Consider the following 227194-nt stretch of genomic DNA (forward strand, 5'->3'; position numbering starts at 1 on the left):
GTCGTCGCCTCGACTCTCGGGTACGACGCGGTGGCGCTGGGGGGCGCGGCCCGGGTGCTCGACTCCGTCGATTCGGGGAGATTGCCCGGCGGAACCTCTTGACCTAGGTTCACAGCGGCGTGCACCCTTCATGAAACCCATCGAAACACCTCCGTAACGCCCCGGCCCGGTCATCGAAGCGCTTCGACACCTCTGAGGGATGGCCATGCACGAATCCTTCCGCGACCCCGAGACCCCCCTCCTCGACCGGATCGCCGACCTGTCGAGCAGGCTCACGCTGGAGGAGAAGGTCGGCCTCCTCCACCAGTACCAGGCGCCCGTCGAACGACTCGGCCTCGGCCCCTTCCGCACCGGCACCGAGGCCCTGCACGGACTGGCCTGGCTGGGCCCCGCCACCGTGTTCCCGCAGGCCATCGGCCTGGCCTCGACCTGGGACCCGGACCTAGTGCGCCGGGTGGGGGAGGCCACCGGCGACGAGGTGCTGGCCTTCCACCACAAGGACCCGACCGGCGTCGGCCGCAACGTGTGGGCCCCGGTCGTCAACCCGTTACGCGACCCGCGCTGGGGCCGCAACGAGGAGGGCTACTCCGAGGACCCCTGGCTGACGGGGCTGCTGGCGACGGCGTACGCCTCCGGGCTGCGCGGCGGCGAGCCCCACGTCCTGCGGACCGCCCCCACCCTCAAGCACTTCCTCGCCTACAACAACGAGACCGACCGCTGCGCCACCTCCAGCAACGTGCCGCCCCGGGTGCTGTACGAGTACGAGCTGCCCGCCTTCAGGCCCGCCATCGAGCAGGGCGCCGCCGTCGCGGTCATGCCCTCCTACAACCTCGTCAACGGCCGCCCGGCACACCTCAGCCCGCTGATCAACGAGGTGCTGCGCGGCTGGGCGCCCGACGACCTCCTGGTGGTCAGCGACGCCTACGCCCCGGCCAACCTCGTCGAGGCGCAGGCCTACCACGACACCCCCGCCGAGGCGTACGCGCACGCCGTCAAGGCGGGGCTGGACAGCTTCACCCAGGACGACGACCGCGCCGAAGCCACGCTCGGCCACCTGCGCGAGGCGCTGCGCCGCGGGCTGCTCACCGAGGACGACGTGGACACGGCCGTGCGTCATGCACTGTCCATCAGGTTCCGGCTCGGCGAGTTCGACCCCGCCACGCCGTACGACGACGTCACCGAAGAGGTCGTCAACTGCCCCGAACACCAGGACCTGGCCAGGCGGGCGGCCCGGCAGTCGTTCGTGCTGCTGGCCAACGACGGCCTGCTGCCCCTGGGTCAGGTCACCCGGCTCGCGGTGATCGGCCAGCTCGGCGACACGCTCATGGAGGACTGGTACAGCGGCACGCTCCCGTACGCCGTCACCGCCCGCACCGGGCTGGCCGAGCGGTGCGAGACCGTGTTCTGCGAGGGTGTCGACCGGGTCACGCTGACCGCCGACGCCGGGCCCGTCACCGCCGACCCGGCTGGCGGGCCGCTCAGCCTCGGCTCCGGGCCGGCCGACACGTTCGACGTCTTCGACTGGGGCGGCGGCGCCTACGCGCTGCGCGCCGTGGCCACCGGCCGCTTCGTCTCCGTCGACGACGTGACCGTGGTCAACGACCAGCCGGGCCCCACCGGCTGGGAGGTGCGCCAGACGTTCCGCCTGGAGGAGCGCCCGCGCGGCTCGCTCGCCCTGCGCCACCTGCACACCGGCTGCTACGTCGGCGCCGGCGACGACGGCACGCTCCGCCTGGTCGACGACGCCGACCAGGCGCTCTGGCTGGTCATGGACGTCGTCAGGAACGGCGCCGAGCAGGCCGCCGAGCTCGCCGCCACCGCCGACGCGGCGGTCGTGGTGGTGGGTGACCACCCGCTGGTCAACGGCCGCGAGACGGAGGACCGCAGCACCCTCGCGCTCGCCCCCGCCCAGGACGCCGTGGTCCAGGCCGTGCACGCCGCGAACCCCCGTACGGTCATGGTGGTCAGCAGCGGTTGCCCGCTCACCTGGACGAGCGCCGGCCCGCCGGCCGTGCTGTGGTCCGCGCACGGCGGGCAGGAGTACGGGCACGCGCTGGCGGACGTGCTGTTCGGCGACGCCGACCCGCAGGGGCGGCTCACCCAGACGTGGTACCGCTCCGCGCAGGAGCTGCCCGACCTGCTGGACTACGACATCATCACCGCCGACGCCACCTACCTCTACTTCCGCGGTACCCCGCGCCACCCCTTCGGCCACGGGCTCAGCTACACCACCTTCGGCTACGCGGACCTGCGCGTACGGCTCTCGGGCGGCGAGCTCACCGCCGAGGTCACGGTCACCAACACCGGGACCCGCGAGGGCGTGGAGGTCGTGCAGTTCTACACCCACCAGCAGCGCTCGCGCGTCAAGCAACCGCTGCGCCGGCTGCGCGGCTTCGACCGGCTGCGGCTCGCGCCCGGCCAGAGCGGCACCGCGCGCCTCTCCCTGCCGGTGAGCGAGCTGGCCTTCTGGGACGTGACCAGGAGCAGGTTCGTCGTGGAGAGCGCCCCGCACCGGCTCATGGTCGGCCGCAGCGCCACCGACCTGCGGCTCAGCGCCCGGTTCGAGGTCGAGGGGGAGACCATCCCGCCGCGCGAGGGCCTGCTGCGGGCCGTGGACCACGACGAGTACGACGCGATCACGTTCGTCGACGCCGCCCGCGAGAGCGGCGAGGCCGTGCGCGCCGAGGCCGAGGGGGCCTGGATCCTGTTCCGGCAGGTCGATCTCACCGGCGCCGTCGCCTGCCGGGCGGTGGCGGGCGGCGCCGAGGGCGGCATGATCACGCTCCGGCTCGGGGACCCGCTCTACGGCCGGTCGCTGGCCACCTTCCCGGTGCCCCGCACCGGCCGCTACGACCTGCGGACCCTGGCCGCCCGCCTCGCGGGGGAGCCGGGTGTGCACGATCTCTATGTCGTGTTCGAGAATGAGGGCGTGACGCTGACCCAGCTCGACCTCGGAGCCGGCGCTTGAGCGGGCGCTCGGTCACCATCGCGGAGGTCGCCAAGCACGCGGGCGTGGCGGTCAGCACCGTCTCCTACGTGCTCAGCGGCAAGCGGACCATCTCCGCCGACACCCGGCGGCGGGTGCTCGACAGCATCAGCACGCTCGGCTACCACCCCCACGCGGGCGCGCGGGCGCTGGCCAGCAAGCGCTCCAACGTGATCGCGCTGGTGCTGCCGCTGCGCGCGGGCATGCACGTGCCGGTGCTGATGCGCTTCGCCAGCGCGGTGGTCACCGCCGCCCGCACCTTCGACCACGACGTGCTCCTGCTGACCGCCGACGAGGGCACCGACGGGATCCGGCGGGTGGCCGCCAGCGCGCTCGTCGACGCCTTCGTCCTCATGGACGTCGAGCTCGACGACCGCAGGGTGCCGCTGCTGCGCGACCTGGCCGAGCCCAGCGTGCTCATCGGCTTCCCCGCCGAGCCCGCCGGGCTCACCTGCGTCGACCTCGACTTCGCCGCCTCCGGCGCGCAGTGCGTCGCGCACCTGGCCGAGCGCGGCCACGACACGATCGCGCTGCTGGGTGCCCCCGCGGTGGTCTACGAGCGCGGCACCGGCTTCGCCCGCCGCACCAGGGAGGGGTTCGTCGCCGCGCTGGCCGGCCACGGGGTCAGCGGGGTGGCGCTGCCGTGCGAGGAGACGTTCGACGAGGTGTACGAGACCGTCGGCGATCTCCTGCGTGACCGGCCGGGGCTCTCCGGACTGGTCGTGCACAACGAGGCCGCCGTCGGCCATGTCCTCAGCGCGCTCCGCCAGCTCGGCAGGCGGGTGCCGCAGGACGTGGCCGTCGTGGCGATCTGCCCGGACGACGTCGCCGAGCGGGCCAGCCCGCCGCTCACCTCCGTGCTCATCCCGGCGGAGGAGGTCGGCCGGGAGGCCGTCCGGCTGGTCATGGACAAGCTCGCGGGCAAGGTCGTGCCCATGTCCACCCTGCTCACCCCGCATCTCGTCCTGCGCGCCAGCACCTGAAGGGTTGGTCAAAGGGCGGTGGCGAGGCCGAAGGCGACCAGGAGGACGGCAGGGAGTGCCGGACCCGGCCAGGACCGCCATGTCAGCGGCCCGCCGCTCACCGGCATGGCGCGCCAGCGGGTCAGCGCCGCGGCGGCGCCCGCCGCCAGGACGCCCGCGCCGAGCGCCCAGACGAACGGCGGGACGAACGACCAGCCACCGGTCCCGTACGCCAGCCAGAGGAACAGGACCGCCCACAGGAACCGGCCCGTCACCGACAGGCGATCCAGCGTGGGATTGCGGAACGCGGAGACCAGCAGGCCGAGGCCCGCGAAGGAGAACAGGAGCGCGAACGCCAGCGACTGGACCGGCGGCCCTTCGTCGCCCCCGTGCGTGCCGACGCCGAGCAGGCGCAGGCCGATGCCCTGGACCGGCTTGCTGGTGTTGCCCATGACCACCACGCCACGCCCGCTCGCCCTGTCGAAGGCCGCGTATGTGCTGAAACCGCCGGTCGCGCCGTTGTGCCAGGTGATGTCGCGCTCGCCGTGCCGGGTGGTGAACCAGCCGTAGCCGATCCGGCGGTCCGGCCTCTCGGTGAAGCGCGGGGTCGCGGCGCCCGCGCCGGGAGCCGTGCCGTCCATGACGGCCTTGACCAGCTTGGCGATGTCGCCGCTGGTGGACCAGACGGCGCCGCCCGCGCCCGCCGAGCCGTGGTCCCGCCACGGATCCATGGGCCGCCCGTTCTCGTCCTGGCCGGCGGCGTGCCCGGCGGGCAGCGGGTCCTGCGGGGCCAGGACCACGGTCGAGTCCATGCCGAGCGGGGTGAGGATCCGGGCGCGCAGCAGGCTCTCGTAGTCGGTGCCCGCGTGCTCGGCCAGCGCCAGGCCGAGCACGGCCGCGCCGAGGTTGGAGTAGCGCACCGTGCCGCGATCCTGCGCACTGATGGTGACGGCCGCCAGATCGTCCAGCACCGCCTGCGGGCCCTGCGCGCCGTACGGATCGCCGCCGGTGAGGGTCGCGACGTACGACCTGGCGAACGTCATCGGCGTCATCCGCAGCCGGGGCAGGCCCGACCGGTGCGAGGAGAGCTCGGCCAGGGTGATCGCGCCGACGGCCGGGTCGGAGAACTTCACTCGCGGCAGCAACTCGCGGAGCGGGGTGTCGGGAGACAGGCCGTCGGCGGCCAGGTCGGCCAGCAACATCCCGGTCATCGCTTTGGAGATGGAGCCCAGCTCGTAGGCCGTCTCGGGGCCCACGGGCCGGGGATCGGGCCCGCCGCCGTCGCCGACGCCCGCGTGCGTGATGCGGCCGTCGTCGATCATGGCCACTGACAGGCCGCGGTATCCCTTCGCCCCGGCCGCCTGCCGTACCCGCTCGGCCAGCGCTGGGTCGCCGGTCGTCCGGGGACCCAGCGTGGGCGGGGTGGGGGCGATGAACAGGGCGAGGAGGGCGGTGATCAGGCCGGACAGCAGGGCGAGGACCTTCATATTTCCGATAATACGTAATTTCGGAGTTTGGTGAGCGTCTCTGGCCATGGTCGGAGACCTGCCCCGGCACCTGCCCTGAAACGGCGAAGGGCGCGTCCCCGAAGGAACGCGCCCCTTACCGTGAGAAACGGTCAGACAGGACTACCAGTCGCCGCCGCCGAAGTCTCCACCACCGAAGTCGCCGCCGCCCCAGTCGCCGCCGCCACCACCGAAGTCGCCGCCGCCGCCGAAGTCACCGGCGCCCATGTCACCGCCGTAGCCGCCGCCGAAGCCGCCCATCATGCCGCCCATCATCATGCTGCCCATCATGGTGCCGATGAACATGCCGGTCATGACGTCGCCGAAGCCGCCGTAGTAGCCGTAGGCGTACGGCTGGTAGGCGGGGCCCGCGTCGTAGTAGGGACGGCGCTCGCCGTTGACCATGACCTCGCGCATCTGCGGGTCGAAGCCACGCTCCACGGCCTCGGCGTCGGCCGAGCAGGCGGGCACGTCACGCGCCACGCCACCCTGCGGCGCCCAGCGCACGTTGCGCACCGACGGGCCGTGCTGCGGGTTGAAGAAGCAGGGCGCGAGCCGCTCGGGCACCGGCTGCTTGTTGACCCTGGCCTTCACCACGGCCAGGGAGTAGCGGCCGTCCTCCAGCGTCCCGGTCACCTCGCGCACCTGGTCGGCCCGCTCGACCGCGTTGAGCTGCGTCTTGGCCTTCTCATAGGCGTCGAGGGCCTTCTGCCACTCGTCGATGTGCCGGCCACCCTCGCCTTCGAGCATGACGTCGGTGTCGAGCGCGGTGATCTCCTCACCGAACTTGGTGACGTCCTCCTCGACGGTCTGCTTGACCGCGGCCAGGTCCTTGGCGTCCTGGATGGCCTGCTTCTTCTTCCTGTTACGGGAGTAGAGGAAGTAGCCGCCACCGCCGGCCAGCGCGAGCACGCCCAGCGTCACCAGGATGCCGGTGCCGCCGCCGCTGCCGCCCACCGGGCCGGAGTCGAGCGCGGAGCGGGTGCGGCCCTCGGCCATGTAGTTGACCCGCTTGATGAAGTCGTCCATGCCAGCCACGACGTTGTCGTTGTTGCGCACGGAGAGCTTGGAGAGCTGGTCGGTCATGCCGGGGCGGCCGAAGTTGGACGTCGCGAACATGGACGGACCGTCGAGCACCACCAGGGTCCACTGGCCACCGGACGAGGCGGCCTTCGCCTCCTGAAGCTCGGTGCCGACACCGCGGACATAGGTCGCCGGGTCGGTCACCGTGCCGTCAGGCAGCGCGGCCACATAGATGTCGCTCTTGGACGCCTTGAGCGCATCCCGGATCTGCGACTGATCGTCCGAGCTCAGGGTGGAGCCCGGTGCCACAAAGAGAGGGTCCTTCTTGTCCTTGAAATGGGACACCACGGACTCAGCGTCCGGGGGTGCCGCCGCGTTGGCGGCAGGGGAAAGCGCAAGGATGACGAGTAGACCGGCTATCAGAGCCGCTACTGCGGCCCCTGCTCGGCGCAGCGGATGTCTCATTGGCAGCAAGCCTCCTTCGCCCATGAGGACGAACGGGCGGTCGGCAAAGTTCCTCACTGCGCACGTTACCCGTCCCGGGCCGTCCAGGCGCGCGGCGTCTCGGGGATCCTGACGCCGCCGTCGCCGGGACCCCGGAACCTTTGCCGTCGATCTGGCCCGGCATGGGCGTGTCAGGCGTCCGTGATCTCACGACGCGCCGGGCCTCTCGGGCTGTGTCAGGCGTCCTTGATCTCACAGATCGTGGCGCCGGAGGTGACGGTCTGCCCGACGGCCGCGTCGAGCCCGGTGATGGTGCCCGACTTGTGGGCGGCCAGCGGCTGCTCCATCTTCATGGCCTCCAGCACGACGACCGTGTCACCCTCGGCCACCGTGTCGCCGTCGCCGGCGACGACCTTGACGATGGTGCCCTGCATGGGGGTGACCAGCGAGTCACCGCTCGCGGCGGTCTTCTTCGCACCACCCTTGGCACGCCGGGGTTTGTTCGCCGAGGGCGTAGCCGTGGCGGTGCCGAGACCGGCCGGCAGCACCACCTCCAGGCGCCTGCCGCCCACCTCGACCGTGATCCTCTCCCGCGCCTCGGGCCCGTGGCCGGACACTGCCGCCTGCACGTCACCGGAGTAGGGCTCGATGGTGTTGTCGAACTCGGTCTCGATCCACCGGGTGTGGACGGCGAACGGCTCAGCGGTGAAGGCCGCGTCCGACACGACCGCGCGGTGGAACGGCAGCACGGTCGGCATGCCGTCGATCTCGAACTCGGCCAGCGCCCGGCGCGCGCGCTCCAGCGCCTCGCGCCGGGTCCGGCCCGTCACGATCAGCTTGGCCACCAGCGAGTCGAACGTCTGCGGCACCGTCATCCCGGCTTCGTACCCGGCGTCGAGCCGCACCCCGGGGCCCGACGGCGGGCGCATCACGGTGAGCGTGCCGGGCGCGGGCAGGAAGCCCCGGCCGGCGTCCTCGGCGTTGATCCGGAACTCGATCGAGTGGCCGCGCGTCTCCGGGTCGCCGTAGCCGAGCGCCTCGCCGTCCGCGATCCTGAACATCTCGCGCACCAGGTCGATCCCGGTGACCTCCTCCGACACCGGGTGCTCGACCTGCAGGCGGGTGTTGACCTCCAGGAAGGAGATCGTGCCGTCCTGGCCGACGAGGAACTCGCAGGTGCCCGCGCCGACGTAGCCGGCCTCGCGCAGGATCGCCTTGGAGCTGTCGTAGAGGATGTCGAGCTGGTCCTGGGACAGGAAGGGGGCGGGCGCCTCCTCCACCAGCTTCTGGTGGCGGCGCTGCAGCGAGCAGTCGCGGGTGCTGACCACGACCACGTCGCCGTGCCGGTCGGCCAGGCACTGGGTCTCGACGTGGCGCGGCCGGTCGAGATAGCGCTCCACGAAGCACTCGCCCCGGCCGAAGGCGGCCACGGCCTCGCGCACGGCGGAGTCGTACAGCTCGGCGACCTCGTGGAGCTCGCGCGCCACCTTGATGCCGCGCCCGCCACCGCCGTAGGCCGCCTTGATGGCGATCGGCAGCCCGTGCTCCTCGGCGAAGGCGACGACCTCGGCGGCACCGGAGACCGGGTCCTTGGTGCCCGCGACCAGCGGCGCTCCCACCTTCTGGGCGATGTGCCTGGCCTGCACCTTGTCACCGAGCGCGGCGATGGCGGCGGGCGGCGGCCCGATCCAGGTCAGGCCCGCGTCGATGACGGCCTGCGCGAAACTCGCGTTCTCCGCCAGGAAGCCGTAGCCGGGGTGCACGGCGTCCGCTCCGGAGCGCTCGGCGATCCTCAGCAGCTTGGCGATGTCGAGATAGGTCTCAGCGGGGGACTGCCCGTCCAGGGAGTAGGCCTCGTCGGCCACTCTGACGTGCAGGGAGTCCAGGTCCTGGTCGGCGTAGACGGCCACGCTGGTGATTCCGGTGTCCTGGCACGCGCGGGCCACCCGCACGGCGATCTCTCCACGGTTGGCGATCAATACCTTCTGCACCGGCGTCCGTCCTTCCTCGGCGAGCACTCAACGGAGTGTAAGTGCTGGCTTTCGTCTGCGATTCAGCGGCCCAGGCAGGCGTGTGCACCGGAAGACCATAGCCGCTCGGCATTAACGGAGGCGATGGACAAGTGGCGCGTTTAGTGTGAGGGCGCTTTCACGTCGATCCAGGAGGTACGCATGAGTCAGAGCATGCTCGGTGGCGATCCCGGAGAAATGCAGGCCATGGCCGCCCAGTTCACCCAGCAGTCGGAGGCCGTGCGCGCCACGGTGGCGGCGCTGGACCGCGAGGCGTCCAAGGTCGGCACTGCCTGGACCGGCCCGGGGGCGCAGAAGTTCCAGGGCGCCTGGCAGAACTACCGCACCGCCTTCCAGCGCATGTCCGAAGAGCTCAACGAGGCCTCGCGCGTCATCAACACCTACAAAGGCAACATCGAGTCCGCGACCCGCTGACTCTCCCGCGAAGCCCCGGTCCGGGCCGGGGCTTCCGTGTGACCGGTACTACGCTGTTCCGGCATGATCAGTCATGCCTTCCTGGCAGGCCTGCTGGGGCTGCAACTCCCGCTCGCACCCGCGATCGCTCCTGAGAAGTGTCAGCCGCCCCGGGGCAGCATGCAGGTCGGTGAGTCGTGGGCGCAGCAGCGGCTCGACCCCAAGCGCGTCTGGTCGCTGTCGACCGGCGCGGGCGTGTCGGTGGCGATCATCGACAGCGGCGTCGACCTGACCCATCCGCAGCTCCGCGTGGCGGGCAAGGCCGATCTCACCCGCACCGGCATCCGTGACTGCATCGGCCACGGGACCGCCGTGGCGGGCATCATCGGCGGCAGATACCTCAAGGGCGTGCCGTTCTACGGCATGGCGCCGGAGGCCAGGCTGCTGGTCTACAAGCAGACCAACTCCGAGCGCGACGGCGACCCGGACCTGCTGGTGCGGGCCATCAAGTCCGCCGCCGACGAGGGCGCCAAGGTCATCAACGTGTCGGTGTCGACCTCCGACCAGCCGGCGCTGCGGGAGGCCGTGGCGTACGCGATGGCCAAGGACGCGCTGATCGTGGCCGCGGCGGGCAACATCAAGAAGGAGGACGGCACCCCCATCCCCGACTACCCCGCCTCCTACGAAGGGGTGCTGGCGGTGGGCGCGGCCGGGCCGAACGGCCGCCTGTCCACCTTCTCCAACGACAAGACGCCCGTCGCCGTGCTCGGCCCCGGGCAGGGGATCACCTCCACCTGGCCGGGCCGCTCCTACTTCAAGGAGCTCAGGGGCACCAGTTACGCCGCCCCCTACGTGGCCGGGGTGGCCGCGCTCGTGCGGGCCCGCTTCCCGTCCCTGGACCAGGCCCAGGTCCTGCGGCGCATCGTCGACACCGCCGACGCCGCCGCGAGCGGAGGGAAGGAGGGGATGGTCAACCCGATGCTCGCGGTCAGCGCGATCCTGCCGTTCGAGCCGGCCAACGCCCCCGTGGTCGCGCCGCCTCCGGTCAGCCCGCTCCCGGCGAGCGCGGTGACCCTGGCGCCGCCCGTGGATCATGACGGGATCCGGCTGGCGCTGATCATCGCGGGGTGCGGGCTCGGGCTGGCGCTGCTCGTGGCGGTCGCCCGCGCGGTGATCCCCATGGGACGGCGCCGGGGATGGCGGGCCGGCCGTAACGACTGAAATCAGACCCACTCACGCCTCACTGCGTCCGCATGGAAACAGAACAGTGAAGTGTCGGATTCAACCGGGAAACTCCCGTGGCTTATGTGACAGATCTGGTTGAATGTGACTGATTATTGCTTTCTGTGGAGAGGTTTGGCATGCACCCCTTGCGGCCTGGGGATCCGGAGCGGATCGGCGACTTCGGGATTGTCGGCCTACTCGCGGAGGGGCCGCGTGGAGACGTCTTCCTGGGGCGCGAATCGGACGACGCGCCCGTCCGGGCCATCAAGCTGCTCCCGCCCGAGCCCGGCCGCGCCGCCGACGCGCCGGTCCCGCAGCTGGACGCCCAGCGGATCTCCAGCTCCTACGTGGCCAGGGTGGTCGACGCCGGATATCTGGGCGATCGGCCGTACGTCGTCCGCGAGCACGTCGAGGGCAAGAGCCTGGCCGAGGTGGTGGCGGACGACGGCCCGCTGAGCGGGGACGCGCTCGAACGGGTGGCGGTCGGAGTGCTCACCGCCCTCTCGGCGATCCACCTCACGGGCCTGTCGCACCGGGCGCTCACCCCGCACAACGTCATCCTCGGCGCCGACGGCCCCCGCGTGACCGACGCCGCGATCGGCGACCCCGTCGGCGGGGTCGCCTTCCAGGCTCCCGAGCAGCTTCACGGCCTTCAGTACGGCCCGTACGCGGACGTCTTCGCCTGGGCTGCCACGATCACCTTCGCGGGCACCGGCAAGGCGCCGTTCGCCGACCGGGACGCGGTGCTGAACGGCGAGCCCGAGGTGGACGTCGAGGCCGAGCCGATGCGCGGCGTGCTGCTGTCGGCGCTGGCCAAGGAGACCTCACAGCGACCCACCGTCTACAGCGCCCTCATGCAGGTGCTCGGCGACACGGGCCCGGCCGCGCCGCCGCCGGCCGCCGCCCAGACGGTCATCGAGGGCGTGCCCATCCAGGGCGGGCCTCCGCAGGGCTTCCTCGGCGACCGTCCCGCCCTGGCGGCCCCGGTCCCCGACGCGATCGGCCCGGCGCCGATGGTGCCACCCCAGAGCTCCTGGACCCAGGGCCCGCCCATGTCGCAGGGCCCGCCCATGCATGGCCCCCCACCCCAGGGCCCGCCCATGCAGGGCCCACCGGCTCAAGGCCCGCCTGCGCAGGTTGGCCCGCCCATGTTGCAGGGCCCACCTATGCAGGGCCCACCTATGCAGGGCCCACCTATGCAGGGCCCACCTATGCAGGGCCCACCTATGCAGGGCCCACCTGTGCAGGGCCCACCTATGCAGGGCCCGCCCATGTTGCAGGGGCCTCCCCTGCAAGGGCCGCTCGTCGAGGGAGCGCCTCTGCAGGGACCGGCCATACCGCCCATGCAGGGGCCGGCCGTACAGGGGCCGCCGATGCAGGGGATGGCGGTGCCGCAGCAGCCGGAGGAGCCGATGTGGGGGCCGCCGGATCCCGGTCGGCAGCAGCAACACCAGGAACAGCAGCAGGAGCCCTACCAGATCCGCCTTGAGGCGATGCCGGACAAGCAGTCCGCGCAGAAGCCGCGCCGGGGCTTCCCCGTGGCGCTGATCGCCGGGGTGGGCGTGGTCGCGCTGCTGTCCGGCGTGGGCCTGTGGGGCGCCAGTGAGTACGTCCAGTTCCAGCAGGTCAACACCGCCTCGGTGGCGAAGGCGGGAGTGGGGGCGGACAAGGAGTCGGCCTCGGCCGAGGTGACCCTCGACCCGCAGGACTCCGTCCCGATGGGCGAGACCCCGCAGGCCGAGGTCACCCCGCCCTGGGCCGCCACGACGTCCCCCGACGAATCCGGTGTGGGTCCCCTGGTGCTGCCCACCGAGTGGCCGTCGGACTCGCCCACGGGACAGATACCGGATCTGACCAGCGCGCCCACCACCCCGGCGGCGATCCCCACGCAGCCGGTCGTGGTGCCCCAGCCGACGGTCACCAAGACGGCCACCAGGCAGCCGGCCGCTACCGAGCGGCCGCGTAAGCCCGCCGCTACCGTCACCAAGACAGTGCAGCCCACCAAGACACCGGCGCAGCCGACCCCGACGAAGACGGAGGTCAAGCCGCAGCCGGTGCCCACGGCGACCACGCCTCCTTCGTCGACGCAGATGAAGAACCCCTACAAGCCCGTGCAGGTGTGCGGCTCCGGTTTCCGCATCCAGCGTGCCCAGCCGTTCGTCGGCGGTGTGACGTACCAGCTGTGGAACGACCGCGCCGGCCAGAACTGCGTGGTCACCATGAAGAACACGCACGTGGGTGAGAAGACGCCGGTGAGCGCCACGCTGGAGGTGCAGGGCGGCAGCAGCAAGACCGACAGGGGCAGCTACGAGTTCTACGCGGGACCGGTCAAGCTGCCCGCCAGGGGCAAGTGCGTGCGCTTCTCGGGCAGTGTCGGCTCCGTCAGCACCAGCGCCGGATGGGCCAGCTGCGGCAGCTGATCAGCGAGCCCGGTCGGGGGCTCGCTGATCAGTATCCGACGTAGCCGTCATTGCCGTTGTTGAGGCCCGGCACGTTGGAGACCGAGCCGTAGCGGCTGATGGCGTAGCGCACCCCGGCGATGATGTTGTCCACCGGGTCGTAGATTTCGCCGTGTCCGGGCAGCTTGTGGGCGTTGAAGGTCGGGTCGATGGTCTGCATCAGCCCCTTGGAGGGCGTGCCGGCGGCGGCGTTGGAGTCCCAGGTGTTGATCGCGTTCGGGTTGTTCGCGGACTCGTGGAGGATGATCGCCGCGATGTCGGCCGGGTTCATCTTCGAGTCCGGTACGCCGTGCTGTCTCAGGATCTCGATGGCCTCGTCGATCCACTGCTTGACCTGCCCGGTGGGCGCGGGCCTGCCGCCGGCCGGGGGCGGGCCGCTGGAGCCGAGGCCGGCGGTGGAGCCGCCGGATGCGGCGTCGTTGCCGCCGTGGCTCTGCGAGGAGGTGCGGCCCCCCTGCTGATAGTCGGGATCGCGCTCCCAGTCGAGCTTCCTGCCCTTCGCGGGCGTGAACTGCTGGGTGGACACCTCAGGGATGGCGCGGAAGGTCAGCTCGCGATCGTCGAGGAACCGCTTGATGTCCTTGTCGGCCTTGGTCACGGCCTTGCCGGCGGCGTCCACATGCGGCTGGGCCTCCTTGATCGCCTGGTCGACCAGGTTGCGCAGCCCCGGTCGAAGGTCATCCTCCGTGGCGTCGGGGTCGCCTGCGAGGAACCGGGTCCGGTAGCTGGCCGCGTTGCCGGTCAGGTCCCGGCAGATGGTGGCGATGTCGGTCCTGGCCGAACGCAGCGCGGTGGCGGCGGCGTCGAGCGAGGTGGCCGAGTTGATCAGGGCCACTTTCAGGTATTCGGCGGCGGTGTCGTACTTGCGCATGTAGGTGTCGAACTGGTCGGCCGAGCGGCCCTGCCAGGCCTCGTCCACCCCGGCGACGGCGGCGCTCAGCGCCTCGGCGAACTCGTGGATCTCGCCGGCGAGGTTCCGCCAGGTCGTCGCGATGCCGTTGATCTTGCTCGGGTCGCCGGTGACCTTCTTCAGCATCGCGTCGAGCTTCTCGCCGCCGGGCAGGTGGGAGACGCTCACGAGGTCGCCTTGTGGGCGGCGCGGATGTTCTCCTCCACGCTGCTCAGGCCGCGCTCGGTCCCGCCGAGCTTCCTGCGGGCCTCGTCCATCTCCCTGAACACGGTGGTCCAGACGGTGTCGGCCGTCCCCGCCAGGGCGCCCGAGTCGGTCAGGTCGCCGAAGGCGTCGGCGCTGACCGGGGTGCGGTTGTTGCGCAGCTCGTCGTCCGCGTCGTAGGTGAGCTCGCCGGGGTTGCCCTCGCGCAGCGTGTCGTCGTACTGGCCGGCGGCCGTGTGGATGGCCGTGCGGCACTTGTCCAGCGCCGAGAGGTGAATGTCAAGGTCCGCCATGGCAGCCGTCTCCTTTCATGATCACTGATCTTCCGTGGCGTCCAGGAACGCCGTCTGCATGAGGCGCGCGCCGTAGCGCCGGTCGACGAGATGGCCGCGGCCGGGCGGAAGGGGCTGGGGACGGACGTTGCCGAACAGGTAGCCCTCGTCCTTGTTGCCCGACATGAGCAATGCCGGGCTGGCCATGTCCTTGAGGCGCTGGATGACCGGGTCGTACATGGCTCGGCCCGCGCCGCCCATCTGCCGCGTCAGCACCACGTGCAGGCCGATGTCGCGGGCCTGCGGGAGCAGGTCGACGAGCGGCAGCAGCGGGTTGGACGAGGTCGCGACCAGGTCGTAGTCGTCGACGAAGATGTACAGGTCCGACCCCTGCCACCAGCTGCGGTCGCGGAGCTGCTGCGGGGTCAGGTCCGCCGGGGGCAGGCGGCCCAGCATCGCCCCCTTGACGTCGTTGATCAGCTCGGTGGCGGCGGAGCTGGAGGCGGCGTAACCGATGCGGTGCTCGGTCGCCGCCGAGTCGAGCAGCGACCTGCGGTAGTCGATCACGATCATCATGGCCTCGCTCGGCTGCTTCCTGCGCACCAGCCCTTCGGCGATGAGCCGCAGCACGTTCGACTTGCCGCTCTCGTTCTCGCCGAACACCACGAAGTGCGGGTCGGCGTCGAAGTCGAGCGACACGGGCGACAGCGTGGCCTCGTCGATGCCGATCGGGATCCGCTCCTCGTCGGCGGGCAGCGCGGAGACCCGCAGCACGGCGGGCAGCAGCCGCACCGGCGGGGCCACAGGCCCCTTCCAGGACTCCCGTACGGCCTGCACCAGCCCCCGGACTCCGGGACCCAGGTTCGAGGAGTCCTGCACCCCGTCGATGCGCGGCAGCGCCGACAGGAAGTGGAACCCGTCCTTCGTCAGCCCGCGCCCCGGGCTCCCCTCGGGCACCGCCTGCGCCTTCTTCCTGCTGACCTCCGACTCGTAGGCGTCGCCGAGCTTGAGCTCGACCTTGGTGCCGAACAGGTCCCGGATGCCCGGCCTGAACTCCGACCACTTGTTGGTGGAGGCGATCACGTGGATGCCGTAGCCGAGCCCGCGCGCGGCGATGTCGGTGACGATCGGTTCGAGCGAGTCGAACTCCTGGCGCAGCGTCAGCCAGCCGTCCACGATGAGGAAGACGTCGCCCCAGCCGTCGCCCTCGATCTCGCCGTCCTGGATCAGCCGCCGGTAGGACACGATCGACTCGATGCCGTGTTCGCTGAAGTCGCGCTCGCGCTGCTCCAGGATCCCGCTGATCTCGGCGACCGTACGGCGCACCCGGTCGCCGTCGAGGCGGGCCGCCACGCCGCCCACGTGCGGCAGTCCCTCCAGGGAGGCGAGCGCGCCGCCGCCGAAGTCGAGACAGTAGAACTGGACCTCGCGCGGGGTGTGCGTGAGGGCCATGCTCGTCACCAGCGTCCGCACCACGGTGCTCTTGCCGCTCTGCGTGCCGCCCGCCAGGCCCACATGACCCGCGGCGCCCGACATGTCCAGCCAGAAGGGGTCACGGCGCTGCTCGAAGGGCTTGTCGATGATGCCGACGACCGCGTGCAGCTTGCCCCGGCCGGGCCAGCCCGTCGTGGACAGGCCGTGCTCGGGGGTGACCGACAGCGGCGGCAGCAGGTGGGCCAGCGTGGGCGGCTGGGCCAGCGGCGGCAGCCAGATGCGGTGGGCGGCGGGGCCGTGCCCGGCGAGCCGGCCGACCACCACGTCGAGCAGGCTGCGCTGGTTGCCGCCGGCGGGCTCGTCGTCGGACTCCGCGTTCAGCTGGACGGGCGTGGTGACCTCGGGCAGCGGCATGTAGCCGGGGCCGTACTCGACGACCTCCCGGATCGGCGCCTTGCCGTCCACCACGGCCACCTGGGAGGCGTCGCCGTGGTGCGCCGCCGAGACGTAGGCGGCCTTGAACCGCGTCATGCCGGTGGTGTCGAACTTGAGATAGCCGTTGCCCGGCGCGGAGGGCAGCTCGTAGGCGTCGGCGACGCCGAGGACGACCCGGCTCTCCATGGCGGAGAACGTCCGCAGGCCGATCCGGTAGGACAGGTGGGTGTCCAGCCCGCGCAGCCGGCCCTCCTCCAGCCGCTGGGAGGCCAGCAGCAGGTGCACGCCGAGCGAACGGCCCAGCCGGCCGATCATCACGAACAGGTCGACGAACTCCGGCTTGGCCGTCAGCAACTCGCTGAACTCGTCGAGCACGATGAACAGCGTCGGCATCGGCCGCAGGTCGGCGCCCTGCTCACGGGCCCGCTCGTAGTCGCGCAGCGACGCGAAGTTGCCCGAGGCGCGCAACAGCTCCTGCCTGCGCACCATCTCCCCGTGCAGCGCGTCGTGCATGCGGTCGACCAGGGGAAGCTCGTCCTCCAGGTTGGTGATCACGGCGGAGACGTGCGAAAGGGTCTCCAGGCCGAGGAAGGTCGCGCCGCCCTTGAAGTCGACGAGGACGAAGTTGAGGATCTCCGAGGAGTGGGTGATGGCGAGGCCGAGCACCATGGTGCGCAGCAGCTCGGACTTGCCGGAGCCGGTCGCGCCGATGACCAGCCCGTGCGGGCCCATGCCGCCCTGCGCGGACTCCTTGATGTCGAGCTCGACCACCCGCCCGTCGCTGCCGAGGCCGATCGGCACCCGCAGCCTGTTGCGGCCCGCCCTGGGCTGCCAGGTCGTCGCGGGGTGCAGCAGCGCGGGGTCGCCGACGCCGAGCAGGTCGGTCAGCGTGGTGTTGGCGCCCAGCAGGTCCTGCGTCTCGCCGCCGGAGCCGGTCGAGGACCGCAGCGGCGCGAGCTGCCTGGCCAGGCCCTCCGCCCGCGCGTAGTCGAGCGAGTCGGGATCGCCGAGCCGGTTCGTCGACCGCTTGCCCGCATGGTCGATCTTCACCATGTGGAACCCGTTGGGCTCGATGTCGAGCCTGAGGGTGCTGCCCTCCTCGACGGGCCCGGTCGCCTCCGACAGGTCGATGACCGTGACGCCCTGGATGGCGTCCGTGCCCAGCTGGGAGTCGTGCGGCACGTGCCCGCCGTCCACGATCACGACGTGGTACGGCAGCGCGTCCGAGGCCGTTCCCGGCCGGAACCGGGCCCGTTCCTTCAGCTCGTCGCCCATGAGCTGGTCGAGCTGGGCCATGTTCTCCGCCATCAGCCGCACCTGACCGGCCGCGTCGGCCTCCTCGGGGTGCAGCGCGTGCGGCAGCCACTTCACCCAGTCCCAGTGCGGCATCCACTCCTTGCTCGCGCACACCAGGATCCGCATGTCGTCGGGGGAGTGGAAGGTGACGAGCTGCGCGATCATGGCCCTGGTCAGGTCGCGCACCGCTCGCGGGTCGCCGCCGAGGTGGATCCGGGCGAAGGAGTCCAGCGCGACCGCCACCGGCAGCCCGGCCACGGTGGAGTGGGTCCTGACGAACCTGCGCAGCGCACCCGCCGTCAGCGCGTCGAGGTCCTCGACGGGCTTGGAGTCCGGAGGGATGAGCTGGACGGCCAGCTTCTGCACGCCCGTGCCCAGCCGTACCGTGCCGAAGTCGTCGTCGCGCGGGCGGCGTTCCCACAGACGCGGGCCCATCGCGACCCACCAGAGCGTGTCCGGGGCGGGCCCGCTCCACTCCAGGGCCTCGCGCTGCTGGACGGCGGCCTTGCGGATCTTCCTGCGGATCTGGGAGAGATAGCGGAAGTAGTCGCGGCGCAGGCCGTTGAGCCGGTTCTTGCGCTCGCCCGCGTTACGGCCCACCTGGCCGAGCGTCATGCCGAGCATGGACACGGCGAACAGGCCGCTGGCCACGTACATGATCGGGTTGGAGTTGCCGTTGGCGGTGAACATCAGCCCCATGGCGGCCCCGCCCGCCAGCATGGGCAGGTACATGAGGATGCCACTGAGCCCCGCGGGCTGAACCTCGGGGATCTCCGGCGGAGACTCCAGCAGGATCTCCCCACGCGGTGGCTGGGGACTGGGGCGGCGTTCGGGGCGCCTGACGACGACAATGCTCACTGGTGAGACAACCCTCCTGTCACCTGAAACACTTTCTTACCAGAAGCGCCGTCCCTATATGTTCGGCATGTCGGATTTAGCCAGTAAGCCCCTGGAGTATGTCCGTGACCTCGCTCGCCCATCAGCACCTCCAGCCGCCCCAGCAGCGGCCGCCACAGCGGCAACCGCAGCAGGCCCCGCCGCCGCCGTTGCCGCCGCTGTGCCATGTGACGATCGTCGCCCCGCGTCGCCGGGCGGATCTGGCGCTGCCCGCCGACATCCCGCTGCCGCACGTCCTGCCTGGCTTGCTGCGCGCGGTCGGCGAGGCGGGCGGCGACTCGGCGAGCGCGCCCGGCTGGGTGCTCCAGCGGCTGGGCGGCGCGCCCTTCGACCTCGGCCAGACGCTCGCCGCCCTCGGCGTGCTCGACGGCGAGGTGCTGTATCTGCGGCCGCGCGAGTTCACCCTGCCGCCCGCGCTCTACGACGACGTGGCCGACGTGGTGGCCACCGGGGTGAAGGAGAGCTCCAGCAAGTGGGAGCCGCGCCACACCAGGCTCCTGGGCGCCGGCGCGGCGGCCGTCATCCTCGCCCTCGGCGTCCCCGCCCTCGTCCTCGCGGGCGGCCCGCCGCTGGGCCTGACCGTGGTCGCGGGCATGCTGGCGGTCCTGCTGATCGGCGTCAGCGCCGCCCTGTCCAGGGCGGTCGGCGACTCCGTCGCGGGCGCGCTGATCGGCTACGCCGCGCTCCCGTACGCCTTCGTCGCCGGTCTGTACGGTCTGGCCAGCGGATCCAGCGTGGCCGGGCTCGGCGCCCCCCACCTGCTGGCCGCGCTGGTCTGCACCGCGCTGGTGGCCACGATCGGCGGCAGTGTGGTCGCCGACGGGGTGGCGGGCTTCCTCGGCACGGCCCTCGCGACGGTGGTGGGCGCGCTAGCCGCGGCCGTGGTCATGGTCTCCGGCGTGCCCGCGGCGGGTGCGGCGGCCATGGCCGCCACGATCCTGATGTCGCTCAGCCCGCTGATCCCCTCGCTGTCCTTCAGGATCGCCCGGGTGCCGCTGCCCACCCTGCCGACCAACGCCGAGGAGCTGCGCGCCGACAACCAGCGGCTGGACAGCGACGGCGTCCTCGGCCGCACCGCGCAGGCCAGGCGCTACGCCACCGGCATGGTCGTCGGCATCGCGCTGACCGTCATCGGGGCGCTGGTCTACCTGGTCGGCACGCCGGGCTGGATGGCCACCTCCATGGCCGTCGTGCTCTGCCTGACGCTGCTGCTGCGCGCCCGCGTCTTCCACGGCCTGGGCCAGCGGCTCTGGCTGCTGTGCGGCGGTCTCGGCGGGCTGGTGGCGGTGGGCGTCTCGATGAGCGCGGGCGCGGGCACGGTGGCCGCCGCCGCGGTGGTGATGGGCCTGCTCTGGCTGGCCCTGCTGGTCGTCGGGCTCGGCCTGTGGCTGCCGTCCGGGCGCCTGTCGCCGTTCTGGGGACGGGCCGGCGACCTGGTGGACATCGTGCTGCTGATCGCGCTGTTCCCGCTGGCTCTCGGCGTGCTGGAGGTCTACACGTGGATCCGGGGCCTGTCAGGTTAGAAATCGATATTCTCGTCGGAAATATGGCTTAGGGGAGTGTGCGGATGATCGAGCGGGAGTTCGGGGCGATGGACCTCGACAGGGTCCTCAAGAACGCGGACGCGCAGATGGCCCGCATCGGCGACCTCCGGCAGGTGCTCACCGAGCTCGTCGGCCGGGCGGCCGATCAGGACGGCCTGGTCCAGGTCGAGATGGGCAACGCGGGCCTGCGCAGCCTCCAGCTGCACCCCAAGGCCATGCGCCGCACCTCCGGCGAGCTGGCCGAGCTCATCCAGGCCGTCATCGCCGAGGCCGCGGACGACCTGCGGCGCAAGGTGACCGAGTCGATGCAGGAGCTGTTCGGCGACGAGAACCCGATGCGCTTCGCCGACGACCCCGACGGGCCCATGGCCCAGGTCCGGGAGGCGGAAGCCGCCTACAACCGGACCTTCGACGACCTCATGGGCGAGCTCGACCAGATCCGCAACCGCATGGAGCGCTGACGGGCCGGTCAGCCGATCGTGTGCGGGCCGATCTCCTGTGCCGGGGACCAGAGGTCCCCTTCGGGGTCGTAGTACTCCCGGGTGCGCTCCTCGCCCTCGTTGGAGCCCGCGCCCATGCCGCCGGGCGGGTATCCCATGAATCCGTTGCCGGCGGTGGCCGGCCCGCCTCGCAGCACCGCGGGGCTCGCCGCCGAGGCCGGGGTGCCGGCGCCGTACCAGGTGCCGCCGGTCGGCCCGCCGGGAGTCGAGAACGGGTTGGTGGTGGTGAACGGCGTCTGAGCGGTGGGCGTGTAGGCGGTCGTGGGCATGCTGGTGTGCGGGTTCGCGGGCGTGGTGGTGGTGGTCGTCGGGGGCGTGGTCGTGGTGGTGGCGTCGGCGAGCTGGGTTCCCCGGTCCTCGCCGCCGATCACCGCGGGGACCTCCCGCTCGCCGCCGTCCTGATTCTCGCCGGGCTGCTGCTGTTCCGGCTGCTGAGGGAGGCCGTTGCCGGGCCGGTCGGTCGAGGACGGGTCGTCGTCGGACCCGTCGACCGGGTCGCGCCCGCCCTGGTCCTGCTCGTGGCCCGGCGTATCGTCGTCCTGACCGCCCGGCCGGTCACCGGGACCCGGCGTGTCGTCGCCCGGCCGGCCCGAGCCGGAGGAGTCCTCGGAGCCGGAGGAGCCGGTGTAATCGGAGTAGTCGCCGCCCGGGCCGCCGCCCGTGCCGTCGCTCCAGTACCTGGTCGTGCCGTAGGGAACCTTCGTGCCGGAGCCGGGGTCGAGCTGCGGCGCCTGCTCGGTGTTCACCTCCATCGGGGTGATGTTCGGCATCTGGAAGGCCAGCCCGTCGGCGATCTGGCTGTTCAGGTCGTAGATCACCACGTTGAGCTCTTCGAGCCGCTTCCTGGCCTGCGCGTCCGAGTCGATGACCGGGCCGGTCAGCCCGTTCGGGCCGTACGCGCTGATCACCGGCGGCGCGGTCACGCCGTTCCCGCCGGGGAGGTCGATACCGCCGTTCGCGAAGGTGGGCATGGGCTTGATCAGGGGCGCGGGGGGCAGGTCGGCCACCATCGTGCGGTAGCGTCTGACCTCGCCGGCGTACTTGGTCAGCGGCTCGCCGGTCTGCTTCATGGCCTGGCCGAGCGCGCCCGCGCTGGCGTGCAGCAGCCGCAGTGCCTTCAGCGCGTTGGCGGCGTCGCCGCCGCGCCACACGGCGGCGAGGTCCTCGGCGGCCTTCATGACCGCGCCCTGGACCCCGCCCTTGCCCCCGGCGTCACCCTGTACCAGCTTGGCGGCTTCGACATAGCTCCGCCCGGCGCGCTCGATCGCGTCCGGGTCGGCGCTGTTCAGGTACTCGAGGACGGTCTCCCGGCTCGTGCCCTGGGGCGGTGTGACGCTGCCGAGGTAGACGTACAGCTTGATCGGCTTCCAGTTTTCAGCCATTTTCCGTCACCCTCGCCGATTCTCACGCACTGCTGTCCGCGTGACCCTTCTCATAATTACTGACGGCCTTCTCCACCGCGTCCGCCCACTTCTCGACGTGGTCCAGCAGCTCGTAGTAGCTGCCTCCGAACACTTCGTAGGCTTGCGCGGTGTTTCCGCCGAAGAAGCGGGCCACTTCCCACTTGCCCGTCTCCTGGGACCCGATGTTGCCCGTTCCGGCCACTTCGGCGACCGTGCCGGGCCCGCTCCAGGTGGCGCTCATCGAGGCGGGCGCGCTGCCGCGCAGCGTGCCCAGCTCTTTGCGCAGGCGGGAGATGACCTCTCTGACGCCCGCGTGGTCGATGTCCGGTCCCAGGCCGTCGTCCCCGCCGAGGCCGGGGAAGTTCTTGGGGAGGTCCAACTCCGGAACGGGCGTGCCCATGCCGCTGTCATCTGGACGGCTCATGCCCTGCCTTTCGATTCACCGCTGATGTAGGGGCCCGTCGTGGGCTCCTCGCTCCTGAAGTAGTCCTCGTCCTCCAGGAGGAACGTGCTCCGCTCCTGCTCGCTCTGCTGCTGAGCGCCACCGGCGCCGCCGGGAGGGATCATGAACGGGGAGCCGCCGCCGCCCGAGCCGCGCGGGAGGGCGGCGCTCGCCCCTCCGGCCCCTCCGCCGGAGGCCGCGCCGAAGCCCGACCCGCCGTACGGGCTGCCGATGCCCGTCGTGGGCGAGCCTGGGCCGGTCGTGACGCCGGTGGGGTTGCCGGACGGGTAGCCGGTGGGCTGGCCGCCGGTGAAGGACGAGTCGGGGAGCCCGGCCAGCGCGGTCGGGCTGCCGACGCCGGTGTCCGGGATCGTGCCGTTGGGCGCGTCGGGCACCTTCACGCCGGGGACCGTTGTTCCGTTGGGATTCGTGGAGCTCGGCCCGCCTCCGGGGAGGCCTGAGCCGTTCGTCCCGGACCCGTCGCCGCCGGATCCGTCGCCGCCGGTCCCGTCGGTGCCACCGGGGCCGTCCGTGCCGCCGGGGAAGGCGATGGACAGACCGGTGTCGTCGAAGCCGGGGATCTGGTGGCGGTCGGGGTCCAGCAGGCCGTCCTGGCTCGGGACGTACAGACCGTCGGGCAGGCCGCTCCCTGGGGCGTACGGCTGGGTCAGGCCTCCGGGCAGGCCACCGGCGGGGAGCGGCCCCTGGTTGAAGGGGGTGACAGGAAGCCTCGGGCTCAGGACGTCGAACTGGGGGATGTCGGTCCTGAGCGCCGCGGGGAACGCCTGGTTGTTGGCCTTGGTGGCCTCGCTCAGCAGCCTGATGTGCTCTGCGGCGAGGTTCCTGTCCTGCTCCTCCTTGGAGTCGCCGAACATGTTCATGAACGGGCCGTCGGTGAAGGCGGAGGTGATGCCTCCGGCCACGGTGCCCACGACCGCGCCGATCACCGCGCCCGGCCCGGCGCCCACGCCGCCGACGAAGAATCCGACCCCGGCGCCCACGCCGAGGCCGGCCATGCCGCCCTGGTAGGCGCCCTCCAGGATCGAGATGTCCCGGTCCGGGGACTCGGGGAGGTTCTCGCCCCTGAATGTCGCCAGGGTGTGGGCCTGGAGGAGCAGCGCGGGGGCGACTCCCGTCGGGTTGGCCACGCACTGGGTGGCGTCCGCCGGCTGGTCGTTGATCGTGGTGGACATCGTGGCGGCGGAGTCGCGCAGCCTGCGCAGCTGGGTCTTGACGACCTTGGCGTCCTCGCCCTCAGTCCAGTGCTCGTTGAGCGCCCGCAGATGCAGGTCGAGCACGCCGACCAGGTGGTCGAGGCGCTGCTTGGCGGTGAGCATCTCGGTGGCGGCCGCGCGCACCAGCTCCGGCTTGTTCTTGGCCAGCGTCTCCCGCAGTTGGTCGAGCGTCAGCACCCCGTCGAAGTCGGTGCCGGCGATCTCCGCCCTGATCGGCGCCTGGTTCTCGGCCATCAGACCTGCCTGCTGCCTTCCCCGGCTCCCTCGGCGTCGTCGTAATTGCGCAACGCCTGCTTGAGCAGCTCGATGACGTTCTCCACCTGTACGCCGATGTTGCCGTAGGAGCCGGTGACCGCGGTGACGGCCGCGCGCGTGCTCTGCTGGTAGCCCATGGCGGCGGGCCAGAGCCCGCCCAGCGCCTCGTAGTCGGCGCTCAGCTGCCCGGCCGGTCCCGACTGGGTGAGGACCGGCTGCACCTCGCCGCCCGAGCTGTCGGGGCGCAGCAGCGCCAGCGCCTCTTCCAGATCGGTCTTGGCCGCCTTGATCGCTCTCCTGCTGAGATCCACGCCACGATCGCTGCCCATGTTTCCCCTCTGGTGTCAGACCCCGGCGGTGCCGCCCCTGGGCCCGTTCTAGCGGCCGTCGAAGATCTGGGAGTTGACCCTCTCGACCTGCTGCATGTTCATGCTGGTGATGTTGATGTTCGTCTTGAGCAGCTGGACGAACTGCGACATGTCCCTGGCCTCACGGTTCCAGAGCTCCCGGACCTCGGTGAAGACCGTCTTGGACTGGCCTTCCCAGATCGCGCTCTTGGCCATGAGGTCCCGCTCGAGGGTCTCCAGCGTCTCCACCAGGCCGTTGTGGGCCTGGGCGAAGGCGTCCTCGCCCTGGCCGAGACCCGAGAAGTTGACCTTTGTACGATCGAAGATGTCATCCGCGGCCATCTGCGGCCTCCAGTCTGGCTAGAAGGGTCTTAGAGCGGCTTGGCGCTGATGAGCTGGGCGATGTGGTTCATCGCCTCGGTCCGCTCCTGGTTGAAGGCGGCGTAGTTCTTGCCGCTCGTCCCGATGCTCTCCGCCAGGCGGTGCAGGCTGGCGAGGATCACGTCCATCCGCTCGTGCCACTTGACGTGGACGGCGTGGAAGGCGGCCTCGGACTGACCCACCCAGCTCGTCTTGAGGGTGGCTCCAGCGGTGTCGAGATTCCGCTGGATGGTACGCAACTTGGTGGCGGCGTCCTCGATCAGGGCGATTGCGGCCTTGAGATCGGATTCGCTTACTTGAGTCTGCGGCTCGGCGCCCACAGATCTCCCTCCCTTGCTGCTCGGCTGACACGGGGCATTCATCCGGTGTCGGGGCCCCGACGTCACATTAGTGAACTATCGCCCCAAGGGTTGCACATTTACCCCTTATTCTCCCAGTCCTATTGGGTGACATCTGGGAGGCTGGCGTAGCGTATGTGAGCGATGCGACAAGGGGGGCCAGTGTCCAACTCATCCTCGTCTACCGATGATCCCTTCGCCGGGCTCGGCGCCACCGTGCCGGGACTCCACCCACGTGACAACGACCCCGAGTTCGACATGAAGTACTCGAGCGTCAGGAACCTGGGGTCCAACGTGGGCGGCTACGGCCAGGACCTGTCGCTGATGAGCGACAAGACCAAGGCCATCGACATGCACGCGCTGACCTTCGGCGTGGTCGGTGGCGGGCTCAACGTCGCGCACCGCTCGGTGCGTGACGGCGCGGCGGACGCGCTGACCCAGGGCAAGAAGGTGCTCGAGTCCTGGAAGAAGGCCTTGTCCGACGCGGCCGACAACACCGAACAGGCCGAGCAGTCCAGCAAGGCGCCCGACAAGGGCGGCCCGAAGCCTCCGAAGATCCCCGGGGGAGGCATCGGCGGCATGAAGCCGCCGGGCGGGCTTCCCGGAGCCGGTGACCTGGGCGGGATCGGCAAGGGCGGCCCTGGTCTGGGAGGCCCGGGGGACCTCGACATCCCGAAGCCCGATGACATCGACATCCCGAAGCCCGGCGACACCGACATACCGAAGCCCGATGACATCGACATACCGAAACCCGGCGACACCGACATACCGAAGCCCGGTGACGTCGACATCCCGAAGCCCGGTGACGTCGACATGCCGAAGCCCGGCGACATCGACACGCCGAACCCGGACCAGATCAATCAGCCGGACCTCGACAAGATCGCCCAGCCGGACCTGAAGACTCCCGACCTGGGGGCGGTGAAGCCGCCCGACGGCACCGATCTGGCCGGCGTCGATCCACGACTGAACACCCCGACCATGCCGCAGGTGCAGGTCCCCGACAGCACGACGACCGATCCGCGAAGCTCCATACCCCGTACGGGCGTCACCCTGCCGGACGGAGGCGTCGGCGGCGCCGGCGGCGGGTCCCAGGCCGTCGGCGGGCAGGGCAACCTCTCCAAGGCGCTGAACACCGGCATGCCGCTCTACCCCATGGGCGGCGGCGCGGGAGCCGGTGCGGGCGGCGAGGAGCGGGACCGCGACCGTGGCGCCCACCTGGCCGAGGACGAGGGAGTCTGGGGCGGGGACGAGGACATATCGCCGTCGGTGCTCGGCAGAGAGGTTTAGGAAAGCAATGGCACACGAAGGCGATTTCGAGCTCTTCCTCGGCGCGGTGGCGACCGCGACGGCGGCCGCGGTCATCCTGCCGTACGCCTCTCCGATCGTCGGGCTGATGGGCCTGCTGGTCGCGGACCCGGCCGAGCAGGACCGGGCGGCCGATCAGTGGCTCAACACCACCCCGATCGACGCGGGCGCGAAGCCCGGCCCGGTGGGGCAGACGGCCGGGCAGGAGTGGCGACCGCCGATGGTCGCCCCGGCCTCGTCCAAAGGCGTGCACGCCACCGGGACCAGCGACCTGACCTACCTGCGCGGCGAGCTGAAGCGGCTGAGCAGGGAGATCGGCAGCAACAAGGACTGGGCCGGCCGGGGCTACAACTCCTTCCTGGAGAAGGTGGACGTGCTCGACGGGCACCTGGCCACGCTGGACAGCAACAGGATGAACACCGGCAGCACGCTCAAAGCCTCGGCCCAGGGCACCCACGCGCTGGTGCTGTGCTGCGTGGCCATCGCGGCCGTCCTGACGACGCTGGCCGCCTACGTCACGATGCTGCGCGCCACGGCGACACTGGCGCTCGCCGGCGAGGCGCAGGCCATCGGCGTCGTGGAGAGCCTGCACATCACGGCGAAGGCGATCTTCACCAATCACTGGAAGCTGGTCCTGAAGGCCAGCGTGATCCTGGGTGTGGCGGCCGTCGCCTACAACCAGTTCACCCAGGACCTGCCCGGCCTGGAGGCGGTGTCGGGAACCGCGCCGAACCTCATGGAGGCCAGCGCCGTCTGGAATCCCACCACGTCGGACGTCGTCGACGATCCGGCGTCCCAGTTCGACGCCGGCAAGCTGGACGACTCCTTCATGCCGGAGTTCGGCTTCTAGCGCCCTTCTGTTCGCCCTGTTCGTCCTGTCCGGCTATCCGGACAGGACGTTCATCGGCGTCCGGGCCGCCGCCGGGTCCAGCGTCGGCCCCTGCGGGATCAGGCGCAGGATGCTCGCGGGCACCGGCGTGACGTCCGAGGCGTCGTAGCCGAGCTTGGAGAGCACCTCCGCCGACGGCACCGGGTAGCGCACCCCTTGGTCACTGATCAACGACAGGGAGGCGGCCACCGCGCCGAGCTGGCCCTCGCCGGGCAGCAGCCCGGCGATCACCGCGCCTCCCGGCGGCAGCAGGATCTGGTCGAATCGTTCCTGGTTGCCCGCGCTCGGCGGCGTCGGCATCGCGACGTCGCTGCCGACGGTCACCTTCGCCACGAGCGAGCCCGTCTGCGTGTTCGGGTACGTCAGGCAGAGCGGCGCCGAACCGGGCGGGCTGACCACCTCGGGCATGGTCGTCGGCAGGCTGTCGTCCAGCACCTTCTGCTTCGACGGCGAGGCGTTGGCCGACGCGGCGTCGATGGTGATCGGCAGCGCCGGGCGGGACCCGTACGCCTTCTTGCTGTCAGGGTCCTCCAGCAGCAGCCTGGCCTGCACGGAGGTGATGGGCGCCAGCCCGTCGGAGAGCAGCACGTACCACCGGGCGGGCGTGCCGGGGACCGCCGGGACCGTGAAGACCTGCCCGACCACCGCCGTGACCTTCCCGCCGGTGCGCACCTTCCTGCCGAGGCCGATCACCCTGGGGCCGCTGAAGTCGTGCCCGGCCGGCAGGGCGTTCAGCCAGGCCGGCGGCACCTTCCTGGGGCGCGCGCTGAGCGCCCGCACGCCGTTCTCGTCCACCCGCATGCGCCGATCGGCCCAGATCATCCAGTTCTGCCGTCCGTCGGTGACCACCATCGCGCCCGTGCCGGCCGGCTTCCCGCCGACGTCCGTCCCCGCGACCAAGGTGGTGTACGACTTGCTCTCGCCGAGTTTGTCGGGCCCGTCATGCACGCACACGGACCAGGGCTTCTTGACCAGCTTCTCCCGCTCGGGCAGCGAGTCGGGGGCCCCTTCGATCCCGATGAGCGGCCCGCGGGCGAACTCGGCCAGCGAGGCCGCGCTCACGTTGCGCGTGCGGACCTCCCCGGCGTCCAGCACGAGCCGTGCGGACACGTAGTTGGCCACCGGCAGCAGCCGCCGTTGCTGCGCGCTGTAGACGTAGGTGGCCCCGCTCTCCTCCTCGACCAGCAACTGTCCCGGCTCGGTCAGCTTGGTGGCGTTCCCGGGTGAGACCAGCCCCCAGATGCCGAACACGGCCAGGACCAGCACGCCGACCAGGATGCCGCCGAACGTGCCCACGTTCTGGCGGCGCATGGGGGACTCCGGGACGTCCGGCTCGGCCTGCAGCAGCGCCATGCCCAGTCGCTGCTGCATCAGCCGATGAGCCTGATAGAGGTCCTTGTTTGTCTGCATATCCCCTCATTGCGTCAGGCATCCTGCGGGCCCTCGTCCCAAATATCCCAGTTCTCCCTCCCGTTTCGCAGCCCATCCGCCGGTGCCCGTGAATTAACGTGAGGCCGTGCGACCATGGGGCGACTTCGAGGAGCGGCTGTGGGCGGCTCATGAGGCGGGTCAGAGCGCTCTGTGCCTGAGCCTGCTCCGCGACGCGGACTTCGCGTTGCCGATCACCGCGGCTGCCGCCGCGGGCGCCGAGCCGGTCGCGTGGGCGACCGCCGAGGGGCCGGACGGGACTTGGGTGCTGGCGTACACCTCGGTCGAGGCGATGCGCGTGGCGAGCGGCGGCGTGGCGGCGCACTGCCGGGTGACCTCCCTGGTGGAGCTGGCGGCGGGCTGGCCGGACCCGAGGTGGGGGTTGGCGATCAATCCCGGCCTGCCGGTCGGCTTCATGCTGGAGCCCGGCACGGTGGCCCGGCTGGCCGTGCCCACCCTCGTCCAGGATCTCCTCCTCGACCCGGAGTCGGGGGTGCCGGTCGTGCAGAAGCTGCTGAGCCCCGCCGACGTCCACGACCTGCTGGCCGGCGGCGAGCCGAGGGTCTCCGGCTACTGCCATCACGCGCTCGACGTCTCGCACATCGCCACGCCCGTCGTGCTGGCCGAGGCGCTGGGCCGGCCCGAGATGATCAACGGCGACGGCTCACTGAACCTGCTGCGCTGGCGCCCGGTGGGGCTGGACCTCTACCGCACCCCGTACGGCGGGATCTCCGAGGAGGGCCGGGACGCGGTGGCGGGCTGGGTGGTCGAGGAGCCGCCGTTCGTCGGGATGGGCCTGGTGCCCAACGTCGACCAGGTCATCCGCGAATACCGGATCCACGGCGTCGGGCTGCCGCACGGCGCCGAGATCTGGGAGCTCACCCTGGCGGGGACCGAGCACCGGCGCGCGATCTACCACGGTGACCTGCGGCGCTGGCTGCTGATCCAAGGCCGGGCGCGATGACCTGGCACTTCTACCGGGCCCGCTGGCAGGGGACCGACTATGTGGCCAGCCCCGAGCCGCACGCGCTGGAGCTGTGGATCCGGCTGCGCAGCGCCGAGCCGCGCGAGGGGTTCGAGGAGGTGGAACCCGGCTGCCACGTACGCCCGGTGCCCGCGCGGGAGTGCGAGGCGATTCACTTCGTGGTCACGGTCTGCCGGTGGCGTGGTGAGCCGTTCCAGGTGCATGCCGAGCGCGACGGTGAGCTGCTGCTGGAGTACACCGGCGGGTCCGTGCTGACCGCGGCGGAGTTGGGCCTCGACCGGATCGAGCGCGGCGTCCACCGCCGCTGGGTGCCGCGCGCCGAGGCGGGCGAAATACGGGAACACGCAGTGCTCGTGGAGGGCTTTTTCTAGACCGCCTCTTGTTACATGACGTTCATGTGGCAGAAACTTACCCAAATGGCGCATAGCGTCCCGTGTGGCGGGTGCGCAGGGGTTGGTCGGGGGGTGTCATGGACTCAGCTAGTCAGTCGGTCGCGGGGATGCAGGCTTACGCGGAGGAGCTGCGCGCGACGTTCACGCGGCTACGGGACGAAGGCGCGGAGCTTCACGCGCGGGCCAAGGCACTGCAGGTGACCGAGAAGTCGCACGACGGCCTGGTCTCGGTGACCGTCGGCTCACGGGGCGAGCTCGTCCGGCTCGACCTCGACCCGCGCATCTTCCGCCGCCCCGACTCCCGGCACCTGGCCGACTCCATCGTGGAGACCGCCGGCCGGGCGGGGGAGCGCGTCCGTGAGCGGATCATCGAGCTCTTCGCACCGCTGGTCCCCCAGGATCAGCTCAGGGCGCACCTGGACGGCGACATCGACGAGGTCTTCGACCTGCTCGCCGGTGAGAAGGGAGACGAGGGATGAACCCCTGGAACGAGTCGGTGCTCATCAAGTCGGTTGCCGACCAGGGCATCTCGCAATGGGCCACCATGGCCGGCGACCTGGAACAGGACTGTCCCCAGCTGACCGCCGAAGTCCTGCGCTGTCTGGAGGCCGCGCCCTGGGGCGATCAGGCCGAAGGGCAGGCGTTCCGGGCCGCCCACCTGGGCGACGGCGGGCCGACGAACATGGTCAGCCAGTGCAAGCGGCTCGCCAAGGACATCGCCGAGCTCGGTGACGGGATGCGGGCCTCCGTGGACAACGTCGTCGGCGCGCACACCGCCAATGCTCAGGACTGGGCAGCGACTGGACGGACGTTCCAGGCTTGAGGCGATCGACGGGCTCTGAACGGAAGCCCCAGTGACGACCGGCGGCGGCACGATCGACACCCAAGGCTCGGGCGGCCAGCCGACCGAGCAGGCCGTCGTGCGCATCGACCGGGACACGCTCCCCGTCTGGGAGACCGAGGCGCTGCCCGAGTGGGTGGTCAACTGGCTGATCCCGATGCTGTCGGCCGGTCAGAAGTGGCCCGCCGCCAGCGAGAGCGGGCTGTCCGCGCTCGCGCAGGCGTACGAGAACCTGGCGAAGGGAGTCGCCGGCTACGACGCGCCCGCGGGCACCGCCGCCCGCACCATCGCGGCCGGCATGTCGGCGCCCGCCACGGCGAACTTCATCACCAGAGCAAGACTCCTGTACGGCCACGAATCGGGCCTGGCGGGTGTCCGCGGGAACGCCGGCAGTTACTCCAGCCAGGCGAGCAACTTCGCGGTCGAGACCCAGTACTCCAAGATCTCCATCAACGTGGCCTTCTGGATCACGGTCATCGCCATCGCGATCGCCCTCTACGTCGCCTTCTTCACCGCCGGCTCGGCCACCCCGCTGATCGGCCCGTACGCGGCGGCGGGTCGCGCGGCCATCAGCCGCCTGCTCGCCAGGCTGGCGGCGGCGGGCGGGCGGCCCGCCGCCGCGAGCCGCCTGACCAGGGTGGCCGCCATGACCGGCCCCACCGGCCCCGCCGCCCTCACCAGGCTGATCGCCAGCCCGATCGGCAGGGAACTCGTCGAGGAGATCGGCGAGGAAGGCGCCATCGACGGCATCTCCCAGTACCTGCAGATGAACAAGGGCACCCGCACGGAGTGGGACTGGAACAAGACCAGCGCGGCGGCGGTGGGCGCGGGCACCGGCGCCGTCGTCGGCATGAGGCTGGCCGGACCCGTCTCCAGCGTCACCCGGCACGTCCCCGGCTTCACGGGGCGCGCGCTCAGCACCGGACTCAACAACGCCATCGCCTCGCCCGTCGGCAGCTTCGTCGCCAACGGTGTCGTTTACGACCAGTGGCAGAACCCGTTCACCGCCGACTCCATGACCGGCGGGTTCCTCGGCGGTGTCGGCCGGACCGGCAGCATCAGCCCGTTCAACCCCGACGTCATGTCGGCGCTGACCCACCCGACCAGCGCCCTGGCCTCCGCGTACGACGCCGCCGCGCAGGCGGACGCGGCGCGGGCGGCGGCCAACCCGCCCCCCGGCGGCGGCCCCACGCCGGACGGCTCCCCACCGAGCGGCCCGCCCTCGACCACCGGCCCCACCCCCGGCGCCCCCAGCCCAGGCACGTCCACCCCGGGTACGTCCACCCCGCAGGGCGCCGCGAGCACCGCCGCCGCCCGTACGTCCGGGCCCGGCGCCCCTGACACGGCCGACCAGGGCACGCGCGGATCGGCCGCGCCCGATCAGCAGTCGCGTCAGCAGGGCGACGCCTCCGGCGGCAGAACGGCGACCCGCCAGGCGACCACCGCCGACGACGGCTCCACCACGCCGCCCGACGCCCGGGACGAGGACCAGACCTCGCCCACCGCCCCGACCCCGGACTCGGCCGCGGACCCCCAGCGTTCCCCCCGCACCACCGCCGCGGACGGCCCCACCCCCGACCAGACCCAGGCAGCCGACCAGGCACAGCCGTCCGCCGACGAACGACCCGGCGACCCACAGACCGCAGACCAGCGGTCCGCAGACGCGCAGTTCGCTGACCAGCGGTCCGCTGACCAGACGGCCGGTGATCAGGGGTCGTCTGCGGAGGGCCAGGCGGCTGCTGGGCCGGGACACCCCCAGGGTGATCCGGCCGCGCCTGCCGCCGACCCCGGCGCGGACACCGCCGAACGGCGGCCCGCGGCGACCGCGACGAGCCTCGCCGACAACGCGCCGCCCCATGCCGTCAGGGCGCACACCGCGCTCGTCGAAGCCATGGGGGTCAACTTCCCCACCATGGCCGCCAACCGGGACGGCGACCTCATCCTGCCGCGCACCGGCGGCGACCTCGTGGTGCCCGCCGTGGCCGTGCGCGGCATCCAGGCGGCCCTGGACGCGCGGGCCGAGCACGTCACCGACATGTCGCGGCTGCGTACGGAAGCGACCCTGCTGCTGATCCAGTCCGCGGGCAGGGCGACGACCGGCGACGCCGACCCCGGTGGGAACCAGGAGCCGGGCACGAGCAGGCCGGGGACGGTCACGTCGCGGCCGGTGAACGGCACCCGGTTCGTGCCCAACGGCCGGCCACCGGGTACGACCCTCACCCTCGACGAGGTCCAGGCCGGCATCGCCGCCCTGGACAGCGCCCACTTCCTTGGGGAGAACGTACAGAGCTGGTCCTGGTCGGCCGACGGCACGACGCTGCAGGTGCGGATCGGCGCGGACGACGTCCAGTACTTCCGGCCGGTGATCGGCGGCCTGGACCCCACCCTGATGGGGGAGACCGAGGTCAAGGCCGGCACCACCGCAGAAACCGCGCACATAGTCCATTTCGCGCCCGGCGCGGACGCCGACCAGGTGGCCAGGATCTGGCTGCACGAGATCACCGACACCCTGCAGCGGCAGGCGTCGTCCGGGGACCGGCGGATGCTGCGCCGGCTGCTGACCGGCGGGCGGAGCCAGGAGACCCGGGACGACTGCCTTCCGGCCCGGCTCAACGAGCACGCGTTCCTGACCGAGCAGTGGAAGCAGGCGACGACTCTCGCCGACAAGCGCGTGCTCGCGGTGGACATCGACGGGGTGGCGCGCGACATCGCCCAGCGGGGCCACCCGGAGCCGTCGCCACCCTGGGCGCCCTCCCAGGCCGCCCGGCCGCCCCACGCGCCGCCCCTGCCGGACCCTTCGCCCTCCCGGCAGCAGATGGAGGAGGCCCTCGACGCCTTCGCCGAAATCCAGGAGCAGCTGCGGACGCAGATCGCCACGAGCGAGCAGCGCGCCGAAGCGGCGGCCGCGGAAGCGCGGCAGGCCTCGAAGGACGCGAAGAAGGCGGCCAAGCAGCACGACATGCACAAGGCCGAACGCGTACGCCAGGCTCGCAAGGCGCTCCGAGGGCACCGAGCCGCGCAGGCCCGGCATAACCGGATCGCCGAGTCGTACCGGACCGCGCTCGATCAGGCCCGGCGGGCGCGGAGGCTCTATGACGTGGCGCTGCGGCCCCAGGCGACGCGATCGGCGGCGTCGCGCGCCCGGCGGGAGCACCAGCTGTTCCTGCAGCTGCTGTCGAAGGCGCTGCCGGACGAGGCGAGCCTGTCCGCCTCGATGCCCGCCGGCAGGCTCGCCCACCTGACCCGGCTCACCGACACCGTCAACGACCTCCTGCGGGAGAACGGGATCGAGCACCGGTACACCACCGCCGAGCTCCAGGAGGCCGTGCGCCAGGATTTCCAGCGGATCGTCTCGCCGGAAGGCGGGGTGCTGCGCGTCGGCAGCAGCCGGTCGGCGGCGGAGCTGCGCATCCGGCTCACCCTCGGCGACCTCGTCGAGGTGCTCGACCTCAGCACGGTGTCCTCGGAGATGATGGTGGGCCTGTTCGCCCTGGGCGGCAGGACCGTCGGTGCCACCGAGTCGACCAGCGTCGGCGTGTCGCCTCCCTTCAACACCGCGGTCCTGGCGACCATGATGACCGAGGGCAGTTCGGCGCGGATGGTGACCCAGATGCTGAATGCCCGGTTCACCCCGAGCGTGGGCAGCAGCGGCTCCGTGACGGGTGCGGCGGCGAGCTTCGCCCAGTACGGGTCGGTCGAGGACGACCGGTCGGAGTCACTGCTGTACGACGCCTCGGCCTCCTGGAAGGTCCAAATCCGTACCTCGCATGCGGAGGGCTGGAAGCCCACGGTCACGGTCGACTCCGGCGAGCCCGGTGACAGCGCGAGCCAGCGGATCTGGGTCTCGCATCCCTACACCGACGCGCCTCCCCGCGACGTGGTCACGATCGAGGAGCACCATCGTGACCCGGCGTTCCCCAACGTGGTGCCCAGCGGCATGACCGGCCTGGAGGAAGCGCTCAACGCCGCGGCGGAGGAGCTGGGCGGTGAGTACGCCAGGATCGGCAGCAACGCCCACCACCAGCTGCGCACGATCATCACCGAAGAACTGCAGGTCAAGCTCCGCCAGGCGGTCAACGGCGGCTATCAGGGCACCCTCTTCGCCGACGGCCGGCAGGACGCCACGGTGGAGATCAAGAGCGAGCTCGTCGAGGTGGCCACCAGCAAGATGGTGGGGGGCGAGAGCGACGCGGTGTGGGAGGAGGAGGTCCTCGTCGACTTCGCCGCCACGAACGGCAACGGGTCGTACAGTAAGTCGCGGGGGATCACCGCCTCGGTCGGGGTGAATGTCGCCACTCTGGAGGATGTCGGCTCCGGAGCGTATCAACCGTCGTTCGGACCAAGTGGCAAGTTCGGCCGGTCCGTAGGGCGCGCGGATTCGGCGACGGCCAACTCGCAGGAGATCTTCCCGAACGTGCACCGCAAGATGAGACACAGGCGGGGGTACGAACTCCGCCTCGTCCACACGATCACCGTGACGAAGACCGGCAAGCCGCCCGTCAAGCTGGCGCCGGTCCGTGGCACCGCCCTGGTCAGCATGCTCGAAGCGGCGGCCTTCCGCCTGGGCCTGCCGGTCAGTCGCGAGGCCCTCGTGCACAAGGACGGCAAGGTGGTCACGGACCGGAACGGGGTCCCCGAGCTGCGCGGCGCCCCCATGCCGACCGTGCCCGAGGGGCGCAGGCTCGCGCTGCCGGACTTCTACGGCGACGGCCCCGGGCAACTGCGCGGCGCGGGCCCGGCATTGGTCGACGACCTCACCGAAACGGACGAGGTGTCCTGGCAGGTCATCAAGGAACTGGGGGATCGCGGCATCCTGCCGAAGATCGACGGCGACGTTCTCGTCTACTCGGACAATGAGCTCGAGCGCGTCAGCCAGACCCTCAACCTCATCGAGGTCACCGAGCAGCTGAGGACAGAACGCATCCGGTCCGGCTACGACACGGCGGCACAGGACGGCATCCGGGTCGACCTGACGCACCACCGGTTCAACAGCGCGCCGGAGCTCTACACGCTGCACATTCAGCTGAAGCAGGATTTCGACACCAGGGGCAGGGGCAGGGTGACCGACACGGCGGCACAGGTCGGGCTGCCCATCGGCTCCGACACTGAAGGTCAGGCGACCAGCTCGTCCAGGACGTACAGCGGCGGAGTCTCTCTCAGCGAGAAGGATGGTCCTGGCGAGGGAGAGAACGGCCTGTCCCACGAGGTCGGTGTCAACGGCGGCGGTGGCACTACCGAAACGATCGGCTCCAGCGTCGGCGCCACGGGGAACGTGGTCGGGCTCGGCGAGACCTCAGGACTCCTCGCGCAGGTCGACGTCGATCACGAGCTGTCCGTCCACCTGGTGCACAAGGGCGAGCGGACGCCGCTGGCCGTCTCCCACGGGCAGGCCACGCTGTCGTTCGCCGCCGAGCTGCTGCCCTGGGAGGATCCGCAGGACGCGTCCGTGGGGACCCTGTCCGCGAAGGTGGTGGACAGGACCACACTGATGAACGTCGGCGTGCCGGACATGCTCGCCGCCGCGGCACAGGTGCTCCCGAACGGGATGCGGGAGGACTCGGTGGCCTACCACCACTTCGCGAACAAACTGAGCGGGCGGAGCCTCGCCGCCCATCCCGAGTGGCTGGTGGACGCGTATGTGACCGAGGCCGGCATCCGGCCGCAGGGCGGGCCCACCCGGTCCGCAGTGGCGGTGAAGGGCGATCTCGGCGAGGCGGACGTGGTCGGCGTGGTCAACTACGTGTCCGGCCGGATCAGGTTCGGGCTGAACAGCGCCGGGGTCTTCTGGGGCGGCTCCACGAACGTGAGCGTGGGCGCGTCCGTCAGCGCGGCCGGCCTGGACGACGGTGGCACGTCGAACGAGGGGGGCAGGATCGGGCTGCCCTCGCGCACGGGCACCAGCGGCGAATCCAGGTCGCAGCTCGACATCACGGGCAACGAGGACCTCGGGATCGGGGTGGGCATCCACTACTTCCTGCGCAGCAGGGTGAACTTCACCCTCACCGGCAGTGAGAGCGTCGCGGCCGGGAAGTCGATCGCCGGCCGGGTCCCCGTCGGGGAGGTCCGGCAGACCACCGTCCAGGGCACGGAGCTACGGACGATCCCCGAGTACGACGCCTTACAGCTGTACGCCGACGGCGACTTCGCCCTCCCCTTGCACCTGGTGGCCGATGCGATCGAGCGCTTCGTCAACGGCAGCCTGTCCCCGGACCCGATGCTGGCCACCCCGCTGATCCAGCGCTACCTCAAGGACGTGGCGCAGGCCCGTGCCGCCGGCCAGGACGTACAGTTCGCCGACCGGCACACTCCACGGGCCCTGCTGGGCGCGATCCAGCGGGCGGCTCAGCTCGACCAGGATGAGAGCAAGCGCCGCACATCCGTGCGCAAGCAGCTCAACCGGGCGCTGAGCCGAGCGGCCGAGCTCAACGAGCGGGCCAGTGACGTCAGGCTGGCTCCGCAGTACGTGAACGCGATGGGCATGAGCACGGTCGAGACGTTCGACCTGACCGACGATCAGGGCGACCCCGTGCACATGCTGGACGGGGTGCTGGCCGCGGTGACGCAGAGCGCTCCCGACGCGCTGGCCCTCGATCCGAACTTCCGCAAGCAGCTGGGTGTCGACTTCGCGGGCGATCGCAGCCACATCCATGTCGGCGACATGTGGAGCCGCCGCGGTCACGAGGTGAGCTACAAAGTGGTGACCTCGGAGGCCGGACGGGTCGAGAAGATCACCGTCAGGGCGAAACTGGTCCCCAAGGACGGTGTCGCAGCCGACAGGGCGAAACTGATCGGCCACACCGACGAGGCCGGCATCATCAAGCAGCGTTACAAGTACACCGACCTGACCGAGACGGAGTCGTACAGCGGCTCCTACGCCGTCGGGGCGGGCATCAGCGCCGGGGACGACGGCACGGGCCAGGGCGCCAGCGTGGGGACGGACCGTACCCGTTCCTTCTCCAGCAACCGCAACGAGCAGGGCACCAGGTTGTCGCGGCTGGGGCTGTTCCGGGGCGTCGACCGGGTTCAGCAGGAGATGACCCTGGTCATCGAGGTGGAGCGCGCCGGTGTGCGCAAGAGCAGGGTGGCGTCCTGGGCCGGCGGTCTGGTCGACACCGTCCGTGGCAGGCGCACCCAGCCCATCAGTCACGCACACCACGCGACGCTGGTGCGCCGGATCCCCACCGGCATGATCCGGCCCGCTCATCTCGGACCCGTGCGACCCGCCACGGTCAGGGATCCCCGGCGCGCCGAGGTGCACCAGGGCCACTTCGTCGAGTCGCTGTTCTCCGACCCGAACAAGCCCACGCTGCTCGAAGTGGTGTCCTGGAAACTGACCAAGATGCTCGGCAGCAAGACGATGGCGGCGTATGAAGCCGAGGTCGTCGGGCGCTTGCAGCACTCGGCCCTGCTCGCGAACTTCGAGCGGATGGCCACCCAGGGCGGCGCCGTGGTCGTCCCGCTGGCGCTGCCGGGCACCCGCGACCAGGGCCTGAACGTCACCGTCGAGGCCCACCTGACCGACCTCGAGATCGACTCAGGTCCGTTCCAGGCGGAGAAGGGCGAGATCGACAGAAGGGCGGACACCAGGAGCCACACCGTGGGCCGGGGCCGGCTGGGCCCCATCGGCATCGGTGCGAGCGGCTCCCACGACTCCTCGGGACTGGGCGTCGACGTGTCAGCCGGAGAGCAGACGTCGGAGAGCATGTCCGACAGCGGCGGAAGCCGCAAGGAGCGCACCAAGAACGAGAAGAGCGACAAGGCGTACAGCGTCCGCTTCCGCGTGGACTACGACGTGACCTTCCAGCGGATGGCCCGCCCGCGCGGCCACGAGGAGCATGCCGTCGGCGATCCGGTCCACCTGGGGAACGCCACCTCCGGCGAGGTTTTCCTGGTCCTCTTCGAGGACGAGCTCGCGGAACTGCGCGAACGGATGGAAAGCGGTGTACGGCTCGGAGCCGGGCGCCCGGTGACCTCCACGTTCATCCCCACCTCCACGCGCACCGGCCTGATCGACCAGCTCACGGACGCGCGTCTGGAGGCACGCGAACGCGGAGAGGTGGCCATGGTGGTGGTCTGGGAGCCGGATGGTGTACACCGCTACCGTGCCGCCCCCGACGGCACCGTACACAGCGAAACCCCCGACGGCGGGTTCGCCGAAGCGTTCAGCACGCTCGCCCCCGAGGTGCTGGCCACCGCCGCGCAGGAGGACCTCGACCTGCGCCTGGTCTTCATGACCTCGGAGGTGCCGGGCACCTTCACCCAGCAGGTCCTGGAGGAGCTGCGGACGCGGAACGTCGCCGCCGCCGAGCCTCCCAGACCGGTGTGGCCGTTCGTCAACGAGGAAACGCATCCGTCCGCGGGCACGAGCGCCACCCAGGGCGTCTCCGTCCCGTCGATGTCCTTCGGCTCAGCCGCCCTGCCCGGCACGCCGTACGACGCCTCGGGCAGGTCCGAGCAGAGCGCGGACCTGTCCATGGCCGAGGTCCGCCGCCAGGACCTGACGGCGGCCGACTTCGGCGGCGCCGGCGTCACGCTCACCTGGGCCGCCGACGGCCGCACGCTGCTCATGCGCTCGCCCGCCATGCCCGTCCAGCACGTCCAGGTGCGGATCGACGATCCCGGCGACGGCCTGACGGGCCGCTCCGACCCGCACGCGGGCACCTCGGACGACCCGCACGTCATGATCCTGTCCCCGCGCCTGGACCCGCACGTGGTGTCGTCGGTGATGGTGCACGAGATCACCCACCTCACCCAGGAACAGGCGGCGGTGGCGGCCGGTCGGCCCCAGGGCGTGATCAGGGGCTCGCTGCCGTCGTCGGCGGTCGAGGGCACCGACTACTGCCTGGTCCCGCGCTTCAACGAGCACGCCCACATGTCCCGTAAGTGGCACGCGGCCACCGACCCGGCCGTCCGCCGCCACCTCGCCGCCGCCATCGCCGCCATCGCGGCCGACATCACCGCCCGCGGCCACACCCCACCCGCCTCCCCTCAGGACCTGGGCCGCCGGGTATCTCCCCCGAAGCCGCGGAACAAGATCGAAGCGTTGATCAACTGGGGGAGCGCCTCGGCTGGGTCCGGTACGGCCACGCCGGACTCATCTGTGCACGGGGGCTCGTCGGCGGTGCCGATGACGGCGGCCGAGCTGCCGGTGACGACCGCGACGCAGGCGATCGAGCGCGGCGCACTGCTCGCCGGCGCCCAGATCCGCCGCCCCGGCCCCGGCCTCCTCGACCTGGTGGTGCCCGGCCATCCGCCCATCCCGGTCGAGGTACGGTCCCCGCAGGGCCACGCCGGGCCGCCCGCGCTCATGGACGGCGTCCTGGTCTTCCAGATCGCCCCCCACGCCACCATCGGCGCGAACGAGCGGGCCGCGGCGGCAGCCGCCGCCGACGCGGTGTCCCGCGCCCTCGGCACCTCTCAGCCGGACCTCCCGGCGGTCGCCGCACTCGCCGAAGCCGTACGCCAGGTCCGTACGGCCACTCCCACCCAGCGGCCGGGACGGGTCACCTCCCTGCTCGACCTCGCCGTACGACCGGACATCGTCCACCTGATCTCTCCCGAGCTGGCCGCCGAGCTGATCGCCGAACTGGAGCACACGAAGTCCCGTCTCACGTACGAACACCGGCAGTTCCTGCGCCTGCTCACCAACGGGACAGGGTGGCACCTGCCCGAGGAGTGCCCGGAGGACGGCCCATGCGTCTGCGGCCGCCATACCGAACGCTCCGCAGCCCGGACATGATCGATCTCCGAACGGCCGCGTGGGAGTGCGATCTTGCGCGGGCCGGACCGCCGGGCTGCGAGACTTGGGAGTACGTCGCACTTCGGCACTGGCGGCACTTCGGGACTGGCGGCACTTCGGGACTTCGGGACTTCGGGACTTCGGGACGAGAGGATGAGCGATGGCCTTCGCGGTGGCGCGCACCAGGGATGAAGCGCACCTCTACCTGGACCTGCACCCCTGCAAGAAGTGCGGGTCGGTGGAGACGGACTGGGGCACCGGTCTCACCACGGTCGAGGGCGAGCTGGTCAACCGGTACGTCGGTGTCTGCGGTCAGTGCGGAGAGCGCCGCGAATACCTCTTCGGCCTGCCGGACCGCCCGGTGGCCCCCCAGGGCTATCCCACATTCGGTGGCGACGAGCCCTCCCAGCTGCTGGACGCCGGCGAGTGGCTCTGGGTGGCCGACCTGACCGCCGGCAACGTGCCGGCGCACGACCCGGACGAGGCGCACCGCGCACTGGCCATCGCCGCCGCCGCCATCGAGGAGATCGTCAAGTTCATCCCACCGGGCCAGGACGAGACACCCGCCGACGCGTTCTGGTCAGATCGCGGCCACGAGATGCGCACGGCCGAACCCGGCAGGTTCCAGCTCGACCGGCTGATGATCGTAAGAGACACCTACCGGGACCTGGCGGCCCAACATGCCTGACCGCCCCGGCCCAGAGCTCCCACCCGCCCGCACCTTGGTCGAGGCCTTCCTCTACCTGGACCTGAACCACACCCCCGACGGGCAGAGCCGTGCGCCGCATGCCCCGGACCTCACCCCTGACGATGACGACCCGGTCAGCGTGAGCCGGCAGGCGGTGCTCTCCGAGGAGGAGGACGCCTGGCGCGTACGTCTCGGGGACGTCGACGTCCTCGTGCCCTATGCCTCGGAAGACGCGGCCAGGAGCGAGGACCTGACCTTCGGTCCGGGCGTCTCCGAGCTGATCGACCCAGGACAGTGGTCGCTCGTCGCTGTCACCTACGCGAACCGCGCGCTGGAAGCGGCCTTCCTCTTCGCCGCCGACTCCTCGGACGATGCCCAGTACGAGAGCATCGCGGCCGGCTGGCGCTTCGCCGCGGACGCCGTGGCCGAAGCCCTGAAGTTCCTCCCCGACGACGCGGACGAACTCCCGGCCGAGGAGTTCTGGACGGAAATGGGCCGATCGGCACGCGAGGACGAACCTCAACGCTTCACCCGCGCCGCTCTGGAGCGGGACCTCGCCTACTACCGCCAGAGCCTGACGGACTTCTACCGCCTCCACGCCGAATAACCCACCCCCCTCCAGCGAGAGACCCAGGATCTACGGTCCCAGCAGCGGGCTCCAGGTCGCGGGTGACTTCGTCGATGGCAGACGGACCCATGTGACACCGGCACGACCGGCGAGCGGGACGGGTCAGGGTGGCGCGCCCATGCCCACCCATGTCACACTCACTGTTATAGAACTTTCCGAAGAGTTATAGAACGAGGTGAGTGTGGGATGCCAAACATGTCGCCATGGCGTGAGCCCGTCCACTCGATGGGGACGATGGGCGAGCCCCGGGAGCGGGGCCGGTTCGGCGAATACGGCGGGCGGTACGCGCCGGAGTCGCTGGTGGAGGCGTGTCGCGAGGTGGAGGACGCGTTCCGGGAGGCGTGGGTGGATCCGGGGTTCCGCGGCGCCCTGGCGGAGCTGCTCGCCCTGCACGCCGGACGTCCGACCCCGCTCACGCCGGCTCGGCGGATGTCGGAGGAGCTGGGCCTGCGGCTGTACCTCAAGCGCGAGGACCTCACGCACACCGGATCACACAAGATCAACAATGTCCTCGGCCAGGCACTGCTCGCCGCGCGGATGGGACGGCGCAAGCTGATCGCCGAGACCGGGGCGGGCCAGCACGGAGTGGCCACCGCGACCGCCGCCGCGCTGCTCGGGCTGGAGGCCACGGTGTTCATGGGCGAGCGCGACATCGAGCGGCAGGCGTTGAACGTCTTCCGGATGCGCATGCTGGGCGCCGAGGTGATCCCGGTGACCACGGGCAGCCGTACGCTCAAGGACGCGACCAGCGAGGCCATGCGGCACTGGGTGGGGGTCACAGGCGACTCCCACTACTGCGTCGGCTCGGTCGTCGGGCCGGATCCGTACCCATGGATGGTCAGGGAGTTCCAGCGGGTCATCGGCGACGAGGCCCGCGAGCAGTGCGCCGCCGCGCTCCGTACCGGCGTGCCGGACCACGTGATCGCGTGCGTGGGCGGCGGCTCCAACGCGGCTGGCACGTTCGCCGGATTCGCCGACACTCCGGCGCGTCTGGTCGGTGTGGAGGCGCAGGGCGGCGCCGGGGCGGCCCGAGGCCGGCTGGGCGTCCTGCACGGCTGCCGCTCGCTGTTCCTGCAGGACGACGACGGGCAGATCACCCAGGCGCACTCCATCGCCGCCGGGCTCGACTACCCGGGGGTCGGCCCGGAGCACGCCCACCTGCGCGACCTGGGCCGGGCCCGGTACGTCACGGTGACCGACGACGAGGCGGTCGGCGCGGCGATACGGCTGGCGCGCACCGAGGGCATCGTCCCGGCACTCGAATCGGCGCACGCCCTGGCCTGGGTGATCCGGGCCGCGGACAGCGGCGAGCTGCCCGCCGGATCAACGGTCCTGATGACGTTGTCCGGCCGGGGCGACAAGGACATCTCCACCCTGAAGGAGCTGCTGTGACGACTTCCACCCTGACCCCGGGCACGGTCGAAAGCCACCTGCGTGCCCGCCGGGCCACCGGCCGCCGCCTGCTCATGCCGTACATCACCGGAGGGATCACGTCCGGCTGGACGGACTACCTGCGGGCGTTCGCCGCCGGCGGCGCGGACGCCATCGAGGTCGGCCTGCCCTTCTCCGACCCCACCCTGGACGGCGTCACCATCCAGCAGGCCGGCGACATGGCGCTGGCCAGGGGGGCGAGCACGCGCCGGATCCTCGCCGAGCTGGCCGGGATCCCGGACCTCGGCGTGCCGCTGGTCGCCAGCACCTACTACAACCTGGTGCTGCACGACGGGGGCGAGGAGTTCTGCGCCGCGCTGCGCCGGGCCGGCGTCAGCGGCCTGATCGTGCCCGACCTGCCCATGCACGAGGCGGACGAGCTGACGGAGGTGTCCGCTGCCGCCGGGATCGAGCTGGTCCTGCTGGCGTCGCCGGCGACACCGGAGCCGAGGCTGGAGGAGATCTCGCGCCGCAGCCGCGGCTTCGTCTACGCGGTGTCGCTGATGGGCACCACCGGAGAGCGGACCGCCCTCGCCGCCTCGGCCGCCGAGCTCACCGCGCGGATCAGACGGGGCACCGACCGGCCGGTCTTGCTAGGATTTGGCATTTCCACGCCCGACCAGGCGCGGGAGGCCGGCCGGCACGCCGACGGCGTCGTGGTCGGCGCCGCGGTCATGCGGCGGGTGCTCGACGGGGCCGGGCCGGACGACCTGCGGACCTTCCTCGCGACCCTGCGGCGGGCCCTCGACCAGGAGTGTGACCCACCACGATGACCACCGACGCCGGGTACGAGGCGAGGTACCGCGCCATCGCCGCCGACCTCGCCGCGAAGATCCGGTCGGGACACTACGCCCCCGGCGAGGCCCTGCCCCCGCAGCGAGAGCTGAGCGCCTCCTACGGGGTGACCCTCATGACGCTGCGCCAGGCGCTGCGGGAGCTCAGCGACGAGAGCCTGATCGTGCAACGGCCCGGTAAGGGCACGTACGTGGCCCCGCCCCACCTCGCGTACCAGCTCGGCTCGCTCCGCAGCCTGGCCGACGACCTGCGCGAACAGGGCCACGACGTGCGCACCGTGGTGGCCGGCCGGGCGATGCGCCGGGCCCCGGCCGCGATCGCCGCGGAGCTGCGGCTGCGCCCCGGCGACACCGCCCTGCGGCTGGAGCGGGTCCGCGAGTTCGCCGGCCGTCCCGCCGTACACCAGGTGTCCTGGGTCCGCAGGCCGGTGGCCGACCAGATCCGCGACCGCGACTTCACCGCCGTCTCCCTCTACACGGCCCTCGCCGACGCAGGAGTGGCGCTCGCCCGGGCGTCCGAGGTGGTCCGCCCCGCCCTGCTCGACCCCGCCGCCGCCCGCCGCCTTCACGAGCCCGAGGGCAGCCCCGTGCTCGTCAGCACCCGGATCACCTACACGTCCGACGCCATTCCCATGGTGTCCGACCATGCCACCATCCTGGGCAGCATGATGGAGATCCGCACCGAACGCGCCGCCACCGGCCTGTCCCTCTCCTGGCGCGCCACCAGCTAGAACCAGCCCCGCAACCAAAGACCAGCCCGCCCACCGACCACCCAACTGGTCTTCCCAGCAACCCAGCTGATGGCCCGCCGACCGGCTAGCTCGTTTTCCCGGCGGCTCGGCTGGTGGTCTGCTGACCGGTCAGCTGGGTTTCCGCCGGCAGTCCAGCTGGTGGCCCGCCAGCCGGCCAGTTGTCGTCCGACAGACCCCCGTCGTGTCGTCCCGGCTCGGTGCTGGCGAGCACCGCCACCCGCAGCCCGCCGACCTCTGTTTCATGGATGCGGACGCTCACTCAGGGCCGGTCCTCAGGGCCGGTATCAGTGGCGCTCGCTCAGTGGCGCTCGCTCACAGTGCTCGTCAGGGCTGGTCCCGTGGGGGTTGTCCTCAGAGGCGCTTGCTCATGGCCGGTCGTCAGGGGCGGTCGTCAGGGCCGGTCCTCAAGGGTGGTCCTCATGGCCGGTCGGCGGGGGCGGCTTCATGGGTGGTCGTCTGGGCGGCTCTTGGGAGGTCGTCGCGGGTGGTCCTCAGGTGTTGTCCGGGAGGGCTGCCTGGATGGGGGAGACGTTGCCGGTGGTGACCAGGAGGCCGCGGCCTGGGGGGCCACCGACGGTGCCGCGCGGTAGGCGGATGGTGAAGAGGTCGCCGTCGGCCTGGCTCTGGACTGACAGCAGCACGCCGGTGCGGGACTTGCGGGTCTCGGCCGCGAAGCCTCGGTAGACGACCGTCAGGTCGGTGGTCGCGCCGGCGAGCAGCAGGGCGTGGTCCCCGTCACGGCCGGAGCGGAGGATCTCCTCCAGGGCCGAGCCCAGCGGGCTGTCCGGGTCGATCAGCTCGGCGTCGTCCACCAGGACCACGTAGTGGTGCAGCTCCGCGACCAGCTCCCGGAGGTTCGTGGCGTCGGCGTCGAGGATCGCCAGGGCGGTGGACAGGTCTTTGAGCGGACTGCGTCTGGGCGTGACGGCGATGACCGGTGTGCCCTGGGAGATCAGCGACTCGGCGGCGGTCATCAGGACGGACGAGCGGCCGGAACGCGAGGGGCCCGCGATCACCGCGCCTGGACCCTGCGCCATCAGGTCGAGCCCGAGCGGGGCGAGGGAGTCGCCCCCGGCGCCCACGAGCGCCCACAAGGGCGACGGCGGGCGGAACGTGGGGTCCAGGGCGAGGGTCTGACCGGCGGTGATGCGCATCGGCAACGGGTCCACGCGCAGCGGTGGCTCTCCGTCCCAGAGCCAGGCGCCTCGCCCGGCAGGCACCGATCGCTCGTGACCCGGGCCGGGACGGTGTGGCGAGGCCGGGCCCTCCGCCGCGTCGCCGGGCGACCCCGGCGCCGGCGGGAAGAGCGGGGTGACCGGGCTGGAGGCGGCACGGGCCAGGGACTGGAGTGCGGCCACCTGGGCGGGACCGGCCGGATCGGGGCTGAGGAGGGCGATCTGGTGCTCGACGATGCCGTTCTGGCCCAGGGACAGGGCGCGGCCCGGCGGGATCGACGTCGGCAGGCCCTTGAGGGGGAATCCGGCCAGGCCGTAGTCGGTGGGGTCGGTGAGACGGAGAAGCAGGCGGTTGTCGAAGAGGGTGGAGATCTGCCCGAGCAGGCAGGATCGGTCGCCTGTGACCACGGCCCGCAGGCCCACGGCGGGGCCTTCGCGCAGAAGCTGCATGAGGGACTCCAGCAGGCGGCCGTAGTCGTAGCCCTCGAACGCGGCGACGTAGCCCTCCCAGCGGTCGAGCATGAGCACCAGCCAGGGGAGTCGATGGCCTGCCTGGCGGTATTCGGCCAGTGAGGCGTGCCCGGCCTCGGCCAGCAGTTGCTGGCGGCGGCTCACCTCCGCCCGGAGGCGGGTGAGCAGGCGCTCCACCCGGTCCAGCTGGTCGCGGGTGACGACCGCGCCGCAGTGGGGCATCGCCACCAGCGGCAGCAGGGCGCCGGACCCGCAGTCGATCGCGTGGACGTGCACGTCGGAGGGAGGAGCGTAGGCCGCGATGGCGCCCGCGATCGTGCGCAGGACGGTGGATCTGCCGCTGCGGGCGGCCCCCGCGATCACCAGGTGGCCGCCGTGGGCCAGGTCGAGCGAGAGGGGGAGCCGGTCCTGGGCCCAGGGGCGGTCCGTCACGCCGAAGGCAAGCGGCTCCAACTCGCCTGACCGGTCGCGGCTCGCGGCTCCTGGTCCGTACGGCTCGACGACGGTGATCGGCGACGCCGAGCCGCCAGAGGGGGAGTCGCCGGTCGCGGGAGGCTGAGGTGCGGCTGCGGCGGGAAGGCTTAGGACCACCTGGGCGGGAATGGGCTCCAGCCAGGGGCGGGGCTGCTCCGGGACGCCTGCCAGGCGTGCGGCCTCGATCAGGCCGTCGGCGAGGATCGACAGGTCGGTGACGGCCGACATCTCGGCGGTGTCCGGCCGGCTCGGCAGCGTCCTGCCGAGCGAACGCCAGTCGACGCTCACGACTCGTACGTCCGCATGGGCCGTGTCGTGGCCCGGGGCCCAGGTGGGACCGCCCAGCCCGGGGTGGCCGCCGGTGCCGTTGGTGGCGCCGGTGGCCAGGCTCGGGCTGCGGCCGCCCACCCTGGCCGTCTGAACCGCCGTGGCCGCGCCCGCGCCCGACTTCACGTAGCAGCGGCCGGGGGTGGACTTCGAGATGTGCGCGGCATCGGGCATGTCGATCACGTCGGCGGACTCGGCCGGCTCGGTGACGCGCAGGGCGATGCGGAGTGAGGTGTTGGCCTGGATGTCGGCCGTCACCACACCGGCGGGGCGCTGGGTGGCCAGGATGAGGTGGATGCCGAGCGAGCGACCCCGGCGGGCGATGTCGACCAGGCCGGTGACGAAGTCGGGCAGCTCCGCGACCAGTGCCGCGAACTCGTCGATGATCAGGACCAGCCGGGGCAGCGGATGGCCGGTGTAGTCCTCGATGTCCTTGGCGCCGGCGGCCAGCAGGAGGCGTTCGCGGCGCCGGATCTCGGCGCCGAGGGAGTCCAGGGCGCGCTGGGTCAGGTGGCCGTCGAGGTCGCTGACCATGCCGACGGTGTGCGGGAGACGGGTGCACTCCTTGAACGCGGCGCCGCCCTTGTAGTCGATCAGCACGAAGGTGAGCTGGTCGGGACGGTTGGCGACCGCGAGCGAGCTGATGAGGGTCTGCAGCAGCTCCGACTTGCCCGCGCCCGTGGTGCCCGCGATCAGGGCGTGCGGGCCGTCGAGACGCAGGTCTATCGAGAAGGGGCCGTCGGGGCCGGTGCCGATCAGCGCGCGGGTCGACCCCTGGTCGTGCCAGCGGGCGGCCAGCTCCTGACCTGACAGGGAGCGCAGCGCGAGCAGGTCCAGCAGCCGCACCGCGTCCGGGAGCTGGCCGGCGGTGTCCTGCCTGCTCACGTCGCGGATGGGGGACAGGGCTCTGGCCAGGCGGTCGCACCACGAGGGTGACACGAGATCCGCCAGGACCGGGCCGATCACGTCGAGGCCGCCGCCGCGCAGATGGACCTGGCCGTCGGGGTCGCAGGCGGCCACCGTGGCGCACTCCTCCGGCAGCAGCCGCTGGTCGTCGTCGATGGCCAGCGTGTAAACGCCCGCTCGCGGGCCCTGACGCAGGACCTGGGGCATGTTGGGCAGGCCTCTCAGGGCCTGCGCGCCGTCGAGGACGACCAGCACGTCGTAGGGGCGGGTGTCGTAGGTCGAGAAGGCGGGCGGCTCGGGGCCGCCGAGGTCGTCCCAGCCGGTGGGGATCTTGCCGAGCTCGGGGATCGCGGTGTTCTGCCGCTCGTCGATGAGGGCGGCCAGCTCGCTGACGCGGTGGGCCGCGGACTCCGGGTCGGCGCCGACCAGCGCCACGCATTCCTCACCGCCGCGCGGCGCGCAGTGCGGCAGCCAGCGCGTCCAGCCCCAGCGGCGCTCGCTGTCGGCGTGCGCGGAGATGATCACGATGGCCAGGTCGCGCGGACTGTGCAGGGTCGCGGCCTGCCCGGTGAGCCAGCAGGCCAGGCCGGTGGCCTGGTCGCGCGGCCCGGTGACGCCTGCGACGCCGAGCCTGCGCATGGCCAGGGACACCGGCACCGCCCGGCAGGTCGGCGGATCGATGGAGCCGCCCTGCTCCTCGCTGAGATCGAGGTTGGCGGGCAGATCGGCGAGCCCTACCCTCAGCCGGAGCGCGTCGTCATCGTGGATCCTGCGCTCCCACAGCCGTCTGCGCGGGCCGATCGCGGTCAGCAGCACCTGGGCCGGGTCGGGCGAGTCGGACCTGCGCAGCAGCTCGTCCTCGGCCCTGGCGTGCTCGACCGCCTCCTCGTAGGCGTCGAGCAGCTCCCGGTATTCCTTGAGCGCCTTCCTGTGCTGCTTCTTGCCGTGGCGACGGTCGCTCCACCACTGGCCGACCATGATGACGGGGGTCATCAGGGCCATGAGCAGGAAATACCACTGGTTGAGCACGAAGGCCAGGGTGAGGCCGAGCACCGCGGGCAGGAAGGCGGCCAGCAACTGCAGCCGCATCCCTTCGTTACGGGTCGGCTCCTTGGGACGTACGAAAGAGCGGCGGCCCTCTGGACGGCGCAGCCGGGGCGGCCGGTTGTAGGCCACGCCGCCTTCGGGCCTGGGCGTCAGGTGGGCGTCGGGAGGCTCGATGGCCATCAGCGTGAACAGCGACGAGCCGCAGGCCAGCAGGGTGTCCTCCGGCCAGTCGACCGCGTCGGTGAGCGGCTGGGAGCCCAACTCGGGAGGGGGTCGCGTCGCCTCGGAGGCGAACTCTGCCGCCTGCCGCTCCGCCACCCGCTCCGTGAGCTCCGCGACCTCGTCGGCCCATCTGCCCTTGAGCTTGAGGCGCGGCGCCTGGCCGGGCCCGGCCCGCAGCGCGCGCTCCACGGTGATCGCGTCCGGAGCCACGCGTACGGTCACCGCCTCCGGGGCGAGGGCCGCGTCGGCGACGGTGATGGCGCACATCGGATCGGAGCCGATGACGTGGACCCCGAGCCCCAGCCGGTGCACCGCGCCGGCGGCCGGACCGCCGACCACGCGGATCTCCGCCACGCCGCCCGGCTCCTCGATGATCGTCATCCTGGCGAGGCGGGGGTCGAGGGTGACCTTGTCGCCGTCGTGCAGCACGGCCCTGGCGGGGGCGCGCGGGTCGAGAGGACGCCCGTTGCGCCACAGGGCGGACTCTCGCGTGAGCCCGCCGGTGGCGCCCGGAGCGTGCCAGGCCGAGCGGCCCCCGTCGGGCAGGCGCTGCCCCGGGACACGGGTGGCCGCAGCAGGAGACATAGAGGGAGATGCCGAGGGGGACGCCGTGGCGGACATGCCGTAGGGCGCGCGCGCCCGGGGCAGCCGGACGACCTCGGCGACCGGCTCGCGGCCGCTGAGCGCCTCGCTCACCGCGGCGACCGTCGCGTCATCGTCACCGTCGATCACGACGTCACGACTGCCCGCCTCGCCGAGCACGGTGAGCATGATCCGCATGTGCCGTCTCCTCGGTCGGATCTCGGCGCCAAGGTAGCGCCCGCAGCGACGTTAGGCCCTTCGGTTGACATCAATGGCATGAAAGCCGTGGCCTGTGGATAACCCAGGACCGAACGCACCCCTGTGGACAAGCCGCAAAGCGAAGGCGAAAAGTCCATGAAGTCCCGGATCGCCACCCAGCACGCCCGGCCTATGCCCTATATCCCGTTAAGGTCGCGCCGAATATAAGCACACGTAACGCGATAAATCCGAAAACCCAGTTAACAAAGTGACAAATGTTAAACCAGTGACTCTTAGCCGGAAAAGTCAACACCCGTCAACTCGCTAGAAACAATAGGCATTGATTATTTTGAGTTGACACCAAGCCGCCTGCGAAACAAGCATGGTTCTTCGCATTCGACCCCCACTCCGCCACCCGGATGCACATAATGGCGTGAATTCCGCAATTCACTAATGGGAGCCCCCGACCCATGAGGACCAGTGAAAAACCCGCCGTCAACACGGCCGGGTTGTCAGGCCCAGCCTCGCGCAAGCTCCCCGTGCCCCCGCGCGAGCGCAAGCCTGCCCTGGCCGCCCTCGCCGTGCTGCTCATCCTGGGCGGAGCGCTCGCGACGACGCTGCTCGTGCTGCGCAGCGGTGACCGCATCTCCGCGATCAGGATCACCCAGCAGGTGGGCGCCGGCCAGCAGTTCACCGCGGACGCCATGGAGGAGGTCCAGATCGCCGACACCGGCATCGACTTCGTGAGCTGGTCGCAGCGGGAGCGGGTGCTCGACACCTTCGCGGCCGTCACCATCCTGCCCGGCACCCTGCTCACCGACGACATGGGCGTCACCGCCAGCGAGGAGCTCGGCCCCGGCAAGGCCAAGGTGGGGCTGGCGCTCAAACCGGGCCAGATGCCCGCGGGGCTGAATCCCGGCGACCGCGTGCAGGTCGTGCACGTGCCGGGGCGCGGCGGCGACGAGGCGGAGAGCCGGGTGCTGGCGCAGAGCGCGCTGGTCTTCAGCGTCGGCGGCGAGAAGGGCAGGAGCGGCGGCAGCGGTCAGATCACCGTGATCGTGGAAACGCAGGTCTCGCCGGTGATCCTCCAGTTCGCCTCCGTCGGCGAGGTCGCCGTGGCCGAGCTTCCCGGGGCGCGCTGACGTGGGGCTGATCGCGCTGGCCGCCGACAAGGGCGCGCCAGGGGTGACCACCGCCGCGACGGCCCTGGCCGCCGTCTGGCCCAGGCCCGTGCTTCTCGCCGAGTGCGACCCCTCCGGCGGGGACCTCGCCTACCGTCTGCCCGCCGCCGACGGCGGGGTGCTCAATCCGGGCAAAGGCCTGCTCACGCTGGGCGCCACGGCCCGGCGCGGCCTGGAGCCCGCGCAGATCCACCAGCACACCCAGAAGATCGTGGGCGGCCTGGACGTGCTGGTCGGCATCACCCACGGGGAGCAGGCCGCCGGTCTGACCTGGATGTGGGGCCCGCTGGGCCGGTCGCTGGCCGCGATGCCGAACGCCGACGTGATCGCCGACTGCGGCCGTCTCGGCTCCCACCCGCAGCTCGGCGACCTGCTGGCGGAGGCCGACCAGGTGGTCCTGCTCACCAGGGCGACCCTGGACCATGTGGCCCACCTGCGGGAGCGCCTGAGCATCACCAAGGCGCACGGCGTGGTGGTGATCGCCGACCCGCGCAGCTACCGCTCCTCGATCGACGACGTGCGCAGGATCGTCGGCCCTTATGTCTCCTTCGTCCACGGGCTGGCTCATGACGTGAAGGGCGCGGAGTTGCTGCGCGGTCAGTGGGGCGGCCGGCTGGACCGCTCGTTGCTGGTCCGTACCGCACGAGATCTCGCAGGACGGCTGGTGGGGACCCGATGATCGACCACTCCCTCGTCAAGAGATTCCGGCAGGAGGTCGGCGACCGCCTCGCCCACCAGCGCCGGCTCGACCAGGCCAACGGCCTGCCCACGATGACGGGCGAGGACGAGCGCCAGTTCGCCAGGGCGCTGATCTCGCAGGTGCTGGAGGAGCACGCGCGCAACGAGATCGGCCTGGGCCGCACTCCGCCCACGGTCGAGGAGGAAGAGGCGCTCGCCGCGGGCATTCACGCGGCCCTGTTCGGCGTGGGCCGCCTGCAGCCGCTGCTCGACGACCCCGAGGTCGAGAACATCGACATCAACGGCTGCGACAAGGTATTCGTCAGCTATGCCGACGGCCAGGAGCTCATGCGTGAGCCGGTGGCCGAGTCCGACGAGGAGCTGGTCGAGCTCATCCAGATCCTGGCCGCCTATTCCGGGCTGTCGAGCAGGCCGTTCGACACCGCCAATCCACAGCTCGACCTGCGCCTGCCGGACGGTTCGCGGCTGAGCGCGGTGATGGACGTGACGGTCAAGCCCGCCGTCTCCATTCGCCGTGCTCGCCTCGGCAAAGTCTTCCTTTCCGACTTGGTCGGAAATAACACGATAAGCCCGGAAATTGGCCGTTTTCTCTCGGCGGCGATCGGCGCTCGGAAAAATATCATGATCGCCGGATCGACCAATGCGGGAAAGACGACACTGCTGCGCGCCCTGGCCAACGAGATCATGCCCAGCGAGCGCCTCGTCACCGTCGAACGAGCCCTGGAGCTCGGCCTCGACCAGTTCCCCGAGCTTCATCCGAACGTGGTCGCCTTCGAGCAACGCCTGCCCAACTCCGAGGGCCAGGGCGAGATCAGCATGGCCGAGCTGGTGCGCAGGTCCCTGCGCATGAACCCCAGCCGCGTGATCGTCGGCGAGGTGCTCGGCGACGAGATCGTCACCATGCTCAACGCGATGACCCAGGGCAACGACGGCTCCCTGTCCACCATCCACGCCAACTCCAGCATGGAAGTCTTCAACCGCATCGCCACCTACGCCCTGCAGGCCCGCGAACGGCTCCCGATCGAGGCCACGCACATGCTCATCGCGGGCGCGATCGACTTCGTCGTCTTCATCGAGAAGCGCAACGACTATCACCGCGGCGGCACCCTGCGTCGCTACGTCTCCAGCATCCGTGAGGTCAACGGCTGCGACGGCCGCGTGCTGTCGAGCGAGGTGTTCGCGCCCGGCCAGGACGGTTCGGGCCTGCCACACGCCCCGATCTCCTGCATGGAGGAGCTCGCCGCCTACGGCTACAACCCGGGGGGCTGGTGACATGATCACTTTCGACCCGCTGGCGTTGCTGTCCGGCGCCCTCGCAGGCGCCGGCCTCTTCCTGCTGTTCCTCTCCCTGTACGGCCTGCGCCCCCGCCCTTCGCAGCCCAGGCGCCGCATGGTCCAGATGCTGTCCACCCGCGCGGCCATCGCCGGGGTCGCGGCCACCGTGGTGCTGGTCGTCACCGGCTGGCCGGTCGTGGCCGTCGGGACCGTCCTGCTGGTCTTCGCCTGGCGTGGCCTGTCCGGCGGCGCGGCCGAGGAACGGGGGGCGATGCACCGCCTGGAGGGCCTGGCCGCCTGGACCGAGTCGCTGCGTGACACGATCGCCGGCGCGGCCGGGCTGGAGCAGGCCATCCCGTCCTCGATCAGGGCCGCGGCCCCGACGCTCCGCCCCCATCTGCGCGCGCTGATCGACCGGCTGCACACCAGGATGGCGCTGCCGGACGCGCTCGCCATGTTCGCCGACGAGCTCGACGACCCCTCGGCCGACCTGGTGGTGGCCGCGCTGGTGCTCAACTCCCGGCTGCGCGGCCCCGGCCTGCGCGACGTGCTCGGCGCGCTGGCCGTGTCGGCGCGCGAGGAGCTCGACATGCGCCGCCGCGTCGAGGCCGAACGCCGCGCCACCAGGCGCAGCGTGCAGATCGTGGTGATCACCGCCCTGGCCTTCGCCGCGCTGCTGGTCGTCTTCAACCCCGAGTACGTGGGCGAGTACGACAACCTGCTCGGCCAGGCGGTGCTCGTCATCGTGGCCGGCCTGTTCGGCGCCGGATTCGCCTGGATGCGACGCCTGGCCAGGTTCGACAAGCCCACACGACTGCTCGTCGGAGGCGACCATGGTTGAGGGCGTGCTGGCGGGCGGCGTGGCGGGCCTGGGTCTGTTCCTGCTGCTGAAGGCGCTGTTCCCAGCCAGGCCCGGGCTGGTGGCCAGGCTGCTCGCGCTGGACGAGGTGCGGGAGAGCTCCGACTCGCCCCGCATCCTCCTGCTGCCGGAGGAGGAGGTCAGCGCCTTCCGGCGGCAGCTCGGCGTCCGGCTGGCCCGCCTCTACGGCACCCGCGGCTGGCACGTCCGCTCGACCAAGGCGGACCTGGCGCTCGTAGGACGTTCGTTCGAGGGTTTCCTGGCGACCAAGGCGTTGCTCGCGGCCAGCGGGCTGCTGGCCTTCCCCGTGCTGTTCGGCTGGCTGCTGCTGATGGGCTGGGGAGCCTCGCCGACCATTCCGTTCTGGGTGGCCGTGCTGGCGTCGGTCGTCTTCTTCTTCCTGCCCGACCTGCAGATCAAGAAGGAGGCCGCGGCGCGCAGACGCGACTTCCGGCACGTCGTCGGCGCGTTCCTGGACCTGGTGTCGATGAACCTCGCCGGCGGCCGGGGCGTCCCCGAGGCGCTGATGATGGCCGTCTCGATCAGCGGCGAACAGCCCAACTGGGCGATGGCCCGCATCCGGGACGCGCTGCAGGGGGCCAGGATCGTCGGCATCACGCCCTGGCAGGCGCTCGGCCAGCTCGGCGAGGAGCTCAACATCGACGAGCTGCGTGACCTGTCCGCCGCGCTCGGCCTGGTCGCCGACGACGGCGCCAAGGTGCGCACCTCGCTGACCGCCAGGGCCGCCACCCTCCGCCGCCGGGAGCTGGCGGAGATCGAGGGACGGGCCGGCGAACGGTCCCAGTCGATGCTGGTCGCCCAGCTCCTCCTCTGCGCGGGATTTGTCATCTTTCTCAGTTTTCCGGCCGCTATGAAGATGTTGGGGTCCTGATGAACCATCCGTGGATCATTTACCTGGTCGCGTTCCTGAGCGTGCGCATCCACCGCGCCCGCACCGCGCCGAGCCGAGGCGCCTCCGCCGTCGAGTGGGTCATCATCACGGCGATCATCGCCGGGGTCGCCCTCGGCCTGGCCACGCTGATCAGTCAGCTGGTGACGGAGAAGCAGGGCGACATCCAGGACTCGTTCGGCGGTGGCGGCGGTGACGGGGACACGTGACACGCTCCAAGCGCGATGACCGAGGCGTGTCGGTGATCGAGCTGGCCCTGCTCATGCCCGTCATCCTGGCCACCGTGCTGCTCATCGTGCAGGTCACGCTCTGGTTCCACGGCCGCCAGGTGGCCGAGGCTGCGGCCAGGGAGGGCGCCCGCGTCGCCAGGGCCGCTCCCGCCGACTCCGGCGGCTGGGAGCAGGAGGCGCAGGCCAAGGCCCGCGACGTGCTGGCGGCGATCGGCCCCCAACTGCTCGACGGCGCGTCGGTGAACACCGCCGAGAAGGACCCGGACGAGCGTCACGTGACCGTCACCGGCAGCGCCGTCCAGGTGATCCCCCTGCTGCCGGAGCTCGCCTTCACCATCACGGCCACGGCGGGCGGCCCGATCGAGTGCTTCCGCCCGGACGACGGCGGCGAGGACTGCGAATGAACCGCCGTGCGCGCGAGCGAGGCTCCATGGCCGTCGAGACGGTGATGCTGGCGCCGGTCTTCCTGCTGTTCCTGCTCTTCCTCGCCGGAGCCGGACGCCTGGTCGAGGCGCAGGGTGAGGTCAACGCCGCGGTCAGGGACGCCGCGCGGGCCGCCTCGGTCCAGCGCACCTTCGACGACGCGACCGCCGCCGCGGAGAAGGTCGCCACCGACGCGCTGCAGGACGGGTGCGCGAACCCGGCCGTCACCCTGGACGGCGACGCCTATGAGCAGGGCGGCGAGGTGCGGGCGGAGGTGACGTGCGAACTGGACCTCGCCTTTCTCGGCTTCGGCGCGGCCAAGCGGATGACCGGCACGGCCGTGGTGCCGCTGGAGGAGTTCAGGAGGGTGGAGAAGTGAGACGGGGGGAGCGCGGGTCCATGTCGGTGTTCACCGTGCTGTTCTCCGTGGTGGTGTTCCTGCTGGCCGGACTGCTCGTCGACGGGGGATCGGCGATCAACGCCCGGTTGCGGGCCAACGACATCGCCGAGCAGGCCGCACGCGCCGGCGCCGACCAGATCGACGTCGACCACCTGCGCACCACCGGTGAGGTCCGGATGCTGGGCCAGGGGGAGGTCTGCGCCAGGGCCGAGGAGATCGTCGCGGCGCACGGCGGCGACGGCATCACCACGGCCGGTTGCACCGTCGAGCAGGGGCAGGCCCAGGTGACGGTCAACGTGCGGGTCCGCTGGACCGCCTTCTTCCTGGCCGCGATCGGCTTCTCCGGGTCGGAGATGGAGGGCGAGGCGAGTGCCGCGCCCGAGTCGAGATGAGCCGGCGAGAAGAGCCGAGCGAGCAGAGCCGGCGAGAAGAGCCAGACCGAATCGGGCGGGTCAGTGGATGACAGAGCGGCGAATCAGCACGCTGGACGCAGGAGGGGAGAGGCCATGCCGACGCGAGAGCCCGCGCGCGGACGACGTCCGGCGTATCCGGCCGGGCAGGGGCGACCGCGCACGCTCAGGCAGGCCCCCGCGCGGATCCAGCCCCGGCGCCGCCCCGGCGACGTGCTGGCCGGGCTCGGCGCGCTGCTCCTGCTGGTGGCCCTGGTCGGCGGTGTCCCCTACGCGCTGCTGAGGTTCGCCGGGCCGCCGATCAGCCCCGAGCTGCTCGACCTCGACCTGCTCACCAGCAGCGTCGGGCCGAGCACGATCATGGCCGTGCTGGTCGTGTTCGTCTGGCTGGCCTGGCTGCAGCTGGCCGTGTGCGTGGTGGTCGAGGTGTACGCCGGGGTGCGCCGGGTCGGGATGCCGGCCAGGGTGCCACTGTCCGGCGGCACGCAGGCGCTGGCCAACAAGCTCGTCAGCGCCGTGCTGCTGCTCTTCACGGCGGGGGCCGTGGTCGTGCCGATCGCGTCGATGGCCACGCCACCCGCTCCGCCCCCGATGACCGCCGTCGCGTTCACCGCGCCGGTCGCGGAGCAGGAGGAGGAGACACGGCAGTCCAAGAAGGTGTACGTCGTGCAGCCGCCGCACGGCCGTCACCACGAGAGCCTGTGGGAGATCGCCGAGAAGTGCCTCGGCGACGGGCGCCGTTACCCGGAGATCTTCAAGCTCAACCAGCACAAGGAGCAGCCCGACGGCGCCCGCCTGCGGATGGCCGACCTGATCAGGCCCGGCTGGGTGCTCGACATGCCCGACGACGCGCGCAACACCCATGTCGTCCCCGCCCACCAGGCCAGGGCCCAGACGCTAGAGGAGCATCCGGCCAAACCGGGCGGGGAGCGGGCGATCGTCAGGGACCGCGTGGACCAGTCGGTCACCCAGAAACAGGAGGTCGCCAAGCCCGAGGTCAGAGACGCCCAGCAGGAGGACGGTGTCCGGATGCAGCCGGCCGCCGACGGCCTGGAGCTCGTCGACTTCCTGGCCGGCGCGTCGCTGGCCGCCGCGGGCCTGCTGGCGGTGCTCGGCAGGAGGCGCCGTGAGCAACTCTGGCACCGCCTGTTCGGTCACCGCGTCGTACGGCCACGCGGCGACGCGGCGGAGGTGGAGGTGGCGCTCAGGCTCGGCGCCGACGCCCCGGGCGCCCGCATCCTCGACATCGGCCTGAGGCTGCTCGGCGCGGAGCTGGCCGCGGCCGGCCGCACCCCGCCGACCGTCTACGGCGCGCACCTGTCGCCGCGCACGCTCGATCTGTGGATCCATCCGCCGGACGGCGACCCGCCCGCTCCCTGGACGGTCAAGGACGGCGGGCAGGTGTGGCGGCTGGCGGCGCACGAGGGCCGCCTGCTGGAGGATCAGCCGGGCGGGGCCCCGTACCCAGGTCTGGTGTCGATCGGCACGGACGAGAGCGGCCGGGTGCTCGTGGACCTGGAGGCCGCGCAGGGCCTGATCAACATCCGTGGCCCGCAGACGACGGCGGCGCTGGCCGCGCTCGCCGTGGAGCTGGCCACGAACCGGTGGTCCGACCGCATGCGGATCACGCTCGTCGGCTTCGGGGAGGAGCTGACGGCGATCGCCCCGGACCGGATCAGGGCCGTCGGCAGCCTGGCGGCGGCGCTGCCGGAGCTGGAGGCGACGGCCGCGCCGCGCCAGGAGGTGCTCACCGGCAGGATCACCGGCCGCCCTCGTGACGCCCACTACCTGCTGTCGGCGGTGGCGCCCACCCACGACGAGGCGCGCAGGCTGGCCCTGCTCGCCCGCAACGACACGGCGGGATACGTGGTCACCGGCGACGTGCCACACGCCACCTGGACCTGGGAGATCACCGAGGACGGCCTGGCGAAGATCCCGGAGCTGGGCTTCGAGGTGACGGCGCAGCTGCTGCCCCGCCGCCACTACCGGGCGCTGATCGAGCTGTTCCGCACGGCCGACCGGATGGACGGCGAGGCGATCCCCGAGGCGCAGCCGCTGGCGGACCTGCACCCGCCCGCGGTGGAGATCAGGCTGCTCGGCCCGCTGGAGGTCGTCGGGCCGGAGCCGATGGAGCAGGGGCGGATGGCGCTGGCCACCGAGCTGCTGGTCTACCTCGCCACGCATCCCGGAGGGGTGCATCCGGTGGTGCTCGGCGGCGTGCTGTGGCCGCGCGGCGTGCAGGCCATGGTCAGGGACGCCACGATCGCCCGGGTCACCGACTGGCTGGGCCCGCGCCACCTGCGGATCGACCAGGCCGGCAGGCTGACGCTGGGGCCGGACGTGCGCACGGACTGGGTGCTCTTCCGCGAGCTGGTACGCCGCTCGCAGGGCGATCCGACGGCCCGTGCCGTACTGCTGGAAAAGGCGCTCGGCCTGGTCAGAGGCCCGCTGTTGAGCGGGCGGCCGGAGGGCCGCTACGCGTGGCTGGCGGGCGACGAGCTGGAGTACGACGTGGCGGCCGAGGTCGCCGACGCCGCGCACCGGCTCTGCGAGCTTCGCCTCGCCGACGGCGCGCCCGAGGCCGCCATCGCCGCCGTGCGGGCCGCGCTGCTGCTCGCCACCGACGACGAGAGTCTCTGGCGCGACCTGCTGCGAGCCACCCACGCCACCGGTGACCTGGGCCGGTTGCGCGCCGTCGTCGAGGGGCTGACCAGGCGATCCACCTCCCATCCGCACGGCGGTGGGATGGCCCCCGAAACCGAGGCGCTGATCGACGAGCTGCTGCCGTCGTGGCGCCTCCACGTCGTCAGGGAGTCCACGGCATGAAACGGATGACAGTCGGCTTGGCGCTCCTGCTGCTGGCGGGATGCGGGCAGGCCGTGCAGCCCTACCGGCCGAAGGAGGCCCCGGCCGCCGCCGCGAGCGAGCCCACGAACGCGGTGGAGAGCACGCCCACCGCCGGCGCGCGGCCGGACACGATCGACGTCGGCGGTGAGCTGGAGGTGCGGGTGCGGTGGCCGGAGCGGGACGACGCGCTGGTGCGGCTCTTCCCCGACTACTACGCCCAGGCGTGGGAGGCGGTCATGTCCGGCGATGACCGCTACCTGCGCCACGTCGAGCCCGCCTACGCGGGCGAGGCGGCCGACTGGGTGCGCAACTTCACCGGCAAGAAGCAGTCGGTCAGCGGCGTCGTGCGGCTCTTCCGCCTGCGGGTGAAGGCGGTCGTGGGCCGGGGCGCCGAGCTCAACGTGTGCGTGGACGAGACGAAGATGAAGGTGATCTCCACGAGCACCGGCGAGGCCATCACGCCGCAGCCCGCCTCCAGCCGCGCCCCCTACCTCCAGATCGTGCTCGCCCACCGCGACGACGACGGGGTGTGGCGCATCAGAAACTTCAGCCACAGCAAGGAAGGATGCAACTGATGAAAGGCCTGCTTCCCGTGATCGTCGCCGGATCGCTGCTGTTCGCAGGCGGCACCGTGTCTCACGCTGTGTCTCACGCGGCGCCTCCGACCACGCCCCCGAAAGGCGTGGAGGCGGAGGGTTTCCAGGACCGGAACACGCGAGAACTCGTCCTGCGGCACTCCAAGATCCGCATCACCGGCGACGGCGCCAAAGGCGGCAAGAGCGACGGTTACGAGCTCAAGAGTCCCTGCTGGTACGAGCCCGGCCTGGACGCGGAGAAGATGCTGGCGTTCATGTCGGACGCGCGGGCCAACGCCTCCAGGATTCAGCGTGACGAGGAGGGCTTCAACGCCTTCATCAAGCAGTTCAAGGACAAGGTGGGGCAGCCGGGACTGTGGTGGACACCCGCCTACAACGCGGGCGACCCCAAGGGCGCTGCCTGCTGGGCAGGGCTCGAACTGTTCGTGTTCGTGCCGCCCAACACCACCCCGCCCAGCGGGATCACCTTCCAGGAGCTCGCCGAGGTCGCCAGGGCCGCGCTGACCGTGCCCGAGGGCACGATCAAGCTCAACCCGGACGCCAAGAGCTACGTCAACCTGCCCACGTTCGTCTGGCTTGAGGACATCGGCGAGCCCCGGCGCACGGTCACCGCGACGCTGCCCGGCGTGATGAGCGCCACGGTGGTGGCCACCCTGTCCGACATCAAGATCGAGGCGGGTACGGATCGGGCGGAGGTGGTGCAGAAGGGGTGCGGCCCATCGGGCAAGCCGTACACCAAGGACGCCGACTTCACCTGCGGCGTGCGCTACGAGCGTGCCTCCATCGACCAGCCGCGCCAGGTCTACGAGCTGACCGTGACGAGCGTCTGGCCGGTCGAGGTGACCGGAGGGGCGCAGAACGTTCAGTTCGATCCCGTCCAGGCGGAAGTGACCCGTGACGTGCCGGTCGGCGAGGTGCAGAGCAACGTCAAGCCGTGAGGCGTGACGAAGGGCCGGCCTTCCAGACCGGCCCTTCGTCCTGAACCATCAGTGCTTGCCGGATTCGTGGGCGAGCAGCCACTCCTTCACCGGGACGCCGTAGTAGTAGCCGCCGAAGCCGCCCGTGGTGGGCAGCACCCGGTGGCAGGGCACGAACGGCGCGATCAGGTTCTGGGCGCAGGCCGAGCCCGCCGCGCGGGCCGCCGTCCTGGGCAGGCCCGCCCGTACGGCCAGCTCGGCGTAGGAGACCGTGGTGCCCGGCCTGACCTCGCGGAGCACCTGGTGGAGGCGCTTGCGGGTGGGTGTGCCCGGCTGCTCGACCTCGATGGCGTCCAGCGCTTCGAGGTCTCCGTCGAAGTAGTCGCGCACCGCCCGGGCGACCGGGCCGAGGTCGTCGACCACGTCCATGCCCTCGGCCTGCAGTGCGGGCGAGAGGCGGACGTACATCTCCTTCGGGTCGGCGGTGAAGCCGCCGGCGACGAGCACCCCGTCGCGGGTGAGCACGGACAGCTCGCCGATCGGGGTGGGCAGGATCTGGGCGTTGATCATGAGTGACTCCAGAGGTGAAGGGCGGCGTAGGCGCGCCAGGGGCGCCACCGCTCGAGGTGTTCCTTGGGGATGTCCAGGGCGGCCATGCGCCTGTCGAGCACCAGGTCGCCGGTCGGCCAGGCGTCGGGGTCACGCAGGGCCCGCAGGGCGATGTAGCTGGCGGTCCACGGCCCGATGCCGGGGATCGCGAGCAGCTCCTTCACCGCCTCGGCGGGGTCCTGGGCGCCGTCCAGGTCGATCAGGCCGCCGTCGACCCGGCCCGCCAGCTCCTTGAGCGTGGCGATCCGGCGGTTCGTCAGCCCGAGCCCGTCGAGCTCGGCCGTCAGGAGCTCGGCGGCGGTGGGGAACAGGTGGCCGCCCGCCGCCGTGGCGCGCCCGGCCGTGGCGGCGATCCGGCCGAGCAGGGTGCGCGCGCCCGCCACGGAGATCTGCTGGCCCACCACCGCCCGCACCGCGAGCTCGAACCCGTCGAACGTCCCCGGCACCCGCAGCCCGGGCCGGGCCGCCACGAGCGGGGCGAGCGAGGTCTGGCCCAGCGCCTCGGCGATGGCCGCCGGGTCGGCGTCGAGGTCGAGGAGGCGGCGGCAGCGCGCCACGATGCGGGCGAGCTGCCGGGTGTCGTCCACGGACACGTCGAGCGCCAGATGGCCGCGTTGCGGGGTGAGGATGATCGTGCCGCCGGGGACGGCCCGGCTGTAGGAGGTCGCGTCCGCCACCTCCAGGCCGGGGATGGCACGGGAGGCGAGAAACGTGAAAACGCCTTCGACGTCGTACGGCTCCCGCGGGTGCAGGCGCAGCCGGAGCGCGGCGGGCGCCGGCTTCCCGCTGCCGGCACCTCCCACGGCGACCTGCGCCGCGCGGGTCAGACCGCCGGCCGTGGCGCGCAGCTCGCTCGGGGTGAAGCCGTACGTCTCCCGCATGGTCGCGTTGAACTGCCTGACGCTGCCGAACCCGGCGGCGAACGCCACGTCCGTCACCGGCAGCGCCGTCTCCGTCAGCAGCTGCTTGGCCAGCAGCAGTCTTCTGGTCTTGGCCACGGCGAGCGGCCCGACGCCCAGCTCGGCGACGAACAGCCGGTGCAGGTGGCGCTCGGTGATGTGCAGCCGCCTGGCCAGGCCCGCCACGCCGTCCTCGTCCGCGCCGCCGTCGTCGATCAGCCGCAGCGCCCGGCCGATGAGGTCGCCGCGCAGGTCCCAGCCGGGGTCACCGGGGGAGAGCTCGGGGCGGCAGCGTTTGCACGGCCGGAACCCGGCGGCCTCCGCCGAGGCGGCGTGCCGATAGAAGCGCACGTTGCGTGCGCCGGGCGTGCGCGCCGGGCAGATGGGCCGGCAGTAGATACGGGTCGTCGTCACCGCCGTGTAGAACCGCCCGTCGAACCGGGCGTCCCTGGCCGAGACGGCCCGGTAGCAGGCGTCGAAGTCGAGCTCTGTGGGTGACATGCCTCCGAGAATAGGCGCTGGTCAGCGGTCGCTACCGGCGGGAATCGGACCTCACCGTGAAACCGCTGGTCAGCAGGTCGGAGCGGGTGACCGGCGGGAATCGGACCAGGCGTGCGGGGCCGCTCGACGGCGACCGGCCCCCCTGGGCGGCGACGGCCGTGTCACTTGGACGAGACGCCGACTCCCAGGTCGAACTCCCGGTAGACGCGGGCCCAGAACCCGTCGCGCAGCCACACCCGGGCCTCCGGGTAGGGGCGCAGCGAGTGGCCCAGCTCCTTCTCCGCCTCGATGAGCAGCTCGGTGTCGATCACCGTCGGCAGGATGGGGCCCGGCAGCAGGTCGCGGATGTTGTCGCGGCCGCGCGTCAGGATCCACTTCTGCGCCACGTGCTCGCCCACGTCCTCCACGCGCGGCCTGCTCGGGCCGAGCTTGGCCACCTGGCCGGGCTTGACGTGCGGCTTGACCGGGGCGCGACCGGCGAACACCTGGGCGGGCGACGGCGCGGCGGCCGGCGGGGTGACCGCGACAGGCTGGGGAGCACGGCTGAAAAAGGGCCTCAGGAACTCAGCAGTGATCACTTCCACGGTGTCGGACTCCCAGACCAGGCGTTCGGCCTGGTTGGTGCCGTAAGGCGGCTCGACCCCCCAGAGGTGGATGCGCACCCCGAACGCCTGGGCCGCCTCCACCGCCGGAACCATGTCCTCATCGCCGGCCAGCAGAATGGTGTCGGTCACCGCGTGGTGCCGGGCCAGAGCCTCCAGGTCGCTCCGGATCTGTGCGTCCACGCCTTTCTGCTGGCCGCGCGCGTTGAGGTTGCCAAGTCTGACCTTGACCCAGGGAAGTTGGGCGATGACTCGCTGATCGACGGTGGGCACGCGGTCACGGGCGGCGTCATACCAATAGATCCGCAGGAGCTCTCCAGAAATACGTTCCTCTGCATGTTTCTGTAGACTCTGGATGAGCTCATCGGCGGCAACTCGATATTCCTTGCGTTCCTTGGCACCAAGCAGCACTTCACCTGCGGCAGCGTAGAGATAACCGACATCCACCAGGATGGCGTACTTTGCTGCCACAGGATGCGGCATGAGGTCTGGGATAGCCATGATGTCCTCCAGGCCGCGGCGTTAGTTGATCGGCCGACTATATACGCCTACTTTCTCTAGATAGTCCCAACTCCCGGGGAACTTGACACCCGATTCCCGGGATCTATCTAGGGCAGGGCGCTCATCCGCCAAGCCGACTTCCCTGGTACGAGAGGGTTACGCATCCTTCTCGCCGGGTTTCGCCATGTTCGGCCCCGGCGGGGTGGCGGGGGTGACGGCGGCGCCTGCCGGGCGGCGAGGACCGCGACGAGCGCGGCGATCTCCTCCGGGGTCGCGTCGCCGCGGACAATGCGCAGGTGGTCGCTCATAGCGGGATGTTCCCATGCTTCTTCGGGGGCAGGGAGGCGCGTTTGTTGCGCAGGGCCCGCAGCGCCCTGACGACCTGGGCCCGGGTCTCCGAGGGACGGATCACCGCGTCCACGTAACCGCGCTCGGCCGCGATGTACGGATTGGCCAGCGTGTCCTCGTACTCGGTCACCAGCCGGGCGCGCTCGGCGTCCGGGGCGTCGGAGGCGGCCAGCTCACGCCGGTAGAGGATGTTGACCGCGCCCTGCGCGCCCATGACCGCGATCTGCGCGGTGGGCCAGGCCAGGTTGACGTCCGCGCCCAGGTGCTTGGACCCCATGACGTCGTACGCCCCGCCGTACGCCTTACGGGTGATCACCGTGACCAGCGGCACGGTGGCCTCGGCGTAGGCGTACAGGAGCTTGGCGCCCCGGCGGATGATTCCGTTCCATTCTTGATCCGTCCCAGGGAGGAAACCCGGTACATCAACAAAAGTCAGGATCGGAATATTAAAAGCATCACATGTTCGAATAAATCGCGCGGCCTTCTCGGAGGCGTCGATATCCAGGCAGCCGGCGAAATGCATCGGCTGGTTGGCCACCACCCCCACCGGACGCCCGTCCACCCGGCCGTACCCCACCACGATGTTGGGCGCGAACAGTCCGTGGACCTCCAGGAACTCGCCGTCGTCCAGCACGTGCTCGATGACCCGGTGCATGTCGTACGGCTGGTTGGCCGAGTCGGGGATCAGCTCGTCCAGCTCCGGGTCGGGCTCCAGGTCCTCGGCCCCCTCGAACTCCGGGGCCTCGTCCAGGTTGTTGGACGGCAGATAGGACAGCAGCGCCTTGACGTACTCCAGCGCGTCGGCCTCGTCGGCGGCGAGGTAGTGGGCCACGCCCGACTTGGTGTTGTGCGTGTGGGCGCCGCCGAGCTCCTCGAACGTCACCTCCTCGCCGGTGACCGTCTTGATCACGTCGGGGCCGGTGATGAACATCTGCGACGTCTGGTCCACCATGACGACGAAGTCCGTCAGCGCGGGGGAGTAGACGTGCCCGCCGGCCGCCGCGCCCATGATGAGCGAGATCTGCGGGATGACGCCGGAGGCGTGCACGTTGCGCTTGAAGATCTCCGCGTAGAGGCCCAGGGCGACGACCCCCTCCTGGATGCGCGCGCCACCGCCCTCGTTGATCCCGATGATCGGGCACCCGGTCTTGAGCGCCAGGTCCAGCACCTTGACGATCTTCTCGCCGTACACCTCGCCGAGTGAGCCGCCGAACACGGTGACATCCTGCGAGAACACGCACACCTGCCGCCCGTCGACGGTGCCGTGACCGGTGATCACCCCGTCGCCGTACGGTCGCTTCTTGTCCAGGCCGAACATCGTCGAGCGGTGCCTGGCGAACTCGTCGAACTCCACGAACGAGCCCTCGTCCAACAGCGCCAGCACCCGCTCGCGCGCTGTCATCTTGCCCTTGGCATGCTGTTTGGCCACCGCCGCCGCCGATCCGGCGTGCGCTGCCTCGTCGAGCCGGCGCTCCAGCTCGGCGATCTTTCCTGCGGTCGTATGAATGTCCGGCACGTCTGGCATGGAGTCAAGAGCACTCATGCGCGCAAGGGTAAACCCTGCTCGTAGAGTGGCTCCATGACGGATGCGGTTCGCACCACGGCCCTGGTCAAGCGATTCGGCGCACAGGTCGCGGTCGCGGGAGTCGATCTCGTCGTCCCGGCCGGCAGCTTCGCCGGTCTCGTCGGGCCCAACGGCGCGGGCAAGACGACCACCCTCAGCATGATCACCGGCCTGCTCCGCCCCGACGGCGGCCAGGCCGAGATCGACGGCCTGCACGTCTGGCGCGACACCTTAGCGGTCAAGGCGCGCATCGGTGTGCTGCCCGAGGGGCTGCGGCTGTTCGAGCGGCTGTCCGGCCGTGAGCTGCTCATCTACAACGGCAGGCTGCGCGGCATCCCCAAGGCCGAGGTCGAGCGGCGCGCCACCGAGCTGCTGCAGGTGATGGACCTGGCCGAGGCCGCCGACAAGCTCGTCGTCGACTACTCCACCGGCATGCGCAAGAAGATCGGCCTGGCCGCCGCGCTGCTGCACAACCCGTCGGTGCTCTTCCTCGACGAGCCGTTCGAAGGCGTCGACCCGGTCAGCGCCCAGACGCTCACCGAGGTGCTACGGCGCTACACCGCCTCCGGCTCCACCGTGATCTTCTCCAGCCACGTCATGGACCTCGTCGAGCGCCTGTGCGACTGGGTGTCGGTGATGAGCCGCGGGCAGATCGTGGCCCAGGGGCCGCTGGCCGAGGTGCGCGCCGGGCGCAGCCTCAACCAGGCCTTCCTGGATCTCGTCGGTCGCTCGCCCGACCAGGGGGACGCCGGGCTGACCTGGCTGGGTTCAGGGGACCAGCGGTGAGCCCAGTGGTGAGTACGGTCACGCTCTTCGCCGGGCTCAAGCTGCGCCTGCTGGCGGGGAACCTCCGGGGCGACCTGGCGCGCAAGCTCGGCTTCGCTTTCACGCTGGTCATGGCGGCGGGGACGGCGGTGCTCGGGTTCTTCCTGATGAGCCTGGTCCGGCTGGCGCCCGCCGACGTCGCGGCCGACATCGTCATCGTGGTGTTCACCGTCTTCCTGGTGAGCTGGATGATCGTGCCGCTGCTCGCGTTCGGCCTGGACGACACGCTGGACCCGTCGCGGCTGTCGCTGTTCCCGCTGTCCACGGGCAGGCTCGCGGTCGGCATGTTCACCGCCTCCGCCACCGGCGTGTGGCCTCTCGTCACCCTGATCGTCACCGCGGGCGCGCTGGCCGGGCTCGCCTACGGCGCGGGCGGCGTCCTGCTCGGCATCCCGGCGGTGCTGCTGCAGTTCGCGCTCTGCCTGGTCGCCTCCAGACTCGTCACCACCTCGCTGTCCGGCGCGCTGCGCACCAGACGCGGGCGCGACGTGCTGGCCGTGGCGGCGATCGGCGCCGTGCTCGTCTTCCAGCTGCCCAACCTGCTGATCAACAGCGGCGTGGGCGACCCCCTGGCCCTGCTGCACGGCGCGGCGAGCGTGCTGCGCTGGACCCCGTCCGGGCTGGCCGCGCACGCCATCGCCGACGGCGGCCTCGCCGGCCTGGCCGAGCTCGCCGTCCTGGCGCTCGTCGTGGTCGCCGCCGCCTGGCTGTGGATCAAGGCGCTGGGCCGGGCCCTGGTCACGCCCGACGTCTCCACCCAGGGCGGCACCGTGGGCCAGGGGAGCGGCCTGGTCGACCGGTTCCTGCCCGACGGGCCGCTGGCGGCCGTGGTGACCAAGGAGCTCAAGTACATCCGGCGCGAGCCCCGCTACCGGGTCGTCTGGTTCAGCTCGGTCGTGGTCACCGCCCTGCTGGCGTTCTCGATCGGCAACCAGAGCGACGGCCCGTCCGGTGCCGGGGTGCCGATCGCGCTGGCCGCGATGGCCGGGCTGATGATCGCCCTCCAGCTCGGCAACGCGTTCGGCATCGACGGCCGCTCCCTGTGGATGAACGCCGTGACCATCGGCTCCGAGCGCGGCCTCAGCACCGACCTGGCCGGTCGTCACCTGGCCAACGCCCTGGTCGCGGCCCCGCTGCTGCTGGCGGTCGCCGTCGCCGCAGGCGTGTTCACCGGCAGCCCGGGAGCGATCGTCTGGGCGCTGTGCGCCGGTCTCGGCACCCTCGGCGTCGGGTTCGGCATCGGCTCGGTGACCAGCGTGGTCATCCCCTACACCGTGCCCGAGCGGCTCAACGCCTTCACCGGCGCCGCCCCCGGGCAGGGCGGGCAGGCGCTCGCCTCCTCCATGGTGGCGCTGGTGGGCATCGTGCTGCTGTCCGTGCCGTTCGTGGTGGCCGCCGCCTTCGGCGCCCTGTGGGTGTGCGCGTTCGCCCCCTTCTACGGTCTGCTCGCCGAGGTGCTCGGCCGCAGGCTCGGCTCGAAGATCGGCTACGCTCGGTTGCCCGAAGTGCTCGCGGCGGTGTCGAAGCCCACGTGAGCAATGGTCTAGTCCAGTGGGCGAGACCGGTATTCAGCGGTTCTGGGTGACTCTGTACGCTTCGAAGCATGACTGACCAGGGCTTTGAGCATCGCAGCGCTGCCGTGACCGAGATGCCGGACGAGCTGCGCCGCGACGTGCGGTTGCTCGGAAAGTTGCTCGGACAGGTCATCGCCGAGCAGGGTGGCGAGGACCTGCTCGCCGACGTCGAACGCCTCCGCAAAGCGGTCATCGCCGCTCGTAGAGGAGAGGTGTCGAGCGACGAGATCGCCGCCATGGCGGCCGGCTGGGAGATCGACCGCGCCGTCGAGGTCGCCCGCGCCTTCACCTGTTACTTCCACCTGGCCAACCTGGCCGAGGAGCACTACCGCATCCGCATCCTGCGCGAACGCGACACCGGCGACCACGTACTGCGCGAGTCGCTGGCCGAGGCCGTGCACGAGCTCGGCCAGGAACGGGTCGCCGAGCTGGTCGAGGAGCTGGAGCTGCACCCCGTCCTGACCGCCCACCCCACCGAGGCGCGCCGTCGCGCCGTCGTCACCGCCATCCAGCGCGTCAGCGGCCGGCTCACCGACTACAACGCGCCCGGCCGCGGCGCCGCCGAACGCGCCGAGGACACCCGCCGCCTGCTGGAGGAGATCGACCTCCTCTGGCGTACGGCCCAGCTCCGCAACACCAAGCTCGACCCGCTCGACGAGGTGCGCACCGCGATGGCCGCCTTCGACGAGACGCTGTTCCGGGTGGTGCCACAGGTCTACCGCTCGCTGGACGCCGCGCTCAGCGACGCGACCGGCACCCGCCCGCCGCTGGCCAGGCCCTTCATCCGCTACGGGAGCTGGATCGGCGGTGACCGCGACGGCAACCCCAACGTGACCTCCAAGGTCACCCGCGAGACCGTCCAGATCCAGTCCGAGCACGTGCTCACCGCGCTGGAGACCGCCTGCTCCCGGATCGCCCGCACGCTCACGGCCTCCGCCCAGTTCGCCCCCGCCTCACCGGAGCTGCGCGCCGCGCTGGCCGCCGTCGTCGACGCCCACCCCGAGATCGTCTCCGAGCTGGCCACCCGCTCCCCGCAGGAACCGCACCGGCAGTGGATGCTGTTCGTGGCCACCCGCATCGCCGCCACCCGCCGCCGTAACCTCGACCTGGGTTACCGCGCCCCCGCCGAGCTGCTCGCCGACCTGCGGCTGGCCCAGGAGTCGCTGTCCCAGCACGCCGTACGGCAGGCGTACGGAGAGCTGCAGCACCTCATCTGGCAGGTGGAGACGTTCGGCTTCCACCTGGCCGAGCTGGAGGTCCGCCAGCACTCCCAGGTCCACGCGGCCGCGCTGGAGGAGCTGCGAGCCGGCGGCGAGCTGTCCGAGCGCACCGAGGAGGTGCTGGCCACGATCCGGGTCATCGCCTGGATCCAGGAGCGCTTCGGCGTCACCGCCTGCTCCCGCTACGTGGTCTCCTTCACCCGCTCGGCCGACGACGTCGCCGCCGTCTACGAGCTCGCCGGCCACGCTCTCGGCTCGCGCGGTGTCGTCCTGGACGTGGTCCCGCTGTTCGAGTCGGGCGAGGACCTGGCCAACTCCCCGCGCGTGCTCGCCGGCATGCTGGAGATCCCGCAGATCCAGCAGCGCCTCGCCGACACCGGCAGACGCCTGGAGATCATGCTCGGCTACTCCGACTCGGCCAAGGAGCTCGGCCCGGCCGCCGCCACCCTGCGCCTGTACGAAGCGCAGGAGCAGCTCACCGCCTGGGCCGCCGAGCACGACGTCAAGCTGCGCATGTTCCACGGCAGGGGCGGCGCGCTCGGCCGAGGCGGCGGCCCCGCCAACCGCGCCGTGCTAGCCCAGGCCCCCGGCTCGGTGGCCGGCCGCTTCAAGGTCACCGAACAGGGCGAGGTCATCTTCGCCCGCTACGGCCACACCGAGATCGCCCGCCGCCACATGGAGCAGGTCACCAACGCCGTGCTCATGGCCTCGTCCCCCACGATCGGCTCCCGCACCGCCGCGGCCGCCGACCGTTTCCGCTCCCTCGCCGAGCAGGTCGCCTCGGCCTCGGAGCAGGCGTACCGCGCCCTGACCGAGGCCCCCGGCTTCCCCGAATGGTTCGCCCTGGTGAGCCCCCTGGAAGAGATCGGCTCCCTGCGCCTCGGCTCCCGCCCCGCCCGCCGCGGCCTCGGCGCCCCCCGCTCGCTCGACGACCTGCGGGCCATCCCCTGGGTCTTCGCCTGGGCCCAGACCCGCGTCAACCTCCCCGGCTGGTACGGCCTCGGCACCGGCCTGGCCGCGGCCGACTCCCTGGACGAACTGCGCGCGGCCTACGCCGAATGGCCGCTGTTCAACGCCCTGCTGGACAACGCCGAGATGTCCCTGGCCAAGACCGACCGCTCGATCGCCGAGCGTTACCTGGCACTCGGCGGCAGGAAGGACTTCGCCGACCAGGTCCTGCAGGAGTACGACCTCACCCGCACCCTGGTGCTCAAGGTGACCGGGCACCGGCGCCTCCTGGAGAACCGCAAGGTCCTCTCCCGCGCCGTCCAACTCCGCGACCCGTACGTGGACGCCCTCTCCCACCTGCAGCTACGCGCCCTGACGGCCCTCCGCACCGGCGACCCGTCGGAGCACGAACGCGACCGGCTGTCGACACTCCTCCTGCTGTCGGTCAACGGCGTGGCAGCGGGCCTGCAGAACACGGGCTGACCAGCGGCGGCCGGCCGGCGTCACCTCCAGTTCGTCAGCCGGCGCAGCCCGTACCCCAAAGAGCAGCAGCCCGTGAACCACGCCGATGACGAACAGAGCGAGGCAGCGCCGCAGGGTACGGGCCCGCACGCCCGCCCCCGCAGGTCAGCACGTGGTCACCTGTTCCGGCAACGACCTTGGTCTGCCTGCCAGGTCCGATAGCGTATGGACTGGCGTTCCGGCAGCGGTGGACGCTGCGCGTGAGCTATGTCAGGCGCCGATGAGAGGGCAGATCGACGTGACCCGCCGTACGTACATCACAGTGTCCGCCGGGTAGGAGACGACCGTGTACATCAGCGAGATCAAGGTCTCCGGAATACGGGGCTTCTCCGGGAAGCGCGATGTCGACCTGCGCCTGACCCGGCCAGATGGCACTCATGCCGGATGGACCGTCATGGCGGGTCGGAACGGCTCGGGCAAGACGACGCTGCTGCGTGCGATCGCGCTGGCCATGGCGGGACCGACCGTCGCGCACAGCGTGGTCACTGACTTCGCGGACTGGATCTCCGCAGGGGTTCATGACGGAGTCATCGCGGCGGAGATCGTCCAGGACCGGACCTGGGATCGCTTCAGCGGAGGCGATGTGCCGTCGAGGGACCGCCTGGAAGCGCGGCTTGAATGGTCACGCGAGGTGGTCGAGGACACTGATCGGTATGGGCGGGAACCTCTGCTCAGCAGTGAAAGTTATGAGGCGGTTTTCGGGCCGTGGGCGCGTAATCCGCGTGGCTGGTTCTTCGTCGGTTACGGGCCTTTCCGTCGGCTGACCGGCGGCTCCTCCGAAACCCAGCGTCTCATGGTGAGTACCGGGCCCGTCTCAAGGATGGCGAGTCTTTTTCACGAGGACGCTTCACTCGCGGAGAGCGTCAGCTGGCTGATCGATCTGCATCTGCGGCAACTGGAAGGGCGACCGGGCGCGGCGGAGTTGCTGAGTTTCGTCATCGCGCTGCTCAACGACGGACTGCTTCCCGACGGATTCCGGGTGGAGCGAGTCGACAGCGACGGTCTATGGGTCAGACGGGACGGTCACGTCATCGCCCTACGAGAAATGAGCGACGGCTATCGTACGGTCACCGCGCTCGTTCTCGATCTGGTGCGGCATATGGAGCAGGTCTATGGCGACAAGCAGGGAAGCAGGGTTGCCGGCAAGCACGCGTATCGACCTGATCAGCCGGGCGCTGGAGAGGATCGGCCTCGTTTCCATCTGCCTGGTGTGGTCCTCATCGACGAGGTGGACGCGCACCTCCATGTGAGCTGGCAGAAGAAGATCGGCGGATGGCTCACGGAGCGTTTCCCGGCCGTGCAGTTCATCGTGACGTCGCACAGCCCCTACATTTGTCAGAGTGCCGACCCCGGCGGGTTGATCCGGCTCGCGGGACTTGACGAGGAAGCGCCCCCCAGAGTCGTCGGAAAGGCTCTGTACCAGCGGATCGTCAAGGGCAGCGGTGACGATGCTCTTCTGACCGAGCTGTTCGGCATGGACTCTCTCTACTCCGACGAGGCCGAGAAACAGCGGCAGCGGCTTGTCGTGCTTGAGCGGGCGATACTGGACAACACCGCCTCCACCGAGGAGGAGCATGAGTACGAGGTCCTGCGTGAGGAGCTGAAGAGCTCTCTGACCACCAGGGTGAACGAAGTCGCAGCGAGTTTGACCGAGCCGTCGTGATTCCTGTTCATCGTCCGGCGCTGCCCTTCGATCTGACGGATCGGCTCCGAGTCGCCACCGAGAAGTTGTCCGCCGATCAGGCGGATACCGCGTTGGCGCGTAAGCGGTGGAAATCCGCCGACGGCATAAGGAGTCAGGTCAGAGCGCGCCTCGAAACCATGGTCGTGGGGATCAAATCCTGTATGTACTGCGGTGATCACTTGAGCGCCGACATTGACCACTTCGAGCCGCTAGCAGAGGCTCCGCTCCGGGCCTTCGACTGGCTCAATCATTTCCTGGCCTGCTCACACTGCAACAGTCACGAGAAACGAGATCGCTTTCCACGTGACCACGAGGGCTGTCCGATGCTCGTCGATCCGTCCAGTGAAGATCCACACGACCATCTCGTTCTCAGACTCGCCACTGGAAAATATGAGGCGCTGACGCCTCGGGGTGAAGAGACCATCGCTGTCTTCGGTTTGAACCGGCAGGATCTGGAAAACGCACGGATCTCTGCGTTCGACTGCATGTGCGCCGTGCTGCGGGACCGCTCTCGAGCGCTTCAGGCCGGCCAGGCGGCAAGGGCGGACAGGCTGACGAGAGCGCTATGCGACCAGCCGTTCGTCGATGTTCTCTACACCATGCTCCGCCATCGTCATCATCCTCGTGCGGCACTGGTCCTCGACGGTCAGGAAGTGGTCGACGCCCTCGCGGACCCGAGCCTGCACCTGTGGCCTCAGGTCACGTGTGAGAACTGACGGTCACAGTCGTGCCGGGTAGGAGGTTTCGCTGGTGAGGCTCGGGGTCTCGTCGGCGAAGGTGATCATCAGGTAGCGGCCGTTCGAGTAGCTGACCACTGGGCGCTGGAGCATCTCGCCGACGCGGCGGGCGACCGCCTGGAACAGTTCCACCAGCTCCGGGGTGTCGGCGCTGACCCGGAAGCGGCCGCTGGTGGCCAGGTGCTCGGCGACCAGGGGGGCGAAGTTCGCCTCGCTCCGGGCCCGCTCCTCCGCGTTGAGGGGGGTGCGTCGGACCGTGGGCTGCTGGGTCATCGCGTGATCTCCTTGTGGGCGCCGGGCTCCCAGCATGCCAGCCGCCGGGGCGATCAGGTGAGGGCGGCGAAGAAGGTGCGGAGGTCCGTGGTCAGGGCGTCGGTGGCCGAGTGGGCGGTGTAGTGGCCGCGCGCCGGGGCGGGGAGGGTGTGCCAGGAGACGATGTTCGCGTGGTCGCGGTTCGCGAACGGCCGGATGGACTTGAAGTCGCCCTCCGCCATGGCCAGGGCCAGGGGCACGGTGGTGGGCTCCGTGGGCTGCTCGGCGCGGGCGTTCTCCCAGTACAGGCGCAGGGCGGAGCCGGCGGTGCCGGTGAGCCAGTGGATGGCGGCGTTCGTCAGGACGAAGTCGTCGTCCAGGTCCTCGTCGAAGAGCTGGGCGAGCCAGCCCACCAGCCCGGCGGGGGAGTCGGCGAGGGCGTGGGCGAGGGTCTGCGGCTGCTGGGAGTGCAGGATGTTGAAGGCGCCCTTCTCCTTCCAGAACCAGTCGAGCACGGCCAGGCCGGCCTGGTCCTCCTCGGTGAGGCCGGCGAACTCGGCCGGGTCGCCGGAGGGGAAGGAGAAGATCTGGGTGACGTGCACGCCGACGACGTGGTCGGGGTCGATCCGGCCGATCTCGGGGGAGATCATCGAGCCGCCGTCGTTGCCGGCCGCGCCGTAGCGCTCGTAGCCGAGGCGGGACATCAGCTCGGCCCAGGCGCGGGCGATGCGCTGGGTGTTCCAGCCGAGCTCCTTGGTAGGGCCGGAGAAGCCGGCGCCGGGAAGCGACGGGATGACCAGGTGGAAGTGCTGGGACAGGGGCTCGATGGCGTTGAGGTACTCGGCGATCGAGCCCGGCCAGCCGTGGGTGAGGATGAGTGGAAGCGCGTCGGGGTTCTGCGAGCGGACGTGCAGGAAGTGGATGTTCTGGCCGTCGATCTCGGTGGTGAACTGGGGGTGGGCGTTGAGCCCGGCCTCCACGGCGCGCCAGTCGAAGCCGTCGCGCCAGCGGGTGACCAGCCGCTTGACCCGCTCGACGGAGACGCCCTGGTCGGCGCCGGGGATCTCGTCGGTGAAGCGGGTCAGGGCCAGGCGGGCCTGGAGGTCGTCGAGGTCGGCCTGAGGGATCTCGACGCGGAAGGGGTGGATCACGGAGGCTCCTAAGTCGGAACGGCTTGTTCTGTTCCAACTATAGCAGAACGGAACGGTTCATTCCACAACAATCCGTTCCCGTCCGGCGTAGACGTTGCAGCCCTCGCCGCGCAGGAACCCGACCAGCGTCATCCCGAACTCCCTGGCCAGGTCGACGGCGAGCGAGGAGGGCGCCGAGACCGCGCACACCGTGGGGATGCCCGCCGCCAGCGCCTTCTGCAAGATCTCGTAGCCGGCCCTGCCGCTGACCATGAGCATGTGGCCGGACAGCGGGAGGCGCTCGCTCAGCCCTGCCCAGCCGACCAACTTGTCCACCGCGTTGTGCCTGCCCACGTCCTCGCGCACCGCCACCCGCGCGCCCTCGGCGGTGAACAGCCCGGCCGCGTGCAGGCCCCCCGTCTTGCCGAACACCCCCTGGGCCCGCCGCAACGCGTCCGGCAGGCCGTACAGGATCTTGGGGGTGATCCGCAGCCCGTCCTCGGGGAGCGGGCGGCAGCGCTCGTGCAGGTTGTCGAGGCCGGCCGCGCCGCAGACGCCGCACGCGCTGGAGGTGACGAAGTGGCGGTCCAGCGCGGGCAGCTCGGGGACCGGGCCACGCAGGCGTACGGTGACCGTGTTGTAGCGGGCCGCGGGCGGCAGGTCCTCGTCGGTGCAGTAGGCGATGGAGGCGATGCCGCCCGGCCGCACCGCGCCCTCGCCGAGCAGGAACCCGGCGGCGAGCTCGAAGTCGTGGCCGGGGGTGCGCATGGTGATGGCGACGGTCCTGTGCCCGCCGCCAGGAGTGGCGAGGCGGACCTCCAGCGGCTCCTCGGTGGCCAGGTCGTCGCGGCGGTCGACGGCCACGGCGCCGGTGAGCCGGCGGACACGCGTGCGGGTAGAAGGGCCGGGGCGCGTATTCGGTGGCTTGCCCACCCTCCCATCTTCCACCGCGGCCCTGAGCTGGGCGTGACCGCCCTCCCGCCTTCCACCGTCGGTTCTGAGCTGGGCGTGACCGGCCAGGAGGTGCGGGAGGATGGACTGGTGTCGCGCTACTCGGATCTGGACCGCCCGCCTCTGTCCGAGGCGGCGCTCAACCGCGCCCTGGTGTGGCCGGGCTCGCTGTGGACCGGGATCACGGTCGTCGACAGCACCGGCTCGACCAACGCCGACCTCGCCGCCGCCGCGCACGGGCAGGGCGGAGCGGGGGAGGGCGCGGTGCTGGTCGCCGAGGAGCAGCTCGCGGGCCGCGGCCGGCTGGGCCGCACCTGGACCGTTCCGGCCCGAGCCGGCCTGACGTTCTCCGTCCTGCTCAGGCCGCCGGTGCCGGCCACCGCGTTCGGCTGGCTGACCCTGCTGTTCGGCGTGGCCGCCGCCTCCGCCGTGCGCCGGCTCGCCGAGGTGGACGTACGCCTGAAGTGGCCCAACGATCTGCTCATCGGCGAGCGCAAGCTGGCCGGCGTGCTCGCCGAGCGCAGTGAGGGCGCGGTGGTCGTCGGCATGGGCCTCAACGTCTCGGTCAGGCAGGAGGAGCTCCCCGTGGAGACGGCCACGTCGCTGGCCATCGAGAAGGCGGCCTGCCTGGACCGCGATCCGCTGCTCAGGGCGGTGCTCAGGGAGGTGGAGGTGCACTACCGCGAGTGGGTGGAGTCCGGCGGCGACGCCGACGCCTGCGGGCTGCGCGCCGCCTACCTGGCGATCTCCGCCACGGTCGGCCGCCAGGTCAGGGTCGAGCTGCCGGGTGGCGCGGCGCTCGCCGGGCAGGCCACCGGCATCGACGCCGCCGGCCACCTCCAGGTGGTGGCGGGCGGCGTGACGTCGACGCTGAGCGCGGGTGACGTCGTGCATGTTCGGCCGACGGCATAGCCCTCGGGGACGACTGGGTGGCACCATTTGCCCATGACCATTCCCGACCATCATCTGACGCAGGGTGAGCGGCGCGTGCGCTCCTTCAACCCTCATTGGAAGCGGCTCATCGTCCCCTTCGTCGCCCTCGTCCTCATCGCCGGTGGCGCGGGTGCGGCGATCTACTTCATCCCGGGTGCTTGGGAGTACTCCTTCTACGCAAGGATCGCGGTCGGCGTCATCGCGCTGCTCCTGCTGACGATCTGGTCGTTCGTCCCCTACCTGCAGTGGAAGAACACCGGCTACGTGCTCACCACGCACCGCTTCACGATCAACACCGGGGTGCTCAACAAGTCGACGGACGAGATCCCGATGGCCAAGGTCAACACCGTGAGCTCCGACCAGACCTTCGCCGAGCGGATGCTCGGCTGCGGCACGCTGGTCGTGGAGTCGGCGGGCGACCGGGGCCAGATCGTGCTGCGCGACATCCCCAAGATCCAGGACGTCCGCATGGATCTGTTCCGCCTGGTGGAAGACGCCTCCGACGGCGAGCCCGACAACCACTGAGGTTTCGGCGTGGTGCGGCCTCATGTCTTGCGGAGATCACCGCTCTGACCCAAGATGGCTGCCATGCCGTACGAAGTGCAGGGCGTCATCGCCCGGGGCAAGGGCCAGGAAGTTTCCATCGAGACGGTGATCGTGCCGGATCCGGGTCCCGGCGAGGCGGTGGTGAACGTCCAGGCCTGCGGGGTCTGCCACACCGACCTGCACTACCGGGAAGGCGGGATCAACGACGAGTTCCCGTTCCTGCTCGGGCATGAGGCCGCGGGCACGGTGGAGGCGGTCGGCGAGGGCGTCACCGGGCTGGAGCCGGGTGACTTCGTCATCCTCAACTGGCGGGCCGTGTGCGGCCAGTGCCGGGCGTGCCTGCGCGGTCGGCCGTGGTACTGCTTCGCCACCCACAACGCCACCCAGAAGATGACCCTGGCGGACGGCACCGAGCTCTCACCCGCGCTGGGCATCGGCGCGTTCCTGGAGAAGACGCTGGTCGCCGCCGGGCAGTGCACCAAGGTGTCGGCCGAGGCGCCCGCGACGGTGGCCGGGCTGCTGGGCTGCGGCGTGATGGCCGGGATCGGGGCCGCCATCAACACCGGCGGCGTCACCCGCGGCGACACGGTGGCGGTCATCGGCTGCGGCGGGGTCGGCGACGCGGCGATCCTCGGCGCGTCACTGGCCGGCGCGTCCAAGATCATCGCGGTGGACCTGGACGACCGCAAGCTGGAGTGGGCGCGCGGGTTCGGCGCCACCGACGTCGTCAACTCCGGCGCGAGCGACCCGGTCGAGGCCATCCGCGACCTCACCGGCGGCCACGGCGCCGACGTGGTGATCGAGGCGGTGGGCCGCCCCGAGACCTACAAGCAGGCCTTCTACGCCCGCGACCTGGCCGGCACCGTCGTCCTGGTCGGCGTGCCGACCCCGGAGATGCGGCTGGAGCTGCCGCTGCTCGACGTGTTCGGCCGCGGCGGCTCGCTCAAGTCGTCGTGGTACGGCGACTGCCTGCCCAGCCGCGACTTCCCGATGCTCATCGACCTGTTCCTGCAGCACCGGCTGCCGCTGGACAAGTTCGTGACCGAGACGATCGCGCTCGACCAGGTCGAGGAGGCGTTCGCCAAGATGCACCGCGGTGACGTGCTGCGCTCGGTGGTGGTCCTCTGATGATCGACAAGGTCGTCACGTCCGGCACGTTCTCGCTCGACGGCGGCACATGGGACGTCGACAACAACGTCTGGCTGGTGGGCGACGCGCGCGAGGTGGTCGTCATCGACGCCGCGCACGACGCCGGGGCCATCGCCCAGCGGGTGGGCGGGCGCGAGGTCAAGGCCATCGTCTGCACCCACGCGCACAACGACCACATCAACGCGGCGGCCGAGCTCGCCGAGCTGACCGGCGCGCCGATCCGGCTGCACCCCGCCGACGAGGTCCTGTGGTCTCAGGTGTACGGCGACAGCGTGCCGTACGTCCCCCTGACCGACGGCGAGAAGATCGAGACCGGCGGGATCTCCCTGGAGGTGCTGCACACCCCCGGCCACGCGCCGGGGGCGGTCTGCCTGTACGCGCCCGAGGTGTGCGTGCTGTTCAGCGGCGACACGCTGTTCAAGGGCGGCCCGGGGGCGACCGGGCGCTCCTACTCGTCGTTCGGCACGATCATCGATTCGATCAGGGACCGGCTGCTGACACTGCCCGCCGAGACGGTCGTGCACACCGGGCACGGTGAGTCGACGTCGATCGGGGTCGAGGCTCCGCATCTGGAGGAGTGGCTCACGCGCGGGCACTGAGCTGGGGGTTTGTGGATCTGTGGCGTATCTGACATAGGCAAGCCTTACTTAAGTAAGCTATGTTAGGTATGCCTTACCAAAGATCCCCTGCTTCCGAGAGGCCGGCCCCCGAATGTACGTGTGCGTGTGCCGCGCCGTCACCGAGAACGACGTCCACGATTGCATCGCGAGCGGGGCCACCAGCGCCAAGCAGGTTCGCGACACCACGGGGGCCGGCGGGGACTGTGCCACTTGTGTGCGGAAGATCTGTGCAATCCTGAAAAGGTCTCAGGAACTGACCACCGCATAGCACAAGGGGCCCGTTCATGCAGGGCGACAAGCAGATCATCGAGCTGCTCAACGAGCAGCTGACGGCCGAGCTCACGGCGATCAACCAGTACTTCCTGCACGCCAAGATGCAGCAGAACTGGGGATACACCAAGCTCGCCGACTATACCCGCGACGAGTCGATCGACGAGATGCGTCACGCCGAACGCCTCACCGACCGCATCCTCTTCTTGGAGGGGCTGCCCAACTATCAGCGGCTCGGCACCCTGCACATCGGCCAGACGGTCCGTGAGCAGCTCCGTGCCGACCTGGAGGTCGAGCTCTCGGTGGTGCAGCGGCTGCGGCCGGGCATCGAGCTGATGAGGGAGAAGGGCGACGTGACCTCGGCCCGGATCTTCGAGGAGATCCTGGAGGACGAGGAGAAGCACATCGACTATCTCGAAACCGAGCTGGGCCTCATGGAGACCCTGGGCGAGCAGCTCTACCTCGCCCGCTACGCCGAGCCGCCGTCCGGGGACTGACGTCCCGCCCGCCGCCCGTCCTGTTTGGAGCGTCATCGCGCTCTTTCAGGCGGGCTGACGTGCTTTCGGCCCCCCCGACACACCCGACACGGCCCCCGACACACCCGGCGCGCCCCCGACACGCCCGGCACGCCCGGCGGCGGGATCGGGCATGCCACCACCGGGCATGGTCACGTATTGCTTTTCCCCCCGATGATCGCGGTAATTTAATCACGACTAACCGATGTTTAGCCGTGTTTGGCCAGGTCAATGGATAGGTCAACGACGAGTCAAACCGTGCGCTGTGCCCGGGAAACGATCCTCTAAGGTCCTACGATCGCTTCATGACCTGCGTACTTCTCGCCGAGGATGACACCTCGATTTCCGAGCCGCTCGCGCGTGCGCTGCGCCGAGAGGGCTATCAGGTTGAGGTGAGCCCCGACGGCCCGCAGGCCCTGGAGAGGGCTCTGTCGGGGGGCATCGACCTCATCGTTCTTGACCTTGGCCTGCCTGAGATGGACGGCCTGGAGGTGGCCCGCCGGATCCGTGCCGAAGGGCACGGCACCCCGGTGCTGATCCTCACCGCCCGCGTCGACGAGGTTGACACCGTCGTCGGCCTCGACGCCGGCGCCGACGACTACGTCACCAAGCCGTTCCGGCTTGCCGAACTACTGGCCAGAGTGCGGGCACTGCTGCGCCGCGGCACCTCGGAGACCCCGGTGGTCCAAGGGGTCCGCATCGACGCCGACTCCCGCCGGGCCTGGATGGGAGAGAAGGAGCTGCACCTGACCACCAAGGAATTCGACCTGCTCAGAGTTCTGGTCCGCGACGCGGGCAAGGTAGTCACCCGCGAGCAGATCATGAGGGAGGTGTGGGACACCAACTGGTGGGGCTCCACCAAGACACTCGACATGCACATCTCGTGGCTGCGCCGCAAACTGGGCGACGACGCGGCCAAGCCTCGATACATCACCACCGTCCGAGGAGTCGGCTTCCGCTTCGAACGCGAGTAGGCATGCGCCGACGACTGCTCTCCTCCACCCTGGTCGTCGCCGCCATCGCCGTCCTGCTGCTCGGGGTGCCGCTCGGCATCGTGGTCAGCCGGCTGATCGTCGACGAGGCCGCACAGGAGCTCAGGGCGGAGGCGACCCGCCTGGTGGGGGAGGTCGAGTACGCCCGCATTCAGGAGACGCCGCTCGATCCCAAGCAGCTGGAGCAGAAATATCCGGACCGGTACATACAGATATTCGAACGAGGCAACCCTCCCAAGGCCACCATCGTCGGCGCCCCGCCGTCTTCCGGGGAGCAGATGACGGAGGACGCCGAGTCCGACAGCGGCATCTTCGTCCGGGTGAGCCGTGACCGGGCCCAGATCGAGCAGGACGTCTACGCCCGCCTGCTGCTGATCGTGGCCCTGGCGGTCGCGGCTCTCGCGGTGGCGGTGGGACTGGCCATCGTGCAGTCCCGCCGGCTCACCCTGCCCCTGCTGGACCTCGCCGGGATCGCCGAACGGCTCGGCTCGGGTGAGGCCCGGCCGAGCAAGCACCGCTACGGCATCCCGGAGCTGGACCAGGTCGCCGAGGTCCTGGACCGCAGCGCCACCCGCATCTCCGACCTGCTCACCCGCGAACGCGAGTTCGCGACCGACGCCTCCCACCAGCTCCGCACCCCGCTGACCGGGCTCACCATGCGGCTGGAGGAGATCGTCGCGGCCTCCGACCACCCCGAGGTGGTGCGGGAGGAGGGCGAGGCGGCCATCGTGCAGGCCGAGCGGCTGACCGCGGTGATCGACGAGCTGCTCGCGGCGGCCCGCAGGCAGCGCCACGCCCAGGCGGAGCCGGTCGCCATCGACGAGGTGCTCATCCAGCAGGTGACCGAGTGGCAGCCGGTCTTCCGCGGCGTGGGCCGCACGCTGGTGCTCGCGGGCACCCGCGACCTCAAGGCGCTGGCCACCACCGGAGGGTTCGGCCAGGTCATCGCCACCCTGCTGGAGAACTCCCTGCGCCACGGCGCCGGCACCGTCACGGTGGCGACGACCTGCGGCGACAACTACGTGGTGATCGAGGTCTCCGACGAGGGCGCGGGCATCTCGGACGACCTGGCGCCCAAAGTCTTCGAGCGCAGCGTGAGCGGGGGCGGCGGCACCGGTCTCGGCCTGACGCTCGCCCGCGCCCTGGCCGCCGCGGACGGCGGACGGCTGGAGTTGGTACGGCGGCGCCCCGCGAAGTTCGCACTCTTCCTGCGACCGGCCGACGACAACGGCCGGAACCGGGTGGTCAGCGGTCCTGCCTGATCCCGGCCTCGGGCAGCTCCACCGGGATCGGCGTGGTCGCCTCCAGGAACACCCACTTCTTGTACGACCAGAAGCGGAACAGCGTGCCCAGGCCGACCCCGACGATGTTGGCGATGTTGAGGCTGACCGCGTCGTCCATCTTCAGGGTGTAGGTGGTGAAGCCGATCACCAGCAGGCCGAACAGCAGGGCGATGCCGTTGAGCAGGAAGAACAGGAAGTATTCGCGCCGAAGCCCGCTCTGCTCGCGGTGCCGGAAGGTCCAGAAGCGGTTGCCCGCGTAGGCGAAGGACGCCGAGATGACCGTGGCCAGCACCTTGGAGGTGAGCGGCCCCCAGTCGAGGACCAGCAGGAACAGGTTGTACATGCCGGTGTCGATCACGAACGCGGCGGCGCCGATGGTGCCGAACTTGGTCAGCTCATGGACCAGATCCGCGAACCGCTGGTAGAGGCTTTTCAGGAACCGCACGTCTCCTACTCGGCCCTTCCCTTAGACACGACTTCAGCGTACCGGGGTACCTTACTGCCCCGGGTGGCCGCCACGAACACATGCCGGAATCTCGCTCGAACCCTCCTGGAAGCGGACGGGTATGCTCACCTTACGTGAACGCATACAGCCCCATCGGACCGGTCGTCGGCGTGGTTGGCGCCGGCCAGCTCGCCAGGATGACCCAGCAGTCCGCCATCGCCCTCGGCATAGAGCTCCGCGTGCTGGCGGGCGCGCCTGACGAGAGCGCCGCCCGGGTGATCGTCGACACTCGCCTCGGCGACTACCGTGACCTGTCCGACCTGCGCGATTTCGCCAAGGGCTGCGACGCGATCACGTTCGACCACGAGCACGTCCCCACCGAGCACATCAGGGCCCTGGCGGCCCACGGCGTCCAGGTGCACCCGGGCGCCGACGCGCTCGTGCACGCCCAGGACAAGGCGGTCATGCGCGAGCGGCTGACCTCGATCGGCGCGCCGTGCCCGGCCTGGGCCCGCGTGTCCGACGCGGAGGAAGCGGTCGCGTTCGCCGCCGAGCACGGCTGGCCGGTGGTGCTCAAGGCCGTCCGGGGCGGCTACGACGGCCGCGGCGTCTGGATGTGCCGCACCGAGGCCGAGGTCGCCGAGGCGTTCGCGGCCGGGATCCCGCTGATGGCCGAGGCCTTCGTGCCGTTCGAGCGCGAACTGGCCGTGCTCGTCGCCCGCTCGCCGCACGACCAGGGCGTCAGCTACCCCGTCGTGGAGACGGTGCAGCAGGACGGCATCTGCGTCGAGGTGCTCGCCCCGGCCCCCGGGCTCGACCCCGAGGAGGCCGCGCAGGCCCAGCGCCTGGCGCTGAACATCGCGCACGAGCTCGGCGTGACCGGGCTGCTGGCGGTGGAGATGTTCCAGACGGCCGGCGGGCTGCTGGTCAACGAGCTGGCCATGCGCCCGCACAACAGCGGCCACTGGACGATCGAGGGCGCGCTCACCTCCCAGTTCGAGCAGCACCTGCGCGCCGTGCTCGACCTGCCGCTCGGCTCGCCCACGATGACCGCGCCGGTCGTCGTCATGGCCAACCTGCTCGGCGGCGACGACCCGGACCTGTTCAAGCGCTACGAGCACGTGATGGCCCACGACCCGGCCGTCAAGGTGCACTTCTACGGCAAGCAGGTGCGCCCCGGCCGCAAGATCGGCCACGTCACCGCGGTCGGCGACGACCTCGAAGAGGTACGCGCCCGCGCCCGCCACGCCGCCGTCCACCTGACCACCGGGGAGTACGTATGACGATCGGCATCGTGATGGGCAGCGACTCCGACTGGCCGGTGATGCGGGCGGCGGCGGAGGCCGTCGCGGAGTTCGACCTGCCGTTCGAGGTCGACGTGGTCTCGGCGCACCGGATGCCGGCCGAGATGATCGAGTACGGCCGCCAGGCGGCCGGGCGCGGCGTCCAGGTCATCATCGCCGGGGCGGGCGGCGCGGCGCACCTGCCCGGCATGCTGGCCTCGGTGACGCCGCTGCCGGTCATCGGCGTGCCCGTGCCGCTGAAGTACCTCGACGGGATGGACTCCCTGCTGTCGATCGTCCAGATGCCCGCCGGGGTGCCGGTCGCGACCGTCGCCGTCGGCGGCGCCCGCAACGCCGGGCTGCTGGCCGTACGCATCCTCGCGGCCAGTGACGCGGGGCTGCGCGCCCGCATGGAGGAGTTCCAGGTGCGGCTGAAGGAGCAGGCCCACGCCAAGGGCGAGCGCCTGCGCGCGGAGGCCGCCACGCTGGCCTCGGCGGGCTGACCGGCTCTTCTCGGCGGCGGTGGGTAGGACTAGCGTGACCGCTGTGCACCCGGTGATCGAAGCTCACGCTGCCCGCATCCGCGCCGTCGACCCGCTGGCCGGAGGGCAGGACGGGCTGCCCGCCCCCGGCCCGAACGAGGGTGCGATCGAGGTCGTGGACGGTCTCGGCCTGACCTCGGTGGACCGGCTCGACCCCGGCGCGATGAACGCCACCTGGAGCCCGCTGATCGTGCACCGCCTGTGGGGCCGGGCCGGCGGTCGTGACCCCGAGGCGGCGCTGGGCGCGCTGCTCGACCAGTGGCTGGCCGGTCTCGGCGGCGAGCGGGGCCCTGACAAGGCGCTGGCGGTGCAGTGGCCCAGCCGCGACACCGCCGCCGTCCGCGCCCTGACGCTGCGCGGCTTCGCCCCCATGGTGGCGACCGCCGCCAGGGTGCGCGGCGCGGCGCCGAGCGGCCCGCCGGCCGCCGCGAGCCGCGTGCGGATGCGCGCCGCCGTCCCCGCCGACATGGCGGTCGTCGCGCGCCTGTACGAGGCGCTGGTGGCCTATGACGCCCAGTTCGGGTGGGTCACCATGCGATCGTCGACCCGGGCCAGGATCGTCGAGAGCCTGGCGCCCGTGCTGCGCGGGGAGGGCTCGTGGTGCTGGGTGGCGGAGGTGGACGGCGCGGCGGCGGGCATCGTCATGGTGGAGCCGCCGACGCTGGCGCGGTGGATCGCGCCGGCGGTCAGGAGCGCGCCGGTCGCCTACCTGAGCGCGATGTACGCCGACCCGGCCGTCCGCGGGCAGGGGGTCGGCGCGGCGATGGCGGCCGCGGCGCACACGCACATCGAGGCCGCGGGCGTGGCGACGACGGTGCTCCACCATGCCGTGCCCAATCCGCTGTCGGCGCCGTTCTGGGCACGGCAGGGCTACCGGCCGGTGCTCACCCAGTGGGTGCGCCACCTGCCGCCTCGATGAGCCGGCTGCTCGCCGTACAGGAGGTGCTTTTGCCTTTTGGGGTGTTTGTGCGGACAGGTGCTACGGGCGGCCGAGTGCGCGGTAGTGCCAGCCCGCAGACCGCCACGCCTCGGAGTTGAGGGCGTTGCGGCCGTCGACGATCCTGCGGGTGGCGACGACCGCGCCCAGCTCCTCGGGGTCGAGGTCCACGAACTCCTGCCACTCGGTCAGCAGCAGCACCACGTGCGCGCCACGGACCGCCTCGATGGCGGAGTCACCGTACTTGAGCTCGGGGTGGGCCTTGCGGGCGTTGTCGAGGGCGATCGGGTCGTAGACGGTGACCTGGCCGCCCTGGTGGCCGATCGTGACCGCCACGTCGAGTGCGGGGGAGTCGCGGATGTCGTCGGAGTTGGGCTTGAAGGCGGCGCCGAGCACGCCCACGGTGCAGCCGTGGAAGGAGCCGCCGGCCAGCTCACGGGCCAGGTCCACCATGCGGGCGCGGCGGCGCATGTTGATCATGTCCACCTCGCGCAGGAACGTCAGCGCCTGGTCCGCGCCGAGCTCGCCCGCGCGTGCCATGAACGCCCTGATGTCCTTGGGCAGGCAGCCGCCGCCGAAACCGAGGCCCGGATTGAGAAAACGACCGCCGATGCGGTCGTCGTAGGAAAGGGCCAGCGATAGCTGCTGCACGTCGGCGTGGGCCGCCTCGCACACCTCGGCCATCGCGTTGATGAAAGAGATCTTGGTCGCGAGGAAGGAGTTGGCGGCCGACTTGACCAGCTCGGCGGTGGGGAAGTCGGTGACGACCACGGGCACCTCGCCCAGCGGCTCGTACACCTCGCGCAGCACCTTCTCGGCCCGCTCGGTGCGGACGCCGAGCACGATGCGGTCGGGGTTGAGCGTGTCCTGCACGGCGAAACCCTCACGCAGGAACTCGGGGTTCCAGGCCAGCTCGGCCTGCGCGCCCGCCGGAGCGAGCTGGACGAGCATCTCCGCCAGCCGGCCCGCGGTGCCCACCGGCACCGTCGACTTGCCGACGACCAGGCACTCGCGATCCAGGAAGGGGGCCAGCGACTGGATGGCGTTGTCCATGTAGGAGACGTCCGCGGCGTACTCACCGCGTTTCTGAGGAGTGCCCACGCAGACGAAGTGCACGTCTCCGAAGGCGGCGACCTCTTCGTAGGAGGTGGTGAAGCGAAGGCGCCCGGATTCGATCCCCCGGCGCAGCACCGGCTCCAGACCGGGCTCATGAATGGGGAGGTCACCGCTGTTGAGCCGGCGGATCTTGTCAGCGTCGATGTCAAGACCCAGAACGTCGTAACCGAGGTCCGCCATGCACGCCGCATGGGTGATGCCCAGGTATCCGGTCCCGATCACCGTGAGGCGATATGGCACGAGTGAGCTCCTTCCGATCGCGCAATGCTACCGGCTCCTCGTTACCTCCTTCGTGCCACCTGGCTGTCGGCACAAACGGTACTGTCTGGTAACAAAGTAGTCGGACGTCCTAGTATTCGACGCATGGACTTTCCTCTGTACGCGCCCGCCGAAGAGCACGACATGCTCCGGGAAACGGTCAGGGCCATCGCCGACGAGAAGATCGCCCCGCGTGCCGCCGAGGCGGACGAGACCGGGGAGTTCCCGTGGGACGTCTACAAGGCGCTCGTCGCGGCCGACCTGCACGCCATCCACGTGCCCGAGCAGTACGGAGGAGCCGGGGGCGACGCGCTGGCCGCCGTGATCGTGATCGAGGAGGTGGCACGGGCCTGCGCCTCGTCCTCGCTGATCCCCGCGGTGAACAAGCTCGGCACGGTCCCGCTGCTGCTGTCGGCCTCGGAAGAGGTGAAGGCGCGTTACCTGGCGCCGGTGGCCCGGGGTGAGGCGATGTTCTCGTACGCCCTCTCGGAGGCGGAGGCCGGCTCGGACGCCGCCGCGATGAAGACCCGCGCGGTACGGGACGGCGACCACTATGTCCTCAACGGGGCGAAGATGTGGATCACGAACGCGGGCGTGTCGGAGTACTACACCGTGATGGCGACGACGGATCCGTCCGCGGGTGCCCGTGGGATCTCTGCCTTCGTGGTGGAGAAGTCTGACGAAGGCGTGTCTTTCGGGCCCAAGGAGCGGAAGCTCGGCATCAGGGCGTCGCCGACCCGTCAGGTGATCCTCGACGACGTACGGATCCCCGAGTCGCGGCTGGTCGGCGAGCCGGGGACCGGGTTCAAGACCGCCCTGGCGACCCTGGACCACACCCGGGTGACCATCGCCGCCCAGGCCCTGGGGATCGCCCAGGGGGCGCTCGATTATGCCGTCGGCTATGTCAAGGAGCGTAAGCAGTTCGGGCGGGCGGTGGCTGACTTCCAGGGTGTGCAGTTCATGGTCGCCGACATGGCCATGAAGCTGGAGGCGGCCCGGCAGCTGACCTATCACGCGGCGGCCAAGTCGGAACTCGCCATGCACGGGCAGCCGCAGAAGGACCTGACGTTCCTGTCCAGTGCGGCGAAGTGCGCGGCCTCGGACGCGGCCATGGAGATCACTACGGACGCGGTGCAGCTGCTGGGCGGGTACGGGTACACGCAGGACTTCCCGGTGGAGCGCATGATGCGCGATGCGAAGATCACCCAGATCTACGAGGGCACGAACCAGATCCAGCGCATGGTGATGGCCCGGCAGTTGTTCAAGTAGGGAGGCGGGGTCTGCTGAACAGGTTTCGCCGCTCTGCACCCACCCGTTGACCGTCTGCGGGGTGGGCCGTCTACGGCCCACCCCGCTTTCCATGGGCTTCGCTGCGCCCAGCTCGCCGGCCAGGCACTGCTCGAAAATCAACGGCAGGTATGCGCAGGTCCGGCCCTGGGCACGGCTTCTGCCCGCTCGCCGAGCAGCGGGAGTTCTCCTCGTGGCACGCCCTCCCGGGTAGAGCCGGTCAAGCCATTCCGCGTGGGGGACGTTTGTTCGTCATTTGTTTTGTTCGGCCGGCGCCACCGACAGCGAACAGGAACGCGGCGATAGACAGACAGCCGACCGCTGCATCTTCCAGTTCAAGGAGGACCGACTCACATGGAGCACTCTCTTCGGCGGCGCCCCCGATCACGGACCCGACTGCGGGCTACCTGCCTGGCGCTATTCGGAGCCGCGGCCATCGCAGCCCCAGTGGCCATTGCGTCCCCGGCCAACGCCGCACCAGCCCCCGCTCGTCTCGTACTCTCCGCGACGTCCACCTTCGTCGCCTACTCGGGGGGCAGCTTCAGCGGAGACTCACAGGGCATCCAGGGCTGTGGGAGCCACACCATCAGGTACCACGGGTCCTACAAGTGGTACGCGAACGGGCAGAGCGGGCACCTGTTCAACAATTCCAATACCAGTGGCGTCCCCCACACCCGACTCGCCTCCGACGATGACGCGGAGTCCCGAAGCGGCTTCGCGTGGAGAAGCATTCTGATCGTCTGCTGATCCCTGATCCTGCCTCGAAAGGACAACCTGGCGCGACAATCCGCTTCATATCGGATTGTCGCGCCATTAGCTCTGAGGTGCCCAGCAGGTTCCGGCAGGCGCGCATGTGCGGTCCTCTGGCGGTCACCTCATAGGTGCGTCAGCGACTCGGCGACCCCGAGGGCTCGGGATCCCGCCGTACGTCACCGGCACTCACCGAAGCCAACGGGCGCGACAGGGCCGGCGGCGCGGCAGAGCACGGTGGCGCCCTTTGCAGTGCTTCTTGCAGCAATGGAAGTGTTCGTGGCGATTCAGCGCTACCCCGCCCCAGCGGCCCGCCTGCACGCATTGAAGCTAGAGGTCGCCACCGCTCGGTCCGCGCCGGTAGAGGCTCGTTGCATGGGGCCAGGTCTTCGGACCTACGGGAAGTGGGTCGCCTGCGCCCGAGACGGACGTAACCAGTATCGGAGATCACCTGAATCAACGAGGGCACCAACCAGATCCAGCACATGGTGATGGCTCGACAGTTGCTGGTTCGGCCTTGTCAGGGGCCTCCAGCGCGTCGTCCACTGCGCACAGCGACCCTGGTTACGCGGCGTTCAGGCCCTGGCGGGGAGTCGCTCCAGGTCATGCGTCATGGTGCGGGAGATGTCGCTCGCTCCAGTGGGACAACGGCTGAAGCGCGGAGATCAGCTCTTCGGCGTCGGGCGTGAGGGCGTACGTGATCTGGACCGGCGTGCTGGGGATCACCGTGCGTTCGATGAGCCCGCGGGCCTGTAGTTGCTTGAGTCGCAGCGTGAGCTGCGGGTCTGAGATGCCCGGCACCATGGCGCGGTACTCCTTGAACCGGCGGGCGCCCCGGGCCCCGGCGAGCAGGATCGGTCCGGTCCAGCGGACTCCGATGATGTCGATCGCGCGCAGGATGCGGTGGCAGCTTTCCTCGTCGACCGGGGTGTCGGGCGGCTTTGTCACTTGCTCAAAGTAAGTAACTTTGGTGGCGTTTGTCAATGCGGATCGGCGGGCGGACACTTTCCCTGACCGACGAAAAGGGAGGTCATCATGACCGCGCAAACCGCGCCAGCGACCCGGCAGGTGGACCGGGTTCTCGACAAGATGGACATCGGTCCGACCCCGATGTCCGATCACAGTGCGTTGATCATCGCGCCGGGCAACAGCGCTTGGACCGATCCATTCCTGGTGATGGGGGAGGAGCTGGTCAACCAGCCGGGGTTCGACTGGCATCCGCACCGTGGGATGGAGACCGTGACCCTGATCCTGGACGGGGCCCTGGAGCACGGCGACAGCATGGGTAACGCCGGTGTGCTCGGACCGGGGGATGTGCAGTGGATGACCGCGGGGCGGGGCATCATCCACCGTGAGGTCGCCGCCCGCTCGGAGCAGGCCCATGTGATCCAGATGTGGGTCAACCTGCCGGCGCGTCAGAAGCTCGTGCCCACCCGCTATCAGGACCTGCGGGCCGGCATGCACGCCGTGCACACCGAGCCCGGTGTGTTGGTCCAGCTGATCTCGGGGGAGACCGGGACGGCGCGCGGGCTGGCGCTCAATCATTGGCCCATTCTGGGCACGCTGATCACACTCGACCCGAGGACCGAGTACCGGCAGGTGCTCGACGGGGACCAGCGCGCGTTCGCGTACGTGATCTCGGGCCGGCTGACGATCGCCGGCCGGACCGTGCACGCCGGGCAGATCGCCTGGTCCGATCCGGTGTCCCGGCCGGGCGACCCGACCACGCTGACCTTGGCCACCGGCGACGGTGACGAACAGACCAAGGTGATGCTGTTCGCCGGGCGGCCCATCGGTGAGTCCGTGTACGCCAGCGGTCCCTTCGTGATGAACACTCGCGCCGAGATCGAACAGGCGTACCGCGATTTCCACTCCGGCAAGTTCGGCGGCATCCCCCGGCACACACGCCTGCCCGCCGGTGCCTGATCGGCTACCCGCTCAGATCGGTCATCGGCGCACCCGATAGCGCAGGTGAAGCACGCGGTCGCCCTGGATCACCACGTCAGGATCCTCCAGCAGGTGCTGGGCGTCGACCGACCCGAAGTAGCGCTTGCCGGACCCGAACACGACGGGTACGACGTCCATGCGCACCTCGTCGATCAGGCCCGCGGCCAGCACCTGGCCGCCGACGTCACCGGCGGCGACCTCGACCGTTCGCTCGCCCGCAAGCTCCTGTGCCTTGGCCATGGCGGCCTCGACGCCGTCGGCGAAGTGGAACGCCGCCTCGGGGTCCCAGCCCTCGGGCATCGGCCGGTGCGACACGACGACCACGTGGTCGATCCCGCCCGGGGGCTTGCCGCCCCAGCCGTCCGTCAGATCGAAGACGTGGCGGCCGACGACCGTGACTCCGATCTGGTCCCAGTACGCCCGGGTGTAGTCGTAGGACGTCTGCGACACCTTCACCTCGCCGGTCTCGTCCAATGGGACGTCACCGTTGGACAACCAGTCGAACAGCGGTCCGGGCTGGTCGTTCTCGTCCGCGACGAAGCCGTCCACCGACACCGAGCTGTACATGACCACCTTGCCCACGGGGCTCTCCTCTGCTTTGGGGTGCCCTCAAATTAGCGTGTCGTGAGCTGTCGCTCTTGTAAGAAATCAATCGGCCGGCAGCGGCCAGCCGTCCAGCGCGTGGCCGGGATGTTCGCGCAGGAACCGCCGCCGGACTTCGACGTACCGGGTCGGCGTGAGCCCGGTGAACGCCCGGAACTCGTGGCCGAAGTGGGCCTGGTCGAAGTAGCCTGCGCCACCGGCGAGGTCGCCCCAGTCGATCGGTCCGGCGGGGTCGATCGCGAACACGGCGGCGGCGAAGCGGTAGGTGCGGGCCAGCCGCTTCGGCGTGACGCCGATGAGCTCCTTGAACCGCTGTGCCAGATGAGTGCTGCTGACACCGGCTGCCACGCACAGGTCGCCGATCGCCACCGCCCCGCTGGTCGCCGCGATGACGCTGCTCGTATGGCGGACCAGCCCCAGGCCGGCGGTCTCGCACAGCCGTCGCATCAGCTCCTCCTCGAGCAGCGTCAGCATCTCGTGCGGGCCGGCCGCCGTGGCCAGCCGGTCGCGCAGCTCAGCGGTGGCTGGGCGGCCCCAGACCTGCTCCACCGTCACCGGCCGGTCACACAGCTCGGCCGCGGGCATCGGCAGGAACGGCGCCGGCCCCCACGGCTTGAAGTGCACGCCGACGGACCGGGTCCGGAGTGGGTAGCTGAACTCGAAGGCGCAGGTGGGCATGGTGACCACGCAGCCGTCGGCGTACTCGGCCGTCTCGATGTCGGTGCCGGCGCGGATGCGGAACGGCGCCCCGAGGTTGACGATGAGCAACGCCGACGGCGCCGGCGGCAGCGTCAGCCGGGCGTACGGCGCCGCGCCCTCCAGGTAGTAGAGGTCGTCGATCAGCCCGTCCAGCGGCGGTCGCGGCACTCTGGACACGTACTCCACGCGTCACAGCATCGCCGATGCGCGGGTGGACCGCCAGGTCGTCGTACGCCGTCAGTCGCGGAACCGAGGCGGGCCACGGCCTCCGCCGCGTCACCGTACGGGCGTGCCCGCCGCCCTCGCGGGAAACTCCTCGATGCCGAGCACCCGCAGCAGCTCCAGCCGCTCGCGGGTCTCGGCGTCCGCCGGGGTGAGCACCAGCAGTTGCTGCCTCTGGTCGGGCGTGATCAGGGTCTCGCAGTCCATGCTCAGGCGGCCCACTCGCGGGTGGAGCAGCGTCTTGCGGTTGGCGCGCCGGACCGCCACCTCGTGCTCGGCCCAGAGCCGGCGGAAGTCGGCGCTCGCGGTCCGCAACCGGTCGACGAGTCCGTCGACCGTGGGGTCGCCGGATCGGCGGCCGGCGGCGGCGCGCAGGTCGGCCACTATCTGGCGGGCCTGATGTTCCTGTTCCTCGGGCGGGTGGACGGCGCGGGCGGCGGGCTCGGTGAACCAGCGGTACACGATGTGGCGCCGGTCGCCGGAGAAGCGGGTGTGGTCGCCCATCAAGAGGAGGGCCGCCCGGTTCTGGGCGAGGACCTCGCCCAGGTCGGACAGCACCGCAGCCGGGGTGTCGCCGAGCAGGTCGAGCATGCGCGTCAGGCCGGCGCGGGCCAGGCGGGCCGCCCCGTCGGCGGGCGGCGGATGGTGGCCGGCCAGGTGGAACAGGTGGTCGCGCTCGTCGTCGGACAGGCGCAACGCCCGGGCCGGCGCGCCGAGCAGCTGGGTGGACGGCCGGCTGCTGCGGCCCTGCTCAAGACGTACGACGTAGTCCACCGACATGCCGGCGAGCATGGCCACCTCTTCCCGGCGCAGGCCGGCGGTGCGGCGGCGCGGGCTGTCGGCGAGGCCCACCTCGGCCGGCCGGATCGCCTCGCGGCGGCGGCGCAGGAAGTCGGCGAGCTGGTCACGGTGCATGGCTTCATCCTGCCGCGCGGCCGGCGAGCCGAGCCAGGGAGCGGCTCTCCCAGGATGAACGCTCCGCTTCCGCCCATCCCGGTCCGGGTTCAGGGTTGGACAGAAATGACATCGGCATCGAGGGAGAATGTGATGCGGCTACGAACCCTGGGCCGCACCGGACCGGCCGTTTCCGCGCTGGGTCTGGGTGCGATGGGTATGTCGGGCGGGTACGGCGCGGCCGACCGCGCGGAGAGTATCGCCACCGTGCACGCCGCGCTGGAGGCCGGCGTCACGCTGATCGACACCGGCGACTTCTATGCCATGGGCCACAACGAGTTGCTGCTCGCCGAGGCGCTGCGCGGCCGGGATCGCGAGACCTACCAGCTGAGCGTCAAGTTCGGCCAGATGCGCGGGCCGGGCTCGGAATTCGGCGGGCAGGACGGCCGTCCCGAGGCGGTGAAGAACTTCCTGGCCTACTCGCTGACCCGGCTGGGCACCGACCACATCGACATCTACCGTCCCGCCCGGCTGGACCGGGCGGTACCGATCGAGGAGACGGTGGGCGCGATCAAGGAGATGGTCGACGCCGGATACGTGCGGCACATCGGGCTGTCGGAGGTCGATGCGGCGACGATCCGGCGGGCGCACGCGGTGCACCCGATCGCCGACCTGCAGATCGAGTACTCGCTGATGTCCCGCGCGGTGGAGGTGGACGTCCTGCCCACGCTGCGGGAGCTCGGCATCGGCCTGACCGCGTACGGGGTGCTCGGCCGGGGCCTCATCTCCGGGCACTGGAGGGCCGGCGACACCGCCGGCCCCGGCGACATGCGTGGCCTCAGCCCGCGCTTCTCCGGCGAGAACGTGGCGCACAACCTCGCCCTGGTGGACGCGCTGCGCGGGGTCGCCGAGGCCAAGGGTTGCACCGTCGCTCAGTTGGCCATCGCCTGGGTTGCCGCACAGGGCGAGGACATCGTGCCGCTGGCCGGCGCCCGCACCCGCGAGCGGCTGGCCGAGGCGCTGCCCGCGATGGACCTGGTCCTCACGGCGGACGATCTCGCCGAGATCGAGAAGGCGGTGCCGCCGGGCGAGGCGAAGGGTGACCGGTACCCGTCCATGTTCATGTCCGACCTCGGCGTGGGCAACTGAGCCCGGCTCTCCCATCAGGCGCCGGCGCCGCCGTCCACCGGCACGATCGCGCCGGTCACCATCGAGGCCCGGTCGCTGAGCAGCCACGCGGCCACCTCGGCGACCTCGCGAGGCTCGGCCATCCGGCCGAGCGGCGTCGATGCTTTGACTTGGTCAAGGATGCCGGGGGTCGCCGCCTCCCACGCGTCCAACATCTCCGTGGCGGTGCCGCCGGGGGTGATGCCGTTCACCCGGATGCCATCACGGGCCCAGCTCACCGCGGCGGTCTGGGTGATGCTGTTGAGCGCGCGCTTCATGGCGCCGTATGCGGGGAGGGCGGGGTTGGCGCGGCGGCTGCCGATGCTGGAGGTGTTCACGATCGCCCCACCGCCGTTGCGTCGCATGAGTGCGGCCTGGGCGGTCATGGCGGTCCAGTGGGAGCGGAAGTTCACGGCGAACTGCTCGTCGATGTCCTCGTCGGTCGTCGTGTCGAGCGGGCCTGGCCGCTGGATCGCCGCGCCGTTGTTGAAGGCGCCGTCGAGCCGGCCGTGCAGCTCTTCGACGCGGTCGACCGCCGCACGGATGCCCGCCCGGTCGGCGAGGTCCAGGGCGACGGAGTCGGCGACGCCGCCGTCGGCGCGGACCTCGGTGACGATGCGGTCGAGGGCGTCGGTGCTGCGGGCGGCGAGCACGACAGCGGCGCCCTCCCGTGCGAAGAGCCGGGCGGCGGCTGCGCCGATGCCGCGGCTGGCGCCGGTGATGAACACGACCTTGCCGGCGAGCAGGCCGATGGGTGCGATGTCGTTGGTCATGACGACAGTGTCAGGCCGGCCTCCAGGCCGGATGCAGGCACAGGCAGTACCAGGATGCGCCGCCGTGCGCCGTGCAGACTGGAGGTATGGACAAACAGGAACTGGGGGCGTTCCTCCGTAGCCGTCGCGAGCGGCTCCGGCCGGAGGACGTCGGCCTCCCCTCGGGCTCGCGACGCCGGACACCAGGCCTTCGCCGCGAGGAGGTGGCGGTCCTCGCGCACATCTCCACGGAGTATTACGTCCGGCTCGAGCAGGGCAGGGCGCCGCGCCCGTCAGGCGCGGTCCTCGCCGGGATCGGAGGCGCCCTGCGGCTCACGGACGCCGAGGCCGATCACCTCCACGTCCTCGCGGGCACCGCGCCGAGCCGTACCGGACTGCACCGGCGCGACGTCCGCCCGAGCATCCTCGCGCTCCTCGAACGGCTGCCGCAGTCGGCCGCCATCGTGGTGTCCGCTGCGTTCGAGGTGCTCGCGTGGAACGATCTCGCGGCCGCGCTCATGGAGAACTTCGCTGAGCTCGCCCCGGCGGACCGCAATCTCGCGCGCCGGGCATTCCTCGCGCCGGCCCGCGCCGAAGCCACGCTGTACGGAATCTCCGACGCCGCGCAGTTCCGGCACAACGTCGTCATGGAGCTCCGGCTCGCCCTCGCCCGGTACCCGTCCGACCCCGCGGTGACCGAACTCGTCGACGAGCTCCGCGCCGGCAGCCCCGAGTTCGCCCGGCTCTGGGAACGGCACGACGTGCAGCCTGCGCCGATGCTCAGGAAGACGTTCCGTCACCCGCTCGTCGGGGAGATCACCGTCGACTGCGACGCGCTCACGCTCACGGACCGCGACCAGCGCCTCGTGCTCTACAGCGCGCCGCCAGGATCCCATGACGCCGAGGCCCTGGCCCTTCTGAACGTCCTTGGCGCCGAGGCCGGTGATTATCTGCGGTAGCAGTCACGCATCACCTGCGGGCCGGCGTTCGATGCTGGTCCGGGCGATGAGGCTGATGAGCGCGCTCAACCGTGCGGTCGGCGGCGCGGCCGATCTGGACGCGAGGCTCAGCGGGTCAGGCGTTGTAACCCCCGTGGGCGTCCAGCACCGCGCCCGTGACGTACGACGCGGCGGGGCTCGCCAGGAAGGCGATCGCCGCGGCGATCTCGTCGGGGTGGCCCATGCGCTGCAGGGACAGGGAGCCGAGCAGGGCCTTGAGCGTCTCGGGGTCCGGCGGCTCCATCCCGCTCTCCATCAGCCCGGCCTCCACCACGTTGGCCGTGATGTTCCGGGGCCCGAGGTCCCGCGCGACGCCCATCGTGTACTTCTCGACCCCCGCCTTGGTCGCCGAGTAGTCGGCAACGCCGGGGACACCGGCCCTGGAGCCCAGGCCGGAACTCACCGTGATGACACGGCCGCCCTCGCGCAGAACCCGGGAGGCGGCCCGGATGACGGCGATCACCCCGAGGTAGTTGGTGGCGTGCATCCGGTCCAGCGCGGCAGTGTCGGCGTCCGGGTCGTCCACCGTGCGGCCACCCGTCGAGATCGCCGCGTTGTTGACGAGGATGTCCAGACCGCCGAAGTGCGCGACCACCTCGTCGATCAGTATCGGCGCCCGGCTCATGTCCGCCTGGTCGGACTTGAAGGCGACGGCCTTGGCCCCCTTGCCGCGCACCTCGTCGACGACGGCCTGCGCCAGTTCGTCGGAGCTGACGTAGGTGAACGCGACGTCGGCGCCCTGCTCGGCCAGCAGTCGCACGGTCGCGGCTCCCAGTCCTCGGGACCCGCCGGTGACCAGGGCGACCTTGCCTGTGAGCGGCTTGTCCATGGTTCCCACCTCATGATCGGTTCGTTCCTTCAGTCGTAACACTAATAGTTACAACGCTCCCATTGCAACATTTATTGTTACGACAGCGCTGTCGTAACATGGACTGTTACGGCGAGAGGAGGGGTTCGTGAGCGCCAACAGCAGGTTGACCATCGCCGCCCACGCGCTGGCCTGGATCAGCCTCTACCAGCGCCAGGGCCATGAGGTCGCCACATCCGAGCAGATCGCGACCAGCGCGAACACCAATCCCGTGGTGATCAGGCGGCTGCTGGGCGAACTGCGCAAGGCGGGGCTCGTGGAGTCCCGGCGGGGCGTGGGGGCGGGCTGGTCGCTGGCGCGAGAGCTGGAGTCGATGACCCTGCTCGACGTGTACGAGGCGATCGAACCCGGCCCGCTGTTCGCGATGCACCGCGCCACCCCGGACCAGGGGTGCGTGGTGGGGTACGGCATCCAGCCGGCGATGCAGGGCATCTACCAGGGCATCGAGGAGACCCTGAGGCGCGAGCTCGCCCGCGTCACGCTGGAGGACGTGCTCAGCGACGTCCTCGCGGCGCCTCGCCGGCCCGACACCTCGCCACAAGAGGCCGGGGAGAAGGAGCGGGTGTGAGCCCGTACGCGACCGGTGCCTAGCGAATCGGGAACTTGTGGTCTGGGCCCTGGGACCGGGACGGGACTTCTTCGATCCGCAGGTCGGCGAAGACGAGGGTGAGGTCGTGCGCGTTCGTTTCGATCCGGACTTCGTGGAAGTCGATGCCGATGGCCGTGGTCCAACTCTGGGCGGTCGGTGAGTCGGCGACCAGCGAGGCTCCGGGGTAGAGTATCTGCCACTTGACTCCCCAGACGTACCCGTCGAGGTCGACGCCGGTCTCGTAGGTGATGAGCCGGTCATCGAGGGACTCGCGCCAGGTGTCGGCCCGCACGGTCGTGACGCAGGTGGCCTGCACGCAGTGTCGGAACAGGTAGCGCAGGGTCGTTGGGGCTGTCCCGGTCACGGGGTCGGCGGTCGCGTGGATCACGAGCAGGTAGTCGCGCATGTAGTCCACGAAGCCGTGGTGCAGCAGGGCCTGGTCGAAGATGTCGTCGAGGGCCTGTTGCAGCTTTACCGGGTCCATGAGCCTGGTTCTCCGTGGCCGGTGCCCGGCTTGTCCCGGCTCCAGATCTGGGTGGCTCGTGGGAGGTCTCGGATGTCGCCGCCTTCCGGGATCATGCCCCAGAGGAAGGGGATCAGGTACTCAGGTGGTCCGCCCAGGAGGTCGGTCAGTTCGTCCTCGGTGATGGTGAGGGTGAATCCGGGGCCCCGGCGGCTCGACTGCCATCCCTGTGCCAGGGCTCGCCGGATGCATCCGGCGACGAGGACGGGACGAACCGCGATCGTTCGCTTGCCCAGCCAGTTGTCCGGCCTGGCGCAGGGGAGCGACACCACGAGGGCGCTCGCCGGCTCCTCGGCCCGCTCGGCGACGAAGGTGAGCGGGCTCCAGCTGCGGTCCTCGCTGTAGGTCGGCCGGTGGCTGACACGCCAGCGGAAGGCGGCGCCGTCGACGGTGATGAGCCGGGAGCCCTTCTTGGGCATCGCCACGGTCGCCTCCGAGCTGGTGGACGTACAGAATCAGCGAGAAGCGTAGCCACTGCTCAGTGCGATGATCGAACCGTTTTCCACCGGCGAGGGCGCGGCCGGCCCACCGGCTATCGGACGATGGTCGGGAGGCGGTGTGACCAGCGCTTGTCGCCTGTCGCTCGGATGACGAACCGAGCGAGGTCGACCCTGGGGATGCTGGTGCCTCCCTCCGGGTTCGCGCCGTCCAGGACCCGGTAGGTCCCGGCCGAAGGCTCGTCGACGATGCGGCCCGGACGTACGAAGGTCCAGTCCAGCGGGCTGTCACGCACGATGTCCTCCATGAGGCGCATGTCGCCGTACAGCTCGTTCATCACGGTACGGGCCACGACGCGGTACCACAGCGGGTGGTTCGGGTCGTCTCGGCGTGCGCCGCTGGAGGAGAGGGCGACGAGCCGTCGGACACCGCAGGCGCGCATGGCGGTGACGAGGGTACGGGCGCCTTCGGAGTACAGCTTGCCGGCGTGCCGGCCGCGAGGGCCGATGGCCGAGATGACGGCGTCGTGGCCGGTGACGGCGGAGCGTACGGCGTCGAGATCGCGGACGTCCGCTCGGGCGACGGCGAGCGGTGCGTCGCGCAGCTCGCCGGGGACCGCACGGAAGGCGTCGGGGTCGCGTACGGCGGCGGTGACGCCGTGCCCCGCGCGCAGCGCCTCCTGGACGATCAGGTGGCCTGTCGCGCCGTTGGCGCCGAACACGACGAGAGAGCTCATCAGTTGTCTCCTTCCGCGATGGGCGAGCGTGGGATGAGGGGCACGAGAGCGGCGGAGACGAGGCAGGAGGCGACCGCGAGGAGGAGGCCGGCGGTCAGGCCGCCGCTGTCGCCGAGTGCGAAGTAGAGGGTTCCGGCCGCGGCCACTCCCAGGGCCGTGGCGAGCTGCTGTACGGCGTTGAGACTGCCGGAGGCGCTGCCGATCTCGTGGGGGTCGGCGGTGGTGAGAATCACCTGGATGAGAGGGCCGAAGAGCAGGCCGAGACCCAGGCCGACCACGAGCAGCGGCGGCGCGGACGCCCAGGCCGGAGCGGACGGCTGAGCGATGGCGAGCATGGCGAGCATGGCGAGCAGTCCGAGGGTTTCGACCGCGAGTCCCAGATGCAGACTCGACCGTCCCATCTTCGCCTTCAGGGCCGGGGCGGCGAGTGAGCCGAGCATGATGCCGGCGGCGACCGGCGACAGCGCCAAGGCCGCCTTCAGCGCGGTGTGGCCGAGCCCGATCTGCAGGTGCAGGGAGAGAACCAGCAGCAGTCCGCCCAGGCCGGTGAAGAACACGACCGCCACGGTCAGCCCGCCGACGAAGGGCCGCTTGGCCAGCAGGCTCGGGACCAGGATCGGTGCGGGACTCGTCCGCTGACGCCGGCCGAGCATGACGAACGCGAGTACGCCCGCGGCGAGCAGGACGAAACTCCACCACGGCCAACCGGCCTCGCGCCCCTGGATGAGCGGATGGACCAGGAGGGCCGATCCCGCGGTCACCAGTGCGACGCCCACGGGGTCGATCCGGGCGTCACGATCGCCCGGATCCGCGGGCATCCAGCGCAGGGCGCCGGCCACGGTCAGCAGGCCTAGTGGCACATTGATCAGGAAGATCAGCCGCCAGTCCAGCCCGCCCAGGTTCAGGCTGATCAAGCCGCCCGCCAGGATCGGCCCGCCTATCCCGGCCAGGCCCATCACCGGCCCGAACAGGGCGAAGGCGCGACCGCGCTCCGGTTCCGCGAAGACGGAGGTGAGGATGCCGAAACCCTGCGGGATCATCAGGGCGCCCAGAGCGCCCTGCGCGATCCTGGCCATGACCAGCATGGACGGATCCACGGCCAGCGCGCACGCGGCCGACGCGAGGGTGAATCCGCAGGCTCCGATGAGGAACAGCCTTCTTCGGCCCCAGCGGTCGCCGAGCCGTCCGCCGACCACGAGCAGCACGCCGAAGGCGAGGGTGTAGCCGGCGGCGTACCACTGCAGGGTGGTCTCGCTGCCCCCAAGGCCGGCCCGCACGGAAGGCGCCGCGACGTGCATGACGGTGGCGTCGAGCAGGTCCATCACCCCCGCGAGCAGGACGATGGCCAGCACCCGCCAGCGCCGGCGGTGCGCCACGGGTTGTCGTACGTCGATCACGCCTACCTCCTGGTGAACAGTGTTCGTCACGAACACCGTACGCCAAGAACTGCGTTCTTAGCGAACGGCGTTCGTCAAGGTAAGGTGGGCGTATGCGAGGAAGTCCAAGAACGCGTCCCGCGAAGCCGGCTCTGAGCCGGGATTCGATCGTCGCCGCGGCTCTCGACCTGGTCGACGAGTTCGGGTCGGACGCCGTGACCATGCGTCGGGTCGCGACGGCCGTGGACACGTCGCCCGGGGCGCTCTACGTCTACGTCTCCGACCGCCGTGAGCTGATGGCGCTCGTGCACGATCGCGCGGTGGCCGACGTGGAGCTGCCCACCGACGCCGACGGCCCTTGGCGGACCCGCCTTGAGCTGCTCGTCCAGCGGACGGTGGACGCGCTGGCGGTCCACGCGGACATCGCCGCCGTCGGCCTGACGGATCTCGCCCCCGGCCCCCACTCCCTGCGCATCATCGAGGAGATCCTGCGACTGCTGCGGATGGGCGGCGTCGACGACAAGGCGTGCGCCTGGGCCGTCGACCTGTTCGGGCAGTACATCGCCTCATCGGCGCTGGAGGGCGGCGGGCGGTCCCGCGCCGCACCGCCGCACCACGGAGTCTCCGCCGCCGACCACCCGACCATGCATGCCCTCGCGCCCCTGCTGACCAGCGGTGACCCTGTGGCCAGGGCGGCCTGGAAGCTGCGGGTCCTGGTCGACGGGATTCTGGCCCAGCCCCCCTCGGGCGAGCTCCAAGCGGTCTGAATATCGCCGTCGCGGATGGGGATGACGCTGGGCATGATCCTCCTGAGACGGGCAGCGCACATCGGCTTACTCACGCTCGTGGTCATCCCGATCACCGCGGCCATCGCCGCCCCACCGGCGGCGGCCGAGCCCCGTAAGCGCTCGCAGGCCGAGGCGCGGCGCACGCTGGCGCAGCTCAAGGTCGCCAGGGCGTTGTCCATCCGGGGCTACAGCCGCAAGAGGTTCCAGCCCCGGTGGGCACCGTACAAGGGCAAATGCGACACGCGAGAGACGGTCCTGGCTCGCGACGGGCGGCGCGTGCGCCGGAACGCGGCCTGCCACCCGGTCAAGGGGAGCTGGTACAGCCCGTACGACGGCAAGCGGCTGAAGAGCGAGAAGCGTGTGGACGTCGACCACGTGGTGCCGCTCGCGTACGCGTGGCGGTCGGGCGCCAAGCGGTGGAGTCAGGCCAAGCGGCGTGCCTTCGCCAACGACCTCACCCGCCCCGAACTGCTCACCGTCAGCCACTCCGCCAACATCGCCAAAGGCGGCCAGGGCCCGCAGAGCTGGCGTCCGCCGCGCCGCGCCCACTGGTGCCGGTACGCGAGCTCATGGATCACCGTGAAACGCCACTACCGGCTCTTCGTGACCCGGAAGGAGAAGGTGGCCTTGCTCAACATGCTGCGCACCTGCTGATAGGCGAACAATCCTGATGTTCCGGACGTCAGACTGACACGCGACCCGTGATCAGCCGGCGTAAGGAGCGTGATGGAACACGTGGACAGCCGTGCGGCGGCCGTCGAGGGGAGCTGGGCGCGGGGGCGGCTCCTCGCGGCGCTCGCCGTGCTGGTCGCCGTCCTGCTGCTGTTCCACGGTCTGGTGCCCAACGCGGTGGGCAATCTCGGCAGCCTGCTGGAGACGTTCCTGCCCTGGCTCGGCCTGGCCGTTCCCGTGCTGCTCGGCCTGTCACTGTTACGGCGCTCAGCCCTGGGGGTGGTGGCCGTGGCGCTGCCCGCGACGGTCTGGGCCGTTGTTTTCGGCGGGCTGCTGCTGCCCGCCGGCCCGGGGGCGGCACACGACCTGACGGTGCTTCAGCACAACGTCGACGACGAGAACCCCGACCCGGCGGGCACCGCGCGAGCCCTGGCCACGGCCGGTGCCGACCTGATCGCCCTCGAAGAGCTGACCCCTGACGCCCTGCCCGCCTACCAGGCCTCCTGGCGTCCGGCTACCCGCACCATGCTGTCGTGGGCACCGTAGGGCTGTGGTCCGAACACCCCATCACGGACACCCGGCCGGTGGACATCAAACCCGCGGACCTCAAGGCCGACTGGAACCGCCCGCCACCGGCAGCGACCACCTGCCGATCGCGGTCGGCCTGGACCTCGGGCCCTCCCGGTGACCTCCGCCGGTCAGCTTGCCGGTAGGCGGTCAGTCGCGGATCGCGTGCCCACGCTTCCGGCGCTCGACGTACAGGCGATTGCCTCGCGGGCCGGTCCATTCCAGGCGTACGACACCGGGCACGGCCGTGTCTTCGATGCGCGACGGGTCGGACCAGTAGCCGAAGTTCGGGTTACGGAAGAACGTCGCCCACAGGTGGCCACCGTGATCCACGAAGAAGTTGTTGTGGCCGGCGCCGACCCCGGCGGTCCACCGCTCTGAGTACGGGCCTTCGAAATTGTCCGAGACGGCGACGATCGCGTCGTACTGATACTGCGTGCGGCCGGGGCCCGGCGGGTCGTAGGCGTATCGCTTGCTGCCGTCGGGATTGTCCGACGTCCGGTTCCATGCGGCGTGCAGGAGGTAGTACTTGCCTCCGTGCTTGAACATGTAGGCGCCTTCGAGATACGGCTCCGGCGTGTACGGCTTCTGCTGGAATCTCGGCAGGCCGGTCGTCGGGATGATGTCCTCCATGTCATCCCGGAATTTCGCGTACAGGTCGTTGTGCAGCACCAGCCACGCATCGTCGCCCTCGGTGAAGAGGCTGCCGTCAATATGGTGGTAGGCGCCGGGCTCGATGAACTTGGGGCCGCCGATGACCGGGTCGCCGAACGGCTTTTCGTGGTTGCCTTCGACGAGCCGGTACGGGCCCTCGATTCCGCCCTCGCTCACGAGCATGAACGAGCCGACCTTCCGGGAATGGTCGCCCATGCACGCGACGATGTGCCACCTGCCACGGAAGTAGTGCACCTCCGGGGCCCAGGCCTGGCCCCGCTTGCCGAACCGCTCGTCGTGCCAGTACTCCTGCCAGGGGGCGACGACCATGCGCCCGGGCCGGTTCTCGTCGGCGAACTCGGGTGACCACACCTTGCCCTTCTCGGCGTCGGGCCGGATGCCAGTGGTGTCGACCAGCTTCCACGGCCCCCGCAAAGAGGGGGACACCCACACGAAGATGCCGTCGTTCCACGGGCCGGCCGCCTCGAGCCCGGGCACCCGGCTGGTGCCCGTGGCGACATAGATCGGACGTCCGTTGACGACGAAACAGTTGACGTACGTGTCCCGCATCCACACCTGGCCGCGCTCCCGGTCGCGAGGGCGCAGTTCGAGCGGGAGGATGAAGGAGTTGTCCTCGCGTGGCCACAGGTCCAGCCGGGTGTCCGCGAGGCCGTAAGGCTCGAGGTCGGGCCAGTTGGACGGGTAGCGCCGCATCGACGCGGCCTCCGGAGTCGCCTGGGCGGCGGTCGCGGGCAGCGCCGCCGCTCCCAGGAGGCCGGCGGCACCGGCCAGCAGAGACCGCCGGTCGACGTACGATCCGTTGTCGGAACCAGTCATGGGTCACGTCCTCCTACGTCGGCACCCGCCGAACCGCTCCCGCTGAGCGGTATACGCGCAGAGTCTGCCCAAGTCGTTTTAATATGGTCAATAACACGGAAAAAATACCCCGCCACCTCGATAGGCGAGTTGTGACGGGTGAAATCGCAGGTCAGAAGGCCCATGAGGGGGAGCGCGACGGCGCTGCCCGCAGTTCGTAACGTTCGCGTAACAAGCTTGGCCGGGGTCCCCCTTTTCGCCGATGATCCCGCCGTGATGGGCGGGAGAACGGGGGAGGTACGTCAACGCCGGCGGATCGCGCGTTAGATCGATCTGCGACGGGATAAAGGATGATCGGGCGTCCGACCCCAAGGACCCCGAGCAACCCCGAGGACTCTGGAGGCGCGATGTTCGGAAGAACCGGCCGGAAGACGATGCTGGCCGCAGCGGCCATGGTGGCCGTCCTGGGCGTGACCGGCGCATGCGGAGGCGGAGGCGACGAAGGCGACGACGACCCGGACGTGGTCAACACCCAGGATCAGGAGAACGAGCAGGACCAGGACGGCGACGACGACAACTGAGATGAACGCAGGCGACCGTCGTACGGCGGTCGCCTGCGCTCAGGGCGCTCACCCCAGGCCGCACAACCGCTCCAGATCGACGAGCTCGGTGTCGCCGCGGGAGGAGGCCGCCCGGACGAGGTCCGAGGTGAATCCGGTCGTCGAGAAGAGGGCGACGATCGTCTCAGTGGTGTCATAGCCCTCCCGCGCGAGCACTGTGCGGATGGCGTCGAGCCGTTCGAGATCGGGCAGCCCGCGGCGGGCGAGCGTCGCCTTGGCCTCGCCGATGAGGTTGACCCTTTTGCCGTCGACGGCGAGCACGTCGATGTCGTGCTTCGCCCGTCCAGCGTTGTCCTGGACACTGCCGAAGCCGACCTCGCCGAATCCCGCCTGCCGGTCGAGCTCGTCCGGGGCGAAACGGTGCACCCAGTCGCGGGCGAGCTCTTCGAAATGCGGCCCGAGAATGTTGGCACGGAAAGTCGGGGCGGCCGCGCGCCACACTGGTTCCGTGTGTCCCAGTTCGAGCCGGCCGAGGTAGGGGGCTGTGATCAGGCGGTCGAACCGGATGATCGGGTCGCGCACCGAGATCGTCGGTTTCCGCTGCCGCAACAGGTCGTGCGCACTGTGCAGATATCCGGCCGATCGTAGGACATCGATGGGATGGCGAACGGAGTTGTTGTCGCGGCCGATCGCAGCCCCGATCTTGGCCGGGGTGTGCGCTCCCTGCGCGACAGCGCTGAGGACGTCGTAGTACAGGGAGCGGGCGGTGATGCGCGGGTCCTCGCGCAGCAGGTAGTCGACCTCTGTGCGGGTGAACACGCTGACGTCGACCGCCAGGAGGTTGTCCATCACCCATCTGTCGAAGTCGTCGGCTGCGGCGGGGGTGGTGGTCATCAGTGGGCGATAACCGGGGATGCCGCCGACGCACGCGTGAACGCGGAAGGCGGTCACCGGATCCTGGATGTCCCACAGCTGCGCGGCCTCGCGGAAGTCCAGCGCGTTGAGGCGCATGTCGAGCATGGCACGCCCGCGCAACGGCTTGGTGCCGGACAGCAGATCGTGCATGACGCTGAGCGCGGATCCGCAGAGTATGAGGCGGCCGGTGGGGCCGTGTCCCTGTTGCGAACCGTCGTAGAGGTGCTGGAGCAGCGACGGGAGCTGAGGGGCGTTCGCCATCAGGTAGGGGAACTCGTCGATGACCACCAACGGTGGACGGCCCTCGGGGGCGACTCGCGCCGCGGTCTCCATGGCGGCCCTCAACAGGCGCTCCCATGACTCTGGCTCCCCACGCACCGAATCACTGAGTCCCGCGTGCCTGGCGATGGCGGACGCGAACCTGCGCCTGGCCGCGAAATCGCCCTCGTCCTGGACGCTGGTGATGTAGAGGCCGCCTTGCTCGGCGCAGACTGCGGACAGCAGCTGCGTCTTGCCCGTGCGACGGCGGCCCGACACCAGTCCGAGGCGCAGGGGACCGTCCCGTCCTCCTTCGACGAGGAAGCGCTCCAGCACCCGCCACTGACGGTCTCTGCCTACGATGCCGCTCGGCTTGCGCACGCGATCCCCCAACGACGACATTAGCGTAACTCGGTTTACCGCTAATAGCGTAAGTCCAGTTACGCTCCTTCGTGAAACGGGCGTCTTCGTCAGGTGAGGTGACGTGTCTAGCTGCCAGTGATGCGGACGTCTCCAGAGGTGCTTCTGGCGACGATGGTCCGATCGCTCTTGGTGTTCTTGAGGTCCGAGCGCTCCCGGCCTTCCTTGCTCTTGGCGGTGACCGCGTACTCGCCTTTGGGGACGTCCACCGTCACCCGCCCCTCGTCGGACCGCGCGTCCAGCCTGGCAGGGGGTGCGGCGAACGACAGGTTGATCGAGCCCCCTCGGGTGAGCGCCTTGACGTCCGCCGACCGGAGGCGGTTGCCGGCGATCATGCTGTCGTCGCCGGAGAGGCGCAGCTTGCCCGTGGTCTCGTAGAGCCGGATGGGGCCTTGGGCGGACACGTCGGTGTCGTGGGCGATCTTGTCGAGGATGACGCCGTCGTCCCCGGCGTCGATGACCAGGCGCACACCTGGCGGTACCCGGACGTGGTAGCGGCCGCCGCAGTCACCGAAGACCATCTGGCAGTCGGCGCCGAGGCGTAGCTTGCCGTCCTGCAGCGTCCACGAGGAGTTGCCGTCCCCGGCGGCCTTGCCGCGCAGCCACCGGTCCACCCGTACCTCGCCGTCGGTGCCCGGCAGGATCCTCAGCCCGCCGACGGTGGAGGTGATGGTGAGCGTGCCGCCGGTGTGGGGAAAGGCACGCGCCGAGTGCACCTGCTCGGCGTCCAGCGCGCATCCGGTCAGTCCGACAGTTCCGACCATCCCGGCCGCCGCTAACGCCGTCGCCATATTTCGTCTCATGCTGTGATCGTGGCCTGACGGTGGCGACGGAGGATCGGCCGTCCGGCCGATCCCGCTCCACCGTTCGGCCATGCTTCAGACCGGGCCACCGCGAAGCCCGGCCGCCGTGAAGGCCGGCGCCCGTACCCTCAAGAAACGCTGCTCACAGAGCCGACAGCAGCCGCTCGACGTGCGGCAAGGGGTCGGAGCCGATCGGCCGGACCGCCACCGTGCCGGCGCCGGCCGCCCACAACCCCCGGACCTGTGCCGCCGCCTCCTCCGCCGTGCCGGCGGCCAGCGTCACCTCGTCCGGGCCGGCCCTCAGGAACGCGGCGGTGTCCGCCACGATCGGCGCGATGGCCTCGGCGACCTCGGGGGCGTCGTCGCCGACGTAGAGGTGGGTGAACGTCACCAGCTCGTGGTCGCCGACCGCGCCGATCCGCTCCAGGGCCGCGCCGATCCGCTTCGGGCCGAACCCCTCCGGCAGGATCGTGCCCTGCGCCACCCGGCCGGACAACGCCAGCGAGCGGGGGCCGAGCACGCCCGCCAGCACCGGCGGGACCTCCTGAGGTGGGTGGACCAGTGAGAGGCCGTCCAGGCGGACCGACGTGCCCTGCAGGGTCACCGTCTCGCCGCGCAGCAGGGCGCGGACCGCGATGATCGTCTCTTCCAGCAGCGCCAGCGGTGACGGCGCCGCCACGCCCGCCTGGGCCATCCAGGCCGGCACGCCGTGGCCGATGCCGGCGGCGAGCCGCCCGGGGTGGAGACGGGCGAGGTTGGCCAGCTCCATGGCCAGCAGCATCGGGTTGCGCAGGGGCGCCGGGGTGATGCCGATGCCGACGCGCAGCCGGGAGGTGACCGCCAGGGCGGTGGCCGCCGAGGAGATGCCGCCCGTCCAGCCCAGGTCTTCCACCACCCACAGGTCGTGGACCGCGGGCAGGGCGTCCAGGGCTTCGGAGAACGGCACCAGCCGCTCCGGCGGCAGATCGCGATCGAAGATCACACCAAGCCTCATGCTGCCCTCCAGGAGACGCTCAGCAGCCGGTCGGACACCGAGGTCGGGCCGAGCGGCATGTCGAGTTGATCGTACTCAGCTCACGGTCGTCCGGAGCGGCGGGGATACGCGGTGAGGATACGCGGCGAGCGATGCGCGGCGGGGGATGCGCGGCGAGGGGTACTAGGCGGCCGTGCTCAGCGCGGTGCGCGCCTCCGTGACGGACGAGCACGTCTCGAAGTGGCTGTCGAGGTTGGTGATCACCAGCAGGTGCCTGATCATCCCGGGGCCCAGCACCAGGATCAGCCGGCCGTGGCTGCGTCGCGCGTGGTTGAGCGTGGACACCAGCACGCCGAGACCCACCGAGTCGCAGAACGGCACCCGGGTCAGGTCGATGACCAGTCTGAGGGGATCGGCCGAGGCCAGCACGTGGTCCAGCTCGGCCCGCAGGCGCGGAGCGCCGGAGACGTCCAGCTCTCCCACGATGTGCAGCACCGTGCAGAGATCCTCCTGCCGATATGTGACCACCATAGGCATTCACGTGCCCTGCACATGACTCGGTATACCTACTTTTTGCAAATAGTCTGTGTCGCGGTCTCCGCCTTGGGTGTGGCGGTCGCGGTCGGGGCGGCCTTCGGCTTGGCGACCTGGAGCTGGTCCTTGCCCGTGACCACCTCGATGCCCTTGACGTCGTCCTTGCGGAGCTCGGCGCCGGGAATGGCGGCGGCCACCGTGCGCGCCGCCTCCTCCTGACCCGCGCCGTAGCGTACGAGAGTCTTCTTGAAGTCCTTGCGGGTGGTGTTGCCCGCCGTGTCCGGCACCCGGAACCCGTAGGCGAGCAGCGCCGTCCTGGTGCGGGCGCCGAGGCCGGTGATGAGCGTGCCGTTGAGCACCTTGAGCGAGACGCGCTCCGGCGGGACGGTCGGTTTGGCGGAGGGCTTGGCCGACGGGGTCGCGCTGGGCTCGGCCAGGTTCTCGTCGGCCTTGATGCGGCGGAACATCTCGCGGGCGGCCGGTTTGTCCCAGAGCACCGCCGACTCGCCCGTGGGCGTCTTGTAGTCGACGTCGGACAGCGGCACGTCCACGAACTGCACGTTGTCCAGCTTGACGTCCCTGAGCTGGGCGGCCAGCCCGAGCAGGCCGTCGTCGGGGTCGACCTTGACGGTGCCGAGCGTGGTGTTGACGAAGGAGGCGAGCTTGGCCGGGTTGGCCAGCGTGCCCGCGCTCAGCGCCCGGTCGAGCAGCGCCGAGATGACCTGCTGCTGCCGGTCGATGCGGTCGAGGTCGGAGCGGGCGGTCGCGCGGGTGCGGGCGTAGCCGAGCGCCTGGACGCCCTTGAGCTCGTGGGTGCCGGCGGCGAGGTTGAGGCCGGTCTTGGGGTCGTTGATCGCCACCGGCGTGCACACGGTGACGCCGCCGAGCGAGTCCACCACGTCGACGAAGCCGAGCACGTTGACCTCGATGTAGCGGTGGATCTCCAGGCCGGTGGCCTGCCTGACGGTCTGCAGGGCGAGTTTCGGGCCGCCGAACTGGTAGGCCGAATTGATCTTGTGATCGCCCTTGCCGGGGATGGTCGTCCAGGAGTCGCGCGGCAGGCTCACCACCGTGACCTTGCTGTGGTCCTCCGACAGGTGGATGACCATCATGGTGTCGGTGCGCTGGCCCGCCTCGCGGCCGAGTTTGAGCTCGTTCTGCTTCTTGCGGGTGAGGTCGTCGCGCTTGTCCACGCCGACGAGCAGGATGTTCTCGGCGCCGCGCGGCGGCGGCTCCGCGACGCCCGCGTCGACGGCGCCGATCTGGCGGGGAGTCGCCCACACCACCCCGGTGCCGACCAGGACCCCCACCGAGAGCAGGCCCGCGACGATCGCGTTACGGCGCCGCGCCCTGGCGCTCCTGCGGGGCTTGCGCGGACGTCCGCCGGCGAGCTTGACGCCACCGTAGGCGTCGCCGCCCACGTGCACCCCGGCGTCCTCCTCGCTCGGGTCCCGCATGGCCCTCCCCCTCTGGATGCCCGGAGGATTGGGCCATCGGTTGCCTTCCTCCTCTGCTCGTACAGTAGCGTGAGCCCCGCCATGAAGCAGTTCCCCGACTCGCCGCACGCGCCAGCGGAGACGCGTGGCTGGCCGCCCATCTCCGTCGTCATGCCGGTCCTCAACGAGGAGCGGCACCTACGCGAAGCCGTCGACCAGGTCCTCGCCCAGCACTATCCGGGTGAGATCGAGGTCGTCCTCGCCATAGGCCCATCGCACGACCGCACCCAGGAGGTCGCCGACGCCATCGCCGCGTCCGACCGCCGGGTGATCGTCGTGCCCAACCCGACAGGCCGCACCCCCAACGCGCTCAACGCCGCGATCGGGGCCTCCCGTAACGCCATCATCGCCAGGGTCGACGGGCACGCCATGCTGCCCCCCGACTACCTGAAGGTGGCGGTCGAGACGCTCATCGAGACCGGCGCCGACAACGTCGGCGGGGTGATGGCGGCGGAGGGCGTCACGCCTTTCGAGCAGGCCGTCGCCTGCGCCATGACCTCCAAGATCGGCGTGGGGGCCGCCGCCTTCCACGTGGGAGGCACCGCCGGCCCCGCCGACACGGTCTACCTGGGCGTCTTCCGCCGCTCGGCGCTCGACCGGGTCGGCGGCTACGACGAGCACTTCCAGCGCGCCCAGGACTGGGAGATGAACCATCGCATCCGGCAGACCGGCGGGCTGGTCTGGTTCCAGCCGCGGATGCGGGTCACCTACCGGCCGAGGCCCAACGCCAAGGCGCTGGCCAAGCAGTACTTCCACTACGGCAGGTGGCGGCGGGTGGTCGCGCGCACCCACGAGGGCACCATCAACCTGCGCTACCTCGCGCCTCCCGCGGCGGTGCTGGCCATGCTGTTAGGCGTGCTGGTCTCGCCGTTCTTCCCGCTCGGGCTGGTGATCCCGGGCGGCTATGCGGTCGCCATCGTGGCGGGGTCGGCGCTGACCGGCAGCGGGCTGCCCGCCGCCGCGAAGCTCAGGCTGCCGCTCGTCTACGCCGCCATGCACCTGTCATGGGGGTGGGGCTTTCTCACCAGTCCGCGCAAGCTGGTCCGCGCTCCCCGCTGACCGTCAGGCGTCGATCACCTGACCGGTCAGGCCGGAGACCAGCACGTCCAGGCAGTCTCGCGCGGACGTCCGGGGGCCGACGCATCCCACCCGGACGCCGTCGGCGGCCCACTCCTCGGCCAGCGACCTGGCCAGGGCGGTCGTCGCCGCCCTGGCCGAGACGGCCAGGCTCGTGTCGCCGGCGGCCGTCCGCAACAGCAGATGGCCGCCGCTCTCGCGCAGGTGGGGGTGGGCGGCGCGGGCCACGTGGATCGCCCCGAGGTAGCAGGAGGCGATCGTCTCGTCGCTCGCCTCGACCAGTGTCGCCGCGGGCGGCACGCTCGCCACGTGCACCACGTGGTCGACGACGCCTGCGCCGGCCAGCGCCTTCGCCACCGGCTCGGGCTCGCCGGCGTGCGGGAAGGTGAGCACGCGGGCGCCGTGGCCCGAGGCCAGCGTGGCGAGCTCGGCGTCCTCACCGAAGACGGCCACGGTCTTGCCCTCCAGCGCCCGCCGGTAGCCGTCCGGAGTGACGGCGGGCTCACTCGCCACGGCCAGGCGCAGCAACTGCTCGGCGATCGACAGGTCGATCGGGTGGGTGACCTTCATGTTCCGCTCGCTGCCCGGCACCAGGACGATCGGCACCTCGGGCAGGTAGCGCAGCACCACGCCGCAGTCGTCGGTGGCGGGCCGGCCGGCGAACTCGGGGTCGGCCATCGCCAGCTCGTAGGCCCGCCTGATCACCGACAGCCGGAAGCCCTGCGGCGTCTGCGCGCGCCGCAGCCGCGACCGGTCCAGCACGTCGGCCACGACCTCCACGCCGTCGGGCCCAGGCCCGGCCACCAGGACGGTGTCGGAGCTCGCGATCGCCACCTCCACGGCCGCATGCCGCTCCAGCGCCCGGACACACTCCGTGATGATCCGGGGCTCCAGGAGGGGGCGCACAGCGTCGTGCAGCAGCACGTTGCACTCCTGCGGGCCCAGCGCCCGCAGCGCCCGCCAGGTGCTCTCGGTGCGGGTGGCGCCGCCGTCGACGATCTGGACGACCTTCTCGAAACCGCCCTTCCGGACGAGCTCCCTGACCGGCTCGGCGAACCCCGGGGTCATCAGCACGACCACCTCGTCGATCTCGGCCGAGCCGTCGAACAGGGCGATCGTGTGCTCCAGGATCGTCCTGCCGGCGAGTTTGACGAGCTGCTTGGGGGTGCTGAGGCCGACCCGCTGTCCAACGCCGCCCGCGAGGACCACCCCGACGGAACGCAGCCGAGAATTCATAGTTTCGAGGGTAACGGTCTGGTTCCGTGATATCGCGGTGACCTGTCGCTACTGTGAGTCCACGCACTCCCTCTGCGAACGGGAGGACCTGCGCTTTGCCCGACTCACTGACCCGCGTGAGCACGACCACGTCCGTGGTCCTGCTCGCCACGACTCCGGCCGGCAGGCTCTCCTGCGCCGACGGCACGCTGCTGGACCGCCTCACCGGGCAGCTCGCCGCGCTGCCCATCAACGACGTGCAGGTGGTCACGGCCGGCGGCGGCCTCGGCGCCGACCTGCGCGGCATCGCCAAGATCGCCCGCGCGGCCTCGGGGGCCGTCGCCGTGCTGCCCGCCGACGTCGTCGCCCACACCGAGGCGCTGGCCATGCTCCTGGAGCACCCCGCGCACGACACGCGGGCGCTCGTCTCCGCCGGCGTGCCGGACGGGCCGGCGCACCCTCCGGTACGGATCGAAGGCGGCAGGATCATGGCCGCGGGCAGCTCCTTCCACACCGTGCCCGAGGCCAACGCCACCTTCGCCGGCGTGCTCCAGACCGGCGAGACCGACCTGGCGACCCTGGCCGACATCGCCGAGGAGCTGGCCGACCTGGCCGACGCGGGCCGGCTCGGCCCGGTCACCCCGGTGGAGGCCGTCGACCTGCTGCTGGTCGGGCTGGTCAGATCGGGGGTCCGCGTCCGCGCGGCCGCCCTCGGCGAGCTGCACTGCGCCCGGGTGACCGGCCAGGAGGCCGCCGACAGCGCCGTGCGCAGGCTCGCCGACGTCGACGAGGAGCAGGTCCGCCTCGACAGCGCGGTCAAGGCCGACGACGGCTTCTTCACCACGTTCTTCGTCTCGACCTGGTCGCGCCACCTGATCCGGCCCGCCGCCGCGCTGAAGCTCACCCCCAACGCCGTCACCGGCATCTCGATCGGCCTGGCGGTGCTGTCGGCGGTGTGGTTCTCGGCCGGCACCCTCGGCGGGCGGCTGGCCGGGGCCGCGCTGCTCTACCTGTCGTTCGTGCTCGACTGCCTCGACGGCCAGCTCGCCCGCTACACGCGCGGCTTCTCGCCGCTCGGCGCGTGGGCCGACGGCATGGCCGACCGGCTCAAGGAGTACGTGGTCTACGTCGGGCTGGCCTACGGCTACGTCGCCGTCCAGCCGTTCCCGACCGGCAACCCGCACGGGATCTGGTTCCTGGCCGTCGCGGCGATGATCCTGCAGTCCGTACGGCACGCCCTCCACTACTCCTACACCGGAGCGATCTACGACGCCGGCCGGGTCGGCGCGCTGTGGGCCAAACCGGTGCGCTCGCTCCTCGAACCGTCCGACGCCGGCCGCCGCCGCGTCCCCCGGCAGGGCGTGCTGCGGCTCGCCCAGCGCATGGAGCGCGAGAGCGTCGTCCACTGGCTGAGAAAGGCGATCGTGCTGCCGATCGGGGAGCGGATGGCGCTGATCGCCGTCACCACCGTCGTGTTCAACGCCCGGGTGACCTTCCTCGCCCTGCTCTGCTGGGGGAGCGTGGCCGCCCTCTACCAGCTCGCCGGGCGGATCGTGAGGTCGGCTGAATGATCTCCGTGCACATGATCCCGGTGCCGGGCAGCAAGGTCGTCGCCTACCGCGACGACGGGCCGCTCTCGCGCGGCATGGGCATGCTCGTGGCCGGGCAGCTCCCGCCGCTGCCGCCGCTGATCGCCGGGGCCTTCGTCACCGGGGTGCTGCTGATGATCGGCCTGGCGGGGACCGACGGGGTCGCGGTGTTCGCACCCGCCGTGACGCTGCTGCTGGCCGGGCCCGGCAGCTCCCATCCGCACGACGGCAGGCTCGACTGGCTGTCGCCGCCCATCCTGCGGGTGATCGAGTACACCTTCGTGGCGGCCTGCGGGTTCGCCCACGGGGTACCGCCGCTGCTGATCTTCATCCTGCTCGGGGCGATCGCCTTCCACCACTACGATCTGGTGTACCGACTGCGCCAGAACGTCTATCCGCCGCCGTGGCTGTCGAGCCTGGGGCTCGGCTGGGAGGGGCGCTCGATCGTGGTCGGCCTGGCCGTGCTGGTCGGCTGGACCGGGGGCGGGTTCGCCTTGCTCGCCCTGTATCTGTGGGGTGTCTTCGGCTGGGAGAGCCTGACGTGCTGGCTCGCCGCGCCGCGATCGCGGGTCGAGGCGGCGCACGCGGAAACGCAAGACTAACGGCGGATTACCCGCGCAGGGCCTAAAGCCAACTAATCTTTGGGACCTACGTAGTCATGCTCGACTGAGGAGTGCACGTTGCTGGGAATGGTGCTGGCCGCTGGAGCCGGACGACGCCTGCGGCCGTACACCGACACGCTGCCCAAGGCGCTCGTGCCGGTCGACGGTGAGACCACGATCATGGACATCTCGCTGCGGAACCTCGCCGCGGTGGGGTTGCGCGAGGTCGTGGTCATCATCGGGTACGCGGCGCAGGCCGTACACGATCGCAAGCGGGAGCTGGAGGAGCGGCACGGAGTCGAGCTCACCCTCGTGCACAACGACAAGGCCGAGGAGTGGAACAACGCCTACTCCCTGTGGTGCGCCCGCGACTACTTCGCCCAGGGGGCGCTGCTGGTCAACGGCGACACCGTGCACCCGGTCTCGGTGGAGAAGACACTGCTGGCGGCGCCCGAGACGAGCGACATCCTGCTCGCCGTCGACGACGTCAAGAAGCTCGCCGACGAGGAGATGAAGGTGACCCGCTCCCCGGAGGGGTCGCTACGGCGCATCACCAAGCTGATGGACCCGGCCGAGGCCTACGGCGAGTACATCGGCGCGACCCTCATCCGCCCCGGTGCCGCGGCCGGCCTGGCCGACGCGCTGCGGGCGACGTTCGAGCGGGACCCGCAGCTCTACTACGAGGACGGCTATCAGGAGATGGTCGAGCGCGGGGAGCAGATCCACCTCGCGCCCATCGGCGAGGTCGACTGGGTCGAAGTGGACAACCACGAGGACCTGGCGAAGGCCCGCACCATTGCCGTCCGCTACTGAGGGGGCAGGATGCCGCTGCTAGCGAGGATGCTGCCCGCGCCGCTGCACATCGAGGTCAGGCGCGGCGCCGTGGCGCAGCTCGGCGCGTTGCTGGCCGACAGCCGGGTGGCCACGTCCGGCAGGGTCGCGGTGGCCGTCGGCCCCGGCCAGGGCGACCACATCGAGAGCCTGATCGCGCCCACCCTCGGCGAGGCCGAGGTCTTCAGAGTCGCCGACGGGTCGGTCGAGGCCGCCGTCTCGCTGGGCGCCGACCTGCGCAAGGGCGCCTACGAGGTGGTGGTGGGCGTCGGCGGCGGGCGCACCATCGACGCCACCAAGTACGGCGCGTCGCTGGCCGGCATCCCGATGGTCGCGGTCGCGACCAACCTGTCCCACGACGGCATCTGCTCGCCGACCGCCTCGCTGGTGTACGACGGCGGCAAGGGCACGTTCGGGGTGCCGATGCCGCTGGCGATCCTGGTGGACCTGGACTTCGTGCACAGCGCGCCCCAGGCGCTCGTCAGGTCGGGCGTCGGCGACGTGGTCAGCAACCTGTCGGCCATCGCCGACTGGCACCTCGGCAACCTGGAGCGCGGCGAGCCCATCGACGGGCTGGCCTGCTCGATGGCCCGCACCGCCGCCGAGGCGCTGATCGGCCGCACCGACTCCATCGAATCCGACGATTTCCTGACCGTTCTGGCCGAGTCGTTGATCCTTTCCGGCATGTCCATGGTGATCGCGGGCTCGTCCCGGCCCGCGAGTGGTGGAGACCATGAGATCCTTCATGCCGTGGATCAGCTCTTCCCCGGCACCTCCAACCACGGCGAGCTCGCCGGGATCGGTGCCGCATTCTGCTTCTTCCTCAGGGAGGACGCCCCCCGGCTGGCACAGGTCACCGACTGCCTGCGCCGGCACGAGTTGCCCGTCGTCCCCGCCGACATCGGGCTGACCAGCGAGCAGTTCGCGGAGGCCGTCGTGCTGGCCCCCGCCACCCGTCCCGGCCGTTACACGATCCTGGAGCACCTGCGCCTGCCGGAGTCCGAGATTCGCGATCGGGTGGGGGACTATGTCCGGGCCTTCGGTCGCTGACCTGCGGCGGGTCGCTCAGCCCGCGGGTCATCTGGAGCGCCGTAACGGCGAGCACTGGGCAGGCGTGCTTTACATGCGCAGGCTGTCCATCTACGTCACCTGGCTGATGTCCAAGACCTCCGTCACGCCCAACCAGCTCACCTGGGTGATGACGGTGGCCGGGGTCCTGGCCGGCGTCGTGCTGGCGCTGCCCGGCCTCTGGGCGGCCATCGGAGCCGCCCTGCTCGTGCAGGTCTACCTGCTGCTCGACTGCTCCGACGGCGAGCTGGCCCGCTGGACGGGCAAGACCTCGCTGGCCGGCGTCTATCTCGACCGCGTCGGCGCCTACTTCACCGAGGCCGCGCTGCTGGCCGGGCTGGGCTGGCGGGCCTCCGCCGTGCTGCCCGACTGGTACACCGTGCTGGGCTTCGCCGCCGCACTCGGCGCGATCCTCATCAAGGCCGAGACCGACCTGGTGGACGTGGCGCGGGCCAAGGGCGGCCTGCCGGTCGCCACCGAGGCGTCCGTCGGGCAGTTCCGTTCGGGGCTGCTGGGGCTGGCCAGGAGGATCGTGGGAGCCACGAAGTTCCACCGGATCATGCAGCCCATCGAGCTGTCGCTGCTGGCGCTGGTGACGGCCGTGATCGACCTGGCGACAGGCGATCTGGTGGCCACCCGGGTGCTCGTCGTGGCCTGCGTGATCGCGGCCGGGCTCCAGACGGTGCTCCACCTTGTCAGCATTTTGGCATCGAGGCGGCTTGTGTGACTTCACGTCGGAACCGTCCGCGCCCCGCATCCGTCGTATTGATCGGACGTCCACGGTTCGGTGGGGGTTCACTATCGGTTCCGATACGCTTAGCTCCACCCATATCAAGAATCAGGCAGACCAGCAGACTCGGTGATCATGAAAGAATGCTCCGCCCGTGCTCTCGACGCGTCAGGACGATGATTCGTTGAAGATCTCGTGCGTCATCCTCACCATGGGCAACCGGATCGCGGAGCTGAACCGGGCGGTCGAATCCGCGCTCAACCAAGTCGACGGCGACGTCGAGGTGGTGATCGTCGGCAACGGGGCCGATGTGCCCGAGGTGTCGGCGACGCCGCCCGTAGGCTCGTCGGCGATCGTGAAAACGATCCGGCTCGACCAGAACACCGGCATTCCAGCGGGCCGTAACCGTGGCGTCGAAGAGTGCTCCGGTGACGTGGTGCTGTTCCTCGACGACGACGGCTGGTATGCCAACCAGAAGGTCGTGGCCCACGTCCGCGACCGCTTCGCGACCGAGCCCGACCTGGCCGTGATCTCCTTCCGGGTGATGGACCCCGAAGGCGGCATCGGCCAGCGCCGCCACGTCCCGCGCCTGCGCGCCGGCGACCCCGAGCGATCCTCGCCCGTCACGACCTTCCTGGGCGGGGCGTCCGCCATCCGGCGTTCGGCCTTCCTCCAGGTGGGCGGGCTGCCCGAGAAGTTCTTCTACGCGCACGAGGAGACCGACCTGGCCTGGCGGCTGCTCGGCGAGGGCTACCGGATCGAGTACGACGCCGAGACCGTCATGTACCACCCGCAGGTGCCGCCGACCCGGCACGCCCAGTTCTACCGGCTGAACGCGCGTAACCGGGTGTGGCTGGCCCGGCGCAATCTGCCCTGGCCGCTGGCGGCGCTCTATCTGCTCGACTGGGTGGTGCTGACGTTGATCCGTGAGCGCCGATCCGGGGTGGCGCTGAAGGCGTGGTTCACCGGGTTCTTCGAGGGCCTGCGTACACCCGCCGGAGAGCGGCGTCCGATGGCCTGGCGGACCGCCTGGCGCATGGTGAAGCTGGGCCGCCCCCCCATCGTCTGACAGGCCTCACCGGAGCGGCTCGGCCTCTCGCAGTGACATGGCGACGTGCGCGACCGTCGAGGACAGCAGAGGGCGCTTGGGCAGGCCCAGTTCGCTGAGCTCCTTGGCGATCGGGTGGTTGCCCAGCCGGATGAGGGCGCCGCCGGGCCGGACCCGGACCCCGCGCGCCTGCGCCTTCATGGGGACCCGCCTGGTGACGCCCTCGCGGTGGGTGAAGGCGTCGAAGGAGATCAGCGGGCTCGGCCCGGGCACCGGAACCCCCGGCCTGACCAGCATGTCCAGCACGAGCCTGCCGTCCTTGCGCAGGATGCAGCGCTTGTACGGGGAGGCGAGCCGCAGGTCGATGTCCGCCTGCTCCTTGGGGAAACCCCACAGCGCGCGTCCGGCCTCCATGGTGAAGCGCTGGTCGACCGGCAGCCAGTGGACGAAGACGGCCGCGTCGCGCAGGTCGCTCGGCCGCGTCGAGCCGGTGGATCCCGGAGGCCTGATCAGGAAGGCCATGCCGAACTCGTGGTAGGCGTCGAGGTCGCCGTCACGGTAGTCGGCGAACAGCAGCACGCACACGGCCTTACCCGGGACGATCTCCACCACGTCCAGCCCCGAGTACGCGATCACCGCCCGCGCGGCGTCGGCCCGCACCGCGTACGCGGCACCGCAGAGCGACGCGTCCCGCACCCGGACAGGCAGGGCGACCGTCCGCCCCTCGATCAGATGCGGTGCCATGACTTCAGTAGACCAAACAGCGATGGCGTGTGACCACCCTTCCCCGGGCGCGTCTCAGTCCTGGGGCAGGAGCGTTCCAAGCGGCCCCAGGTCGAGGTTCAGGTCCGACGGCGACAGGTCGAACCGCTCGCAGAGCTCGTTCATCGCGTCCTCAAGCCGCATCAAGGTCAGCCCCAGCGTCTCCACCTGCTCGTCCGACAGATCGCCCTGCTCCATTCGCCGTACGCACTGGCGCTCCACCAACTGACGGACGAGCTCCACCAGGGTGAGCACGAGACGGGACAGGTCTCGCTCGACCGCCTCGGTGTCGGCCTCGATGCGCAGGCGGGGCGCCCGTGCCTGTCGCACCGGCCGGTCGTTCTCCATGCTCATCACCCCTCCGGGATCTCGTGGTCGAAGGTGCTCTCCTCGGACCGAACGGACATGATCAACGCGCGGATCGAGATGTGGACGAGGTCGATGTCGGCGATGGACAGGATGAGATCCCCGCTGACGACGACACCGCCGGCGAGCAGCCGGTCCAGCAGGTCGACCAGCGCCACCCGCTCGGGCGGCAGCCGCCCCTCCTCGGCCAGAAGATCGCCGCGCGGCTCGACGTACGTCACCGCGATGCCTCCGCGTCCAGCTCGGCGAACGAATAGGGCGCCCACGGGCCGGTGAGCTGCAGGTCCACCCCCTGGCCGCGCAGCCCGTCCAGCGCACGGGCGAACTCCGCACCACGGGGCTCGTCGACCAGGTAGGCGCCGTTCAGAATCATCCAGTCGGAGCGTCCCGACAGCTGCGGGTCCTGGGGCCGGTGCAGGTGGCTCGCGACCGCGAGTGAGGTCAGGACGTGGTGGATCCGCTGCGCCTGCTCGCTCGCCTCGCGCCACGCGTCCTCGCGGCTGCGCAGGCTGGCCTGCCGCCGCTTCAGGTACGCCGTCCCGGCGCCGGCCGAAGCCCGGTCGCCCGCCCCCCGCGCCGCCGCGGCCGGCTGACCTTCGCTCGGCCGTACGTACGCCTTCACACCCCATTCCACTCGGCCGGCGATCTGGGAGAGCACCTGGACGAAATCGTCGTGCCGCTGGTCAAGGAGGCTCCGTACCTGGTCGTCACCGCTGTAGACGGTGACCAGCCGGATGGGGGCCGTGGGAGTGTGCTCCGCGACCGCCTCCACCACGCGGTGGTGCCCGCGGGCGGTCCCGCCCAGCCAGTCCAGGTCCTCCATGGACCTGCGCAGCGGCTCCTCCCCGAACTGGTCCAGCGGGACCCCGCTCACGTAGGCGACGAGCCCCGCCTGCTTGATCGTCCGCACCGGCAGGTCCGCCACCCCCTTCAGGCCTTCGAGGCGGGGAACGTCGAGGTCCATCGTGACCGCGTAGAGGTAGGTGCCCGTGTCAGCCACGATGACCGTGCCTTTCCGGCGGCAGCTCCCCGGCTGGCTCCGCCACCTCGCCGCGGATGGGCCGGTGGACCGGCTCCACCCCCTCTTCGAGCTCGGCGAGCCGGTGGCGCAGCCGGCGGTTCTCGTCGAGGAGGTGCCGATCACGTCCGGTGAGCCAGGGATCGTGCTCCCACCAGTCGATGCCCATCTCCTTGGCGGTGTCGACCGACGCGATGATCAGCCGGAGTTTGATCGTCAGGAGCTCGATGTCCAGCAGGTTGACCCGGATGTCGCCGGCTATCACCACCCCCCTGTCGAGCACCCGCTCGAGAATGTCGCCCAGGTTGGCCTGCTGCCGCTGCCCGGCGGGGGAGTACTGCCGGGTGGGTCCCGATCGCATCGGCTCCATCACGGCCCCTCTCCCATCCCGCCGCTGCCCCGCCGGTAGCGTCTCAGCCGCTGGTAGGACAGCAGATCGCCGGCCGCGTCCAGCTCCGCCTCGTACAGCGCGAGGATGTCGCCGGAAGACGGGATGCGGCGGTCCTCCACCACTTCGACGCCCACCAGCCATCCGTCGCCTTCCGGCTTCACCCGCGTGACGCCCTCGACCTCTCGGGCGGTCAGCGCCGCGATGTGACGGAGCCCGGCCTGGCCCGCTGTGGCGGCTGACAGACCGGGCGGGCGGCTGATGGCCGTCTTCTCCCTCCGGGCGTCGTCGGCCGGTGTCCGAACAGGCCGTACGCCGCTCGCTGGTTCGTCCTCGCGCACCCGTCTCTTCGTCGGCATGAGCTCACCTCCCCGATTCCCACGGATCCGGATCGCCGGAGTCCATCAGGACGGGCGGGCCGGTCATCCTTCGCACGATCTCCTCCATGGCCTCCGCTTGCTCCTCCTCGGAGATGAGGCCGGCGTCGGCCGCTCGCTCCAACTCCTCCAGTTGGCGGCGGACCGCCACCGGGTCGTGCAGCTCGCGCTCGGCCTGCTCCTGGATCAGCTCGCCCAACCGGAGCACGCCCTCAAGAGGCAGGAGCGGCCAGCCGACGAGCAGAGTGATCAGATTCATCAGCCGGCCTCCTCCTCCGGGGTGACGACGAAGTCGTACGGCGCGAGCGGGCCCTGCAGCCGCAACGTGATCCGCCCCTCGGACCCGGCCGCGAACTCCTCGACGACCTCTTCCAGCTCGTCCTCCCGCTCCGCCTCGATCAGGACCGCCACCTGCGCGGCATCATGCTCGTGGGAGGGCGGGCGCTCGGCGATGAGAACGCCGAGCGATGCGAGGTCTTCGGTCAGGGCCTCGGTGTCGGCCTGGCGCTTGGCCGCGATCGCCCGCTCCACGAGCTCGCCGAGCTGGATGCGCGCCTGCCGGGTCAGCTCTTCGGGCTGGGCCCGGATCTCCTCGCGCAGCCGGGCGGCCTCGGGGTTCTCGGACAGGATCTCCCTGAGTACGGTGCGTTCGACGTAGCGGGCCTTGACCACGTACTCGACCCGCCCCTCCAGCTCGTCGAGCGCCGCGAGGAAGTCGTCATGATGAGGCTCCAGCAGCTCGTCGACCACCCCGTCCGGCGTCGACATCACGGCCCCGAAGCGGATCGGCAGCACCGGGACCTCGGCCGCGGTGGCGTCCAGCAGCCGCTCGTGCGCCACGAGGTCGTCGGGGGTGCCGAGCCGGCTGTCCAGCGACACCTCGCTGACCAGGGCGCTGATCTCGCCATGACGTATCAGCCGCACCTTGCCAGGCGGGTTCCCCACGCCGAGCACGTCCTCGGACATCTCCACGTCGGCCGGTACGAGACCGTAGACGTAGGTGCCGGTGCTCCGGTGTCCTCGGGTCTTCACCGGGTCGGCCGTCTCGGGGGTCGTGGCTTTGGCCATGTCAGCCCTCCTCGTCCTGTCGGCGTTGGGTGGATTTCTGGCCGCCGACGAAGTCGTGCAGCTTCTCTCCGGCGGCCTCCAGAGCCCCCCGGGTCAGGTTCTCGGCCTTGCCGGAGACCTGGCCCTGCGTCATGTCCTTCATCAGCTCGGGAAGCCCCTCGCCGCCGGATTCCGTGAGATCCAGCCGGTTCACGGCCTCGGCGTAGCGCAGGTAGGTGTCGACGCCCGCCACCACGACGCGCGCATCGATGGTCAGCAACTCGATGCCGACGAGCGAGACGCGGACGTAGGCGTCGATCACGAGGCCCTTGTCCAGAATCGTGTCGATGACGTCTGCCAGGCCCGACGGAGAGGGGCTGTCTCTGGCCACTCCACTCTCGCCAGTCGCGGGTTGCACAGTCATGATGTCCTCCCCTTGAGTTCTCACTGAGTCGAGTTCTCATTGAGTCGAGTTCTCATTGAGTCGAGTTCTCATTGAGTCGAGTTCTCACTGGTAGGTCGGCGACTTACGAGCGGCGAGCGCCGGTCCTGCGGCGAACCGGGGGCGCCGGTCGTGCCTCCTCTTCGGGGGCCGCCTGACGGCGCCGGAAGGGGCGCCGGTGGGGCTGCGCCTCCCGGGCCTTCTCCGGCTCGGGCTCCTCTTCTCTCTCCGGCTCGGGCTCCTCTTCGGCCCTTTCCTCCCCTTTGCCCTTTTCCTCCTCTTCCTCCTCTTCGGGCTCTTCTTCCTCTTCTCCCTCGTATTCGGCTTCCTCCTCGCGGGCGCGATCTTCCTCCTCCTCTTCGCCCTCGCCCGCCTTCGGCGCCTCTGGCTCCTCCTGCTCTTCCTGCAGGGCCGTCTCGTGGTCCTTGACCACCTGGCTGTCGCGGATCTCACCGCGCCAGCCCTCGTCCGCCGCTTCCTCCGGGTGCAGCAGGCACTGCGTCATGACATACCGGGCGAAGTGCTTGATCTCAAGCCGTGCCCGCCGGCCCTGCGCTCGCCAGATGTTGCCGGTCTTCTCGAACAGGCCCTGCGGGTGGTATTCGAGGACGACCATGACGCGGGTGAGGTCAGGAGTGAGAGCGTGGAAGGTCACCGCACCGTCGACGTACCCCTTGTCTCCCCCCGACCTCCAGATGATCCGCTTGTCGGGGATCTGCTCGATGATCGTCGAGTCCCAGGTCCGGTGTGACCAGAAGACCTGTGCCTTCCAGGTCAGCTTCTCGTCGGATTCCTGCTCGACGTTCTCGACCTTCTTCATGAAGCTCGGGAAGCTCTGGAACTGGGTCCACTGGTTGTAGACCAGCCGCAACGGTGCGCCGATGTCGACGGTCTCGACGATGTTGGTCACCTTCAGCTTGTCGCCCGACTCGCCCTGCTTGCCGCCGCCGCCGAAGATGCCGGTGACCGTGTCCTTGATGCCGCCTTTGACCACGTCCTTGGCCATGCCCGTGACCGCGCCCGTGATGGTGTCCTTCGCCGTCTCCTTGATGCCGCTCAGCGGCGATGAGCCCGCCGAGCCCGCCTTGCCTGATCTGCCGGTGATGGCGCTCTTGAGGCTCGTGCCGCCGCCCTCCGCATAGTCGGAGAGCCGGCCGGTCACGGACTCGAGCCTGCCGGTCACCGAGCCGAGCCCTCGTTCCGTCAGGGCCAGAGCGAGGTTCTGCAGTTCGGCCGTGAGCCGTCCCGTCGGCAACTGCTCCCTGAGCTTCCCGGCCGCCGCCTTCGTCTGTTCTGTCATCGTTGTCACCGTCCCGTCCTTCGTACCGGAGCCCCCGCAGGCCGCTCGCGCCTGGTCTTGCGCTGCTCCGCATTCGGTTCGTCCGCCCGGGACTCCTGCTCGGGAGGCTCCTCCTCTTCCTCCTGTGGCTCTTCCGTGTGCTCCTCTTCCGTGTGCTCCTCTTCCTCCGCGGGTGCCGCCGCGCCGTGTGGCGCTCCGGGCACGCGCAGCGACTCGGCTCGATCGTGCAGTTTCGAGCTCAAAGAGTCGATCTGCCTGCTCGTCGCGGCGATGGCCGCCGCCTTGCCGACGTCCATCAGATCCGTGCGCAACCGGTCGGTGATCTCCTCCAGCTGAGGAGACGTACCGAGGGTCTTGACGCCTTGCCGCAGCAGGCTGCCGTCACCCTTCCGCAGGTCGCGAGTCACCCCTGCGACCACCAAGGCGGTGGCCAGGCGCAGCTTGTGATTCCGGCCGAGCACGTAACCCACGGCTAGGGCCAGCGCCATTCCGCCCTTGTTGACCATGGCGGCGCTCCTTCCTCTCGGCTTCGCGACTGACGTCCGACAGCCAGTCCCCGGTTGCCCGTGAAGAGGATAAGGAAACAGATACAGGGAAAAAACGGACATTGTTTACGCCTGGCAGGCCCGTATTTAGACCCGTGTCCGAATCCCCTGGAAGGCACCGTGGCAGGCGTCCGGGAAGGCCGGAGCCCTCTCCGCCAGGAAGGCGGTGGTGTGGGCCGTGAACCGCGAGGAAGGCAGTGGTGTGGGGCGGTGTGGGGCGCGGGGTAGGGCCTAAACCGCCAGGGAGTGGGTGGCGACGGGGACGCCCGCCCAGCCTTCCATCCTGGCCACGAACGCCGCCGCGTGGTCCGGCCAGTGGTGGTGGGCCAGCGCGTGCGCGTGGCCGCGCCTGCCGAGGGTGAGCCGCCGCTGCGGGTCCTCCTTGAGGTCGAGTACGGCGTCCAGGACGGCGTTCACGTCCAGGGCCACCGTCAGGCCGCAGCCGGCCTGCTCCACCAGCGGAGAGCCCGGCGAGGTGGTGACCACCGGCAGGCCGCGGCCCATGTAGTCGAGGATCTTCGTCGGCGTCCCGCTCGGCGGGCTCGCCAGCGACAGGCCGGCCATGGCGCCTTCGGTCATGCGCAGGGCGTGGCGGTGGGGGACGTGCCCGAACCAGTCCAGCAGGCCCACCCGCTGAGCGTCCCTCAGCATCGGGCGCACGCCCGGCCCCGCGGCCCCGATCAGGTCCATCCGGACGCCGTGCGGGACGAGGCGCTCGGCCAGCCTGATCAGCTCGCTCACGCCCTTGTCCGTCGTCAGCCGCCCGAGATGGACCACCCGGGTGTCGCCGGGCGGAGGCGGGGCGGCGGACACCAGGGTGGCCTCCGGCACGATGGCGCGCGTGATGACGTGGTGCCGCCGGACCGCCCGCGCGTGGCGTCCCTCGGACACCTCCTCGCGCACGTCCCAGACGACCGGTGGCCGCTTGTACGGCAGCGCGCGCAGCAGGCGATGATCGTGCGCGATCAGCAGGTCTGCGTCCTTCATGCCACGTCTGAGCGCCGCGCGTGCCCTGCCGTAGGCGGCGTCGTGAGGCACGTCGACGGCGGTGAGGCCCGCGGCCGGAGTCACGTTGAAGTAGGTGAACGGCGCGACGTAGGTCACCTCGTGGCCCGCGTCGAGCAGCGCCCGGATCTGCCGGTGCATGATCCTGGCGTCCTCGGGATGGTGGACGATCGTGGCAACGCATACCCGCATGCGTCGATGCTCGGGGCTTACCAGGTCATAGGCGTGAATGCAGGTGAAACTATCGCTTAACTCCTGGATGGGCGACGATAGAGCCAGGTCAACCGAGGCTCAAGCACCCACTTGAACACCGTGCGCGTCTCCGGCAGGCACAGGATGATCGCCAGCGCGAAACAGCTGGAGCTGATCGCCAGGACGCCGAGCGGGCCGTGCAGCCACGGGAGCTCCAGCCAGCCCTGATCCTTGGCGATGAGCACCGGGATGCCGTGCAGCAGATAGCAGTAGAGGGTGCGGGTGCCGAGGTCCGAATACCAGGTCTCGTGCCGGGGCACCAGCGCCAGCACCGCGAAGCACAGGGCCAGCGAGCAGACCAGCAGCCCGACCCGCAGGCCCAGGCCCATGTACCAGGACAGGTCCATGTCCTGGTAGCTGTTCTTGAAGTAGAACGGCGCCAGCGGGGCCCGCGGCGCGATGAGGATGGCCACCGCGGCCCCGGCGAGCACCGTGAGCACCGACACGATCTTGATCCAGCGGCGGTTGAGCAGCTCGAAGTGCTCCGGCTGCATGACCAGCCCGATCACGAAGAACGGCATCAGACCGAAGAACCGGTCCATGCTGAAGTCACCGGAGATCTGGGAGAACCCGGCGAACAGATAGATGGCGATGGCCACCGGGACGGGATACTTCATCCGCTTCCACACCGGGGTGGACAGCCGCCAGAACAGCAGGGCCAGCAGATACCAGTTGAGCCAGGCCGGATCGATGATCGTCAGGCTCCACTTCTGGCCCAGCGAGAAGCGCAGCGCGGCGTAGCCCACCTCGACGATCACGTACGGCACGAGAAAGGTGTCGACCAGCTTGTTGGTCTTCGCGTTGGAGTTCCAGAAGTTTCTGGACAGATAGCCGCTGATGATCACGAACAGCGGCATGTGGAAGGTGTAGATGAAGATGTACAGCGATCTGGAGGAGTCCGCGCTGAGCGTCGGCACCAGCGAGTGACCCACGGGGACGAGCGCGATCAGGATGAACTTGACGTTGTCGAGATAGGGGTCGCGCTTGCGCTTGGGCCGCTCGGGCTCGGCCGCCGGCTCCGGCTCGCTCTGCTTGGCGCCCTCGGGCAGCTTGCCGTGGGGGTCGGTGCGCTCGCTCCAGAAGGCCTCTTCCGGCAGCGGCCACTTGGCGCCCGTGTTGGCTGGACCCGCACTCTCGTCGCTCGGAGGAGTGACCGGGGGAGAGTGCTTGGTCTCAGACACAGGAGAATCGCTCAGCTTCGCTCGGGGCCGGGGAACGCGAAGCGGCATGCCCAGCATCGCCCTTGACGGCGCAAGGCGAGCCGCGTCGCCGACCCGCACCACGATATCCCGGCTTCAGTACCGTGTCTGTCGACCGGAGCGGAATCCCCTGCTTACACAGAGAACTTGGAGGGTTGTCACGGACGGCTCTGGTTCGTGACGGAGGCTCAGCGAACGGTCACACGCAGACGCTCTTCTGCTCCGACGCGGTGGTCGTGGACTTCTCGACGCTGTCGGGGAGCTTGGTCACCTTGACCGCCTCGAAGTCGGCTCCGACGATGAGCTGGATCACCGGCACCTTCTTCGTCGCCGTGCCGGCCGGGACCGTCGTGGCCGCGGTGTAGGGCTCGCTGGTGGCGGCCTTGGCCTTGCCCGCCTTGGGGTCCGGCTTCGGCGTCACCTGACCGGCCAGCACGCCCGCGTAGTCGGCGCCGGTGGCGGCCGTCTTCGGGTAGCGGACCTCGGTGGCGGCCAGGCTCTGGCCGTCGGCGGTCTGGAAGTTGCCCAGCTCGGTGACCTTGAAGCCCTGCTTGGTGAGCAGGTCGGCCACCTCGCGGGCCTTGCCCGCCGTGGTCGTGCCGTTGAGCACCTGGACCTGCACCTGGTCCGGCTTGATGGTGACCTTGGGCTTGCCACTCTCAGAGGGTGAGGTCTTCGGGATCTCGGTGTCGTTGACGATCGAGTTGAACAGCTCACCGGCGTCCGGCTGCTTCCAGACCACGCGGTTCTTGTCCTCGGGATCGGGGATCCACGGAATGGTGGTGAACTTCACGTCGCCCGTGGTCAGCTCCTTGGCGCTGGTGGCGATCTCGATGAGCTGTTCGGGGTCGTTGGCCAGCTCCGGGTCCATGGTCACCGAGCCGGCCGCGGCCTTGATGAAGCCGGTGAGCTTGCCGGGGCTGGTGAGCAGGTCGGTGCTGGTGGCCTTGGCGACCACCTTGCTGAGGAAGTTCTGCTGCCGCTTGATGCGCTGGATGTCGCTGCCGTCGCCGTAGTTGCGCAGCCGTACGTAGCCCAGCGCCTTCTCGCCATTGAGCAGGCTCTTGCCGGGGGGCAGCACCAGCTTGGCCTTCTTGTCGTTGACGCCGGACTTGAGGCAGATCTCGATGCCGCCGAGCGCGTCCACGATGTTCTTGAAGCCGCTGAAGTCGATCTCGACGAAGTGGTTGACCCGGATGCCGGTGAGCGTCTCGATCGTCGAAATCGTGCACGCGATGCCGCCCGAGTTGTAGGCGGAGTTGATCATCGCTCGCTGGGGCGGCATCTCCTGCTTGGTCGACTCGTTCTTGCACTTGGGGATCTGCACCATCGAGTCACGCGGGAAGCTGATCAGCTGTGCCCTGTCGCGATTGGGTGACAGGTGCAGGACAATGATCGTGTCGGTGCGCTTGCCGCCGGCGTCGGCGGTCCTGGCGAGCTCCTGGCCGTATCTCGCGTTCCCCTCGCCCGCGCGGGTGTCGGAGCCGACGAGCAGGACGTTGAGCGCGCCCTTGTCCTCGGGGCGTGGGGTGATGATGTCGGCTTTGACGCTCTTCTGGTTGATGTTGCCGAAAGCGTCGCGGTAGAGCGTGTAGCCGGTCAGGGACCCGATGACCATGACGGAGGTGGCGGCGATGCTGACCCAGGCGAGCATCCGCATCTTGCCGCCGCCGTTGCCGCCCTTGACCCGGTGGCCCCGCGAGGGCGGCTCTTCGGGCGGGCCGGCCGCTGCTGCCTGCCTGCGGGCCATCCGGCTGCCGGGCTGTGGCGGGGCGACCCGGCGGTCCTGGGTGGACACGCTTCTGTAGTCGCTCATGCGCCCCCTAGCCTCGTTCGCTACGCTCTCCGCGCTGGCTTGGTCGTACTGCGCCAAGAGACTAGGTCACGTACGGCGTACCCGTCGCCGTGACCGATGCAATCGACTGTGACCCAGGCGTGATATCGGTGGGCCAAAGCATACTCAGAGTCGGACATTTCGTGAGATACCAATGAGAAAGTTTTTACGCTTTCCGCAGGCTAGGGCTGCCGCCAGAAAGGCCAGCGGGACGGCCGGCAGCACGTACCGATAGTCGAACTCGGCAGCCGCCGCCGGAGTGACCAACAGCACAACGGCGGTCGTCCACGGCAGGAGCCACGGGGCCGGACCAGGGACGCCGGACGGCTTGGCGGCGCGACGCCTGCCCCGGGGGGTCCACCGCCTGCCGTACAGGACGCGACCGGCCGCCAGGGCGGGCGGGACGAGCAGGGCGGCGAGCAGCACGGCGCCGGGCAGCCGCGCCACGTCCTGATAGGCCCGCATCCAGCCCGCGTACGGCTCGGCGATGGTGGTGCCGATCGCCCCGCGCTCGTACTGCTGCGAATAGTCGACGCCGAGCTGCGCCGCGTACCGCCCCGGCGGGCCCGGCGGGGTCACGGGGAACTGGTAGTAGTCGTAGATCTCCTGGTCGGGATAGACCGGGCGGCCCCACACGAACGAACGCCCCAGCTCCGACAGCACCGAGCCGGCGTAGTCCAGCGGCTGCGTGCGGATCGCCAGCGCGGCGAACCTGGCCGCCAGCTCGTCGGTCTCCTGGGTGAACGTGATGCCGGGCAACGCCACCAGCGGCGCGTCCTTGGCCCAGATGTACTCCTGGGAGGGCGGCCGCTGCTCGGCCGGCCGGGGATCGCACAGCACCCGCAGGTCGGGCGGCGGATCCATCCGGGCGCAGTCCGCGAACGACATCGTCCGGGCATACAGGAAGACGCCGTTCGCGCCGATGATGCCGACGCGCTCGTAGGTGGCGTAGAACCAGGCGCCGTAGGCGACCACGGGCACCAGCGCCGCCGCGAGCAGCACCCCGGCGGGCCGGATCTGCCTGCGCAGCACGAACCAGGCCGCCAGGAGCAGGATCAGCGGCTGGCCGACGGTCCTGGTGAGGGTGGCGGCGGCCAGCAGCAGGCCGATCGTGACGAGCTTGGGCCGGTCCGCCAGGCTGAGCGCCACGGCCAGCACGATCAGGAACATGAACAGCGTGTCGGAGACCAGCAGGTGCTCCAGCTGCACCTGGTAGGCGTCCAGCAGCACGGGCGTCGCGGCGAGCGTCGCCCACCGGCGCCGCGCCCCCCGCAGCGCCGCCCAGTAGATCAGGGCCGCGGTGGCCAGCCCGAGCAGATGCTGTACGGCGGCGACCAGGCCGAAGGCGTGGAACGGCTCCAGCAGCTTGAGGAACATCGAGTAACCGGCGGGCCGCACCAGGTCGGGGCGCGGCTTGAAGACGGTGACGATGTAGGTGTAGGTGTCGGGGAACCACAGCGCCGGGCGGTAGCCCAGCAACGCGAGCCCGCGCAGCGCCGCGCCGACGGCCAGCACCCCCAGGAACCACCCATGCCGCCGCACGAAGGCCCCCGCCCTGACGCTGACCGCCCGCCGGCTGCCACCCTCACCGGCCTGCTCACCCACCCGCCCCACCGGCGCGTCGGCCGTACGGCTGTTCACCCGTACGTCCTCCGGTTCGGCGGAGAGGTCGTCTGCGCGGGCGTTCGGCCGTACGTCCCTGGGTTCGGCGGCCGGGTCGTCCGTGCGGCCGTTCGGCAGTACGACCTCGGGCTCGGCGGGCGCGTCGCTCGTGCGGCCGTTTACTCGTACGTCCTCCGGCTCGATGGGCACGTCGCGTAACCTACCGGGCTTCGACCAGGCGACCGTCATCGTGTTGTTGGATACGCTCGCAAACCGATGGAACTCGCCCGGCTTCACCAGACGCGCAGGCCGACGGCGGGCCGGGTGCTCGCCGTGATCACGGCGCTGCCCGCGGCCGCCGTGGCCGGCTGGTTGCTGGCCGGGCTGCCGCTGCTCCTGCTGGGCGTGTACCGGCCGCTTCCCGCGTTCCTGATCGGGCTGTCCGTCGCCGCGCTGCTGTGCTGGACGGCGACACGCCACATGGGCGCCACGGTCCCGGCCACCGGTCGGCAGGTCGCCGGGGTGATCGCCGTCGCGGCCGGGTCCGGGGTGTTCAACGCGGTCATGCACAGTGAGCAACTCGCCGTCAGACGCGACCCCGGCACCTACGCGCAGTACGCCATCTGGCTCGCCGAGCACGGTTCGCTGCCGATCCCGTCGGGTGCGGAGGCGTTCGGCGGGGCCGATCCCGGCCTGATCTTCCGCAGCGTGGGGTTCTACGCGGCCGACGGGGCGGTGGTGCCGCAGTTCATGCCCGGCGCGCCGATGCTGTTCGCCGTCGGCGAGTGGCTCGGCGGGCTGCTCGTGACGCCCGCCGTGCTGGGCGCCTTGGCCGTGCTGGCGTTCGCCGGGCTGGTGGCCCGGCTGGCCGGGGGCGGCTGGGCGGTTCCGGCCGCGCTGGCGTTCGCGGTCTGCATGCCGGTCCTCTACACCTCGCGGACGACGTTCAGCGAGATCCCGTCGATGATCCTGCTGTTCGGCGGCCTGATCCTGATCCACGACACCCTCCGCCGGGACACGCCGCCCGGCCGTTCACCGGGCGGTGCCGTACTGGATGGCGACGGCACGCGGGACGGCGGGCCGGGGCGGAGTGCGCCGGGGCGCTGGAGGCCGTCGGCGCGGTGGCTGCGGATGGCGCTGGCCGGGCTGGTGTTCGGGCTGTGCGTGCTGGTCAGGGTGGACGGGCTGCGGGACGTGCTGCCCGCGCTGGCGTTCGCCGGGTTGCTGATCGCGCTGGGCAGGCTGGCCCGGTCCCGCGCTCGGGCCGAGCACGCGCCGCGACCCCCTGCCTCGGTCGGCGCGAAGGGCCGATCCCGCGCCTCGGGCGGTGACGTGGTTGGGGCACCGGGCCAGGGGACCGGGTGGGTGTCCTGGCCGGGGATGGAGCTGGGTGGGGCGTTGCTGACCGGGCTGGTGGCCGGGGTGGGGGTCGGGTTGCTGGCCGCTCAGCTGCTGGCCCGGCCGTACCTCGACTATCTGTCCCGCTCGGTGGAGCCGCTGCTGCTGATCTGCGCCGCCGTGCTGCTGCTCACTCTCGCCGGTACGGTCACCGCGCCGTTGCTGGCCCGGGTCCGGCTGCCGCGCCGGTTGCCCGAGGCGGGCGCCGTCCTGGCGGTGCTGGTGATGGCCGGGCTGGCCGTACGGCCGTGGCTGCAGACCGTGCGCCGTGAGCCTGACAACGACGAGGACTGGCGCACCCACACCTTTATCGAGGAGATCCAGAAGGCCAACGGGCTGCCGATCGACGGCACGCGCCTCTACTTCGAGAACTCGCTGCACTGGGTGGCCTGGTACATCGGCGTCCCCGCGCTCGTGCTCGCCACCCTGGCGGCGGCCGTGCTGGTGCGCAGGCTGCTGAAGGGCGGCGCGCCCGAGTGGCTGCTGCCGCTGGCGGTCATCGGCTGGACGACGGTCACCACGCTGCTCCGGCCGGAGATCACCCCCGACCATCCGTGGGCCGCCCGCCGCCTGGTGCCGATCGTGATCCCGGGTCTGATCCTGCTGGCCGTCTGGGGGGCCGGGTGGCTGCGCGAGCGTGGGCGCGGGTGGCGGTTCCGGCGCTGGATCGCCCCCGTGAGCGTGCTGCTCCTGCTGGCGCCGCCGATCGTGACTTCGATCGGCACCGCGTTCACCCCGGTCGAGCGGGGGGAGGAGGCGGCGGTGGCGGCGTTGTGCGCGCGGATCCCGCCGGACGCCTCCGTGCTGATGGTGGAGCGCGTCACGGGGGACCGGTTCACCCAGGTGGTGCGCGGGAGGTGCGGCGTCCCGGTCGCGATGGTCGGGCGCGTCACCGGGGACACGGCTTCCGAACGAGACGTACGCCGTCTGATCGAGCGGGTGCGCGCGGTGGGCAGGACCCCGGTCGTGCTCGGCGCCGAGCGCGGCCAGGTCTCGCCGTACGGCACGGCGTCGCAGGTCATGGCCCTGGTGACGCGTCAGGACGAGCGCTCGCTGACCGAGCGGCCGAACGGCACCTGGTCGCTGCGGATCAACGTGTGGATGGCGGTGGCCTGACCCCATGGTGTCATCACCGCGACCCGATGTGCACCCAGGCCCGGTCCGGGCAGAGTACCCTCGACGCACGTGAGCACGCTTGAGACCCCCCAGAGTGGATCCACCGTGGAAGAAGCGCCCTACGTCACCATCGTCCTGCCGTGTTACAACGAGCAGGATCACGTCGTGGCCGAGGTAGAGCGCATCACCAAGGCCATGGACTCCAGCGGCTACACCTACGAGCTGGTCGCCGTCGACGACTGCTCCACCGACCAGACGCTGGCCAGGCTGCAGGAGGCCGCGGCCGACTATCCCCATCTGCGCATCCGCGCGTTCCACCGCAACGGCGGCTCCGGCACCGTGCGCAGGATCGGCACGCAGGAGGCCAGGGGCGAGATCGTCGTGTGGACCGACGCGGACATGACCTACCCCAACGAGCGCATCCCCGAGCTGGTGCAGATCCTGGAGAAGGATCAGACGGTCGACCAGGTGGTCGGCGCGCGCACCTCCGAGGAGGGCTCGCACAAGCTGCTGCGGGTGCCGGCCAAGTGGGTGATCCGCAAGGTGGCGGAGAAGCTCGCCGGGCAGAAGATCCCGGACCTCAACTCGGGGCTGCGGGCCTTCCGCAAGTCGGTGGCCAAGCCCTATCTGCGGCTGCTGCCGCCCGGGTTCTCCTGCGTCACGACGATCACGCTGTCGTTCCTGTCCAACCAGCATGACGTCTACTACCTGCCGATCGGCTACGCCAAGCGGGCGGGCAAGTCGAAGTTCAGCTTCGTGTCCGACGCCTACCGCTACATCCTGCAGGTGCTGCGGATGATCATGTACTTCAACCCGCTCAAGGTGCTCATGCCGCCGGCCCTCTGGCTGGTGACGATCGGGCTCGCCAAGGGCGTGTGGGACATGATCCAGCACCCCTTCTACTTCCCGGCCAACACCGTGATGATCTTCCTGTCGGGCATGCTCATCGGGTCGGTGGCGCTGCTGGCCGACCTGATCGTGCGGTCGCGGGGCGAGTAGCGTGCGGATCGCCGTCGTCGGCCCCACCTATCCGTACAAGGGGGGCGGGGCCCAGCACACCACCGAGCTGGCGCACCGGCTCGCGGCGCTCGGCCACGACGTGGTGATCGAGTCGTGGAAGGCGCAGTATCCGTCGTTCCTCTATCCGGGGCAGCAGACCATCGACGCCCCCGAGGGCACCCCCTACCCGAAGACCGAGCGCGTCCTCGACTGGCGCCGGCCCGACGGGTGGGTGGCCGCCGGCCGGCGGCTGCGCACGGCCGACCTGGTGGTCCTGGCCGTCCTCAGCCCCGTGCAGGTCCCCGCGTACCTGGGGATTCTGTACGGCATAGGCCGGAAGGCGAGGACCGTCGCCCTCTGCCACAACGTGCTGCCGCACGAGCGCAAGCCGTACGACAGGCCGTTGATGAAGGCGCTGCTCAAGCGCGTCGACGGGGTGCTGACCCACTCCGGTCAGCAGGCGGAGCTGGCCAGGGAGCTGACCGGCGGGCCGGTGAGCGTGGCGCCGCTGCCGCCGCACCTGCCCTCCACCCATGCGGGACGCTCCGACGAGGTGCACCACCGGCTGCTGTTCTTCGGCATCGTCCGGCCGTACAAGGGGCTTGACGTGCTGCTGCGGGCGCTGCCCGACGGCGTGGGGCTGACCGTGGCGGGGGAGTTCTGGGGCGGGCTGGACGCCACCAGGGAGCTGATCGGCGAGCTGGGGATCGGCGACCGGGTGGACCTGCGGCCCGGCTACGTGGCCGCCGACGACGTGCCCAAGCTGTTCGCCGAGGCGGACGCGCTCGTCCTGCCCTATCGCAACGCCACCGCCAGCCAGAACGTGTGGCTCGGCCACGAGCACGGCGTGCCGGTGATCGCCACCCGCGTCGGCGCGCTCGCCGACCATGTCAGGGACGGCGTCGACGGCCTGCTGGTGGAGCCGGACGACGTTGACGCGCTCAGGCGGACGATCGAGAGGTTCTACGCGTCCGGCGAGCCGGAGAGGTTGCGGTCGGGCGTCAAGGCGGTCGATCCCGCCCCCTTCTGGTCGGCGTACACGGCCACGCTCCTGGACGCCTGACGCCCCAGCAGCAACGCCAGCCCGGCCGCCGCCGCGTCGGCCAGCGTGAACGCCAGCCGCGACAGCACCGCCACCGCGAAGGCCGGGCCGGTGGCGATGATCGGCGCGAGCACGAGCACCAGCGCACCCTCCCGCACCCCCACCCCGGCGGGCACCACGAAGGTGAGCAGCCCGGTCGCCCAGGCGAACGCGTACGCGCCGGTCGCGATCACATACAGGTCCCACCGGCCCGCGAGCATGGTGGTGTGCAGGCCGTACACGAACCAGCCGAGCGCCGTCCACGCCACCGCGACCAGCACCGTGCGGCCCGGCAGCACACTGTCGAGCGTCGGCCTGCGCGCCAGCCGCAGCGCCAGGTTGAGACCCCAGGTGAGCACCCTGGGATGCAGGCAGACGGCGATCACCGGCACGAACAGCAGCAGATACCACGCCTGCCGCACGACCTCCTGCGTCGCCAGGGTCGCGGCGGCGAGCGCGATGCCGACCCCGAGGTTGATCACCAGCGCCAGTGAGATGCACGCGAACGTCCTGCGCGGCGGGCTGCCGTGGTCGCGGCCGAGGTCCATCATGGCGGCGTAGGCCCAGACGGCGCCCGGGATGTACTTGCCCAGCTGGCCCACGAACATGATCCGCCCGGCCACCCGTACCGGCAGCGGCGACCCCAGCCCCGCGAGGACCGCGCGCCAGGCCAGCAGCATGCAGAACTGGCCGAGCAGGACCGCGACGAACGCGCCGAGCACCGCCCACGGCGAGATCTGCGCCACCGCCGCCCGCGTGTCGTCCCAGTTGCGGGCCAGGGCGTAGCCCAGGAAACCGAGCGCGACCAGGGCGAGGACGACGCGCAGCAGGCGGCGGATCATCCGGCCAGGGTACGCGCGCCGCACCGGGCCGAGCCAGCTCTTCCCAGGTCGAACCGGCTTCGCCAGGCCGCCAGAGGTCCACATCCTGCTCCGGCGGGTCGCCGTATCAACGCTGAGGGACGGCTGACGGCGGCGAGCGCGGGTACTGTTGGGCGGCGTGGGAAAGCAACGGGTCGCGCAGCTGGCCTACTCCGAGTTCCAGTCGGCGATGCTCGACGAGGCGAAGCGCCGGCGCAAGGCCGCGAAGATCATCGCGGTGCTGGAGCACTTCCAGGGGCTGCTCGGCGGGCTGACCGTGGGTGACGTGGGCTGCTCGGCCGGCTTCATCGCCGACGAGCTCGCGGCGGCCGGGGCGAAGCACACGCTCGGCATCGACATCGACGTGCCGGGGCTGCGCAAGGCGGCCGACCGGTTCGGCGAGCGGGTGGCGTTCGTCTGCGGCGACGGCACCGCGCTGCCGTTCCCGGACGGCTCGATCGACGTGCTGGTCTTCAACCACATCTACGAGCACGTGGTCGACCCCGACGCGGTGGTGGCCGAGATGCACCGGGTGCTCTCCGACGACGGCGCCCTCTACCTGGGCCTCGGCAACCGGCTCGGGATCATGGAGCCGCACTACAAGCTGCCGTTCCTGTCCTATCTGCCGCCCGCGCTGGCCGACCGCTACGTGCGCGCCTCCGGCCGCGCCGACCACTACTACGAGCGCTTCCGTACCCGGCGCGGGCTGCGCAGGATGCTGCGGGCCTTCCACGTGTGGGACTACACCTTCCCGGTGCTGGCGACGCCGACCCGCTTCGCCGGGTCCGAGCTGTTCCCCGGGGCCCTGGGGCGGGTGGCGCGGACGGTCCTGGCCCGCACGCCGCGCGCGGTGCTGCGGCTGCTCCTGCCGTTCGTGCCGACCTACCTGTGGGTGGCCACCAAGACGCCGCGCCGCCCGGCGGGCGCCGCCCTCCCGCAGCCTCCCGAACGGGTCCGCCCCCTGTGAGCGACTCCGGTACGTCAGGCCGCCCCGAAAGGACAGCGGACCACTCTCGTATGGCGGGTCGCCCTGAGTCAGGTCACCCCGGGCCAGGTCACGATGTATCGGTCAGCGACCTCGGGCCGGTGGCGTCCGGCGCCGACCCGCAGGCGGTCGCCGGGCCGGAGGCCGGGGCCGGTGGCCGTGGGGGGAGGGCCATGGGCAAGGGGGTGGTGGTGCGCAGGGCGGTGCGGGTCGGGTTCCTTCTTGTGGCGCTGGGGTTCGGCGCGTACGCCGTGGCCTCCCAGTGGGACGCGGTGGTCGCCGGGTTCGCCACGCTGAGCTGGCCGATGCTCGCCGGGTCGCTGGTCGCCGTCGTGGCGGCGCTGCTCGGGGCCATGCTCACCTGGCGCACCCTGCTGTCCGACCTGGGCTCGCCGCTGCCGTTGCGGCCGGCGGCGAAGGTGTTCTTCGTGGGCCAGCTCGGCAAGTACATCCCCGGCGCCGTGTGGCCGATGCTCGCCCAGATGGAGATGGGGCGCGACCTCGGGGTGCCACGGCCGCGCAGCGCGGCGGCGTTCTTCCTGATGATGCCGATCCAGCTCGCCAGCGGCCTGCTGGTCGCGCTCGGGGCGCTGGGCTGGGACCGGTTCGGCTGGTTGCTGCTCTTCGTCCCGGTGCTCCTGGTGCTGCTGGAGCCCAGGGTGATCAACGGCCTGATCGGCTTCGGGCTGCGCAAGCTCAAGCGCGAGCCGCTGGAGCGGCCGCTCACCCGGCGCGGGATGCTGACCGCACTCGGCTGGGCGCTGCTCGGCTGGGGCTGTTACGGCGTCCACCTGTTCTTCGTCGCCCCCGAGGCGGGGCTGGTGTTCGCCGTGGGGGCATTCGCGCTGTCGTGGTGTCTGGGCATCATGACGTTCGTCGTGCCGGCCGGAGCAGGGGTGCGGGAGGTCGCCATGGTGGCCGTTCTCGCACCCGTCATGGACGCTGGTCAGGCCATCGCCGTGGCCCTTTGTTCCAGGATTGTCATCATTCTTGGCGATTTGCTCTGTGCTGGATTGGCGGGAATTTCGGCACGTCGCGACTCAGTGTGATTTGACACACGATTTAGGGGAGGCTGGTCATAAGCTGGAAATAGAGGGGGACATCAGATCCCACGTTGATCTTGAGGGGAGAAGATCACCGTAATGCCTCGAGTGCTCGTCGATGCGGCCGCGGTTCCCGCGGACCGCGGTGCCTTGATCAGGTATGTGGACGGTTTGGTGAGGGCGCTCGACCGGGCGGGCGCCGATCTCGCGGTGGCCTGCCAGCGGGCGGACGCCGAGCGATACACCGCGATCGCGCCGTCGGCCCGGGTGATTCCCGGGCCCGTCTCGCTGACCAACCGGGCGGCCAGGCTCGCCTGGGAGCAGACCGGCCTGCCGCTGCTCGCCCGCCGGGTCGGCGCCGACGTGATCCACGCCCCCTACTACTCCATCCCGCTCCGCTCGGGCGTGCGGACGGTCGTGACGGTGCACGACGTCACCTGGTTCACCGAGCCCGAGCAGCACAGCCCCTCCAGGGCCTCGTTCTTCCGCTCGGCCACCCGCACCGCCGTACGGCACGCCAACCGGGTGATCGTGCCCTCCAAGGCCACCAGGGACGAGCTGGTGCGGGTGCTCGCCGCCGACCCCACCCGCATCGACGTCGCCTACCACGGCGTCGACCAGAAGCAGTTCCACGCCCCGAGCGAGGCCGAGATCCAGCGGGCGGTCAGCAGGTGCGGCCTGCACGGCCAGCCGTACGTCGCCTTCCTGGGCGCGCTTGACCCGCGCAAGAACGTTCCAAACCTGATCCGCGGCTTCGCCGCCGCCGTCAAGGGGCTGGCCGACCCGCCCGCGCTGGTGCTCGGCGGCGGCGTGCACGAGGACGACGTGGACGCCGCCTGCCGCGAGGTCGAGGCCACCGTCAAGGTCGTGCGCCCTGGTTACCTGCACGCGCCCGACCTGCCCGGCTTCCTCGGCGGGGCGCTCGTGGTCGCCTTCCCGTCCAGGGGCGAGGGGTTCGGCCTGCCCGTGCTGGAGGCGATGGCCTGCGGCGCGCCCGTGCTGACCACCCACCGCACGTCGCTGCCCGAGGTGGGCGGTGACGCGGTCGCCTACAGTGAACCGGACGCCGACAGCATCGCCACCGCGCTGGCCCAGCTTCTGGCTTCACCGGACAGGAGACGGCAATTGCGGGAGGCAGGCCTGGCGAGGGCACGCGAATTCACCTGGGAAGCTTCGGCCGAAGCGCACCTCAGTTCTTATCAACGCGCGATCGAATAGTTCGCTACCCTCCCAAAGTTATGGAGAGCTCTTTGCCAGACCTAGAGGCGATCCTCCTGGTCGGGGGGCAGGGCACGCGCCTGCGTCCACTGACGCTGGGCACGCCGAAGCCGCTGCTGCCGACCGCCGGAGTGCCTTTCCTGGCCCACCAACTGGCACGGGCCCGTTCGTTCGGCGTACGCCGGATCGTCTTCGCCACCTCGTACAAGGCGTCGATGTTCGAGCCGGAGTTCGGTGACGGGTCCGCGTTCGGGCTCTCGATCGAGTACATGACCGAGGAGACGCCGCTGGGCACCGGCGGTGCCATCCGCAACGCGGCGCAGGCGCTGTCCGCCGGGCCCGGTGACCCGGTCCTGGTGCTCAACGGCGACATCCTGTCCGGTCACGACATCGGCGAGCAGGTGCGTGGGCACCTCGCTCGTGACGCCGCTGTAACGCTCCATCTGACGGAGGTGGAGGATCCGACCCGGTTCGGCTGCGTCCCCACGGACGACGACGGCCGGGTGACGGCGTTCCTGGAGAAGACCCCCAATCCGGTCACCAATCGGATCAACGCCGGCTGTTACGTGTTCACCCGGTCGGTCATCGACCAGATCCCGCGTGACGAGGTCGTGTCGGTGGAGCGGGAGACCTTCCCCGGACTCATCGAGTCGGGCCGGCTCGTGCTCGGCTACGCCGACCGGACCTACTGGCTCGACGTCGGCACGCCCGCCGCGTTCGTCCAGGGCTCGCGCGACCTGGTGCTCGGCCGGCTGGCCTCGCCCGCTCTGCCGGGGCCCACGGGCGAATACCTCGCTCTGCCCGGCTCGGTCGTCTCGCCGGAGGCCAAGGTCCAGGGCGGCACGGCCGTGGGCGCCCGGTCCGTCGTCGAGGCGGGCGCCATCGTCATCGGCTCGGTGCTGAGCGACGACTGCGTGGTCGAGTCCGGCGCGCGGGTGACCGATTCGGTGCTGGGCCGGGGGGCGCGGGTCTGCGCGGGCACGGTGGTGCGCGACGCCGTCATCGGCGACGGCGCGGTCGTCGGGCCGGGCAACGAGCTGCAGGCCGGCGTGCGCATCTGGCCGGGCGTGGAGCTGCCCGAGCGCGCGGTCCGCTACTCGAGCGACGTCTGACCGGCAGCGACCGCACGCCGGCGCGCGGCGTGCGGTCGGTAGTGGTCACGCCGGCGCGCGGTGTGCGGCCGGTAGCGGGCACACTGGACGGATGATGGAGCGCGTCTGGGTGCCCGAGGGGCCGCTTGACGTGGGGATGGCGATGGCTCCCCACAAGCGCGGCTCCGGCGACCCGGCCTGGCGCCAGACGCTCGACGGGGCCGTATGGCGCACCACGCGCACCCCGGACGGCCCCGCCACGCTCAAGGTGACGCTCGTCCACCGGGAGGTGCACGGGCGCGCCTGGGGGCCGGGGGCCGCGTGGATGCTGGACCGGCTGCCCGCGCTGCTCGGCGCCGACGACGACGTCTCGGGCTTCAGGGTGCGGCACGCGGTGCTGGACGACGTGGCCAGGAAGCATCCGGGGCTGCGCATCGGCAGGACGGCCCGGGTCATGGAGGCGCTGGTGCCGGCCGTACTGGAGCAGAAGGTCGTCGGGCGTGAGGCGTGGCGGGCGTGGCGGTGGCTGCTGCGGAAGTACGGCGAGCCGGCGCCGGGGCCCGCGCCCGAGGGGATGTGGGTCGTGCCCGAGCCGTCCGTGTGGCGGGAGATCCCGAGCTGGCACTGGCATCAGGCCGGGGCCGAGGCGGTGCGCGCCAGGACCATCGCCACCGCCGCCTGGCACGCCGCCAAGCTGGAGGCCGCCGGCACCAGCGCGGAGCTCGACCGGCTGCTGCGCGCCCTGCCGGGGGTCGGCGTGTGGACGTCCGCCGAGGTGCGGCAGCGCGCCTTCGGGGATCCGGACGCGGTCAGCGTCGGCGACTTTCACCTGGCCAAGATGGTCGGCTACGCGCTGACGGGGGAGAAGACGGACGATCCCGGCATGATGCGGCTGCTGGAGCCGTACCGGGGACACCGGCATCGGGCCACCCTCCTCATCATGCTGACGGGCCTGCGCCCGCCCGCGCGCGGGCCCAGGATGGCCGCGCGCGACTACCGTTCCTTCTGACCACGGCCCCTGGGTGCGCACCACGAACTCAGCTGCCCGTAGTGTGCCGGTATGAGTCTCGTCAGTGATTCCGCGTTCCGTCGCGCACTCGCTCGTGCCCGTGATGGCAAGACCCTGGACGTCGCCGAGGCCACCGTGCTGCTGCACGCGCGCGGCGAGCACCTCGACACGCTGCTGGACCACGCCTCCCGAGTGCGGGACGCCGGGCTGAAGGCCGTCGGCCGCGAGGGGATCATCACCTACAGCAGGAAGGTGTTCATCCCGCTGACCCGGCTGTGCCGGGACCGCTGCGGCTACTGCACGTTCGCCACCGCGCCGCACAAGCTCGACGCGCCCTTCCTCAGCCCGGACGAGGTGCTGGAGATCGCCAGGCAGGGCGCCGCCATGGGCTGCAAGGAAGCGCTGTTCACCCTGGGGGACCGGCCCGAGGACCGCTGGCACCAGGCGCGCGAGTGGCTGGACGCGCACGGCTACGACGACACGCTCTCCTACGTGCGGGCGATGGCCATCGCGGTGCTGGAGGAGACCGGGCTGCTGCCGCACCTCAACCCCGGCGTGCTCAGCTGGCGCGACCTGCAGCGGCTCAAGCCCGTGGCGCCGTCGATGGGCATGATGCTGGAGACCACCTCGCGGCGGCTGTTCGAGGAGAAGGGGCAGCCGCACCACGGCTCGCCCGACAAGGACCCGGCGGTACGGCTGCGCGTGCTGGAGGACGCCGGGCGGACCAACGTGCCGTTCACCACCGGGATCCTGATCGGCATCGGGGAGACCGTGGCGGACCGGGCCGAGTCCATCTTCGCCATCCGGCGGGTGGCTCGCGAGTACGGCGCGATCCAGGAGGTCATCGTCCAGAACTTCCGCGCCAAGCCGGACACCGCGATGCGCGGGCTGCCCGACGCGGACCTGAAGGAGCTGGCCGCCACCATCGCCGTGACCCGGCTGGTGCTGGGGCCGCGGGCGCGCGTGCAGGCGCCGCCCAACCTGGTGGACGCCGAGTACGAGCTGATGATCCGGGCCGGGATCGACGACTGGGGCGGGGTGTCGCCGTTGACGCCCGACCATGTGAACCCGGAGCGGCCGTGGCCGCAGATCGACGAGCTGGCCGCGCGTACGGCCGAGCACGGGTTCCGGCTGCGGGAGCGGTTGACCATCTACCCCGAGTACGTGCGGGCGGGGGAGCCTTGGCTGGATCCCCGGCTGTTCGGGCACGTGGCGGCGCTGGCCGACCCGGAGACGGGGCTGGCCCGGGAGGGAGTGCTGCCCGCGGGGCTGCCCTGGCAGGAGCCTGACGGTGGGTTCGCGGCCTCCGGGAGGGTGGATCTGCATGTGGAGGTGGACACCTCCGGGCGGACGCATGATCGGCGGGATGACTTCGACCACGTCTATGGGGACTGGGACGCGCTGCGGGATCGGCTGGATCCCGCCGTACGCGTTGCGCCGGACTCCGCCGACGAGGTGCTCGCCGCACCGGCGCGGGCGGCCGGTGGGGTGTCCGCTGAGGTGCGGGAGGCGTTGCGGCGGGCTGAGAGCGATCCTGCGGGGCTCAGCGACGCCGAGGCGGTCGCGTTGCTGTCCGCCGACGGGGAGGCGCTGGAGGAGCTCACCGGGATCGCCGACGAGCTGCGGCGGCAGGCTGTCGGGGACGAGGTCACCTACGTCGTCAACAGGAACATCAACTTCACCAACGTCTGCTACACCGGCTGCCGGTTCTGCGCCTTCGCCCAGCGCAGGACGGACGCCGACGCGTACACCCTGAGCCTGGACCAGGTGGCCGACCGGGCCGAGGAGGCGTGGCGGGCGGGCGCGACCGAGGTGTGCATGCAGGGCGGCATCCACCCCGATCTGCCCGGGACGGCCTACTTCGACATCGCCAGGGCGGTCAAGGCCAGGACACCGGGCATGCACGTGCACGCCTTCTCGCCGATGGAGGTCATCAACGGCGCCAGCCGCACCAACCTGTCGATCGAGGACTGGCTGCACGCCGCCAAGGAGGCCGGGGTGGACTCGCTGCCGGGCACGGCGGCGGAGATCCTGGACGACGAGGTGCGCTGGGTGCTGACCAAGGGCAAGCTGCCCGCCCAGGAGTGGGTGGACGTGATCACCACCGCGCACCGGGTGGGCCTGCCGACCACCTCCACGATGATGTACGGGCACGTCGACACCCACCTGCACTGGGTCAGGCACATCAAGCTGATCAGGCGGCTGCAGGAGGAGACGGGCGGGTTCTCCGAGTTCGTGCTGCTGCCGTTCGTGCACACGAGCGCGCCCATCTATCTGGCGGGGATCGCCAGGCCGGGCCCCACCGCCAGGGAGAACCGGGCGGTGCACGCGCTGGCCAGGATCCTGCTGCACGGCGCGATCTCCAACATCCAGTGCTCCTGGGTCAAGCTCCGCGACGACCTGTGTCACCAGGTGCTCAAGGGCGGCGTGAACGATCTCGGTGGCACGCTCATGGAGGAGACGATCAGCCGGATGGCCGGGTCGGAGAACGGGTCGTACAAGACGATCAGCGAGCTGCGCGAGATGGTCGAGCTCACCGGCAGGCCGGTGCGGCAGCGCACCACCGAGTACGGCCGGCCGAGCGACGAGCGGCTGGCCGCGTCGGCGGCGAGCGACGGCGTGTGCCAGAGCGTGCGGCGAGTGCTGCCGATGGCCTAGCGTGCTGGGAGAATCGTCACTCCCCATCGAGAGAGGTTCACCGTGCGGTTTGGCCAACACCGCGCCGCGTTATCTCCCGAGCAGAAAAGGAAGAGAGCGCTCCGCAACGGAGTGCTCTCGGTTCTCACGGCCGTCACCCTGGTCGCGGGCATGCTGGTGGTGGTGTTCGGCGGCGCGCGGGCCCTGTGCTCGACACGAGAGCCTGTTCTGGTCGATGTGGCGGCCGCCCTGGACGTGGCTCCGGCCGTGATGCGGGCGGCCGGGCGGTTCAACGAGACGAAGACCACCGCGGGCGGGCGGTGCGTGCTCGTCCAGGTGACCGAGCGGCCTCCCGCCACCGTGCTGCGCACGCTGATCGGGGAGCGGGCGGGCGTGCTCAGTGAGCGGCCGGACGGCTGGATCGCCGACTCGTCGGCCTGGATCCGCCTGGCGCGGGAGCAGGGCGCGAGCGCGCTGCGGGCGGGTGAGACGGTGGTGGCGACCTCGCCGCTGGTGTTCGCGACCCGCTCGTCGCTCGCCGAGAAGTTCTCCATCGGCAACACGGAGATGAACTGGCGGATGGTCTTCCCGCCCACGGTGCGCGGCCGGGTGACGCCCACCGAGGACGAGCCCGACGTGGTCCGGGTGCCGGATCCGTCGCTGGCCGGGGCCGGGATCGCCACCGTCGCGGCGGCCCGGGACGTGGTCGGCACCGGGCCGGAGGCGGACAAGGCGCTGACCGCGTTCGTCCGGTGGGCGCAGGCGGGCTCGGCGCCCGACTACCGCAGCATGCTGGCGGCGGTGGACGACCGCACGTTCTGGCAGCGCCCGGTCGTCATCGTGCCGGAGCAGTCGGTGTGGAACCACAACCTGAACCTGTCCGCCGACCCGGTCGTCGCCCTGCACCCGCGCGAGGGCACGATCACCCTCGACTATCCGTACGCGGTGACCGCCACCGATCCCATGGTGGCCGAGGGGTCCGCGGCCTTCGCCGAGTGGCTGCGCGGCCCCGAGGCGCAGCGGCTGGTCCGGGAGGCGGGGTTCCGGTCGGGCGACGGGAGACAGGCCCCGATCTCGCCGGCGCCGCGGATCCCGGTCACGAACCCGAAGATCCGGTCCTCGGTGACGGACGAGGACATCGACGAGGCGTTGCGCGCCTGGAGCAGGCTCGCCCCGCCGACCAACATCCTCGTGCTGACCGACACCTCGAAGCACATGGCCGAGCCGCTCAACGGCGGCACCCGGGTCGGGGTGGCGCTGGCCGCCGCGCGGCTCGGGCTGCAGCTCTTCCCCGACTCCACGCACATGGGGTTCTGGGAGTTCGCCCACCGGCTCGGCGGCGTCAAGGGGTACGAGCAGCGGGTGGGACTCGGCCCGATCAACCGCCCGGAAACGGGCGAACTGGTCAGGCGTGGCCGGCTGAACGAGCTCACCACCACGATCACCGCCCATCCCGGCCGGGACAGCTCGCTCTACGACGCGATCCTGAGCGGCTTCCGCGAGGTCGGCGGCAAATACCGGGAGGAGATGAACAACACGCTTCTGGTGATCACGGCGGGCAGGGACGACGGTCGCGGGCTCAAGCTGGCGGAGCTGACCGAGCGGCTGCGCACCGAGTGGAAGCCGGACAAGCCCATCCAGATCATCGTCATCGCCTTCGGCAAGGGCGTCGACCGCGACGGCCTGGCGGGCATCACGGCCGCCACGAACGGCTCCCTGCACGTGGCCCAGGAGCCGGGCGAGATCATCGACGTGTTCCTGGAGGCGCTGGCCCGCCGCTTGTGCCACCCGACGTGCGGGTGAGGGGGCGCCGACGGCGGCGCCCCCTCAGGCGATCAGACCTTGCCCCACAGGGCGGGAACGTTCGGCGGCTCCCAGCCGGCGAGGGCGGTGTGCGCCTGGATGCAGCGGTAGGTGGCGCCTCCGTAGGTGACGGTCGAACCGGCCTTGTAGGCGGTGCCGGCCTTCCAGGTGCCGCCCACGGGCGAGGTCGGCGTCGGCGTCGGGGTGGGCGTCGGAGTACGGGTCGGGGTGGGCGTCGGGGTCGGGGTGGGGTCGGGGTTGCCCGCGCCGCCGCCGATCCGTAGGTCGATGCAGGCGTAGAAGGCCATGGGTGTGTCGGCGATGTTCCAGATGGCGAGGACCTTCTGCCGGCCGCTGAAGCCGGAGAGGTTCACCCGGTGCGAGACCTGCAGCGACGGCGGCTGGCGGCCCTGGTCGTTGAAGCTCGCGACCCGGGTGCCGCCGATGTAGTACTCCCACGTGCTGGTGGCGTGCTGGACGGTCAGCGTCCACTTGAAGTCGACCGTGCTGCCGACCGAGGTGACGGGCCACGCCTTGCTCTCGTCGCTGAGCTGGGCGAAGCGCGGGATGCCGCCGTGGCAGTTGCGCTGGCCCTTCGGTCCTTCGACGCTCTGCGGCTCGTAGATGATGTCGCCGCAGCCCGAGACCTTGCCCTGGGCGCAGTTGGCCTGGCGGCTCGGCGGCGAGTTGACGTAGCCGTGGGCCAGCGCCGGGGAGGTGGCGAAGATCGTGCAGGCGACGGCGAGCACCGTCACGGACAGTAAGGTGAGCAACCTTCTCATGAAGCGAGCTCCTTTACGGTGGGGGTGCGCCCAAATGTAAAGGAAACTTTCCTAACAGGTACACCAAATCGTGACTTTCTCTGAAAGTCGCAGGTCAGCGCGTCACGAAGAAGTCCTGAGGGTCGCGTGGCGCCCGATCCCGAGGGGGAGCGGCTGCGTGGCCGATCGCGACGCAGCCCATCGGATCCCACTCCTGGGGCAGGTCGAGCACCTCACGCACCACCGGGCGGCAGAACATCGTGGACGACACCCACGCCGAGCCCAGCCCCTCGACGGCGAGCTGAACCAGGAAGTTCTCGACGCCCGCGCCCGTCGCCACCACGAACATCTCCCGCTCGGCGGCGTTGCGCCGGTCGTCCCGATAGGTGTGCGAGCCCGCCATCACCAGGCACGGCACCACCAGATAGGGCGCGGCGCGCAGCACGTCGCCACGCCTGACCCGCTTCGCGATCGACTCCTCGGTGAACCCGTCGCCGCGCAGGTCCGCGATCCACGCCTCCCGCATGGCGTCGAGCAGCCGCGTCCTGGTCGAGGCCGACTCGACGAGCACGAACCGCCACGGGGTCGTGTGGTGCGGCGCCGGCGCGGCGATGCCCGCCGCGACCGCCCGCCGCACGGCGGCGGCGTCGACGGGCCGGTCCGAGAACTCCCTGATGGTACGGCGCGCGAACACGACGTCGCGTGACCCGAACCGGAACAGGTCCTCGTCGGCCGGACGCACCAGCGGCCTGACCCCCGGCCCGTCCTCCTCGGTCACCAGGTGCGCCAGCCCGCGCACGACGGCGACGGGAACCCCGTCGAGCTTGCCCTTGACCAGCTCGGCGGCGGCCGCGATCTCGTCCACGAGAGCCGTCACAGTGGCGTTGAGCGGATTGCCGTGGGTGTCGGTGCCGCCCCGGAAGTCCGCCAGCGGCGTCACGCCCGCCGCGCCGATGGCCACGTCGGTCAGCCCGTGCCGCCACGGGCGGCCGAAGGTGTCGGAGACGATCACGCCGACCTTGGGCGTCAGCCCCGACCGGATCCGGCGCGCCGACGCGTCGGGGTCCTCCGGCAGCAGGAGCACGGTGCCGGGATCGGTGTTGGAGGCGTCCACCCCGGCGGCGGCCATGACGAAACCGTGCCGGGTCTGCGAGATCACGGTGTCGCCGCGCCGGGCCACCACCCGGTCGGTCTCGTCCTCGATCGCCTTGACCCGGTCGGGAGCTTCCCGGATCCGGCCCTCGGCCTTGCTCACGATCTTGGAGGTGACGACCAGGATGTCGCCCTCGCGCACGTCGGCGTCCCGGAGCAGGGCCGCGATGTCGTCACCGGGGCGCACCTCCCCGATGCCGGGCACGCCGAGGATCTCGATCTGCTGCGGGGTGGTCATCGGGCGAGCTCCTGTGCCAGGTCGAGGGCGGCGCGGGCGATGGCCGCCGTCGCGTCCGCGTCGTGCATGAGCAGCGGCCGGGCCTCGACCCGGACGCCGTCCAGGGCGACCGCCGAGTCCTCGGGGGCCACCAGCCAGCCGCCGATCAGGTCGGCTCCGTACAGCTCCAGGACGGCCTGGGCGCTGGTCTCCACCCCGATCGCCGTCAGGCAGGCGTCGGCCATGCCCCGGACCGGCGCGCCGCCGATGATGGGGGAGACGCCCACCACGGTCTTGGCCGTGAGCGCGTCGCGGATGCCGGGCACCTGGAGGATGGTGCCGATGCTGACCACCGGGTTGGACGGCGGCAGGATGACCACGTCCGCGTCCGCGATCGCGTCCAGCACCCCAGGGGCGGGCTTGGCCGTGTCGACGCCGACGAGCGCGAAGGACTCGGCGGGCACCGACGCGCGCAGCCTGACCCACCACTCCTGGAAGTGGACGGCCCGCTTGCCGTGCTCGTCGGAGATGATCACGTGCGTCTCGCACCGGTCGTCGCTCATCGGCAGCAGGCGCACCCCCGGCTGCCAGCGGGCGCACAGGGCCTGGGTGATCTGGGAGAGCGGGTAGCCGGCCTCCAGCATCTGGGAGCGGACGATGTGGGTGGCGAAGTCGCGGTCGCCCAGGCCGAACCACTGCGGTTCGACCCCGTAGGCGGCCAGCTCCTCCTTGACGACGTGCGTCTCGGCGGCCCGGCCCCAGCCTTGCTCCTCGTCGATGCCGCCGCCCAGGGTGTACATGACGGTGTCGAGGTCGGGGCAGACCCGCAGGCCGAACAGGGTGATGTCGTCGCCCGTGTTGCCGATCACGGTGATCTGGTCGTCAGGCGCGATGGCGCGCAGGCCACGCAGGAAGCGGGCGCCGCCGATGCCGCCGGCGAGGGACACGATGTGCATGCGGCCCAGTCTTCCACCGGGGTTTGGTGACACTTCCCACAGGAGCCGATTTCGCCCTCGCCACATCCCCAGCATGGGCGTGATTCGCGGGGAAGATAACGTTTATTGTGATCTACGGGCTGCATGGGACTCCCACGGGGCCAGTCCATGATGTGGCAAACTCCCTTCGGGCTAAAGGGTCCGTTGGGGGTAGTTGTGAGCAAATTAGACGTAGCGCGGTTGAAGGAGCCGGCCGCCTGGATCATGTTGGCCGCCGGTGGGCTGGACATCCTGCTGACGCTGGGCCGGATCCTGATCGGCTCCTCCGGGCCACTCGGTGGCAGCGGGCCGTCCTTCACCGAACGGGCTTTCGGCCACTTCTTCAGCCTGACCAGCCCGCTCAACGTGGCGCTCGTCCTGGGGGCGGTGCTGCTGGTCACCAAGGTCGGCCGGCCCTCGCCCAAGGCCAAGCCGATCGCCTACGTCGCCGCCGGCGCGCTCGCGGTCGCCACCGTGTTCGGCGCGCTGTCGCTGCTGCTCGGCCTGTTCGCCGGCAACGGGGCGCGGGCGACCGTGGAGTTCGTGCTCACGGGCGCGCCGATTCTCGCGCTGGCCGCCGTCGCGCTGGTCTACCTGCTGCCGCAGGTTCTGCCCGAGCGACGCGCCACCGGCTACCAGCAGAACTACGGCCCTCAGGGGTACGCCCAGCAGCCGCCCTCGCAGGGCCCGCCCGCCTTCGGCCAGCAGCCACCGCCGCAGGCCCAGCAGGGGTACGGCCAGCAGCCCCCCGGGCAGTCGGGCTATGCCCAGGAGTACGCGCAGGGCCAGCCGGGATTCCCGCCGGCCCAGGAGTACGGCCAGCAGCCCCCTCCCCAGGGACAGCAGCCGCCGTACGGCCAGCAGCCCGGGTACACGCAGCAGCCTCCGAGCTATGGCGGCCAGCCCGAGCAGCCTCCGTACCAGCAGCAGCCCTACAACCCGCAGGGCCAGCCGTTCGCCCAGCAGGACCAGCCCGCGCAGCCCCCGCAGCCCGCCCAGGACGCCTACCAGCCGCCCCAGCCCCGCGCGGCGCTCCCGGCGCTTCCTGCGGCCCCGTCCGACCGCGAGCCGAGCCGGTCCGAGCAGCCGGCCGGCCAGTTCGAGGCGGGCTACGGCCAGGCCACCGCCTCCCAGGACCCGTACAGCACGCCCGCCGCCGGCTCCCCGGCCCAGGACGGGTACAACTCCCCGGACGCCTACAGCACGCCGGCACCGGACGCGTACAACCCGCAGAGCCAGGACTCCTACGGTTCGCAGGCCCAGCCGTCCCACGCCGCGTACGCGCCGTCCGAGACCGCGCCGGACGCGACGTACCCGTCGCAGCCCGAGTATCAGCCGGCCCCGTACGTCCCGGCGGACAGTCAGCCCAACCAGTACGGCCACCCGAACCCGTACAGCCCCTCCGACAGCCAGTCGAACGTGTACGGCTCGGCGGACCAGTACGCGCCTCCGGCCGACAGCCAGCCGAACCCGTACGCCCCCCAGCCGGACAGCCACGCGGGCGCCTACGCTCCGGCGGACAGCCAGCCCAACGTGTACGGCTCGGCCGACCCGTACGCGCCTCCGGCCGACAGCCAGCCGAACCCGTACGCCCCCCAGCCCGACAGCCAGCTGGGCGCGCACTCCGACAGCCGGCCGAACAACCTCTACGCCGCGCCGGTGGAGCAGCCGGGCGCGTTCGGCTCCGGCTACCCCACGACCGAGACGGCGCCCAGCGTGCCGTACCCGCAGAGCGACCCCCAGTACGGCGGCCAGCAGCCCTACTACGACCGCCCGTCAGCGTTCGACCAGCAGGCAGGGCAGCCGGCGGGGCAGCAGGGCGGCCAGCACGGCGGCCAGCAGGCGGGGCCGCAGGGTGGGCAGCCGTTCACCGGCTATTCCGGCAGCGAGTTCTCCACCCCGGCCCAGGAGCCCGCCTTCCAGGAGCCGGACCCGCCCGTGGACCCGCGCTCACAGCAGCTCCTCGACGCCTACCAGCAGGCCGACACCTACCAGTCGGGCGTGGGTACCCAGCCTGACCTGCGGGTCCCCGACTACGGCGCCCAGGGCGCCAGGCCGCACGACGACCTGTTCGGCAACCCGCAGCAGCAGGGCCAGCCGCAGCACGGCCAGCAACAGGGCCAGCCGCAGCACGGCCAGCAACAGGGCCAGCCACAGTACGGCCAGCCGCCGCAGGCTCAGCAGCCCTACCCCGGCCAGCCCCAGCACTCGCAGGCCCCGTACGACCCGCAACAGGCCGCCTACCCCCAGCAGCAGGGCCAGTACGACGCCCAGGGCTACCGGCCGCAGCACCACCAGGCGCCGGCTTGGGGCGCGGACGCCCCGGCGGCCGACTCAACCATCCGGCTCGACCAGTCGGCACTGCGCGGCGACGCGCTGGGGGAACAGACCCGCCAAGGGGATGACCCAATAGACCCAACGGCTATATACACCCCCAATGAGCCACGCAGGTAACGGACCGGCAAAGCAAGGCTAGAGAAGAGGTGGCGCACAGGGCGGAGCTCTATCCCGCCCTGCTACGGTTCCGACCGCTGACAGCGTTGAACACACCCGTCCATGGGCCAGGACTCTGGCCCGAACCGGGTGCGAACATCACATGCCAGGCACGACCGGGGCGAGAGCTGGTCTTTCCCCGGATACCAGCATGCCGCTTGACGCCACGTACGGCACACGCGTGTAATTACAACCATGTTGTTACGCCTTCCCGTGGGTGGGTACAAGGAAGGCGTTCCATGGGGGGCTCCATTGCGGGCGGGCGGCAGGGAGGTGTGCAGTGACCGATTTGGTCATCGCACAGGATCAGCTTGACGCTGAAGAACTCGGCTGGCAGGAGCGCGCACTGTGCGCGCAGACGGATCCAGAGGCGTTCTTCCCGGAAAAGGGCGGCTCCACCCGAGAGGCCAAGAAGGTGTGCCGATCGTGCGAAGTTCGTGCTGAGTGCTTGGAGTACGCACTCGAGCACGACGAGCGCTTCGGCATCTGGGGTGGGCTGTCCGAGCGGGAACGCCGACGGATCAAACGCCAGGCCGTATAGGGATAAAGCGGGGAGGGGCCGCACGGATCACCGTGTGGCCCTTTTTCGTGTCCTAGCGGCGCTCGTCGTAACCGGGGTCGACCGTGTCGGGTGACAGGCCCAGCAGCGTGGCCACCTGCTCCACCACGGTGTCGTGCACGAGCGCGCCCAGCGTGTCACGATCGCGGGCGCGGGCCTCCAGCGGACGGCGGTAGACCACGACCGAGGCGGGGCTCTGCCCCTTCGCCGTGTCGGCGCGGCCGAACGGGATGGGGCCCGAGGAGACACCGGGACCGTCGCCCAGCTCGCTCAGCGGCGGCACCTCCTCCACCGCGAACTCCACGGCGGACAGCTGCTTGTCCCACTTGGGTCTGAGCCGGTCGACCGCGTCGAGCACCAGGTCGTCGAAGCGCTCGCTACGGGCCCTGGCCATGGGCACGTAGGAGGGTGCGAGCGGCCCGCGCAGGCCGCGACCGTGCCGGTCACGCCGCCGGGGACCGCGCTTGGAAGTCACACGGCAAGTCTAAGGGTGAGGCGCCTTCGGGGCATGTAGGTGGAAAGCCTGCGACAGGTGTCCGAATTGTGGCGACACGCTCGTTAAGAGCGCCCAGATAGTGGCGTCCCGCACTCTTACCAGATACGGTCCCTCCGTGAGCCCCGTCCGCCGCTGTTCCCGCACCGCTTGCAGTCAGCCTGCCGTCTTCACGCTCACGTACGTATACGCCGACTCGACCGCAGTTCTCGGCCCCTTGGCGACGTACGCCGAGCCACACTGTTATGACCTGTGCGCCGAACACGCCGAGCGGCTGACCGCTCCCCGCGGCTGGGAGGTCGTCCGGTTGCCGACGGACGGCGGCTCGCCGAGCTCCGACGACCTCGAAGCGCTGGCCAACGCGGTCAGGGAGGCCGCCAGGCCCACCCCCTCCGGCGCCGGCGAGCCTGTCGGCCAAGGCGTCGAGGTAGGCCGACGTGGGCATCTTCGCGTTCTCAGGTCGGCCCAGCAGCACCGTGACCGGTAGGCTCGTCCTGGCCGTACAGACGACCTAGGGGCGGAGCTGGAGTGGGCGATCTCGCCAAGATCTTCAAGGCTTACGACGTTCGCGGCGTGGTGCCGGACGAGCTCGACGAGCCCATCGCCGAGGCCGTGGGGGCGGCCTTCGTCGACGTGACCGGCGCCGAGTCGGTCGTGGTGGCGCATGACATGCGCGATTCCTCCGTGCCGCTCGCCGACGCCTTCGTCCGTGGCGCGCGTTCTCGCGGCGCCGACGTGGTGCACGCCGGGCTCGGCTCGACCGACCTGCTCTACTACGCCAGCGGCAGCCTCGGCCTGGCCGGTGTGATGTTCACCGCCAGCCACAACCCGGCCCGCTACAACGGCATGAAGATGTGCCGCGCGGGCGCGGTGCCGATCGGCGGCGACACCGGCCTGACCGAGATCCGCGACCGGGCGGCCGAGCTGATCGGCGACACGGGGGCGCCCACCGGCTCCCTGATCGAGAAGGACCTGCTCCAGGGCTATGCCGACCATCTGCGCACGCTGGTCGACCTGTCCGCCAACCGGCCGCTCAAGGTCGTCGTCGACGCGGGCAACGGCATGGGCGGCCACACGGTGCCGGCCGTGTTCGCCGGGCTGCCGATCGAGCTGACCCCGCTCTACTTCGAGCTCGACGGCGCCTTCCCCAACCACGAGGCCAATCCGCTGGAGCCCGCCAACCTGCTCGACCTGCAGAAGGCCGTGGTGGAGGCGGGCGCCGACGTGGGGCTGGCCTTCGACGGCGACGCCGACCGGTGCTGGGTCGTCGACGAGCGGGGCGAGTCGGTGTCCCCGTCGGCGATCACCGCCCTGGTGGCGGCGCGTGAGCTGGCCAAGCACCCCGGCTCCACGATCATCCACAACCTGATCACCTCGCGCGGCGTCCCCGAGATCGTCCGCGAGCACGGCGGCGAGCCGGTGCGGACCCGCGTCGGCCACTCCTTCATCAAGGCCGAGATGGCCCGCACCGGGGCGGTCTTCGGCGGGGAGCACTCCGCCCACTACTACTTCCGCGACTTCTGGTTCGCCGACTCCGGCATGCTGGCGGCGATGCACGTGCTGGCCGCGCTCGGCGAGCAGGACCGGCCGCTGTCGCAGGTCGTGGCGGCCTACTCCCGCTACCACGCCACGGGCGAGATCAACAGCACCGTCGCCGACCAGGACGGCGCGCTGCGCCGGGTGCGGGCGGCGTTCGCCGGGCGGGGCGAGGTCGGCGACCTCGACGGCCTGACCGTGAGCGCCCCCGGCTGGTGGTTCAACCTGCGGGCTTCCAACACCGAGCCGCTGCTCAGGCTCAACGCCGAGGCGGCTGACGAGACCACGATGACGGCGGTCCGGGACGAGGTTCTCGGCCTGCTCAGAGAGGTGACACAGTGAAGATCGACGACTGGCTGCTGGAGATCCTGGCCTGCCCGGCGTGCAAGTCACCGCTGCGCGTGGAGGGCGAAACCGAGGAGCTGGCCTGCACGGGATGCGGCCTGATCTATCCGGTCCGTGACGACATCCCGGTGCTGCTCGTCGACGAGGCCAGGAAGCCGTGACCTGGGAGCCGGAGCGGCTCGACGACCAGCGCCACCTGAGCGAGGGCGATCCGGGGGGCATGCTGCTCGCCGTGGCCGCCTCGGCGGCCCAGGTGCGCACCGGCCACCGGTGCGCGATCGAGGCGGGCGTCGTCGAGCGGCTGTCGGCGGACGGGCGGCCGAGGGCGGTCGTGGTCGCGGGCATGGGCGGCTCCGCCATCGCGGGCGACATCCTGGCCGCTGTCTGCGGCAACAGCGCCCCGCTGCCGATCGTGACCCTGCGCTCCTACCAGCTGCCCGGCTGGGTGGGCGCCACCGACCTGGTGGTCGCGATCTCCTGGACGGGCGAGACCGAGGAGACGCTCGCCGTCGCCACCGAGGCGGTGCGGCGCGGCTGCACGCTGCTGGCGCTGGGGCCCGCGGGCTCCGCGCTGGAGTCGGTGGCCACCCAGGCGTCGGCCGTCCACGTCCCGCTGCCGACGCGGGGGCAGCCCCGGGCCAACCTCTGGCTGGTGACGGTCCCGCTGATCGTCGCCGCCGCCTCGCTGGGCCTGGTACGCCTCGACGAGGCGATGGTCGAGCAGGTGGCCAAGTCGCTGGAGGACATCGCGCACCGGTGCCGGCCGTCCAGCGAGTCGTTCGTCAATCCGGGCAAGTCGCTGGCCATGGAGCTGGCCGAGAGCGTGCCGATGATCTGGGGCTCGTCCCGGCTGGCGGCCGTCGCGGCCTGCCGCATGGCCGGTCAGCTCAATGCCAGCGCCAAGTATCCGGCGATCCCCGGCGAGCTGCCGGAGGCCGGCCACAACCAGGTGGCCGCGCTGGACGGGCCGCTGGCCGAGCGTGACATCTTCGCCGAGACCCCGGGCCGCTCGCTCAGGCTCGTGATGCTGCGTGACCTGGAGGAGCATCCGCAGGTGGCCAGGGCGCGCGAGGCCGCGGTGCGGCTGGCGCACGACCGCGGCGTGCCGGTCACCGAGCTGGCCGCCGACGGCGCCCATCCGCTGGAGCGGCTGGCCTCGCTGGTGGGGCTCGGCGACTACGCGAGCACCTATCTGGCGCTGGGCTACGGTATCGATCCGACCCCGGTGGCGGCGATCTCGGAGATAAAGGCCAGAATTTCGCAATAGGATCTCGTTTCAGGCCTTCAGTAACATGATCATGAGATTGGGAGACCCCCGGTGAGCGCGAGCGGCGGAACCAAAGCAATCCTTGCGGCATTGGCGGCGAACACCGCAATCGCTGTGGCGAAGTTCGTGGCTGCGGCCTTCACCGGATCCTCCTCGATGCTCGCGGAGGGCATTCACTCGGTCGCCGACGCGGGCAACCAGGCGTTGCTGCTGGTCGGAGGCAAGCGGGCGAAGCGGGCCAGCACCCAGGAGCACCCGTTCGGCTATGGTCGCGAGCGTTATTTCTACGCCTTCGTGGTCGCGGTCGTGCTGTTCGCCATCGGCGCGCTCTTCTCCCTCTACGAGGGCTTCCACAAGCTCTCCGACCCGCACCCGGTGGAGTCGGCGGGCTGGGCGTTCGGCGTGCTGATCTTCGCGATCATCGCCGAGATCTTCTCGTTCCGGACCGCGATCCAGGAAGCCAACGCGGTGCGCGGCAAGCAGTCGTGGATGGCCTTCATCCGCAGGTCCAAGGCGCCCGAGCTGCCGGTCATCCTGCTGGAGGACCTGGGGGCGCTCTTCGGCCTGATCTTCGCGCTGTTCGGCGTGACGATGGCGGTCGTCACCGGCGACGGCAGGTGGGACGCCGTCGGCACGCTGATGATCGGTGTGCTGCTGGCCATCATCTCGGTCATCCTGGCCGTCGAGACCAAGTCGCTGCTCCTGGGTGAGGGCGCCTCGGAGGAGATGGAGACCCAGATCCGCACCGCGCTGGAGGCCACGCCGCAGGTGGATCGCGTCATCCACATGCGCACGCTGCACCTGGGCCCCGAGGAGTTGCTGGTGGCGGCGAAGATCGCGGTGACGAACAACGACACGGCCGCCGAGGTGGCCGAGGGGATCGACGAGGCTGAGCGGCGCATCCGCGAGGCCGTGCCGATCGCCCGGGTGATCTACCTGGAGCCGGACCTGTACCGTACGCCGAGCAACGCCTGATCCGGCGCCGCGCCTCGGGGCGCGGCGCCGATCACTCGTGGCCGGTGACGCAGGAGGTGCCCGCGTCGGTCTGGTCGAACAGGCAGCGGCTGTCCTTGCCGAGCGTGACGACCTTCTTGACGGTCCTGAACTGCTTGAGCGTCGCGTCGATGGTGCGCAGGATCCGCGCGTCGCCGCCCACGCCGTTGCCCCACACGGTCCGGCAGAAGCGGAGTGTGGCCGTACCTTTTGTGATCTTGATGGTGAAGTCGGCGCCGCAGTCGGACCTGCCGCGGATCTGGCCGCCCAGCTCGGAGTGCAGCCCCCGGCGTCGCTCGGCCGCGGTCGGGCCCGCGATGAGCTGCTGCAGCGCGAACGTGGCGACTCCCCGGTCGGGGGCCTTCCTGGTGACGGGGACGACCTTGCCAGGGACGCCGAACCCGTGGGAGAAGTAGACCTTCACCTCGCTGCCGGCCTGCACCGGGGACAGGGCGAGCACCGTGGCCATCAGCAGCTCTCTCATGTCCTGTTGGATGTCCGGCCGGGGGCGGAGGTTCGCAGCAGCCGCAGCGCCTTCTCCTGCTCGAAGTCCAGGGCCCGGCGCGGCACCTGGATGCGGCCGATCCGCACGCCGAGGTCGCGCACGGCCGCCGCCACCGCGGGCTCGCTGAGGGCGCGCAGGGCGAAGGCCAGCTCGGCGGGGGAGACGTCGAACCGCTTCTCCAGCTCCACCGCCTGAGCCACGGCGGCCAGCTCCTCGGCGCCGAACCGGCGGTGCGCGCCCTGCTCCCGGATCGGCGGGAGCAGGCCGAGCGCCTCCCGGTACCGGAGCATCCTGGGGGACATGCCGAGCCGCTTGGCCGCTTCCGTGATCCGCATTCTTACATTCTTACGTCAGGTTCAGTGCTCTAGTGATGCGAGGGGGCGGTTCGGCCGCCTAAACTCATCGCGACACCACAGTGATGCGAGGGGAATACCCGATGGACTTCAAGGTCGCCGACCTTTCACTTGCCGACTTCGGCCGCAAGGAGATCCGGCTCGCCGAGCACGAGATGCCCGGCCTCATGGCAATCCGCAAGGAGTACGCGGCCTCCCAGCCCCTCCGCGGCGCGAAGATCATGGGCTCCCTGCACATGACCATCCAGACCGCCGTCCTCATCGAGACGCTGGTCGCGCTCGGCGCCGACGTCCGCTGGGTGAGCTGCAACATCTTCTCCACCCAGGACCACGCGGCGGCCGCCGCCGTCGTCGGCCCCAACGGCACCGCCGACGACCCGCAGGGCGTCCCGGTCTTCGCCTGGAAGGGCGAGACGCTGGAGGAGTACTGGTGGTGCACCGAGCAGGCCCTCACCTGGCCTGACGGCGACGCCCCCAACATGATCCTCGACGACGGCGGCGACGCCACCATGCTCGTCCACAAGGGCGCCGAGTACGAGAAGGCCGGCGCCGTCCCGCCCGCCACCGAGGACGACCCGGAGGAGTGGCACGTCGTCATCGAGGTGCTCAAGCGCACGGTCACCGGCGACAAGCGGTGGAGCAGGATCGCCGAGAGCATCAAGGGCGTGACCGAGGAGACCACCACCGGCGTGCACCGCCTCTACGAGATGCACAAGAACGGCCAGCTGCTGTTCCCGGCGATCAACGTCAACGACTCGGTCACCAAGTCGAAGTTCGACAACAAGTACGGCTGCCGTCACTCCGTCATCGACGGCCTCAACCGCGCCACCGACGTGCTGATCGGCGGCAAGGTGGCCGTGGTCTGCGGCTACGGCGACGTGGGCAAGGGCTGCGCCGACGCGCTGCGCGGCCAGGGCGCCCGGGTCATCGTGACCGAGATCGACCCCATCTGCGCCCTCCAGGCGGCCATGGACGGCTTCCAGGTCACCACGCTGGACGAGGTCGTCGGCATCGCCGACATCTTCGTCACCACGACCGGCAACTTCAAGATCATCACCGCCGATCACATGGCGAAGATGAAGCACCAGGCGATCGTCTCCAACATCGGCCACTTCGACAACGAGATCGACATCGTCGGGCTGGCCAAGACCCCCGGCATCGAGCGGCGCAACATCAAGCCGCAGGTCGACGAGTGGGTCTTCGCCGACGGTCACTCGATCATCCTGCTGGCCGAGGGCCGCCTGATGAACCTGGGCTGCGCCACCGGCCACCCGTCGTTCGTCATGTCCAACTCGTTCACCAACCAGGTGATCGCGCAGATCGAGCTGTTCACCAAGACGGCCGAATACCCGATCGGCGTCTACACCCTGCCCAAGCACCTGGACGAGAAGGTCGCCCGCCTCCACCTGGACGCGCTGGGCGTCAAGCTCACCGAGCTGACCAAGGAGCAGGCCGCCTACATCGGCGTCCACGTCGAGGGCCCGTACAAGTCGGACCACTACCGCTACTGATCTTCTGGCGAGCGCGCTCCGGGGGGCTGCCCTCCCGGAGCTTTGTCTTATCAGCGCACAGACCAGATCAGCGCACAGACCAGATCAGCGCACAGACCAGATCAGCGCACAGATCAGATCAGCGCACAGATCAGATCAGCACACAGACCATCTTTCACTGCAGGCCGAGTCACCCGCACGCGACCAGCGAGCGGGTGGCCGTCCTCTTCGGTTAGGGCTCGGGCATGGATCTCAGCGACAGCGGCGAGCGGCAGATCTCCTGGGCGGCCCGTTCGATGCCGGTGTTGACGGCGATCGGCGAGCGGTTCGCCGTCGAACGGCCGCTGGCGGGGCTCAGGATCGCCGCCTGCCTGCACGTCACCGCCGAGACGGCCGTGCTCATGGGGGCGCTGAAGGCGGCCGGCGCCGAGGTCGCGCTCGCGGCCTCCAATCCGCTGTCCACCCAGGACGACGTGGCCGAGGCGCTGCGTGGTTACGGGATCGCCGTGCACGCCAGGGCCGGGGTCGACATGGCCACCTACTACCGGCACATCCACCAGGCCCTCGACCTGGGCCCCGACCTGGTCCTGGACGACGGGTGCGACCTGGTCAACATCCTGCACACCGAGCGGACCGACCTGCTGGCCGGGGTCTCCGGCGGATGTGAGGAGACCACGACCGGGATCATCAGGCTGCGGCAGATGGCCGCCGAGAAGGCGCTGACCTTCCCCGTCGTGGCCGTGAACGACACCCGTACCAAGCGGATGTTCGACAACCGCTACGGCACCGGGCAGTCGACGCTCGACGGGATCATGCGGGCCACCAACATCATGCTGGCCGGGCGGACCGTGGTGGTCGCCGGGTTCGGGTTCTGCGGGCGCGGGGTGGCGGAGCGGGCCAAGGGGCTCGGTGCGCGGGTGATCGTGACCGAGATCGACGCGGTGAAGGCGCTGGACGCCACCCTCCAGGGCTACGAGGTGTGCCCGATGGAGCGGGCGGCGACGACCGGCGACCTGTTCATCACCGTGACGGGCAACCGCGACGTGATCAGGGCCGAGCATCTGTCCGCCATGAAGGACGGGGCGATCCTCGCCAACGCGGGGCACTTCGACGTGGAGATCGACGTCCGGGCGCTGGACGAGATGGCCCAAGAGGTGCGCCGGGGGGTGCGGCCCAACACCGACGAGTACGTGCTGCCCGACGGGCGGAAGCTGCTGCTGCTGGCCGAGGGGCGGCTGGTCAACCTGACCGCCGCGGAGGGGCATCCGGCGGCGGTGATGGACATGTCGTTCTCGGCGCACGCGCTGGCCGTAGCCTGGCTGGCCCGCGAGCGGGCCGGGCTGGCTCCCGGCGTGTACGACGTGCCCGAGGACATCGATCATGAAGTGGCCAGGCTCAAGCTGGCGGCGACCGGGATCGGCATCGACGTGCTCACCGGCGACCAGCGGGCCTACCTGCACTCCTGGCGGGCGGGCTCCTAGCCGCTCGTCAGCCGCCCCTAGCCAGAGGTCTGGATCTGCCGCATGCGGCGGATCTCGGCCAGCTGGGTCACCGCGATGTCGTTGGCCAGCTCCTCGATCCTGATATGCGAGCCGCCGGTCAGCACCAGCTCCGACATCTTGATCGCGCCCTGGTGGTGGGCGGTCATGAGCTCCAGGAACTGCCCGTCGAAGGCCTGGCCCGAGGCTGCCTTGAGCTTGTCGAGCTGCTCCGGGGTGGCCATGCCCGGCATGCCCTCGTGGGCGGCGTGATGGTCGGGGACCCGCTGTCCCTGTTCCTGCAGCCAGGTGCGCATGAACTGGATCTCCGGGCCCTGGGTGTCCGTGATCCGTGACGCGAGGGCCTTGATCTTGGCGGAGGAGGCCCTGTTGGGCGCCAGGATGGACATGTCGAGCGCCTGCTGGTGATGGACGATCATGTCCTGGACGTACTTCACGTCCGCGGCGTTCGCGGTGGGCTTGGGCACCGCCGTCGCGGCCTCGCCGGGTGACAGCGTCCTGGCCTCCTCACCGGGCCGGCCCGGTGCGATCACCGGAGCCGTGGAGTCGGCTCGTGGCGCCTGTGGCGGGGTGGCGGTGCAGCCCGACAGGGCGATGACCGTGCCCCCGACGATGCCCGTGACGACGATGAGCGCGGCGCGCACCCAACCTCCCTGACTGATTAGGTCGGAAATGCGCAGTATACGACGCAAAAATGATCTGCGTAAGAGGACAAACAGGCATAAGATTTGACATCTTGCATGCTGGTCGGGTCAGGCCATTCGGGGTGAAGATTTCATAGTTTATGCCGCCTTTATAGGGAGAAATCGGGAGATCTCCCCGTCTGGCCATCATGTGATCAGGGAGGACCATCCATGTTCAGCAAACGTCCCGCGCTGGTCGTGGCCGGGGTCGCCATCGCCTTGGTGGCGACGGCGTTACCCGCCATGTCCAGTGACATCCCCCCGGCTGACACCGTGGTCACGAGCCCGAACGTGACTCATGTCCTCAACGTTCCCAAGCCTGAGGCCCTCGCCGGCACGATCAACACCGACCTCGCCTTCCAGGGCGACTACGCCTACGTCGGCAACTACGGCGGCTTCTCCATCGTCGACATCAAGAACCCGAAGAAGGCCAAGGTCGTCAGTTCGGTGGTGTGCCCCGGCGCGCAGATGGACGTGTCCGTCTACGGCGACCTGCTCTTCAGCGCCGTCGACAGCTCCCGCAACAACGACTCGTGCAGCAGCACGGGCCAGAGTGCGACGATCAAGGAATCCTGGGAGGGCGTCAGGATCTTCGACATCAGCGACAAGGCGAACCCCAGGTACATCAAGTCCGTCGAGACCAACTGCGGCTCGCACACGCTGACGCTGGTGCCGGGCAAGGGCTCCGACAAGCGCAGGAACGTCTACCTCTACGTCTCCTCCTACAGCCCCGGCGCGACCCTCCCGGACTGCCAGCCGCCGCATGACAAGATCTCCATCATCAAGGTGCCGCTGCGCGATCCCGAGGCGGCGGCGGTCGCGGCGACGCCGGTCGTCTTCCCCGACGGCGGCAACGAGACCCAGCCCGGCCTGCTGGTGCCGACCAGCGGCTGCCACGACATCACCGTCTACGCGGAGAAGGACATGGCGGCGGGCGCCTGCATGGGCGACGGCGTGCTGTTCGACATCCGTGACCGGCTCGACCCCAAGGTCACGGCCAGGACCACGGACCCGAACTTCGCCTTCTGGCACTCGGCGACGTTCACCAACGACGCCAGGACCGTGCTGTTCACCGACGAGCTCGGCGGCGGCGGCGCGGCCACCTGCAACGAGGCCATCGGGCCGAACCGCGGCGCGGACGCCGTCTACCGCATCCACCGCGGCCAGCTCATCTTCCAGAGCTACTTCAAGATCCCGCGTCACCAGGCCGACTCGGAGAACTGCGTGGCCCACAACGGCTCGCTGATCCCGGTCAAGGGCAAGGACATCATGGTCCAGGCCTGGTACATGGGCGGCGTCTCGTTCCTGGACTTCAGCAACCCGGCCAGGCCGGAGGAGTTCGGTTACTTCGAGCGCGGCCCGAAGGCCGACGGCAGCGGCGGCGGCGTCTGGTCCGCGTACTACTACAACGGGTACGTGTACGCGGCCGACTTCGACAACGGCCTGGACATCCTCAAGATCAACGACAGGCGGACCAACGGCGCGGCCCGCGTGCACAGCGATCTGCTCAACGTTCAGACCCAGCAGTCCTACCGCGAGTGGGGCTGGGGCCGGGACTACGCGGCAAGCGAGTAAGCAACCCCAAATATCGACCTTTCCTGACATAGTGGGTGGCTTCTAGATCACCCCTATGCAGGAGGTCCTCTTTGGCGCCCAAGTTCGGCAGGGTCGTTCCCGCCCTGGTGGTGACGGGAATGGCGCTGGCCCTGAGCGGGTCCCCGGCCAATGCCGTGGACGATGTCAGGGCCAGCGCCAACGTCAAGCTCGTGGCCAACGTCCCCAAGCAGGCCCCCTTCAAGAGCACCGAGGCGTACAACAGCGACCTGGCCTTCCAGGGGAACTACGCCTTCCAGGGCAACTACCAGGGCTTCACCGTCTACGACATCAAGAACCCGGCCAAGCCCAAGGTCGTCAGCCGCGTCTCCTGCCTCGGCGCGCAGAACGACGTCTCGGTCCAGGGCGACCTGCTCTTCCTGTCGGTGGACGAGACGCTGTCCGGCGACTCCTGCAAGGCCCGCAGCGCCTCCCCGGGCAAGAAGTCATCCTGGGAGGGCATCCGGATCTTCGACATCAGCGACAAGGCCCGGCCCAAGTACGTCAAGTCGGTCCGGACCGCCTGCGGCTCCCACACGCACACGCTGGTGCCCGGCGAGTCGAAGAGCTCGGTCTATCTGTACGTCTCCTCCTACGGGCCGGAGTCGGGGTTCCCGGGCTGCAAGCCGCCGCATGACAAGATCACGATCATCAAGGTGTCGCTGAAGAGCCCCAAGGCCGCCAAGGTCGTCGCCACCCCGGTGCTGTTCCCCGAGGGCGGCAACGAGAGCGCCGCCCTGCTCGCGCCCACCAGCGGCTGCCACGACATCACCGTCTTCCCGGAGAAGGACCTCGCGGCCGGCGCCTGCATGGGCGACGGCGTGCTGATGGACATCTCCGACCGCGAAGCCCCGAAGGTCACCCACACGGTCACCGACGACAACTTCGCCTTCTGGCACTCGGCCACCTTCAACAACACCGGCACCAAGGTCGTCTTCACCGACGAGCTCGGCGGCGGCATGATGGCCACCTGTGACAAGTCGTTCAAGTCCCACCTGGGCGCGGACGCGATCTACGACATCGAGGGCGCCGAACTGGTCAAGAAGGCGTACTTCAAGATCCCGCGCCAGCAGACCAAGGACGAGAACTGCGTCGCGCACAACGGCTCGCTGATCCCGGTCAAGGGCAAGGACATCATGGTCCAGGCCTGGTACCAGGGCGGCATCTCGATCTTCGACTTCACCGACTCGGACCAGCCCAAGGAGATCGGCTACTTCGACCGCGGCGCGTTCAAGCCGGTCGACGTCGCCGGATCGTGGTCGGCGTACTACTACAACGGCCACATCTACAGCAGCGACATCCAGCGCGGCCTGGACGTGCTGCGGATCACCGACAAGCGCACCGCCCCGGCCGCCAAGGTGCGGCAGAAGTCGCTCAACGCGCAGACCCAGTACGCCTACTGAGGGGGCGCGAACCCGCCCGGAGTCGCTCCCGGCGACTCCGGCGCGGGCGCCGACGGCCCGTACGGCGACGAGCCCTGAGGAGCCGGCTGCCCGTACGGGGGTGCCGGTCGCGCGTACGGGGACCCCTGCGGCGGTGCCGGTTGCGCGTACGGGGACCCCTGCGGGGGTGCCGGTTGCGGGTAGGGCCCGCTCTGCGAGGGCTGCTGTGGCCAGGCCTGATGGCCGGGCCGGGCGTTGGCGCCGGACTGGCGGGCCAGGCGGAGCTGCTCGCGTCTGCGGCGTTCGGCCAGGACGGCGCTCAGGTAGGCGTGCGGCGGCACCCCGGCGGGTGCGGCGGGCGAGACGAAGGCGGCCACCTGCGTGGCGATCCGGACCCCCATCTCGTGCTGGATCTGCGGCGTCAGGTCGTGCCAGCGCAGCAGATACTGCCGGGCGGCGGCCGTCACCTCGTCGGGAAGCTGCGACAGCTCCAGCGTCGCCGCCCAGGCCGCCAGCGGCGGCGGCATCACGATGGCCTGCCCGGTGTCGCGCGGCGCCCGCTCGGAGATGACGATCGTGCCCGCGAACAGGTCGCCCAGCCGCTTGCCCTGCGGCGAGATCAGCGAGGAGATCAGCGCGGGCGCGCCGGAGAACGCCCAGAACTCCAGCACCCCCGCCAGCCCGCGGAACAAAGCCTGCCTGAACCGCTCGGGGCCGCCGTCGTCGCTGACCACCCGGAGCCCGAGCGCCAGCTTGCCGAGGCTGCGCCCCCTGGTGGTCGTCTCCCAGATCACCGGATAACCCACGGTGACGAGCACCACGAACGTGATCGACACGGCGGCGTAGAGAGCCGGGTCCGTGATCAGGGAGAACGCCTCCAGGACCAGGAAGGCGACGATCAGGATGGTGATCTGGACCGCCATGTCGATGACCAGCGCCAGGAACCGCGAGGGCATCTGGGCCACCCGCACTTCGAGGACGACGGCGTCACCGGTCACAACCTCTGACATATGTGGAGCCTAACGGCAATGGGTGACTGATTGACCGGCCACAATGGTCGGGTGGACATCGACGCGTTCGTCACCGCACACCGACCTGTGTGGGACAGGCTGGAACATCTGGTCAAGCATCGCTCCTCGCTGACCGGGGAGGAGGTCGACGAGCTGGTCGACCTCTACCAGCGAGTGTCCACCCATCTGTCCATCGTGCGCTCGTCTTCCACCGACGCCATGCTGGCCGGACGCCTGTCGGCCCTGGTCGCCAGGGCCCGTTCGGCCGTCACGGGAGCGCACACCCCGGCCTGGCGCGAGCTGGTGCGGTTCTTCTCCGTCACCTTCCCGGTGGTCGCCTACCGGGCCAGATGGTGGTGGCTGGTCACCTCGGTGGCCTTCTTCGCGGTCTCCTGGATCTTCGGCGCCTGGGTGGCGGCCAACCCGGACGTGCAGGCGGCCATCGCCACCCCCGACGAGATCACCCAGCTCGTCGAGGAGGACTTCGCCGACTACTACTCCGAGCATCCGGCCGCCTCGTTCGCCGGCCAGGTGTGGATCAACAACGCCTGGGTCTCCCTCCAGGTCATCGTGTACGCGATCTTCCTCGGCCTGCCGATCCCGCTGGTGCTCTGGCAGAACGCCGCCAACGTCGGCGTGTCCGGCGGGCTCATGGCCTCCAGGGACAAGCTCGACATCTTCTTCGGGCTGATCACCCCGCACGGGCTCCTGGAGCTGACCGCCGTCCTGCTCGCGGCCGCCGTCGGCATGCGGCTGGGCTGGACCGTCATCGACCCGGGACACCGCAGACGGGCCGAGGTGCTGGCCGAGCAGGGCCGGGCGGTGATGGCCGTGGCGCTCGGGCTGATCGTGGTGCTGTTCGTCTCCGGGCTGATCGAGGCGTTCGTCACCCCGTCGGGCCTGCCCACCGGCGTCCGCGTCGGCATCGGGGTGCTCGCCGAGGCCGTCTTCCTGGCGTACGTGATCGTCTTCGGTCGCCGGGCGGCGCGCGAGAACGAGACCGGCGACCTGGAACGAGCCCCGGACGTGGCCCCGAGCGCCTGAGCCGGACACGCCCGCTGAGCGCCTAGAGACGTCCTGCGGCCTTGAGGGCCAGGTAGGTGTCGGCCAGGGCCGGGGCGATGTCGTCGGGGAGCGCGTCCACCACCTCGACGCCGTGCCGGCGCAGCCTGGCGGTGATGCGGCGGCGTTCGAGCCGGGCATGTTCGGCGGCGGCCGCGGCGTACACCTCCTCCGCCGTCGCCCGCTGCGCGGCCATGGCCGCGACCAGCGGGTCGGAGACGCTCGCGACCAGCACCAGGTGACGGGAGGAGAGCTGGGGGAGTACCGGCATCAGGCCCTCCTCCAGGGAGGCCGAGTTGAGGTCGGTGAGCAGCACGACCAGGCAGCGGCGCTTGGCCCGCGACAGGATCGCGGCCACCATGCCCTGCGAGTCGGCCTCGATGAGCTCGGCCTCGATCGGCGCCATCACGTTGACCAGCGACGACAGCAGCTCGGTGCGGGAGGCTCCGGCCACCCAGGCGCGCACCGCCCGGTCGTAGGCGAGGAAGTCCACCTGGTCACCGGCCCTGGCGGCGAGGGCGGCCAGCAGCAGGGCCGCGTCCATCGACCAGTCGAGGCGCGGCCAGCCGGGCGCGGGCCGGGTGTCCGGCCTGACCAGCAGTCCGCCGGAGCCGTTCGCGGGGGCTCCGGCCAGCGGGATCGGCGCGTCGCCGACCCGGCCGGCGGAGGTGCGGCCGGTGTCGAGCACGATCAGCACCCGCCGGTCGCGTTCGGGCCGCCAGGTGCGCACGACCACGTCGTGGCGGCGCGCGGTGGCCCGCCAGTCGATCGACCGCACGTCGTCGCCGACCACGTACTCGCGCAGGGAGTCGAACTCGGTGCCCTGCCCGCGCACCAGCGCCGGATGCTGGCCGTCGAGCTCGCGGAGCCTGGCCAGCCGGGAAGGCAGGTGCTTGCGTGACAGGAACGGCGGCAGCACCCGCACCCCCCACGGCGCGCGCTGGCCGCCCTGCCTGGCGGCCAGGCCCAGCGGGCCGCGCGAGCGGACCGTCACCGAGACGGACTCGCGGTCGCCGCGCCGGGTCGGGGTCAGCGTGACCACCAGCTTGCGCCGCTCGCCCGGCGGCACGTCCAGCTCCAGCTCGCGGGGCGAGGCGCCGGCCGAGGGCGGCCAGGCGTCCCGCAGCACGCCGCGCACCCGCCGGCGGCCCGGGTTCTCCACCACGAGCTCGACCGTGGCCTGCTGCCCGAGCCGCACCAGCCGCTCGCCGGAACGGTGGAAGCGCAGCGGCCGCACCGCCCCCGCGAACACCAGGTCCACGAGGATCGCGGCGGCCAGCAGCAGGCAGACCCCTGCCACGGCGGGCCCCGGCGAGGGAGCGATCAGCACCACCACGACCCCGAGCGCCGCGACCAGCCCGGCGCGTCCCGTGAGAGTCATCAGCGCGGAACCGGGACCGAGGCCAGGATTCCGTCCAGCAGGCCGTCCGCCGTCGCGCCCTCCAGCTCCGCCTCGGGCCGGAGCTGGATGCGGTGCCGCAGCGCGGGCCTGGCCAGCGCCTTCACGTCGTCCGGCGTCACGTAGGCGCGCCCCGACAGCCACGCCCACGCGCGGGAGGCGGCCAGCAGCGCGGTCGCGCCGCGCGGCGAGACACCGAGCTGCAGGGACGGCGAGTTTCTCGTCGCCCGCGCCACGTCCACGATGTAGCCGAGCACCTCTGGTGCCACGTGCACCGTGGCCACCGCCGAGCGGCCCGCAGCCAGGTCCTCGGCCGTCGCCACGGCCTTGACCTCCGACAGGTCACGCGGGTCGAAGCCGTGCGCGTGCCGCTCCAGCACCGAGATCTCCTGGTCGCGCGGCGGCAGCGGCACCGTCAGCTTCAGCAGGAACCGGTCGAGCTGCGCCTCGGGAAGCTGGTAGGTGCCTTCGTACTCGACCGGGTTCTGCGTCGCGCACACCGTGAACGGGTCGGGCAGCATGCGGGCCGAGCCCTCCACGCTCACCTGCCGCTCCTCCATCGCCTCCAGCAGCGCAGCCTGCGTCTTCGGCGGCGTACGGTTGATCTCGTCGGCGAGCAGCAGGTTCGTGAAGACCGGCCCCTCCCGAAACTCGAACTCCGCCGTCTTCGTGTCGTAGATCAGCGACCCCGTCACATCACCCGGCATCAGGTCGGGCGTGAACTGCACCCGCTTGAAATCCAGCGCCAGTGCCGCCGACAGCGTGCGCACCATGAGCGTCTTGGCCACGCCCGGCACGCCTTCGAGCAGCACGTGCCCCCGGCACAGCAGCGCGATGACCAGCCCGGTCACCACCGCGTCCTGCCCGACCACGGCCTTGGACACCTCGGCGCGCAGCGCGCCGAGCGCCTCCCTGGCCGCGTCCGCTCCGCTCGGCGGCAGGGTGCTCCCGTCAAAGTTCACTGACCTTCCTTTCAATGAAGTCCAAGTATCCGGCCAGGGCGACCAGCCCGGCGTCGTCCGCCGGCGGCGGCCCGTAGAGCGCGCCGCCGACCTGCTGCTGATCCTCGCCGGTCCGTACGGCCAGCGCCGTGACGATCTGGTGCCGGTCAGCGCCGGAGTAGAGCCCCAGCCGTGGCGTCAGCCGGTCGATCGTGCCCGCCCTGAGCGAGTCGGCGGCCCTGGCCCTGGCCCGTCTGGCCCGGTAGAGCTGCCCCCGGCCCTCCACGGTCTCCGCCGCCCGCACCACGACCGGCAGCCTCTCGACCACGACCGGCCCGAGCCGCCTGCCCCGCCAGAACGCCACCAGCACCACCGTCAGGCAGGCCATGAGCACCGCCCACGGAATCCCGGCCGGCATGAGGTCGTACACCGATCTGCCCGCTCTGCCGGGCAGCTGGCCCGGTGGCGGGTCGTCCGGCGGCACCAGCCAGGTGACCGGCTTGCCGGTGGACAGCAGGTTCAGGGCGAGGGCGGCGTTGCCGTCCTCGGACAGGCGCTGGTTGGTCATGAAGTCGGCGCTGCCGAGGACCGTGGTGGTGCCGCCCGCGTTCGGGTAGCTGACCAGCGTCCAGCCGTCGCCCGCCGGGTAGCAGCCGACCGCGCCCCTGGGCCCGGTGAAGGCCACCCCGCCGATGAACGCGCTGCCCGCTGCCCTGGCCGCCGGCAGCGCGCACTCCGGCTCGCGCGAGCGCTGGCGTACGGAGCCTTCCTCGACCTCGACGCCGGGCGCGAGCGCGTCGAGGCTGCCGAAGCCGTTGACGAGGACCCGGTCACCCTGGATCTCGGCCAGGTCGAAGTCGTTGAAGAAGAGGGTGCTGGTGATCAGCAGCAGCCGGCCGGGCCCCTTGGCGGCGGCCTCCTCGACCGAGTCGACCCTGTCGACCGTGACGCCCTCGGCCCTCAGCAGCTCGGCGAGCGCCTTCGAGCCCCTGAGCGAGGTGTCGGCGGGGTCGAGGGCACGGCGCTCGCCCTGGTCCGGCCCGAACAGCACGGTCCCGGCGGCGACCAGCACCACGATGAGGCCCAGCAGCACGGCCCACCGCATGCCCCGCCACCTGGACCGCACGGTGGGCGCCGTGGCGGACGTGCTCCCCGGAGAGGCCTGGCCGGTCTCCCGTGGCACGGATCCGGGGTCCATGAGACCTGGTCCGGCCGCCTGAGCGGGTGTGCCGGGCTCCGGCTCCGGGGGCGGGAAGAGCGGTGGGGTGTGTCCGCCGGGCTCCGGGGTCATGCCGGGCCTCCCATGGGCACCGGCCTGGCCAGGCGCAGGCGCTCGTCGAGGGCGGTCATGGTCTCGTAGGCGTCCCGGGTGCCCGCGACGCCGCCGTAGGTCACGTCGTCGAAGGAGCGGGCCGCGGCCGTGAGCTCCGCCGCGAAGCCGGGCAGCGCCGCGCCGGCCTCGGCGGCCAGCTCGTCGGCGGTGCGGCCGGGCATGCCGTCGACCAGCGCGCGCTCCTCCAGGTCCCGGGCGATGGCGCGCAGCCGCTCCTGGACGGCCTCCGACCAGCGGCCCTCGCTCGCCAGCCGCCCGGCCGTCTCGCGGTGCTCGGCGGCGGTCGTCGCCCGCGCGCCGAACAGGGCGCCCTTGGTCATCGCGTTGCGGCGGCTGGTCTTGCGCAGTTGCCAGCCGACCAGCGCCGCCACCGAGACGAGGATCAGCACGATGACCACCGCGGCGATGATCCCGCCGGCCGTGCCGCCACCCGCCACCCCGTCCATCAGGTCGCCGATGAACTGGTTGAAGTAGCGGTAGAGCCGGTCGGGCAGCGCCTCGTCGGCGTACTGAGGATCGAGGAGCTCCCGCGCCGCACGTCCGGCGCCGTCCTCCCTGCCGATCGGGGTCACGGCCCGGTGGAGTCGGAAGGGCGCCACAGCTCGTCCGCCGAGGCGTGCACCCAGCCCTGACGCTGCTGCTCGATGGCGGCCGTCTGCAGCACGAGGTCGAACGCCTCGGCGCGCATCCGGCGGTCGGCGTAGAGCAGCCCGGCGACCCCCGCCTCGAACGGATAGGTGATCATCGCCCCGAGCGTGCCGCCGACGGCGACCAGGATCGCGCCCAGCACGACGGTCCAGGCGCTCCCGCCGCCGATCACTCCGACGATGGTGCCGCCGAAGACGAAGGGGACCTGGAGCACGGTCGCCACCATGCCGACCACCAGCGCGGTGAGCAGCAGGATGCCGAGGACCCGCCAGAAGTCACCCGTCACGAGGGTCCACGAGCGGCGCAGCGCGTCGATGGGCCCCCTGCCCTCCAGCACCACGGCCGCGGGCGCGAAGGCGAAGCGCGCCCTGAAGAACAGCACATAGGCGATATAAAAGATCATCAGCACCAGGAAGAGCACCACGAGCCCGCCCACGGCGTCGGGGGAGCCGGCCAGACCGGAGGAGATGAGGACCGCGAAGACGGCGGCGATCACGGCCACGGGCGCCAGCATGACCAGGGCCATCAGCCCCACCACGCCGAACAGCGCGGGCATGCGGCCCTTGGACGCCTGCCAGGCCTCCCCGGCGGTCATCTTGCCGCCGAAGACGGCGCGGCCGAGGATGCGGGTCAGCACGCCGGTCAGCAGCGTCACCACGACGAAACTGATGGCGTAGGAGACGAGGGTGCCTCCGTACTGCGCGAGGACACTGCCGAAGACGGCCGGATCGCCGTTCTCCGCGAGGGTGGGATCGCTGAGGGCGCTGCCCACGTCGCCGAACAGGAACGCCTGCCCGACGGCGAGCGGGATCGCGGCGAGCAGGGCGGCGATCGCCGACATGCCCAGGACGGCCTTGGGGTTGGACCGGACCAGCTTGATCGTGCCGTCGAAGATGTCGCCGAGCCGCAGCGGGCGCAGCGGGATGATCCCCGGCCGCAGCGGCTGCGGATGCGGCGTGTAGCCGTAGCCGGGCGCGCCGTACGGCATCTGCCCATAGGACTGGGGAGGCTGCGGGGGCTGCGGGCCGGGCGCGTACGGCTGCTGCCCGGACGGGGGCTGTTGCCCGCCGGCCGGGGCGGTCCACGGAGATGCCTGCGGCGCGCCGTAAGGTGGGGGCTGCTCCGAGGCCCAGCCTGATGGCGGCTCGGGTGAGGGGCCGTGACCGTCTGACATATCCCAATCCTGGCACGCTGGGAGGGTCAGTGGTGTCGTCAGGGCGATTCGCCCGCCCCCTTGGCGGCATTCCACGGTGATTGACGCGACGGATCTTGCGCAGGGATGGCCGAAAGTCGCTCCGTTACCGCAGACTGATAATGCGATCGTCGTCGAGAGCCCGAAATTCGGCTTTCGACGCTCTGATTCCCACAGATGGGCCGAGCGAGGGTAACCTTCAGCGATCGTGCTGGTATGTCCCAGAATGCGTAGAACGAATGAGGGGCCATGAAAGGTCGCGTGCTGGTCGTCGACGACGATGCCGCTCTTGCTGAGATGTTGGGCATCGTGCTCCGCGGCGAAGGTTTCGAACCATCCTTTGTCAGCGATGGCGACAAAGCGCTGGACGCTTTCCGGGACACGCGCCCGGATCTCGTCCTGCTCGACCTGATGCTGCCCGGAGCCGATGGCATCGACGTCGCCCGCCGGATCAGGGCTGAGTCAGGCGTTCCGATCGTCATGCTCACCGCCAAGAGCGACACGATCGACATCGTGCTGGGGCTGGAGTCCGGCGCCGATGACTACATCGTCAAGCCGTTCAAGCCGAAGGAGCTGGTCGCCAGGGTGCGCGCGCGGCTGCGCCGTACCGACGAACCCACCCCGGAGATCCTGCAGATCGGTGACATCACCATCGACGTGGCGGGCCACTCGGTCAAGCGGGACGAGGAGACGATCAACCTCACGCCGCTCGAGTTCGACCTGCTCGTCGCGCTGGCCCGCAAGCCGCGCCAGGTGTTCACCCGCGAGGTCCTGCTGGAGCAGGTCTGGGGCTACCGCCACGCGGCCGACACCCGGCTGGTCAACGTGCACGTACAGCGGCTCAGGGCGAAGATCGAGAAGGACCCCGAGCACCCCGAGATCGTGGTGACGGTCCGCGGCGTCGGCTACAAAGCCGGCCCCGCGTAACCTGCGCGCCTGTCTGCCATGCCCCCGACCAGGACCAGGCGCCCACGCCGCCGGACACTCCGCCAGATACTCGGCGGAGCCCGACGGCGGGCCCGGCGTGCGGTGGGCAGGGTACGACGCGTCTGGCGGCGCTCGCTCCAGCTCCAGGTCGTCACCAGCACCCTGGTGATCTCGGTGATCGTCGTGGTCGTGCTGGGCGCCTTCCTGTCGGATCAGATCAACAACTCGGTCATCGAAGGCCGCCAGCAGTCCGCCGCCAGCGACGCATCCGCCGACCGCCTGAGGATCGCCGACGCCCTCAACCGCGAGCAGGACGACCAGGCCAAGCCCGCCGACGCCAAGAACGTGCCGGCCAACCCGCTCGACGAGGTGATGGACGCCATCATCGGGGCCGGCGGCGACGGCTCCAGGACGCGCTACGAAGTGCTGATACTCAACCGGGCCGAGCCCGGCCAGTCCCGCGCCTCGGGCAACGTCACGCCCCGCGACGTCCCCCCGGCGCTGCAGCAGATGCTCAGGCGGCAGGCCGAGAAGTTCATCGACCGGCCACACCGCTCCACCCAGCCGATCCGCTTCGCCGGCGAGAGCCAGCCCACGCAGACGCTCGTGATCGGCGCCATGGTCAACCTCACCGACGGCTACGAGGTCTACCACTTCTTCCCGATCAGCGACGAGGAGCAGATGCTCTCGAACGTCCGGCTGGCCATCGTGGTCGTCGGCTTCGGGCTCGTCCTGCTGCTCGCCGCCATCGCCTACCTGGTCACCCGCCAGGTCGTCAGTCCGGTGCGGCTGGCCAGGCAGGCTGCCGAGCGCCTGGCCGCCGGCAAGCTCGACGAACGGCTCAAGGTGCGCGGCGAGGACGACCTGGCCCGCCTGGCGACCTCGTTCAACGAGATGGCCGTCAACCTGGCGCTCAAGATCCACCAGCTCGAAGAGCTCTCCCAGGTCCAGCGGCAGTTCGTCTCCGACGTCTCACACGAGCTGCGCACTCCGCTGACCACCGTCCGGATGGCCGCCGACCTGCTGTACGACGCCCGCGAGGACTTCGATCCGATGGCCTCACGCTCGGCGGAGCTCATGCAGGCCCAGCTCGAACGCTTCGAGTCGATGCTCGCCGACCTGCTGGAGATCAGCCGCTATGACGCCGGCGCCGCCGACCTCGACCTCGACTCCGTCGACGTACGCGACGTGGTGCTGCGCGCGATCGCCGACTCCGAGGCGCTGGCCGAGCGCCACAGCACCCGCTTCGAGCTCAGGCTGCCCAACGAGCCGTGCATGGCCGAGATCGACAACCGCCGGGTGGAGCGCGTCCTGCGCAACCTGCTGTTCAACGCCATCGAGCACGGCGAGGGCCGCGACATCGTGGTGACCGTCGGCGCCGACAGGGACGCCGTCGCCGTGGCCGTGCGCGACCACGGCATCGGCCTCAAGGGCGGCGAGGAGACCCTGGTGTTCGACCGGTTCTGGCGGGCCGACCCGTCGCGGGCCAGGACCATCGGCGGCACCGGGCTCGGCCTGGCCATCTCCCGCGAGGACGCCACCCTGCACGGCGGCTGGCTGCAGGCGTGGGGCCAGCCGGGGGAGGGCTCGCAGTTCCGGCTGACGCTGCCCAGGCGGGCGGGCGTCGACCTGAAGGGCTCGCCGCTGTCGCTGGTGCCGCCCGAGATCGAGATGCGCCGCACCTGGCGGGGCCAGATGACGCCGGTGCTGCTGCCCGCCACCGGCGACGGGGGCGGCCATGACCTCGGCTAGCCGGCTCGCCGCCGCCCTCGCCTTCGTGACCGCCGCGCTCCTGGGCGGATCGGGCTGCGCGGTGATCCCCGTGGGCGGCCCGTTCCCGGTGGACGAGGCGGGCAGCGGCGACTCGGTGACCGTGCCGTTCCAGCGCATGGTCGCCGTCGAGCCCAAGAAGGAGTGGAGCGCGCAACAGGTCGTGGAGGGCCTGCAGGCCGCCATGGCCGCCTACGGCGACGACCCCAGCATCCTGCCGAAGTATCTGACGGAGGAGGCCCGCCGGGTCTGGAAGCCCGACGGCGCCGTGACCGTGATCGACAACTCCTTCCGGTTCGACGACATCGTCGAGAACAAGGAGAAGAAGGAGACCATCGTCACCATCCTCGGCACCAAGATCGCCCAGATCAACGAGGACGACACGTACGTCCCCGTCGACCCCGCCGATGACAGCAAGGTCACCAGGGCGATCACCCTGGTGAGGGACGCCGGCGGCGCCTTCCGCGTCAACCTCCTCCCGCAGGGCCTCCTGCTGACCGACGCGGACGTGCGGCGCGCGTACCGGCCGACGAACCTCTACTACCTGAACGGCGCCTCCGCCGGCGACCGCGACCCCGACCGGCTGGTGGCCGACCGCGTACGGCTGCGCATCAAGCCGACGGAGAGCTTCGCCCAGACCGTCGTCGAACGCCTCATCGAAGGCCCGACCAGCGCTCTGCAGGGCGCCGTCGGCAACGAGTTCCCCGACAAGGCGCGGGTCCGGTCCATCAGGTCCAGCGAGGACCGCGTCGTCATCAACCTGGCCGGCCCGTTCACCGGCGACACCTTCGTCGACGGCCTCAAGGCCCAGCTCAGAGCCAGCCTGAGCTACAACAAACTGGCCAGCGGGCGCACCCTTGAGGTGCAGCTCGACGGCGAGCCGTTCTCCGCGTCCGGCCCGCTCGTCATCGAGCCCAGCCTGCCCGAGAGGTGGCTCGGCAGCGAGGACAACCAGGTCTTCTACACCAGCGAGGGCGCCGTCCACATGCTGCGCGGTGACGGCGAGGGCGAGCCGCTCGCCGGCCCCGCCGGCCAGCCCGGCGGCGTCTACTCCGGCTTCGCCATCTCCAAGGACCGCGACCGCGTCGCCGCCAGATCCACCGCAGGCGGCATCTGGGTCACCAGGCACGCCGCCGAGGCCCGCTGGCAGGAGTCCATCCCCGGCACTGAGCTGACGGATCCCTCCTGGCACCGCGACGGCACCCTGTGGACCTTCGACCGGCAGAACGGGCAGGTGCTCCGCTCCCACCCGGTCGTCAGCAGGGGCCCCGAGCACGTCGCCGCCCCCGCCCTGCAGGGTATGGACGTCACCTCACTGCGGATGGCCCGTGACGGCGTACGGGTGGCCGTCCGGATCGGCACCGGCCAGGTCCAGGTCGGCGCCCTGGCGGGCGGCGGCGCCGGCGCCATGCTGAGCAACTTCCACCTGCTCACCATGGCCGAGCGGGACGACGAGATCCTCGACATCGCCTGGGGCGACGGCGACCACCTGCTGGTGCTCGTACAGACCAAGGCGGGCCAGGTGGTGAAGGAGATCAACGTCGGCGACGGCGAGACCACCCAGCTCCCGACCACCAGCAAGCGCCTGGCGAGCCTGGCCGCCGTGGGCGAGATCATTCTCGCCACCACGGAGGACGGCAAGGAGATCCTCGAGTTCGCCCGCGACAAGCAGACCTGGACCCCCAAACCGGCCACCGCCGTGAACGACCCCCTCTTCCCCCTGGGCTGACGCCCGCGCGGTTCTCAGGGGTACGCGTCCCCGGCCAGCTGCCGGTGGTTGTCGGAGTTGGGCGGCATGCTGGCGGCGTGTGGAACGCCATGGTGAGTCTTCTGGTGCCGCAGGCCTGTCTGGGGTGCGGCGGCCCCGGTGTGCGGTTGTGCGATGGGTGTCTGGGGCGGGTCGCCGCCGCTCCGGGGCGCCGGATGCCGTCGCCCTGCCCGCAGGGGTTGCCCGAATGCTGGTCCGCCGCGCCGTACACGGGGGTGGTGCGTGCGGCGATCGTCGCCTACAAGGAGCGTGGGGAGGCGGCGCTGGGCGCGGTGCTGGCGGATGCGCTGGCCTTCACCGCGGTCTCGGCCGTGCGGGCCGGGCGGGTGCGGGGGCCGTTCGCGGTGGTGCCGGTGCCGAGTGCTCGGCGGTCCGTCCGGGGGAGGGGGCACGATCCGGTGGGCGGGCTGGCGGCGCTGGCCGTACGGCGGCTGACGGCTTGCGGGGTGGAGGCGCGGGTGTGGCCGGTGCTGCGGCAGGTGCGGAAGGTGGCGGACCAGGCGGGGCTGAGTTCCACGGAGCGGGCCGCGAACCTCGCCGCCTCACTCGGGGTGCGGGACGACGCCGGGGAGCCGCCAGGGGCGTCTGTGTTGCTTCTGGACGACATCGTCACCACGGGCAGCACCCTGGCCGAAGCGGCCAGAGTGCTGCGGGCGGCGGGGGCGGTGGTGCCGCTGGCCGTAACCGTCGCGGCGACACGCCGAAAATAGCGGCGACGAATACGGTGACGGTCCGTAAAGAAAGATCCAAGTCTGCGGTACGCGTAACTCGGTACGGGTCCGTGACCCGGTCGCCGCAGGGCAGCAGCTCAGCGGTCAGATGTCGCGCGGGTGTGCGTGATGCCGCCCGGCTGTGCGGGGCCCCGGCACCGCCGCAACAGTGAGACAAAATCACAGAAAGTGATCCTTTGGGCGATCCTCCGGCTGACATTCGCCGCCGATCCGGATAGCGTCTGAACATGGCACCCGTTCGGGTCCGTGGTTGCGCAGGGCCGGGGCTCCCGGCTCTGCTAGCCGATGCCAGTCGCAGGCGAAACGGTCCACGTAAGGCGACTCTTTGTCGACCGATCACGGTGCGGCTTAGGGGTAAGTCCTGCCTCCCCGGGGGTCCAGATGTCCCTCGTCAGGAGAGAAGGGCAGTAGTGGCAACAGAGCCGCGAAATCCTCAGCAGGCGGATGTGGGGTCGAAGACCAGGTCGGCCGGGCGGGTGCCGCCAGAGTTCCCGGTGACTACACGTCGGAAGAGGGTAACGGTGACAGGAAGGCAGACAGAAGACCCCGCCCGACAGGCACGTCGTCGGGCGCTCTTTCTCAGTCGTTAGACGAAGGGGGGCTGTTGCATGGACATCATCGTCAAGGGCCGGCACACCGGAGTTAGTGATCGGTTCCGAGACCACGTGACGACCAAGCTGGCCAGGATCGAGCGTCTGGACAACAAACTCATCCGAGTCGATGTGGAGGTGTCGAAGGAGCGTAACCCGCGCCTCGCCGACCAGCGTGAGCGCGTCGAGCTCACCATTCACTCTCGAGGACCCGCCATCCGTGCGGAGGCCTCCGCCGACGACCGGTTCGGCGCCCTCGACCTTGCCCTCGACAAGCTGGAGGGGCGCCTGCGCAGGCTCGCCGACCGGCGCAAGGTCCACCACGGCAACCACGGTCAGCCGTCCATGGCAGAGATCACCGCGATGCCCGACCTGGCCGAGGCCCCGCCCCCGCAGCCGGCCACCGTCGCCCCCTCGCAGGCAGAGCCCGAAGAGGACGAGCTGCCGGACACCGAGCCCTACGACGACGACATCGTTCCCATCGAGATGGAGGGCGACGGCCCGCTCATCGTCCGGGAGAAGTATCACCGAGCGGAACCGATGACCATCGACCAGGCCCTCCTCGAGATGGAGCTGGTCGGCCACGACTTCTACCTGTTCCGTGACAAGGAGAGCGGCCAGCCATGTGTGGTCTACAACCGGCGCGGCTATAACTATGGCGTATTGCGGCTCGTAGAGCCCTGATCATCCGCCATAAAGATCTTCTCGACCACCCGAGGACCGTGGCATACGTGCCATCATGGCGGTTCAACGGCTCTGGCCCCCCGACGAGGAGGAGACGTGAGCGAGCTCAGTCAGGCGAAGGTGAGCGAGCGAAGCGAGGACACAGCTGTCGCGAGGTGGATCAGGGAGGCTTCGTGACGGAGTCCGTCGACGCGCGCCCGCCAGGTGGCGAGCCGATCCGCGTGATGATCGTTGACGATCACGAGCTGATCAGGCGGAGCCTGGCGCTGGCGCTGGCCGCAGAGCCCGACATCGAAGTGGTCGGTGAAGCGAGCGACGGGCAGGAGGCGGTCGAACTGGCCGACCGCCTCATGCCCGACGTGGCACTGATGGACGTGCGGATGCCCAGGCAGGACGGCATCGAGGCGACCAAGGGCATCAAGGCGTCGGTGCCCAGCACCAGGATCATCATGCTGACGGTGAGTGACGAGGAGGAGGACCTCTTCGAGGCCATCAAGGCCGGCGCCACCGGCTATCTGCTCAAGGACGTGCAGATCAACGACGTCCCGGCGGCGGTTCGTGGCGTGCACGAAGGACAGTCGTTAATCAACCCGGCCATGGCGGCCAAGCTCATCAGCGAGTTCGCCAACATGAGCCGTAAAGAGAGCGAACGTCCCCCGCAACTGCCGGTCCCGCGCCTGACGGAGCGCGAGATGGAGGTCCTGCGCTTGGTGGCCAAGGGCATGAACAACCGCGAGATCGCCAAGCAGCTGTTCATCTCCGAGAACACCGTCAAGAACCACGTCCGCAACATCCTGGACAAGCTGCAGCTGCACTCGCGGATGGAAGCCGTCGTCTACGCCGTACGCGAACGCATGCTGGAGATCACCTGAGCCGATGGCGGAGCCGCCGCCCTCCACGAGCGCGGCGGCACCGGTCTCGGCCGCTGGATCCACCTCCCATGGAGCTACCGCCGACCCCCGCAACGGCCGGCACAGCCAGCACGCGCTGACCCAGATCCCCGATCTCATCTGATGCGTGCTGCGCCCGCTTCGCGCGTGGCGCGAAAGGGTGGGTGTCGCTTGCCGTCGTTGCTCCTGGTTCGCCTGGCTTGGGTCTCCCGCGCGCTGTCCGACGGTGGGGGCGGCATCGCCAGGTCGCTGGTGCGATCGGGGCCGGCGTCTTGGACGGGTGGGCTCAGGCGGCCGGGCCGGTCAGGAGTCTCGCGAGCTCCGGTGGGTCGGTGCGTTCGACTCGGACGGTGTCGCAGCCGACCCACTCGGCGGCGCTCCACAGTGCCTCGCGCAGCGCGTCCACCCACTTGGCGCTCGTTAAGCCTGGCTCCAGGCTGAGCTGTCTGGCCACCAGGGTGGTGCCTTCGCGGGCCGGGTCGATGCGGCCGATCAGGCGGCCACCGGCCAGCACCGGCATGGTGAAGTAGCCGTGCACCCGCTTGTGTTTGGGGACGTACAGCTCAAGCTGGTAGTTGAAGCCGAAGACGCGCTCGGTGCGGCCGCGGTGCCAGATCAGCGAGTCGAACGGCGAGACCAGCGTCGTGCGGTGGCGTCCGCGCGGGTCCGACTCCAGCGCCGCGGGGTCGGCCCACGCGTTGGCGGCGGTCGCGCCCCGGGGGATGGGCCAGCCCGAGACCTGGACCGGGACCAGGCCGGTGGCCCCGCTGAGGAGGGCCTCGTCGAGGATGGCGGTGGAGCCGCCACGGAGCCGGAGGAAGTCGATCAGGTCGGACCTGGTGGCCACGCCCAGCGAACGGCCCGCGATGGCGGCCAGCCGTCCGATGCACTCCTCGTCGGAGAGGTCCTGGGCCAGGAGGTCGGCGGGGACCACACGCTCGGCCAGGTCGTAGGTCCGGCGCCAGCCGACGCGGCGGGAGCAGACCACCTCGCCGATGTCGAGCAGCCACTCCAGGCCGATCTTGGAGTCCGACCAGTCCCACCAGGGGCCGCCGTTCTTGGCGCCGCCGACGTCGGAGGTGGTGAGCGGGCCGGCGTCGCGGACCTGCTCCAGCAGCTTGTCGACGCTGTCGGGCACCTCGTGCCAGCGGAAGCGGCGCTCGCGGTAGGCGCGCCGCCTGAAGGCGTAAAGGGGCCAGTGCTCGATCGGCAGGATGCAGGCGGCGTGGCACCAGTATTCGAAGCTCTGGGCGGGGGCGTCCCAGTAGGCCTGCTCGATGGCGGGCCTGCCCACCGGGCCGAGGCGGGCGTAGGCGACCAGTTCGTGGGAGCGGGCCAGCACCGAGATGGTGTCGAGCTGCACCGCGCCCAGCCTGCGGAGCATCGCGCGCACGCCGCCCCGGCGCGCGTCCGCGCCGACGAACCCTTGGGCACGCAGGATGACCCTGCGCGCCTCATCGGCTGTCAGATCGGTCAGGGACTCGGTACGGCGAAGCATGCCGGAATGCTAACGGCGGGCACCGACAAGAACGGGACCGGCCGGAACGACCGCCGAGAACGGGACCGCCAAGAACAGGACCGCCAAGGACAGGGCGCCGGTGCCGGCGAGCGCCGCGCCACCCGGCAGCTCGACCCTGACCTGGCTGGAAGCAGAAGCACGCCGGAGGGTGTCTCCCCGACGCCAGGACGCGTGCTGGGACGGTCGGCGGCGCTGCGTGGGGACGCGTCCGTGCGTGGGGACGCGTCCGTGCAGTGGGGACGCGTCCGGTGGAGGCGAGGCGGGTGGCCGGGGCGCCTCGGGGGCTGCCCCGACCTGGGCCGCCTGTCAGGTCAGCGGTGGTCTTCGGCGCGCATGCCCACGCGGGGCGCGTCGATGACGACGTCCGTGAAGATGTCGAACACCAGGGCGAGGATCCCTCCCACCACGAAGAGACCGACGCCGATCCAGACGACGGTCCAGTTGGCGGCGGTGAGCCCGAAGCCGCCGACGACGGTCCCGACCAGCATCACCGTCACCGCGAGCCACGAAGACGCGCGGCCGCCGTGGCTGCCGAGATGCTCGGTCTGTTCCGTCTTCTGCCCCTCAACCATGGCAAATCCTTCCCTTCGCCGGAGATTCCGCTTATCGGTGCGAACCGGCTGTCAACCGGCATAACCTCTGCCTTTAGCCATTCTCCCAGACGCGTCCCACGCCCTTGTCGTCACGGTGGCTGTGTCTGGCTGCAGAACCGCCTACGATGGCATGCGGGGAAGTTTTGTCTCGGCCTCTCCTCCTGGCGGCGCCGCCGGGGTAGACCTGCGAGGAGCTTTACATAAAGTGGCAGCCATTCTCGACAAGATCCTACGTGCCGGCGAGGGCAAGATCCTGCGCAAGCTCAAGCGGATCGCAGACCAGGTCAACTCCATTGAGGACGACTTCACGAGCCTGTCCGACGCGGAGTTGCGCGCCCTGACGGACGAATTCAAGCAGCGTCTCGCCGATGGTGAGTCGCTCGACGATCTGCTTCCCGAGGCGTTCGCGACCGTGCGCGAGGCGGCCCGCCGCGTGCTCGGCCAGCGGCACTTCGACGTGCAGATCATGGGCGGCGCCAACCTTCACATGGGCAACATCTCCGAGATGAAGACCGGTGAGGGCAAGACCCTGACCTGTACGCTCCCCGCCTATCTCAACGCGCTGGCCGGCAAGGGCGTGCACGTCATCACCGTCAACGACTACCTGGTCAAGGTAGGCGCCGAGAACATGGGCCGCATCTACCGCTTCCTCGGCCTGGAAGTCGGCATGATCCTGTCGGGCCAGCAGCCCGACGAGCGGCGCAAGCAGTACGAAGCCGACATCACGTACGGCACCAACAACGAGTTCGGCTTCGACTACCTCCGCGACAACATGGCCTGGACGCTCGACGAGTGCGTGCAGCGCGGCCACAACTTCGCGATCGTCGACGAGGTCGACTCCATTCTCATCGACGAGGCCCGCACGCCGCTGATCATCTCCGGCCCCGGCGAGCAGTCCGGCAAGTGGTACCAAGAGTTCGCCAAGATCGTCCCCCGCCTCCGCAGGGGCGTCGAGGCGAAGAACCCCGGCGAGGAGAGCACCGGCGACTACATCGTCGACGAGAAGAAGCGCACCGTCGGCATCCTGGAGTCCGGCGTCGAGAAGGTCGAGGACTGGCTCGGCATCGACAACCTCTACAAGCCGGAGCACACCCACCTGGTCGGCTTCCTCAACAACGCTCTCAAGGCCAAGGAGCTGTTCAAGAAGGACAAGGACTACATCGTCACCGAGGGCGAGGTCCTCATCGTCGACGAGTTCACCGGCCGCATCCTGCACGGCAGGCGCTACAACGAGGGCATGCACCAGGCCATCGAGGCCAAAGAGGGCGTGAAGATCAAGGACGAGAACCAGACTCTCGCCACGATCACCCTGCAGAACTACTTCCGCCTCTACGAGAAGCTGTCCGGCATGACCGGTACGGCCGTCACCGAGGCCGCCGAGTTCCAGCAGACGTACAAGCTCGGTGTGGTGCCGATCCCGACCAACCGCCCGATGGTCCGCAAGGACCAGGCCGACGTCGTGTACAAGACGGAGGACGCCAAGTTCAACGCGGTGGTCGACGACATCAAGCAGCGCCACGAGCTCGGCCAGCCGGTCCTCGTCGGCACCACCTCGGTCGAGAAGTCGGAGCGGCTGTCCAAGGCGCTCAAGCGCCGGGGTGTCCCGCACGAGGTGCTCAACGCCAAGAACAACGCGCGTGAGGCGTCGATCGTCGCCGAGGCGGGCCGTAAGGGCGCCGTCACCGTCGCCACCAACATGGCCGGTCGTGGCACCGACATCATGCTGGGCGGCAACGTCGAGTTCCGCGCCGACCACGAGCTGCGCCAGCGCGGCCTGGACCCGCTCGAGACTCCGGAGGAGTACGAGAAGGCCTGGCCCGAGGCTCTGGAGAAGGCCAAGGCCGCGGTCAAGAACGAGCACGACGAGGTCACCGAGATCGGCGGCCTCTACGTCCTCGGCACCGAGCGCCACGAGTCCCGCCGCATCGACAACCAGCTCCGCGGCCGTTCCGGCCGTCAGGGCGACCCGGGCGAGTCGCGCTTCTACCTCTCGCTCGGCGACGACCTGATGCGCCTGTTCAACTCGGCCAGGGTCGAGATGATCATGACGCGGCTCAGCATCCCCGACGACCAGCCCATCGAGTCGGGCATCGTCTCCAAGGCCATCGCCTCCGCCCAGCACCAGGTCGAGGTACAGAACTTCGAGATCCGCAAGGAAGTTCTCAAGTACGACGAGGTGATGAACCGCCAGCGCAAGGTGATCTACGCCGAGCGCCTGCGGGTGCTGGAGGGCGCTGACCTGCACGAGCAGGTGCAGGGCTTCATCGGTGAGGTCGTCGTCGGCTACGTCGCGGGCGCCACGTCCGAGGGCTTCGCCGAGGAGTGGGACCTGGAGAAGCTGTGGAAGGCCTTCGCCGGGCTCTACCCGATCACGGTCCGGCTGGAGGACCTCGTCGAGGAGGTCGGCGGCCGGGAGAACCTCAGCTCCGAGATCATCACCGAGCGGGTCAAGCAGGACGCGCTGGAGGCCTACGCCAAGCGTGAGGAGGAGTGGGGCGCCGAGGCGACCCGCGACCTGGAGCGCCGGGTCATCCTGTCGGTTCTCGACCGTAAGTGGCGCGAGCACCTCTACGAGATGGACTATCTGCGCGAGGGCATCGGCATGCGGGCCTACGCGCAGAAGGACCCGCAGATCGAATACCAGCGTGAGGGCTTCGAGATGTTCGCCGCGATGCTCGAGGGCATCAAGGAGGACTCGGTCGGCTTCCTGTTCAACCTCGAGGTCGAGGTCCAGCAGAACCCGATCGTCGAAGAGGCGGAGGATCCGATGATGTCGGAGACCCGCTCCATCATCGCCCGCGGCCTGCGTGGCCCCGAGCGTCCGGCCGAGCTCGAGTACACCGCGCCGGGCGAGCAGGGCGACGTCGAGCACACCCGGGTCAGCAACTCGGCCCAGCGCGCCGCCTACGGCAATGTCGAGCGCAATGCGCCGTGTCCTTGTGGCTCGGGCAAGAAGTACAAGCGCTGCCACGGCGACCCGAAGAACGCCGCTTGATCGAATTCATGACGGCCCCCGCTCCGCTCGGAGCGGGGGCCGTCATGTGTTTTTGATCAGCTTTTTGTGATCAAAAACAAAAGCAGAATTCATACGGTACGGCCAGGGACGGATCTTTTACGGCGCGGTGAAGATCCCCGGAGTGCTCAGGCGGTTTCGAAGTCCGTGCAGAGCCATTGGACGCCGCGTCGTTCGAGGCGGATCGCCAGCACGTGGCTGCGTGGGTCGCAGTGCACCAGCAGGCACATCTCGATGGCCCCGTCGCGGGGCTCCTTGATGTGCGGGGCACCGGCGAACGGCGGGCGGCGACTGTCGATCATCCGGCCCGCTTTCACCAGCTCCCGGTAGGCCCGCTCGGTGAGCCGGTCGGCGACGGTCTCGGGTGGCCGCCTGCCGGCGAGCACCTCGGCCAGCGCCTGCCCGAGGTGGCGCAGCTTGCGTTCGTCGGGCACGGCGCCGGGCGGCCCCCACACCAGGGGCCGTGGATCCAATGCCAGTGATCCGTCGACCTCAGGCGTTCTGCCGTCGTACGGCGAGGCGGGGACGGGGGTGAGACCGATGCGGGGAAGCGACGATGACATTGGTGGTCCTCCAGATGTCACGGGGGGATGCGGGATCAGTACAAGGAGTTTCCGGTCCTGGCCCCAGATACGTCGGCCGCCAACTTCCGTCGAAAGCCGCCCTGGTTTGCGGCTCCTGGCGTAGAAGATCACCGCGAGTTGGAGCGGCCGGGACGTCGTCGTGCGCCGTTCCGGGCGGAAGGCGTTCGCGCAGGTCACGGCCCCAAATATTTTCGGCCCGGCGAGAATGGGGACAGTGGTCAGGTCTCTTGGGGTTCGCGGCCGGGCGTGGTCAGGTCGAGGCGGCGGATCAGGAAGGCGAAGATGACGTAGTACAGCACCGCGTAGACCAGCCCGGTGAGGATGATCAGATCCAGGCGGTGCGTGTTGGACTTGCCCGCGTTGATGAGCAGGTCGATGGCGCCGCCGGAGAAGGTGAAGCCGAGGCGGGCGCCGAGTTCGGCCATGAGGGCCATCGACACCCCCGTGAGGACCGCGTGCACGGCGAACAGGACCGGGGCGACGAAGATGAACGCGAACTCCAGCGGCTCGGTGATGCCGGTGACGAACGAGGTGAGCCCGGCCGACAGCATGATGCCGCCGACCGCAGTGCGGCGGTTCGGCGGGGCGGCCCGCCACATGGCGACGGCGGCCCCGAGCAGCCCGAACATCATCACAGGGAAGAACCCGGTCATGAAGATGCCGGCGCCCTGCTCCCCGGCGAAGTAGCAATTCAGGTCCCCGGACGCGTCCCTGATGGCGCCGTCCACCCCGGCGCGGCACTCGGGGAGGGTGAACCAGACGATGGTGTTGAGCACGTGGTGCAGGCCGATGGGGATGAGCAGCCGGTTGGCCACGCCGTAGATGCCCGCGCCCACGGTGCCGTGGGCCGACAGCCAGTCGCCTGCGCCGGCCAGCCAGTCGGCGACGGGCCGCCACAGCAGCCCGAACAGGACGCCGAGCAGCAGGGCGGCGACGGCGGTGATGATCGGCACGAAGCGGCGGCCGCCGAAGAAGGCCAGCCAGGACGGCAGCTTGACGCGGTAGAAGCGCTCCCAGAGCAGCGCGGCGGTGATTCCGATGAGGATGCCGCCGAGGACGCCGGTGGGGTTCTGCGCGCCCAGGTTCAGGGTGGCGCCGCCCTCGGTGGCCAGGGCCACCCGGTCGTAGACGGCGCCGCCGCCCGCCTCGAAGAACAGCGTCTTGGTGACGCGGTCGAAGACGAGGTAGCCGGTCAGGGCGGCCAGGGCCGTGGAGCCGTCGGCCTTGCGGGCGAAGCCGATCGCGACGCCGATGGCGAACAGGATCGGCAGGTTGTCGAAGAGGGCGCCACCCGCCGCGGCCAGCACCTGGGCGACCGGCAGCAGCCACGGCCACAGGCCGCCGAGCCCGTCCGCGCCGAGCATGTCGGGCTGGCCGAAACGGAACAGCAGCCCGGCCGCGGGCAGGACGGCGATGGGCATCATGAGCGAGCGGCCGACGCGCTGCAGCACCGCGAAGGCCGAAGCGCCCGTGCTGGTCATGAACCCCCCCGCAGCTCACGGGGGTCGGTCGGTTCCTACCACGGCCGGACCGGCCGAAAACGGGCCGGAGTCCGCGTGGGTCGCCGGAAGTCCGCGAACGGGCTACGGGCTACGGGCTACGAGCTACGGTGCGCGCGGCTCGCCGGAGTCCACGTCGGCTTCGGGCTCGCGGCCGGGGGTCATGATGTTCATCCTGCGGATCAGGAAGCTGAACACCACGTAGTAGACGGCCCCGTAGACCAGCCCGATGAGCAGGATGCCGGGGAGGTTCTGGGTGTTGGACTTGCTGGCGTTCAGCAGCATGTCGAGCAGGCCCGCGGAGAAGCCGAAGCCGAGCTGGCCGCCGATCAGCGTGGTGAGCGCCATGGCCAGCCCGGTGAGCACGGCGTGCACGGCCAGCAGCACCGGCGCGACGAAGATGAACGCGAACTCGATCGGCTCGGTGATCCCGGTGACGAACGAGGCCAGCGCCGCCGACAGCATGATGCCGCCCACGGCGGCGCGCCGGTGGGCGGGCGCCGCCCGCCACATGGCCAGGGCGGCGGCCGGCAGCGCGAACATCATGATGGGGAAGAACCCGGCCATGAACTGGCCGGACTCCGGTGCGCCGCCGAAGTAGCAGTTCCAGTCGCCGCCCAGCACCCGGCCGCCGACCTCGCACTGCGGCACGACGTGCCAGACGATGGAGTTGACGAAGTGGTGCAGGCCGAGGGGGATGAGCAGCCGGTTGATCAGCCCGTAGAGGCCGGTGCCGAGCGGGCCGAGGGTGGTGAGGGCCTCGCCCGCCTGCCCGATCCACTCGCCGAGCGTGGGCCAGATCCAGCCGACGAGCACGCCGAGGACGAGCGCCGCGAAGGCGGTGACGATGGGCACGAACCTGCGCCCGCCGAAGAACGCCAGCCAGGAGGGCAGCTTGATCCGGTGGAAGCGCTGCCACAGCAGGGCGGCGACGAGCCCCATCATGATGCCGCCGAGCACCTTGGTGGGGTTCTGCATGCCGTAGTTGATGATCTCGATGATGCCCTGGTCCTGGGCCTCCCTGATGACGACCGTGTCCCTGATGGCCGAGCCGAAGAACATCACCTTGGTCACCCGGTCGAAGACCAGGTAGCCGACGACGGCGGCGAGCGCGGTGGTGCCGTCGGACTTGCGGGCGAAGCCGATGGCCACGCCCACGGCGAAGAGCAGGGGTAAGTTCTCGAACAGCGCGGCTCCGGCGGCGGCCAGCACCTCGGCGACCTGGTTCATCCAGGCCAGGCCGGACACGTCGGCGAGCCCGCCGGGTTCGGCGCCGTTGGAGCCGAGCATGTCGGGCTGGCCGAAGCGGAGCAGCAGCGCGGCCGCGGGGAGGGCGGCGATGGGCAGCATGAGCGAGCGGCCGAGCCGCTGGAGCACGTTCATCAGGCGTGAGAACGGCGAAGGCCGGGCGGCGGTGGTGTCGTTCACCGGGCGTTCCTCCGGGTCGGGCCCTCAACCCCGTCTTGCGGGCATTTCCAGAATGGTGCGCAGCTGGTAGCGGTCGGCGCGGTAGGTGGACACGCCGAGCTCGGCGCAGATGCCACCGGAGAAGGATCTGCGCTGCAGCAGCAGCACGGCTCCGCCGCGAGGGAGTTTGAGCAGGTCGGCGTCGCTCGGGTCGGCGATGCCGCCGTCGATGGTGAGCTCGCCCGCGTCCATGACGAGCCCGTAACGGCTCTCCAGCAGCTCGTACAGCGACCTGCCGGACAGGTCGTGCTCGGCCAGGTCGGGGGCGAGTTTGACCGGGATGTGCGCCCGCTCGATCGACAGCGGCTCGCCGTCGGCAGTGCGCAGGCGCTCGATGAAGTGCACTTCCTCGCCCGGCTGGATGCCGAGCTCCTTGGCCAGGTGGGCGCTGGCGCGCACGGTCCGTCTGTCGAGGTCGCGCGAGCCGGGCGCCATGCCGCGGGCGCGCATGTCGTCGGTGAAGGAGGTGAGCTGCAGCGCCAGCTCGATCTTGGGCCGGGCGACGAAGGTGCCCTTGCCCGGCACCCGGTGCAGCCGGCCTTCGGACACCAGGTGGTCGACGGCCTGCCGGACGGTCATCCGGGACAGGGCGAAGCGCTGGCAGAGCTCACGTTCGGACGGGATGGCCGCGCCGATGCTGAGTTCGTCGCTGTCGATGAGGTCGAGCAGGATCTCGCGGAGCTGGAAGTACTTGGGCACCGGGCTGTCCGGATCGATGTGCGCCACGGATCCTCCCCTCGATCTGACCTGGGCCATAGGTTATGGTTCGTACTGGTCTAGTCCGGACTAGACCACATGTCGCAAAACAGGGTCAAGTCCGTACGGACAAACTGCAAGGGATGAGCACCAGATGACCAAGATGCGCAGCGAGATCGCCGAGCAGCCGCAGGCGCTGCGGGCCACACTGGACTCCCTGCTTCCCCGGATCGACGAGGTGCGGGCGCTGGGCCGGCAGACTCGCCAACTGCTGTTCATCGCACGCGGCACGTCCGACAACGCCGCAGTCTACGGCCGCTACCTGGTCGAAGCGCACGCCGGACGGCTGTCGGCGCTCGCCGCGCCGTCCATCGCGACCACCTACAAGCGCAAGCTCGACCTCGATGGCGTCCTGGCCGTCGCCATCTCCCAGTCCGGCCGTACCGAAGAGATCGTGGAGACGCTGGCCTGGGCGCGTGACTGCGGGGCCAGGACGGTGGGCGTCACCAACGGCGGCGCGGACAGCCCGCTCGCGCAGGTCGCGGACCTGGCGCTGTGCACGGTCGCGGGCGAGGAGGAGGCCGTCCCCGCCACCAAGACGTACACCACGCAGCTGGCCGCGCTGGCGGTCCTGGCGCTGGGGCTGGGCGCCGAGGTGGACCGGGACGACCTGCTCCGGGTGCCGGAGGCGGTGGAGAAGCTGGTCGCAGAGCCGGGCGACCTGGAAGCGGTCGTGGAGGGCCTGGCCGACAAGCACGGCGTGGTCGTGTCGGGCCGCGGGCTGGCCTTCTCCAGCGCGCTGGAGACCGCGCTCAAGCTCAAGGAGGCCTGCTACCTGCACGCCATGGGCCTGTCGTACGCCGACCTGCTGCACGGCCCGATCGCCGTGGTCGACGCCGACACCCCGGCGCTGCTCGTCGCGGCCGAGAACAGCCCGACGCTGCAGGGCACGGTCGCGCTGGCCGAGCGGGTCGTCGCGGCGGGCGCGCAGGCGTTCACCATCGGCGGCGGCGACGCCCTGGCACGGGCGGGCACGGCGGCGCTCAACGGCCCGGACCTGCCCGAGTGGGTGGCGCCGATGGGGCTCATCGTCCCCGCGCAGCTGCTCACCGAGGCGCTCGCCAGGAGGCTCGGCATCGACCCCGACTCGCCGCGCGGGCTCAACAAGGTGACCCAGACCGACTGATCACGCAGCGTCGTTTAGCCTGGTCGCAGAGCCATGACGAGGAGGGCCCGATGGCGGCCGACGTGAATGCGATCATCGCCGGACTCGGCGGTGCGGACAACATCATCGAAATCGAGCCCTGCATCACCCGCCTGCGCACGGAGGTCGAGGACGCCTCCAAGGTCGACCAGGCCGCGCTCAAGGCGGCGGGCGCGCACGGCGTGATGGCGGCGGGCAACGTGGTGCAGGTCGTCGTGGGGCCGGAGGCCGACACCATCGCCAGCGACATCGAGGACATCATCGGCTAGAGGGCGAGACCATGACGACTGTTCTCGCCCCGGTCGAGGGGGCGGCCGTGGGTCTGGCGGCGGTGCCGGACCCCGTCTTCTCGGCAGGCATGGTGGGGCCGGGAACGGCGATCGACCCGGTGCGGGGGCCGCTCACGGCCGTCGCCCCCATAGCTGGAAAAATCATGAAGCTACATCCGCACGCGTACGTCATCGTAGGAGATGACGGCAAGGGCGTCCTGGTGCATCTGGGGATCGACACGGTCCAGCTCAAGGGCCAGGGTTTCGAGCTGCTGGCGGCCGAGGGCGACAGGGTCGGCGCGGGTCAGCCCGTCGTGGCCTGGGATCCGGCCGCGATCGAGACCGGCGGGCGATCCCCCGTCTGCCCGGTGGTCGCCCTTGACGCCGTGGCCGGGGCGGTGACCGGTGTGGCGCTGGGTACGGTGCACGCCGGTGACGAGCTCTTCCAATGGGCGTGAAACGGTATGACCGGTCTGGACCGGTACGAGGAAGGGAGATTTCATGGGCGAGCGTAAGGCGACCGTGGCGGCGGAGGTGGGGTTGCACGCCCGGCCCGCGGCCACGTTCGTGCAGACTGCCATGAAGGCGCCGATGGAGATCAGCGTGGCCAAGATGGGTGGCGGTGATCCCGTCAACGGCAAGAGCATCCTGCAGATCATGGCGCTGGACGTTCGCCAGGGCGAGACCATCGTCATCAAGGCTGAGGGCGAGGGCGCCGAAGAGGTCCTCGACCAGCTCGCGAGCATAGCCGCGACGCCATGAACCTGCGGGGGGTAGGGGTCAGCCCGGGCATCGGGCACGGACCCGCCTACATCCTGACGACTCGTGTGCCCGAACCCCCCGAGGGCGCCACATACACGGGCGAATCCGATCAGGAGAAGGAACGCGCGGTCTCGGCGCTGGCGCAGGTGGCCGGCGAGCTGGAGTCGCGCGGAGACCGTGCGGGCGGCGAGGCCGGGGAGATCCTCAAGGCGCAGGCGCTGATGGCCGAGGACCCCGGCCTGGTCGTGAAGATCAGGTCCTGCGTCGAGCAGGGCCTGGCCGCCGAACGGGCCGTCTACGAGTCGTTCGGCAAGTACCGGGAGGTGCTGGCCGGGCTCGGCGGCTATCTGGGCGAGCGGGCCGCCGACCTGAACGACATCAGGGACCGGGTGATCGCCGTGCTCACCGGTCAGGTGATGCCCGGCCTGCCCGCCCCCGGCCCCGAGCCGTACGTGCTGGTCGCGCACGACCTCGCGCCCGCCGACACCGCGCTGCTGTCCCGGGAGACCGTGGCGGCCTTCGTCACCGAGGAGGGCGGGCCCACCAGCCACACGGCCATCATGGCCAGGGCGCTCGGCGTGCCCGCCGTGGTGGCCTGCGCGGGCGCGACCGCCCTCCAGGCGGGCGTGCGGGTCCTGGTCGACGGCACCTCGGGAGAGGTACGGGCGCAGCCGACGGAGTCGGACGTGGCCCAGGCCGAGAACGTGGCCTCCGCCAGGCAGGAGGCCATCGCGCAGGTCCAGGGCCCCGGCAGGACCCGTGACGGCGTCCCGGTGCCGCTGCTGGCGAACGTCGGCGGCCCCGGTGACGTCGAAGCCGCGCTGGAGGCCGGCGCCGAGGGCATCGGCCTCTACCGCACCGAGTTCCTCTATCTCGGCAGAAGGCTGCCCCCGTCGGCCGAGGAGCAGGAGGAGGCGTACCGGGCCGCGCTCGACGCCTTCCCCGGCGGCCCGGTCGTGGTGCGGACGCTGGACGCGGGGGCGGACAAGCCGCTGGCCTTCCTGCCTCCCCCGGCGCCCGAGCCGAACCCGGCGCTCGGCGAGCGCGGCGTGCGCCTGTTCCGCAGGCACCCGGAGGTGATGGAGACGCAGCTCGACGCGCTGGCCACGGCCGCCTCGGGCGCCTCCGGCCGGCTCCAGGTCATGGCCGCGATGGTGGCGACGGCGGAGGAGGCCAGGTGGTTCGCCCGGGCCTGCCGGGCCGCCGACCTGCCGAGCGCGGGCGTGATGATCGAGGTGCCGGCGGCGGCGCTGCGGGCGACGGACCTGCTCACCGAGGTGGACTTCGTCTCGATCGGCACCAACGACCTCGCCCAGTACTGCTTCGCCGCCGACCGCGAGCTCGGCGCGCTGAGCGAGCTGCAGGACCGGTGGCAGCCCGCGCTGCTGGACCTGGTCGCCATGAGCGTCTCGGCGGCGCGGGCGGCCGGCAAGCCGTGCGGCGTCTGCGGGGAGGCGGCCGCCGATCCGGCCCTGGCCTGCGTGCTCGCCGGGCTGGGCGCGGCCACGCTGTCGATGAGCCCCGCCGTGCTGCCCGCCACCCGTGCGGCGCTCGCCCAGCACACCATGGAGCAGTGCCGGCTCGCCGCGCAGGCCGCGCGGGAGGCTCCCACGGCGGCGCTGGCCCGCGAGGCGGCCCGCGCCCATCTGCCCGGGCTGGCGCCGCTGGGTCTGTGAAGATTTGGTCATCGACCGGCTCGGGCATGTCCTGGCATCGATACCGTGGGGGCATGCTTGGACGGATGGGAACCGCGGGCCTCTTGATGATCGCTCTCGCCGCGTGCAGTGGCAGCGGCGGGGGCGGGTCGATGAGCGCCGTCCCGCCCGTGTCCAGCCCCGCGTCCACTGCGCCCACCACCCCGGCGCCCGCCCCCACGCAGGCCGATCCGGTCAAGCGCGCGCTGGCGAAGCTGAGCGTGGAGGAGAAGGTCGGCCAGCTGTTCATGCCCGTCGTGTACGGCACGGCGGCCGACAGCGTGTCAGGCGAGAACCAGGCCCGCTACGGCGTCCAGACCCCGGCCAAGGTGATCGACCGCTACCACCTCGGCGGTGTGATCCTCTTCCCGGCGAACGTCAAGAGCGTCGACCAGGTCGTACGGCTGACCAACGGCATGCAGAAGGCCGCCGGCCTCCCCCTCCTGATCAGCACCGACCAGGAGAACGGCCCGGTGTCCAGGATGTCCGCGCTGATGACCCCCTTCCCCGGCGCCTATCGGATCGGCGCCACCAAGGACGTCAAGGTGTCGCGGGCCGTTGCCAAGGCCACCGGCGAAGAACTGCGCGCCCTCGGCGTCAACCTCGACTTCGCGCCGGTCGCCGACGTCAACATCGACCCGCGCAACCCGGTCATCGGCAAGCGCGCGTTCGGCAACCGGCCGGCCGAGGTGTCCAAGATGGTCGCCGCCGCGGTCAAGGGCTTCGAGGACGCCGGGGTGGCCGCCACGGCCAAGCACTTCCCCGGCCACGGCGACACCCATGTCGACAGCCACACCGGGCTGCCGGTGATCGACCACACCCGGGCCCAGTGGAAGCGGCTGGACGCCCCGCCGTTCAAGGCCGCCATCGGGGCCGGCGTCGACGCGATCATGAGCGCGCACATCGTCTTCCCCAAGCTGGACCCGTCGGGCGACCCGGCGACGCTGTCCAAGCCGATCCTGACCGGACTGCTCCGCCAGGAGCTCGGCTTCGACGGCGTGATCTCGACCGACGCGCTCAACATGGCGGGCGTCCGCGAGAAGTACGGCGACGGCGAGGTGGCGGTCCGCGCCGTCCTGGCCGGCGCGGACCTGCTGCTCATGCCGTACGACCTGCGCAAGGCCTACGACGCGGTGCTGTCGGCGGCCAAGTCGGGCCGGATCTCCGAGCGGCGGCTGGACCAGTCGGTGACCCGGCTGCTCACGCTCAAGCAGGCCCGCGGCCTGCTCAACGAGCCGCCCGTCGCCTCGGCGAAGGAGGCGGCCCAGGTGGTCGGCTCGGCCGCCCACCGCAAGCTGGCGGCCAGCGTGCCCTAGCGGACTCTAGTGCCCGCCGCGCAGGCCGCTGGAGATGTACATCGCCGCCAGCATGGCGAACAGGTAGGCCTGGAGAAACTGGATGAACATCTCTAACGCGGTCAGCAGGATGGTCATCAGCACGCCGAGCACGCCCACGCCCGCGCCCAGCGGGGTGAGCCTCTCGAACAGGAACCAGAAGCCGACCGAGCTGAAGAAGGCCAGGAGCATGTGGCCGGCGAACATGTTCGCGCACAGCCGGATGAAATGCGTGAACAGCGAGCTGATCAGGACCTCGGCGAGGACCAGGGGAGCGTAGAGCCCGTAGGCCCAGCCGGGCAGCCCTGGCAGGTGGACGATGCCCTTGAGATAGCCGCGTACGCCGTGGTGCCTGACGCCCAGATAGATTTTGATCACGTACACGCTGATCGCTATCACGGCGGGGAAGGTGATGTACGCGGCGACGGGGAGCTGGATGAGCGGGACGACGCCCATCAGATTCCAGACCAGTACGGTCAGGAAGACGGAGAACAGCAGTCCCATCCACCGGTCGGTGTCCTTGCCGAGGTTGGGCCGGGCGATCTCGTCGCGGACGAACGTGTAGGCGTACTCGCCGATGTTCTGCCAGCGCCGGGGGATGATCGTGGGCCGGGCGAAGGCGGCCCAGCACAGGACGATGACCACGACCGAGCTGAGCAGGGCGATCAGTATGGGCTTGGTGAACCATTCCGGTCCGCCGGCGAAGATCGGCGGGAAGTCGAACAGCTCCATCCCCGGGGCCTGGAAGCGGTCGGGGGAGGTGATCAGGATCGTCGCTCGCACGGCGGTCCTTTCTGGTGAGTTACCTCATGGACGGCCACCTTAAGCAATCGATTGGGCATTCCTTTATAGGGGGTTTATACAGGGTAAATTCCGGCGTGCGACGCTCTACTCTGGAGCACTGGACGCACAAGGAGGCAGGCGTGGTCGAAGGCGTGCTGATCGACTGGGGTGGAGTGCTCACCACCAGTCTCTCGGACTCCATCGCGAAGTGGATCATGGCGGACCGGATCGACGGCGACCACTATCGGGAGATCATGCGCGAGCTCATCGACCGCGCCTACGGCGGCGAGGGCGAGAACGCCATCCACGCGCTCGAACGCGGCGAGATCGACGGGGCCACGTTCGAACGGGACCTGGCCGCGCGGCTGCTGACCCTCGACGGGGCGCCGCCGGAGGCCGACGGGCTGCTGGAGCGCATGTTCGCGGGCTTCGACCGGGTCGACGCGATGTACGACATGCTGCGCGAGGTCAGGACCAACGGGGTCAGGACCTGCCTGCTGTCGAACTCGTGGTCCAACACCTACCCCCGCGACGACTGGGACGAGATCTTCGACGCGGTGGTGATCTCCGGCGAGGTCGGCATGCGCAAGCCGGAGCCGCGCATCTTCCAGCACGCGCTCGGCCGGATCGGCCTGCCCGGCGAGTCGTGCGTGTTCATCGACGACATCGAGGCCAACATCGTGGCCGCGCGCGGGCTCGGCATCGCCGGGATCCATCACCGCGACGCGGACACGACCATCCTGGAGCTCGAGTCTCTCCTCCGACTGCCGCTGCGCCGGGCATGATAGAGCCCTCGCACGCTGTGAAAGGTTCCTGATGCGCGTCTACCTGCCCTGCACCCTGCCCGAGCTGGCCAGGGCGGTCGAGGCCGGGGAGCTGGGCCCGGCCCCGCTGACCGGCTACGCCGTGACGCCCGCGCTGGTCGAGTGGTACGCCTCGGGTGACACCGAGGAGCTCGAGTACGTGGCCCTGACCGAGGCCGCCCGCGCCTCGCTGCGCATGCTGGCCGACGACCCCGCCGCGCCGCCGCGCCGCGTGGTCGTCGCCGCCGAGGTCGCGGACGGCTCGCTGCCCCACAACGGGGCGGACCTGCGGGAGAAGGCACGCGTACGGCTCACCGAGCCGATCCCGATGACCGAGGTGGCCGCGGTGCACGTCGACGACCTCCGCGCGACGGGCGACGTCAAGGCGGCGGTCGCCGCGCTGCCCGACGCCGACAAGGGGGACGACGACGCCCGCTTCACCGTCGACGGCGCCGAGGCGCATGAGCTCCTGTGGTACGCGACACAGGAGATCCCCGACATCCTGGACTCCTGACCTGCCGCGCGGCACCGTAAACTCGGACCAATGACGAAGCACATCGTGTGGGATTGGAACGGCACCCTCTTCCACGACATCGACGCCGTGGTCGGAGCCACCAACGAGGTCTTCAAGGCGTACGAGCTGGCGCCCATGACAGCGGACGGCTTCCGCGCCGTCTACACCCGGCCCATCTGGGTGGCCTACGAGCGGATGCTCGGCCGCCCGCTGGTCGAAGGGGAGTGGGAGCTGCTCGACACCGGCTTCCACGACGCCTACTTCCGGCTGGCCGCCGAGTGCGCGCTCGCGGCCGACGCCGAGCACGCGCTGACGACGTGGGCGGGCACCCAGTCGCTCTGCTCGATGGCCCCGCACTCCCACCTGGTCCCCAAGGTCGACGCCTTCGGCATCACCCGGCACTTCACCCGGATCGACGGGCTGATCGGGGTGACCGGCGGCGAGAAGGCCGTACACATGGCGGCGCACATCGAGTCCATCGCGGTCCGGCCCCGCGACGTGCTGGTGATCGGCGACAGCGTCGACGACGCGGTGGCGGCGAGCCACGTCGGCGCGCGGGCCGTGCTCTACACCGGCGGCATGTCCACTCGGGCCGAGCTGGAGTCCACCGGCTTCCCGGTGGTCGACACGCTCGCCGAGGCGCTCGAACATGCCTGAATCGGCAGGGCAGGAGCCCCAGGCGGGGTGATGGCCCTACTCTGGCAGAGTTGTCTGTCAGGAGGCTGCCATCAACCGTTTAGTTCTCTGGAACATCGACCTGACGCTGGTCGATGTCGCGATCGTGACCAGGGAGGCCTACGCCGAGGCGTTCCGCGTCGTGACCGGGCGCCCACTGGTCAAGCTGGTCCCGCCGATGGGCCGCCCCGACTCCGAGATCGTCTTCGAGACGCTCGCCGTCAACGGGATCGTCGCCGAGGACGACCATCTGCCCAGGTTCCTCGCCGCGCTGGCCATGGCGTTCGCCGACAGACGTAAGCGGCTGGCCCAGCAGGGGCGGGCGATGGCCGGGGCCAAGGAGGCCCTCAAGGCCGTGGCCAAGCTCGACGGCGTCACCCAGACGGTGCTGACCGGCACGATCAAGAGCAACGCCGTGCACAAGCTGCGCGCGTTCGGGCTGGACCGCTACATCGACTTCGACCTCGGCGGCTACGGCGAGGAGGTCTACCCCAAGGCGACGCTGCTGCAGGTCGCCCAGGGCCGCGCCAAGCAGCGCCTCGGGACCCCGTTCACCCTCGCCAACACCGTGCTGATCGGCGACTCCACCCGCGACGTACAGACCGCCAGGATCGGTGGGGCCCAGATGATCGCGGTGGCCTCGGGCCGCTCCACCACGGCCGAGCTGCACGAGGCCGGCGCCGACCTGGTGCTGCCGGACCTGTCCAACGCCTCCGAGGTCGTCGCCGCGGTGTCCCGCCTCACCACACCCGCGGACCGCAAGGCGGGCTGAGGGTTCGTCAGGTCACCGGGTCTGGCCTGCGGGCCCTGATGCGGTGGGCGGGTGGAGGGCGGTGATGCCGGTGAGGACGAGCTCGACGCCGGTGCGGAATTGTTCGCGGTCGTCGTGCTCGCGCATCTGGTCGGCGATGGCCCGGATGAACGGGTAGTCGTCGGGGTCGAGGTCCTGCCATGCCCTGGACGCGGTGTCGAGGAACTCGGCGCGGTCCGTTTCGGAGCCGTCGCCGGAGCTCTGGGAGGTCTGGGCGGTGGCGCCGAGGATGTAGTGGACCAGCGTCGAGGTCGTGGCGAACCAGTCGCCTCGCGGCACGCCCAGCGCGCGGACCGGCCGGCCGATGCTTTCGAAGATCCGCACTGTCACCGGTCCCCAGGGGTTGCGGGTGAGCTGCACCGCGAGCTGGGTGGCGAGCCAGGGGTGCTCGGTGACCGCGTCGAACAGGCCGAGCGCGACGGCGCGGATCTCGTCCTGGGGCAAACCGGGTTCGGTGGTTTCCGCGGGTCCGGCGGGCTGGGTGGCCAGGGCGGTGGCGACCACGGCGTCGGTCGCGGCCTCCAGCAGCTCGTCCATGTTGCCGATGTGCCAGTAGATCGCGCCGGGCCCGGTGGCCAGGCGGCCGGTCAGCGCCCGGACCGTCAGGGCACCCTCGCCCACCGCGTCCAGCAACTCGACGGCGGTCTCGACGATGCGCTCCCGGGTGAGCACCTGCCTGCGTCGCTGCGATTGACGTGTCCGTACGGCCATGCAGCGATTCTGCCATGATCTGGAGCATCGATCCAACATGGAGTACTGTTCCATCATTGGAGCGACGTTCCATGCTGAAGGGGGATCAACGTGTACGACGTGGTGATCGTGGGTGCCGGCCCGGTGGGCCTGTTCCTCGCCGGTGAGCTCGCGCTGGCGGACTGCTCAGTCCTGGTGCTGGAGCGGGACCAGGAGGAGACCTCGCCGTGGCAGGCGCTCCCGCTGGGGATGCGGGGCCTGAACGCCGGCTCGGTCGAGACGTTCTACCGCCGCGGGATGCTGGCGGAGCTGCTGAAAGCCTCAGGCGCCGACGGGAAGCGGATCGGCGCGGACCCCGACGCGGACGAGCCGCCGCCTCCTCGTGACGTGAGCCACTTCGCGGGCATGCGGCTCGACCCGGCCGGCATCGACACCACCGCCCTCCCGTTCCGGCTGCCCGGCCCGGCGATGGAGGGCATGATGACCAGCCTCGACGCCGTCGGGACGGTGCTGACCGAGCGGGCGACCAGGCTCGGCGTGCGGATCCTGCGGGGCGTTCCCGCCGAGGCCGTGGCCCAGGACGGCGACACCGTCGTCACCCGGGCCGGCGGGCGCGACCACCGGGCGCGCTGGCTCGTGGGATGCGACGGCGGACGCAGTACGGTGCGCGACCTGGCGGGTTTCGACTTCGCCGGCACCGGACCGCTGTTCACCGGCTACGCCGCCCGCGTCACGTTCGCCGATCCGGAGAAGCTGGACCTGGGTTTCAACCTGACGCCGACCGGCATGTACCTGCGGACGCCCTTCGAGGGACACCTGGGCATGATGGACTTCGACGGTGGCGCCTTCGACCGCTCGCAGTCGCTGACGCGCGAGCACCTTCAGACGGTCCTGCGCCGGGTCTCCGGCACCGACGCGACACTCACCGAGGTCCATCTCGCCTCCAGCTTCACCGACCGCGCGATGCAGACCACGACCTACCGGAACGGCCGCGTCCTGCTCGCCGGCGACGCCGCCCACATCCACTCCCCGCTCGGCGGCCAGGGCCTCAACCTCGGCATCGGCGACGCCATGAACCTCGGCTGGAAACTCGCCGCCACCGTCCACGGCACCGCACCAGAGGGTCTGCTCGACACCTACACCGCCGAACGTCACCCCGTCGGCGCGGCGATCCTCGACTGGTCACGCGCCCAGGTCGCGACCATGAACCCCGGCCCCAACGCCCCGGCCCTGCGACGGCTGGTCCACGACCTGCTCGACACCCGCGACGGGACCACCCACGTGTTCCGCAGCACCTCAGGACTGTCCCACCGCTACGACTTGGGCAGCGACCGGCCACTCGTCGGCCGGACCGCCCCGGACTTCCGTCTCGCCGACGGCGCCCGCCTCGGTGACCTGCTGCGAGAAGGACACGGCGTCGCCCTCGACTTCACCACCGAACAGCTCCTGTACGACGCGGCGATGAGCTGGAAAGGCCGCATCCGCTACGTGGCCGGGCCGGCGAGCGACGACCTCGGATTCGACGCCCTGCTGATCCGCCCCGACGGCATCGTCGCCTGGACCGACGACCCCGACGCCTTCCGGCACGCCGCGACCCGCTGGTTCGGCGACCCGACACCCATCCACCCCGATTCCGAAGAAGGGAAACACCATGCTGAGTGAAACCCCGACCCAGCCCGAGCTGAACAAGGAAGTGGTCCGCCGCTTCTACGAAGCCGTTCTCCGAGCGCCCGGCGGCCCGGACTTCGCCACGATCAAAGAGCTGACCGACGAGCAGGAGGTCGAGCTCAACTGGGGCCACCCCGACAGCGGCGTCCACAGGGGAGCCACCATCGGGCCGGCGCGGCATCGGATGCACGAGCTGACCGGGCTGGACATCTCAGCCATCAGCATCGACGAGCTCATCGCCGACGGTCCCACGCGCGTGCTGGTGGTGGCCACGAACAGCGGCACTGATATCCACCACAAACCGTGGAGGATGACCGTTCTCGAACTGGTCGACGTGGTGAACGGTAAGATCACCAAAAAGCGTTCGTTCTACCAGGACACCGCGCTGCTACGGGACATCTCACTCGAACGCGAGGCGGCACTCGCGCAAAAGACCTGAAGGATCTACAGTCGATGTTCGACATCGCCTGGATCGACTTAATCAGCCTCACCGCGGTAAAAGGCCATGACCTGGAGTCGGTCCGTCGGATCATCGGTGCGGAAAGCGAGCCCGTCTCTATCTACGACGCGCGCCTCAACAGTAGTGCTCCCCCTGAAGACGCGATGATTTCCGAATGGGGTGACGGCATCCTCGTCTGTCAGCCCGGCTTCGGAACCAAATGCGCCAAGCCCGAGACGTTGGCTGCCCTGGCGACCGCTGGACGCTCGGTCATGACCACCTGCTGGCATGACCGGAGCATCAGTCCGGCGTATCCTGAAGGAGATGACCTTCTCGCGCTGGCCGTAGACGGTCGCCTGCTGTCCGCGCTCGACCCTTCGAACCTCCAGCAGCAGCGGTTCGGGTACGACACCTCGGCTCTCGACCCCTACCTCGCTGGAACTCGCTTCGACTACGAGACGATCGCCGTATGGAGCCAGGCGGGCCAGACAATCGGAGACGGTGCCGACGGTTCCATCACTGTGGCCCACTGGCGGTATGCCTGCCTTTCAGCCTTGGAAAGATTCATGCAGGCCGAACTCCATGAGGATCTGGTGAGATCCGTTGTCCCGGGCCGCAACTTCTTTCTAAGCGATTCCCTGCCGGAGCCGCCGATGCCTGTGTCGGAATTCCTGAACTGCTCCAGGGGAGGGTGATATGGGAGGAGCCTGGTGGATGACCAGGCCCCCTTCCGTTAGTGCCTAGAGGTCGAACGCTCCGTCTTTCACGCCGCCGGTGAAGGCCTTCCACTCGGGGTCGGTGAACACCAGGGCGGGGCCGTCGGGGTCCTTGCTGTCCCGTACGGCGACGCGTCCGCCTGATAGGAGGGCTGCCTCTACGCAGTTTCCTTGAGCGTCCGAGAGGGGGCTCTTCCGCCATGTCGCGCTCTTGAGTTCCTCGCTCAGTTCCAGATCCATGGTTGTTCCAACCTCTCTTCGATCAGCGCCAACGAGTCTGCCCGGGGAAGCGCATCCGCTCTGATCGTCTGAAACCAAACCTTCAGTTTCTCCAGAGACTCAAGCCGGTCTACCATGCGGCCTCCGCCGGGGGCGTCGATATAGGCGGCTTCGTCTCTGTCCGCAGCCGTCCGGGCAATCATGAACCCGGCCACCAGGCCACTCGTTGACATGGCGCGTAGGGGGACGATTTGAAGAACTATATTCGGACTTCTACCCATCGTGAGGAGACGTTGAAGCTGATCCCGGGTGATTTTCTCACTCCCTACCGGGCGTAGCAGCACGCCCTGATCGAGGACGGCGTACAGGTATGGAGGTTTGCCCTGATGCAAGATGGCTTGTCGCTGCATCCGCGCCTCCACGGTTTCTTCTACCTGCTCAGGGGTCATCCCTGGCCCGCCTCGGCAGATGGCTTCCGCGTACTCCCGAGTTTGGAGTAGGCCGGGCACGATCAGCCCTTCGTAGGTGCACAACTCCGTAGCACGCTTCTCCCTCTCCAGCCACGGCAGGAAGTTCCGGAACGACAAGTTCTTGCGGCACCTTCGGGGCAGGTGCTGGGCGAGGTCGTTGGGCGAGAGGCCCAGGGCTTCCTCGCAGCGGCGTGTCCTGTCCTCGTCCATACGCCGATCGCCCCGCTCGACGTTGCCGATCTGCTGACCCGTGAGGGCGACCCGTGCACCGAGCTGCGCCAGCGTCATTCCTGCTTTTTTGCGGCGTTCCCGCAATTTATATCCGAATCGGGCTTCTGGACTTGTTTCGGGATCTATTATTCGCTCGATTCCCATGGTCCGCCCTCTCCGTTCGTGCCACTGCGATGAAACCCGGTGGCTCGGACAATGTGTTACTACAGACCTGGTCGGTCGCTTAGCAAATTACCTGTCCGGTGCCAGTCTGGCGAGTGGTTCGCCGACTCTCTTTTTCGGTGAAACAACTTGGGCGAAGTCAGAAATAGGCACGAAGCGGAGAAAGTCAGGTGAAAGTTATGCAAGCGGCGCTCCGATCCCCGATCCAACGCCACACCTTCACCATGGAGGAGCTGGATCCACGCGCCATCCCGGCCAGGGCCCGGGACATCATCGCGTCATGGACGGGGGCGGACCACCCTCGGGCGTACGACCTTCAACTGCTCGCCACAGAGCTGATCACCAACGCCGTCAGGTACGGACTCGGGACCATGCCCGCGACGCGGTGGGTGCGGATGAGGCTGGAGCGTGAGCCGAGCTTTCTGCGTCTGGTGGTGATCGACCCCGGACATGCCTGCACCTTCCCGCACCTGCGCCTGCCTGTGAACGACCCCGGTCCTGACGACGAGGACGCGGTGATCGAGTGCGGCCGTGGGCTGCAGGTGGTGCACGCGATCACCGACGGCTCGTGGGGCCACTACTACAACGTCCAGAACGAGCAGGTCGTTTGGGCTCTCCTCACGGCCGAATGAACGGCCGGATGAGCGGGGATCAGGGGAGTTCGGTCAGGAAGCGGGCGGCGATCGGGGCGGCGACGGCGGAGCCCGCGCCGCCGCCCTCCACGACCACCGCGAAGGCCACGTGGTCCCGGTAGCCGATGAACCAGGAGTGCGCGGGCGGTTCCTTGCCCGACCCGTACTCCGCCGTGCCGGTCTTGCCCGCTGTGCCGGAGGGGAAGCGGACCGCGTGCGCGGTGCCGTCGGTGACGACGGCGGGCATGAGCTCGCGCAGCGCGCTCACCACCTCCTTCTCCAGCGGGCGCGGTCGCAGCGTGCGGTCGGGCACGAGCTCCTCGGGGACGATCCGGGGCGGGCGCCAGGCGCCGTCGGCGATGGCGGCCGCGACCGAGGCCATGTTCAGCGGGCTCGCGAGCACCCGGCCCTGCCCGATGGCGGCCGAGGCGAGGTCGGTGTCGTCCTTGGGGGCGGGGAACTCGGCCCGTACGGCGGGCACCCCCGGCGCGATCACGGCGCCGAAGCCGAAGCTCTCGGCCACCTTCGCCAGCCGCTCCTTGCCCAGATCGGACACGCCCATCGCGCCGAAGGTGGTGTTGCACGAGTGCGCGAAGGCGTCCCGGAACGGCAGCGTGCCGTAGTCCTTGAAGCCGGCGTTGTGGAAGGGGAAGCCGCCGATGTTCTGCTCGGCGGGGCAGGCGACCCGCTCGCCCGGCTCCAGCCCCTCGGCGACCAGCGCGGAGGCGGTGACGACCTTGAACGTCGAGCCGGGCGGATACTTGCCGAGCAGGGCGCGGTTGAACCCGCCCGGCTTGTTCACCACGGCCAGGATCTCGCCGGTCGAGGGCCGGACGGCGACCAGCGAGGCGGGCTTGGCCGCGGCCGTGATCGCGGTGGCCCCGGCCTGGTGCACCTTGAGGTCGATGGTGGTGCGCAGCGGCTCCTTGCCGGGCGTCTTGAGCAGGGTCTTGACGGTGTCGTCGCCCTCGAACAGGTCGATCCTGGACCGGGCGTACGCGCCGAACCGGTCCGGGTAGGTCTGCTTGATCCCCTCGATGAGCTGCTGCACCGAGCCGGGGGCGTCCGGGGTGTCGATCCGGCTGCCGTCGGCGGCCAGCACCTGGGTCACCGCGGCCTTGTCCTGGACCAGCCGGATCGTCCTGCCCTTGGTGAGCTCGGGGTGGACGGCCGCCGGGGTCCAGTCGATCTTCCAGGTACGGTCCCGCTCGACGAACTTGAGCCGCCCGCCGTAGGTCCAGTCGATCACCCCGCTGAGCACGGCCTGGAAGGAGACGGTGTCCTCCGCGCTGGAGGCGAAGACGCCCCTCGGCACCTGCCGCTCGAAGGAGGCCCGTTCGACCTCGAGGTTCTTGAGGAAGAGCCGGTGGGTGCGCTCGAAGTCGGCGGGCGGCTCGGCCACCAGTTCGCGCATCGCGTCGTAGTCCTGGGCGGCCCACGCCCGCAGGTAGGCGTCGGCGGTCTGCTCGGGGGAGCCGTTAGTCCGCAGCAGCCAGATGACGCCGGCCGCGACGACCGCCGGCACCAGCAGTGCGGCGCAGACCAGGGGCCACCGGCGCCGTTTTCGCCGGTGAGGCCGCTCCGGCCGTAGCTGTGCGTACATTGCCCCCGTTTGTGATGACATGCGTCAGAGGACAGCAGAGCTGGACCGAAGATGTCCAATACTGATATAAGGCACACATCCATATAAATCTGGCTATAGTCGCTGGTTGTGGACCTGGTCCGGCACTTGCGCTACTTCACGGTGGTCGCGGAAGAACTGCACTTCGGCAACGCCGCGATCCGGCTCGGCATGGCCCAGCCGCCGCTCAGCCAGCGCATCAAGCGGTTGGAGGAGGAGCTCGGCGTGCGGCTGTTCGACCGCTCGTCCCGCCAGGTCAGGCTGACCGAGGCGGGCAGACTCCTGCTCGGTGAGGCCAGGGAGATCGTGGCCAGGGTGGACCGCCTGCACGAGCTGGTCCGCCACGGCGAGGGGGCCGTCCTGAAGATCGGGGTCCCGCCCGACCTGGCCGCCGTGGTGATCGCCGGGCTGGTCGAGGGGTTCCGCGCGAGCAACCCGGAGGTACGGCTCGCGCCGGCGGAGATCTGGACGGCCGACCAGGTGAGCGCGCTGGCAGAGGGCGCGATCGACGTCGGTGTGGTACGCCATCCCGTCAGCGCTCCCGGCCTGAGCTTCGGCCCGATGCTGGTGCAGCCGCAGGGGGTGCTCCTGGCCTCCGGTGACCCGCTGGCCGGCAGCGGCGAGGTGCACCTGGCCGACCTGGCGGGGCGGGAGCTGCTGATGCCGCCCCGGGAGGGGGAGCCGGGCATGCACGCGGAGGTCCTGGCCGAGTGCCGCCGGCACGGCTACGTGCCCGCCCAGGTGCACCAGGGTGCCGGGCTCGGGCTGGTGCTGGCGGGGGTCGCGGTGGCGTTCGGGCCGAAGGTGGAGCAGCCGGGGCTGGCCTGGCGGCCGCTGCTAGGCTCGCCGCTCGTCTGCCGGGTCTCCACCGCCTGGCGGGCGGCCACGACGGCGGTGACCGGCTTCTCCGCGGTGGCCGTACGGACTCTGAAGGAGCGCGCCGGGATGACGGACGAGGGAGCCGCCCCGGTGCGGCGGGTGAGCCGGAGGCCGGGGATGCTGGCATGACCGGCCAAGGCAGGAAAAATCCGGACCTGGTGGCCGTGCGCCCGGAGGGTCCTGATCTGGAGGCGCTGTTCCGGGCGGCCGGGGTGCGCGGCCGGTTGTTCGCCGTCGACATCGACACCGGCCGGGAGCTGGCGTACGGCGCCGACGAGCCGACGCCGACGGCGTCGATGTTCAAGGTGCCGCTGCTGGTGGAGTTCTGCAGGCAGGCCGACGCCGGGCTGCTGGATCCGCGGAGCCGGGTGACGGTGACCGCGGCCGAGCGGGTCGGCGGGCCGACGGGGATCTCCTCGATGCTCGACGACGTGACGATCTCGCTGCGCGACCTGGCCTACCTGATGATCGCGGTGAGCGACAACACCTCGGCCGACGTGCTGCTCGCCAGGATCGGCCGCGACGCGATCAACACCATGCTGGACGGCTTCGGGCTGGTGGGCACCCGGGTGGTGCACAGCTGCCGGGAGACCAACACGAGCATGGCCGAGGACGCCGGGCACGGCTGGCCGTTCCTCGACTCCGAGGACCTGGCGCGACTGCGGGTCCTCGACCCGGCGCGCACCAACCGCAGCACCCCTCGCGAGCTGGCCGGACTGCTCGGCATGATCTGGCGCGACGAGGCCGCCTCGGCCGAATCCTGCGCGTGGATGCGCGGCGTGCTCAACCTGCAGGTCTGGCCGCACCGGCTGGCGTCCGGCTTCCCGTACGACGACGTCGGGGTCAGCGGCAAGACCGGGACGCTGCCGACCCTTCGCAGCGAGGCGGGAGTGGTGGAGTATCCCGATGGGGGCCGCTACGCCGTGGCGGTCTCGACCCGTTCGTTCAGCAGCGCGCTCAACCAGCCGCGCGCCGACGCGGTGATCGGCACGGCCGCGCGTATGGCGGTGGACCACCTACGCAGGTAGCGAGTTGTGTGGGTAGACGGGTATGACTTCCTCCTACCAGGCCGACAGGATGGGGCACATGGTTGCTGAAGGTGCACTTCTCTGGGAACCCACCGATGAGATCGTCGCTCGCGCCAAGCTGACTCGGTACATGGACTCGCTCGGGCGCGCCGGGGCGGGTTACGAGGAGGTGTGGCAGTGGTCCGTGGACCGTCCGGCGGAGTTCTGGACGACGATCTGGGAGTACTTCGACGTGCTCGGGGACCGGGCTGACGGGCCCGTCGTCACGGGGGCGATGCCGGGGGCCGAGTGGTTCGCCGGCAGCACCGTCAACTACGCCGAGAACGTGCTGCGCCGCACCGAGGGCGTCGCGGCGGTCTTCGTCTCCGAGGACGGCGCCCGCCAGGAGCTGACCTGGGCCGCGCTCCGCGACGACGTCGCCCGCGTCCGGGCCGGCCTGGTGCGGCTCGGCGTCCAGCGCGGCGACCGGGTGGCCGGCTACCTGCCGAACATCCCGCAGGCGCTGATCGCCTTCCTCGCCACCGCCTCCCTGGGCGCCATCTGGTCGGCGGGCTCGCCCGACTTCGGCGTGCCGAGCATCATCGACCGGTTCAAGCAGATCGAGCCCAAGGTGCTGATCGCGGTCGACGGCTACCACTACAACGGCAAGAGCTACGACCGCTCGGCCGCCGTCAACGAGATCGCCGCCGGGCTGCCCACCCTGCGCGCCACCGTGTGGATCCCGTACCTGAGCGCGGTGGAGGAGGGCCGGCCGCCGCAGCGGGCCGAGCCCACCCCCGCCGACACGCGGGAGCTGCCGCACGGCGAGGTGATCGGCTGGGAGGGGCTGCGCGCGGAGAGCGCGCCGTTGGAGTTCGACCGGGTGCCGTTCGACCACCCGCTGTGGATCCTCTACTCCAGCGGCACTACCGGGCTGCCCAAGCCCATCGTGCACGGCCACGGCGGCGTGGTCCTCGAACACCTCAAGTCGCTCTCCTTCCACCAGGACCTGGGTGAGGGGGACGTGTTCTTCTGGTACACCACCACGGGCTGGATGATGTGGAACTACCTCATCGGCGCCCTGCTGGTGGGGGCCACGCCGGTGCTGTACGACGGCTCGGCCACACATCCGTCGGCCGCCGCCCTGTGGCGGATCGCGGCGTCGGAGGGGGTGACCTACTTCGGCGTCGGCGCGCCGTACATCATGGCGTCGATGAAGGCGGGGGTCGTCCCGGAAGGGCTGGACAGGCTGCGGGGGATCGGCTCGACCGGCTCGCCGCTGCCGCCGGAGGGGTTCGCGTGGGCGGCCGAGCGGCTGCCCGGGATCCCGCTCGGGTCGTTCTCCGGTGGCACCGACGTCTGCACCGGGTTCGTCGGCGCCACCGTGCTGCACCCGATCAGGGCCGGGATCATCCCGTGCCGGTCGCTGGGGGCCAAGGTGGAGTCGTTCGACCCCACCGGCAAGCCGGTCGTCGGCGAGGTCGGGGAGCTGGTGCTGACCCAGCCGATGCCGTCGATGCCGGTACGGTTCTGGAACGACCCCGACGGCGAGCGCTACCGGGAGAGCTACTTCGACGTCTACCCCGGCGTGTGGCGGCACGGTGACTGGATCAAGCTGAACGACGACGGCAGCTGCGTCATCTACGGCCGCTCCGACTCGACGCTCAACCGGGGCGGCGTCCGGATGGGCACCAGCGAGTTCTACCGGGTCGTCGAGCGTTTCGAGGAGGTCACCGACAGCCTGGTGATCGACACCGGCCGGCTGGGTCAGGAGGGGCGGCTGCTGCTCTTCGTGACCCTCGCCGAGGGGGTCACGCTGGACGACCGGCTGGAGCGGGCGATCTGCTCGGCCCTGCGCGACGAGCTGTCACCCCGGCATGTGCCGAACGAGATCCGCACCGTTCCCGGCATTCCCCGCACGCTGTCGGGCAAGAAGCTGGAGGTGCCGATCCGGAGGATCCTGCTGGGCACCCCGGTCGAGCAGGCGGCCAACCCTGACGCCATGGTCAACCCCGAGGTGCTGACCCACTTCAGACCCTGAGCGGTCACAGCGCCGTGGCCCAGGAGAGCAGGTCTCCTCGGGGACGATGATGATCTTGCCGCGGGTCCGGCCGGCCTCGGCCCTGCGGTGGATCTCCGTCAGGTGGGTGAGGGGATGGGTCTCGGCGATCTCGACCATGAGCTCGCCCTTGTCGATCAGCTCGGCCATCGCGGTGAGCTGGGCCGGCTCGCCGGCGGCGACGAAGTGGTGCGCGTTCGGCGCCTCGATGGGCGTGGCCACGGTGACGACCACCCGGCCGAGCGGGGCCAGCGCCGCCGCCTCCCGCGCGGAGACGGCGGCGAGGTTGAGCACCACGTCCATGCCTCCGGGCAGCGCGGTGGCCGTGTAGTCGACGATCTCGTCGGCACCGAGCCGGCGGACCGCCTCGGTGCTGCGCGGGCTCGCCGTGGCGATCACCGTCGCGCCCGCGTGCTTGGCGAGCTGTACGGCGAACAGGCCGATGCCGCCGCCCGCCCCGTTGATCAGCACCCGCTGCCCGGCGCCGATCCGGGCGTGGTCGAAGACCGCCTGCCAGGCCGTGAGCCCGGCGACCGGGATGGCGGCGGCATGGGCCGGTGGGATGCTCGCCGGCGCGCCGGCCAGCTCGGCCGCCGGTGCGACCACGTACTCGGCGGCGCTGCCGCTCACCAGGCCGATGACGCGGTCTCCGACGGCCAGGCCGGTGACCCCCGCGCCCAGCCTGGCGACCGTGCCCGACAGGTCCCAGCCCAGGGTGTGCGGCAGCGTGACGTCCAGCAGGCCTTGCAGGTATCCGGCACGCAGTCCGACCTCGGAGGGATTGAACGAGGTCGCGGTCACCCGGACGAGCACCTCGCCCGGCCCTGGCGACGGCCTGGGGACGTCGTCAAAGCGGATCACGCTCGCGTCGCCGTACTCGTGGATGCGGGCGGCCCTCATGGTGGCACTCGTGGACACGAGGCTCTCCTTCCGTCGTCTGCAACCGTAGGAGAGCGTGCCGCGACATCCAATGCGTCAATGTCCAGATTTTCTACGCGATCGTCTTCCTGGTTAGACTTCCCCGGTGGATGTGCTCAGTGACGTGATCGTCGCCATGCGGGTCGGGCTGCCCAGCTCCAGCCACGTCACCCGGCACGCCCCCTGGGCCCAGCGATTTCCTTCCTTGCCCGGCTCCGCCGGGTTCCAGGTGATCCTCCAGGGCTCCTGCTGGCTCATCCCCGAGGGCGGCGAGCCGATCCCGCTGAGCGTCGGCGACGTGGTGTTCTTCCCGCACGGCCACGGGTGCGTCCTGGCCGACTCGCCGTCCACGCCCGTCCCCGAGCACGACTGCGATCCCGGGGAGGAGACCGCGCTCTTCGCCGCCGCCGCGATCGCGGGCCCCGGAGCGGCGACGGTCACACTCTGCGGCGGCTACCGGCTCGACGACGGCCGCTCCCACCCGATCCTGCGTGACCTGCCCGACCTGATCCACCTGCCTGCTCGCCTGGGCCACCACCAGGAGCTCCGCGCCGCGATCGACCTGCTCGCCACCGAGATCGGCAACCCGCGACCGGGCGCCGACACCGTCGTGGCGTCCCTGCTGGACATGCTCCTGCTCTTCATCCTGCGCGCCCACATCGACGCCCGGCCGGAGCGCTGCCAGGTCAGCGGCTGGGCGGCCGCCCTGGCGGACCCCGGCATCAGCGCCGCGCTGGACGCCATCCACCGCGACCCCGCCCACCCGTGGACGGTGCAGTCACTCGCCGCCCGCGCGGGGCTGTCGAGGGCCGCCTTCTCCCGCCGCTTCTCGACGCTGGTGGGGCAGCCCCCGCTCACCTATCTGACCTGGTGGCGGATGGGTCTGGCCGGTCGGCTGCTGCGCACCACCGACGCTCGGCTGAGCGAGGTGGCGACCCGCGTCGGCTACGGCTCCGAGTTCGCCTTCGCCAACGCCTTCAAGCGCGAGCACGGCCTGTCGCCGGGAAGATACCGCCGCGAGTCCTGCTAGTGCGCCTGCGCCAGGCGCAGGGCCAGGGCGGGGCACATGTCCACCGCGCGGCCGGCCTCCTTCACCATCCAGCCGGGCACCGTCTTGAACGACGGGAAGCCGTAGTCGTCCAGGCTCACGAACTCCGGCAGCAGGTGCGCGCACAGGCCGTGGCCCTGGCAACGGGTCCAGTCCACCTCCAGGCGGTACTCCGGCTCGTCCTCCCGCTCGGGCAGCGGCAAGATGCCGCGCACCGGACGGCCGCACGAGCCGTGCTCCTGGTGGAGCGCGATGTCGGATTCGAACGCGTCCAGCGTCGACAGCACGAACTTGGCGGTGCCGTCGGGATGGAAGCAGGCGCCTCTGCGCTCGACCGCGCGCACCGAGCGCCGGATGGAGTCGGTCGAGCCCGAGCCGTCGACCAGCGCGCTGAGCGCCCTGGCCACGTCGGGCAGGCCGAGGCGGCAGGGGCCGCACTGCCCGGACGACTGGGCCGCCAGGTACGCGGCGACCCTGGCGGCCTCGCCGAGCGAGCAGGTCGACTCCCCGAGCGGCACGATGATGCCGGCGCCGAGGCTGCCGCCGGCCATCTTCATGCCCTCGCGCGAGATGATGGCGGAGATGGCCGTCTCAGCGTCCAGCCACGCGCCGTGGTAGCCGCCGATCAGCACTCCGTCGCCGATCTCCGCCTCGCACATCTCGAGGACGTTGATCAGCGGAGTGCCGGTCGGGACCTCCACGACGGCGGCGTTCGCCGCTCCACCGCTCACGCTGAGCAATGTGGTGCCCGGCTCCCTGCTGGTGCCGACCCTCGCGTACTCCTCCGCGCCGAGCTCGGCGAGCACGGCGAGCTGGGTGAACGTCTCGGTGTTCGACAGCAGCGTGGGCAGTCCGTCGACGCCGCTCGTGCTCGCCCGCCGCTTCCTGCCCGGCGGCACCGCCTCCAGGCCGTTGACCGCGCGCACCAGGGCGCCGCCCTCGCCGGAGATGAACTTCTCCTGCAGGCCGACGACCCTGATGTTGATGCGGCTCTCGGCCGCGCCCGCCACGTTGGCGGCCCGCCTCTCGGCCACGGCCGCCTCGATCGAGGACTTCGCGACCTCGCCCTCGACGGTGGCGAGGACCACCTCGCGGGCGTTCAGCGCCTCGGCGGCGAGAACCGCGCCGTCGAGCACCAGATGCGGGTTGCGCACCAGCAGCATGGCGTCCTTGGAGCTGGCCGGCTCGCCCTCGGCGCCGTTGACCAGCACCACGCACTCGCCGCCGCGGGCGGCCTCGGCCACCGCCCGCAGCTTGCGCGCGAAGGGGAACGCCGCGCCGCCCCGCCCGCGCATGTCCACCTCCTCCACCAGGGCGATGATGTCGTCGAGGGTGCGTGGCACCTGGTCACCGTGCAACGTGCGGTGCGCGGGCAGGTCCAGCCGCCTGGTGTGGTCGAGTCCGGCCGTGAGCCGGGCCGGTCCCATCCGCAGCACGCGCGGCACTGAATGCGGGATCACGGCGTTCTCCTAGCGATTCTCGGGCGGGGTCATCCCGCCTCCCGGTACTTCCGCCGGGCCTCTGCGAGGCTGACCGGCGCGTTGATCCCTTCTGGCACTGCGACAGGCATGTCGCTGACCTCGGGTGCGTCCACCCACTCAGGCACTGCCGCCGGCCGGAGGAGCGTGGCCAGCACCCGCACGAGCAGGGCCGAGCCGACGGCGGCCAGGCAGGCCATGTACGACCAGGACACCCAGCTCGCCGCGAACCGGCCCGCGGTCAGCCCGTGCAGGATGGAGATCGGCCAGGACAGGTAGGCCGAGGCGTGCATCAACCGCCACAGCCACGGCCTGCCTGTCACCGCGAACCGTCCCCGGACCATGCCCGTCACCGCGACCACGATCATCATGTCGAACGCCACCGTCCCGAACCCCACGTAGACCCCGGCTACGGGGATCACGGCGGCGGCCAGGGGGACGTGGTTGAGCGAGATCATGAGCGTGATGTGCGTGAGCAGGAAGGCCATCCCGGCGAACGCGGCGGCCCGGTGCGCGAACTGCGCCCGGACCCGGTTCGCCGGAGACAGGAAGACGCGCTCCGTGGTGAGCAGCCCGAGCGCGACCGTGGCGGTCAGGCTGACCAGGGCGAGCACACCTCCGTAGTATTCGAGGAAGCTCACCCCGCGGCCGAGCAGCTGCATGCCGCGATCCGTCAGCGTCAGCGCGAACACTGACAGAAGGATCGCGGCGATCGAGGCGCTCGCCCCGAGCCGGACCTTCTTGCTGTCCAACTGGCTCGGGGCGTGCCGGGGTTGACGTCTGTGGAGCATCGATTCCCTCCATGGTCGGATGAGGGTGCGACTCGGGAGGGCCTGACATGGGGCCACCGTCGCGAGACGGATGTCAGGTCAGCAGCGGCGGCCTCGGTTGATGCAGTTGACCGCGAAGTTCATCAGGCTCTCCGGCATCACGTTGACGAAGTCCGCGTGATCGGTGACCGGATTGTGGAGCTGTTCGGGGAACGCGTCCACGGCGAACGAGGGTCCCGGGGGCACCGAGTACGTCAGCACCATGTGGAGCTGTGGCACGGCCCTGGTTCCTTGCGGACAGGCGCCGTTCTGATCGGGGAAGACGATGTGCGAGCGGTGGTTGGCGCTGTCGGTGTTCTGGCCGTCCCAGCAGCTCGGGAAGTCCAGAATACGGGCTACCTGGCTACCGCGCGGGCAAAGCGGATATTTGTCGGGACTCACCCGGTTGGTGAAGCCGGTGCAGCTCCAGCCGGCGCGGGCGTTGGCCGTGCCGTTCGTGGCGGCCTTGGCGTCACCCATGATGATCCGCAGGAAGCGCGGCATGGCCACGACCCGGGAGGTCGCGTTGCCGCGGAACTGCAGCGTCACCGAACGGGGGCGCAGGACCTGGCCGACGTTGCCGTCCGGGTCCTCGGTGTTGGCGTCGACCTGGCGGTTACGCAGCACGGGCCAGAAGTAGGTCGACTGGTCGCCCCGGCGGCAGGTGGTGCCCGCGGCCGCCAGGCTCTCGTCGGTCGAGAAGGCGTCGGCCGACAGGTTGCCCACGTAGTCGTGCAGGTGGTGCGCCCCGTTGCGGACACCGGGAGCGACGATGAAGTTGTCGGGGTTGTTGTGGCCGTTGCCGTTCGTCCCGCAGGCGGACACGAACGAGCCCCTGGAGCCGCTCCTGCCGATGCGCGCGCCGTTCTGGTTCGGCGGGATCTGCCTGATGTTCACGAAGTCGGTCACGAACGGGCCGAGGTCGGCGCACTCGTTCTCCTCGCCCCCGGTGGGGGAGGGAGAGGGGCTGGGGGAGGCGCTGGGTGAGGGCGTGCCCGTCGGCTGCTGGGTGGGCCTGGGGCGGTTCCCGCGACGGTCCTGGGAGCCGTTCTGGTCGCGGTCGCGGAAGTCGCCGCGGCGGTTCTGGTCCTGGACGTCGTTCCCGTCGGGGTCCTGGGCGCCGTCCCGCTGACGGTCCTGGCTCTGGACGCCGTTCTCCTGGTCCTCCGGCTGCTGGATCGGGTCGGCGGCGACACCGCCCCCGGACGGGCCGGTCTGGCCGTCGGTGTCCTGCTGCTGGTTCTGGCCGTTCTGGTCCTGCTGGTTCTGGTCCTGCTGGTTCTGGTTCGGGTCGTTCTGGTTCTGATCCTGGTTCTGATCCTGGTTCTGGTTGTCGTTCTGCTGGTCGTTCTGGTCCTGCTGCTGGTCCTGGTCCTGGTTCTGCTCGGGTTGCCGCTGGTTCTGGTCCTGCTGGTCGTTGTTCTGGTCGTTGTTCTGGCCTTGGTCCTGCTGGTTCTGGTCCTGGTTCTGGTCCTGAGGTTGGTCCTGATCCTGCTGCTGGTTCTGCGGAGGAGCCTGTTCGGCGACTTCGCAGTGGTCCGCCAGGGCTGGTGTGGCGCTGCCGATGACGGCCGCGGACACCAGCCCGCCGGCCACCATGGCCAAGGCGGACATGGCCGCGGCCATGCGTCTGGATCTCATGGTTGTCTCCTCGGGTCGACCGCCGCGGGGGCGGGTGCTGCGGGTGAGGGTGTCGGGGGCGCCGGCAGTTCGTCGTAGTTGACCAGCCCGGTGGATTCCAGCAGCGTCATGTGCCGCATGACCACCGTCATGGCTGTCCCGGAGAACTTCCTGATCTCCGTGTTGCGGGTGCCCGCCCTCACGGTCGCGACAAGGGTGAAGACCTTGCCGTGCGCGGCTCTGAGCAGCATGGCGAAGTCCCTGTCGAAGGCCGGGCCGGTCTCGGTGGCCAGTTGCGCCATCCACCGTTGCTGGTCCGGGCTGGGACGGTCGGGCAGCGGTACGGCGAGCCGTGCCGCTATCTGGCGGACCGAGGCGTCGAGTTTCTTGTGGTCCTCCACAAGATGCGCGCCGACGTCCTTGACCCGCTGGGAGTCGGCCCGTACCTGGGCCCACTGTCCAACGGGGATCTCCCAGAGGCCCGCCTGCCGTACTTTGACCAGGAAGTCACGGTCAGCCGGCCCGAGCGGGCCCGATGCGGTCTGAGTGACCTCGGTCAGCACGGCGGTGTTCGCCTGCGGCATGATCAGCAGGATCGTGATCGCAGCCGCGATAGCGAACCCACTGAACATCACCACTTCGCCGCGCAAAAGCCTGTGCATGGTCGGAGGTACGCGGGCATTACGAGCCCGGTTCACCTATGCGTGGAGATAGTCAGAAATGACTGGAGTTATCGGAGTGGCTACCGGACTCATAACGAAGGTGTAAAGATGTGCCCCGTGCTAGGTCACCTCGACGGCAGGTTCGAGAGTGCTGAAGCCGAGGCGGAGCACCGCATCGCGGAGCTTTACCAGGAGTTCGGCGGCCCTCTACTGCGCCACGTACGCAAGTCCACCGGTAACGATCTGCAATGGGCCGAGGATGTCGTACAGGAGACGATCGTCCGTGCTTGGCGTAACTCGGCAAGGCTGCAATGGGAGCCGGGCCTTATTTGGGCTTGGCTACTCACGGTAGCGCGCCGAATCGTAATCGATGGACGTCGCCGGAAAAGCGTTCGGCCTCACGAGGTCGAACCGCCTGACGGCGACATGATGGCGGTGCCGGACGGCTCGGAGCGCGCTCTGTCGGCGATGGTCGTCGCCGACGCCCTCCGCAGTCTGTCCGAAGAACACCGCGAAGTCATTGAGCAGACCTACCTCCGGGACCGTACGATAAGTGAAGCGGCGGAGATACTGGGGATTCCGCCCGGCACAGTGAAGTCCCGGCTCTACTACGGCATCCGGGCGCTGCGCGAACTGCTGCGGGACAAGGGGGTAGCCGGCTGATGCATGACGAGGTCGCCGCCTATGTCCTCGGAGTGCTCGACGATGACGAGCACGAGGCGTTCGAGCGGCACCTCGATGTGTGTGAGCGGTGTCAGGCCGAGCTCGTGGAGCTGGCCGAGGTCCCCGAGCGGCTCGACGAGCTCAAGCAGGACCCCTCCGCCTCTGAGGACGACCCGCCGATGTCGATGTCACGTTGACGTATTTGCCCTTTTCGGGTGGTATCGGTACGGCGAGGCGTGCGCCCGGTGTTCAGAGCCGGGTGCGGTGGGGGAGGTGAGCCGGTGAGCGTCGACGATGATGCGGCCGTCCCTCACGATCGGCGGTTCGGCGAAGAGGGCGGCCGGATGTCCTACGGCGGCTACCTTCGCCTGCCCGAGCTTCTCGCGCAGCAGCGACCCCAGTCGCAGGCCCCGGACGAACTGCTGTTCATCACCATCCACCAGGTCTACGAGCTCTGGTTCAAGCTGTTGCTGCACGAGCTCGAAGTGGCCAGGGCCGCCATGTTCGGCGGCGAGCTCTGGCAGGCCAGGCACCTGTTCAAGCGGGTGCACGCGGTGGAGCAGGTGCTCATCGAGCAGGTCGAGGTCCTGGAGACGATGACGCCACAGGACTTTCTGGAGTTCCGCGCCGACCTCGCGCCGGCCAGCGGTTTCCAGTCGGTGCAGTTCCGCGAGCTGGAGTTCCTGTCGGGCGCCAAGGACGCCCGCTACCTCGACCGGCTCAGGGACGCCGACGACATCGAGCGGGCCAGGCTACGGCGACGGCTGGACGAGCCGACGCTGTGGGATGCTTATGTGACCGCCCTCTCCCGACGCGGCCTGCCGGTCTCCGACGATGACGAGATCATGGCCGCGCTGCTGACCGTGGCGAGAGACCGCCGATCGCACGATGATCTGTGGCAACTCGCCGAGGACCTTCTGACGCATGACGAGACCACCGCACAGTGGCGGATGCGGCACGTCCAGATGGTCGAACGGCAGATCGGCACGAAATCGGGCACCGGAGGCTCGACGGGCGCCCCCTACTTACGCGGGCGTGCCCGCATGCACTACTTCCCGCTGCTGTGGGAACTAAGGGCCAGGCTGTGAAAGGCCATGGCGAACCTCACAAAGGAGTGAGAGCGAAATGCCGCTCGACGAGGCCAAGGATGAGCTGCTCCAAAGGGCCGCGCAACGGTGCGCGGTGGGCAGTGACCATGTGAGCCCCGAAGAAGCACTGTCCTTCCTGCGGATCTACTACCGGCACGTCGCCCCAGAAGACCTGCTCCAGCGCAGTCCCGTCGACGTGTACGGTCCCGCGATGTCGCAGCGGCAGCTGGCCGAGCTCCGCCCGCAGGGCAGGGCCGCGATCCGCGCCTACACTCCCACGCTGGAGGAGAACGGCTGGGATCCCGGCCACTCCGTGGTGGAGGTGGTCACCGACGACATGCCGTTCCTGGTCGACTCGGTGACGATGGAGCTCAACCGGCACGACATCGGCGTCCACCTGGTCGTGCACCCGCAGATGCGGATCCGCCGCGACCTGACCGGCCGGATGCTCGGCCGGGACCAGGAGGACGTCACCGGCCAGATGCTGGTCGAGTCGTGGATGCACATCGAGGTCGACAGGCAGTCCGACCCGGAGGTGCTCAAGAAGCTGGAGGCCGACCTCCTGCGGGTGCTGTCGGACGTGCGGCACGCGGTCGAGGACTTCGCGAAGATGCGGGACCTGGCCATGCGGACCGCCGAGGACCTCACGCTGAACCCGCCGCCCCTGGAGCCCGCGGAGGTCGAGGACAGCCTCGACCTGCTGCGCTGGCTGGCCGACGGGCACTTCACCTTCCTCGGCTACCGCGAGTACCGGCTGGAAGGCGGCCCGGAGGGCGACAGGCTCCGCGCGCTGCCCGGTGCGGCACTCGGCATCCTGCGCGACGACAAGGTCGGCTCCGACAGCTTCTCCGCGCTGCCCCCCGAGGTGCGGGCCAAGGCGCGGGAGAAGCAGCTGCTGATCATCACCAAAGCCAACTCCAAGGCCACCGTCCACCGTGCCGCCTACCTCGACTACATCGGCGTCAAGCTGTTCTCGGCCGAGGGCGAGGTGATCGGGGAGCGCCGCTTCCTCGGCCTGTTCACGCACGTGGCCTACAACGAGTCCATCTCCCGGATCCCGGTGCTCAGGCGCAAGCTCGCCGACGTGCTCAGCAGGGCCGGGCTGACCCCGGAGAGCCACGACGGCAAGGACCTGATCGAGATCCTGGAGACGTTCCCGCGCGACGAGCTCTTCCAGACCTCGCTCGACCAGCTGCTGCCGATCGCGCTCGGGGTGTTGCGGCTGCGCGAGCGCAAGCAGGTCAAGCTGTTCCTGCGCCGCGACGACTACGGCCGCTACATCTCCTGCCTGATCTACCTGCCGCGCGACCGCTACACCACCAAGGTCCGGCTGCAGATGCAGGAGGTGCTGATCAAGGCGCTGGGCGGTAAGACGCTCGACTACAGCGCGATGATCGGCGAGTCGGCGCTGGCCCGGCTGCACGTGGTGGTGCGCGGCGAGCGGGGCAAGCAGCTCCCGCAGCCGAGCGTCGACGTGGAGGAGCTGGAGGCGCGGCTGGCCGCGATCACCCGCTCGTGGGAGGACGACCTGGCCGCCGCCCTGGGGGAGACCACCTCCGAGGAGGAGGCGCCCAAGCTCCTGCGGCGCTACCAGTCCGCCTTCCCCGAGGGGTACAAAGCCGACTTCCCACCCCAGATGGCCGTGGTGGACCTGCGCCGCATGGAGCAGCTCGTCGGCGCGGACGACAACGAGATCAGGATCAACCTCTACGAGCCGTACGACGCCGCCGAGGGCGAGCGGCGGCTGAAGATCTACAAGATCGGCTCGCCCATCTCGCTCTCCCACGTGCTGCCGCTGATCCAGCGGCTCGGCGTGGAGGTCGTGGACGAGCGCCCGTACGAGATCGACAGGGACAACGACCCCGCCACCAAGAACGCCTGGATCTACGACTTCGGGCTGCGCTACACGCCGTCGGACGAGGTCGACAGGGACGACTTCAAGCGGCTCTTCCAGGACGGGCTCATCGCCCTGTGGACGGGTCAGATCCAGGCCGACAGCTTCAACTCCCTCATCCTGAAGGCCGGGCTGACCTGGGAACAGGTCGAGATCCTGCGCGTCTACGCCAAGTATCTGCACCAGGCCGGCAGCACCTTCTCCCAGCGGTACATGGAGCGCGTGCTGCTGGGCAACGTGCGGCTGGCCCGCCTGCTGGTCCGGCTGTTCGAGGCCAGGCTGGACCCGCGGCGCCCGGACGACGTCCGCGCCGACCTGGCCGACGCGGTCACCGAGGAGATCCTGGGCGCGCTGGACGAGGTCGCCTCGCTGGACGAGGACCGCATCCTGCGGGCGTACCTGGAGATGATCCAGGCGACGCTGCGTACCAACTACTTCCAGACCGTCGATGGACGGCGCAAGTCGTACATCTCCCTGAAGTTCGACCCGCAGGCGATCAGCGTGCTGCCGCTGCCGCGGCCGAAGTACGAGATCTTCGTGTACTCGCCGCGGGTGGAGGGCGTGCACCTGCGCTTCGGGAAGGTCGCCAGGGGCGGACTGCGGTGGTCGGACCGGATGGAGGACTTCCGGACCGAGATCCTGGGGCTGGTCAAGGCACAGATGGTGAAAAATACCGTCATCGTGCCTACTGGGTCTAAGGGTGGCTTTGTCGTGAAGCGTCCGCCTGCGTCTGGTTCGCGGGAGGAGCTGCTCGCCGAGGGCGTGGCGTGCTACCGGATGTTCATCTCCGGCCTGCTCGACGTCACCGACAACCTGGTGGACGGCAAGGTCGTGCCCCCGTCCGACGTGGTCAGGCACGACGGAGACGACACCTACCTCGTCGTGGCCGCCGACAAGGGCACCGCCAAGTTCTCCGACATCGCCAACGGCATCGCCAAGGAGTACGGCTTCTGGCTCGGCGACGCCTTCGCCTCCGGCGGATCCATCGGCTACGACCACAAGGGCATGGGCATCACCGCCCGCGGCGCCTGGGAGTCGGTCAAGTACCACTTCCGCACCATGAACGTCGACGTGCAGAGCACCGACTTCACCGTGGCCGGCGTCGGCGACATGTCCGGCGACGTCTTCGGCAACGGCATGCTGCTGTCCCAGCACATCCGGCTCGTGGCCGCCTTCGACCACCGCCACATCTTCGTCGACCCCGACCCCGAGGCCGCCCGCTCCTTCGCCGAACGGCAGCGCCTGTACGACCTGCCGCGCAGCTCCTGGGCCGACTACGACGCCTCTTTGATCTCGGCCGGTGGCGGCGTCTTCCCCCGCACCGCCAAGTCCATCCCGATCACCCCGCAGATGCGCGACGCGCTCGGGCTCGCCCCGGACGTCACCTCGCTGGCGCCCAACGACCTCATCAGCGCCATCCTGCGCGCCCCCGTCGACCTGCTCTGGAACGGCGGCATCGGCACCTACGTCAAGGCCGGCGCCGAATCCCACTCCGACGTGGGCGACAAGGCCAACGACTCGCTCCGGGTCAACGCCGCCGACCTGCGCTGCAAGGTCATCGGCGAGGGCGGCAACCTCGGCTTCACCCAGCTCGCCCGCATCGAGTTCGCGCTGAACGGCGGGCTGGTCAACACCGACTTCATCGACAACTCCGCCGGAGTCGACACCTCCGACCACGAAGTCAACATCAAGATCCTGCTGGACCAGGTCGTCCGCGACGGCGAGCTGACTGACAAGCAGCGCAACCAGGTCTTCACCTCCATGACCGACGAGGTGGCCGAGCTGGTCCTGCGCGACAACCATGCCCAGAACGTCGTGCTGGCCGCCGCCCGCGCCCAGGCCGTCGACATGCTCCACATCCACGCCCGCTACCTGCGCCGCCTCGAACGCGACGGCCTGGTCAACCGGGAGCTGGAGTTCCTGCCGTCGGACAAGACGCTCGCCGAACGCCGCCAGGCCAGGCTCGGCCTGACCGCCCCGGAGTTCTCCGTCCTGCTCGCCTACACCAAGCTCGTGGCCGACGCCGAACTGCTCGGCACCGACCTGCCGGACGAGCCCTACCTCGCCTCCTGGCTGGTGTCGTACTTCCCCTCGGCGCTGCGCGACCGCTTCAGGACGTACATGGACGCCCACCCGCTGCGCCGGGAGATCATCACCACCGGCGTGGTGAACGAGCTGGTGAACTCCATGGGCACCACGTTCATGTTCCGCGTCGGCGAGGAGACCGGGGCCTCCACCCCCGACATCGTCCGCGCCTACCTGGTCGCCCGCGAGGTCTTCGACTTCGCCAGCTTCTACCGCCAGGTCGACTCGCTGAACAACCAGGTCGACACCGCCACCCAGCTCGCCATGCTGCTGGAGGCGCGCAAGCTCGCCGAACGCGGCACCCGCTGGCTCCTGACCAACCGCCGCCCTCCGCTGGACCTGGCGGCGGCCGTCGGCTTCTTCGTCAAGGGCGTCAACGGCCTGTTGTCCCACCTGCCCAAACTCCTGACCGGCCCCGACCTGGCCGCCTTCGAGGACCGCCGCGACTCCTTCATCGCCCGCGGCGTCCCCGCCGACCTCGCCGAGCGGGTCGCCGCCATGGTGCCCGCCTACTCCACCTTCGACCTGGTGGAGGTCTCCTCACTGACGGGCCGGCCCGTCAACGAGGTGGCCGAGGTCTACTTCGACCTGGCGGACCGCCTCCAGCTCGCCCGCCTCAGGGAGCGCGTCATCGCCCTGCCCAGGGACAACCGCTGGAACGCGATGGCCCGCGCCGCCCTCCGCGACGACCTGTACGCCGCCCACTCCGCGCTCACCCGCGACGTCCTGGTCCACAGCACCCCCGGCCTCTCACCGGAGGAACGCCTGGCCCGGTGGACCGAGGCCAACTCGGCCGCCGTCCGTCGCTCCAAGCAGACGCTGTCGGAGATCTGGGAGAGCGACAACTTCGACCTGGCCACCCTCTCGGTGGCCCTGAGAGCCATCCGCACCCTGGTCTCCGCCACCAGCCTGCCCTACAAGGAGGCCTGACCCAAGGGCCGCAGCGGCCCCGTCAGGACACCTGGCGGGGCCTCCTCGGAAACCGACGGCAGGTCCGGGTCACTGGCCGGAGGCGCGGGTCAGGGCGCCGTCGTGGGCTATCACCTCGGCCGCCGCCGGCGTCTTCGACGGCGGGACGGCCGTGACGTACTGGTGGACCTCGGTGATCCGCAGGTTGCGGCGGACCACCGGGGCGGAGATGGCCCAGCGGGCGGTCACCGGCACCGGGATGTAGTCGTCCTCGGCCGTCTTCGTGGTCGTGGTGGTGGTCCGCGACAGTGAGTACTGGATCACCGCGCCACCGTCCTCGGTACGCAGGCCGTACACGGGATGGTCGTTGGCGGAGAAGATCGAGTCGTAGCTGAAGCCGTTCTTCTTCGCCCGCTCGCGGGCGGAGGTGATCTCCGCCGCGACGTCGGTGGTGTGAGGGCCGGAGGCGATGAGGCCGGCGGCGACGCCGTCGGCGCCGGCCTCGGCGACCGTGGCGTGCAGCGGGCCCATGTACTGGGGGCTGATGGTGACGCTCTTGTCGGCGGGGGCGATGGCGGTGGCGTAGCCGTCGGCGTCGAGCCGGACGGCGGGCGGCCGTTGTCCGGTCAGCAGGCGGGCGGCCGCGCCGAGCCGCCAGTCGCCGGCCTTGGCGAAGGTCAGCATCGTCAGGTGGCCGTCGCGGGTGGCCAGCACGCTGAACCAGGGGGCCCGCTCACTCGCCGGGAAGCGCGGCACGTACAAGGTGGGGGATCCCCACGTGCGGCGGGGCGGCTCGCCCTTGGTGGACAGGAACGCGACGGTGGTGAGCTGGGCCTCGGCGTCGCGGACGTACTCCATGGCCATCCGCAGGTCGCCGCCGTCGCGCAGGACGTTGTCGGTGGCGGTGAAGGTGGCGAACACCTCGGCCGCCTCCTCCGGAGTGACGGCGGTGGCGGGGACGGTCGAGGAGGGGGTGGCGGACGCGGACGCGCCGCGGGTGGCGGCGGCCGGGGTGGGCGCCGGATCGCCGGGGCTCGAACAGGCGCCCGCCCCGGCCGCCACCGTCAGCAGGGCGACGGCGAGCGCCAGCGCCTTCCGCCGACCGTGTACACGCACCTCGCCATGTTATTCGTGCCCGCGAGGGTCGCGTACGCTAGGGAGACGTGGCAGTCATCGATCCGGCAGAAGAGATCAACGAGCTCGCGGGCACGCTGCGCAGCATCCAGGACGTGCTCGACCTCGACGCGATGCGCAAGCAGATCGAGGAGCTGGAGGAGCAGGTGGCCGCCCCCGATCTGTGGGACGACCCCGACAAGGCGCAGAAGGTCACCAGCAAGCTCTCCCACATCCAGGGCGAGCTCAACCGCGTGGACGGGCTGGTCCGCCGCCTCGACGACCTCTCGGTGCTCTTCCAGCTGGCCTCCGAGGAGGCGGACGAGGACACCAAGGCCGAGGCCGACAAGGAGCTGAGCTCCCTCAAGTCCGACATCGGCGCCCTTGAGGTCCGCACCCTGTTGTCGGGCGAGTACGACGCGCGCGAGGCCCTGGTCACCATCAACTCCCAGGCCGGCGGCGTCGACGCGGCCGACTGGGCGGAGATGCTGCTGCGCATGTACCTGCGCTGGGCCGAGCGGAAGAACTACCCCACCGAGGTCTACGAGACCTCCTACGCCGAGGAGGCCGGCATCAAGTCGGCCACCTTCGCCGTCAAGTCCCCCTATGCCTACGGCACGCTGCGCGGCGAGCACGGCACGCACCGGCTGGTCCGGATCAGCCCGTTCGACAACCAGGGCCGCCGCCAGACCTCCTTCGCCGGGGTGGACGTGGTGCCGGTCGTCGAGACGACCGACCACATCGACATCATCGAGGACGAGATCCGCGTCGACGTCTACCGCTCGTCGGGGCCGGGCGGCCAGGGCGTCAACACCACCGACTCCGCCGTCCGCATCACCCACCTGCCGTCCGGCATCGTGGTCTCCTGTCAGAACGAGCGCTCGCAGCTGCAGAACCGCGCCACGGCCATGAACGTGCTGCAGGCCAAACTGCTGGAGCGCAAGCGGCAGGAGGAGGCGGAGAAGATGTCGGAGCTGCGCGGCGTGTCGACCACGTCATGGGGCACCCAGATCCGCAACTACGTGCTGCATCCGTACCAGATCGTGAAGGACCTGCGCACGAGCACGGAGGCGGGCAACCCGTCGGCGGTGCTCGACGGGGATCTCGACGCCTTCATCGAGTCGGAGATCCGCTGGATGCGCCGCCAGGAGTCAGAGCCTGCCTCCTGAGCCCGCCTAGGTGGCGTAGAGGTGGCGTAGCACCAGGGTCACGAAGAGCAGGACGATCAGCAGCACGGCGATGAGAGCGGGGGACAGCCCGGCGAAGCCGTGGTGATGCATCCGCTCGCGGTTGGCTCGGCAGAGGGAGCAGCGGCCCTCTATCACGGGGTGGGCGCACTGCGCGCATACGAGGTGTTGGCAACTCATGTCAGCCCCAAGTCTAGCCGCACAATCGTTTTGTTTCCGTTATGGACGTTCCATGCCAGTCTTCCCCCTAGACTGTCCTCTGGCCAATCGGAACGTCGATCATCGGTAAAGATGGGCGTCCCCGATCGGTGAGCGGCGGGAAGTGGGCATGTGCCACCCTCGCATCCGTCCTGACCCCTAGACTGGCATGCCGTGATGCTCTCGTGATCCATTTCGATAATGTCACCAAGGTCTACACGAACCAGAACAGGCCCGCTCTCGACCACGTCTCGGTTGACGTGGACAAGGGCGAGTTCGTGTTCCTCGTCGGTCCCTCGGGATCAGGCAAGTCCACTTTCCTACGCCTGATCCTCAAAGAGGAACGACCCAACTCAGGGGCGATCCATGTCGCAGGCAAGGACTTGGGTCGGCTCTCCAACTTCAAGGTGCCCCACCTGCGCCGCCGTATCGGCTGCGTGTTCCAGGACTTCAGGCTGCTTCCGAACAAGAACGTCTATGAGAACGTGGCGTTCGCGCTCGAGGTCATCGGCAAGCCCAGGCGGTTCATCCGCAAGGTCGTGCCGGAGGTCATCGAGCTGGTCGGCCTGGAAGGCAAGGCACACCGTATGCCCGACGAGCTGTCCGGCGGCGAGCAGCAGCGCGTCGCCATGGCTCGAGCGTTCGTCAACCGACCCATGATCCTGCTGGCGGACGAGCCGACGGGCAACATCGACCCCGCGACGAGCATCGGCATCATGAAGGTGCTCGACCGGATCAACAGGACCGGCACCACGGTCGTCATGGCCACGCACGACGCGGCCATCGTCGACTCCATGCGCAAACGTGTCGTGGAGCTGGAGGACGGCAAGATCGTCCGCGACCAGTCGCGTGGCGTCTACGGCCAGGCGTACTGAGCAGGGAGCAGCAGACAAACCATGCGGGCGAACTTCATCTTCTCCGAGGTCTGGATCGGCCTCCGTCGCAACCTGACCATGACGATCGCGGTCATCATCACCGTGGCGGTCGGCATGGCGATGCTGGGCGTCGGCTTGATGATCAACGCCCAGGTTACGATGATGAAGGACTTCTGGTACGACAAGGTCGAAGTATCAGTTTTCCTGTGCAACAAGAACAACGCCAGCGAATCCTGCAAGGGCAAGGCGATCACGGACCCGCAGACCCAGGCGCTGCAGAAGCAGATCCAGGGGCTGCCCGGGGTCGAGGAGGTGTTCTTCGAGGACCAGGTCGCCGCCTACAAGAACTTCCAGGAAGCCTACGCCTCCAACAAGGCGCTGGTCGCCGCGACCAAGGCGGAGGACATGCCCACGTCCTTCCGCGTGAAGCTGACGAACCCGGACGACTACCAGCCGATCGTCCAGGCCCTCACCGGACAGCCGGGCGTCGCCCAGGTGCTCAACCAGAAGGACCTGGTCAGCAAGGTCTTCGAGTTGCTGGACAAGTTGCGCGCCGGAGCGCTCGTCGTCGCCATCGTCCTGGTGCTTGCGGCGGCTCTGCTGATCGGCAACACGGTGCGGCTGTCGGCCTTCAACCGACGGCGTGAGACAGGCATCATGCGGCTGGTCGGCGCCTCCAACCTCTACATCCAGCTGCCCTTCGTCATGGAGGGCATGATCGCCGGCCTGATCGGCGGCGTGTTCGCCGCGGTCCTGCTGATCCTGGCGAAGGTGTTCCTGTTCGAGGAGATCGGCGCCCAGCTGGCGCGCGGCGCGGAGATCGGCTGGAACGACGTCGCCTCGGTCATCACCCTGACGATGGTCATCGGCGTGGTCATCTGTGTGCTGGCGTCATTCGTCACACTTCGTCGCTACCTCAGGGTCTGACGAAACGCCGGTAAGGTCAGAGCATGCCACGTGAGACCGGGCGGAAGGTCATCGCCCAGAACAAGCGTGCCCGGCACGATTACCACGTCGAGGACACCTTCGAGGCGGGGCTCGTGCTGCAGGGCACCGAGGTGAAGTCGTTGCGTGAGGGTCGCGCCTCGCTCTCGGACGGCTACGCCACGATCGACGACGGCGAAGCGTGGTTGATGAACGTCCACATCCCCGAATACAGCCAGGGGACGTGGACCAACCACGCCGCCCGCCGTAAGCGCAAGCTCCTGCTCCACCGCAAGGAGATCGACAAGCTCGCCGCGAAGACGAAGGAGGGCGGGCTCACGATCGTGCCGCTCTCGCTCTACTTCCTGAACGGCAAGGCGAAGGTCGAGATCGGCATCGCGCGCGGCAAGAAGGACTGGGACAAGCGGCAGTCGCTGGCCGAGCAGCAGGCCAAGCGGGAGATGGCTCGGGCGCTCCGGCACCACAACCGATGAGCCGAGCCCGCCGCGCCATCGCCGCGACCGTCACCATGGCGATCGCGAGCATGACCCTGACCGCCTGCTTCGAGGAGTCGTCGCCGCACGACGCGGTGCGCGACTTCCTGGTCGGCTGGCAGTCCAACGACTACGCCCTGGCGGCCGCCCGCACCGACGCCGACCAGGAGAAGGTCCGCGGAGCGCTGGCCGACGCCAAGCTCCAGCTCGACGCCGCCTCCTTCCGATTCAAGATCAAGAGCCTCAAGGTGGAGGGCGAGGAGTCGCGGGCCGAGTTCGGCGTGGAGGTCGACCTGGGGGACAACAACCCCCTGTGGACCTACGAGGGCGTGCTGCCGCTGCACCTGGTCGACGGTCAGTGGAAGGTGCGCTGGTCGCCGTCGGTGCTGCACCCCCAGCTCAAGGAGGGGCAGCGGTTCGCCGTCAAGTCCGAGCCGCAGCCGCGCCAGCCGATCGTCGACAAGGACGGCAACTCCCTGCAGGACCAGACCTTCCTGTACGTCACGGGTGTCGTGCCCTCGCAGCTCGGTGACCGGGCCGAGCAGGTCGTCGAGCAGCTCACGGAGATCACCGGCTACGCCGAGGACCGGCTGCTCAGCCGGATCCGATCCGCGCCGCCGAACGTGACCGTGCCGCTGGTCACGTTCGGCCGCACCCGATACCTCCAGGTCAAGTCGAAGCTCGACGCGATCCCCGAGCTCAAGACCGTGCCCCAGGAGCAGCCCGTCGACCCGGACGATCCCAAGCAGATCGTCGGCAAGGTCAGCGCGCTCACCCCCGAGACGGAGCAGAAGCTCGGCGGCCCGCAGCGAGCGGGCGACTCCATCGGTCAGAGCGGCCTGCAGCAGGCCTACCAGGACTACCTCACCGGATCCACCCGGACCACGGTCATCACCCTGGACCTCAAGACCGGCAGGGAGGTCGCCGCCCTGCAGGAGTGGCCAGGCAGGCAGAACATCTCGGTGCGGACCACGATCGACAGCTCCGTGCAGGCGGCGGCCGAGCGGGCGGTCTCCGAGACCCGCACCAGCGCCCTGGTGGCGGTCAAGGCGTCGACGGGCGAGATCCTGGCGGTCGGCAGCAAGGGCCTGCACCAGGAGAAGGACGCGCTGGCCGGCAGATTCCCCGCCGGGACCGCGTTCTCCATCGTGGCTGCCGACGCCCTCCTCAAGGGCGGGGTGTCTCCCAAGCAGAAGCTGCCGTGCCCGGCGGAGCGGACGGTCGGCGGCGCGAAATTCGTGCACGCCAGCCAGGTCACCGGCGCCTCGCCCACCTTCCAGGAGAACTTCGCCAAGGGCTGCGTCACCGCGCTGGCCTCGCTGGCCCGCCGGGTGAGCGGCGAGGAGCTGGCCAAGAGCGCCCACAACTTCGGCATCGGACAGACGTGGCGGCTGCCGCTCAAGTCGTTCAGCGGCTCGCTGCCCAAGGTGTCCAGCGA

209 protein-coding genes and 1 pseudogene (2 of these 210 cut by a window edge) are annotated in these 227194 nt (G+C 70.4%); 121 read left to right on the forward strand and 89 right to left on the reverse strand.

The features are described 5' to 3' along the window. From ACIBQX_RS24585 to ACIBQX_RS24595, 3 genes are all read left to right on the forward strand, one after another. Positions 1-102, forward strand: the end of a protein-coding gene (locus ACIBQX_RS24585; RefSeq protein ID WP_397008241.1) for an ROK family protein. It extends 1104 nt beyond the left edge of the window; the window shows 102 of its 1206 coding nt (coding positions 1105-1206); the start codon falls outside the window, past its left edge; it ends in the stop codon at positions 100-102. 103 nt (positions 103-205) lie between these two features. Further along, positions 206-2968 carry a glycoside hydrolase family 3 C-terminal domain-containing protein gene (locus ACIBQX_RS24590; protein WP_397008243.1) on the forward strand — a complete coding sequence of 921 codons (2763 nt, stop codon included), beginning with the start codon at positions 206-208 and terminating at the stop codon, positions 2966-2968. Next, the gene (locus ACIBQX_RS24595; RefSeq protein WP_397008245.1) at positions 2965-3969 is read left to right on the forward strand and encodes a LacI family DNA-binding transcriptional regulator; all 1005 of its coding nucleotides are present in this window, start codon (positions 2965-2967) and stop codon (positions 3967-3969) included. The genes ACIBQX_RS24590 and ACIBQX_RS24595 overlap by 4 nt, the downstream gene beginning before the upstream one ends. 8 nt (positions 3970-3977) lie before the next feature. On the opposite strand, the gene ACIBQX_RS24600 is transcribed toward ACIBQX_RS24595, so the two are convergent. The 3 genes from ACIBQX_RS24600 to ACIBQX_RS24610 all read right to left on the reverse strand — a co-directional run bounded on the left by ACIBQX_RS24600 (position 3978) and on the right by ACIBQX_RS24610 (position 8911). Then, the gene (locus ACIBQX_RS24600) at positions 3978-5435 is read right to left on the reverse strand and encodes a serine hydrolase domain-containing protein (protein WP_397008247.1); all 1458 of its coding nucleotides are present in this window, start codon (positions 5433-5435) and stop codon (positions 3978-3980) included. Between the two features lie 141 nt (positions 5436-5576). After that, positions 5577-6824 (reverse strand): hypothetical protein, encoded by a 1248-nt coding sequence (locus tag ACIBQX_RS24605; RefSeq protein ID WP_397008249.1) that lies wholly within the window; start codon positions 6822-6824, stop codon positions 5577-5579. A 332-nt stretch (positions 6825-7156) separates the two neighbouring features. Next, positions 7157-8911, reverse strand: coding sequence for an acetyl/propionyl/methylcrotonyl-CoA carboxylase subunit alpha (locus ACIBQX_RS24610; protein ID WP_397008833.1), 1755 nt, complete (start codon positions 8909-8911; stop codon positions 7157-7159). A gap of 180 nt (positions 8912-9091) precedes the next feature. On the opposite strand from ACIBQX_RS24610, the gene ACIBQX_RS24615 reads away from it, so the two are divergent. The 3 genes from ACIBQX_RS24615 (at position 9092) to ACIBQX_RS24625 (ending at position 12987) form a co-directional block, all read left to right on the forward strand. Then, positions 9092-9364, forward strand: a complete 273-nt coding sequence (locus ACIBQX_RS24615) for a WXG100 family type VII secretion target (protein WP_397008251.1) — start codon at positions 9092-9094, stop codon at positions 9362-9364. Between the two features lie 63 nt (positions 9365-9427). Beyond that, positions 9428-10564 (forward strand): S8 family serine peptidase, encoded by a 1137-nt coding sequence (locus ACIBQX_RS24620; RefSeq protein ID WP_397008253.1) that lies wholly within the window; start codon positions 9428-9430, stop codon positions 10562-10564. A gap of 140 nt (positions 10565-10704) precedes the next feature. Next, on the forward strand, positions 10705-12987 hold the full coding sequence (locus ACIBQX_RS24625) for a hypothetical protein (RefSeq protein ID WP_397008255.1): 2283 nt from the start codon (positions 10705-10707) through the stop codon (positions 12985-12987). Positions 12988-13015: 28 nt separating this feature from the next. Here ACIBQX_RS24625 and ACIBQX_RS24630 read toward each other — a convergent pair whose 3' ends face one another. Genes ACIBQX_RS24630 through eccCa form a run of 3 tightly spaced genes read right to left on the reverse strand, consistent with a single transcriptional unit; the run spans position 13016 to position 18435 of the window. Next, a complete protein-coding gene (locus ACIBQX_RS24630; protein WP_397008256.1) occupies positions 13016-14104 on the reverse strand; it encodes a transglycosylase SLT domain-containing protein in 1089 nt (362 codons plus the stop codon). Then, positions 14101-14433 (reverse strand): hypothetical protein, encoded by a 333-nt coding sequence (locus ACIBQX_RS24635; RefSeq protein ID WP_397008257.1) that lies wholly within the window; start codon positions 14431-14433, stop codon positions 14101-14103. The genes ACIBQX_RS24630 and ACIBQX_RS24635 overlap by 4 nt, the downstream gene beginning before the upstream one ends. Positions 14434-14454: 21 nt before the next feature. Then, positions 14455-18435: a type VII secretion protein EccCa gene (eccCa, locus tag ACIBQX_RS24640; RefSeq protein WP_397008258.1), complete on the reverse strand. Its 3981-nt coding sequence runs from the start codon at positions 18433-18435 to the stop codon at positions 14455-14457. Positions 18436-18539: 104 nt separating this feature from the next. Here eccCa and eccD point away from each other — a divergent pair, with 104 nt between their 5' ends. Both eccD and ACIBQX_RS24650 read left to right on the forward strand, forming a co-directional pair. After that, positions 18540-19997: a type VII secretion integral membrane protein EccD gene (gene eccD, locus ACIBQX_RS24645; protein WP_397008259.1), complete on the forward strand. Its 1458-nt coding sequence runs from the start codon at positions 18540-18542 to the stop codon at positions 19995-19997. Positions 19998-20041: 44 nt separating this feature from the next. Continuing rightward, on the forward strand, positions 20042-20479 hold the full coding sequence (locus tag ACIBQX_RS24650) for a YbaB/EbfC family nucleoid-associated protein (protein ID WP_397008260.1): 438 nt from the start codon (positions 20042-20044) through the stop codon (positions 20477-20479). A gap of 8 nt (positions 20480-20487) precedes the next feature. On the opposite strand, the gene ACIBQX_RS24655 is transcribed toward ACIBQX_RS24650, so the two are convergent. From ACIBQX_RS24655 to ACIBQX_RS24680, 6 genes are read right to left on the reverse strand one after another with little or no spacing between them, the layout of a single operon-like run. Next, positions 20488-21900, reverse strand: coding sequence for a hypothetical protein (locus ACIBQX_RS24655; RefSeq protein WP_397008261.1), 1413 nt, complete (start codon positions 21898-21900; stop codon positions 20488-20490). 22 nt (positions 21901-21922) lie between these two features. Then, the gene (locus ACIBQX_RS24660; RefSeq protein WP_397008262.1) at positions 21923-22345 is read right to left on the reverse strand and encodes a hypothetical protein; all 423 of its coding nucleotides are present in this window, start codon (positions 22343-22345) and stop codon (positions 21923-21925) included. Then, positions 22342-23832: a hypothetical protein gene (locus ACIBQX_RS24665; protein WP_397008263.1), complete on the reverse strand. Its 1491-nt coding sequence runs from the start codon at positions 23830-23832 to the stop codon at positions 22342-22344. The genes ACIBQX_RS24660 and ACIBQX_RS24665 overlap by 4 nt, the downstream gene beginning before the upstream one ends. Continuing rightward, positions 23832-24182: a hypothetical protein gene (locus tag ACIBQX_RS24670; RefSeq protein ID WP_397008264.1), complete on the reverse strand. Its 351-nt coding sequence runs from the start codon at positions 24180-24182 to the stop codon at positions 23832-23834. The genes ACIBQX_RS24665 and ACIBQX_RS24670 overlap by 1 nt, the downstream gene beginning before the upstream one ends. Before the next feature lie 48 nt (positions 24183-24230). Further along, positions 24231-24542, reverse strand: coding sequence for a WXG100 family type VII secretion target (locus ACIBQX_RS24675; RefSeq protein ID WP_397008266.1), 312 nt, complete (start codon positions 24540-24542; stop codon positions 24231-24233). 29 nt (positions 24543-24571) lie between these two features. Continuing rightward, entirely contained in the window at positions 24572-24901 is a 330-nt protein-coding gene (locus ACIBQX_RS24680; protein WP_397008268.1) for a WXG100 family type VII secretion target, read from the reverse strand. Between the two features lie 180 nt (positions 24902-25081). Between ACIBQX_RS24680 and ACIBQX_RS24685 the strand changes: the two genes are divergently transcribed. Together ACIBQX_RS24685 and ACIBQX_RS24690 are read left to right on the forward strand one after the other, a co-directional pair. Further along, positions 25082-26206, forward strand: coding sequence for a hypothetical protein (locus ACIBQX_RS24685; RefSeq protein WP_397008270.1), 1125 nt, complete (start codon positions 25082-25084; stop codon positions 26204-26206). A 7-nt stretch (positions 26207-26213) separates the two neighbouring features. Beyond that, positions 26214-27074, forward strand: a complete 861-nt coding sequence (locus ACIBQX_RS24690) for a hypothetical protein (RefSeq protein WP_397008272.1) — start codon at positions 26214-26216, stop codon at positions 27072-27074. A gap of 33 nt (positions 27075-27107) precedes the next feature. On the opposite strand, the gene eccB is transcribed toward ACIBQX_RS24690, so the two are convergent. Next, complete coding sequence (gene eccB, locus ACIBQX_RS24695; protein WP_397008274.1) at positions 27108-28523, reverse strand: type VII secretion protein EccB; 1416 nt, start codon at positions 28521-28523, stop codon at positions 27108-27110. A 106-nt stretch (positions 28524-28629) separates the two neighbouring features. Between eccB and ACIBQX_RS24700 the strand changes: the two genes are divergently transcribed. The 10 genes from ACIBQX_RS24700 (at position 28630) to ACIBQX_RS24745 (ending at position 44770) form a co-directional block, all read left to right on the forward strand. Next, positions 28630-29505: an SseB family protein gene (locus ACIBQX_RS24700; RefSeq protein ID WP_397008276.1), complete on the forward strand. Its 876-nt coding sequence runs from the start codon at positions 28630-28632 to the stop codon at positions 29503-29505. Beyond that, positions 29502-29897, forward strand: a complete 396-nt coding sequence (locus tag ACIBQX_RS24705; RefSeq protein WP_397008278.1) for a hypothetical protein — start codon at positions 29502-29504, stop codon at positions 29895-29897. The genes ACIBQX_RS24700 and ACIBQX_RS24705 overlap by 4 nt, the downstream gene beginning before the upstream one ends. A 98-nt stretch (positions 29898-29995) precedes the next feature. Then, complete coding sequence (locus tag ACIBQX_RS24710) at positions 29996-30397, forward strand: YbaB/EbfC family nucleoid-associated protein (RefSeq protein WP_397008280.1); 402 nt, start codon at positions 29996-29998, stop codon at positions 30395-30397. Then, positions 30394-30741, forward strand: coding sequence for a hypothetical protein (locus tag ACIBQX_RS24715; protein WP_397008282.1), 348 nt, complete (start codon positions 30394-30396; stop codon positions 30739-30741). The genes ACIBQX_RS24710 and ACIBQX_RS24715 overlap by 4 nt, the downstream gene beginning before the upstream one ends. A 31-nt stretch (positions 30742-30772) precedes the next feature. Beyond that, on the forward strand, positions 30773-40498 hold the full coding sequence (locus tag ACIBQX_RS24720) for a hypothetical protein (RefSeq protein WP_397008284.1): 9726 nt from the start codon (positions 30773-30775) through the stop codon (positions 40496-40498). A gap of 160 nt (positions 40499-40658) precedes the next feature. After that, a complete protein-coding gene (locus ACIBQX_RS24725; RefSeq protein WP_397008285.1) occupies positions 40659-41186 on the forward strand; it encodes a hypothetical protein in 528 nt (175 codons plus the stop codon). Further along, positions 41179-41793, forward strand: a complete 615-nt coding sequence (locus tag ACIBQX_RS24730; protein WP_397008287.1) for a hypothetical protein — start codon at positions 41179-41181, stop codon at positions 41791-41793. Before ACIBQX_RS24725 ends, ACIBQX_RS24730 begins: the two co-directional genes overlap by 8 nt. 216 nt (positions 41794-42009) lie before the next feature. Further along, positions 42010-43206, forward strand: a complete 1197-nt coding sequence (gene trpB, locus ACIBQX_RS24735) for a tryptophan synthase subunit beta (RefSeq protein WP_397008289.1) — start codon at positions 42010-42012, stop codon at positions 43204-43206. Then, on the forward strand, positions 43203-44018 hold the full coding sequence (gene trpA, locus ACIBQX_RS24740) for a tryptophan synthase subunit alpha (protein WP_397008291.1): 816 nt from the start codon (positions 43203-43205) through the stop codon (positions 44016-44018). Before trpB ends, trpA begins: the two co-directional genes overlap by 4 nt. After that, positions 44015-44770, forward strand: coding sequence for a GntR family transcriptional regulator (locus tag ACIBQX_RS24745; protein ID WP_397008293.1), 756 nt, complete (start codon positions 44015-44017; stop codon positions 44768-44770). The genes trpA and ACIBQX_RS24745 overlap by 4 nt, the downstream gene beginning before the upstream one ends. A gap of 85 nt (positions 44771-44855) precedes the next feature. On the opposite strand, the gene ACIBQX_RS24750 is transcribed toward ACIBQX_RS24745, so the two are convergent. Together ACIBQX_RS24750 and ACIBQX_RS24755 are read right to left on the reverse strand one after the other, a co-directional pair. Further along, positions 44856-45050 (reverse strand): hypothetical protein, encoded by a 195-nt coding sequence (locus ACIBQX_RS24750; protein WP_397008295.1) that lies wholly within the window; start codon positions 45048-45050, stop codon positions 44856-44858. A 232-nt stretch (positions 45051-45282) separates the two neighbouring features. Next, complete coding sequence (locus ACIBQX_RS24755; protein ID WP_397008297.1) at positions 45283-50193, reverse strand: FtsK/SpoIIIE domain-containing protein; 4911 nt, start codon at positions 50191-50193, stop codon at positions 45283-45285. A 470-nt stretch (positions 50194-50663) separates the two neighbouring features. Here ACIBQX_RS24755 and ACIBQX_RS24760 point away from each other — a divergent pair, with 470 nt between their 5' ends. The 12 genes from ACIBQX_RS24760 to ACIBQX_RS24815 all read left to right on the forward strand — a co-directional run bounded on the left by ACIBQX_RS24760 (position 50664) and on the right by ACIBQX_RS24815 (position 60961). Beyond that, a complete protein-coding gene (locus ACIBQX_RS24760; protein ID WP_397008299.1) occupies positions 50664-51335 on the forward strand; it encodes a hypothetical protein in 672 nt (223 codons plus the stop codon). Between the two features lies 1 nt (position 51336). After that, entirely contained in the window at positions 51337-52053 is a 717-nt protein-coding gene (locus ACIBQX_RS24765; RefSeq protein WP_397008301.1) for a hypothetical protein, read from the forward strand. Continuing rightward, positions 52050-53345 carry a CpaF family protein gene (locus ACIBQX_RS24770; RefSeq protein ID WP_397008303.1) on the forward strand — a complete coding sequence of 432 codons (1296 nt, stop codon included), beginning with the start codon at positions 52050-52052 and terminating at the stop codon, positions 53343-53345. Before ACIBQX_RS24765 ends, ACIBQX_RS24770 begins: the two co-directional genes overlap by 4 nt. A 1-nt stretch (position 53346) precedes the next feature. Further along, complete coding sequence (locus ACIBQX_RS24775) at positions 53347-54189, forward strand: type II secretion system F family protein (RefSeq protein WP_397008305.1); 843 nt, start codon at positions 53347-53349, stop codon at positions 54187-54189. Then, the gene (locus ACIBQX_RS24780; RefSeq protein ID WP_397008307.1) at positions 54182-55099 is read left to right on the forward strand and encodes a type II secretion system F family protein; all 918 of its coding nucleotides are present in this window, start codon (positions 54182-54184) and stop codon (positions 55097-55099) included. The genes ACIBQX_RS24775 and ACIBQX_RS24780 overlap by 8 nt, the downstream gene beginning before the upstream one ends. Further along, positions 55099-55326, forward strand: a complete 228-nt coding sequence (locus ACIBQX_RS24785) for a hypothetical protein (protein ID WP_397008309.1) — start codon at positions 55099-55101, stop codon at positions 55324-55326. The genes ACIBQX_RS24780 and ACIBQX_RS24785 overlap by 1 nt, the downstream gene beginning before the upstream one ends. Next, positions 55323-55751, forward strand: coding sequence for a TadE/TadG family type IV pilus assembly protein (locus tag ACIBQX_RS24790; protein ID WP_397008311.1), 429 nt, complete (start codon positions 55323-55325; stop codon positions 55749-55751). Before ACIBQX_RS24785 ends, ACIBQX_RS24790 begins: the two co-directional genes overlap by 4 nt. Beyond that, a complete protein-coding gene (locus ACIBQX_RS24795) occupies positions 55748-56149 on the forward strand; it encodes a TadE/TadG family type IV pilus assembly protein (protein ID WP_397008313.1) in 402 nt (133 codons plus the stop codon). The genes ACIBQX_RS24790 and ACIBQX_RS24795 overlap by 4 nt, the downstream gene beginning before the upstream one ends. Beyond that, a complete protein-coding gene (locus tag ACIBQX_RS24800; RefSeq protein WP_397008315.1) occupies positions 56146-56562 on the forward strand; it encodes a flp pilus-assembly TadE/G-like family protein in 417 nt (138 codons plus the stop codon). The genes ACIBQX_RS24795 and ACIBQX_RS24800 overlap by 4 nt, the downstream gene beginning before the upstream one ends. 114 nt (positions 56563-56676) lie before the next feature. Beyond that, positions 56677-59406, forward strand: coding sequence for a BTAD domain-containing putative transcriptional regulator (locus ACIBQX_RS24805; protein WP_397008317.1), 2730 nt, complete (start codon positions 56677-56679; stop codon positions 59404-59406). Further along, positions 59403-60002 carry a hypothetical protein gene (locus tag ACIBQX_RS24810; RefSeq protein WP_397008319.1) on the forward strand — a complete coding sequence of 200 codons (600 nt, stop codon included), beginning with the start codon at positions 59403-59405 and terminating at the stop codon, positions 60000-60002. Before ACIBQX_RS24805 ends, ACIBQX_RS24810 begins: the two co-directional genes overlap by 4 nt. Next, complete coding sequence (locus tag ACIBQX_RS24815; RefSeq protein WP_397008321.1) at positions 60002-60961, forward strand: hypothetical protein; 960 nt, start codon at positions 60002-60004, stop codon at positions 60959-60961. Before ACIBQX_RS24810 ends, ACIBQX_RS24815 begins: the two co-directional genes overlap by 1 nt. Before the next feature lie 48 nt (positions 60962-61009). On the opposite strand, the gene ACIBQX_RS24820 is transcribed toward ACIBQX_RS24815, so the two are convergent. The 5 genes from ACIBQX_RS24820 to ACIBQX_RS24840 form a co-directional block, all read right to left on the reverse strand. Then, positions 61010-61510 (reverse strand): methylated-DNA--[protein]-cysteine S-methyltransferase, encoded by a 501-nt coding sequence (locus tag ACIBQX_RS24820; RefSeq protein ID WP_397008323.1) that lies wholly within the window; start codon positions 61508-61510, stop codon positions 61010-61012. Continuing rightward, positions 61507-62949 (reverse strand): DNA-3-methyladenine glycosylase 2 family protein, encoded by a 1443-nt coding sequence (locus tag ACIBQX_RS24825; protein WP_397008325.1) that lies wholly within the window; start codon positions 62947-62949, stop codon positions 61507-61509. Before ACIBQX_RS24825 ends, ACIBQX_RS24820 begins: the two co-directional genes overlap by 4 nt. A gap of 161 nt (positions 62950-63110) precedes the next feature. Then, positions 63111-64052 (reverse strand): NYN domain-containing protein, encoded by a 942-nt coding sequence (locus tag ACIBQX_RS24830; RefSeq protein ID WP_189144546.1) that lies wholly within the window; start codon positions 64050-64052, stop codon positions 63111-63113. Between the two features lie 107 nt (positions 64053-64159). Beyond that, complete coding sequence (locus ACIBQX_RS24835; protein WP_397008327.1) at positions 64160-64360, reverse strand: acyl-CoA carboxylase subunit epsilon; 201 nt, start codon at positions 64358-64360, stop codon at positions 64160-64162. Then, positions 64357-65943, reverse strand: coding sequence for an acyl-CoA carboxylase subunit beta (locus ACIBQX_RS24840; protein ID WP_397008329.1), 1587 nt, complete (start codon positions 65941-65943; stop codon positions 64357-64359). Before ACIBQX_RS24840 ends, ACIBQX_RS24835 begins: the two co-directional genes overlap by 4 nt. Positions 65944-65979: 36 nt before the next feature. Here ACIBQX_RS24840 and ACIBQX_RS24845 point away from each other — a divergent pair, with 36 nt between their 5' ends. From ACIBQX_RS24845 to ACIBQX_RS24865, 5 genes are all read left to right on the forward strand, one after another. Continuing rightward, on the forward strand, positions 65980-66750 hold the full coding sequence (locus tag ACIBQX_RS24845) for an ABC transporter ATP-binding protein (RefSeq protein WP_397008331.1): 771 nt from the start codon (positions 65980-65982) through the stop codon (positions 66748-66750). Next, a complete protein-coding gene (locus ACIBQX_RS24850; protein ID WP_397008333.1) occupies positions 66747-68324 on the forward strand; it encodes a hypothetical protein in 1578 nt (525 codons plus the stop codon). The genes ACIBQX_RS24845 and ACIBQX_RS24850 overlap by 4 nt, the downstream gene beginning before the upstream one ends. 68 nt (positions 68325-68392) lie before the next feature. Beyond that, the gene (locus ACIBQX_RS24855) at positions 68393-71014 is read left to right on the forward strand and encodes a phosphoenolpyruvate carboxylase (RefSeq protein ID WP_397008335.1); all 2622 of its coding nucleotides are present in this window, start codon (positions 68393-68395) and stop codon (positions 71012-71014) included. 325 nt (positions 71015-71339) lie between these two features. Continuing rightward, positions 71340-72716, forward strand: coding sequence for an AAA family ATPase (locus ACIBQX_RS24860; protein ID WP_397008337.1), 1377 nt, complete (start codon positions 71340-71342; stop codon positions 72714-72716). Beyond that, on the forward strand, positions 72713-73453 hold the full coding sequence (locus ACIBQX_RS24865) for an HNH endonuclease (RefSeq protein WP_397008339.1): 741 nt from the start codon (positions 72713-72715) through the stop codon (positions 73451-73453). Before ACIBQX_RS24860 ends, ACIBQX_RS24865 begins: the two co-directional genes overlap by 4 nt. Positions 73454-73456: 3 nt before the next feature. Here ACIBQX_RS24865 and ACIBQX_RS24870 read toward each other — a convergent pair whose 3' ends face one another. The 3 genes from ACIBQX_RS24870 to fdhD are packed head-to-tail and all read right to left on the reverse strand — an operon-like array spanning position 73457 to position 75789. Continuing rightward, entirely contained in the window at positions 73457-73747 is a 291-nt protein-coding gene (locus tag ACIBQX_RS24870; RefSeq protein ID WP_397008341.1) for a hypothetical protein, read from the reverse strand. Between the two features lie 53 nt (positions 73748-73800). Next, entirely contained in the window at positions 73801-74877 is a 1077-nt protein-coding gene (locus tag ACIBQX_RS24875) for an epoxide hydrolase family protein (protein WP_397008343.1), read from the reverse strand. A gap of 57 nt (positions 74878-74934) precedes the next feature. After that, a complete protein-coding gene (gene fdhD, locus ACIBQX_RS24880; RefSeq protein WP_397008345.1) occupies positions 74935-75789 on the reverse strand; it encodes a formate dehydrogenase accessory sulfurtransferase FdhD in 855 nt (284 codons plus the stop codon). Between the two features lie 90 nt (positions 75790-75879). Here fdhD and ACIBQX_RS24885 point away from each other — a divergent pair, with 90 nt between their 5' ends. From ACIBQX_RS24885 to ACIBQX_RS24920, 8 genes are all read left to right on the forward strand, one after another. After that, the gene (locus ACIBQX_RS24885) at positions 75880-76719 is read left to right on the forward strand and encodes a biotin--[acetyl-CoA-carboxylase] ligase (RefSeq protein ID WP_397008835.1); all 840 of its coding nucleotides are present in this window, start codon (positions 75880-75882) and stop codon (positions 76717-76719) included. Between the two features lie 33 nt (positions 76720-76752). Then, positions 76753-77265 carry a PH domain-containing protein gene (locus ACIBQX_RS24890; RefSeq protein WP_397008347.1) on the forward strand — a complete coding sequence of 171 codons (513 nt, stop codon included), beginning with the start codon at positions 76753-76755 and terminating at the stop codon, positions 77263-77265. Between the two features lie 63 nt (positions 77266-77328). After that, positions 77329-78414, forward strand: a complete 1086-nt coding sequence (locus ACIBQX_RS24895) for an S-(hydroxymethyl)mycothiol dehydrogenase (RefSeq protein ID WP_397008349.1) — start codon at positions 77329-77331, stop codon at positions 78412-78414. Further along, positions 78414-79034: an MBL fold metallo-hydrolase gene (locus tag ACIBQX_RS24900; protein WP_397008351.1), complete on the forward strand. Its 621-nt coding sequence runs from the start codon at positions 78414-78416 to the stop codon at positions 79032-79034. The genes ACIBQX_RS24895 and ACIBQX_RS24900 overlap by 1 nt, the downstream gene beginning before the upstream one ends. 112 nt (positions 79035-79146) lie before the next feature. Next, positions 79147-79323 carry a bacterioferritin-associated ferredoxin gene (locus ACIBQX_RS24905; protein WP_397008353.1) on the forward strand — a complete coding sequence of 59 codons (177 nt, stop codon included), beginning with the start codon at positions 79147-79149 and terminating at the stop codon, positions 79321-79323. Between the two features lie 16 nt (positions 79324-79339). Beyond that, entirely contained in the window at positions 79340-79822 is a 483-nt protein-coding gene (gene bfr, locus ACIBQX_RS24910) for a bacterioferritin (RefSeq protein ID WP_397008355.1), read from the forward strand. A gap of 323 nt (positions 79823-80145) precedes the next feature. Continuing rightward, positions 80146-80814, forward strand: a complete 669-nt coding sequence (locus ACIBQX_RS24915; RefSeq protein WP_043620820.1) for a response regulator transcription factor — start codon at positions 80146-80148, stop codon at positions 80812-80814. Positions 80815-80816: 2 nt separating this feature from the next. Next, positions 80817-82094, forward strand: a complete 1278-nt coding sequence (locus ACIBQX_RS24920; protein WP_397008357.1) for an ATP-binding protein — start codon at positions 80817-80819, stop codon at positions 82092-82094. Here ACIBQX_RS24920 and ACIBQX_RS24925 read toward each other — a convergent pair. After that, positions 82078-82560 (reverse strand): GtrA family protein, encoded by a 483-nt coding sequence (locus tag ACIBQX_RS24925; protein ID WP_397008359.1) that lies wholly within the window; start codon positions 82558-82560, stop codon positions 82078-82080. The genes ACIBQX_RS24920 and ACIBQX_RS24925 overlap by 17 nt on opposite strands. Before the next feature lie 134 nt (positions 82561-82694). Between ACIBQX_RS24925 and ACIBQX_RS24930 the strand changes: the two genes are divergently transcribed. Genes ACIBQX_RS24930 through ACIBQX_RS24940 form a run of 3 tightly spaced genes read left to right on the forward strand, consistent with a single transcriptional unit; the run spans position 82695 to position 85304 of the window. After that, positions 82695-83843 carry a 5-(carboxyamino)imidazole ribonucleotide synthase gene (locus tag ACIBQX_RS24930; RefSeq protein ID WP_397008361.1) on the forward strand — a complete coding sequence of 383 codons (1149 nt, stop codon included), beginning with the start codon at positions 82695-82697 and terminating at the stop codon, positions 83841-83843. After that, positions 83840-84346 carry a 5-(carboxyamino)imidazole ribonucleotide mutase gene (gene purE / locus ACIBQX_RS24935; protein ID WP_397008363.1) on the forward strand — a complete coding sequence of 169 codons (507 nt, stop codon included), beginning with the start codon at positions 83840-83842 and terminating at the stop codon, positions 84344-84346. The genes ACIBQX_RS24930 and purE overlap by 4 nt, the downstream gene beginning before the upstream one ends. Before the next feature lie 34 nt (positions 84347-84380). Next, the gene (locus ACIBQX_RS24940; RefSeq protein ID WP_397008365.1) at positions 84381-85304 is read left to right on the forward strand and encodes a GNAT family N-acetyltransferase; all 924 of its coding nucleotides are present in this window, start codon (positions 84381-84383) and stop codon (positions 85302-85304) included. A gap of 60 nt (positions 85305-85364) precedes the next feature. On the opposite strand, the gene ACIBQX_RS24945 is transcribed toward ACIBQX_RS24940, so the two are convergent. Next, positions 85365-86678, reverse strand: a complete 1314-nt coding sequence (locus ACIBQX_RS24945; RefSeq protein ID WP_397008367.1) for a UDP-glucose dehydrogenase family protein — start codon at positions 86676-86678, stop codon at positions 85365-85367. Between the two features lie 123 nt (positions 86679-86801). Between ACIBQX_RS24945 and ACIBQX_RS24950 the strand changes: the two genes are divergently transcribed. Next, entirely contained in the window at positions 86802-87965 is a 1164-nt protein-coding gene (locus tag ACIBQX_RS24950) for an acyl-CoA dehydrogenase family protein (protein WP_397008369.1), read from the forward strand. A 372-nt stretch (positions 87966-88337) separates the two neighbouring features. Beyond that, positions 88338-88730: a MiAMP1 family antimicrobial peptide gene (locus ACIBQX_RS24955; RefSeq protein WP_397008371.1), complete on the forward strand. Its 393-nt coding sequence runs from the start codon at positions 88338-88340 to the stop codon at positions 88728-88730. A 606-nt stretch (positions 88731-89336) separates the two neighbouring features. Here ACIBQX_RS24955 and ACIBQX_RS24960 read toward each other — a convergent pair. Then, positions 89337-89681 carry a winged helix-turn-helix transcriptional regulator gene (locus tag ACIBQX_RS24960; protein WP_397008373.1) on the reverse strand — a complete coding sequence of 115 codons (345 nt, stop codon included), beginning with the start codon at positions 89679-89681 and terminating at the stop codon, positions 89337-89339. An 87-nt stretch (positions 89682-89768) separates the two neighbouring features. Here ACIBQX_RS24960 and ACIBQX_RS24965 point away from each other — a divergent pair, with 87 nt between their 5' ends. Continuing rightward, positions 89769-90659, forward strand: a complete 891-nt coding sequence (locus tag ACIBQX_RS24965; RefSeq protein WP_397008375.1) for a pirin family protein — start codon at positions 89769-89771, stop codon at positions 90657-90659. Positions 90660-90680: 21 nt separating this feature from the next. Here the strand turns inward: ACIBQX_RS24965 and ACIBQX_RS24970 are convergent, their stop codons facing one another. The 3 genes from ACIBQX_RS24970 to ACIBQX_RS24980 all read right to left on the reverse strand — a co-directional run bounded on the left by ACIBQX_RS24970 (position 90681) and on the right by ACIBQX_RS24980 (position 93119). Further along, on the reverse strand, positions 90681-91262 hold the full coding sequence (locus ACIBQX_RS24970) for a dihydrofolate reductase family protein (protein ID WP_397008377.1): 582 nt from the start codon (positions 91260-91262) through the stop codon (positions 90681-90683). A gap of 66 nt (positions 91263-91328) precedes the next feature. Next, positions 91329-92168 carry a helix-turn-helix domain-containing protein gene (locus tag ACIBQX_RS24975; protein ID WP_397008379.1) on the reverse strand — a complete coding sequence of 280 codons (840 nt, stop codon included), beginning with the start codon at positions 92166-92168 and terminating at the stop codon, positions 91329-91331. Between the two features lie 90 nt (positions 92169-92258). After that, positions 92259-93119, reverse strand: coding sequence for a helix-turn-helix transcriptional regulator (locus ACIBQX_RS24980; RefSeq protein WP_397008381.1), 861 nt, complete (start codon positions 93117-93119; stop codon positions 92259-92261). Between the two features lie 132 nt (positions 93120-93251). Here ACIBQX_RS24980 and ACIBQX_RS24985 point away from each other — a divergent pair, with 132 nt between their 5' ends. Then, the gene (locus ACIBQX_RS24985; protein WP_397008383.1) at positions 93252-94247 is read left to right on the forward strand and encodes an aldo/keto reductase; all 996 of its coding nucleotides are present in this window, start codon (positions 93252-93254) and stop codon (positions 94245-94247) included. 14 nt (positions 94248-94261) lie between these two features. Here the strand turns inward: ACIBQX_RS24985 and ACIBQX_RS24990 are convergent, their stop codons facing one another. After that, positions 94262-95038: an SDR family NAD(P)-dependent oxidoreductase gene (locus ACIBQX_RS24990; protein WP_397008385.1), complete on the reverse strand. Its 777-nt coding sequence runs from the start codon at positions 95036-95038 to the stop codon at positions 94262-94264. Positions 95039-95124: 86 nt separating this feature from the next. On the opposite strand from ACIBQX_RS24990, the gene ACIBQX_RS24995 reads away from it, so the two are divergent. Then, positions 95125-95976 carry a helix-turn-helix transcriptional regulator gene (locus ACIBQX_RS24995; RefSeq protein WP_397008387.1) on the forward strand — a complete coding sequence of 284 codons (852 nt, stop codon included), beginning with the start codon at positions 95125-95127 and terminating at the stop codon, positions 95974-95976. 115 nt (positions 95977-96091) lie between these two features. On the opposite strand, the gene ACIBQX_RS25000 is transcribed toward ACIBQX_RS24995, so the two are convergent. Then, positions 96092-96844 (reverse strand): SDR family NAD(P)-dependent oxidoreductase, encoded by a 753-nt coding sequence (locus ACIBQX_RS25000; protein ID WP_397008389.1) that lies wholly within the window; start codon positions 96842-96844, stop codon positions 96092-96094. Between the two features lie 127 nt (positions 96845-96971). On the opposite strand from ACIBQX_RS25000, the gene ACIBQX_RS25005 reads away from it, so the two are divergent. Next, entirely contained in the window at positions 96972-97451 is a 480-nt protein-coding gene (locus tag ACIBQX_RS25005) for an Rrf2 family transcriptional regulator (protein WP_397008391.1), read from the forward strand. Between the two features lie 19 nt (positions 97452-97470). Here ACIBQX_RS25005 and ACIBQX_RS25010 read toward each other — a convergent pair whose 3' ends face one another. From ACIBQX_RS25010 to ACIBQX_RS25025, 4 genes are all read right to left on the reverse strand, one after another. After that, a complete protein-coding gene (locus tag ACIBQX_RS25010) occupies positions 97471-97956 on the reverse strand; it encodes a hypothetical protein (RefSeq protein ID WP_397008393.1) in 486 nt (161 codons plus the stop codon). Continuing rightward, positions 97944-98420 (reverse strand): hypothetical protein, encoded by a 477-nt coding sequence (locus tag ACIBQX_RS25015; RefSeq protein ID WP_397008395.1) that lies wholly within the window; start codon positions 98418-98420, stop codon positions 97944-97946. The genes ACIBQX_RS25010 and ACIBQX_RS25015 overlap by 13 nt, the downstream gene beginning before the upstream one ends. 107 nt (positions 98421-98527) lie before the next feature. Next, the gene (locus tag ACIBQX_RS25020; protein ID WP_397008397.1) at positions 98528-99169 is read right to left on the reverse strand and encodes an NAD(P)-dependent oxidoreductase; all 642 of its coding nucleotides are present in this window, start codon (positions 99167-99169) and stop codon (positions 98528-98530) included. Continuing rightward, positions 99169-100566, reverse strand: coding sequence for an MFS transporter (locus tag ACIBQX_RS25025; protein ID WP_397008399.1), 1398 nt, complete (start codon positions 100564-100566; stop codon positions 99169-99171). Before ACIBQX_RS25025 ends, ACIBQX_RS25020 begins: the two co-directional genes overlap by 1 nt. A 92-nt stretch (positions 100567-100658) precedes the next feature. Here ACIBQX_RS25025 and ACIBQX_RS25030 point away from each other — a divergent pair, with 92 nt between their 5' ends. The 3 genes from ACIBQX_RS25030 to ACIBQX_RS25040 all read left to right on the forward strand — a co-directional run bounded on the left by ACIBQX_RS25030 (position 100659) and on the right by ACIBQX_RS25040 (position 102551). Then, entirely contained in the window at positions 100659-101312 is a 654-nt protein-coding gene (locus ACIBQX_RS25030; protein WP_397008401.1) for a TetR/AcrR family transcriptional regulator, read from the forward strand. Between the two features lie 33 nt (positions 101313-101345). After that, positions 101346-101987 carry an HNH endonuclease family protein gene (locus ACIBQX_RS25035; RefSeq protein WP_397008403.1) on the forward strand — a complete coding sequence of 214 codons (642 nt, stop codon included), beginning with the start codon at positions 101346-101348 and terminating at the stop codon, positions 101985-101987. Positions 101988-102059: 72 nt separating this feature from the next. Continuing rightward, positions 102060-102551: a hypothetical protein gene (locus ACIBQX_RS25040; protein ID WP_397008405.1), complete on the forward strand. Its 492-nt coding sequence runs from the start codon at positions 102060-102062 to the stop codon at positions 102549-102551. Positions 102552-102722: 171 nt separating this feature from the next. Here ACIBQX_RS25040 and ACIBQX_RS25045 read toward each other — a convergent pair whose 3' ends face one another. Beyond that, positions 102723-104063, reverse strand: a complete 1341-nt coding sequence (locus tag ACIBQX_RS25045) for a family 43 glycosylhydrolase (protein ID WP_397008407.1) — start codon at positions 104061-104063, stop codon at positions 102723-102725. Between the two features lie 386 nt (positions 104064-104449). On the opposite strand from ACIBQX_RS25045, the gene ACIBQX_RS25050 reads away from it, so the two are divergent. Then, the gene (locus ACIBQX_RS25050) at positions 104450-104623 is read left to right on the forward strand and encodes a hypothetical protein (protein WP_397008409.1); all 174 of its coding nucleotides are present in this window, start codon (positions 104450-104452) and stop codon (positions 104621-104623) included. Positions 104624-104671: 48 nt separating this feature from the next. Here the strand turns inward: ACIBQX_RS25050 and ACIBQX_RS25055 are convergent, their stop codons facing one another. The 5 genes from ACIBQX_RS25055 to ACIBQX_RS25075 form a co-directional block, all read right to left on the reverse strand. Continuing rightward, positions 104672-106156 (reverse strand): ATP-binding protein, encoded by a 1485-nt coding sequence (locus ACIBQX_RS25055; protein WP_397008411.1) that lies wholly within the window; start codon positions 106154-106156, stop codon positions 104672-104674. A gap of 107 nt (positions 106157-106263) precedes the next feature. Continuing rightward, positions 106264-106998, reverse strand: coding sequence for a hypothetical protein (locus ACIBQX_RS25060; RefSeq protein WP_397008413.1), 735 nt, complete (start codon positions 106996-106998; stop codon positions 106264-106266). A 142-nt stretch (positions 106999-107140) separates the two neighbouring features. Then, the gene (locus ACIBQX_RS25065; protein WP_397008415.1) at positions 107141-107992 is read right to left on the reverse strand and encodes an LLM class flavin-dependent oxidoreductase; all 852 of its coding nucleotides are present in this window, start codon (positions 107990-107992) and stop codon (positions 107141-107143) included. A 162-nt stretch (positions 107993-108154) separates the two neighbouring features. Then, on the reverse strand, positions 108155-108502 hold the full coding sequence (locus tag ACIBQX_RS25070; protein WP_397008417.1) for an STAS domain-containing protein: 348 nt from the start codon (positions 108500-108502) through the stop codon (positions 108155-108157). Between the two features lie 35 nt (positions 108503-108537). Next, on the reverse strand, positions 108538-109962 hold the full coding sequence (locus ACIBQX_RS25075) for an LCP family protein (protein ID WP_397008419.1): 1425 nt from the start codon (positions 109960-109962) through the stop codon (positions 108538-108540). Positions 109963-110043: 81 nt separating this feature from the next. Here ACIBQX_RS25075 and ACIBQX_RS25080 point away from each other — a divergent pair, with 81 nt between their 5' ends. Then, on the forward strand, positions 110044-111060 hold the full coding sequence (locus ACIBQX_RS25080) for a glycosyltransferase family 2 protein (RefSeq protein WP_397008421.1): 1017 nt from the start codon (positions 110044-110046) through the stop codon (positions 111058-111060). A gap of 3 nt (positions 111061-111063) precedes the next feature. Here ACIBQX_RS25080 and ACIBQX_RS25085 read toward each other — a convergent pair whose 3' ends face one another. Then, complete coding sequence (locus ACIBQX_RS25085; RefSeq protein ID WP_397008423.1) at positions 111064-112314, reverse strand: SDR family oxidoreductase; 1251 nt, start codon at positions 112312-112314, stop codon at positions 111064-111066. A 116-nt stretch (positions 112315-112430) separates the two neighbouring features. Between ACIBQX_RS25085 and ACIBQX_RS25090 the strand changes: the two genes are divergently transcribed. The 6 genes from ACIBQX_RS25090 (at position 112431) to ACIBQX_RS25115 (ending at position 118182) form a co-directional block, all read left to right on the forward strand. After that, complete coding sequence (locus tag ACIBQX_RS25090; protein WP_397008425.1) at positions 112431-113864, forward strand: CDP-alcohol phosphatidyltransferase family protein; 1434 nt, start codon at positions 112431-112433, stop codon at positions 113862-113864. After that, positions 113861-114484, forward strand: coding sequence for a DUF5941 domain-containing protein (locus tag ACIBQX_RS25095; RefSeq protein WP_397008427.1), 624 nt, complete (start codon positions 113861-113863; stop codon positions 114482-114484). Before ACIBQX_RS25090 ends, ACIBQX_RS25095 begins: the two co-directional genes overlap by 4 nt. A gap of 78 nt (positions 114485-114562) precedes the next feature. Then, entirely contained in the window at positions 114563-115297 is a 735-nt protein-coding gene (locus ACIBQX_RS25100; RefSeq protein ID WP_397008429.1) for a sugar phosphate nucleotidyltransferase, read from the forward strand. Between the two features lie 27 nt (positions 115298-115324). Next, a complete protein-coding gene (locus ACIBQX_RS25105; RefSeq protein WP_397008837.1) occupies positions 115325-116365 on the forward strand; it encodes an iron-containing alcohol dehydrogenase family protein in 1041 nt (346 codons plus the stop codon). Beyond that, a complete protein-coding gene (locus tag ACIBQX_RS25110) occupies positions 116343-117110 on the forward strand; it encodes a CDP-alcohol phosphatidyltransferase family protein (RefSeq protein WP_397008431.1) in 768 nt (255 codons plus the stop codon). The genes ACIBQX_RS25105 and ACIBQX_RS25110 overlap by 23 nt, the downstream gene beginning before the upstream one ends. A gap of 187 nt (positions 117111-117297) precedes the next feature. Next, positions 117298-118182 carry a glycosyltransferase family 2 protein gene (locus ACIBQX_RS25115; RefSeq protein ID WP_397008433.1) on the forward strand — a complete coding sequence of 295 codons (885 nt, stop codon included), beginning with the start codon at positions 117298-117300 and terminating at the stop codon, positions 118180-118182. Between the two features lie 6 nt (positions 118183-118188). On the opposite strand, the gene ACIBQX_RS25120 is transcribed toward ACIBQX_RS25115, so the two are convergent. The 15 genes from ACIBQX_RS25120 to ACIBQX_RS25190 form a co-directional block, all read right to left on the reverse strand. Then, positions 118189-118905 (reverse strand): acetoacetate decarboxylase family protein, encoded by a 717-nt coding sequence (locus tag ACIBQX_RS25120; RefSeq protein WP_397008435.1) that lies wholly within the window; start codon positions 118903-118905, stop codon positions 118189-118191. A gap of 54 nt (positions 118906-118959) precedes the next feature. Then, positions 118960-119277 (reverse strand): gas vesicle protein K, encoded by a 318-nt coding sequence (locus tag ACIBQX_RS25125; RefSeq protein WP_397008436.1) that lies wholly within the window; start codon positions 119275-119277, stop codon positions 118960-118962. Beyond that, positions 119277-119510, reverse strand: a complete 234-nt coding sequence (locus tag ACIBQX_RS25130; protein ID WP_397008437.1) for a gas vesicle protein — start codon at positions 119508-119510, stop codon at positions 119277-119279. Before ACIBQX_RS25130 ends, ACIBQX_RS25125 begins: the two co-directional genes overlap by 1 nt. Next, positions 119507-120289, reverse strand: a complete 783-nt coding sequence (locus ACIBQX_RS25135; RefSeq protein WP_397008438.1) for a GvpL/GvpF family gas vesicle protein — start codon at positions 120287-120289, stop codon at positions 119507-119509. The genes ACIBQX_RS25130 and ACIBQX_RS25135 overlap by 4 nt, the downstream gene beginning before the upstream one ends. Then, positions 120282-120668 (reverse strand): gas vesicle protein, encoded by a 387-nt coding sequence (locus ACIBQX_RS25140; RefSeq protein ID WP_397008440.1) that lies wholly within the window; start codon positions 120666-120668, stop codon positions 120282-120284. Before ACIBQX_RS25140 ends, ACIBQX_RS25135 begins: the two co-directional genes overlap by 8 nt. Before the next feature lie 8 nt (positions 120669-120676). Then, positions 120677-121054 carry a gas vesicle protein gene (locus tag ACIBQX_RS25145; protein WP_397008442.1) on the reverse strand — a complete coding sequence of 126 codons (378 nt, stop codon included), beginning with the start codon at positions 121052-121054 and terminating at the stop codon, positions 120677-120679. Positions 121055-121058: 4 nt separating this feature from the next. After that, positions 121059-121331, reverse strand: a complete 273-nt coding sequence (locus ACIBQX_RS25150) for a gas vesicle protein GvpG (RefSeq protein WP_397008444.1) — start codon at positions 121329-121331, stop codon at positions 121059-121061. Further along, on the reverse strand, positions 121331-122140 hold the full coding sequence (locus tag ACIBQX_RS25155) for a GvpL/GvpF family gas vesicle protein (protein ID WP_397008446.1): 810 nt from the start codon (positions 122138-122140) through the stop codon (positions 121331-121333). The genes ACIBQX_RS25150 and ACIBQX_RS25155 overlap by 1 nt, the downstream gene beginning before the upstream one ends. A gap of 1 nt (position 122141) precedes the next feature. Then, complete coding sequence (gvpJ, locus tag ACIBQX_RS25160) at positions 122142-122543, reverse strand: gas vesicle protein GvpJ (protein WP_397008448.1); 402 nt, start codon at positions 122541-122543, stop codon at positions 122142-122144. Positions 122544-122646: 103 nt separating this feature from the next. Continuing rightward, entirely contained in the window at positions 122647-123861 is a 1215-nt protein-coding gene (locus tag ACIBQX_RS25165; protein WP_397008450.1) for an SRPBCC family protein, read from the reverse strand. 5 nt (positions 123862-123866) lie between these two features. Beyond that, positions 123867-124367, reverse strand: a complete 501-nt coding sequence (locus ACIBQX_RS25170; RefSeq protein ID WP_397008452.1) for a hypothetical protein — start codon at positions 124365-124367, stop codon at positions 123867-123869. 270 nt (positions 124368-124637) lie between these two features. Beyond that, the gene (locus tag ACIBQX_RS25175; RefSeq protein WP_397008454.1) at positions 124638-125603 is read right to left on the reverse strand and encodes a glycosyltransferase; all 966 of its coding nucleotides are present in this window, start codon (positions 125601-125603) and stop codon (positions 124638-124640) included. 56 nt (positions 125604-125659) lie between these two features. Beyond that, entirely contained in the window at positions 125660-126844 is a 1185-nt protein-coding gene (locus ACIBQX_RS25180; protein ID WP_397008456.1) for an acyltransferase family protein, read from the reverse strand. Between the two features lie 217 nt (positions 126845-127061). After that, a complete protein-coding gene (locus tag ACIBQX_RS25185; RefSeq protein WP_397008458.1) occupies positions 127062-128678 on the reverse strand; it encodes an LCP family protein in 1617 nt (538 codons plus the stop codon). Between the two features lie 144 nt (positions 128679-128822). Further along, entirely contained in the window at positions 128823-130508 is a 1686-nt protein-coding gene (locus tag ACIBQX_RS25190; protein WP_397008460.1) for a hypothetical protein, read from the reverse strand. A 66-nt stretch (positions 130509-130574) separates the two neighbouring features. On the opposite strand from ACIBQX_RS25190, the gene ACIBQX_RS25195 reads away from it, so the two are divergent. The 3 genes from ACIBQX_RS25195 to ACIBQX_RS25205 all read left to right on the forward strand — a co-directional run bounded on the left by ACIBQX_RS25195 (position 130575) and on the right by ACIBQX_RS25205 (position 134874). Beyond that, entirely contained in the window at positions 130575-132812 is a 2238-nt protein-coding gene (locus tag ACIBQX_RS25195; RefSeq protein WP_397008462.1) for a hypothetical protein, read from the forward strand. Between the two features lie 69 nt (positions 132813-132881). Then, a complete protein-coding gene (locus ACIBQX_RS25200; protein WP_397008464.1) occupies positions 132882-133811 on the forward strand; it encodes a glycosyltransferase family 2 protein in 930 nt (309 codons plus the stop codon). A gap of 1 nt (position 133812) precedes the next feature. Beyond that, positions 133813-134874: a glycosyltransferase family 4 protein gene (locus ACIBQX_RS25205; protein WP_397008466.1), complete on the forward strand. Its 1062-nt coding sequence runs from the start codon at positions 133813-133815 to the stop codon at positions 134872-134874. Here the strand turns inward: ACIBQX_RS25205 and ACIBQX_RS25210 are convergent. Then, a complete protein-coding gene (locus ACIBQX_RS25210) occupies positions 134775-135734 on the reverse strand; it encodes a lysylphosphatidylglycerol synthase domain-containing protein (protein ID WP_397008468.1) in 960 nt (319 codons plus the stop codon). The genes ACIBQX_RS25205 and ACIBQX_RS25210 overlap by 100 nt on opposite strands. 157 nt (positions 135735-135891) lie before the next feature. On the opposite strand from ACIBQX_RS25210, the gene ACIBQX_RS25215 reads away from it, so the two are divergent. The 7 genes from ACIBQX_RS25215 to ACIBQX_RS25245 all read left to right on the forward strand — a co-directional run bounded on the left by ACIBQX_RS25215 (position 135892) and on the right by ACIBQX_RS25245 (position 145538). Beyond that, on the forward strand, positions 135892-136719 hold the full coding sequence (locus tag ACIBQX_RS25215) for a methyltransferase domain-containing protein (RefSeq protein WP_397008470.1): 828 nt from the start codon (positions 135892-135894) through the stop codon (positions 136717-136719). Positions 136720-136838: 119 nt separating this feature from the next. Then, positions 136839-137786, forward strand: a complete 948-nt coding sequence (locus ACIBQX_RS25220; RefSeq protein WP_397008472.1) for a lysylphosphatidylglycerol synthase domain-containing protein — start codon at positions 136839-136841, stop codon at positions 137784-137786. Between the two features lie 156 nt (positions 137787-137942). Next, positions 137943-138998, forward strand: coding sequence for a glycosyltransferase family 4 protein (locus ACIBQX_RS25225; protein WP_397008474.1), 1056 nt, complete (start codon positions 137943-137945; stop codon positions 138996-138998). 20 nt (positions 138999-139018) lie between these two features. Further along, positions 139019-140110, forward strand: a complete 1092-nt coding sequence (locus tag ACIBQX_RS25230; RefSeq protein WP_397008476.1) for a sugar phosphate nucleotidyltransferase — start codon at positions 139019-139021, stop codon at positions 140108-140110. A 91-nt stretch (positions 140111-140201) separates the two neighbouring features. Then, a complete protein-coding gene (locus ACIBQX_RS25235) occupies positions 140202-141098 on the forward strand; it encodes a DNA-3-methyladenine glycosylase family protein (RefSeq protein ID WP_397008478.1) in 897 nt (298 codons plus the stop codon). Between the two features lie 51 nt (positions 141099-141149). Next, the gene (locus tag ACIBQX_RS25240; protein WP_397008480.1) at positions 141150-143756 is read left to right on the forward strand and encodes a bifunctional FO biosynthesis protein CofGH; all 2607 of its coding nucleotides are present in this window, start codon (positions 141150-141152) and stop codon (positions 143754-143756) included. 111 nt (positions 143757-143867) lie between these two features. Further along, positions 143868-145538 carry a substrate-binding and VWA domain-containing protein gene (locus ACIBQX_RS25245; protein ID WP_397008482.1) on the forward strand — a complete coding sequence of 557 codons (1671 nt, stop codon included), beginning with the start codon at positions 143868-143870 and terminating at the stop codon, positions 145536-145538. Between the two features lie 32 nt (positions 145539-145570). Here ACIBQX_RS25245 and ACIBQX_RS25250 read toward each other — a convergent pair whose 3' ends face one another. The 3 genes from ACIBQX_RS25250 to cofD all read right to left on the reverse strand — a co-directional run bounded on the left by ACIBQX_RS25250 (position 145571) and on the right by cofD (position 148624). After that, a complete protein-coding gene (locus tag ACIBQX_RS25250; RefSeq protein WP_397008484.1) occupies positions 145571-146320 on the reverse strand; it encodes a lytic polysaccharide monooxygenase in 750 nt (249 codons plus the stop codon). Positions 146321-146414: 94 nt separating this feature from the next. Further along, a complete protein-coding gene (locus ACIBQX_RS25255; protein WP_397008486.1) occupies positions 146415-147689 on the reverse strand; it encodes a coenzyme F420-0:L-glutamate ligase in 1275 nt (424 codons plus the stop codon). After that, positions 147686-148624 carry a 2-phospho-L-lactate transferase gene (cofD, locus tag ACIBQX_RS25260; RefSeq protein ID WP_397008488.1) on the reverse strand — a complete coding sequence of 313 codons (939 nt, stop codon included), beginning with the start codon at positions 148622-148624 and terminating at the stop codon, positions 147686-147688. The genes ACIBQX_RS25255 and cofD overlap by 4 nt, the downstream gene beginning before the upstream one ends. A gap of 195 nt (positions 148625-148819) precedes the next feature. Between cofD and ACIBQX_RS25265 the strand changes: the two genes are divergently transcribed. Together ACIBQX_RS25265 and ACIBQX_RS25270 are read left to right on the forward strand one after the other, a co-directional pair. Next, positions 148820-151096 (forward strand): hypothetical protein, encoded by a 2277-nt coding sequence (locus ACIBQX_RS25265; protein ID WP_397008490.1) that lies wholly within the window; start codon positions 148820-148822, stop codon positions 151094-151096. 319 nt (positions 151097-151415) lie between these two features. Next, complete coding sequence (locus ACIBQX_RS25270) at positions 151416-151676, forward strand: WhiB family transcriptional regulator (protein WP_049564653.1); 261 nt, start codon at positions 151416-151418, stop codon at positions 151674-151676. A 52-nt stretch (positions 151677-151728) separates the two neighbouring features. Here ACIBQX_RS25270 and ACIBQX_RS25275 read toward each other — a convergent pair whose 3' ends face one another. After that, positions 151729-152169: a metallopeptidase family protein gene (locus ACIBQX_RS25275; RefSeq protein WP_397008492.1), complete on the reverse strand. Its 441-nt coding sequence runs from the start codon at positions 152167-152169 to the stop codon at positions 151729-151731. Positions 152170-152305: 136 nt separating this feature from the next. Here ACIBQX_RS25275 and ACIBQX_RS25280 point away from each other — a divergent pair, with 136 nt between their 5' ends. From ACIBQX_RS25280 to ACIBQX_RS25300, 5 genes are read left to right on the forward strand one after another with little or no spacing between them, the layout of a single operon-like run. Next, positions 152306-152674 carry a DUF3499 domain-containing protein gene (locus ACIBQX_RS25280; protein ID WP_397008494.1) on the forward strand — a complete coding sequence of 123 codons (369 nt, stop codon included), beginning with the start codon at positions 152306-152308 and terminating at the stop codon, positions 152672-152674. Positions 152675-152715: 41 nt separating this feature from the next. Next, positions 152716-154065, forward strand: a complete 1350-nt coding sequence (locus ACIBQX_RS25285) for a phosphomannomutase/phosphoglucomutase (protein ID WP_397008496.1) — start codon at positions 152716-152718, stop codon at positions 154063-154065. Continuing rightward, positions 154062-154229, forward strand: coding sequence for a Trm112 family protein (locus ACIBQX_RS25290; protein ID WP_189138818.1), 168 nt, complete (start codon positions 154062-154064; stop codon positions 154227-154229). Before ACIBQX_RS25285 ends, ACIBQX_RS25290 begins: the two co-directional genes overlap by 4 nt. Then, positions 154226-155335, forward strand: a complete 1110-nt coding sequence (locus ACIBQX_RS25295; protein WP_397008498.1) for an SIS domain-containing protein — start codon at positions 154226-154228, stop codon at positions 155333-155335. The genes ACIBQX_RS25290 and ACIBQX_RS25295 overlap by 4 nt, the downstream gene beginning before the upstream one ends. A 51-nt stretch (positions 155336-155386) precedes the next feature. Continuing rightward, on the forward strand, positions 155387-156310 hold the full coding sequence (locus ACIBQX_RS25300; protein WP_397008500.1) for a cation diffusion facilitator family transporter: 924 nt from the start codon (positions 155387-155389) through the stop codon (positions 156308-156310). Between the two features lie 31 nt (positions 156311-156341). Here ACIBQX_RS25300 and ACIBQX_RS25305 read toward each other — a convergent pair whose 3' ends face one another. Both ACIBQX_RS25305 and ACIBQX_RS25310 read right to left on the reverse strand, forming a co-directional pair. Next, complete coding sequence (locus tag ACIBQX_RS25305; RefSeq protein ID WP_397008502.1) at positions 156342-156812, reverse strand: GerMN domain-containing protein; 471 nt, start codon at positions 156810-156812, stop codon at positions 156342-156344. Next, positions 156809-157168 (reverse strand): MerR family transcriptional regulator, encoded by a 360-nt coding sequence (locus tag ACIBQX_RS25310; RefSeq protein ID WP_397008504.1) that lies wholly within the window; start codon positions 157166-157168, stop codon positions 156809-156811. The genes ACIBQX_RS25305 and ACIBQX_RS25310 overlap by 4 nt, the downstream gene beginning before the upstream one ends. Before the next feature lie 101 nt (positions 157169-157269). Here ACIBQX_RS25310 and ahcY point away from each other — a divergent pair, with 101 nt between their 5' ends. Further along, a complete protein-coding gene (ahcY, locus tag ACIBQX_RS25315; RefSeq protein WP_397008506.1) occupies positions 157270-158697 on the forward strand; it encodes an adenosylhomocysteinase in 1428 nt (475 codons plus the stop codon). A gap of 224 nt (positions 158698-158921) precedes the next feature. Then, on the forward strand, positions 158922-160157 hold the full coding sequence (locus tag ACIBQX_RS25320) for an adenosylhomocysteinase (RefSeq protein WP_397008508.1): 1236 nt from the start codon (positions 158922-158924) through the stop codon (positions 160155-160157). A 17-nt stretch (positions 160158-160174) separates the two neighbouring features. On the opposite strand, the gene ACIBQX_RS25325 is transcribed toward ACIBQX_RS25320, so the two are convergent. Continuing rightward, complete coding sequence (locus ACIBQX_RS25325) at positions 160175-160819, reverse strand: DUF305 domain-containing protein (RefSeq protein ID WP_397008510.1); 645 nt, start codon at positions 160817-160819, stop codon at positions 160175-160177. A gap of 210 nt (positions 160820-161029) precedes the next feature. Here ACIBQX_RS25325 and ACIBQX_RS25330 point away from each other — a divergent pair, with 210 nt between their 5' ends. Both ACIBQX_RS25330 and ACIBQX_RS25335 read left to right on the forward strand, forming a co-directional pair. After that, positions 161030-162433, forward strand: coding sequence for an LVIVD repeat-containing protein (locus ACIBQX_RS25330; protein WP_397008512.1), 1404 nt, complete (start codon positions 161030-161032; stop codon positions 162431-162433). A gap of 119 nt (positions 162434-162552) precedes the next feature. Then, a complete protein-coding gene (locus ACIBQX_RS25335) occupies positions 162553-163854 on the forward strand; it encodes an LVIVD repeat-containing protein (RefSeq protein ID WP_397008839.1) in 1302 nt (433 codons plus the stop codon). Here ACIBQX_RS25335 and ACIBQX_RS25340 read toward each other — a convergent pair. Then, entirely contained in the window at positions 163848-164843 is a 996-nt protein-coding gene (locus ACIBQX_RS25340; RefSeq protein WP_397008514.1) for an RDD family protein, read from the reverse strand. The two genes, ACIBQX_RS25335 and ACIBQX_RS25340, sit on opposite strands and share 7 nt — an antisense overlap. A 51-nt stretch (positions 164844-164894) precedes the next feature. Between ACIBQX_RS25340 and ACIBQX_RS25345 the strand changes: the two genes are divergently transcribed. After that, the gene (locus ACIBQX_RS25345) at positions 164895-165887 is read left to right on the forward strand and encodes a stage II sporulation protein M (RefSeq protein ID WP_397008516.1); all 993 of its coding nucleotides are present in this window, start codon (positions 164895-164897) and stop codon (positions 165885-165887) included. Between the two features lie 22 nt (positions 165888-165909). Here ACIBQX_RS25345 and ACIBQX_RS25350 read toward each other — a convergent pair whose 3' ends face one another. The 5 genes from ACIBQX_RS25350 to ACIBQX_RS25370 are packed head-to-tail and all read right to left on the reverse strand — an operon-like array spanning position 165910 to position 171400. Next, entirely contained in the window at positions 165910-167286 is a 1377-nt protein-coding gene (locus ACIBQX_RS25350; protein ID WP_397008518.1) for a DUF58 domain-containing protein, read from the reverse strand. Next, the gene (locus tag ACIBQX_RS25355; protein ID WP_397008520.1) at positions 167286-168266 is read right to left on the reverse strand and encodes an AAA family ATPase; all 981 of its coding nucleotides are present in this window, start codon (positions 168264-168266) and stop codon (positions 167286-167288) included. The genes ACIBQX_RS25350 and ACIBQX_RS25355 overlap by 1 nt, the downstream gene beginning before the upstream one ends. After that, the gene (locus tag ACIBQX_RS25360; protein ID WP_397008522.1) at positions 168256-169536 is read right to left on the reverse strand and encodes a DUF4350 domain-containing protein; all 1281 of its coding nucleotides are present in this window, start codon (positions 169534-169536) and stop codon (positions 168256-168258) included. Before ACIBQX_RS25360 ends, ACIBQX_RS25355 begins: the two co-directional genes overlap by 11 nt. Continuing rightward, on the reverse strand, positions 169533-170150 hold the full coding sequence (locus tag ACIBQX_RS25365; RefSeq protein WP_397008524.1) for a DUF4129 domain-containing protein: 618 nt from the start codon (positions 170148-170150) through the stop codon (positions 169533-169535). The genes ACIBQX_RS25360 and ACIBQX_RS25365 overlap by 4 nt, the downstream gene beginning before the upstream one ends. After that, positions 170147-171400: a glycerophosphoryl diester phosphodiesterase membrane domain-containing protein gene (locus ACIBQX_RS25370; protein ID WP_397008526.1), complete on the reverse strand. Its 1254-nt coding sequence runs from the start codon at positions 171398-171400 to the stop codon at positions 170147-170149. The genes ACIBQX_RS25365 and ACIBQX_RS25370 overlap by 4 nt, the downstream gene beginning before the upstream one ends. Before the next feature lie 267 nt (positions 171401-171667). Between ACIBQX_RS25370 and mtrA the strand changes: the two genes are divergently transcribed. From mtrA to ACIBQX_RS25400, 6 genes are all read left to right on the forward strand, one after another. Then, on the forward strand, positions 171668-172345 hold the full coding sequence (gene mtrA, locus ACIBQX_RS25375) for an MtrAB system response regulator MtrA (RefSeq protein WP_189138803.1): 678 nt from the start codon (positions 171668-171670) through the stop codon (positions 172343-172345). Positions 172346-172363: 18 nt separating this feature from the next. Beyond that, positions 172364-174097: an MtrAB system histidine kinase MtrB gene (gene mtrB / locus ACIBQX_RS25380; protein WP_397008528.1), complete on the forward strand. Its 1734-nt coding sequence runs from the start codon at positions 172364-172366 to the stop codon at positions 174095-174097. Continuing rightward, positions 174084-175844: an LpqB family beta-propeller domain-containing protein gene (locus tag ACIBQX_RS25385; RefSeq protein WP_397008530.1), complete on the forward strand. Its 1761-nt coding sequence runs from the start codon at positions 174084-174086 to the stop codon at positions 175842-175844. Before mtrB ends, ACIBQX_RS25385 begins: the two co-directional genes overlap by 14 nt. 77 nt (positions 175845-175921) lie before the next feature. Continuing rightward, complete coding sequence (locus tag ACIBQX_RS25390; protein WP_397008532.1) at positions 175922-176593, forward strand: ComF family protein; 672 nt, start codon at positions 175922-175924, stop codon at positions 176591-176593. 629 nt (positions 176594-177222) lie between these two features. Further along, complete coding sequence (gene hpf / locus ACIBQX_RS25395; protein WP_397008534.1) at positions 177223-177888, forward strand: ribosome hibernation-promoting factor, HPF/YfiA family; 666 nt, start codon at positions 177223-177225, stop codon at positions 177886-177888. Positions 177889-178112: 224 nt separating this feature from the next. After that, positions 178113-178760: a response regulator transcription factor gene (locus tag ACIBQX_RS25400; protein WP_225276997.1), complete on the forward strand. Its 648-nt coding sequence runs from the start codon at positions 178113-178115 to the stop codon at positions 178758-178760. Positions 178761-179064: 304 nt separating this feature from the next. Here ACIBQX_RS25400 and ACIBQX_RS25405 read toward each other — a convergent pair whose 3' ends face one another. Then, entirely contained in the window at positions 179065-180276 is a 1212-nt protein-coding gene (locus ACIBQX_RS25405) for a winged helix-turn-helix domain-containing protein (protein ID WP_397008536.1), read from the reverse strand. Positions 180277-180608: 332 nt separating this feature from the next. Continuing rightward, positions 180609-180869 (reverse strand): HGxxPAAW family protein, encoded by a 261-nt coding sequence (locus ACIBQX_RS25410; RefSeq protein WP_397008538.1) that lies wholly within the window; start codon positions 180867-180869, stop codon positions 180609-180611. 226 nt (positions 180870-181095) lie between these two features. Between ACIBQX_RS25410 and secA the strand changes: the two genes are divergently transcribed. Further along, the gene (gene secA, locus ACIBQX_RS25415; protein ID WP_397008540.1) at positions 181096-183885 is read left to right on the forward strand and encodes a preprotein translocase subunit SecA; all 2790 of its coding nucleotides are present in this window, start codon (positions 181096-181098) and stop codon (positions 183883-183885) included. Between the two features lie 146 nt (positions 183886-184031). On the opposite strand, the gene ACIBQX_RS25420 is transcribed toward secA, so the two are convergent. The 4 genes from ACIBQX_RS25420 to ACIBQX_RS25435 form a co-directional block, all read right to left on the reverse strand. Beyond that, complete coding sequence (locus ACIBQX_RS25420; RefSeq protein ID WP_397008542.1) at positions 184032-184466, reverse strand: Rv3235 family protein; 435 nt, start codon at positions 184464-184466, stop codon at positions 184032-184034. A 239-nt stretch (positions 184467-184705) separates the two neighbouring features. Further along, positions 184706-185968 (reverse strand): PTS transporter subunit EIIC, encoded by a 1263-nt coding sequence (locus tag ACIBQX_RS25425; protein ID WP_397008544.1) that lies wholly within the window; start codon positions 185966-185968, stop codon positions 184706-184708. A gap of 123 nt (positions 185969-186091) precedes the next feature. Beyond that, on the reverse strand, positions 186092-187414 hold the full coding sequence (locus ACIBQX_RS25430) for a PTS transporter subunit EIIC (protein WP_397008546.1): 1323 nt from the start codon (positions 187412-187414) through the stop codon (positions 186092-186094). Positions 187415-187438: 24 nt separating this feature from the next. Further along, the gene (locus tag ACIBQX_RS25435) at positions 187439-188179 is read right to left on the reverse strand and encodes a GntR family transcriptional regulator (RefSeq protein WP_397008548.1); all 741 of its coding nucleotides are present in this window, start codon (positions 188177-188179) and stop codon (positions 187439-187441) included. 133 nt (positions 188180-188312) lie between these two features. Between ACIBQX_RS25435 and ACIBQX_RS25440 the strand changes: the two genes are divergently transcribed. From ACIBQX_RS25440 to nagZ, 6 genes are all read left to right on the forward strand, one after another. After that, entirely contained in the window at positions 188313-189335 is a 1023-nt protein-coding gene (locus ACIBQX_RS25440) for an SIS domain-containing protein (protein WP_397008841.1), read from the forward strand. A 50-nt stretch (positions 189336-189385) separates the two neighbouring features. After that, the gene (locus tag ACIBQX_RS25445; RefSeq protein WP_397008550.1) at positions 189386-189622 is read left to right on the forward strand and encodes a glucose PTS transporter subunit EIIB; all 237 of its coding nucleotides are present in this window, start codon (positions 189386-189388) and stop codon (positions 189620-189622) included. Between the two features lie 11 nt (positions 189623-189633). Continuing rightward, positions 189634-190080, forward strand: a complete 447-nt coding sequence (locus ACIBQX_RS25450) for a PTS glucose transporter subunit IIA (RefSeq protein ID WP_397008552.1) — start codon at positions 189634-189636, stop codon at positions 190078-190080. A gap of 43 nt (positions 190081-190123) precedes the next feature. After that, positions 190124-190384 (forward strand): HPr family phosphocarrier protein, encoded by a 261-nt coding sequence (locus tag ACIBQX_RS25455; protein ID WP_397008554.1) that lies wholly within the window; start codon positions 190124-190126, stop codon positions 190382-190384. Continuing rightward, positions 190381-192060 carry a phosphoenolpyruvate--protein phosphotransferase gene (ptsP, locus tag ACIBQX_RS25460; RefSeq protein WP_397008556.1) on the forward strand — a complete coding sequence of 560 codons (1680 nt, stop codon included), beginning with the start codon at positions 190381-190383 and terminating at the stop codon, positions 192058-192060. The genes ACIBQX_RS25455 and ptsP overlap by 4 nt, the downstream gene beginning before the upstream one ends. 65 nt (positions 192061-192125) lie before the next feature. Further along, complete coding sequence (gene nagZ / locus ACIBQX_RS25465; RefSeq protein ID WP_397008558.1) at positions 192126-193394, forward strand: beta-N-acetylhexosaminidase; 1269 nt, start codon at positions 192126-192128, stop codon at positions 193392-193394. Between the two features lie 6 nt (positions 193395-193400). Here the strand turns inward: nagZ and atpB are convergent, their stop codons facing one another. Then, positions 193401-194195 carry a F0F1 ATP synthase subunit A gene (gene atpB, locus ACIBQX_RS25470; protein ID WP_397008560.1) on the reverse strand — a complete coding sequence of 265 codons (795 nt, stop codon included), beginning with the start codon at positions 194193-194195 and terminating at the stop codon, positions 193401-193403. Between the two features lie 95 nt (positions 194196-194290). On the opposite strand from atpB, the gene ACIBQX_RS25475 reads away from it, so the two are divergent. The 4 genes from ACIBQX_RS25475 (at position 194291) to ACIBQX_RS25490 (ending at position 196959) form a co-directional block, all read left to right on the forward strand. Then, positions 194291-194980 (forward strand): HAD family hydrolase, encoded by a 690-nt coding sequence (locus ACIBQX_RS25475; protein ID WP_397008562.1) that lies wholly within the window; start codon positions 194291-194293, stop codon positions 194978-194980. Between the two features lie 31 nt (positions 194981-195011). Continuing rightward, the gene (locus tag ACIBQX_RS25480; RefSeq protein ID WP_397008564.1) at positions 195012-195512 is read left to right on the forward strand and encodes a DUF6912 family protein; all 501 of its coding nucleotides are present in this window, start codon (positions 195012-195014) and stop codon (positions 195510-195512) included. A gap of 30 nt (positions 195513-195542) precedes the next feature. Further along, positions 195543-196169 carry an HAD family hydrolase gene (locus ACIBQX_RS25485; RefSeq protein ID WP_397008566.1) on the forward strand — a complete coding sequence of 209 codons (627 nt, stop codon included), beginning with the start codon at positions 195543-195545 and terminating at the stop codon, positions 196167-196169. A 70-nt stretch (positions 196170-196239) separates the two neighbouring features. After that, a complete protein-coding gene (locus ACIBQX_RS25490) occupies positions 196240-196959 on the forward strand; it encodes an HAD family hydrolase (RefSeq protein ID WP_397008843.1) in 720 nt (239 codons plus the stop codon). A gap of 12 nt (positions 196960-196971) precedes the next feature. Here ACIBQX_RS25490 and ACIBQX_RS25495 read toward each other — a convergent pair whose 3' ends face one another. Then, complete coding sequence (locus tag ACIBQX_RS25495; RefSeq protein ID WP_397008568.1) at positions 196972-197709, reverse strand: TetR/AcrR family transcriptional regulator; 738 nt, start codon at positions 197707-197709, stop codon at positions 196972-196974. Positions 197710-197799: 90 nt separating this feature from the next. Between ACIBQX_RS25495 and ACIBQX_RS25500 the strand changes: the two genes are divergently transcribed. The 3 genes from ACIBQX_RS25500 to ACIBQX_RS25510 are packed head-to-tail and all read left to right on the forward strand — an operon-like array spanning position 197800 to position 200490. After that, the gene (locus tag ACIBQX_RS25500) at positions 197800-199350 is read left to right on the forward strand and encodes an FAD-dependent monooxygenase (RefSeq protein WP_397008570.1); all 1551 of its coding nucleotides are present in this window, start codon (positions 197800-197802) and stop codon (positions 199348-199350) included. Continuing rightward, a complete protein-coding gene (locus ACIBQX_RS25505) occupies positions 199340-199795 on the forward strand; it encodes a nuclear transport factor 2 family protein (RefSeq protein ID WP_397008572.1) in 456 nt (151 codons plus the stop codon). Before ACIBQX_RS25500 ends, ACIBQX_RS25505 begins: the two co-directional genes overlap by 11 nt. Positions 199796-199809: 14 nt before the next feature. Beyond that, complete coding sequence (locus ACIBQX_RS25510) at positions 199810-200490, forward strand: hypothetical protein (RefSeq protein WP_397008574.1); 681 nt, start codon at positions 199810-199812, stop codon at positions 200488-200490. A 45-nt stretch (positions 200491-200535) separates the two neighbouring features. Here the strand turns inward: ACIBQX_RS25510 and ACIBQX_RS25515 are convergent, their stop codons facing one another. Continuing rightward, entirely contained in the window at positions 200536-200751 is a 216-nt protein-coding gene (locus ACIBQX_RS25515; RefSeq protein ID WP_397008575.1) for a DUF397 domain-containing protein, read from the reverse strand. Then, entirely contained in the window at positions 200736-201575 is an 840-nt protein-coding gene (locus ACIBQX_RS25520; protein WP_397008577.1) for a helix-turn-helix domain-containing protein, read from the reverse strand. The genes ACIBQX_RS25515 and ACIBQX_RS25520 overlap by 16 nt, the downstream gene beginning before the upstream one ends. A gap of 197 nt (positions 201576-201772) precedes the next feature. Between ACIBQX_RS25520 and ACIBQX_RS25525 the strand changes: the two genes are divergently transcribed. After that, positions 201773-202225, forward strand: coding sequence for an ATP-binding protein (locus ACIBQX_RS25525; protein WP_397008845.1), 453 nt, complete (start codon positions 201773-201775; stop codon positions 202223-202225). Positions 202226-202244: 19 nt separating this feature from the next. On the opposite strand, the gene ACIBQX_RS25530 is transcribed toward ACIBQX_RS25525, so the two are convergent. Continuing rightward, positions 202245-203828, reverse strand: a complete 1584-nt coding sequence (locus tag ACIBQX_RS25530) for a penicillin-binding transpeptidase domain-containing protein (protein ID WP_397008579.1) — start codon at positions 203826-203828, stop codon at positions 202245-202247. Positions 203829-203936: 108 nt separating this feature from the next. Between ACIBQX_RS25530 and ACIBQX_RS25535 the strand changes: the two genes are divergently transcribed. The 3 genes from ACIBQX_RS25535 to ACIBQX_RS25545 are packed head-to-tail and all read left to right on the forward strand — an operon-like array spanning position 203937 to position 207773. Continuing rightward, a complete protein-coding gene (locus ACIBQX_RS25535; RefSeq protein ID WP_397008581.1) occupies positions 203937-204854 on the forward strand; it encodes a LysR substrate-binding domain-containing protein in 918 nt (305 codons plus the stop codon). After that, positions 204851-205753, forward strand: a complete 903-nt coding sequence (locus tag ACIBQX_RS25540) for a serine hydrolase (RefSeq protein ID WP_397008583.1) — start codon at positions 204851-204853, stop codon at positions 205751-205753. The genes ACIBQX_RS25535 and ACIBQX_RS25540 overlap by 4 nt, the downstream gene beginning before the upstream one ends. A gap of 58 nt (positions 205754-205811) precedes the next feature. Continuing rightward, positions 205812-207773, forward strand: a complete 1962-nt coding sequence (locus ACIBQX_RS25545) for an acetoacetate--CoA ligase (RefSeq protein WP_397008585.1) — start codon at positions 205812-205814, stop codon at positions 207771-207773. A gap of 57 nt (positions 207774-207830) precedes the next feature. On the opposite strand, the pseudogene ACIBQX_RS25550 reads toward ACIBQX_RS25545, so the two are convergent. Beyond that, a pseudogene (locus ACIBQX_RS25550) lies at positions 207831-208691 on the reverse strand (NADP-dependent oxidoreductase); the annotation flags it as partial. Positions 208692-208815: 124 nt separating this feature from the next. Here ACIBQX_RS25550 and ACIBQX_RS25555 point away from each other — a divergent pair. Continuing rightward, positions 208816-209739 carry an AraC family transcriptional regulator gene (locus ACIBQX_RS25555; RefSeq protein WP_397008587.1) on the forward strand — a complete coding sequence of 308 codons (924 nt, stop codon included), beginning with the start codon at positions 208816-208818 and terminating at the stop codon, positions 209737-209739. Here ACIBQX_RS25555 and ACIBQX_RS25560 read toward each other — a convergent pair. The 4 genes from ACIBQX_RS25560 to ACIBQX_RS25575 all read right to left on the reverse strand — a co-directional run bounded on the left by ACIBQX_RS25560 (position 209736) and on the right by ACIBQX_RS25575 (position 214326). Further along, positions 209736-211217, reverse strand: coding sequence for an NADH-ubiquinone oxidoreductase-F iron-sulfur binding region domain-containing protein (locus tag ACIBQX_RS25560; RefSeq protein ID WP_397008589.1), 1482 nt, complete (start codon positions 211215-211217; stop codon positions 209736-209738). The genes ACIBQX_RS25555 and ACIBQX_RS25560 overlap by 4 nt on opposite strands. A 29-nt stretch (positions 211218-211246) precedes the next feature. Beyond that, positions 211247-212026, reverse strand: coding sequence for a hypothetical protein (locus tag ACIBQX_RS25565; protein WP_397008591.1), 780 nt, complete (start codon positions 212024-212026; stop codon positions 211247-211249). 78 nt (positions 212027-212104) lie between these two features. Continuing rightward, a complete protein-coding gene (locus ACIBQX_RS25570; protein ID WP_397008593.1) occupies positions 212105-213685 on the reverse strand; it encodes a DUF1996 domain-containing protein in 1581 nt (526 codons plus the stop codon). Further along, on the reverse strand, positions 213682-214326 hold the full coding sequence (locus tag ACIBQX_RS25575; RefSeq protein ID WP_397008595.1) for a DUF4142 domain-containing protein: 645 nt from the start codon (positions 214324-214326) through the stop codon (positions 213682-213684). The genes ACIBQX_RS25570 and ACIBQX_RS25575 overlap by 4 nt, the downstream gene beginning before the upstream one ends. Before the next feature lie 108 nt (positions 214327-214434). Between ACIBQX_RS25575 and ACIBQX_RS25580 the strand changes: the two genes are divergently transcribed. The 4 genes from ACIBQX_RS25580 (at position 214435) to ACIBQX_RS25595 (ending at position 220986) form a co-directional block, all read left to right on the forward strand. Continuing rightward, a complete protein-coding gene (locus ACIBQX_RS25580) occupies positions 214435-214989 on the forward strand; it encodes a sigma-70 family RNA polymerase sigma factor (RefSeq protein WP_397008597.1) in 555 nt (184 codons plus the stop codon). Then, the gene (locus tag ACIBQX_RS25585) at positions 214989-215186 is read left to right on the forward strand and encodes a zf-HC2 domain-containing protein (protein WP_397008599.1); all 198 of its coding nucleotides are present in this window, start codon (positions 214989-214991) and stop codon (positions 215184-215186) included. Before ACIBQX_RS25580 ends, ACIBQX_RS25585 begins: the two co-directional genes overlap by 1 nt. Before the next feature lie 84 nt (positions 215187-215270). Continuing rightward, positions 215271-216077 (forward strand): tryptophan 2,3-dioxygenase, encoded by an 807-nt coding sequence (locus ACIBQX_RS25590; RefSeq protein WP_397008601.1) that lies wholly within the window; start codon positions 215271-215273, stop codon positions 216075-216077. Positions 216078-216114: 37 nt separating this feature from the next. After that, positions 216115-220986: an NAD-glutamate dehydrogenase gene (locus ACIBQX_RS25595; RefSeq protein WP_397008603.1), complete on the forward strand. Its 4872-nt coding sequence runs from the start codon at positions 216115-216117 to the stop codon at positions 220984-220986. A gap of 69 nt (positions 220987-221055) precedes the next feature. Here ACIBQX_RS25595 and ACIBQX_RS25600 read toward each other — a convergent pair whose 3' ends face one another. Continuing rightward, the gene (locus ACIBQX_RS25600; protein ID WP_397008605.1) at positions 221056-222081 is read right to left on the reverse strand and encodes a hypothetical protein; all 1026 of its coding nucleotides are present in this window, start codon (positions 222079-222081) and stop codon (positions 221056-221058) included. Between the two features lie 47 nt (positions 222082-222128). On the opposite strand from ACIBQX_RS25600, the gene prfB reads away from it, so the two are divergent. After that, complete coding sequence (gene prfB, locus ACIBQX_RS25605) at positions 222129-223247, forward strand: peptide chain release factor 2 (protein WP_397008607.1); 1119 nt, start codon at positions 222129-222131, stop codon at positions 223245-223247. 6 nt (positions 223248-223253) lie between these two features. On the opposite strand, the gene ACIBQX_RS25610 is transcribed toward prfB, so the two are convergent. Continuing rightward, on the reverse strand, positions 223254-223445 hold the full coding sequence (locus tag ACIBQX_RS25610) for a hypothetical protein (RefSeq protein ID WP_397008609.1): 192 nt from the start codon (positions 223443-223445) through the stop codon (positions 223254-223256). A gap of 203 nt (positions 223446-223648) precedes the next feature. Here ACIBQX_RS25610 and ftsE point away from each other — a divergent pair, with 203 nt between their 5' ends. The 4 genes in view from ftsE to ACIBQX_RS25630 are tightly spaced (at most 23 nt apart) and all read left to right on the forward strand, a layout consistent with a single transcriptional unit that may run on beyond the window. After that, the gene (ftsE, locus tag ACIBQX_RS25615; RefSeq protein WP_336207831.1) at positions 223649-224338 is read left to right on the forward strand and encodes a cell division ATP-binding protein FtsE; all 690 of its coding nucleotides are present in this window, start codon (positions 223649-223651) and stop codon (positions 224336-224338) included. A gap of 21 nt (positions 224339-224359) precedes the next feature. Further along, the gene (gene ftsX / locus ACIBQX_RS25620; protein ID WP_397008612.1) at positions 224360-225265 is read left to right on the forward strand and encodes a permease-like cell division protein FtsX; all 906 of its coding nucleotides are present in this window, start codon (positions 224360-224362) and stop codon (positions 225263-225265) included. Between the two features lie 23 nt (positions 225266-225288). Beyond that, complete coding sequence (gene smpB / locus ACIBQX_RS25625; protein ID WP_397008616.1) at positions 225289-225756, forward strand: SsrA-binding protein SmpB; 468 nt, start codon at positions 225289-225291, stop codon at positions 225754-225756. Beyond that, positions 225753-227194 carry the 5' portion of a penicillin-binding transpeptidase domain-containing protein gene (locus ACIBQX_RS25630; protein ID WP_397008618.1) on the forward strand. 418 nt of this gene lie beyond the right edge of the window, so only the first 1442 of its 1860 coding nucleotides appear in the window; the start codon lies at positions 225753-225755; the stop codon falls past the right edge of the window. The genes smpB and ACIBQX_RS25630 overlap by 4 nt, the downstream gene beginning before the upstream one ends.

The sequence above is a fragment of the Nonomuraea sp. NPDC049714 genome (assembly GCF_044465295.1).
Lineage (GTDB): Bacteria > Actinomycetota > Actinomycetes > Streptosporangiales > Streptosporangiaceae > Nonomuraea.

Bases quoted from the DNA above. Each gene is read 5' to 3' on its own strand.
- ACIBQX_RS25360 (WP_397008522.1), bottom strand. From the start codon at position 169,536: ATGACCCCGGAGCCCGGCGGACACACCCCACCGCTCTTCCCGCCCCCG.
- ACIBQX_RS25565 (WP_397008591.1), bottom strand. From the start codon at position 212,026: ATGCTCCACAGACGTCAACCCCGGCACGCCCCGAGCCAGTTGGACAGC.
- ACIBQX_RS25575 (WP_397008595.1), bottom strand. From the start codon at position 214,326: ATGCACAGGCTTTTGCGCGGCGAAGTGGTGATGTTCAGTGGGTTCGCT.
- ACIBQX_RS25410 (WP_397008538.1), bottom strand. From the start codon at position 180,869: ATGGTTGAGGGGCAGAAGACGGAACAGACCGAGCATCTCGGCAGCCAC.
- ACIBQX_RS25320 (WP_397008508.1), top strand. From the start codon at position 158,922: ATGGATCTCAGCGACAGCGGCGAGCGGCAGATCTCCTGGGCGGCCCGT.
- ACIBQX_RS25455 (WP_397008554.1), top strand. From the start codon at position 190,124: ATGGGCGAGCGTAAGGCGACCGTGGCGGCGGAGGTGGGGTTGCACGCC.
- ACIBQX_RS24725 (WP_397008285.1), top strand. From the start codon at position 40,659: ATGGCCTTCGCGGTGGCGCGCACCAGGGATGAAGCGCACCTCTACCTG.
- ACIBQX_RS25045 (WP_397008407.1), bottom strand. From the start codon at position 104,063: ATGACTGGTTCCGACAACGGATCGTACGTCGACCGGCGGTCTCTGCTG.
- ACIBQX_RS25240 (WP_397008480.1), top strand. From the start codon at position 141,150: ATGAGTCTCGTCAGTGATTCCGCGTTCCGTCGCGCACTCGCTCGTGCC.
- ACIBQX_RS24900 (WP_397008351.1), top strand. From the start codon at position 78,414: ATGATCGACAAGGTCGTCACGTCCGGCACGTTCTCGCTCGACGGCGGC.
- trpB (WP_397008289.1), top strand. From the start codon at position 42,010: ATGTCGCCATGGCGTGAGCCCGTCCACTCGATGGGGACGATGGGCGAG.
- ACIBQX_RS24665 (WP_397008263.1), bottom strand. From the start codon at position 23,832: ATGGCCGAGAACCAGGCGCCGATCAGGGCGGAGATCGCCGGCACCGAC.
- ACIBQX_RS24990 (WP_397008385.1), bottom strand. From the start codon at position 95,038: ATGACCAACGACATCGCACCCATCGGCCTGCTCGCCGGCAAGGTCGTG.
- ACIBQX_RS25335 (WP_397008839.1), top strand. From the start codon at position 162,553: ATGGCGCTGGCCCTGAGCGGGTCCCCGGCCAATGCCGTGGACGATGTC.
- ACIBQX_RS25530 (WP_397008579.1), bottom strand. From the start codon at position 203,828: ATGTACGCACAGCTACGGCCGGAGCGGCCTCACCGGCGAAAACGGCGC.
- ACIBQX_RS24805 (WP_397008317.1), top strand. From the start codon at position 56,677: ATGCCGACGCGAGAGCCCGCGCGCGGACGACGTCCGGCGTATCCGGCC.
- ptsP (WP_397008556.1), top strand. From the start codon at position 190,381: ATGAACCTGCGGGGGGTAGGGGTCAGCCCGGGCATCGGGCACGGACCC.
- ACIBQX_RS25085 (WP_397008423.1), bottom strand. From the start codon at position 112,314: ATGAATTCTCGGCTGCGTTCCGTCGGGGTGGTCCTCGCGGGCGGCGTT.
- ACIBQX_RS24715 (WP_397008282.1), top strand. From the start codon at position 30,394: ATGAACCCCTGGAACGAGTCGGTGCTCATCAAGTCGGTTGCCGACCAG.
- ACIBQX_RS25545 (WP_397008585.1), top strand. From the start codon at position 205,812: ATGGTTGCTGAAGGTGCACTTCTCTGGGAACCCACCGATGAGATCGTC.
- ACIBQX_RS24995 (WP_397008387.1), top strand. From the start codon at position 95,125: ATGGACAAACAGGAACTGGGGGCGTTCCTCCGTAGCCGTCGCGAGCGG.
- ACIBQX_RS25230 (WP_397008476.1), top strand. From the start codon at position 139,019: ATGGAGAGCTCTTTGCCAGACCTAGAGGCGATCCTCCTGGTCGGGGGG.
- ACIBQX_RS24755 (WP_397008297.1), bottom strand. From the start codon at position 50,193: ATGCGGATCATGCTCACCGTGCTCGGCGAGGCGGGCAGTCGTGACGTC.
- ACIBQX_RS25585 (WP_397008599.1), top strand. From the start codon at position 214,989: ATGCATGACGAGGTCGCCGCCTATGTCCTCGGAGTGCTCGACGATGAC.
- ACIBQX_RS25060 (WP_397008413.1), bottom strand. From the start codon at position 106,998: ATGAGACGAAATATGGCGACGGCGTTAGCGGCGGCCGGGATGGTCGGA.
- ACIBQX_RS24650 (WP_397008260.1), top strand. From the start codon at position 20,042: ATGATCGAGCGGGAGTTCGGGGCGATGGACCTCGACAGGGTCCTCAAG.
- ACIBQX_RS25310 (WP_397008504.1), bottom strand. From the start codon at position 157,168: ATGCGGATCACGGAAGCGGCCAAGCGGCTCGGCATGTCCCCCAGGATG.
- ACIBQX_RS24615 (WP_397008251.1), top strand. From the start codon at position 9,092: ATGAGTCAGAGCATGCTCGGTGGCGATCCCGGAGAAATGCAGGCCATG.
- ACIBQX_RS25425 (WP_397008544.1), bottom strand. From the start codon at position 185,968: ATGACCAGCACGGGCGCTTCGGCCTTCGCGGTGCTGCAGCGCGTCGGC.
- ACIBQX_RS25235 (WP_397008478.1), top strand. From the start codon at position 140,202: ATGATGGAGCGCGTCTGGGTGCCCGAGGGGCCGCTTGACGTGGGGATG.
- ACIBQX_RS24870 (WP_397008341.1), bottom strand. From the start codon at position 73,747: ATGACCCAGCAGCCCACGGTCCGACGCACCCCCCTCAACGCGGAGGAG.
- ACIBQX_RS24890 (WP_397008347.1), top strand. From the start codon at position 76,753: ATGACCATTCCCGACCATCATCTGACGCAGGGTGAGCGGCGCGTGCGC.
- ACIBQX_RS24895 (WP_397008349.1), top strand. From the start codon at position 77,329: ATGCCGTACGAAGTGCAGGGCGTCATCGCCCGGGGCAAGGGCCAGGAA.
- ACIBQX_RS25000 (WP_397008389.1), bottom strand. From the start codon at position 96,844: ATGGACAAGCCGCTCACAGGCAAGGTCGCCCTGGTCACCGGCGGGTCC.
- nagZ (WP_397008558.1), top strand. From the start codon at position 192,126: ATGGGAACCGCGGGCCTCTTGATGATCGCTCTCGCCGCGTGCAGTGGC.
- ACIBQX_RS24820 (WP_397008323.1), bottom strand. From the start codon at position 61,510: ATGATCAACGCCCAGATCCTGCCCACCCCGATCGGCGAGCTGTCCGTG.
- ACIBQX_RS25580 (WP_397008597.1), top strand. From the start codon at position 214,435: ATGTGCCCCGTGCTAGGTCACCTCGACGGCAGGTTCGAGAGTGCTGAA.
- ACIBQX_RS24600 (WP_397008247.1), bottom strand. From the start codon at position 5,435: ATGAAGGTCCTCGCCCTGCTGTCCGGCCTGATCACCGCCCTCCTCGCC.
- hpf (WP_397008534.1), top strand. From the start codon at position 177,223: ATGGACATCATCGTCAAGGGCCGGCACACCGGAGTTAGTGATCGGTTC.
- ACIBQX_RS25450 (WP_397008552.1), top strand. From the start codon at position 189,634: ATGACGACTGTTCTCGCCCCGGTCGAGGGGGCGGCCGTGGGTCTGGCG.
- ACIBQX_RS25525 (WP_397008845.1), top strand. From the start codon at position 201,773: ATGCAAGCGGCGCTCCGATCCCCGATCCAACGCCACACCTTCACCATG.
- ACIBQX_RS25520 (WP_397008577.1), bottom strand. From the start codon at position 201,575: ATGGGAATCGAGCGAATAATAGATCCCGAAACAAGTCCAGAAGCCCGA.
- ACIBQX_RS25505 (WP_397008572.1), top strand. From the start codon at position 199,340: ATGCTGAGTGAAACCCCGACCCAGCCCGAGCTGAACAAGGAAGTGGTC.
- ACIBQX_RS24985 (WP_397008383.1), top strand. From the start codon at position 93,252: ATGCGGCTACGAACCCTGGGCCGCACCGGACCGGCCGTTTCCGCGCTG.
- ACIBQX_RS25030 (WP_397008401.1), top strand. From the start codon at position 100,659: ATGCGAGGAAGTCCAAGAACGCGTCCCGCGAAGCCGGCTCTGAGCCGG.
- ACIBQX_RS24965 (WP_397008375.1), top strand. From the start codon at position 89,769: ATGACCGCGCAAACCGCGCCAGCGACCCGGCAGGTGGACCGGGTTCTC.
- ahcY (WP_397008506.1), top strand. From the start codon at position 157,270: ATGGACTTCAAGGTCGCCGACCTTTCACTTGCCGACTTCGGCCGCAAG.
- ACIBQX_RS24845 (WP_397008331.1), top strand. From the start codon at position 65,980: ATGACGGATGCGGTTCGCACCACGGCCCTGGTCAAGCGATTCGGCGCA.
- mtrB (WP_397008528.1), top strand. From the start codon at position 172,364: ATGCCCCCGACCAGGACCAGGCGCCCACGCCGCCGGACACTCCGCCAG.
- gvpJ (WP_397008448.1), bottom strand. From the start codon at position 122,543: ATGACTGTGCAACCCGCGACTGGCGAGAGTGGAGTGGCCAGAGACAGC.
- ACIBQX_RS25010 (WP_397008393.1), bottom strand. From the start codon at position 97,956: ATGGACCCGGTAAAGCTGCAACAGGCCCTCGACGACATCTTCGACCAG.
- smpB (WP_397008616.1), top strand. From the start codon at position 225,289: ATGCCACGTGAGACCGGGCGGAAGGTCATCGCCCAGAACAAGCGTGCC.
- ACIBQX_RS24785 (WP_397008309.1), top strand. From the start codon at position 55,099: ATGAACCATCCGTGGATCATTTACCTGGTCGCGTTCCTGAGCGTGCGC.
- ACIBQX_RS24620 (WP_397008253.1), top strand. From the start codon at position 9,428: ATGATCAGTCATGCCTTCCTGGCAGGCCTGCTGGGGCTGCAACTCCCG.
- ACIBQX_RS24915 (WP_043620820.1), top strand. From the start codon at position 80,146: ATGACCTGCGTACTTCTCGCCGAGGATGACACCTCGATTTCCGAGCCG.
- ACIBQX_RS25370 (WP_397008526.1), bottom strand. From the start codon at position 171,400: ATGTCAGACGGTCACGGCCCCTCACCCGAGCCGCCATCAGGCTGGGCC.
- ACIBQX_RS25140 (WP_397008440.1), bottom strand. From the start codon at position 120,668: ATGCGATCGGGACCCACCCGGCAGTACTCCCCCGCCGGGCAGCGGCAG.
- ACIBQX_RS25595 (WP_397008603.1), top strand. From the start codon at position 216,115: ATGCCGCTCGACGAGGCCAAGGATGAGCTGCTCCAAAGGGCCGCGCAA.
- ACIBQX_RS25495 (WP_397008568.1), bottom strand. From the start codon at position 197,709: ATGGCCGTACGGACACGTCAATCGCAGCGACGCAGGCAGGTGCTCACC.
- ACIBQX_RS24905 (WP_397008353.1), top strand. From the start codon at position 79,147: ATGTACGTGTGCGTGTGCCGCGCCGTCACCGAGAACGACGTCCACGAT.
- ACIBQX_RS24705 (WP_397008278.1), top strand. From the start codon at position 29,502: ATGACCTGGCACTTCTACCGGGCCCGCTGGCAGGGGACCGACTATGTG.
- ACIBQX_RS24950 (WP_397008369.1), top strand. From the start codon at position 86,802: ATGGACTTTCCTCTGTACGCGCCCGCCGAAGAGCACGACATGCTCCGG.
- ACIBQX_RS24815 (WP_397008321.1), top strand. From the start codon at position 60,002: ATGAAAGGCCTGCTTCCCGTGATCGTCGCCGGATCGCTGCTGTTCGCA.
- ACIBQX_RS25480 (WP_397008564.1), top strand. From the start codon at position 195,012: ATGCGCGTCTACCTGCCCTGCACCCTGCCCGAGCTGGCCAGGGCGGTC.
- ACIBQX_RS25120 (WP_397008435.1), bottom strand. From the start codon at position 118,905: ATGGCACCGCATCTGATCGAGGGGCGGACGGTCGCCCTGCCTGTCCGG.
- ACIBQX_RS25150 (WP_397008444.1), bottom strand. From the start codon at position 121,331: ATGAATCTGATCACTCTGCTCGTCGGCTGGCCGCTCCTGCCTCTTGAG.
- ACIBQX_RS24730 (WP_397008287.1), top strand. From the start codon at position 41,179: ATGCCTGACCGCCCCGGCCCAGAGCTCCCACCCGCCCGCACCTTGGTC.
- ACIBQX_RS24655 (WP_397008261.1), bottom strand. From the start codon at position 21,900: ATGGCTGAAAACTGGAAGCCGATCAAGCTGTACGTCTACCTCGGCAGC.
- ACIBQX_RS25515 (WP_397008575.1), bottom strand. From the start codon at position 200,751: ATGGATCTGGAACTGAGCGAGGAACTCAAGAGCGCGACATGGCGGAAG.
- ACIBQX_RS24710 (WP_397008280.1), top strand. From the start codon at position 29,996: ATGGACTCAGCTAGTCAGTCGGTCGCGGGGATGCAGGCTTACGCGGAG.
- ACIBQX_RS25035 (WP_397008403.1), top strand. From the start codon at position 101,346: ATGATCCTCCTGAGACGGGCAGCGCACATCGGCTTACTCACGCTCGTG.
- ACIBQX_RS25510 (WP_397008574.1), top strand. From the start codon at position 199,810: ATGTTCGACATCGCCTGGATCGACTTAATCAGCCTCACCGCGGTAAAA.
- ACIBQX_RS24590 (WP_397008243.1), top strand. From the start codon at position 206: ATGCACGAATCCTTCCGCGACCCCGAGACCCCCCTCCTCGACCGGATC.
- ACIBQX_RS25105 (WP_397008837.1), top strand. From the start codon at position 115,325: ATGCTGCCCGCGCCGCTGCACATCGAGGTCAGGCGCGGCGCCGTGGCG.
- ACIBQX_RS24920 (WP_397008357.1), top strand. From the start codon at position 80,817: ATGCGCCGACGACTGCTCTCCTCCACCCTGGTCGTCGCCGCCATCGCC.
- ACIBQX_RS25485 (WP_397008566.1), top strand. From the start codon at position 195,543: ATGACGAAGCACATCGTGTGGGATTGGAACGGCACCCTCTTCCACGAC.
- ACIBQX_RS25340 (WP_397008514.1), bottom strand. From the start codon at position 164,843: ATGTCAGAGGTTGTGACCGGTGACGCCGTCGTCCTCGAAGTGCGGGTG.
- ACIBQX_RS25385 (WP_397008530.1), top strand. From the start codon at position 174,084: ATGACCTCGGCTAGCCGGCTCGCCGCCGCCCTCGCCTTCGTGACCGCC.
- ACIBQX_RS25175 (WP_397008454.1), bottom strand. From the start codon at position 125,603: ATGCGGGTATGCGTTGCCACGATCGTCCACCATCCCGAGGACGCCAGG.
- ACIBQX_RS25165 (WP_397008450.1), bottom strand. From the start codon at position 123,861: ATGACAGAACAGACGAAGGCGGCGGCCGGGAAGCTCAGGGAGCAGTTG.
- ACIBQX_RS25570 (WP_397008593.1), bottom strand. From the start codon at position 213,685: ATGAGATCCAGACGCATGGCCGCGGCCATGTCCGCCTTGGCCATGGTG.
- ACIBQX_RS24830 (WP_189144546.1), bottom strand. From the start codon at position 64,052: ATGGCTATCCCAGACCTCATGCCGCATCCTGTGGCAGCAAAGTACGCC.
- cofD (WP_397008488.1), bottom strand. From the start codon at position 148,624: ATGCACATCGTGTCCCTCGCCGGCGGCATCGGCGGCGCCCGCTTCCTG.
- ftsX (WP_397008612.1), top strand. From the start codon at position 224,360: ATGCGGGCGAACTTCATCTTCTCCGAGGTCTGGATCGGCCTCCGTCGC.
- ACIBQX_RS24690 (WP_397008272.1), top strand. From the start codon at position 26,214: ATGGCACACGAAGGCGATTTCGAGCTCTTCCTCGGCGCGGTGGCGACC.
- ACIBQX_RS24955 (WP_397008371.1), top strand. From the start codon at position 88,338: ATGGAGCACTCTCTTCGGCGGCGCCCCCGATCACGGACCCGACTGCGG.
- purE (WP_397008363.1), top strand. From the start codon at position 83,840: ATGACGATCGGCATCGTGATGGGCAGCGACTCCGACTGGCCGGTGATG.
- ACIBQX_RS25250 (WP_397008484.1), bottom strand. From the start codon at position 146,320: ATGAGAAGGTTGCTCACCTTACTGTCCGTGACGGTGCTCGCCGTCGCC.
- ACIBQX_RS25305 (WP_397008502.1), bottom strand. From the start codon at position 156,812: ATGAGAGAGCTGCTGATGGCCACGGTGCTCGCCCTGTCCCCGGTGCAG.
- ACIBQX_RS25610 (WP_397008609.1), bottom strand. From the start codon at position 223,445: ATGAGTTGCCAACACCTCGTATGCGCGCAGTGCGCCCACCCCGTGATA.
- ACIBQX_RS25110 (WP_397008431.1), top strand. From the start codon at position 116,343: ATGTCCGGGCCTTCGGTCGCTGACCTGCGGCGGGTCGCTCAGCCCGCG.
- ACIBQX_RS24810 (WP_397008319.1), top strand. From the start codon at position 59,403: ATGAAACGGATGACAGTCGGCTTGGCGCTCCTGCTGCTGGCGGGATGC.
- ACIBQX_RS25440 (WP_397008841.1), top strand. From the start codon at position 188,313: ATGCGCAGCGAGATCGCCGAGCAGCCGCAGGCGCTGCGGGCCACACTG.
- ACIBQX_RS25185 (WP_397008458.1), bottom strand. From the start codon at position 128,678: ATGAGCGACTACAGAAGCGTGTCCACCCAGGACCGCCGGGTCGCCCCG.
- ACIBQX_RS25020 (WP_397008397.1), bottom strand. From the start codon at position 99,169: ATGAGCTCTCTCGTCGTGTTCGGCGCCAACGGCGCGACAGGCCACCTG.
- ACIBQX_RS24660 (WP_397008262.1), bottom strand. From the start codon at position 22,345: ATGAGCCGTCCAGATGACAGCGGCATGGGCACGCCCGTTCCGGAGTTG.
- ACIBQX_RS24825 (WP_397008325.1), bottom strand. From the start codon at position 62,949: ATGTCACCCACAGAGCTCGACTTCGACGCCTGCTACCGGGCCGTCTCG.
- ACIBQX_RS24635 (WP_397008257.1), bottom strand. From the start codon at position 14,433: ATGGCGGACCTTGACATTCACCTCTCGGCGCTGGACAAGTGCCGCACG.
- ACIBQX_RS25420 (WP_397008542.1), bottom strand. From the start codon at position 184,466: ATGTCATCGTCGCTTCCCCGCATCGGTCTCACCCCCGTCCCCGCCTCG.
- ACIBQX_RS25170 (WP_397008452.1), bottom strand. From the start codon at position 124,367: ATGGTCAACAAGGGCGGAATGGCGCTGGCCCTAGCCGTGGGTTACGTG.
- ACIBQX_RS25540 (WP_397008583.1), top strand. From the start codon at position 204,851: ATGACCGGCCAAGGCAGGAAAAATCCGGACCTGGTGGCCGTGCGCCCG.
- ACIBQX_RS24780 (WP_397008307.1), top strand. From the start codon at position 54,182: ATGGTTGAGGGCGTGCTGGCGGGCGGCGTGGCGGGCCTGGGTCTGTTC.
- ACIBQX_RS24625 (WP_397008255.1), top strand. From the start codon at position 10,705: ATGCACCCCTTGCGGCCTGGGGATCCGGAGCGGATCGGCGACTTCGGG.
- bfr (WP_397008355.1), top strand. From the start codon at position 79,340: ATGCAGGGCGACAAGCAGATCATCGAGCTGCTCAACGAGCAGCTGACG.
- ACIBQX_RS24775 (WP_397008305.1), top strand. From the start codon at position 53,347: ATGATCACTTTCGACCCGCTGGCGTTGCTGTCCGGCGCCCTCGCAGGC.
- ACIBQX_RS25080 (WP_397008421.1), top strand. From the start codon at position 110,044: ATGAAGCAGTTCCCCGACTCGCCGCACGCGCCAGCGGAGACGCGTGGC.
- ACIBQX_RS25405 (WP_397008536.1), bottom strand. From the start codon at position 180,276: ATGCTTCGCCGTACCGAGTCCCTGACCGATCTGACAGCCGATGAGGCG.
- ACIBQX_RS25400 (WP_225276997.1), top strand. From the start codon at position 178,113: ATGATCGTTGACGATCACGAGCTGATCAGGCGGAGCCTGGCGCTGGCG.
- ACIBQX_RS25350 (WP_397008518.1), bottom strand. From the start codon at position 167,286: ATGACTCTCACGGGACGCGCCGGGCTGGTCGCGGCGCTCGGGGTCGTG.
- ACIBQX_RS24840 (WP_397008329.1), bottom strand. From the start codon at position 65,943: ATGAGTGCTCTTGACTCCATGCCAGACGTGCCGGACATTCATACGACC.
- ACIBQX_RS25065 (WP_397008415.1), bottom strand. From the start codon at position 107,992: ATGAGGCTTGGTGTGATCTTCGATCGCGATCTGCCGCCGGAGCGGCTG.
- ACIBQX_RS25040 (WP_397008405.1), top strand. From the start codon at position 102,060: ATGGAACACGTGGACAGCCGTGCGGCGGCCGTCGAGGGGAGCTGGGCG.
- ACIBQX_RS24675 (WP_397008266.1), bottom strand. From the start codon at position 24,542: ATGGCCGCGGATGACATCTTCGATCGTACAAAGGTCAACTTCTCGGGT.
- ACIBQX_RS24760 (WP_397008299.1), top strand. From the start codon at position 50,664: ATGAGGACCAGTGAAAAACCCGCCGTCAACACGGCCGGGTTGTCAGGC.
- ACIBQX_RS24745 (WP_397008293.1), top strand. From the start codon at position 44,015: ATGACCACCGACGCCGGGTACGAGGCGAGGTACCGCGCCATCGCCGCC.
- ACIBQX_RS24670 (WP_397008264.1), bottom strand. From the start codon at position 24,182: ATGGGCAGCGATCGTGGCGTGGATCTCAGCAGGAGAGCGATCAAGGCG.
- ACIBQX_RS25075 (WP_397008419.1), bottom strand. From the start codon at position 109,962: ATGCGGGACCCGAGCGAGGAGGACGCCGGGGTGCACGTGGGCGGCGAC.
- ACIBQX_RS24795 (WP_397008313.1), top strand. From the start codon at position 55,748: ATGAACCGCCGTGCGCGCGAGCGAGGCTCCATGGCCGTCGAGACGGTG.
- ACIBQX_RS25155 (WP_397008446.1), bottom strand. From the start codon at position 122,140: ATGGCCAAAGCCACGACCCCCGAGACGGCCGACCCGGTGAAGACCCGA.
- ACIBQX_RS25095 (WP_397008427.1), top strand. From the start codon at position 113,861: ATGATCTCCGTGCACATGATCCCGGTGCCGGGCAGCAAGGTCGTCGCC.
- eccB (WP_397008274.1), bottom strand. From the start codon at position 28,523: ATGCAGACAAACAAGGACCTCTATCAGGCTCATCGGCTGATGCAGCAG.
- ACIBQX_RS25125 (WP_397008436.1), bottom strand. From the start codon at position 119,277: ATGAGCATGGAGAACGACCGGCCGGTGCGACAGGCACGGGCGCCCCGC.
- ACIBQX_RS25210 (WP_397008468.1), bottom strand. From the start codon at position 135,734: ATGATCCGCCGCCTGCTGCGCGTCGTCCTCGCCCTGGTCGCGCTCGGT.
- ACIBQX_RS24980 (WP_397008381.1), bottom strand. From the start codon at position 93,119: ATGCACCGTGACCAGCTCGCCGACTTCCTGCGCCGCCGCCGCGAGGCG.
- ACIBQX_RS25070 (WP_397008417.1), bottom strand. From the start codon at position 108,502: ATGGTGGTCACATATCGGCAGGAGGATCTCTGCACGGTGCTGCACATC.
- mtrA (WP_189138803.1), top strand. From the start codon at position 171,668: ATGAAAGGTCGCGTGCTGGTCGTCGACGACGATGCCGCTCTTGCTGAG.
- ACIBQX_RS24835 (WP_397008327.1), bottom strand. From the start codon at position 64,360: ATGAGCGACCACCTGCGCATTGTCCGCGGCGACGCGACCCCGGAGGAG.
- ACIBQX_RS25145 (WP_397008442.1), bottom strand. From the start codon at position 121,054: ATGCCGACGAAGAGACGGGTGCGCGAGGACGAACCAGCGAGCGGCGTA.
- ACIBQX_RS24855 (WP_397008335.1), top strand. From the start codon at position 68,393: ATGACTGACCAGGGCTTTGAGCATCGCAGCGCTGCCGTGACCGAGATG.
- ACIBQX_RS24770 (WP_397008303.1), top strand. From the start codon at position 52,050: ATGATCGACCACTCCCTCGTCAAGAGATTCCGGCAGGAGGTCGGCGAC.
- ACIBQX_RS25330 (WP_397008512.1), top strand. From the start codon at position 161,030: ATGTTCAGCAAACGTCCCGCGCTGGTCGTGGCCGGGGTCGCCATCGCC.
- ACIBQX_RS25445 (WP_397008550.1), top strand. From the start codon at position 189,386: ATGGCGGCCGACGTGAATGCGATCATCGCCGGACTCGGCGGTGCGGAC.
- ACIBQX_RS25255 (WP_397008486.1), bottom strand. From the start codon at position 147,689: ATGACCACCCCGCAGCAGATCGAGATCCTCGGCGTGCCCGGCATCGGG.
- ACIBQX_RS25050 (WP_397008409.1), top strand. From the start codon at position 104,450: ATGTTCGGAAGAACCGGCCGGAAGACGATGCTGGCCGCAGCGGCCATG.
- ACIBQX_RS25195 (WP_397008462.1), top strand. From the start codon at position 130,575: ATGGAACTCGCCCGGCTTCACCAGACGCGCAGGCCGACGGCGGGCCGG.